General features: G+C 73.3%; 144 protein-coding genes and 2 pseudogenes. 78 read left to right on the top strand and 68 right to left on the bottom strand.

Annotated elements, in window-relative coordinates:
- Positions 1-244 precede the first annotated feature (244 nt).
- From cobT to BMW99_RS21795, 11 genes are all read left to right on the top strand, one after another.
- Positions 245-1,282, top strand: a complete 1,038-nt coding sequence (gene cobT / locus BMW99_RS21845; protein ID WP_075017380.1) for a nicotinate-nucleotide--dimethylbenzimidazole phosphoribosyltransferase — start codon at positions 245-247, stop codon at positions 1,280-1,282.
- Between the two features lie 125 nt (positions 1,283-1,407).
- Positions 1,408-3,117 carry a phosphatidylglycerol lysyltransferase domain-containing protein gene (locus BMW99_RS21840; protein ID WP_069465014.1) on the top strand — a complete coding sequence of 570 codons (1,710 nt, stop codon included), beginning with the start codon at positions 1,408-1,410 and terminating at the stop codon, positions 3,115-3,117.
- A 1-nt stretch (position 3,118) separates the two neighbouring features.
- Positions 3,119-3,790, top strand: coding sequence for a hypothetical protein (locus tag BMW99_RS21835; protein WP_075017379.1), 672 nt, complete (start codon positions 3,119-3,121; stop codon positions 3,788-3,790).
- Positions 3,787-4,569 carry an adenosylcobinamide-GDP ribazoletransferase gene (locus tag BMW99_RS21830; RefSeq protein ID WP_075017378.1) on the top strand — a complete coding sequence of 261 codons (783 nt, stop codon included), beginning with the start codon at positions 3,787-3,789 and terminating at the stop codon, positions 4,567-4,569. Before BMW99_RS21835 ends, BMW99_RS21830 begins: the two co-directional genes overlap by 4 nt.
- 392 nt (positions 4,570-4,961) lie before the next feature.
- The gene (locus BMW99_RS21825) at positions 4,962-6,476 is read left to right on the top strand and encodes a leucyl aminopeptidase (protein WP_069467276.1); all 1,515 of its coding nucleotides are present in this window, start codon (positions 4,962-4,964) and stop codon (positions 6,474-6,476) included.
- 213 nt (positions 6,477-6,689) lie between these two features.
- Positions 6,690-8,078, top strand: a complete 1,389-nt coding sequence (gene lpdA / locus BMW99_RS21820; protein WP_069467277.1) for a dihydrolipoyl dehydrogenase — start codon at positions 6,690-6,692, stop codon at positions 8,076-8,078.
- A 53-nt stretch (positions 8,079-8,131) separates the two neighbouring features.
- Positions 8,132-9,907, top strand: coding sequence for a 2-oxoglutarate dehydrogenase, E2 component, dihydrolipoamide succinyltransferase (gene sucB, locus BMW99_RS21815; RefSeq protein ID WP_075017377.1), 1,776 nt, complete (start codon positions 8,132-8,134; stop codon positions 9,905-9,907).
- A 193-nt stretch (positions 9,908-10,100) separates the two neighbouring features.
- On the top strand, positions 10,101-10,736 hold the full coding sequence (locus BMW99_RS21810) for a GntR family transcriptional regulator (protein WP_075017376.1): 636 nt from the start codon (positions 10,101-10,103) through the stop codon (positions 10,734-10,736).
- Positions 10,737-11,015: 279 nt separating this feature from the next.
- Positions 11,016-13,763, top strand: a complete 2,748-nt coding sequence (gene aceE, locus BMW99_RS21805; protein ID WP_069467260.1) for a pyruvate dehydrogenase (acetyl-transferring), homodimeric type — start codon at positions 11,016-11,018, stop codon at positions 13,761-13,763.
- 220 nt (positions 13,764-13,983) lie between these two features.
- Positions 13,984-14,979 (top strand): GNAT family N-acetyltransferase, encoded by a 996-nt coding sequence (locus BMW99_RS21800; RefSeq protein ID WP_079176135.1) that lies wholly within the window; start codon positions 13,984-13,986, stop codon positions 14,977-14,979.
- A 99-nt stretch (positions 14,980-15,078) separates the two neighbouring features.
- Complete coding sequence (locus tag BMW99_RS21795; protein ID WP_075017375.1) at positions 15,079-15,591, top strand: DUF4240 domain-containing protein; 513 nt, start codon at positions 15,079-15,081, stop codon at positions 15,589-15,591.
- 339 nt (positions 15,592-15,930) lie between these two features.
- On the opposite strand, the gene BMW99_RS21790 is transcribed toward BMW99_RS21795, so the two are convergent.
- The 3 genes from BMW99_RS21790 to BMW99_RS21780 all read right to left on the bottom strand — a co-directional run bounded on the left by BMW99_RS21790 (position 15,931) and on the right by BMW99_RS21780 (position 20,432).
- A complete protein-coding gene (locus BMW99_RS21790; RefSeq protein WP_245791576.1) occupies positions 15,931-17,223 on the bottom strand; it encodes an NAD(P)/FAD-dependent oxidoreductase in 1,293 nt (430 codons plus the stop codon).
- Between the two features lie 140 nt (positions 17,224-17,363).
- Complete coding sequence (locus BMW99_RS21785; protein WP_069466577.1) at positions 17,364-18,260, bottom strand: TIGR01777 family oxidoreductase; 897 nt, start codon at positions 18,258-18,260, stop codon at positions 17,364-17,366.
- A 543-nt stretch (positions 18,261-18,803) separates the two neighbouring features.
- The gene (locus BMW99_RS21780; RefSeq protein WP_245791575.1) at positions 18,804-20,432 is read right to left on the bottom strand and encodes a regulator; all 1,629 of its coding nucleotides are present in this window, start codon (positions 20,430-20,432) and stop codon (positions 18,804-18,806) included.
- Positions 20,433-20,704: 272 nt separating this feature from the next.
- Here BMW99_RS21780 and lipB point away from each other — a divergent pair, with 272 nt between their 5' ends.
- From lipB to BMW99_RS21760, 4 genes are all read left to right on the top strand, one after another.
- A complete protein-coding gene (gene lipB / locus BMW99_RS21775) occupies positions 20,705-21,484 on the top strand; it encodes a lipoyl(octanoyl) transferase LipB (RefSeq protein ID WP_069463884.1) in 780 nt (259 codons plus the stop codon).
- A 75-nt stretch (positions 21,485-21,559) separates the two neighbouring features.
- Positions 21,560-22,528 carry a lipoyl synthase gene (lipA, locus tag BMW99_RS21770; protein ID WP_069463885.1) on the top strand — a complete coding sequence of 323 codons (969 nt, stop codon included), beginning with the start codon at positions 21,560-21,562 and terminating at the stop codon, positions 22,526-22,528.
- 196 nt (positions 22,529-22,724) lie between these two features.
- Entirely contained in the window at positions 22,725-22,949 is a 225-nt protein-coding gene (locus BMW99_RS21765; protein WP_069463886.1) for a hypothetical protein, read from the top strand.
- A 74-nt stretch (positions 22,950-23,023) separates the two neighbouring features.
- Complete coding sequence (locus BMW99_RS21760; RefSeq protein WP_069463887.1) at positions 23,024-23,716, top strand: DUF4191 domain-containing protein; 693 nt, start codon at positions 23,024-23,026, stop codon at positions 23,714-23,716.
- 156 nt (positions 23,717-23,872) lie between these two features.
- Here BMW99_RS21760 and BMW99_RS21755 read toward each other — a convergent pair whose 3' ends face one another.
- Entirely contained in the window at positions 23,873-24,340 is a 468-nt protein-coding gene (locus tag BMW99_RS21755) for an RDD family protein (RefSeq protein ID WP_075017373.1), read from the bottom strand.
- A 220-nt stretch (positions 24,341-24,560) separates the two neighbouring features.
- On the opposite strand from BMW99_RS21755, the gene glnA reads away from it, so the two are divergent.
- Together glnA and BMW99_RS21745 are read left to right on the top strand one after the other, a co-directional pair.
- Positions 24,561-25,970: a type I glutamate--ammonia ligase gene (gene glnA / locus BMW99_RS21750; protein ID WP_069466746.1), complete on the top strand. Its 1,410-nt coding sequence runs from the start codon at positions 24,561-24,563 to the stop codon at positions 25,968-25,970.
- Between the two features lie 158 nt (positions 25,971-26,128).
- Positions 26,129-26,998, top strand: coding sequence for an Fpg/Nei family DNA glycosylase (locus BMW99_RS21745; protein ID WP_075017372.1), 870 nt, complete (start codon positions 26,129-26,131; stop codon positions 26,996-26,998).
- 10 nt (positions 26,999-27,008) lie between these two features.
- Here BMW99_RS21745 and BMW99_RS21740 read toward each other — a convergent pair whose 3' ends face one another.
- Positions 27,009-27,704: a type 1 glutamine amidotransferase domain-containing protein gene (locus tag BMW99_RS21740; RefSeq protein ID WP_069467003.1), complete on the bottom strand. Its 696-nt coding sequence runs from the start codon at positions 27,702-27,704 to the stop codon at positions 27,009-27,011.
- Between the two features lie 263 nt (positions 27,705-27,967).
- On the opposite strand from BMW99_RS21740, the gene BMW99_RS21735 reads away from it, so the two are divergent.
- Positions 27,968-29,509, top strand: coding sequence for a PstS family phosphate ABC transporter substrate-binding protein (locus BMW99_RS21735; RefSeq protein ID WP_075017371.1), 1,542 nt, complete (start codon positions 27,968-27,970; stop codon positions 29,507-29,509).
- A gap of 65 nt (positions 29,510-29,574) precedes the next feature.
- Here the strand turns inward: BMW99_RS21735 and BMW99_RS21730 are convergent, their stop codons facing one another.
- Positions 29,575-30,408, bottom strand: coding sequence for a thioesterase family protein (locus tag BMW99_RS21730; RefSeq protein WP_075017370.1), 834 nt, complete (start codon positions 30,406-30,408; stop codon positions 29,575-29,577).
- 194 nt (positions 30,409-30,602) lie between these two features.
- On the opposite strand from BMW99_RS21730, the gene BMW99_RS21725 reads away from it, so the two are divergent.
- On the top strand, positions 30,603-31,811 hold the full coding sequence (locus tag BMW99_RS21725; protein WP_075017369.1) for a serine hydrolase domain-containing protein: 1,209 nt from the start codon (positions 30,603-30,605) through the stop codon (positions 31,809-31,811).
- A 60-nt stretch (positions 31,812-31,871) separates the two neighbouring features.
- On the opposite strand, the gene BMW99_RS21720 is transcribed toward BMW99_RS21725, so the two are convergent.
- Positions 31,872-33,563, bottom strand: a complete 1,692-nt coding sequence (locus BMW99_RS21720) for a discoidin domain-containing protein (protein WP_069467369.1) — start codon at positions 33,561-33,563, stop codon at positions 31,872-31,874.
- 381 nt (positions 33,564-33,944) lie between these two features.
- Between BMW99_RS21720 and BMW99_RS21715 the strand changes: the two genes are divergently transcribed.
- On the top strand, positions 33,945-34,991 hold the full coding sequence (locus tag BMW99_RS21715; protein WP_079176134.1) for a serine hydrolase: 1,047 nt from the start codon (positions 33,945-33,947) through the stop codon (positions 34,989-34,991).
- Positions 34,992-35,087: 96 nt separating this feature from the next.
- Here the strand turns inward: BMW99_RS21715 and BMW99_RS21710 are convergent, their stop codons facing one another.
- A complete protein-coding gene (locus tag BMW99_RS21710; RefSeq protein WP_069467474.1) occupies positions 35,088-35,537 on the bottom strand; it encodes a DUF5990 family protein in 450 nt (149 codons plus the stop codon).
- A gap of 127 nt (positions 35,538-35,664) precedes the next feature.
- Between BMW99_RS21710 and BMW99_RS21705 the strand changes: the two genes are divergently transcribed.
- Complete coding sequence (locus BMW99_RS21705; RefSeq protein WP_069467473.1) at positions 35,665-35,859, top strand: helix-turn-helix domain-containing protein; 195 nt, start codon at positions 35,665-35,667, stop codon at positions 35,857-35,859.
- Between the two features lie 7 nt (positions 35,860-35,866).
- On the top strand, positions 35,867-36,337 hold the full coding sequence (locus BMW99_RS21700) for a Clp protease N-terminal domain-containing protein (RefSeq protein ID WP_075017368.1): 471 nt from the start codon (positions 35,867-35,869) through the stop codon (positions 36,335-36,337).
- A gap of 65 nt (positions 36,338-36,402) precedes the next feature.
- Here BMW99_RS21700 and BMW99_RS21695 read toward each other — a convergent pair whose 3' ends face one another.
- From BMW99_RS21695 to BMW99_RS21675, 5 genes are all read right to left on the bottom strand, one after another.
- Positions 36,403-37,161 (bottom strand): ArsR/SmtB family transcription factor, encoded by a 759-nt coding sequence (locus tag BMW99_RS21695; RefSeq protein WP_075017367.1) that lies wholly within the window; start codon positions 37,159-37,161, stop codon positions 36,403-36,405.
- A gap of 157 nt (positions 37,162-37,318) precedes the next feature.
- Positions 37,319-38,332, bottom strand: a complete 1,014-nt coding sequence (locus BMW99_RS21690; protein WP_075017366.1) for an NADPH:quinone reductase — start codon at positions 38,330-38,332, stop codon at positions 37,319-37,321.
- Positions 38,333-38,457: 125 nt separating this feature from the next.
- Positions 38,458-38,823: a hypothetical protein gene (locus BMW99_RS21685; protein ID WP_069467558.1), complete on the bottom strand. Its 366-nt coding sequence runs from the start codon at positions 38,821-38,823 to the stop codon at positions 38,458-38,460.
- A 109-nt stretch (positions 38,824-38,932) separates the two neighbouring features.
- The gene (locus BMW99_RS21680) at positions 38,933-39,811 is read right to left on the bottom strand and encodes a Gfo/Idh/MocA family protein (RefSeq protein WP_075017365.1); all 879 of its coding nucleotides are present in this window, start codon (positions 39,809-39,811) and stop codon (positions 38,933-38,935) included.
- On the bottom strand, positions 39,811-40,185 hold the full coding sequence (locus BMW99_RS21675; RefSeq protein WP_075017364.1) for a 5-carboxymethyl-2-hydroxymuconate Delta-isomerase: 375 nt from the start codon (positions 40,183-40,185) through the stop codon (positions 39,811-39,813). Before BMW99_RS21675 ends, BMW99_RS21680 begins: the two co-directional genes overlap by 1 nt.
- Before the next feature lie 268 nt (positions 40,186-40,453).
- On the opposite strand from BMW99_RS21675, the gene glnII reads away from it, so the two are divergent.
- Positions 40,454-41,473 (top strand): glutamine synthetase, encoded by a 1,020-nt coding sequence (gene glnII / locus BMW99_RS21670; protein WP_069462423.1) that lies wholly within the window; start codon positions 40,454-40,456, stop codon positions 41,471-41,473.
- Between the two features lie 145 nt (positions 41,474-41,618).
- Complete coding sequence (locus BMW99_RS21665; RefSeq protein WP_245791574.1) at positions 41,619-43,577, top strand: hypothetical protein; 1,959 nt, start codon at positions 41,619-41,621, stop codon at positions 43,575-43,577.
- Positions 43,578-43,625: 48 nt separating this feature from the next.
- Here BMW99_RS21665 and BMW99_RS21660 read toward each other — a convergent pair whose 3' ends face one another.
- Together BMW99_RS21660 and pulA are read right to left on the bottom strand one after the other, a co-directional pair.
- Positions 43,626-44,129 (bottom strand): GNAT family N-acetyltransferase, encoded by a 504-nt coding sequence (locus BMW99_RS21660; protein ID WP_245791573.1) that lies wholly within the window; start codon positions 44,127-44,129, stop codon positions 43,626-43,628.
- A gap of 136 nt (positions 44,130-44,265) precedes the next feature.
- On the bottom strand, positions 44,266-49,740 hold the full coding sequence (gene pulA, locus BMW99_RS21655) for a pullulanase-type alpha-1,6-glucosidase (protein WP_245791572.1): 5,475 nt from the start codon (positions 49,738-49,740) through the stop codon (positions 44,266-44,268).
- A gap of 421 nt (positions 49,741-50,161) precedes the next feature.
- On the opposite strand from pulA, the gene BMW99_RS21650 reads away from it, so the two are divergent.
- From BMW99_RS21650 to BMW99_RS21625, 6 genes are all read left to right on the top strand, one after another.
- Positions 50,162-51,463, top strand: coding sequence for an extracellular solute-binding protein (locus BMW99_RS21650; RefSeq protein WP_069462422.1), 1,302 nt, complete (start codon positions 50,162-50,164; stop codon positions 51,461-51,463).
- Positions 51,464-51,602: 139 nt separating this feature from the next.
- Positions 51,603-52,598, top strand: a complete 996-nt coding sequence (locus BMW99_RS21645) for a carbohydrate ABC transporter permease (RefSeq protein ID WP_069462421.1) — start codon at positions 51,603-51,605, stop codon at positions 52,596-52,598.
- 11 nt (positions 52,599-52,609) lie between these two features.
- Positions 52,610-53,518, top strand: a complete 909-nt coding sequence (locus tag BMW99_RS21640; RefSeq protein WP_069462420.1) for a sugar ABC transporter permease — start codon at positions 52,610-52,612, stop codon at positions 53,516-53,518.
- A 112-nt stretch (positions 53,519-53,630) separates the two neighbouring features.
- Positions 53,631-55,370, top strand: a complete 1,740-nt coding sequence (locus BMW99_RS21635; protein ID WP_069462419.1) for a glycoside hydrolase family 13 protein — start codon at positions 53,631-53,633, stop codon at positions 55,368-55,370.
- Positions 55,371-55,404: 34 nt separating this feature from the next.
- Positions 55,405-56,493, top strand: a complete 1,089-nt coding sequence (locus BMW99_RS21630; RefSeq protein ID WP_069462418.1) for a LacI family DNA-binding transcriptional regulator — start codon at positions 55,405-55,407, stop codon at positions 56,491-56,493.
- Positions 56,494-56,541: 48 nt separating this feature from the next.
- Entirely contained in the window at positions 56,542-57,429 is an 888-nt protein-coding gene (locus BMW99_RS21625; protein WP_069462417.1) for a phosphatase PAP2 family protein, read from the top strand.
- 77 nt (positions 57,430-57,506) lie between these two features.
- Here BMW99_RS21625 and BMW99_RS21620 read toward each other — a convergent pair whose 3' ends face one another.
- Entirely contained in the window at positions 57,507-60,512 is a 3,006-nt protein-coding gene (locus BMW99_RS21620) for a bifunctional [glutamine synthetase] adenylyltransferase/[glutamine synthetase]-adenylyl-L-tyrosine phosphorylase (protein ID WP_069462416.1), read from the bottom strand.
- Positions 60,513-60,763: 251 nt separating this feature from the next.
- Between BMW99_RS21620 and BMW99_RS40155 the strand changes: the two genes are divergently transcribed.
- The 6 genes from BMW99_RS40155 to BMW99_RS21590 all read left to right on the top strand — a co-directional run bounded on the left by BMW99_RS40155 (position 60,764) and on the right by BMW99_RS21590 (position 67,143).
- Entirely contained in the window at positions 60,764-61,510 is a 747-nt protein-coding gene (locus BMW99_RS40155) for a LysM peptidoglycan-binding domain-containing protein (RefSeq protein WP_107485392.1), read from the top strand.
- A 24-nt stretch (positions 61,511-61,534) separates the two neighbouring features.
- The gene (locus BMW99_RS21610; RefSeq protein ID WP_075017362.1) at positions 61,535-62,206 is read left to right on the top strand and encodes a response regulator transcription factor; all 672 of its coding nucleotides are present in this window, start codon (positions 61,535-61,537) and stop codon (positions 62,204-62,206) included.
- On the top strand, positions 62,203-63,642 hold the full coding sequence (locus tag BMW99_RS21605) for a sensor histidine kinase (RefSeq protein WP_069466677.1): 1,440 nt from the start codon (positions 62,203-62,205) through the stop codon (positions 63,640-63,642). The genes BMW99_RS21610 and BMW99_RS21605 overlap by 4 nt, the downstream gene beginning before the upstream one ends.
- Positions 63,643-63,779: 137 nt before the next feature.
- Entirely contained in the window at positions 63,780-64,667 is an 888-nt protein-coding gene (locus tag BMW99_RS21600) for an alkaline phosphatase family protein (protein WP_069466676.1), read from the top strand.
- 3 nt (positions 64,668-64,670) lie between these two features.
- Positions 64,671-65,981 carry an MFS transporter gene (locus BMW99_RS21595; RefSeq protein ID WP_075017361.1) on the top strand — a complete coding sequence of 437 codons (1,311 nt, stop codon included), beginning with the start codon at positions 64,671-64,673 and terminating at the stop codon, positions 65,979-65,981.
- Positions 65,982-66,120: 139 nt separating this feature from the next.
- Positions 66,121-67,143 carry a TolB family protein gene (locus BMW99_RS21590; RefSeq protein ID WP_075017386.1) on the top strand — a complete coding sequence of 341 codons (1,023 nt, stop codon included), beginning with the start codon at positions 66,121-66,123 and terminating at the stop codon, positions 67,141-67,143.
- Here BMW99_RS21590 and BMW99_RS21585 read toward each other — a convergent pair.
- A complete protein-coding gene (locus BMW99_RS21585) occupies positions 67,106-67,750 on the bottom strand; it encodes a histone deacetylase (protein ID WP_075017360.1) in 645 nt (214 codons plus the stop codon). The two genes, BMW99_RS21590 and BMW99_RS21585, sit on opposite strands and share 38 nt — an antisense overlap.
- Positions 67,747-68,505 (bottom strand): GntR family transcriptional regulator, encoded by a 759-nt coding sequence (locus BMW99_RS21580; protein WP_075017359.1) that lies wholly within the window; start codon positions 68,503-68,505, stop codon positions 67,747-67,749. The genes BMW99_RS21585 and BMW99_RS21580 overlap by 4 nt, the downstream gene beginning before the upstream one ends.
- A 191-nt stretch (positions 68,506-68,696) precedes the next feature.
- On the opposite strand from BMW99_RS21580, the gene BMW99_RS21575 reads away from it, so the two are divergent.
- Complete coding sequence (locus tag BMW99_RS21575; protein ID WP_075017358.1) at positions 68,697-69,143, top strand: ATP-binding protein; 447 nt, start codon at positions 68,697-68,699, stop codon at positions 69,141-69,143.
- 25 nt (positions 69,144-69,168) lie between these two features.
- Here BMW99_RS21575 and BMW99_RS21570 read toward each other — a convergent pair whose 3' ends face one another.
- The 3 genes from BMW99_RS21570 to BMW99_RS21560 form a co-directional block, all read right to left on the bottom strand.
- Positions 69,169-69,996, bottom strand: coding sequence for a hypothetical protein (locus tag BMW99_RS21570; RefSeq protein WP_075017357.1), 828 nt, complete (start codon positions 69,994-69,996; stop codon positions 69,169-69,171).
- 295 nt (positions 69,997-70,291) lie between these two features.
- Positions 70,292-71,194, bottom strand: a complete 903-nt coding sequence (locus BMW99_RS21565) for an NmrA family NAD(P)-binding protein (protein WP_075017356.1) — start codon at positions 71,192-71,194, stop codon at positions 70,292-70,294.
- Positions 71,195-71,390: 196 nt separating this feature from the next.
- On the bottom strand, positions 71,391-73,037 hold the full coding sequence (locus tag BMW99_RS21560; protein WP_075017355.1) for an MFS transporter: 1,647 nt from the start codon (positions 73,035-73,037) through the stop codon (positions 71,391-71,393).
- Between the two features lie 184 nt (positions 73,038-73,221).
- Here BMW99_RS21560 and BMW99_RS21555 point away from each other — a divergent pair, with 184 nt between their 5' ends.
- On the top strand, positions 73,222-73,782 hold the full coding sequence (locus tag BMW99_RS21555; protein ID WP_069465104.1) for a TetR family transcriptional regulator: 561 nt from the start codon (positions 73,222-73,224) through the stop codon (positions 73,780-73,782).
- A gap of 125 nt (positions 73,783-73,907) precedes the next feature.
- On the opposite strand, the gene BMW99_RS21550 is transcribed toward BMW99_RS21555, so the two are convergent.
- The 18 genes and pseudogenes from BMW99_RS21550 to BMW99_RS21465 all read right to left on the bottom strand — a co-directional run bounded on the left by BMW99_RS21550 (position 73,908) and on the right by BMW99_RS21465 (position 92,031).
- Positions 73,908-75,269: a glutamine synthetase family protein gene (locus tag BMW99_RS21550; protein ID WP_069465105.1), complete on the bottom strand. Its 1,362-nt coding sequence runs from the start codon at positions 75,267-75,269 to the stop codon at positions 73,908-73,910.
- 137 nt (positions 75,270-75,406) lie between these two features.
- Positions 75,407-76,201 carry a nuclear transport factor 2 family protein gene (locus tag BMW99_RS21545; protein WP_075017354.1) on the bottom strand — a complete coding sequence of 265 codons (795 nt, stop codon included), beginning with the start codon at positions 76,199-76,201 and terminating at the stop codon, positions 75,407-75,409.
- A gap of 123 nt (positions 76,202-76,324) precedes the next feature.
- Positions 76,325-76,810 (bottom strand): annotated as a pseudogene (locus tag BMW99_RS21540) (hypothetical protein); the annotation flags it as partial.
- Between the two features lie 236 nt (positions 76,811-77,046).
- Positions 77,047-77,694 carry a hypothetical protein gene (locus BMW99_RS21535; RefSeq protein ID WP_176735756.1) on the bottom strand — a complete coding sequence of 216 codons (648 nt, stop codon included), beginning with the start codon at positions 77,692-77,694 and terminating at the stop codon, positions 77,047-77,049.
- A 96-nt stretch (positions 77,695-77,790) separates the two neighbouring features.
- Complete coding sequence (locus BMW99_RS21530) at positions 77,791-78,309, bottom strand: hypothetical protein (protein ID WP_069467422.1); 519 nt, start codon at positions 78,307-78,309, stop codon at positions 77,791-77,793.
- Between the two features lie 101 nt (positions 78,310-78,410).
- Positions 78,411-79,736: an MCE family protein gene (locus BMW99_RS21525; protein ID WP_075017353.1), complete on the bottom strand. Its 1,326-nt coding sequence runs from the start codon at positions 79,734-79,736 to the stop codon at positions 78,411-78,413.
- Positions 79,736-80,863, bottom strand: a complete 1,128-nt coding sequence (locus BMW99_RS21520) for an MCE family protein (protein WP_075017352.1) — start codon at positions 80,861-80,863, stop codon at positions 79,736-79,738. The genes BMW99_RS21525 and BMW99_RS21520 overlap by 1 nt, the downstream gene beginning before the upstream one ends.
- Entirely contained in the window at positions 80,860-82,044 is a 1,185-nt protein-coding gene (locus BMW99_RS21515) for an MCE family protein (protein ID WP_079176133.1), read from the bottom strand. The genes BMW99_RS21520 and BMW99_RS21515 overlap by 4 nt, the downstream gene beginning before the upstream one ends.
- Complete coding sequence (locus tag BMW99_RS21510; protein ID WP_069464848.1) at positions 82,041-83,060, bottom strand: MCE family protein; 1,020 nt, start codon at positions 83,058-83,060, stop codon at positions 82,041-82,043. Before BMW99_RS21510 ends, BMW99_RS21515 begins: the two co-directional genes overlap by 4 nt.
- Positions 83,061-83,137: 77 nt before the next feature.
- Complete coding sequence (locus tag BMW99_RS21505) at positions 83,138-84,169, bottom strand: MCE family protein (protein WP_069464843.1); 1,032 nt, start codon at positions 84,167-84,169, stop codon at positions 83,138-83,140.
- On the bottom strand, positions 84,166-85,440 hold the full coding sequence (locus BMW99_RS21500; protein ID WP_079138630.1) for an MCE family protein: 1,275 nt from the start codon (positions 85,438-85,440) through the stop codon (positions 84,166-84,168). The genes BMW99_RS21505 and BMW99_RS21500 overlap by 4 nt, the downstream gene beginning before the upstream one ends.
- Positions 85,437-86,309: an MlaE family ABC transporter permease gene (locus BMW99_RS21495; protein ID WP_079138631.1), complete on the bottom strand. Its 873-nt coding sequence runs from the start codon at positions 86,307-86,309 to the stop codon at positions 85,437-85,439. The genes BMW99_RS21500 and BMW99_RS21495 overlap by 4 nt, the downstream gene beginning before the upstream one ends.
- Positions 86,310-86,312: 3 nt before the next feature.
- Positions 86,313-87,131, bottom strand: coding sequence for an MlaE family ABC transporter permease (locus BMW99_RS21490; protein WP_069464844.1), 819 nt, complete (start codon positions 87,129-87,131; stop codon positions 86,313-86,315).
- On the bottom strand, positions 87,128-88,108 hold the full coding sequence (locus BMW99_RS21485; RefSeq protein WP_069464845.1) for an ABC transporter ATP-binding protein: 981 nt from the start codon (positions 88,106-88,108) through the stop codon (positions 87,128-87,130). The genes BMW99_RS21490 and BMW99_RS21485 overlap by 4 nt, the downstream gene beginning before the upstream one ends.
- Before the next feature lie 37 nt (positions 88,109-88,145).
- The gene (locus BMW99_RS21480; RefSeq protein WP_322900211.1) at positions 88,146-89,855 is read right to left on the bottom strand and encodes a DUF6801 domain-containing protein; all 1,710 of its coding nucleotides are present in this window, start codon (positions 89,853-89,855) and stop codon (positions 88,146-88,148) included.
- 168 nt (positions 89,856-90,023) lie between these two features.
- The gene (locus tag BMW99_RS21475) at positions 90,024-90,662 is read right to left on the bottom strand and encodes a hypothetical protein (RefSeq protein WP_075017350.1); all 639 of its coding nucleotides are present in this window, start codon (positions 90,660-90,662) and stop codon (positions 90,024-90,026) included.
- A gap of 12 nt (positions 90,663-90,674) precedes the next feature.
- Complete coding sequence (locus BMW99_RS21470; protein WP_069465763.1) at positions 90,675-91,295, bottom strand: hypothetical protein; 621 nt, start codon at positions 91,293-91,295, stop codon at positions 90,675-90,677.
- A 103-nt stretch (positions 91,296-91,398) separates the two neighbouring features.
- Positions 91,399-92,031, bottom strand: coding sequence for a hypothetical protein (locus tag BMW99_RS21465; protein WP_069465764.1), 633 nt, complete (start codon positions 92,029-92,031; stop codon positions 91,399-91,401).
- 521 nt (positions 92,032-92,552) lie between these two features.
- Here BMW99_RS21465 and BMW99_RS21460 point away from each other — a divergent pair.
- The 7 genes from BMW99_RS21460 to BMW99_RS21430 all read left to right on the top strand — a co-directional run bounded on the left by BMW99_RS21460 (position 92,553) and on the right by BMW99_RS21430 (position 101,904).
- The gene (locus BMW99_RS21460) at positions 92,553-93,815 is read left to right on the top strand and encodes a helix-turn-helix domain-containing protein (RefSeq protein WP_075017349.1); all 1,263 of its coding nucleotides are present in this window, start codon (positions 92,553-92,555) and stop codon (positions 93,813-93,815) included.
- A 341-nt stretch (positions 93,816-94,156) separates the two neighbouring features.
- Positions 94,157-95,182 (top strand): LacI family DNA-binding transcriptional regulator, encoded by a 1,026-nt coding sequence (locus BMW99_RS21455; RefSeq protein ID WP_075017348.1) that lies wholly within the window; start codon positions 94,157-94,159, stop codon positions 95,180-95,182.
- Positions 95,183-95,515: 333 nt separating this feature from the next.
- Positions 95,516-96,925 (top strand): ABC transporter substrate-binding protein, encoded by a 1,410-nt coding sequence (locus BMW99_RS21450; RefSeq protein ID WP_069464103.1) that lies wholly within the window; start codon positions 95,516-95,518, stop codon positions 96,923-96,925.
- A gap of 90 nt (positions 96,926-97,015) precedes the next feature.
- Complete coding sequence (locus BMW99_RS40145; protein ID WP_069464104.1) at positions 97,016-97,966, top strand: carbohydrate ABC transporter permease; 951 nt, start codon at positions 97,016-97,018, stop codon at positions 97,964-97,966.
- Between the two features lie 21 nt (positions 97,967-97,987).
- Positions 97,988-98,881 carry a carbohydrate ABC transporter permease gene (locus BMW99_RS40140; protein ID WP_069464105.1) on the top strand — a complete coding sequence of 298 codons (894 nt, stop codon included), beginning with the start codon at positions 97,988-97,990 and terminating at the stop codon, positions 98,879-98,881.
- Between the two features lie 153 nt (positions 98,882-99,034).
- On the top strand, positions 99,035-100,693 hold the full coding sequence (locus BMW99_RS21435) for a glycoside hydrolase family 13 protein (protein WP_075017347.1): 1,659 nt from the start codon (positions 99,035-99,037) through the stop codon (positions 100,691-100,693).
- 146 nt (positions 100,694-100,839) lie between these two features.
- Complete coding sequence (locus BMW99_RS21430; protein WP_075017346.1) at positions 100,840-101,904, top strand: helix-turn-helix transcriptional regulator; 1,065 nt, start codon at positions 100,840-100,842, stop codon at positions 101,902-101,904.
- Here BMW99_RS21430 and BMW99_RS21425 read toward each other — a convergent pair.
- The 3 genes from BMW99_RS21425 to BMW99_RS21415 all read right to left on the bottom strand — a co-directional run bounded on the left by BMW99_RS21425 (position 101,895) and on the right by BMW99_RS21415 (position 104,224).
- Positions 101,895-102,857 carry an SDR family oxidoreductase gene (locus BMW99_RS21425; protein ID WP_075017384.1) on the bottom strand — a complete coding sequence of 321 codons (963 nt, stop codon included), beginning with the start codon at positions 102,855-102,857 and terminating at the stop codon, positions 101,895-101,897. The two genes, BMW99_RS21430 and BMW99_RS21425, sit on opposite strands and share 10 nt — an antisense overlap.
- A gap of 36 nt (positions 102,858-102,893) precedes the next feature.
- Positions 102,894-103,334: an ATP-binding protein gene (locus tag BMW99_RS21420; RefSeq protein WP_075017345.1), complete on the bottom strand. Its 441-nt coding sequence runs from the start codon at positions 103,332-103,334 to the stop codon at positions 102,894-102,896.
- Between the two features lie 161 nt (positions 103,335-103,495).
- Positions 103,496-104,224: a GntR family transcriptional regulator gene (locus tag BMW99_RS21415; RefSeq protein WP_069465663.1), complete on the bottom strand. Its 729-nt coding sequence runs from the start codon at positions 104,222-104,224 to the stop codon at positions 103,496-103,498.
- A 55-nt stretch (positions 104,225-104,279) separates the two neighbouring features.
- On the opposite strand from BMW99_RS21415, the gene BMW99_RS21410 reads away from it, so the two are divergent.
- A complete protein-coding gene (locus tag BMW99_RS21410; RefSeq protein WP_069465664.1) occupies positions 104,280-105,095 on the top strand; it encodes a class I SAM-dependent methyltransferase in 816 nt (271 codons plus the stop codon).
- A 121-nt stretch (positions 105,096-105,216) separates the two neighbouring features.
- A complete protein-coding gene (locus tag BMW99_RS21405; protein WP_176735609.1) occupies positions 105,217-106,980 on the top strand; it encodes an NAD+ synthase in 1,764 nt (587 codons plus the stop codon).
- Between the two features lie 12 nt (positions 106,981-106,992).
- Here BMW99_RS21405 and BMW99_RS21400 read toward each other — a convergent pair whose 3' ends face one another.
- The 3 genes from BMW99_RS21400 to BMW99_RS21390 form a co-directional block, all read right to left on the bottom strand.
- Entirely contained in the window at positions 106,993-107,964 is a 972-nt protein-coding gene (locus BMW99_RS21400; RefSeq protein WP_075017383.1) for an endonuclease/exonuclease/phosphatase family protein, read from the bottom strand.
- 333 nt (positions 107,965-108,297) lie between these two features.
- A complete protein-coding gene (locus BMW99_RS21395) occupies positions 108,298-108,945 on the bottom strand; it encodes a TetR/AcrR family transcriptional regulator (RefSeq protein WP_245791570.1) in 648 nt (215 codons plus the stop codon).
- A complete protein-coding gene (locus BMW99_RS21390; RefSeq protein ID WP_069465666.1) occupies positions 108,942-110,540 on the bottom strand; it encodes an MFS transporter in 1,599 nt (532 codons plus the stop codon). The genes BMW99_RS21395 and BMW99_RS21390 overlap by 4 nt, the downstream gene beginning before the upstream one ends.
- Positions 110,541-110,764: 224 nt before the next feature.
- Between BMW99_RS21390 and panB the strand changes: the two genes are divergently transcribed.
- The 5 genes and pseudogenes from panB (at position 110,765) to BMW99_RS21365 (ending at position 115,379) form a co-directional block, all read left to right on the top strand.
- Positions 110,765-111,688, top strand: a complete 924-nt coding sequence (gene panB / locus BMW99_RS21385; RefSeq protein WP_079138762.1) for a 3-methyl-2-oxobutanoate hydroxymethyltransferase — start codon at positions 110,765-110,767, stop codon at positions 111,686-111,688.
- 336 nt (positions 111,689-112,024) lie between these two features.
- Positions 112,025-112,579 (top strand): sigma-70 family RNA polymerase sigma factor, encoded by a 555-nt coding sequence (locus BMW99_RS21380; RefSeq protein WP_075017344.1) that lies wholly within the window; start codon positions 112,025-112,027, stop codon positions 112,577-112,579.
- Positions 112,576-113,262: a zf-HC2 domain-containing protein gene (locus tag BMW99_RS21375; protein ID WP_069467709.1), complete on the top strand. Its 687-nt coding sequence runs from the start codon at positions 112,576-112,578 to the stop codon at positions 113,260-113,262. Before BMW99_RS21380 ends, BMW99_RS21375 begins: the two co-directional genes overlap by 4 nt.
- A 165-nt stretch (positions 113,263-113,427) precedes the next feature.
- A pseudogene (locus BMW99_RS21370) lies at positions 113,428-114,405 on the top strand (ATP-binding cassette domain-containing protein); the annotation flags it as partial.
- 140 nt (positions 114,406-114,545) lie between these two features.
- The gene (locus tag BMW99_RS21365) at positions 114,546-115,379 is read left to right on the top strand and encodes an ABC transporter permease (protein ID WP_069462699.1); all 834 of its coding nucleotides are present in this window, start codon (positions 114,546-114,548) and stop codon (positions 115,377-115,379) included.
- Positions 115,380-115,399: 20 nt separating this feature from the next.
- Here the strand turns inward: BMW99_RS21365 and BMW99_RS21360 are convergent, their stop codons facing one another.
- On the bottom strand, positions 115,400-118,813 hold the full coding sequence (locus BMW99_RS21360; RefSeq protein ID WP_075017343.1) for an AfsR/SARP family transcriptional regulator: 3,414 nt from the start codon (positions 118,811-118,813) through the stop codon (positions 115,400-115,402).
- 563 nt (positions 118,814-119,376) lie between these two features.
- Between BMW99_RS21360 and BMW99_RS21355 the strand changes: the two genes are divergently transcribed.
- Positions 119,377-120,162: a site-2 protease family protein gene (locus tag BMW99_RS21355; protein ID WP_069466381.1), complete on the top strand. Its 786-nt coding sequence runs from the start codon at positions 119,377-119,379 to the stop codon at positions 120,160-120,162.
- A gap of 58 nt (positions 120,163-120,220) precedes the next feature.
- On the opposite strand, the gene BMW99_RS21350 is transcribed toward BMW99_RS21355, so the two are convergent.
- The gene (locus tag BMW99_RS21350) at positions 120,221-120,400 is read right to left on the bottom strand and encodes a hypothetical protein (protein ID WP_069466380.1); all 180 of its coding nucleotides are present in this window, start codon (positions 120,398-120,400) and stop codon (positions 120,221-120,223) included.
- A 143-nt stretch (positions 120,401-120,543) separates the two neighbouring features.
- Complete coding sequence (gene npdG / locus BMW99_RS21345; protein ID WP_069467313.1) at positions 120,544-121,269, bottom strand: NADPH-dependent F420 reductase; 726 nt, start codon at positions 121,267-121,269, stop codon at positions 120,544-120,546.
- Between the two features lie 81 nt (positions 121,270-121,350).
- Here npdG and BMW99_RS21340 point away from each other — a divergent pair, with 81 nt between their 5' ends.
- Together BMW99_RS21340 and BMW99_RS21335 are read left to right on the top strand one after the other, a co-directional pair.
- On the top strand, positions 121,351-121,935 hold the full coding sequence (locus BMW99_RS21340) for a hypothetical protein (RefSeq protein ID WP_075017342.1): 585 nt from the start codon (positions 121,351-121,353) through the stop codon (positions 121,933-121,935).
- A gap of 63 nt (positions 121,936-121,998) precedes the next feature.
- On the top strand, positions 121,999-123,309 hold the full coding sequence (locus BMW99_RS21335) for an MFS transporter (protein ID WP_075017341.1): 1,311 nt from the start codon (positions 121,999-122,001) through the stop codon (positions 123,307-123,309).
- A 66-nt stretch (positions 123,310-123,375) separates the two neighbouring features.
- On the opposite strand, the gene BMW99_RS21330 is transcribed toward BMW99_RS21335, so the two are convergent.
- Entirely contained in the window at positions 123,376-123,570 is a 195-nt protein-coding gene (locus tag BMW99_RS21330) for a hypothetical protein (protein WP_069467792.1), read from the bottom strand.
- A gap of 92 nt (positions 123,571-123,662) precedes the next feature.
- On the opposite strand from BMW99_RS21330, the gene map reads away from it, so the two are divergent.
- Both map and BMW99_RS21320 read left to right on the top strand, forming a co-directional pair.
- On the top strand, positions 123,663-124,520 hold the full coding sequence (gene map, locus BMW99_RS21325) for a type I methionyl aminopeptidase (RefSeq protein ID WP_075017340.1): 858 nt from the start codon (positions 123,663-123,665) through the stop codon (positions 124,518-124,520).
- Positions 124,521-124,588: 68 nt separating this feature from the next.
- Complete coding sequence (locus tag BMW99_RS21320; RefSeq protein WP_069467497.1) at positions 124,589-125,569, top strand: hypothetical protein; 981 nt, start codon at positions 124,589-124,591, stop codon at positions 125,567-125,569.
- 43 nt (positions 125,570-125,612) lie between these two features.
- Here BMW99_RS21320 and BMW99_RS21315 read toward each other — a convergent pair whose 3' ends face one another.
- The gene (locus BMW99_RS21315; RefSeq protein WP_069467496.1) at positions 125,613-126,350 is read right to left on the bottom strand and encodes a bifunctional DNA primase/polymerase; all 738 of its coding nucleotides are present in this window, start codon (positions 126,348-126,350) and stop codon (positions 125,613-125,615) included.
- 277 nt (positions 126,351-126,627) lie between these two features.
- Between BMW99_RS21315 and ddaH the strand changes: the two genes are divergently transcribed.
- The 3 genes from ddaH to corA are packed head-to-tail and all read left to right on the top strand — an operon-like array spanning position 126,628 to position 130,304.
- Positions 126,628-127,554, top strand: coding sequence for a dimethylargininase (gene ddaH, locus BMW99_RS21310; protein ID WP_407640309.1), 927 nt, complete (start codon positions 126,628-126,630; stop codon positions 127,552-127,554).
- Positions 127,555-127,563: 9 nt separating this feature from the next.
- Positions 127,564-129,147 carry a phytoene desaturase family protein gene (locus BMW99_RS21305; RefSeq protein WP_075017339.1) on the top strand — a complete coding sequence of 528 codons (1,584 nt, stop codon included), beginning with the start codon at positions 127,564-127,566 and terminating at the stop codon, positions 129,145-129,147.
- Positions 129,144-130,304, top strand: a complete 1,161-nt coding sequence (gene corA / locus BMW99_RS21300; RefSeq protein WP_069467098.1) for a magnesium/cobalt transporter CorA — start codon at positions 129,144-129,146, stop codon at positions 130,302-130,304. Before BMW99_RS21305 ends, corA begins: the two co-directional genes overlap by 4 nt.
- A gap of 48 nt (positions 130,305-130,352) precedes the next feature.
- On the opposite strand, the gene BMW99_RS21295 is transcribed toward corA, so the two are convergent.
- The gene (locus tag BMW99_RS21295; RefSeq protein ID WP_079139033.1) at positions 130,353-131,399 is read right to left on the bottom strand and encodes a small ribosomal subunit Rsm22 family protein; all 1,047 of its coding nucleotides are present in this window, start codon (positions 131,397-131,399) and stop codon (positions 130,353-130,355) included.
- Positions 131,400-131,711: 312 nt separating this feature from the next.
- Between BMW99_RS21295 and BMW99_RS21290 the strand changes: the two genes are divergently transcribed.
- A complete protein-coding gene (locus tag BMW99_RS21290; RefSeq protein WP_079139032.1) occupies positions 131,712-133,211 on the top strand; it encodes a sugar transferase in 1,500 nt (499 codons plus the stop codon).
- Between the two features lie 100 nt (positions 133,212-133,311).
- Positions 133,312-133,797, top strand: coding sequence for a VOC family protein (locus BMW99_RS21285; protein WP_069467096.1), 486 nt, complete (start codon positions 133,312-133,314; stop codon positions 133,795-133,797).
- 164 nt (positions 133,798-133,961) lie between these two features.
- Here the strand turns inward: BMW99_RS21285 and BMW99_RS21280 are convergent, their stop codons facing one another.
- A complete protein-coding gene (locus tag BMW99_RS21280; RefSeq protein WP_075017338.1) occupies positions 133,962-135,320 on the bottom strand; it encodes a glycosyltransferase family 4 protein in 1,359 nt (452 codons plus the stop codon).
- A 140-nt stretch (positions 135,321-135,460) separates the two neighbouring features.
- Here BMW99_RS21280 and BMW99_RS21275 point away from each other — a divergent pair, with 140 nt between their 5' ends.
- Together BMW99_RS21275 and BMW99_RS21270 are read left to right on the top strand one after the other, a co-directional pair.
- Positions 135,461-136,225 carry a polysaccharide deacetylase family protein gene (locus BMW99_RS21275; RefSeq protein ID WP_069466593.1) on the top strand — a complete coding sequence of 255 codons (765 nt, stop codon included), beginning with the start codon at positions 135,461-135,463 and terminating at the stop codon, positions 136,223-136,225.
- Positions 136,225-137,433, top strand: coding sequence for a YVTN family beta-propeller repeat protein (locus tag BMW99_RS21270; protein ID WP_069466592.1), 1,209 nt, complete (start codon positions 136,225-136,227; stop codon positions 137,431-137,433). The genes BMW99_RS21275 and BMW99_RS21270 overlap by 1 nt, the downstream gene beginning before the upstream one ends.
- Positions 137,434-137,625: 192 nt before the next feature.
- Here BMW99_RS21270 and BMW99_RS21265 read toward each other — a convergent pair whose 3' ends face one another.
- The 3 genes from BMW99_RS21265 to BMW99_RS21255 are packed head-to-tail and all read right to left on the bottom strand — an operon-like array spanning position 137,626 to position 140,342.
- The gene (locus BMW99_RS21265) at positions 137,626-138,804 is read right to left on the bottom strand and encodes a serine hydrolase domain-containing protein (RefSeq protein WP_079138933.1); all 1,179 of its coding nucleotides are present in this window, start codon (positions 138,802-138,804) and stop codon (positions 137,626-137,628) included.
- Positions 138,770-138,967, bottom strand: coding sequence for a hypothetical protein (locus BMW99_RS21260; RefSeq protein ID WP_069466591.1), 198 nt, complete (start codon positions 138,965-138,967; stop codon positions 138,770-138,772). The genes BMW99_RS21265 and BMW99_RS21260 overlap by 35 nt, the downstream gene beginning before the upstream one ends.
- Positions 138,968-139,010: 43 nt before the next feature.
- Entirely contained in the window at positions 139,011-140,342 is a 1,332-nt protein-coding gene (locus tag BMW99_RS21255; protein WP_075017337.1) for a multidrug effflux MFS transporter, read from the bottom strand.
- 75 nt (positions 140,343-140,417) lie between these two features.
- On the opposite strand from BMW99_RS21255, the gene BMW99_RS21250 reads away from it, so the two are divergent.
- Positions 140,418-141,428, top strand: coding sequence for a Gfo/Idh/MocA family protein (locus BMW99_RS21250; protein WP_069465768.1), 1,011 nt, complete (start codon positions 140,418-140,420; stop codon positions 141,426-141,428).
- A gap of 24 nt (positions 141,429-141,452) precedes the next feature.
- Here the strand turns inward: BMW99_RS21250 and BMW99_RS21245 are convergent, their stop codons facing one another.
- Complete coding sequence (locus BMW99_RS21245; protein ID WP_069465769.1) at positions 141,453-141,764, bottom strand: 4a-hydroxytetrahydrobiopterin dehydratase; 312 nt, start codon at positions 141,762-141,764, stop codon at positions 141,453-141,455.
- 205 nt (positions 141,765-141,969) lie between these two features.
- On the opposite strand from BMW99_RS21245, the gene BMW99_RS21240 reads away from it, so the two are divergent.
- The 7 genes from BMW99_RS21240 to BMW99_RS21210 all read left to right on the top strand — a co-directional run bounded on the left by BMW99_RS21240 (position 141,970) and on the right by BMW99_RS21210 (position 151,607).
- Positions 141,970-142,878: a PhzF family phenazine biosynthesis protein gene (locus BMW99_RS21240; RefSeq protein ID WP_079176132.1), complete on the top strand. Its 909-nt coding sequence runs from the start codon at positions 141,970-141,972 to the stop codon at positions 142,876-142,878.
- 567 nt (positions 142,879-143,445) lie between these two features.
- Positions 143,446-143,670, top strand: a complete 225-nt coding sequence (locus BMW99_RS21235; protein WP_075017336.1) for a hypothetical protein — start codon at positions 143,446-143,448, stop codon at positions 143,668-143,670.
- A gap of 179 nt (positions 143,671-143,849) precedes the next feature.
- Positions 143,850-144,647, top strand: coding sequence for a hypothetical protein (locus BMW99_RS21230; RefSeq protein ID WP_075017335.1), 798 nt, complete (start codon positions 143,850-143,852; stop codon positions 144,645-144,647).
- On the top strand, positions 144,644-146,905 hold the full coding sequence (locus tag BMW99_RS21225) for an NHLP family bacteriocin export ABC transporter peptidase/permease/ATPase subunit (protein ID WP_407640307.1): 2,262 nt from the start codon (positions 144,644-144,646) through the stop codon (positions 146,903-146,905). The genes BMW99_RS21230 and BMW99_RS21225 overlap by 4 nt, the downstream gene beginning before the upstream one ends.
- 1 nt (position 146,906) lies before the next feature.
- Complete coding sequence (locus BMW99_RS21220) at positions 146,907-149,900, top strand: NHLP bacteriocin export ABC transporter permease/ATPase subunit (RefSeq protein WP_075017333.1); 2,994 nt, start codon at positions 146,907-146,909, stop codon at positions 149,898-149,900.
- A 216-nt stretch (positions 149,901-150,116) separates the two neighbouring features.
- Positions 150,117-150,485 (top strand): hypothetical protein, encoded by a 369-nt coding sequence (locus BMW99_RS21215; protein WP_143080553.1) that lies wholly within the window; start codon positions 150,117-150,119, stop codon positions 150,483-150,485.
- A 180-nt stretch (positions 150,486-150,665) separates the two neighbouring features.
- On the top strand, positions 150,666-151,607 hold the full coding sequence (locus tag BMW99_RS21210) for a hypothetical protein (protein ID WP_075017331.1): 942 nt from the start codon (positions 150,666-150,668) through the stop codon (positions 151,605-151,607).
- Positions 151,608-151,713: 106 nt separating this feature from the next.
- Here the strand turns inward: BMW99_RS21210 and BMW99_RS21205 are convergent, their stop codons facing one another.
- The 4 genes from BMW99_RS21205 to BMW99_RS21190 form a co-directional block, all read right to left on the bottom strand.
- The gene (locus tag BMW99_RS21205) at positions 151,714-152,292 is read right to left on the bottom strand and encodes a DUF6529 family protein (RefSeq protein WP_245791569.1); all 579 of its coding nucleotides are present in this window, start codon (positions 152,290-152,292) and stop codon (positions 151,714-151,716) included.
- A gap of 34 nt (positions 152,293-152,326) precedes the next feature.
- Positions 152,327-152,872 (bottom strand): COG4315 family predicted lipoprotein, encoded by a 546-nt coding sequence (locus tag BMW99_RS21200; RefSeq protein ID WP_069461803.1) that lies wholly within the window; start codon positions 152,870-152,872, stop codon positions 152,327-152,329.
- A 218-nt stretch (positions 152,873-153,090) separates the two neighbouring features.
- On the bottom strand, positions 153,091-154,065 hold the full coding sequence (locus BMW99_RS21195) for a threo-3-hydroxy-L-aspartate ammonia-lyase (protein ID WP_075017330.1): 975 nt from the start codon (positions 154,063-154,065) through the stop codon (positions 153,091-153,093).
- A gap of 363 nt (positions 154,066-154,428) precedes the next feature.
- Positions 154,429-155,568, bottom strand: a complete 1,140-nt coding sequence (locus BMW99_RS21190) for an endo-1,4-beta-xylanase (RefSeq protein WP_069466244.1) — start codon at positions 155,566-155,568, stop codon at positions 154,429-154,431.
- 183 nt (positions 155,569-155,751) lie between these two features.
- On the opposite strand from BMW99_RS21190, the gene BMW99_RS21185 reads away from it, so the two are divergent.
- Positions 155,752-156,996 (top strand): cysteine desulfurase-like protein, encoded by a 1,245-nt coding sequence (locus BMW99_RS21185; RefSeq protein WP_069466245.1) that lies wholly within the window; start codon positions 155,752-155,754, stop codon positions 156,994-156,996.
- A 41-nt stretch (positions 156,997-157,037) separates the two neighbouring features.
- On the opposite strand, the gene BMW99_RS21180 is transcribed toward BMW99_RS21185, so the two are convergent.
- The 3 genes from BMW99_RS21180 to BMW99_RS21170 all read right to left on the bottom strand — a co-directional run bounded on the left by BMW99_RS21180 (position 157,038) and on the right by BMW99_RS21170 (position 161,778).
- Positions 157,038-157,550 carry a sigma factor-like helix-turn-helix DNA-binding protein gene (locus tag BMW99_RS21180; protein ID WP_079138874.1) on the bottom strand — a complete coding sequence of 171 codons (513 nt, stop codon included), beginning with the start codon at positions 157,548-157,550 and terminating at the stop codon, positions 157,038-157,040.
- A gap of 188 nt (positions 157,551-157,738) precedes the next feature.
- Positions 157,739-159,853 (bottom strand): glycosyl hydrolase family 18 protein, encoded by a 2,115-nt coding sequence (locus tag BMW99_RS21175; protein ID WP_069466247.1) that lies wholly within the window; start codon positions 159,851-159,853, stop codon positions 157,739-157,741.
- Between the two features lie 335 nt (positions 159,854-160,188).
- Positions 160,189-161,778 carry a glycoside hydrolase family 43 protein gene (locus BMW99_RS21170; RefSeq protein ID WP_075017329.1) on the bottom strand — a complete coding sequence of 530 codons (1,590 nt, stop codon included), beginning with the start codon at positions 161,776-161,778 and terminating at the stop codon, positions 160,189-160,191.
- A 323-nt stretch (positions 161,779-162,101) separates the two neighbouring features.
- Here BMW99_RS21170 and BMW99_RS21165 point away from each other — a divergent pair, with 323 nt between their 5' ends.
- Entirely contained in the window at positions 162,102-163,355 is a 1,254-nt protein-coding gene (locus BMW99_RS21165) for a PP2C family protein-serine/threonine phosphatase (RefSeq protein WP_075017328.1), read from the top strand.
- Between the two features lie 100 nt (positions 163,356-163,455).
- Here BMW99_RS21165 and BMW99_RS21160 read toward each other — a convergent pair whose 3' ends face one another.
- Both BMW99_RS21160 and BMW99_RS21155 read right to left on the bottom strand, forming a co-directional pair.
- Positions 163,456-164,085: a class I SAM-dependent methyltransferase gene (locus BMW99_RS21160; RefSeq protein WP_245791568.1), complete on the bottom strand. Its 630-nt coding sequence runs from the start codon at positions 164,083-164,085 to the stop codon at positions 163,456-163,458.
- A 114-nt stretch (positions 164,086-164,199) separates the two neighbouring features.
- Positions 164,200-165,234, bottom strand: a complete 1,035-nt coding sequence (locus BMW99_RS21155; RefSeq protein ID WP_075017326.1) for an alcohol dehydrogenase catalytic domain-containing protein — start codon at positions 165,232-165,234, stop codon at positions 164,200-164,202.
- Between the two features lie 217 nt (positions 165,235-165,451).
- Between BMW99_RS21155 and BMW99_RS21150 the strand changes: the two genes are divergently transcribed.
- From BMW99_RS21150 to BMW99_RS21140, 3 genes are all read left to right on the top strand, one after another.
- Complete coding sequence (locus BMW99_RS21150; RefSeq protein WP_069464708.1) at positions 165,452-166,348, top strand: helix-turn-helix transcriptional regulator; 897 nt, start codon at positions 165,452-165,454, stop codon at positions 166,346-166,348.
- Between the two features lie 53 nt (positions 166,349-166,401).
- Positions 166,402-167,421, top strand: a complete 1,020-nt coding sequence (locus BMW99_RS21145) for an aldo/keto reductase (protein WP_069464709.1) — start codon at positions 166,402-166,404, stop codon at positions 167,419-167,421.
- 237 nt (positions 167,422-167,658) lie between these two features.
- Positions 167,659-168,141 carry a hypothetical protein gene (locus BMW99_RS21140; RefSeq protein WP_141726224.1) on the top strand — a complete coding sequence of 161 codons (483 nt, stop codon included), beginning with the start codon at positions 167,659-167,661 and terminating at the stop codon, positions 168,139-168,141.
- 97 nt (positions 168,142-168,238) lie between these two features.
- Here the strand turns inward: BMW99_RS21140 and BMW99_RS21135 are convergent, their stop codons facing one another.
- Positions 168,239-168,598 (bottom strand): DUF6980 family protein, encoded by a 360-nt coding sequence (locus tag BMW99_RS21135; protein WP_069464711.1) that lies wholly within the window; start codon positions 168,596-168,598, stop codon positions 168,239-168,241.
- A 127-nt stretch (positions 168,599-168,725) separates the two neighbouring features.
- Here BMW99_RS21135 and BMW99_RS21130 point away from each other — a divergent pair, with 127 nt between their 5' ends.
- A complete protein-coding gene (locus BMW99_RS21130) occupies positions 168,726-169,259 on the top strand; it encodes a hypothetical protein (protein ID WP_069464712.1) in 534 nt (177 codons plus the stop codon).
- A gap of 115 nt (positions 169,260-169,374) precedes the next feature.
- Here the strand turns inward: BMW99_RS21130 and BMW99_RS21125 are convergent, their stop codons facing one another.
- Together BMW99_RS21125 and BMW99_RS21120 are read right to left on the bottom strand one after the other, a co-directional pair.
- Positions 169,375-169,809 (bottom strand): DUF6228 family protein, encoded by a 435-nt coding sequence (locus BMW99_RS21125; RefSeq protein WP_107451622.1) that lies wholly within the window; start codon positions 169,807-169,809, stop codon positions 169,375-169,377.
- Positions 169,810-170,034: 225 nt separating this feature from the next.
- A partial coding sequence (locus BMW99_RS21120) for an integrase core domain-containing protein (protein WP_143080552.1) occupies positions 170,035-170,348 on the bottom strand: 314 nt, incomplete at its 5' end.

Below are 170,348 nucleotides of genomic sequence, written 5' to 3'. Positions count from 1 at the left end.
GTATGCACATTTCCGAGGAGACGCTTCCGGAGCGCCCCCGACCCCACGGACAAAGGGCACGCATATCAGGGGCGCGAGGAACTGCGCGACAAGCCACGACGGCGCGGCAGGCGGCAGCGCGCAGCGCGGGGCACCCCGTAGGCCGAACCCAGCAAGCCCCGGGGGCACCCCGCCGGCACCCCCGGGCGGAGCCCGAGAAAGAGGGGGAGCGACCGCGAAGCGCCCGTCACGGTACTGTTCGGCGGTGAGCGGGATCGAACTGGACGACTTCGGCTCCCTCGTGGAGCGCCCCGACGCTGGCGTGCGTCGGGACTCGCAGGAGCGCTGGCACGAGCGGGTGCGGCCGGCCGACGGGCTGGGCAAGCCCGCCGAGCTGGCGGACTGGCTTGCCGCCGTACAAGGGCAGGCGCCGGCGAGACCACTGGCGCGGCCGCGCGTCCTGGTGTTCGCCGCCGACCACGGCGTGGCCGCACTGGACGTGTCCACCCGGCCCGCCGGCACCGCCACGGACCTCGCGCGCGCCGTGCTCGACGGCACCGCGCCGGCCGCCATCCTGGCCCGCCAGTTCGGCGCCGGCGTGCGCCTGGTGGACATGGCCCTGGACTGCGACCCGGCCGACCTGCCCGCCGACGTGACCGCGCACCGTGTGCGCCGCGGCTCGGGCCGGCTGGACGTCGAGGACGCGCTGACCCGCGAGGAGGCCGAACAGGCGTTCCGTGCGGGCATGGCGCTCGCCGACGAGGAGGCCGACTCGGGCACGGATCTGGTGCTGCTCGGTGACATCAGCGTCGGCGGCACCACGGCGGCCGGCGTGCTGATCGCCGCGCTGTGCGGCACCGACGCCTCGGTGGTGACCGGCCGCGGCTCCGGCATCGACGACCTCGCGTGGATGCGCAAGTGCGCCGCGATCAGGGACGGTCTGCGCCGGGCCCGTCCGGTCCTGGGCGACCAGATCGCGCTGCTCGCGGCCGTCGGCGGCGCCGACTTCGCGGCGATCACCGGCTTCCTGCTGCAGTCCGCGGTGCGCAAGATGCCCGTCGTGCTCGACGGCGTGGTCAGCGCGGCCTGCGCGCTGGTGGCGCAGCGCATCGCGTTCCGCGCGCCCGACTGGTGGCTGGCCGGGCACGCCAGCGGTGAGGCCGGCCAGGCCAAGGCGCTGGACCGGATCTCGCTGACCCCGCTGCTGGACCACGGCGTGCACTCCGGCGGTGGCACCGGCGCGCTGCTGGCGCTGCCGCTGCTGCAGGCCGCGGCCCTGCTCTCCGCCGAGCTGCCCGCCTAGAGCGAACCGGGATTCTCCCCCGGCGGCTGCCCGGACGCACGTCCGGGCAGCCAGCCGCAGGATTCCTCGTATCGTCCGGCGATCATACGGCGCGATCCGGACATCGCGGCATAAACTTCCCTGACATGGGAACCGCCCGGCGCGCCGCCGCCTACACGGTGTGGTACCTCCGCATCGTCACCGCAGTGAACCTGCTGGGCGCGGTCTGGGTGAGTTTCGGTGCCGACATCCGCCGGCACAACGCCCAGGACTTCTTCACCCCGTACCTGCTCACCGCGGGCTTCACGTCGACCGCCTTCGCGCTCTTCCTGTCCGTCACGATGCGCCGGCACAAGCGGGCCGCGTGGATCCTCAACTTCGTGCTGTGCGGGCTGTTCTTCGCCGCGCTGGCGGTGAGCATGGCGTGGCCGCAGATCCACCGCCACCCGCAGAACTGGGTGTCGCTCGCGCTGACCGCCTCGTTCCTGGCCGCGCTGCTGCTGAGCCGGCGCGAGTTCCGGGCGAAGGGCGACCGGGCGAACCCCTGGCACGCCGCGATCACCGCGATCGTCGGCCTGGTGGTGGCCGGGCTCGTCGGCACCGGGCTGGTCGCCGCCACCAACTCCGCGAACGGCGCGACGTTCGGCGACGTCTTCGGCTACGCCCTCGTGCGGCTGGTCTCCCTGGTGCCCAGCGACACCGCGTTCGCCCCGATCGAGACGCCCGGCTGGGTCGACGTGGTCATCAACGTGATGAGCGCGCTGCTCTTCCTGCTCGTGCTGTTCGTGGCGTTCCGCTCCCCGCGCGGCCGGGAACTGCTCTGCGCGGAGGACGAGGAGCGGCTGCGCGTGCTGCTCGACAAGTACGGCGACCGCGACTCCCTCGGGTACTTCGCGCTGCGCCGCGACAAGAGCGTGATCTGGTCGCCGACCGGCAAGTCCGCGATCGCCTACCGGGTCCTCGGCGGCGTCACGCTGGCCTCCGGCGACCCCATCGGCGACCCGGAGGCGTGGCCGGGCGCCATCGACGCGTGGCTGGCCGAGGCGAAGCAGCACGCGTGGGTGCCCGCGGTGATGGGCGCCAGCGAGGAGGCCGGCACGGTCTACGCGCGGCACGGCCTGGACGCCCTCGAACTCGGCGACGAGGCCATCGTCGAGACCGAGGAGTTCACCCTGGACGGCCGTGCGATGCGCACCGTCCGGCAGGCGTACAACCGGGCCCAGCGGTCCGGCTGCACGGTGCGCATCCGGCGGCACTCCGAGATCCCGCAGGCCGAGATGGACGCCCTGGTGGAGCGCGCCGACCACTGGCGCGACGGCGCGACCGAGCGCGGCTTCTCGATGGCGCTGGGACGGCTCGGAGACCCGGCGGACGGCGCGTGCGTCATGGTCGAGTGCCAGGACGGGGACGGCCGCCCGCGGGCTCTGCTGAGCTTCGTCCCGTGGGGACCGCACGGGCTGTCCCTCGACCTGATGCGGCGTGACCGCAGTGCCGACAACGGCCTGATCGAGTTCATGGTGATCGAGCTGATCCAGCGGGCGGACGAGGTGTCGGTGCGTCAGGTCTCGCTGAACTTCGCGATGTTCCGCTCGGTGTTCGAGCGGGGCTCGCGGCTGGGGGCGGGTCCCGTGCTGCGGTTGTGGCACTCGCTGCTGACGTTCTTCTCGCGGTGGTGGCAGATCGAGTCGCTGTACCGCGCCAACGCCAAGTTCCGCCCGATCTGGGAGCCGCGCTATGTGCTGTTCGGCAAGTCCAGCGAGCTGCCCAGAATCGGCGTCGCCGGCGCCCGGGCCGAAGGCTTCCTCGGCGTCCCCCGGCTGCCCGTGCCGCTGCGGCGGCGCCGCGAGAACCCGTGAGGTGGGGACGGGGCCGGCCGGCCGGATGCGGCGGCTGGCCCTGGCCGAGTGGGGCACGGTCTTCCCCGACGTGTGGCGGCGGCTGCGCGGCGCGGGGGTGCGGGCCGTCCCGCTGACCCTCGCCTCCTGCGCCGGCATCCTCCTGCTCCAGCTGGTGCAGCACTCGGACGGCGTCAGCGACTGGGTGGAGCGGCTCGGCGGCGTGTACGCGACGCTGCCGTGGTGGCTGGCGCTGCTGCGCACCCCGCTGTCGCTGTTCGTCCCCGACCCCTCGCTGCCGATCTGGGGCCTGGTCGTGCAGGTCGTCGTGGTGTTCGGGATCGCCGAGACGACGCTGGGCGCCCGCCGCACCCTGGGCGTGGCCCTGCTGGCCACGATCGCCGGCACCTGCTTCGCCCGCTGGTCGGTGTGGGACGGCGGCACGCTGCTGGGCCTGGCCCCGCAGGCGCTGGACGTCCGTGACACCGGGCCGTCCGCGGCCGTGGTCGCGCTCGGCGTCTACGCCGCCTGCCGCTACCGCGCGTGGTGCACGGCCGTGGCGATCGGAGTCGCCATGGTCGTCGAGGTCGTGTGGGTGACGAACCTCGCCGGATACGAGCATCTGGCGGGCGTGGCCGCGGTGCTGGCACTGGCCGGGGCGGAGGGCGCGTGGCGCGGTAGCCTCGCGCGGTGACCAGGCCCTCCCCGCTCGACGCCCTCCGTTTCGCCTTCGGCACCCTCACCGTGCTGCCGGTGCGGGTCACGCGCTGGGACCGGGCGGCGGCCCGCGGCGGCATGCTCGCCGCGCCGCTGGCCGGGCTGGTGGTGGGCGTCGCGTCGGCGGCGGCCGGCGGGGTGCTCGTCGCGCTGGGCGCGGCGCCCCTGCTCGCGGCGGTCGGCGCGGTCGCGGTGCCCGCGGCCCTCACCCGCGGCCTGCATCTCGACGGGCTCGCCGACACCGCGGACGGGCTGGGCAGCGGCAAGCCCGCGGAGGAGGCGCTGCGGATCATGAAGCAGTCCGACGTCGGGCCGTTCGGCGTCGTCGTGCTCGTCCTGGTCCTGCTCGGGCAGGCGGCCGCGCTGGCCGGGGCGTACGGGCACGGCTGGGTGTACGGGGGCACCGCCGCGGTGCTGGCGGCGGTGGCCGGGCGGACCGCGATGACGGTGGCCTGCCGGCCGGGCGTTCCGGCGGCCCGGCCGGGCGGGCTCGGGGCGGCGGTGGCCGGGGCGGTTCCCCTGGCGGGGGCGCTCGCCGTGGCCGGGGTGGTGGTCGTGCTGGCCTGTGCGGCCGGCGTCCCGTTCGGCGGTTTCACCGCGCTGCGCACGGCGGTGGCCGTCCTGCTCGGGCTGCTCGTGGCCGAGGCGGGGGTGCGGCGCTGCGTGCGGCGGTTCGGCGGGGTCACCGGCGACGTGTTCGGCGCGGCCTGCGAGGTCGCCGCGGCCTCGGCGCTCCTCCCTCTCGCCCTCCGCTAGCCCTCCGCGGGTCGCGGTTCGTCCCAGCCTTCGGCCGGGGGGTGCTCCCGACAGGGGCGACCGGCCACCGGCCGGTGGTCCGGAGCGGACCGAAGCGCCCCTTGTGGCGGGTGTCGGAGTGCGGCGCCACTGTGGCTCGTCGCGTTGGGGGGCACCTCCCGGCCGAAGGCCGGGGGACCTCGCGTCCCTGGAGGGCTGAGCCTCGGCCGCGCAGGGCGAACCGCGGTGGCAGGCGGGGAGGGTGGAGGCCCGGGCAAGGGGGCCCGGCGTACCCTCGGAGGGTTCACCGGCTCGCGCCCCGCCCCGCTGATGTGGCGGAATACGATGCGGGAGCCGGGCCGGGCCACCCACCGGCCACCACAGGACCTCAACCGAATAGGACCTCACCCACCGTGACTGCTCTGACTCTCAGTACCTCTTCCGCCGCAGCGTTGCGGGCGGACGCCGTCGTCGTGGGCCTGGCCAAGGGCGCCAAGGGCCCGCGGCTCGCCCCGGGAGCGGAAGCCGTGGACGCCGCGTTCGACGGCAAGCTCGCCGCCGTGCTGGAGACGCTGGGAGCGTCCGGCGCCGAGGGCGAGGCCACCAAGGTGCCCGCGCCGTCCGGTGTGAAGGCCGCGGTCGTCCTCGCGGTGGGCCTGGGTGACGCGCCCGAGGACGGCGACGGCTACGACCTGGAGGCCCTGCGCAAGGCCGCGGGCGTCGCGGGCCGCAGCCTGTCCGGTGCCAAGAAGGCCGCGTTCGCGCTGCCCGCGGGCGACGCCGCGGAGGTCGAGGCGGTCGCCACCGGCGCCCTGCTCGGCGCCTACGCGTTCACCGCGTACCAGACGGAGAACGGCGCCGCGGGCAAGGGCTCGCTGGGCGAGGTCGCGATCGTCGGCGCGAAGCCGCGCGACAAGGAGCACAAGGCGGCCGCCGAGCGCGCCACCGCGGTGGCCGCGGAGGTCAACCGGGCCCGCGACCTCGTCAACACGCCCTCCAACGACCTGGACCCGAAGGCGTTCGCCGCCGAGGTCACCGCGGCCGGCAAGGAGTTCGGCCTGAAGGTCGAGGTGCTGGACGAGAAGGCGCTCGCCAAGGGCGGCTACGGCGGCCTGATCGGCGTCGGCCGCGGCTCGGCGACCCCGCCGCGCCTGGTGCGCGTGGCGTACAAGCACCCGAAGGCCACCCACACCCTCGCCTTCGTCGGCAAGGGCATCACGTACGACTCGGGCGGCATCTCGCTGAAGCCGGCCGGCCACAACGAGACGATGAAGTGCGACATGAGCGGCGCCGCCGCGGTGTTCGGCGCGGTCGTCGCGGCCGCCAAGCTGGGCCTGCGGGTCAACGTCACCGGCTGGCTGGCGCTGGCCGAGAACATGCCCGGCGGCAACGCGACCCGTCCCGGCGACGTCCTGCGGATGTACAGCGGCAAGACCGTCGAGGTGCTGAACACCGACGCCGAGGGCCGGCTGGTGCTGGCCGACGCGCTGGCCCGGGCGTCGGAGGAGGCGCCGGACGCGATCGTGGACGTGGCGACGCTGACCGGCGCGATGGTGCTGGCGCTGGGCGACGGCCGCTTCGGCATCATGTCCAACGACGACGCGTTCCGCACCGCCGTGCACGCCACGGCGCTCGCGGAGGGCGAGGACTCCTGGCCGATGCCGCTGCCGCAGCAGCTGCGCAAGACCTTCGACTCCCCCACCGCGGACATCGCGAACATGGGCGTGCGCCCGGGCGGCGGCCTGATCGCCGGCCTGTTCCTGAAGGAGTTCGTGGGCGAGGGCATCACCTGGGCGCACCTCGACATCGCCGGTCCGGCGTTCAACGAGGGCTCCTCGTTCGGCTACACCCCCAAGGGCGGTACGGGCACCGCGGTGCGCACGCTGGTGGCGCTGGCCCGCAAGGCCGCGGAGGGCGACCTGCTCTGAGCGGGTGACTTCCCTCACGTACGGCCCCGGATGTTCCACTCCGGGGCCGTACTGCCGCTGACTGCGCACAGCCCGATGACTCGTCGGCCGCTGAGAAGTGCGAAGATGTTGTCTCGGCACGACAGGGCCCCCTTTGAGACAAAGCGGCCGAACCTAGCCGCCGCCCGGTCATGGTGGACCGGCTCCGGCGTACCCATGCATGGAGGACGTGACGTGGCGAACGACGCCAGCACTGTTTTCGACCTAGTGATCCTCGGCGGTGGCAGTGGCGGCTACGCTGCCGCTCTGCGTGCCGCGCAGCTGGGACTGGACGTCGCCCTGATCGAGAAGAACAAGCTCGGGGGCACCTGTCTGCACCAGGGATGCATTCCCACCAAGGCGCTGCTGCACGCCGGCGAGATCGCCGACCAGGCTCGTGAGAGCGAGCAGTTCGGTGTGAAGGCGACGTTCGAGGGCATCGACATCGCCGCCGTACTGAAGTACAAGGACGATGTCATCTCCGGCCTGTACAAGGGCCTGCAGGGCCTGGTGGCCTCGCGCAAGGTGACGTACATCGAGGGTGAGGGGCGGCTGTCCTCCCCGACCTCGGTCGACGTCAACGGCCAGCGGATCGAGGGCCGCCACGTGCTGCTCGCGACCGGCTCCGTGCCGCGCTCGCTGCCCGGCCTGACGATCGACGGCAACCGCATCATCTCCTCGGACCACGCCCTGGTGCTGGACCGCGTGCCGAAGTCCGCGATCATCCTGGGCGGCGGCGTCATCGGCGTCGAGTTCGCCTCGGCGTGGAAGTCCTTCGGCACCGACGTGACGATCGTCGAGGGCCTGCCCCACCTGGTGCCGGTCGAGGACGAGAACAGCTCGAAGCTGCTGGAGCGGGCGTTCCGCAAGCGCGGCATCAAGTTCAACCTGGGCACCTTCTTCCAGAGCGCCGAGTACACCGCCGACGGGGTCAAGGTGACCCTGGCCGACGGCAAGACCTTCGAGGGCGAGGTGCTGCTGGTCGCGATCGGCCGCGGCCCGGTCTCGCAGAACCTCGGTTACGAGGAGCAGGGCGTCGCGATGGACCGCGGCTATGTCCTGGTCGACGAGTTCATGCGCACCAACGTGCCGACCATCTCCGCCGTCGGCGACCTGGTGCCCACCCTCCAGCTGGCCCACGTCGGCTTCGCGGAGGGCATCCTCGTCGCGGAGCGCCTGGCCGGTCTGAAGACCGTGCCGATCGACTACGACGGCGTGCCGCGCGTGACGTACTGCCACCCGGAGGTCGCCTCCGTCGGTGTCACCGAGGCCAAGGCCAAGGAGCTGTACGGCGCGGACAAGGTCGTCACCCTCAAGTACAACCTGGCCGGCAACGGCCGCAGCAAGATCCTCAAGACCTCGGGCGAGGTCAAGCTCGTCCAGGTGCGCGACGGGGCCGTCGTGGGTGTCCACATGGTCGGCGACCGGATGGGTGAGCAGGTCGGCGAGGCTCAGCTGATCTACAACTGGGAGGCGCTGCCGACCGAGGTCGCGCAGCTCATCCACGCCCACCCGACGCAGAGCGAGGCCCTCGGCGAGGCCCACCTCGCGCTCGCGGGCAAGCCGCTGCACTCGCACGACTGACCCTCCGCACGCCCACCCCATCCGCACCGATCCGTTAAGGAGCAACCGCAACCATGGCGGTTTCCGTAACCCTGCCGGCGCTCGGCGAGAGCGTGACCGAGGGCACCGTCACCCGCTGGCTGAAGGCCGAAGGTGAGCACGTCGAGGCCGACGAGCCGCTGCTCGAGGTCTCGACCGACAAGGTCGACACCGAGATCCCCTCCCCCGCGTCGGGCGTGCTCGCGTCCATCAAGGTCGCGGAGGACGAGACGGTCGAGGTCGGCGCCGAGCTGGCCGTCATCGACGACGGCAGCGGCGCGCCCGCCGCCGCTCCGGCTCCGGCCGCGCAGGCCGCGCCCGCCCCGGCGGCCCCGGCTCCCGCGGCTCCGGCCCCGGTCGCCGCGCAGCCCGAGGCTCCGGCCGCGCCGGCTCCGGCCGCTCCGGCGGCCGCGCCCGCCGGTGGCGCGTCCGGCACCGACGTGGTGCTGCCGGCGCTCGGCGAGTCCGTCACCGAGGGCACCGTCACCCGCTGGCTGAAGGCCGTCGGCGAGTCGGTCGAGGCCGACGAGCCGCTGCTGGAGGTCTCGACGGACAAGGTCGACACCGAGATCCCGTCGCCGGTCGCCGGCACGCTGCTGGAGATCCTGGTCCAGGAGGACGAGACGGCGGAGGTCGGCGCCAAGCTGGCCGTCGTCGGCGTCGCCGGTGCCGCGCCCGCCGCGGCCCCCGCGCCCGCGGCCCCGGCTCCGGCCCCCGCGGCTCCGGCCGCCCCGGCTCCGGCCCCCGCCGCTCCGGCTCCCACGCCGGTCGCGGCTCCCGCGCCCGCCCCGGTGGCTCCCGCTCCGGCGGCCCCGGCTCCGGCGCCCGCCCCGGTGACCCCCGCCCCGGCCGCCCCGGCTCCGGCGGTCTCCGCCACGGCCCCGGTGGACGACGGCGCGTACGTCACGCCGCTGGTCCGCAAGCTCGCGGCGGAGAACGGCGTCAGCCTGGCGTCGGTGCAGGGCACCGGCGTCGGCGGCCGGATCCGCAAGCAGGACGTGCTGGCCGCCGCGGAGGCCGCCACGGCCGCCACGGCGACGCCCGCCGCTCCGGCCGCGGCCGCCCCGAAGGCGGCGCAGGCGGTCTCCCCGCTGCGCGGCCAGACGGTCAAGATGACCCGCATCCGCAAGGTCATCGGCGACAACATGATGCTGGCCCTGCACTCGCAGGCCCAGCTGACGACCGTCGTCGAGGTGGACGTCACCCGCATCATGCGGCTGCGCCAGCAGGCCAAGGCGGCGTTCCAGGCCCGCGAGGGCGTGAAGCTGTCGCCGATGCCGTTCTTCGTCAAGGCGGCGGCCCAGGCGCTGAAGGCCCACCCGGTCGTCAACGCCCGGATCAACGGCGACGAGGGCACCATCACCTACTTCGACACCGAGAACATCGGTATCGCGGTGGACTCCGAGAAGGGTCTGATGACCCCGGTCATCAAGGGCGCCGGCGACCTCAACATCGCCGGGATCGCCAAGAAGACCGCGGAGCTGGCGGGCAACGTCCGGGCCAACAAGATCACCCCGGACGACCTGGCCGGTGCGACCTTCACCATCAGCAACACCGGCTCGCGCGGTGCGCTGTTCGACACGGTGATCGTCCCGCCGAACCAGGCCGCGATCCTCGGCATCGGCGCGACCGTCAAGCGCCCGGTGGTCGTGGAGACCGCCGAGGGCACGGTCATCGGCGTGCGGGACATGACGTACCTGTCGCTCTCCTACGACCACCGGCTGGTGGACGGTGCCGACGCGGCCCGTTACCTGTCCGCGGTCAAGGAGATCCTGGAGGCCGGCGAGTTCGAGGTCGAGCTCGGCCTGTAGGTCCCCGGCGGGCTCCGCTCGCGGTATCCGGCGCCCCCGCCCCGACACGTCGGGACGGGGGCGCCGCCGTCCCTGGGGCGGGAAAGCGGAGGGCGACCGGGCAGGACCGACCGCAGACCGGCCGCGGGCGGCTGCACCCTTGCCGCCAGGCCGTATCGTCTATGTCACGCAAAGCGTGAAGGAGTGCCCCGTGATGGCCTCAGCCGCCCCCAACCTGATCGTGCACAGCCTGCGCGAGCAGATCCGCGAGCACATCCTCGAAGGCATCATCAGCGGCCGCTGGAAGCCGGGCGAGCGCATCGTCGAGCGCAGGATCGCGGCGGAACTCCAGGTCAGCCAGACGCCGGTGCGGGAGGCGCTGCGCGAGCTGGAGAGCCTGCGGCTGATCGAGTCGGCGCCGAACAAGGGCGTGCGGGTGCGCAGCCTGACGGCCGACGACCTCAAGGAGAGCTATCCGGTGCGCGCCGGCCTGGAGCAGGTCGCCGCGGAACTGGCCGCCGAGCGGCTGGCCGAGGACCCGTCGGCGCTGGAGCGGGAGGTCACCGCGCTGCGGGAGGCCGACGCGGCCCTGGACGGCGAGGCCCAGGTGCGGCACACCGTGGCGTTCCACCAGGAACTGGTGCGGGCGGCCGGCAACGCGGTCCTCACCCACGCCTGGCACTCGCTGGGCATCGAGGTGTGGACGACGCTGTCGATCCGCTGGCTGAGCCCGGCGCCGCGGGCGTACGCGGAGGAGCACCAGGAGATCGTCGACGCGTTCCTGCGCCGGGACCCGGAGATCACCACGATCGTCAAGGAGCACGTGCTCAGCTGCGCCCCACAGGTCTAGGGTCCGCCCCGCCCGGCGGGGCGGACCCGCCGGGCGGGGCCGTACTCCTCGTGGGCGGGGCCGCGCCGCTCTTTCCCAGGCCGCATCCGCTCTTTCCAAGGCCACACCCGGCTGACACTGCGTGCCTTCAAGGCTGGCATCCCGTGCCGACTTTTCTTTTCCAGGCCGTCGACCATTGATCGATCATCGATCGCGGAGTTATCGTCCTTTCCGGGGAGCGACCTGTCGTGCCGACATGCTCTTTCCCAACCCCTCCCTCCGTTCGGAAGGCGGCCACCCATGCCCGACGCCGTACGACTGACCCGGCCCAGCCAGCTCGACCAGATCCCCGACCGGGACTCCGAGGAGACCGCGGAGTGGCGGGCGTCCCTGGACGCCGTCGCTCAGGCCGCGGGCCCGCAGCGGGCCGCGTACCTCATGCAGCGGACCCTGGAGCACGCCCAGGAGATCATCCCGGCCGGGTCCGGCGGCGCCGCGCTGCCGAAACTGCTCGAGACCGAGTACCTCAACACGATCCCGACCTCCGCCGAGCCCGCGTACCCGGGCGACGAGGCGCTTGAGGCCCGGATCACCGCCTGGAACCGCTGGAACGCCGCGGCGATGGTGACCCGCGGCAGCCGCCAGGGCCTCGGCGGCCACATCGCCACGTTCGCGTCGGCGGCCTGGCTGTACGAGACCGGCTTCCAGCACTTCTTCCGCGGGAAGGAGGGCCCGGGCTCCGGCGACCAGCTGTACATCCAGGGCCACGCCTCCCCCGGCATCTACGCCCGCGCGTTCCTGGAGGGCCGCCTCACCGAGGCCCAGCTGGACCGCTTCCGCCAGGAGGCCGGCGGCGACGGCCTGCCCTCCTACCCGCACCCGCGGCGGCTGCCGTGGCTGTGGGAGTTCCCCACCGTCTCCATGGGCCTCGGCCCGCTGTCGGCGATCTACCAGGCGCGGTTCAACCGCTACCTGGAGCACCGCGGCATCAAGGACACCTCCGACTCGCACGTCTGGGCGTTCCTCGGCGACGGCGAGATGGACGAGCCGGAGTCGACCGCGGCCCTGGCGCTGGCCGGCCGTGAGGGTCTGGACAACCTGACCTTCGTCGTCAACTGCAACCTGCAGCGCCTCGACGGCCCGGTCCGCCCCAACTTCCGGATCGTGCAGGAGCTGGAGGCGCAGTTCCGCGCCGCCGGCTGGAACGTCGTCAAGGCCCTGTGGGGCACCGCCTGGGACGAGGTGTTCGCCCGGGACGTCGACGGCGCGCTGCTCGGCCGCCTGCGGCAGACCCCGGACGCGCAGTTCCAGACGTACGCCACGCGTGACGCGGCCTACATCCGCGACCACTTCTTCGGCGCCGACGCGTCGCTGCGCGCGATAGCCGCGGGGCTGACCGACGCGAAGCTGCTGGAGCTGTTCCAGACGTCCCGCGCGGGCCACGAACCGCGCAAGGTGTACGCGGCGTACCGCGCGGCCACGGAGCACAAGGGCGCCCCGACGGTGATCCTCGCCCAGACGGTGAAGGGCTACACCCTCGGCGCGGGTTTCGAGTCGCGCAACGCCAACCACCAGATGAAGAAGCTCACGGGCGCGCAGTTCCGCACGATGCGCGACCTGCTGGAGCTCCCCATCCCGGACAGCGCGCTGGACGCCGACGTCGTCCCGTACTGGCACCCCGGTGAGAACTCGCCCGAGGCCCGGTACCTGCGCGAGCGGCGCGCCGCGCTCGGCGGTCCGGCCCCGGCCCGCAAGGTCGTCGCCGCGCCCCTGCCGATGCCCGCGGAGAAGGCGTTCACCGCCCTCCACAAGGGCTCCGGCGGCCAGGAGATCGCCACCACGATGGCGTTCGTCCGGCTGGTGAAGGACCTGATGCGGGAGAAGGAGACCGGCCGCCGCTGGGTGCCGGTGGTGCCCGACGAGGCCCGCACCTTCGGCATGGAGTCGCTGTTCCCGACCGCCGGCCTGTACTCGCCCAAGGGGCAGACGTACGACCCGGTCGACCGTGACCAGCTCCTGTACTACAAGGAGGCGAAGGACGGCCAGATCCTCAACGAGGGGATCACCGAGGCCGGTTCGCTCGCCGACTTCACGGCCGCGGCCACGTCGTACGCCACCCACGGCGAGCCGATGATCCCGTTCTACATCTTCTACTCGATGTTCGGGTTCCAGCGCACCGCCGACCAGTTCTGGGCGCTCGCCGACCAGCTGGGCCGCGGCTTCGTGATCGGCGCGACGGCCGGCCGCACCACGATGACCGGTGAGGGCCTGCAGCACGCCGACGGCCACTCGCACCTGCTGGCGTCCACCAACCCGGCGGCGATCTCCTACGACCCGGCGTTCGCGTACGAGGTCGCGGTGATCGTCCGTGAGGGCCTGCGGCGGATGTACGGGCCGGAGCGGGGTGGCACGGCGGGCGGAGACGCCGGAGCCGCCGGAGCCGCCGAGGACAGGGACGTCTTCTACTACCTGACGGTCTACAACGAGCCGAAGGTCCAGCCGGCCATGCCCGAGGGCGTGGAGGAGGGCATCCTCAAGGGCCTGTACCGCTACCAGCGGGCGGCCGACGCGGTGCGCACCCCGGACGACGCCCCGCAGCTCCAGCTGCTGGCCTCCGGCACCGCCATCCACTGGGTGCTCGAGGCGCAGCGGCTGCTGGCCGAGGACTGGGGTGTGGCCGCCGACGTGTGGTCCGCGCCGTCCTGGACGGAGCTGCGGCGTGACGCGATGGAGTGCGACGCGGCGCGGATGCGCGGCGAGGACCGGGTGCCGTACGTGACCCGGGCCCTGGCCGGCGCGGCCGGCCCGGTCGTGGCGGTCAGCGACTGGATGCGGGCCGTGCCCGACCAGATCGCCCCGTGGGTCGAGCAGGACTGGACGTCGATCGGCACCGACGGGTTCGGCCTGTCCGACACCCGTGAGGCGGCCCGCCGCCACTTCGGCGTCGACCCGCAGTCCGTGGTCGTCCAGGCACTCGGCGCCCTGGCCCGGCGCGGCGACGTGAAGCCGGAGACGGTCAGGAAGGCCGCCGAGAAGTACGGCCTCTGAGAGGCGACCGGAGGGGTGCCGCGCCATGGACTTCGGCGCGGCACCCCCGGGCGTTTCTCCACCACCGCCCGAACCCCGGGGGGCGTCCCGGGATCAACCCGGCACCCGCCCCTTGAGACACACCCGCCCCTGGGGCAGCAGGCGTTCGGTCGGAAAGCAGCCAACCTACCGGCCGGAAAGGGATTGCCGCCCGCTCCGCGCAGCGGCTACGGTCCCCCGGATGCCTGCCAACCCGATCCCGCTGACCGCGCCCACGGCCGAGGACTTCCGTGCCTGGCACCGGGTGCAGAGCGCGGCCCTCGCCCACGACCGGCCCGACGAGCCGGTCCCGGTGGAGGACGCCGTGCGGGCGCGCCTGACCACCCCGGGCGCCGACAGCACAGTGGTGCTGTGGCTGGTCCGCGGCACCGCGGGGGAGCCCGTGGCCACCGCGGCGCTGCGGCTGTTCTCCCGGCCCGGCCACGTCCACCTCGCCGAGGTCGACATGACCGTGCACCCGGCGCACCGGCGGCTCGGCGCCGGATCGCGGCTGCTGTCCACGGTCACCGACGCGGCCCGCGGAGCCGACTGCCGCGGCATCGTCACCGAGGTCACCGCCGGCACGCCCGGCGAGGGCTTCCTGGCCGCCCGCGACTTCACGCCGGTGCTGCGGCTCACGCGGCTGCGGCTGGCCCTGGCCGAGGCCCCCGAGCAGATCGGCAGGCTCCCCGACGTCCCCCACGCCGGCTACCGGCTCACCGCCTGGGACGGCGTCGTCCCCGACGAACTCGCCGCGGCCTTCACCCGCGCCCGCGCCGGCACGGCCGGTGCGGCCGCCGGCGGCCCGGACCTCGGCGACGGCGGCTGGGACGAGGCGCGGGTCCGCGCCGCCGCCGAGGCCGTCGCCGCGCGCGGGGAGCGGCTGCTGACCGTCGCGGCGGTCAGCGAGGCCGACGGCGAGGTGGCCGGCTACACCGAACTCGTCCTGCCCGCCGGCCTGTCGGGCCGCGCCCAGCAGTACGACACCGCGGTGCTGCCCGAGCACCGCGGCCACGGCCTCGGCCTGTGGCTCAAGGCCGCCATGCTGCGCCGGGTGCGGTCCGGGCACCCGGGCATCACCGAGATCCAGGCGGACAACGCCGACGAGAACCGACACATGCTCGCCGTCAACACGGCGCTCGGCTTCCGCCCCCGGCACCGGACCGTGAAATACCGGCTCGACCTGCGCAAGCGCTGACATCTCCCCCCGGCCCGGCCCGCCCGAACGTAACGACACGGGCGCATCCCGGCCGGTCCGCGTGCAGTGCGGCGCGCCAACCGGGAAGCTGGACGCGTGATGGACGAGACGGAGTTCTGGGAGATCGTCGACAGCTCGCGCGAGGCCGCGGACGGTGATCCCGAGGAGCACGCCGACCTGCTCGTCGAGCGCCTCGCGCAGCTCGACCCGGAGGCCGTGCTCGACTTCGCGCGCCACTTCGAGACGCGCTTCGCCCGGGCGTTCCGCTGGGATCTGTGGGGCGCGGCCGACATCATGCTCGGCGGCGCGGACGAGGAGTCCTTCGACTACTTCCGCTGCTGGCTGATCGGCCAGGGCCGGCACGTCTTCGAGGGCGCGCTCGCCGCGCCGGACGACCTGGCGTTCCTGGTCCCGGAGTTCGACCCCGAGACGGACGGCGACGCGGAGGACCTGGGCTACGCGGCGGACGAGGCGTACGAACAGCTCACCGGCGTCCGCCTCCCCGACCTCGAACTCCCCCGCCAGGGTGTGCCCGAAGGGGAGGCGCTCGACTTCGACAACGAGGGCACGATGGCTCTGCGCTACCCCCACCTCTGGCCCCGCTTCGTCTGACCCGGGTTCCCCCGCGAGCGCCCTGCCCGGCGGGACGCTCGCCCGTCCCCGCGGGCGAGGGGTCAGCCGCGGGAACGCGGGGCCCCAGGCACCGGCGGACCACCGGACGGTGGGCCGGGGCGGACCCGACAGTCCCTTCGGGGCGGATGGCGGCGTGCGGCACCGCCACGGCCTGCCACGCGACACCTCCCGGCCGAAGGCCGCGAAATCCCACGCCCCCGTCCTCCCGGGCTCGCCCCGCGCGAGCGGAAGTCACCCGCGGGAACGCGAAGTCCCCCCGCCCCGGCCCACTGCTGGGCGGTGGGCCGGGGCGGACGGGGACCTCGCGCCCCGGGGGCGCTACGCCGCCTCGGGGGCGGCGGGGCGGGACGCGCGCATGTCGTGGAGGGCGGCCGCGGCCGCCCGGCGGCCGGAGTGGAGTGCGCCCTGGACGGAACTGGTGTCGCGGTGGTCGCCGCACACGTAGAGGCCCGCGAGGAGCCGGACCGGCCGGTGCAGGTCGTGCGGCGTGGGCATCGCCGGCACCGCGTCGGGATCCGTGTGCATCGCGAGCAGCTCCCACCGCTCGGTCGGCGTCTCGTACAGCTCCGCCAGATGCGCCCGGATCGACTTGTCGTCCTCGCCGTCCGGTGGCGGCCCGAGCACCACGGAACTGACCAGCGCCCGTCCGGCGGGCGCCCGGCTCGGATCGACCACGCTCGCCGGGAAGGTGTGCGAGACCGGGCCCAGCCGGTCCGCGTCCAGCACCAGCGCCGGCTCGCGCACCGCGGCCACGGGCGCCGCGTGGTGCACCACCGTCACCTGGTGGAACCCGGGCAGCCTCAGCCCCGGCAGCAGCGCGCACGCCGACCGCGCGTCGGTCGCCACGACCACGCCGCGGCACGGCAGTTCGGCTCCGTCCTCGGTGAGCACCGCGTTGACCGCGACCCGCGTCGCGCGCGTCCCCAGCCGCACGGTGCCCGGCGGCAGCGCCTCGGCCAGCCGCGCCGGAACGCTCGCCGCGCCGCCCGCCGGCAGACACGTACGGCCCCGTGCGAACGCCCGCAGCTCCAGGTCCGCGACCCTGCTGGACGTGCCCAGTTCGGGGTCGCACAGCAGCGCCGCCAGCAGCGGCCGCAGGAACCCGTCGACGGTGCGCGGCGCGAACCCGCGCGCGCTCAGCGCCTGCGCGGCCGTCGTCTCCGGGCGCGCGCCCAGCCGCGCGGCGGGCGTGCCGGCCAGTCGGTTCAGCGTCGCGCCGAGCCTGGCCTTGTCCAGCGCGGAGCCGATCGGCGCCCGCGGCGAGCTGAACGGGACGCGAAGGCCCCGCGGATCGCCCACCCGGTAGCCGCGGCCCGCGCCGCGCAGCACCGCGCCCGGCGCGACCGGCGCCAGCGGCAGTGCGCGCAGTTCCGCGCTGCGGTGCAGTTCGGGATAGGAGGTGTTGAGCAGTTGAGGGCCGCGGTCGAGCCGGAAGCCGTCCACCGTGTCGGTGGCCATCCGGCCGCCCACCCGTTCCGCGGCCTCCAGGACGGTGACCGACAGGCCGCCGTCCACCAGGTGCCGGGCGGCGGCCAGCCCCGCCAGTCCCGCACCGATCACGATCACGTCAGCGGCGGCCACCGCCCCTTGTCCGCGTGCTGGTGAGAGCACGATGCCCCTCCCGGAGATCGGGTCCGTTCCCCGCTCGCGCCGGGGTGGCGCCCTGGAGCACCGCCGACGCTGGTAGGGGTCATGCCCCCAACAAAGGCAAACGATGCGGGACCGACCCGACGTTTCCGGACTTCCCGCCGTCAGGAAGCCGACAGCGCGGCCCTGAGGGCCTGGTCGATCTCCGGGTACCGGTACGTGAAGCCGGCGTCGAGCAGCTTCCGCGGCCGGACCCGCTGGCTGCCGAGCACGTCGCCGGCGAACTCGCCGAGGACGGTGCGCAGGACGGGCCCGGGCACGCTCGCCAGCGTCGGACGCCGCAACACGCGGCCCATCGCCCTGGTGACCTCACGGTTCGTCAGCGGTTCCGGCGCGGTGAGGTTGACCGGGCCGGACACGCCGGGGGTGTCGATCAGGAAGCGCAGCGCGGCGATCTCGTCGGCCAGCGCGATGAAGCTCCAGTACTGCCGGCCGCTGCCCAGCCGGCCGCCGAGGCCGGCCCGGAAGAGGGGGAAGAGCGGCGCCCAGGCACCGCCGTTCTTCGCGACGACGAGGCCCGTGCGGGCGTGGACGGTGCGGATGCCGGCGTCGCGGGCCGGGTCCGCGGCGGCCTCCCAGTCGACCACCAGGTCGGCGAGGAAGCCCTCGCCGGCCGGGCTGCTCTCGTCGACCCAGCCGTCGCCGGTCTCGCCGTAGTAGCCGATGGCGCTGCCGCACACCAGGACGGAAGGGGGCGTGGGGAGCGCGGCCGCGGCACGGGCGAGGGTGCGGGTGCCGTTGACGCGGCTGTCGCGCAGGACCTTCTTGCGGTCGTCGGTCCAGCGGCGGTCGCCGATGCCGGCGCCGGCGAGGTGGACGACGGCCTGGCAGCCGGCCAGGGCGTCGGTGTCGACGGTTCCGGCGTCCGGGTCCCAGCGGGCCTCGCCCGGGCCTTTAGGGGCGTGCCGCACGAGACGGAGGACGTCGTGCCCGTCGGCCGCGAGGGCTGTCGCGAGGGCGCCGCCGATCAGTCCGCTGGTTCCGCTCACCGCGATCTTCATTCCGCCATCCTTCCAGGCACCGCGGCCCTGCGCCGGGCCGCCCGTCCGCCACTCGCGTGGTGCGTCCCTTCTTCCCTGCGGCCCGCTTCCTCCCTGTGGCCGGCGGCGGTAACCCGCGCCCCTGGGCGGTGACGCCGCGCCCGCTCAGGGCGCACCCGGGAGGAGGGGGCGCGACCCGGCGGCACGGGCAACCGCGCGACCGCCCCGCGGGCCCGCACGCCGCCACCGCCCCGAAGGGGCTGTGCGGTCCGCTCCGGACCACCGGCCGGTGGCCGTTCGCCCGCGCCGGGGCGCGCCTCCCGGCCGAAGGCCGGTGGTCGTCGGGTCCCCTCAGGCTCTCCCCCAGCGCGCGCGGCGAACCCCCCTCGGACGGGCGGCCCCGCCCGGTGCCCGCCCCGGGCGGACCGGTCCGTCCGGGGCTGCCCGCCGGTCGCCGGCCGAACGCACGGGAGCACGGGAGCACCGGAGCACCGGCCGCACAGGGCGAGCGCCCGCCCGGGAGGGCACCCGGACGGACCGGCGGGCCCGTCCCGGGCGTGGGAGTCACGTGCGGGGTGCCGTGAGGCGGTCGCGGAAGGCGCGGGCGGGGGCGGTGTCGCGGTAGGGGTCGAGGCGGCGGCCGAAGTCGCGGACGTACTCCGTGGCGCGGGCGGACCGCAGGTCACCCGCCGCCCGGACGGCCTCGTACGCGTGGGCGCACGCCGCGTCGACCTCGCCGAGGCCCAGCCGCGCGGAGGCCAGGACCGTGCGGCAGAAGACGCGGCTGCGCGCGTACCCGGGGCCGCGCAGCTGCAGGGAGCGCTCGGCGTGCTGGACGGCCGGCCGCCACTGCTGCAGGTCGCGGTGGCAGTGCCCGAACTCGTCGGCGAGCTGGGCCTCGTCGAAGAAGCGGGCCCACGGCGGCACCTCGTCGCCCGCCCGCGCGGCGCCGAGCGCGCGCTCGGCCCGGGCCAGCGCGGCCGTGCAGGCGCGGCTCTCGCCGAGCAGGCCGTGGCCGCGCGCCTCGGCCGCGTGCAGCAGCGCCTGCACGGTGAGCGGCGCACCGGTGCCGACCCCCTGCTGGGCGACCCTGGCCAGTTGCACGGCCTCCCGCCCGTGGCCGAGGTGGACCGCCTGGCGGCTCATCGTCACCAGCACGTACCCGCCGTAGGCCCGGTCCCCCGCCGCCTGCGCCAGCCGCAGCGCCTGGACGAAGTACCGCTGGGCGAGGCCGTGCGCGCCGATGTCGTAGGAGGTCCAGCCGGCGAGCCGGGTGAGGTCGGCGACCGCGGCGAACAGGCGGCGGCCCAGCACCTCGCTGTAGGTGCCGCGCAGCATCGGCTCGGCCTCGTGCTCCAGGTAGCGCACGAGGGCCTGCCGGGCGTGGCCGCCGCCGTACGCGTGGTCGAGGGAGCGGAAGAGCTCCCCGACGGCGCCGACCGCGGCGACGTCGCCGCCGCCGACCCGCGTACCGGCGGCCCTGGGCGGCTCCGCGGCCGCCCCGCCCGCGGCCCCCGCGGGTTGGCCGCCGGTGCGGTGACCCCGCGACTGGGCCGGTACGCGCAGGTCGCCCGGCGCGGGCGGCACGACGGTGTCGTCGGCCCGCCCGATCAGCCAGTCGCGGCTGGGGACGACCAGTCCGGCCGGGGTGAACGCGATCTTCCGCAGCTCCGCCTGGCTGCCGGTGTCCTTGCGCCACAGGCCGCTGACGATGTCCACGGCCTCCAGCGGCGTGGCCGCGTACTCGAGTCCGGCGTAGACCGGCGCGCAGGCGTCGAGGCCGAGGTCCTGGGCGGACAGCCGCCGCCCGAGGCGCTGCGTGAACACCTCGGCGATCAGCGCGGGCGTGGTGCCGCGCGGCTGCTGGCCGCGCAGCCACCGGGTGACGGAGGTCTTGTCGTAGCGCAGGTCCAGGCCGTGCTCGATGCCGAGCTGGTCGACCCGGCGGGCGAGCCCCGCGTGGGAGAAGCCGGCCTCCGTGATGAGCGCGGCGAGCCTGCGGTTGGGGCGGATCTGCCGGGTCGGGCCGGGCGGGCCGGCGGCGCGGCCGGCCGCCTGACCGGCCGCCTGACCGGTCACTTGCCCGGCCAAGGGCCCGGCCTCGTCGTCGTCCGGGCGCTGGTCGTCGCGGCCCCTGGTGTCCGGGCCTGCCGTCGGGCGGTGGGAGGTTCGCTGCGGGGCACGTTCCGTCATCGGCGGTGCGGTCCACTTCCGTGGGAGGTCTCGGATCGGCGCGAATGTAACGGTCAGTACCCACCCCTTGACCGTCACAGCCGAACGTTCCCCCGAACGAGCGACAACAAGGGGTATTACCGGGTAAACCTCCCCCTACCGGTCACGCCGCCGTGGTAGGACCCCGGGCGCGTCGGACGGCCGGGCCGCCGCCGTACAGTGAGGGAGGCAGCGAGACGGTGCGGCGTGGGACCCACGGCCGGCCGGCCGCTGAGGACTGCGGAGGAGTCACCGTGAGGGAGTTGGACTTCGTCCACCTGGGGTTCGGCGAGCAGGCCGTGGAGTACACCGAGGCGTGGCAGGAGCAGCGCCGGGTGCACGCCGCCCGCTTCGCCGACGAGGTGCCGGACACCTGCCTGCTGCTGGAGCACCCCCCGGTGTACACCGCCGGCCGCCGCACGGCCGACGACGAACGGCCGCTGGACGGCACCCCGGTGGTGGACGTGGACCGCGGCGGCAAGATCACCTGGCACGGCCCCGGCCAGCTCGTCGGCTACCCGATCCTGAAGCTGCCGCGCCCGGTGGACGTGGTCGCGCACGTGCGCCGGCTGGAGGACGCGCTGATCCGGGTGGCCGCGGAGTTCGGCGTGGAGACGACCCGGGTCGAGGGCCGGTCCGGCGTGTGGGTGCTGGGCGACGCGGTTCCCGAGCGCCCCGCCGGCGGCCTTACCCTGGACTTCGACCCGCGGCTGGCGGACGAGGAGTTCGACCCGCGGCTGAGCGGCCCGGAGTACGCGCCGTCGAACGCGGGTCAGCGCGGTGAGGACCGCAAGCTCGCGGCGATCGGCATCCGGGTCGCCAAGGGCGTGACGATGCACGGCTTCGCCTTCAACTGCAACCCCGACAACACCTGGTTCGACCGGATCGTGCCGTGCGGCATCAGGGACGCCGGGGTGACCTCGCTCTCCCAGGAGCTGGGCCGCGAGGTCGGCGTCGCCGAGGTGCTGCCGGTGGTCGAGAAGCACCTTTCCGACGTACTGGGCTCCGCGGCGCCACTGCCGCGTGCCGTCTAGGAATTCCAGGGCGTACCCTGGCGTTTACCGAAGAATCAAAGCCGCAGGCTAAATCTCAGCTGTAGGGAGCCGGTCGTGTCCGCAGTCGCACCCGACGGACGCAAGATGCTGCGCCTGGAGGTCCGCAACAGCCAGACCCCCATCGAGCGCAAGCCCGAGTGGATCAAGACCCGGGCGAAGATGGGCCCCGAGTACACGCAGATGCAGAAACTCGTGAAGAGCGAGGGGCTGCACACCGTGTGCCAGGAGGCCGGCTGTCCCAACATCTACGAGTGCTGGGAGGACCGCGAGGCCACCTTCCTCATCGGCGGTGACCAGTGCACCCGGCGCTGCGACTTCTGCCAGATCGACACCGGCAAGCCGCAGGCGCTGGACCGCGACGAGCCGCGCCGCGTCGGCGAGTCCGTCGTCACGATGGACCTGAACTACGCCACCATCACCGGCGTCGCCCGCGACGACCTGGAGGACGGCGGCGCCTGGCTGTACGCCGAGACCGTCCGGCAGATCCACGCGATGACCGCCGAGCGGGCCGCCGGCCGCACCAAGGTCGAGCTGCTCATCCCGGACTTCAACGCCGAGCCGGCCCAGCTCGCCGAGGTCTTCGGCTCCCGCCCCGAGGTGCTCGCGCACAACGTGGAGACGGTGCCGCGCATCTTCAAGCGCATCCGCCCGGGCTTCCGCTACGAGCGCTCCCTCGAGGTCATCACCCGCGCCCGCGAGGCCGGCCTGGTGACGAAGTCCAACCTGATCCTGGGCATGGGCGAGGAGCGCGAGGAGATCAGCCAGGCGCTGCAGGACCTGTACGACGCGGGCTGCGAGCTGATCACCATCACCCAGTACCTGCGGCCCTCGGTGCGGCACCACCCGGTGGAGCGCTGGGTGAAGCCGGCGGAGTTCGTGGAGCTGAAGGAGGAGGCGGAGGAGATCGGCTACGCGGGTGTCATGTCCGGCCCGCTCGTCCGTTCGTCCTACCGCGCGGGTCGCCTGTTCCAGCAGGCGGTCGACCGCCGCGAGCAGGGCGGTTCGCTCCCCGCCGCGGTCTGAACCGGCACCCGGTGCCGTCCGGCGTCCCCCGGACGGCACCGGTGAGGCTTTCATACGAGATTGACCGGATGGTCACCGGCTGGTAACACATTGTGCCGAGGCTTGGTTTGCGGACACCACCCGAGCCCCGGCTCTCCTGTGTCGCGATGTCCCGCCCTGTCCCACAGCTCCTTCGCAGCCGTCCGAGGGGGACGCCATGCCGTCCGAACCGATCTACTCCCCGCACGTGCGCACTCCGGTTGGCCGGGGACTGCGCGCCGTCGAATCCTTTCTGCTGTCCGGTGGCCAGCAGACGGCCCGGAGGAACGCCTGGGCGGCGGTCGTCGCGGACCGCCAGCGGGCCAGGGACCGCAGGGACGCGGAGCACGAGATGACCGCGCTCACGACCGGCCAGCGGGCCTCGGGCATCCTTCCCGACTGATTCCTGCCGATTCGCGCGGCCCCGTCGTCCGGCCGCGGTGACGCCGTCGCGAGCGGCCACGTATCCTTTGCCGCATGGCGAGGAAGGAAACATCCGAGAACCCTGGGCGTCTTGCACAGATCGCTCAGACCTACAAGATGACCAGGCAGGCCGATTCGAAGATCGGGCTTGTCATTGCGGCTGTGGGAATCGTCACCTTCGGTGTCATCCTCGCCATCGGCTTCTTGATCGGTCACCCGATCTTCGCGGCGATCCTGGGCGCCCTGCTGGGCCTGCTGGCGATGGCCGTCGTGTTCGGCCGCCGTGCCGAGCGGGCGGCCTTCGGGCAGCTGGAGGGCAAGCCGGGCGCCGCCGCCGCGGTGCTGCAGAACGTCGGCCGCGGCTGGACGGTCACCCCCGCGGTGAACATGAACAAGAGCCAGGACGTGGTGCACCGGGCGGTCGGCCGCGCGGGCGTGGTCCTCGTCGGCGAGGGCAACCCGAACCGGGTGAAGGCGCTGCTGGCCACGGAGAAGCGCAAGGTCGCCCGCATCGTGTACGACGTGCCGGTGCACGACTACATCGCCGGTGACGGCGAGGGCCAGCTGCCGCTGAAGAAGATCCGCGCCACGCTGCTGCGCCTGCCGCGCACCCTGAGCGGCCCGAAGGCCACCGAGGTGAACGACCGGCTGCGCGCCATGGGCGACATGATGAGCAACATGCCGATCCCGAAGGGCCCGATGCCCCGCGGCATGCGGATGCCGAAGGGCATGCAGCGCGGCCGCTGAGGCCGGACCGGGCCGGACACGAACGACACGACGACGCCGAAGGGGCGCGGGTTCTCACCCGCGCCCCTTCGGCGTCGTCGTCGGTGCTTCGGCGTGGCTGTCGGACTGTCGGCGTCGGACCGTTCGCCGGAACCGTCAGGCCGGTCGCCGGTGCCGTCAGATCCGGATCTGGACGGCCTTGGCGGCCTTGTCGTGCAGGCCGCGGGTGTCGCGGTCCCAGACCACGGCGGGGATGACCAGGACCAGCAGCACGGTGCGCAGCAGCGCGGCGCCCGGGCCCAGCCGGCCTCCGTCGGCCCGGACCACACGCAGCCGCAGCAGCAGCTTGCCCGGGGTGGCGCCGACCAGGGCGATGCCGATGTAGGCGACGACGCCGAACACGGCGAGTGCCCAGTTCTCGGCCGCCTGGACGTGACGGTGCGCGATGAAGGCGTATGCGATCAGCACGCAGAGGAGCCAGTCGATGAAGAGGGCCGCGATGCGGCGGCCGACCGGTGCGATGGATCCGGGTCCCTCTTCCGGGAGCCCGAGGCGCTCGCCGCGGTAGCCGAATTCGACGCCCATCTGCTCGGCGGCGGCGCGCGGTCCGGAGAGCCACGATCCCATTGCTTCCCTGTTGTCCACGCGTCCACGGTAACCCCCCGCCCGGAGCATCCGTACCGCGCGGGTGCCTGCACCCGGACGGCTGACGCCGAACTCCCCGGCGTCGCGGTTAACGCCGACGAAACAAATGGGTCATGCTGGAGTAATCGCTGATCCCTATGGTCGGGGCGAGTGCGCCACCGCACTGGCCGCACCCCGATCGCCACCCCGACCCCCGGAGGCCGGGCCTAGGAGGAGTTGGATGTTCCAGAACGCCGACGACGTCAACAAGTTCATCTCGGACGAGGACGTCAAGTTCATCGACGTCCGGTTCTGCGACCTGCCCGGCATCATGCAGCACTTCACGGTGCCGGTCTCGTCCTTCGACCCGACCGAGGAGCTGGCCTTCGACGGCTCGTCCATCCGCGGCTTCCAGGCGATCCACGAGTCCGACATGGCGCTGCGCGCGGACCTGTCCACGACCCGCGTGGACCCGTTCCGCAAGGACAAGACCCTCAACATCAACTTCTTCATCCACGACCCGATCACCGGCGAGCAGTACAGCCGTGACCCGCGGAACGTGGCGAAGAAGGCCGAGGCGTACCTCGCGTCGACCGGTATCGCGGACACCGCGTACTTCGGCCCGGAGGCGGAGTTCTACGTCTTCGACAGCGTGCGCTTCGACACCCGCTCGAACGAGGCGTTCTACCACATCGACTCCGAGGCGGGCGCCTGGAACACCGGCGCACTCGAGGACAACCGCGGCTACAAGGTCCGCTACAAGGGCGGCTACTTCCCCGCCCCGCCGGTGGACCACTTCGCCGACCTGCGCGCGGAGATCTCCCTGGAGCTGGAGGCGGCCGGCCTGCAGGTCGAGCGCCAGCACCACGAGGTCGGCACCGCCGGCCAGGCGGAGATCAACTACAAGTTCAACACGCTGCTCGCCGCGGCCGACGACCTGATGCTCTTCAAGTACATCGTGAAGAACGTCGCGTGGCGCAACGGCAAGACCGCGACCTTCATGCCCAAGCCGATCTTCGGTGACAACGGCTCCGGCATGCACGTGCACCAGTCGCTGTGGCAGGGCGGTTCGCCGCTGTTCTACGACGAGGCCGGTTACGCGGGCCTGTCCGACACGGCCCGCTACTACATCGGCGGCATCCTGCGGCACGCCCCGTCGCTGCTGGCCTTCACCAACCCGACGGTGAACTCGTACCACCGCCTGGTCCCGGGCTTCGAGGCCCCGGTCAACCTGGTGTACTCGCAGCGCAACCGGTCCGCCGCGATGCGCATCCCGATCACCGGTGCCAACCCGAAGGCCAAGCGCGTCGAGTTCCGGGCCCCGGACCCGTCCTCGAACCCGTACCTGGCGTTCTCGGCGCTGCTGCTGGCCGGTCTGGACGGCGTGAAGAACAAGATCGAGCCGGCCGAGCCGATCGACAAGGACCTCTACGAGCTGGCTCCCGAGGAGCACGCGAACGTCCCGCAGGTCCCGACGTCGCTGCCCGCCGTCCTCGACGCGCTGGAGCAGGACAACGAGTACCTCCAGGCCGGCGGCGTCTTCACCGCGGACCTGATCGAGACGTGGATCGACTTCAAGCGCACGAAGGAGATCGCCCCGATCCAGCTCCGCCCGCACCCGCACGAGTTCGAGCTCTACTTCGACGTGTGATCCACCCCCGGGCCGGAGCGGGTTCCCGCTCCCCCCGGACCGTCCTCGGGCCGCCGGCGGTGCTCCTTCCTCACGGGAGGGCCACCGCCGGCGGCCTTTCGGCGTCGCGCCGGCGGCTGACGGCGGGGTTCGGGGAGGGGGTGAGGCAGACTGGGGGCATGCCCGAGATGCCGGAGGTCGAGTCGCTGAGCCGGTTCCTGGACGAGCACCTGGCCGGCCGGAGTGTCGGGCGGGCGCAGCTGACGGCCGTGCACGCGCTGAAGACGTACGATCCGCCGCTGAGCGCGCTGGAGGGGCGGGTCTTCGAGGGGGCGGGCCGGTTCGGGAAGTTCCTGGACCTGGTCGCGGGGGACGTGCACCTGGTGGTCCACCTGGCGCGGGCGGGGTGGGTGCGCTGGCAGGACACGCTGCCGGACGCGCCGCCGAAGCCGGGCCGCGGGCCGCTCGCCCTGCGGGTACGGCTCGGCGATCCGGACGACGGCGCGGGCTTCGACGTGACCGAGGCCGGGACGCAGAAGCGGCTGGCCCTCTACGTGGTGCGCGATCCGCAGGAGGTGCCCGGGATCGCCCGGCTCGGGCCCGACCCGCTCGCCGCGGACTTCACGCCGGACGCGTTCGCCGCCCTGCTGCGCGGCGAGCGCCGCCAGGTCAAGGGGGTGCTGCGGGACCAGAGCGTGATCGCGGGCATCGGCAACGCGTACTCGGACGAGATCCTGCACGCCGCCAGGATGTCCCCGTTCAAGCTGGCGGCCAACCTCGGCGACGACGAGGTGGCCGGCCTGTACGCGGCGATGGGCAGCACCCTGACCGAGGCCGTGGAGCGCTCGCGCGGCCTGGCGCTGCGCGACCTGAAGGCCGAGAAGAAGTCGGGCCTGCGGGTGCACGGGCGGACCGGGGAGCCGTGCCCGGTGTGCGGGGACACCATCCGCGAGGTGTCGTTCAGCGACTCCTCGCTGCAGTACTGCCCGACGTGCCAGACCGGCGGCAAGCCGCTGGCGGACCGGCGGATGTCGCGCCTGCTGAAGTAGCCGGGCCGGCTCAGCGGAGCCGCTCGATCAGTTCGGCCGCCACCGGCGCGGACGAGCCCGGGTTCTGGCCGGTGACCAGCGTGCGGTCGGTCACCACGAACGGTGCCCAGGGTTCGCCCTCCTGGAAGTCGGCGCCCATGGCGACCAGCCGGTCCTGCAGCAGCCACGCCGCCTTCGCGGCGAACCCGGCCTGCGTCTCCTCGGCGTTCGTGAAGCCGGTCAGCCGGTAGCCGGCGAACGGCGAGCCGCCGTCGTCGGCGCGGGCGGCGAGCAGTGCCGCGGAGCCGTGGCAGACGACGCCGAGCGGCGTGCCGGAGGCGAGCGCGCGGGTGAGCAGCCGTCCCGAGGCCGCGTCGGCGGACAGGTCCTCCATGGGGCCGTGGCCGCCGGGGTAGTACACGGCGTCGTAGTCCGCGAGGTCGACGTCCTCCAGCCGCACCGGATGCCGCAGTTCGTCCATCGCGGCCAGCGCCCCGGTGACCCGGCGGGCGCCGTCCGGGCCGCCGTTGAAGTCCGGTGCCAGGCTGGCCTGGTCGGCCTTCGGCACGACCCCGCCGGGGGTGGCGACGACGACCTCGTGCCCGGCCTCGGTGAAGGCCTGGTGCGGGACGACGGCCTCCTCGGCCCAGAAGCCGGTGGGGTGCCGGGTGCCGTCGGCGAGGGTCCAGTGGTCGGCGCCGGTCATCACGAACAGGATCTTTGCCATGCCCCGACCGTAGAGGGCGCGGGAGGCGGGCTCCGGGACCGACCCGCGAACTCGCCGCTCCACGACGCCGGGCGCACGGCTCCCGGTGCACGGCTCTCGTGCACGGTGCAGGGCGCCCGGGGCCGTTCCGTGTGCGTCCGCCAACGCGGGGTGAACACCTGCGGAACGCTTCCGCGGACCGGGGGTGACGTCCCGTCAGGGCTCGTAGCGTGACGGTCCACCCGTCCTCGGTGGGCCGTCGTCGGCGAGAGGTTCGGTCAGTCGTGAACGTCCCCTGGGAGATCACACTCGCGGTCCTGGGTCTGGTCGTCCCCGTCGTGGCGGCGTTGTACGAGTTCGCGTTCAACGGGCGCAAGCGGCTCGGCTACCGGGTGCAGATGGACACCACGGTCACCGACCTCGTGCACTCCGAGTACGCGGGCGCGCTGCAGCAGTTGCGCATGCAGGACGGCCGGGCGCTGGTCGACCCGTCGTTCGTGCTGCTGCGTGTGGAGAACAACGGCGTGACGAACATCGACACCGGCGACTACGCGCGGCTGGACCACGACCGCGTCGGCATCACCGTCGAGTTCCCCGGGCGGAAGGTCGCCGGGATGGTCGTCACCGAGGTCAGCGCCGACTTCCTGCGGGACTCCTTCGGCCCGGAGTCGGGGCTGCGGTTCGACGCCGGCACGATCTACCTGCCGCGGGTGCCGATGAACCGCGGCGCGCACTACAAGGTGCTGGCCGCGCTGGAGAGCACGTCGGAGCCGACCGGCGGCCGGCGGACGGAGTTCGACGACCCGCGGGTCAGCGGCGGCATCAAGGGCGGTGTCGGCAGCGGCCAGATCCGCGAGACGCAGAGCCGCACCGGCACCTCGCGCGCGGCCGTCGCGATGGTGCTGTTCCTGGCCGCGGTGATCACCGCCCAGCTCGTGGTGTCGCTCACCAAGGACACCACCGCCGCGCCGCTGGACTGCGCGTCCGGGACGCTGACCCTGTCCGGGTCGACCGCGTTCGCTCCGGTGCTGCGCGAGGCCTCCGCCGCCTACCACCGCACCTGCCCGAAGGCGGCGATCACCGTGACGCCGGACACCAGCGGCGTGGGCGTGGACGACCTGGACGCCGCCGGCCGGAAGGAGGGGGCGGGCACGCCGCCGATCATCGCGTTCTCCGACGGCCCGAAGGACTCCGGGCATCCGCAGGTCCTGCAACGCCCCATGGGATTCCTGCTGTTCACACTGGTGGTCAACAAGGATGCCGGCGTGCAGGACCTGGGCGTCGACGACATCCGCCGGCTGTACGCGGGGAAGATCACCAACTGGCGGCAGCTGCGGGGCGACGACGTGCCGGTGCGGCTGGTGAGCCGTGACTCCGGGTCCGGGACGCGGCGGGCGTTCGAGACCCGGCTGCTCGGCGGCGCCCTGGAGCCCGGCGAGAACTCCAGCGACTGCGAAACCCCGTCCGGGACCGGGGGCACGGGGGTGATCCGCTGCCGCCGCAGTACGACCGACGCCCTGCTGGACACGGTCGCCGCGACCCCGGGCGCCCTCGGCTACAGCGAGCTGGGCTCGGCCTCGGCCCGCCACGACCTGCTGACGGTGCGGATCGGCGGCCAGCCGGCCTCACTGGCCGCGGCCGACAGCCACGCGTACCCGTTCTGGGCGACGGAGTACGCCTACACCTACGGCGAGCCGCCCGCGCAGTCCCTGACCGCCAGCTTCCTGCGCTACCTCACCGACCAGGTCGGCCAGGACATCATCCGCGCCCACGGCGACCGGCCGTGCGCGGACCTGGCCAACCCCGTGGTGTGCCGGCCCAGTTGACGCCCGGGCGATTCCCGTCCCCGGAATCCCCGACCCCGGAATCCCTGCCCCCGCCGGCGCGGCCGTCAGCGTTCGGCGACCAGCAGGGTCTGCAGGACTCGCCCGCAGTCGCCGAGGGCGTCGTCGAGGCGCCCGGCCGCCAGGGCCGAGCCGGCCGGGCTCGCGGCCGTCGCCGAGGTGAGGCACAGCCACTCGCCGACGGGGTCGCGGTGCAGCGCCAGCGTGACGTCGGTGTTGATGACGAGCTTGCGCACGAAGTCCAGTGCGGAGGCGATCGCCCAGTTGCTGTCCGCCAGGGTGAGCGCCCGGGTCAGCGGGGTGTCGGCCGCTCCCGCCACCAGCGGGACGCGCTGCCGCGCCCAGGCGGCGCCGGGTCCCGGGGTGTCGAACCCGCTGCCGCTCGCGAACCGCCACTCCATCGCGGCGATGTAGCCGTCGAGATGGACGCCGGACATCGCGTGCGGGGGTTGCGGGTCCGGCAGCGGCAGGCCGGGCGCCTCGTGCAGGACGGGCGTGTCGGCGGGGGCGGCCACCGTACGCCAGGCCCGGGCCAGCAGCACCTGCTGCCCGCCGGAGGTGATCTCGCCCTCCAGCAGTTCGGCACGCGAGCCCGCCCGCACCGTCCGCACCCGCACCTGGAGTTCGGCGACCGGCACCGGCCGCGGCAGTTCCAGGGTCACCCGCGAGATCCTCGACCCCGCGCGCGGCTCGTGCCGTTCGAAGGCCCGGCCGATCAACGCCGAGGGGGGACCGGCGTGCTGGGTCCTGGGCCCCCACGGCCCGGCGGTCGCCGGGGTGCTCTCGAACACGCCGTCGCCGAGGTCCCGGTAGAACGCCGCGGGCAGCGGGGCGGCGGGCACGGCCGGTTCGGGGATGTGCGCTGCGGATGCGGGGGCCATGGCACTCCAAGGACGGATCGTTCCCACGGGTGGGCGAATCGGCCAGCAGCGTACTGCGCCGCCCCGCGGGCCTTCCGTGCCGCGTACGGGGGCTGGCACCACCTTCCGGCTGGGTGGCAGCCGGATCGCCCCGGGCCGCGGGGGTGGATTGACTTGCGGTGACGGTGCGTCGAGCGGGAACGGGGTGGTCGGTGATGGGTGCGGCAGCGGGCAGGCGCGGACTCGTGGTGGCGTGGGCGGTGGCCCTCGCCACCACCGCGCTGGCGGCGGTGCCGGCGACGGCGGGTACGGGAACGGGGCCGGGCGACCGGCCGCGGGCGGACGGCGGCTACTCCGCGGCCGATCTGCGCGGGGACCTCGCTGCGGTGAAGGCCGCGGGCGGCGGTGACGTGAACGTCGTGGCCGCGTACGACCGGGCCGGGCGCGCGCCGGTGACGGCCCGCACCAGCGCGGCGCTCCCCCGCGACCCGGAGTTCCGGATCGCCAGCACCAGCAAGACCTTCACCGCGGTGGTGCTGCTCCAGCTCGCCGCGGAGAAGCGGCTGTCGCTGGACGACACGGTCGACCACTGGCTGCCGGGCGTCGTCGCGGGCCACGGCAACGACGGCACCCGGATCACGCTGCGGGACCTGCTGCGCCACACCAGCGGCCTGTACGACTACGTGGCGGACCCGGGGATCCAGGACAAGCTGGTCCGGCACTTCGAGGAGAACCGCTACGACGACACGTCCGCGCGCGACCTGGTGGCGGTGGCGATGCGGCACGCGCCGCTCTTCACGCCGGGTGTGGGGCCGCGCCGCTGGGCGTACTCCAACACCGACTACCTGGTGGCCGCGATGGCGGCGGAGAAGGCGGCCGGGCAGAGCTGGCAGGAGATGGTCGAGCACCGGGTGATCGCGCCGCTGGGCCTGCGGCACACGTACATCCCCGGGGCCAACCCGTTCCTCGTCGGACCGCACGTGCCGGTGACGATCGACGGCCCGGACGGCAGGCCCGTCGACCTGACGGAGGAGAGCTTCCAGCACACCGCCGACTCGGGGGTGGTCAGCACGCCGTCGGACCTCAACGCCTTCTTCCGCGCGCTGGCCGGCGGCCGCCTGCTGCCGGCCGCGCAGTGGCGGGAGATGCGGGAGACCGTGCCGTACGACGATCTGCCGGTGCCGCCCGCGGGCCGCCAGGGCGGGTACGGGCTGGGGCTGCGCGTGGTGCCGCTGACCTGCGGCGGCGTGTACTACATGCATGAGGGCGACGGCTGGGGCGTCTACGGGCGGCCCGCGGTGTCCGCGGACGGGCGGCGGGCGGTGACGGTGTCGATCACGACCACCACCGCCCTGGTCGACCAGGACAAGGTCGACCGGGCGGTGGAGTCGCTCACCGACCGCGCGCTGTGCGACCGCGCGTAGCCCCGGGGGAGCACCGCGCGGACCCGGCGGCGCGCGGACCCGCCGTGCGCGGCGCCGGCGTCAGGAGGAGTACACCTGCAGTGCGGCGACCTGCCCGGCGGGCCAGCCCGTGTTCGCGGTGAACGTCAGCCGCAGGTAGCGCGCGGTGGAGCCGGCCGGCAGCGTGATCGTCGCGGTGTTCCCGCCCGCCGGGTCGAAGGTGTAACCGGCGGCGGCCTTGAGCTGGGTGAACGTGCCGCCGTCGGGGCTGCCCTGCACGGACACGGTCTGGGTGCGGGCGCCCCACGCCGGGTTCGGCGGCAGCGCCAGCACGATCCGCCCGGTGGCGGCCGAGCTGCCGAGGTCGACCTGGAGCCACTGCGGGAACGCGTTGTTGGCGGACTCCCAGTAGGTGTTCGCGTCGCCGTCGACGGCGTTGCCCGAGCCGTAGACCTGGGTGTGGCTGCTCTCCGATGTCGCCTTGTGCAGCGCGAGGTCGGAGGGCGGCGGTGGTGTGGAGCCGCCGGTCGCCGGCGACGTGGGGCGGGTCGCGGTGAGGGCGATCTGTCCTTTGAGCATCTTTCCGCCGTCGCCGGTGAGGCGCAGGTAGTAGTCGGACGAGCAGGCGGTGCCGTCCTCGTCGAGGGCGAGGAAGCCCGAGTCGGTGGGCACCCACGCCTGGGTCTCGGCGGTCTTGGCGATCTGGTTGCCCTCGTTGTACTCGTCGAACATCGAGATGTAGATGCCCTGCACGCCCGCGCGGCACATGTTGTAGAACTGCCGCCACATGAAGTCGCCGTGCGCGCGCTGCCGCCCGGAGACGTCGCCGGGCAGCACGCACGGCTGGTAGTCGACGCCGTGGGCGACGCAGTCCGCCTCGTCGCCGACGGTGTAGGTGGTGTAGGCGTTGTCGGAGTCCCCGGCGTTGCCGATCGCGCCGACCATCCACGGGGAGATCATGTTGAACGCGTGGTAGACGTCGGTGTAGCCGGTGCGGGTGCCGGCGCCGCCGGTGCGCCACTCGCGCGGGACGCCGCCGATGACGTAGCAGCCCTGGGACTTGAACCAGTTGACGACGTCCAGGCACGCGGCGGTGCTGAACGGGTGGTTGTCGTCGTTGAAGCCGAAGCCCCAGATGCACACCACCGGCTTGCCGTTCTGCCGGGCGTAGGCCGAACTCGCGGTGTGCGCGGACATTTTGTTCGTCCAGTCCGTCTTGATCTCGGACTGCATGGACGTCCAGCCGGTGACGTCGTACATCACGTAGAACTTCACGTCGTGCGCCTCGGCGGCGCTGCGCACCTTGGTCGCCATGGCGTCGCGCGTCGGGCCCTCGCCACCGGTGGGGTTGAACCGCTGGAGCGCGGCGGTGTCGATGCCGTACTGCTGCATCCAGGAGAAGTGCGTGTCGACGGTCTGCTGGTCGTAGGACGAGAAGAGCGTGGCGGGCTGGCCGTTGCCGAGGTTCGCGTACGCGGTCTGGTAGCCGTGCGTGAAGTCGCGCATGTCGGGCCAGCACTTGATGCCGGTGTTGCTGGGGGACGGCGGCTGGCCCCAGTTCTGGGTCCAGTGCCACCAGCCGTTGATCGGCGCTCCGTCGCCGATGCACGCGAACCAGCCCTGGTACCCGACGGTGACCTTGCCGACCACGTCTCCCGGCGGGCTGCCCGCCGCGGCGGCGGTGCCGGCGAGTGCGGTCGTGGTCGCCCCTGCGGCTCCCGCAGCGGTGGCCGCGACGGCGGCGCGCAGGAAGACCCGGCGTGTGACACCCATCTGGAACTCCTCCGATCGGCTGTCAACTCCCGCCGCCGCACGGGGATGGGGGGATCGGCAGCGGGCCGGGAGTCTGGTGCCGGGGATCGTAACGACGCGATGACACGGTCGCAATACTTCGCGCATAAGGTGAAATAATTTACAGAACTCCTGCAAGAACGGGCCATTGTGGCCAGGAACAAGGGTGGCGGCCGTGGACGGGAGCGGGATACCAGGCGGGCACGGGGGCGCCGGCAGGGGAGGTTCGGGCCGGGCACGCGAACCCTGGCGCGCGGTTCGTGACGCGGGCACCGACCGGGCCCGGCGGGATTCATCCGGATCTCACGGACAAGGGCCCGCGTTCTCAGCAGAACCCCAGAATCCGCTCCTACGGTCTGCGCCATGACCGAGGAAAGGCCGCCGTCCCCGGACGGCGGAGGCAGAGCCGCCCCGTGGGCCAGGCCGCTGCTGGTGTCCGTGACGGCACTGGCCGCGATCGCGGTGCTGACCCTCGCCACGATCGCCCAGTCGCCGTCCGCGCCGGCCGCCGACGACGCCAAGTCCACCGGTGCGGCGAGCGGTTCGGGCGCGCCCCCGAGCAGCGCGGCGGCGCCCGCCACCACCGCGCCGCCGGCGGCGGCGACCCGATCGCCGGCCACGACCGCCCCCGCGTCGCCGTCCCCCTCCCCGACGGCGACCCGCGCGAAGCGGTCGGCGTCCGCGGTGGTCGCGCGGGCGGTCGCCGCGCTGTCACCGGGCGGCGACGTCGCCGTGGCCGTGACGGACCTGGACGACGACGAGGACACCAGCGCGGCGTACGACAGCAGCGACGAGGGCGGCAACACCTACGACACGGCCAGCATCGTCAAGGTGGACATCCTCGCCGCGCTGCTGCTGCGCGCCCAGCAGGCCGGCACCCACCTCACCGCGAACCAGCGCGCGCTGGCCACGGTGATGATCGAGCGGAGCGACAACGACGCTGCCGACGCGCTCTGGGACGCGATCGGCGGCGGCTCGGGACTGGACGCGGCCAACGACAGGCTGGGCCTGGACCACACCACGCCGGGCAGCGGCGAGCTGTGGGGCCTCACCCAGACCACCCCCGCCGACCAACTCACCCTGCTGCGTGCGGTGTTCACGGCCGATGGCTCACCCCTGTCCAGCGCCTCGCGCGCCTACATCGCCGGGCTGATGGGCTCGGTGACCGGCGCCCAGACGTGGGGCGTGTCGGCCGCCGACTCCGACGAGGCCGGCTTCGCGCTCAAGAACGGCTGGCTGCAGCGCAGCCGGACCGGGCTGTGGGACATCAACAGCATCGGCCAGGTCGTGCACGACGGCCACCGGATGCTGATCGCGGTGCTCTCCTCCGGGCAGGGCTCGGAGCGCACCGGGATCGACCTGGTGGAGCGGGCGGCCGCCGCCGCGGCCGACGCGTTCCGCGCGCGCTAGGTGTGCTGATCCGCGAGGCCGCTGACTCGGCCGACGGGTGGCCGGGCGCCGCGACGCCGCGGAGATCCACCCGGCAGACCGCGGCCCGACGGCCCGTCAGCCGGCGCTCCAGCGCACCGCGGGAGGCACCACGCGCGCGCACGTGGGGTGCCCCTTGGCGTCGGTGAGGCCGAGCCTGCCGGTCAGCCGGCCGCCGCGGACGGCCTCGGTGAGCACGCCGGGCGCGATCGCGCCCAGCATCAGCTTCGCGCGGCGGAACAGCGTGAACCCGCCGTCGTCGCCGACCGTGCCCCACGACAGGTAGACGAACCGCCCGCCGGGGCCGCCCTGCACGTAGGGCCCGGTCAGCTCGGTCCCGCCGTCCCGCGCCGCCTTCGCCACGCACTCCAGCGTCCACGCCGCCCGGGGCGCGTCCCCCGGCGTCAGCCCCAGCAACTCCCCCGGCCTTCCCCGCCGCTGCACGGCGACATGGATGTTCCGGTACCCCGGGAACCCCGGGCCGCCGCCACAGGAGAGCCCGGGCAGATCCTCACCGACCAACGTCATCGTCACAGCGGCCACGGGCCCATTGTGCGCCCGCGCAGGGCACCGTGCCGCACCGCACCGGCCCACCCGGCCGGCCCGTGTCAGTTTGTATTGACAGACCGCTGCTTGTCAGGCCAGACTGACACGCATGGACCTGACCACCGTGATGACCACGGACGATCCCGCCGTCGGCCTGCGTGCCGTCGGCGCGCTCCACCGGCTCGCCGAGCAGGTCGAGGCCGCGCACGTCGCACTGGCCCGGAAGCAGGGCTGGTCGTGGGAGCAGATCGGGGACGCCCTCAGGGTGTCCCGCCAGTCGGTGCACGCCAAGTACGGGAAGTGAGGATGCGATGTCCGCGAACACGACCGCGCAGGCGCGGTTCAAGCACGTGATCGAGTACGCGCGGGAGGAGGCGGTGCTGCGGGGCGATCGCAGGATCGGCACGGACCACCTGCTGCTGGCGCTGCTGCACGACGGCGACGCGCCGCCGGCCCGGGCCCTTCGGGTGTCCCTGGCGGACGGGCGCGCCGCGCTGGAGGAGCTGGACCGCGCCGCGCTCGCCGCGATCGGCGTGCAGCTCGACATGCCGCTGACGCCGCCACAGGTGCGGGCCAAGCGCCTGGTCAACGTCAACTCCGCGGCGCGGGCGGCGATCACCGGGGCCAAGGCGCAGGCGCAGGCGGACGGCAGCCGCCGCATCGAGCCGCGCCACCTCCTGCTGTCCCTGCTCACCGCCCGCCACCCGGACCCCGCGGCCGACCTGCTGGCCGCACTGTCCGTCCCCGCCGAGGACGTCAGGGCCCGGCTCGCCGCGGCCTGACCCGGCTCAAGCGATGCGCCGGCGGTGCGCGACCGGTGCGCGAGCGGTGTTCCGGCGGGCGCCGGTCACGCGGACGGCGAGCGGCGCGTCTCCTCGGCGGCGGTCAGTTCGGCCGCAGGGATGCCGAGCCTGGAGGCGAGTTCGCGTGCGCCGAGCGGCGTGACCTTCACCGCGCGGCCGGTGCCGATCCGGGCGGCCCAGCCGCGGTCCAGGACCAGGCGGCACAGCTCGGCGCCCGCGGTGCCGGCCAGATGGGGGCGGCGCTCGGTCCAGTCCAGGCAGGACCGGGCGAGGGGCCGGCGCGACGACGCGGAGCGCGCCAGGTCGGCGCCCAGATCGGTCAGCCACGCGACACCGTCGTCGGTCAGCGCGAACCCCGTGTCCTGGCGCAGCATCCCGCGGACGGTCATCGCGTCGGTGACCGCCACGCCGAGCCGTCCGGCCAGGTGGTCGTAACAGGTGCGGCCGCGGGCCAGGGCGCGGCCCGCGCTGTGGGCGTGCAGCCCGCCGGGCGCCGGGCGGGCGGGGGCCGCGACCCGGGCGGCCAGGTCCTCGACGAGCCGGGCCGCGTCGGGGCCGGCGAGGCGGACGTAGGCGTGGCGGCCCTGGCGTTCGCGCGTCAGCAGGCCGCCGTCGACCAGCCGCGCCAGGTGCTCGCTCATCGTCGACGGCGCGACCCCGCAGGCGCGGGCCAGTTCCGCGCCGGTCCAGGCCCGCCGGTCGAGCAGCGCCAGGCACACCGCGGCTCGCGTCTCGTCGGCCAGCAGGCCGGCCAGTGCCGCGAGGCCGGGGGCCGCGGGGTCCGCCGCGTGATGCGTGTCCATGCCCCCATCCTGCGCCCGCCACCGTTCGCCCGCGGCCGAAGGGTCGTCCGGCCGGACGGTGGCGTGCGCGGGCCCGGCCGGACGGCGTCCGCCCGCCGCCCGGCGCGGCGAGGGGCCACGGGGCGTCGGCCGTGCCGGACGCGCCGGGACACGCACCCTAGGAGGGGACGGTGATCAGCACCCGGCCGACGGTGCCGCCGGACTCCACGGCAGCGTGCGCCGCGGCGGTCTCCGCGAGCGGGAAGTGGTGCACGGGCAGGCCGGCGGCCTCCCCGGCGTGCAGGGCGTCGTCGGCGAGGGCGGCGGTGACCGCGCCCACCGCGTGGTCCTTCGCGGCGGCCGGGACGCCGTAGACCATGACGGCCTGCCACCGCAGGTTCTTGACCATCGACGGTCGGGTCGGGATCGTCACCGTGCCGCCGTCGTCGGCGTAGAAGGCGACCACCGCGTCCCGCGCGGCGACCTGCTGGTCCAGCTCCGTGTTGGCGGCGGGCGCGACCTCCACCACGACGTGCACGCCGTCCGGCGCGATGCGGAGGATCTCGGTCGCCGCGTCCCGCTCGCGGTAGTCCACGACGTGCTGCGCGCCGGCCGCGCTCGCCAGCGCGCCCTTCCGCGGTCCGCTGACCGTGGCGACGACGGTGGCGCCGGCCCAACGGGCCAGCTGGATCGCGGCGTTGCCGACCAGCCCGGCGCCGCCGGCCACCAGCACGGTGCGGCCGTCGAGCGCGCCGGGCGCGAGCCGTTCCGGCCCGCCGTCGGCGACGGTCAGGGCGCGGTGCGCGGTCAGGAACGGGATGCCGAGGCACGCGCCGAGGTCGAAGGAGGCGTGCTCGGGCAGGACGGTCGCCTGCCGGTCCGGCACCACGGTGTACTCCTGCGCGGTGCCGTCGGGCCGCTGGTACGCCGCCTCCCATAGCCAGACGCGCTGCCCGACGCGTTCGGCGGGCACGCCCGGGCCGACCGCGTCGACGACACCGGAACCGTCCTGGTTCGGCACCTGCTCGGGGAACGCGGATCCGCCCCTGCGGGCCTTCCAGTCCGTCGGGTTGACGCCGGAGACCCGCATCATGACGCGGACCTCGCCCGGTCCCGGCTCGGGCACCGGCCGGTCGTCGGTGAGCGTGAGGACGTCGGGGCCGCCGCTGGTGGTGTAAATGATCGCTCTCATGGCCAGCCCACGGTACGGGCGGCAGCCTGCTCCGCCCGGCAGCCACCAGCGCGACGGGTGCGCGGACCGCCCGACCGGACCACAGCCGGGGCAGCAGACGGGCACGGACGGGCACGGACGGCGGGTCAGATCGGCTCGGGCAGCGCCACCCTGTCGGCGATCGGCGGCACCCCGGGGGTGCACGGCACGTAGCTGCCGGACGTCCCGCCGTGGCCGCGGTGCACCAGCAGCCCGGCGACCGGGTCCGGCACCGCGTCCAGCGCCGCCTGCGTGCCCGGCAGCGACGTCCAGTCCAGCCACAGGCGTTCGTCGGCGAACGCCACCTCGAGTACGACCCCCCAGCTGTACTCGAACCACTTCCAGGACGACGCACCGTTGGTGATCAGCGATTCGGCCAGCACTTGCGCGTACGCGTCCTGCCACGCCGTCGCCGAGGTCACCGCGTGCTCGGAGTCCAGGATCTCGATCGACCACCAGTCCGCAGACCTCATACCACGACGATAGACACCGGTGGCGGCCGCCGGAAGGCCTGCGGCAGGCCCGGAGCGTGATCCTTTGTCCGGAGTTGCGCTCCCGGATCCCGGGAGCGCGTCCGGGTGTTCAGTCCAGCGCCGCCTCGGCCTGCGCGAGGATCTCGGTGACGCGCAGCCCGAACCGGGCGTCGCAGGGGTGCGGGACGCCGGCGAGCAGCGCGTCGACGGCGCGCTCCATCGCGTCGGTCGCGGAGCCGGTCAGCCCCTCGGGGTAGGCGGCGACGCCGGGCGTGCCGCGGAACTCCACGGCGACACCGGCCGCGGGGGGCGGCGCGGTCAGCGTCAGCAGCGACGTGCTGGAGGCACCGCTGTCATGACGGAGCGTCAGCTGCACGGCGTCGCCCGGGCCGCGCGCGGCGCGCACCTCGGTGGCGTCGCCGAGCACCGGCAGCAGCACGGACAGCGCGTGCGGGCCGACGTCCCACAGGCCGCCCTTCTCGCGCCGCCAGGGCGAGTCGGCGTAGGGGCTGGCCTCGGCGCTGAACACCGCGCCGTACCAGTCGGCGCGGCCGGTGAACCAGCCGCCGGTCCGGCGCCCGGCCTCGGCCTGCTCCTCGATCCAGCGGGCGCTGCCGTCGGCGAACCGCAGCGTGAAGAAGACCAGGGAGGTGACCCCGGCCGCGTCCACCGCGTCGGCCACCGCGCGGGCGTCCTCGACGGTCGCGGCGAGCGGCTTGTCGAGCAGCAGGTGGCGGCCGGCCCGCGCGGCGCGGGCGGCCAGCGGCGCCTGGAACGCGGGCGGCAGGGCCACCGCGACCGCGTCGACGTCGGCGATGAGCGCGTCGGCGTCGTCGTAGGCGCGGGTGCCGAACAGCGCGGCGACCGACGCGGCGGCCTCCGGCCGGCGGCCCCAGACGCCGGTGAACTCCACGCCGGGGTGGGCGGCGAGGGCCGGTCCGTGCGTGGACCGGGCCCACGGCCCGGTGCCCAGCAGCCCGACGCGCATCACTGCTCGGTCCGCGGCTCGTCGTGCCGCGCGTAGGCGTCGCCGTCGAGGTCGCGGATGTCGACCGAGCACTGGACCTCGAACCGCGGCATGGGCGCGACGTGGCGGCGCAGGAGGTCGATCGCCGCGGCGGACAGCGCGCGCTTGGTCTCGGCGGTGCGTCCCGACAGCAGCGCGATCTCGAGGTGGACCATCGCGTAGTGCGGCGAGCCGTCCGCGATGTACACCTCGTCCTGGCGGACGAATCGCGTCTTGCAGCCGCCGGCGCGCCCGCCGGCGATCGTGACGACGGCCTGGTGGAGGTCCTCGGCGAGGGATCGGGGGTCGAACGAGCCCGCGGTGTTCGCGGAGTACTCGACGGTGAGGTGCGGCATGCCCAGAGCCTAACCGTCCGTCTCCCGCCCGGGGCGGTCCACCGGCCCGGCCGCGCGGGGCACGTGGAGCGCGCGGGGCGGGCGGAACGCACGGGGCGAGGGAGGCGGGGGTCGGAGGTCATCGCTGGTCACGGGGGGTAGTTCACACCGGGTTAACAGCGGGGCAACGGTCGGGAAAAGGCTTCTTGGGACGCTCCGTGACGGCCCGATCAGCGCAGTTCGGCCGCACCCGCGCACCGCACCACGTTCGTAGAAGGATGGCGTCACCGTGACCTACAAGGCCGAGTACATCTGGATAGACGGCACCCAGCCGACCGCGAAGCTGCGTTCCAAGACGAAGATCCTGGCGGACGGCGCGGAGCTTCCGGTGTGGGGCTTCGACGGTTCCAGCACCAGCCAGGCCGAGGGCCACGCCTCGGACCGCGTACTCAAGCCGGTGGCGTCCTACCCCGACCCGATCCGCGGCGGCGCGCACGTCCTCGTGCTGTGCGAGGTCTTCGACATCGACGGCACCCCGCACGAGTCCAACACCCGTGCCGCGCTGCGTGAGACGTCCGAGCGGTACGCGGACCAGGAGTCACTGTTCGGCATCGAGCAGGAGTACACGTTCTTCCAGGGCGCGCGCCCCCTCGGCTTCCCCGAGGGCGGTTTCCCCGCGCCGCAGGGCGGCTACTACTGCGGCGTCGGCGCCGACGAGATCTTCGGCCGCGCCGTGGTCGAGAAGCACCTCGACAACTGCCTGGCCGCGGGCCTGACCCTGTCCGGCATCAACGCCGAGGTCATGCCCGGCCAGTGGGAGTTCCAGGTCGGCCCGCTGAGCCCGCTGGAGGTCGCCGACCAGCTGTGGGTGGCGCGCTGGCTGCTCTACCGCACCGCCGAGGACTTCGGCATCTCCGCGACCCTGGACCCGAAGCCGGTCAAGGGCGACTGGAACGGCGCGGGCGCGCACACCAACTTCTCCACCAAGGCCATGCGCGAGGGCTACGAGGCGGTCGTCGAGGCGGCCGAGGCGCTGGGCCGCGACGGCAAGCCGCTGGAGCACATCAAGCACTACGGCGCCGGTGTCGAGTCCCGCCTGACCGGCGCGCACGAGACCGCGCCGTGGAACGAGTACAGCTACGGGGTGTCCGACCGCGGCGCCTCGGTCCGCATCCCGTGGCAGGTCGAGGTCGACAAGAAGGGCTACATCGAGGACCGGCGTCCCAACGCCAACGTCGACCCGTACGTCGTCACCCGCCTCATCGTCGACACCTGCGCCGCGGCCCTGGAGAAGGCCGGCCTGGTCTGAGCGACGGGCCCGTGCGCGGGCCGGATCGTGCCCTGGGGGCGCTCGTCGACGCGACGGGCGCCCCTTCGCGCGCCCGCCCGCGGGGGCGCGCCCCGCGCACCGGCGCGCGGAGTGACCATCGCATCAACGGCTCGTTTGACGATGCGTGAACACGCAAGCGCAGTCGGTGACTTCGCCCGGCGACCCGACGGCTCCCGTGGCCGTGGAAGAGGCCGAGGCGGCGCTCGTCGAGCACTATCCGCGGCTGGTCCGGCTGGCCTACCTGACGCTGCCCGCCGCCCTGGGCAAGCACCGCAGAGTGCTCGTCGCCCACCGGCTGGCGCAGCGGGCGCTGCCGCACCGGGCCAGGTCGGCGCGCGGCGGGGCCTACGGGATGCTGCGCGGCGAGGTGCTGCGGACCGCGCTGGCGTACGGCGGGCGGGGCCGCGGGCACCAGCCGGCGCGGGTGGCGGCGGTGCTCGACGCGCTGCGGCTGCCGGCCGTGGCCGGCCTGCGGGTGCACCCCCGGGCCGGTGGCAGCGACGAACTCGCCCTGGACCGCGCCCTGTCCGCGCTGCCCGCGCCCGCCAGGGCCGCGTTCGCGCTGCAGGCCCTGGAAGGGATGGGCGAGCGCGGCGTGCGGGCGGTGCTGGAACGGGCGGGCGTCGCCGACGTGCGGGGCGCCGTGCGGGCGGCGGCCGCCGTGGAGGGCCGGCATCTGCTGGGCGCGGGCGAGTTCGACCCGTGCACGGTGCAGTCCCGGCCGACGGATCTGCTGCGCCGCCGTCAGCGCACCCGCGTCGGCCTGGTGGCCGCGGCCGTGGTGGGTGTCGGCGCGCTGCTGGCCCTCGCGGCGACGGACGGCGCCCCGGCCGGCCCGCGGATCCCGGCCGGCTCCGCCGCGTCCGGCGCGGTGGACGCCCTCGACCCCGCGTCGCTGGTGCGGGTTCCCGCGGACACCTGGCGGGCCACCGCGCGGATGGACTTCACGGCCTGGCCGGCGCGCGGTGGGCGGGCCGCGGACGGCGCCCTGCTCGGCCGCGCGCTGGACGCGTGGGCGCGCCCGGGCTCCGGCCTGGACGTCACGGCGACCCCCGGCACTGCGCGCAACGCGCCAGCCGGGCCACCGCAACTGCTCTTCGCGGGCGACGTGGACGGCGCGGCGGTGGTGCTCCTGCACGACGGGACGCGGGTCGTGCGGTACGCCGAGCCGCGGAGCGGCGGCGGGCGGGCCGCGCTGGACTTCGCGCGGGTCGACGACGCGGACATCACCACCGCGGCGGCCGTCGTCCTGGACCGCGTGGACGGCAACACCCGCTTCCTGACCGCCCCCTGGGTCGCGGACGCGCAGACCCGCGACCTGCTGGCGCCGGACCGGATCGGGGTGCCGCTGCACCGCGGGAGCGACGGCGTCACCGATCCGGTGCCGATGCCCGGCGGGCCGGCGGCCGCCGGCGCGGGTGCGGCGGCCGGCTCGTGCGGGACGACCTGGCCGGTCCTGCAGCTGCGCTCGTCCCCGCACGTCGCCGAGCACCACTCGTTCCTGCTCACCGACCTCGGCGACCTCACGCCGGTCCATCTGACGTACACCCCGCCGCCGGACGGCGCGACTCCGGCGCGGGCCCCCCGTGAGGCCACCGGGGCTGGGGCGCTGACCAGTTGGGCGCACAGCGCGTGCCGGCTCGGTGCCCTGCGCGGGCAGGGGGTGCGGTCGGTGAACGACTGGGAGTTCGCCCGCACGCCGCTGCCCGAGTCGGCGGGCACCGCCTCGTGGACGTGCGACCGGGCGGACACCTGGCGCGGGCCGGGCGCGGCCACGGTGCAGTTCCTCGCGCCCGGAACCGCCGCAGCGTCGCCCGCCGCTCAGGTGGGCACGCAGCAGGACGGCAGCGCGTGCAGCCGCTTCTGGCCGCACGTGATGGCCGGGGTGATGTGGCGGTCACCGGCCGGCCACTGGTACCTGCTGGCCGCGGCGAGCCGCGACGCCACGGGCCTGACCGCGACCCGCGGTGTGACGGCCTCGGCCCCCGGCCCCTATCTGGCCGTTCGCGCGCCCCGCGCGGCCCGTCCCGACCTCAGCGCCCACCTCCCGGGCGGCGAGACCCTCACCCCGCTCGGCCAGTAGCCGCCCTTCCCCGGCCGGGCGGCGGCAGCCTGGAGGTGGGACGGGCTACTACTCACCCGCCGGGTGCTCCGGGCCGGGAACGCGGAGGGTCATCACCACGTGGTCGTCCTCCCGGCTGGTCTCCTCCCAGCCCTGGGTGGCGTAGAAGGCGCGGGCGCGGGCGTTGGGGGCGAACACCTCCAGCTGGACCGCGGCGAGTTTGGCCTCCTGCCAGACCTCGACGCAGGCGCGGTGCAGGGCGGTGCCCACGCCGGTGCGCCACACGCGGGGGTCGATGTGGAAGTGGAACAGCTTGTCCCCGTCGAACCGGGCGCCGACGACCGCGAACCCCACGATGTGGCCGTCGCGCGTCGCGCACAGTACCGAGCGCTCGCGTGACGCGATGGCCCACGACGTGCCGGTGCGCTGCCGTTCGAGCTCCTCCGGTCCGCTGTAGGCCTCGGCGGGCAGGTGCCCGGCGTAGTACGTCGCGCGGGCCCGCGCGTGGACACCGCTGATCGCGTCCAGGTCCTCGATCACGGCAGGCCGGATCACTACGTGCTGGTTGGTCACGGGTACATGGACGCACCGAGCCGCCCGAAGGTTGCGGATCGACCGCCACCCCGTCCGGACCGGCTGCGGGGGAACGCCGCGGCGGACCGCTCCGGAGGTCAGGCTCCGGGGCGGCCCGCCGCGGGGTGGGCCGGGGTCAGCCGGCCGTCGTGAAGACCGCCACGGTGCGGGCCGGCACGGTGAACGTGCCGGTCGCGGGGGCGTAGGACGCGGTCTTCACGACCGGGTCCGCGCCGGCGGCCTGAACGGGGTGCAGAGCGTAGTGCGTTCCCGCCGCCGAGGCGAGGTGCTGGCTCTGCTGCTGCGGGGTGGCGTTGAAGACGACGACGAGGTCACCGGCCTTCATGGTGATCACGCCGGGGGTCTGGCCGGCGGTCCCGGACAGCGGGAAGGACACCTGCTGCTGGACCTGGTCCGCGGTGCCGAGGTGGAACGCGGGTTCCGCCGTGCGGATCCGCAGCAGGTCCTGGTAGGCGGCCGACGTGCCCTGCATCTGCGCGCAGTCCGGGGTGAGTTGGGGTGCGGTGAGCAGCGGTTTGGCGTACTCCCACTTGCTCTGGTTGTCGGCGGCCTGCGGCAGCCCGCGTCCCATCCCGTTGCCCTGCGCGCAACTCCAGTGGATGGCGTTGAACCAGTCGCCGGAGTCGAAGGAGTTGCGGTCCAGCGACTTGGACCGCAGCAGGTCGGAGCCGGCCTGGTAGAGAGCCGGGCCCTGGGAGAGGGCCGCGGTGGCCTCGGCGAGCACCTGCATGCGGGCCCGGTCGGCGGCCGGGGTGGCGGCCGGGAGCTTGTAGGCGAGGGCGTCGTACAGGGACTCGTTGTCGTGCGCGTCGACGTACGCGAGGGCGTCGCCGGGCGCGTCGGCGTATCCGGCGGGGGCGCCGTTGTAGTCGATCTCGGAGCCGGTGACCTGCTTGCCGTCGGCATCGGTGAAGCCGAACTGCCGCAGGTTGCCGGTGAGTCCGACCTCGATGAGGTCCTGGTAGTGCAGCAGCCGGGCCTTCTGCTCGGCCGCGGTCCCGTTGGCGGTGGAGGAGTTGGGGTCGGTGAACAGGCCGGAGGCGAAGCCCTGGACGCCGGGGTCGGCGTCGAAGGGGCTGCCGCCGCGGACCGCGTCGCGCGCCCGGTCGGAGAACGTGGCGATGCCGGTGCCGGCCATGTTCGCCTGGGTGGCCTGCACGAAGCGGGCGTTGTCGGCGACCTCGCCGAAGTTCCAGCCCTCGCCGTACAGGATGATCTTCCTGCCGTCGACGCCGTCCTTGGCGGGCGTGAGCGCGTCGAGCGCCTTGCGCACGGCGAGGATGTTCGCCTTGGGGTGGTGGCCCATCAGGTCGAAGCGGAAGCCGTCGACCTTGTACTCCTTGGCCCAGGTGACGACGGAGTCGACGACGAGCTTGCCCATCATGGCGTTCTCGGGTGCGGTGTCGGCGCAGCACGTCGAGTCGGCCACCGAGCCGTCGGGCATCAGCCGCTGGTAGTAGCCGGGCACGATCTTGTCGAGCACCGAGGTGTCGGCCTGCCCGGCCGCGGAGGTGTGGTTGTAGACGACGTCCATCACCACGCGCAGGCCCGCGTCGTTGAGGCCCTGCACCATCTGCCGGAACTGGACGGTGCGCGCCGTCCCGTCGGGGTCGGTCGCGTACGAGCCCTCGGGCACCGTGAAGTGGAACGGGTCGTAGCCCCAGTTGTAGGCGTCCTTGGCGGCGGTCCTCGCGACACACGCCTGCTGCTGGTCGCTGTCGGGCGCGTACGACGCCAGGTCGCAGTCCGGGCTCGCCTGGTCGGCGGCCTTCTCCGGCACGGACGAGAAGTCGAACGCGGGCAGCAGGTGGACGTGGGTGATGCCGGCCTTCGCCAGGTCCTTCAGGTGGGTCATGCCCGCCGAGGTGCTGTCGGTGAACGCGGTGTACTTGCCGCGGTCGGCGGCCGGCACGGTGGTGTCGGCGACGGAGAAGTCACGGATGTGCAGCTCCTGGATCTGCGCGCGGCTCATCGGCACGGCCGGCGGCTTGGCCTGCGTGGCCCAGCCCTTCGGCGCGAGCCTCGGGTCGGCGAGGTTCACCAGGAGGCTCTGCCGGGAGTCGGCGGTGAGCGCCACCGAGTAGGGGTCGGTGACCTTGTTGACCACCAGCCGCTGGACGCTGGGCGCCCACACCGTCACGTCGTACAGGTACGGCTTCCCGGTCCAGGCCGGGGTGCCGGTCACCGACCAGGTGCCGCTCGAGGCGTCGCGCACCATCGGGACGGTGCGGCCGCCGATCTCCACGGACACGGTGTGCGCGGTGGGCGCCCACACCGACAGCCGCGGCGTGCCGTGCCCGTCGAACACCGGCCCGAGGGAGGCCTGCTGGGCCCGGCCGGCGTAGACGTCGTCGAGCACGCCCTGCGTCTGGACGCCGGTGGCGGCCAGCAGCGCGCCGGTGGCCGCCCGCTGGGTGGCGACGAGCTGGCCGCGCAGGGCGTCGGTGACGCGGCCGCGGTCGCGCGGGTCGACGGTGAACGCGGTGTAGCCCTTCAGCTGCGGGAAGCGGGCGAGCTGGGCGCCGGTGAGGGCGCCGGCCTTCGTCAGCCGCAGCCAGTGCTGCCCGGCGCCGGTGAGCGCGCCGTCCTTGACGGTGAGCCCGCCGTCGGGGGCGTACACGAGTTGCTGGGAGACGGACGGGGCGCTGGTCTGCCAGGCCACGGTGTCCCGGTCGATCCACTGGGCCTCGGCCTTGCCGAGGTCGAGGTCGGCGCCCGAGCCCTGGGGCTGCGGCAGCAGGTACTTCTCGGTGCCGTCGAGCAGCCACACCTCGTGGCCGGAGGCGGTCAGGTCCAGGGACTGGTCGTCGGGGAGGTCCTTGGTGTCGCCCTTGTGGATGATGTAGCTGAGCGACGTCGCGCCCGCGGCGAGCGGCACCTCGAACACCGCGCCGTAGGAGTCGATCCGGGCCGGCTGCAGCGGCGACGTCCAGTCGGTCGGGTTCGCCGCGCCGGTCCAGTCGTGCAGACCCCAGCCGGAGTAGTCGCCGTCGGCCCGGTGGTAGTGGATGACCGCCCTGGTCGTGTCCTGCGGCGGGTAGGCACCGGCCGGTGCGGTGGTGGCGACGTCGGGACTGCCCTGCTTCACCCACACCTCCCCGGTCGTCGTCAGGTCGATGCTGCGGTCGCCGTCGGTGTCCTTGACGCCGTTCCTGTCGACGACGAGGAACCCGACGCTGGACGCGCCCGGCTTCAGCTTCACGTACGCGAAGGCGCCGTAGGCGTCCCGGCCGGTGAAGGGGTGGCCGGCGGGCCAGGTCGTGCCCTCGCCGTCGGCGATGTCGCCCCAGGCGTACAGGCCCCAGTCCGCGTAGTCCCCGTCGGTCCGCTGGTAGTGCACGATCGCGTAGTCGCGGCTGACCGCGGTCGGCGGCGCCTGCACGGGCACGGCGCCGGTGACGGTGCCGGCGGTCGCGGCCGCGGTGCGGCCGGTGTCGTCGACGGCGACGGCCTTGTAGCGCACGGGGGTCCCGGGCGGCACGGTGGCGGCGAGGGTCTGCGTGACGCGGTACGGCGCGTGGTCGGCGGAACCCAGCACCTGCCAGGGCCCGTTGCCGGTCTGCGCGGCGAACACCACGCGGTTCAGGCCGCCGCCGGTGACGTCGGCGTTCAGCTCGACGGTGCCGGTGGCGCCGGTGGCGGGCGCGGTGAGGGTGATCCGGGGCGCGGTGGCCGCGGCGGGCAGCGGGGTGGCCGCCCGGTAGACCACGGAGCTGAGCGCGGGGACGGTGAGCGTCACGGTCGCGGCGTCCCCGGCCGCGGTGACCGTCCCGGTGGCGCCGTAGAGCGCGCGGTAGGCGGCACCCGCGGTGTTGCCGGTGGGCACGGTCACGGTCCTGGCGGTGGTCGCGTTGTTGACGGCCACCAGGTAGTCGTCACGGGTGCGGGTGTCGGTCCGGGAGGAGGCGTACACGCCGGGGCCGCTGCCGGTGTCGGCGTACCGCTCGGTCTGCACGCCGTCGCGCAGCGCGGGGTGCGCCTTGGTGAGGGCGGAGAGCGCGGCGATGGCGCGGTAGAGCGGGTGCCGCGGGTCGTACGCGTCGGAGGCCGCGGTGCGGGTGGTGCCGATCTCGGGGTCGTCGAGGTAGTCGGCGACCTGCGAGGCGAACATCGTCTGCCGGGCGTCCTTGTCGCCGCCGGAGCCGGTGAAGCCCTGCTCGTCGCCGTAGTAGACGACGGGGTTGCCGCGGCCGAGGAACATCACCTCGTTCGCCAGCTCGTCGCGCTTCAGCAGCTCGGCGTCGCTCGCCTGCGGGTTGTCCTGCCGCAGGAAGGACCCGATACGGCCCATGTCGTGGTTGCCGAGGAAGGTGACCTCCTCGTACGCGTTGGCCTGGTCGGTGGTGTACCGGTAGTCCTGCGCGTAGAGGTTCGCCAGCTTGGCCGGGGAGGCGCCCTGCGAGGCGTAGGCGCGGGCCGCGTCCTGGAACGGGAAGTCGAGCGTCGCGTCGAGGCGGCCCTGCGTGACGTAGGGCGAGGTGACGGCGGGGTCGGCGGAGTAGGTCTCGCCGAACAGGAAGAAGTCCTTGCGGCCCTGCTGGGCGGCGTACCGGTCGAGTGCGGTCGCCCACTGGGTCCAGAACGGCATGTCGACGTTCTTCACGGTGTCGATCCGGAAGCCGTCGATCGCGAAGTCCCGCACCCAGCGCTCGTAGATCTGCTCCATGCCGTGCACGACCTCGGGCCGCTCGGTCCACAGGTCGTCGAGCCCGGAGAAGTCGCCCTGGTCGGCGCTCTCGCCGGCGAAGGTGGAGTCGCCGCGGTTGTGGTACATCGTCGGGTCGTTGAGCCAGGCCGGGACCTTCACGTCCTTCTCGTCCGCGGGCACCGTCGGGGTGCGCGGGAAGGACGCCGTGGTCACCTTCGGGAAGCCCTGGCCGCCCGCGGCGTAGTCGCTGTCGTCGAACGGCGTGCCGTCCGCCGACAGATAGGGGAACGCGCCCTTCGACAGGTAGTCGTAGGTGTTCTGGGTGTTCCCGATGACGTCCGCGGTGTGGTTCGTGATGACGTCGAAGAAGACCTTCATGCCCTTGGTGTGGGCGGCGGAGATCAGCTTCCTCAGGTCGTCGTTCGTCCCGAAGTGCGGGTCGACCTGCGTGAAGTCGGTGATCCAGTAGCCGTGGTAGCCGGCCGAGGCGTCCTTGCCCGTGCCCTGCACCGGCTTGTTCTTGAAGATCGGCGCCATCCAGATGGCGGTGGTGCCCAGGCCCTTGATGTAGTCGAGCTTCCGGGTCAGGCCCTTGAGGTCGCCGCCCTGGTAGAACCCCTTGTCGGTGGGGTCGTACCCGGTGGCCAGGCGGCTGCCGGTGAGGCCTCCGCGGTCGTTGGACGGGTCCCCGTTCGCGAATCGGTCCGGCATGACGAAGTAGAACTGCTCGCGGGTGTCGCCGTGCCGGGCGGGCTGCGCGGCCAGCGCCTTGTCGGACGGCGGCGGGGGTGGCGACTGCTGCGCCTGCGCGGACGCGGTGGGCACGGCCAGGGCCGCGAGCGCGGCGAAGGCGGTGCCCGCGGCGGTCCGCCGGCTGAGCCGGGTTCGCCGGGCACGCCGGTCGTGCCGGAAGGCGTGCAGCCTGAACCAGTCCAGGGCCACGGGCAGTTCTCCTTGCGATCACCCGCCCCCGGGGGGACGGGAAGGGACAGCCTCGCGCCCGGGTCCACGCGCTGAAACCGGGTGCCGCCCCGGCGTCGGTGCCGGAGCTGTCCGGGACCGTATCCCCCGTTCGGGTGTTGCAGCAAGACACCGCAAGGAATTCCAGCGCTCGTCCGCGAAAGGGCGCGACAGCAGCGAACCTGTGTCGCGTTTGCCCCGATCGTGGGGCAACCGACATGCTCGGGTAACGGAGTTGTCACATCGCGACGATCATGGAGAAACGGACTTGCAAGCTCTTTCGCAAGACGTTGCACCGCTGCTACGGTCCCTCCAGCCCGAGCGGGTGGAGCCGGCCGAGGACACGGTCGGCCCCTTGGCCGGATCAGGGCGATCGGGCACTTCCCTCATCAAGGAGTCAGGTATGCGACGCGGCATATCCGCCGTGGCGATGGCCGCGGCCATCGTCCTCGGAGCCACCGCCTGTGGCGGCAACGGCGGCGGCGACGGCAAGAGCGACAGCGGCAAGGCGCAGGACCCCGCCTCGATCTCGGGCACCCTCACCTACTGGGACACCTCGGACGCCAAGAACGAGGCCCCGACGTACCAGGCACTGGTGAAGGCCTTCGAGGCGAAGTACCCGAAGATCAAGGTCAACTACCAGAACGTCGACTTCGGCACCGTGGAGCAGAAGTTCAAGGCCGCCGCGCAGAGCGGCAAGGGCGCGCCCGACGTGGTCCGCACCGACGTCGGCCTGATCCCCGAGTACGCCTCGCTGCACTACATCGCCCCGCTCGACGGCACCACCGCGCTGCAGGACACCGGCGACTTCATGGCCGGCCCGATGAACACCACCAAGTACGACGGCAAGACCTACGGTGTGCCGTCGGTCACCGACACCCTGGGCCTGCTGTACAACAAGGACATCTTCGCCAAGGCCGGCATCACCAAGGCGCCGGCCACCTGGGACGAGCTGATCGCGGACTCCGCCACGATCAAGCAGAAGGTGCCGGGCGTCGCGGGCACGTACGTCAACCCCGACTCCTACTTCCTGTTCCCGGTGCTGTTCGGCGAGGGCGCCGACCTGGCCGACCCGGCCGCGAAGAAGATCACGATCAACTCGCCCGAGGCCGTCAAGGCGGTCACCGAGGCCAAGAAGATCTACGACACCTCGTCGCTGAAGGTCGACTTCGCCAGCGCCTACGACAACATGCAGACCTCCTTCAAGACCGGCAAGGTCGCCATGCTGATCCAGGGCCCCTGGTCGGTCGGCGACGACCTGACCGGCTCGGCCTTCCAGGGCAAGGAGGCCAACCTCGGGTACGCCCCGGTGCCGGCCGGCTCGTCCGGCAAGGCGCTCGCCCCGACCGGCGGCCACGACCTGGCCGTCTACCAGGGCTCGAAGAACCTCGACGCGGCCTACCTGTTCACGCAGTTCATGACCTCGTCGGCCTCGCAGCAGCAGATCGCGCTGAAGAACGGCACCCTGCCGACCCGCACCTCGGCGTACACCGACGCGGTGCTGAAGAACGGGACCATCGCCGGCTTCAAGCCGATCATGGACACCGCCCGCCCGCGGGTCGCCCTCCCGCAGGTCGGCAGCCTCTTCACGCCGCTGCAGCAGCAGTACATCAAGATCCTGCAGGGTCAGACCTCCGTGCAGGCCGGCCTGGACGCCGCGGCCAAGGACTTCGGCAAGCTCCTGCCGGGCTACGCCGTCCAGTAACGGCGGCCACCAGTTCCGGACCGGCCGGCCGGGGCCCCGCCTCCCTCAGGGGAGCGGGGCCCACGCGCCCGGCCGGCCGGTCCGGTCCGTCCCCCCGTAGAGCCCTGCCTGTAGAGACCTGACGAGAAGCCGAGGAGCGATGACCACCGCCACCATGGACGAAGGCGCCCGGGACGTGAAGGCGCCCGCGCCGCGCGCCCCCCACGGCGCATGGACGTCGATCAAGCGGTCGTGGGACAAGCACTGGTACGCGTGGGCGATGGTCGCCCCGGTGGTCATCGTGATCGGCGTCCTGGTGCTGTACCCGCTGTGCTACGGCCTGTACCTGTCGTTCACCAACGCCAACGAGCGCAACGTCGCGCAGAACATCGGCCCCATCCACATCGGCGCCACCTACGACTTCGTCGGGCTGCACAACTACTGGCAGGTGATCTCCGGCGCGGACGGCGACTTCTACCCGCGCCTGGAGTGGACGGTCGTCTGGACCGTCTCCTGCGTGGCGATCACCTACGCCATCGGCCTGGCCATGGCGCTGCTGCTCAACCGGCCGATGCGGTTCCGCCTGTTCTACCGGCTGGCACTGATCCTCCCCTGGGCGGTGCCGGCCTTCATCGGCGTGTTCGCGTGGCGGCTGATGTTCAACTCCCAGTACGGCGTGTTCAACGACATCATCACCAAGGTCGGGCTGCCCGCGCAGGACTGGCTGGGCACGCCGTTCGCGCAGAAGATCGCGGTCATCCTGGTCAACATCTGGTGCGGTGTGCCGTTCATGATGGTCGCGCTCCTGGGCGGCCTGCAGGCCATCCCGGGCGAACTGTACGAGGCCGCCGAGATGGACGGCGCCACACCGGTGCAGCGCTTCTTCAACGTCACCGTGCCGGGACTGCGCCCGGTCACCAACACGGTGATCCTGCTGTCCACCGTGTGGACCTTCAACATGTTCCCGATCATCTACCTGCTGCTCGGCAACAACACCACCGGCGACACCGACATCCTCGTGACGCACGCCTACGAGATGGCCTTCTCCGGCGGCGCGGCCGACTACGCGGGGTCCGCCACCTACGGCATCGTCATCCTGATGATCCTCGTGGCGTTCTCCACCTTCTACCGCCGCCAGCTGAAGACGCAGGACTAGGAGCCGCCGCCATGAGCGCCACCACACAACGCGGCTCCGCCGCCGTCCCCGCCCGTCCCCGCGCCGCCGACACGGCCCGGCGGCGCACCCGCGGCCGCAACGAGCGCAGCCTCGGGGCGTCCTTCGCCCTGCACGCCACGCTGATGGCGGCCAGCGTCATCGCGGTCTTCCCGGTGCTGTGGATCCTGTTCATCTCGCTGGGCCCCAGCACGGCGTGGCAGCAGCCGAACGAGGTGCTCCACCATCTCGGCCTGGACAACTACCGGTTCGTCCTGCTGCACAGCCACTTCCCGCGCTGGTTCCTCAACTCGGTGATCGTCGCCGCGGCCACCACGGTGCTCGGCGTGCTGGTCTCGGCGAGCGCCGGCTACGCCGTCTCGCGGATGCGCTTCCCGGGCCACCGGCCGCTGATGTGGACCTTCCTGATCACCCAGATGTTCCCGATGGCCGTGCTGATCGTGCCGCTGTACAACCTGCTGGTGCAGCTGAACCTGCTGGACACCTACCTCGGCCTCGTCCTGGTCTACTGCACCATCTCGGTGCCGTTCTGCGCGTGGATGCTGAAGGGCTACTTCGACACCATCCCGCGCGAGATCGACGAGGCCGGGCGGGTCGACGGGCTGACCCCGTTCGGCACGTTCTGGCGGCTGATCATGCCGCTGGCCAAGCCGGGCCTGGCCGTCACGGCCTTCTTCAGCTTCCTGACCGCCTGGGGCGAGGTCGCGTACTCCAACCAGTTCATGCGCGACCCGCACACCACCCTGGCGGTCGGCATCCGCACCTTCGCCGCCGACCAGCGCGCCGACTGGGGCAGCATGACCGCCGCCTCGGTGATCATCGCGATACCGGCGGCCATCGTCTTCATGCTCGTCCAGAAGCACCTGGTGACCGGCCTGACAGCCGGCGGCACCAAAGGCTGAGGGCTGACGCCCGAGGGCCTCAGCACCCCGCCGCACCACCGACGCAGCACCCATGCCGCCCCCGCCGCCAGGCACGGGGCGAGCCCACCACCACACCCCACCAAGGGAATCCATGAGCCAGCACCTCACCGACGCGCCCAGCTCCGCCGCCGCCGCTGACGACGCCGAGCGCAGAGACTGGTGGCGCGACGCGGTCATCTACCAGGTGTACCCGCGCAGTTTCGCCGACGGGAACGGCGACGGCATGGGCGACCTGCCGGGTGTCACCGCCCGGCTGCCGTACCTGCGGGACCTGGGCGTGGACGCCGTCTGGCTGTCGCCGTTCTACGCCTCCCCGCAGGCCGACGCCGGCTACGACGTGGCCGACTACCGTGCGGTGGACCCGATGTTCGGCACCCTCACCGACGCCGACGACCTGGTGCGCGGCGCGCACGGCCTGGGCCTGCGGGTGATCGTGGACGTGGTGCCGAACCACTGCTCGGACCAGCACGAGTGGTTCAAGCAGGCGCTGCGCGAGGGTGCCGGCTCACCGCTGCGGGACCGTTTCCACTTCCGCCCGGGCAAGGGCGCGCACGGCGAACTGCCGCCCAACGACTGGGAGTCCATCTTCGGGGGCCCGGCCTGGACGCGCACCACGGACGCCGACGGCACGCCCGGCGAGTGGTACCTGCACCTGTTCGCGCCCGAGCAGCCCGACTTCAACTGGGACCACCCGGCGGTGCACGACGAGTTCCGCTCGGTGCTGCGCTTCTGGCTGGACCTGGGCGTCGACGGCTTCCGGGTGGACGTGGCGCACGGCCTGGTGAAGGCCGCCGGCCTGCCGGACATCGGCCACGCCGAGCAGCTGGCGCTGCTGGGCACCGCCGCCATGCCGTACTTCGACCAGGACGGCGTGCACGAGATCTACCGCGGCTGGCGCCGGATCCTCGACGAGTACTCCGGGGATCGGATCGCGGTGGCCGAGGCCTGGACGCCGACCATCGAGCGCGCCGCCCTGTACCTGCGGCCCGACGAGCTGCACCAGGCGTTCAACTTCGAGTACCTGACGACGCCGTGGGACGCGGCCGCGCTGCGCGCCGTGATCGACACGTCGCTGTCCGCGATGGGTTCGGTGGGTGCGCCGGCCACCTGGGTGCTGTCCAACCACGACGTGACGCGGCACGCCACCCGGTTCGCCAACCCGCCCGGCCTGGGCACCCAGTTGCGGACCGCGGGCGACCGCGCACTGGGCCTGCGCCGGGCCCGCGCGGCGACGCTGCTGATGCTGGCGCTGCCCGGCTCGGCCTACCTGTACCAGGGCGAGGAGCTGGGCCTGCCGGACGTCACCGACCTGCCGGACGAGGTGCGGCAGGACCCGTCGTTCTTCCGCGCCGCCGGCCAGGACGGCTTCCGCGACGGCTGCCGGGTGCCGATCCCGTGGTCCGGTGACGAGGCGCCGTACGGTTTCGGCCCGGTCGCCGGCGGCCCGAGCTGGCTGCCGCAGCCGGCCGAGTGGGCCGGGCTGAGCGTCGCGGCGCAGACCGGCGCCGCGGACTCCACCCTGGAGATGTACCGCACGGCGCTGCGGCTGCGCCGGCAGCACCCGGCGCTGGGCGCCGGCGGCGACGTGACGTGGCTGGAGGCGCCCGAGGGCGTGCTCGCCTTCCGCCGCGACGGCGGCGCGGGCGAGCCCGGCTTCGTGTGTGCGGTGAACCTCAACGGGCACCCGGTGACCCTGCCGGCGCCGGGCTCGGTCATGCTGACCAGTGGTCCGGACGGGCAGTCGGACGGGCAGTCCGGGGCGGCGATTGGTGGCGATTCTTCCGCGACCTCCGCGATCGCCGCGGACACGGCAGTTTGGTGGTCGATCTGACGTGGTGGCGTTCCGTCCCCTAGCATCCGGTGCTGTGACCGCACGGCTCGCTGACATCGCAGCCCAGGCGGGCGTCAGCGAGGCGACGGTCAGCCGGGTGCTCAACGGCAGGCCCGGAGTCTCGGCGGGCACCCGCGAATCCGTGCTGGCCGCCCTCGATCTGCTGGGCTACGAGCGGCCGGTGCGGCTGCGGCAGCGCAGCGCGGGCCTGGTCGGGCTGATCACGCCCGAGCTGCTCAACCCGATCTTCCCTGCCTTCGCGCAGATCATCGGCCAGGCGCTGACCCGGCAGGGCTACACACCGGTGCTGGCCACCCAGACGCCCGGCGGCTCCACCGAGGACGAGCTGGTGGAGATGCTCGTCGAGCGCGGCGTGGCCGGCATCATCTTCGCCTCGGGCCTGCACGCCGACTCCACGGCCGACATGGAGCGCTACGCCCGGCTGCACGGCCAGGGTGTGCCGTTCGTGCTGATCAACGGCTTCTCGGAGAAGGTCGACGCGCCGTTCGTGTCGCCCGACGACCGGGGCGCGGTGCGGCTCGCGGTCACCCACCTCGCGGCGCTGGGCCACCGCAGGATCGGGCTGGCCGTGGGTCAGCAGCGCTACGTGCCGGTGCAGCGCAAGATCGAGGGCTTCGTGGCGTCGATGGGGGACGTGCTGGGCCTGTCGGAACAGGACGCGCGGACGCTCGTCCAGCACTCGCTGTACACGCTGGAGGGCGGGCAGGCCGCGGCCACCGCGCTGATCGCGTCGGGGTGCACCGCGATCGTGTGCGCGTCGGACATGATGGCGCTCGGCGCGATCCGGGCCGCCCGCCAGCAGGGCCTGTCGGTGCCGGAGGACGTGTCGGTGGTCGGCTACGACGACTCGCCGCTGATCGCGTTCACCGACCCGCCGCTGACGACCATCCGGCAGCCGGTGACGGCGATGAGCCAGGCCGCGGTGAACGCGCTGCTGGAGGAGATCGGCGGCACGCCGGCCCCGCACAGCGAGTTCGTGTTCATGCCCGAGCTGGTGGTGCGGGGTTCGACCGCGGCGGTGCCGGCCGCGGCCGCGGATCGCACCCCGCCGGTTCCGCCGCAGCAGTCGCCACGCGGAGTGTCCGGTTCGACACGGACGTGATGCGGGGAACAGCCGCTCGGCGTGAGGGATCTGGCAGACTGGTTTCCTATGGGGGAACTCACCGCGAAGACCGCCGAAACGCCGAAAGGCCGCACGGCCGCCCCGGGCCCTGCGAGTTCCACGGGTTCCACGAGGTATGACGGGGCCGCCGGCGCCACCAGCCCTGCGGAGAAGCGGAGCACGGCGCTGCTGCACCGGCTGCGGACCCCGCGCCGGCCGCGCCTGTGGTTCGAGATCCTGCTGATCGGCTTCAGTTACTGGCTGTACTCGATGATCAGGAACGCGGTCCCGGAGAAGAGGTCGCTGGCGCTGCACCACGCCGACTGGGTGTGGTCCTTCGAGCACAACCTGGGACTGGCCGTCGAGCACGGCGTCAACCACGCGGTCAACTCCGTGACCTGGCTGATCGTCGGGATGAACTACTACTACGCCACGCTGCACTTCGTCATCACGATCGGTGTGCTCGTGTGGCTGTACGTACGCCACCCCGAACGGTACGGGCCGTCCCGGCTGGTCCTCTTCGTGACGACGTGGCTGGCGCTGGTCGGCTTCTGGGCCTTCCCGCTGGCACCGCCGCGCCTGATGAACGGCAAGGGCTTCCTCGACACCGTGGAGCTGCACCACACCTGGGGCTCGCTGTCCCAGGGCAGCCTGTCGCACGTGTCCAACCAGTACGCGGCCATGCCGTCGATGCACATCGGCTGGTCGCTGTGGTGCGGGATCACGCTGGTGACGCTGGCCAAGCCGCTGTGGGCGCGGGTCCTGGGGGCGCTGTACCCGCTGTTCACGCTGACGGTGATCGTCGCGACCGGCAACCACTTCTGGCTGGACGCGGTCGGCGGCGCGCTGTGCCTGGCGGTCGGCTACGCGCTGGTGTCGTGGCTGTACGGCCGGTGGGTGTACCGGCTGCCGGTGCTGCCCCGCCCCGCGGTCTGACGACTGCTCCGTCCTCCGCCCTCACCCGCGGACCCCATCCGGCATATGCCGGAGGCCCGTTCACCGGCCGCGGTCGCTCATCCGTCGTAGAACAGCCGTTCCACGACCGCGCGGGCCCGGCGGGTGCGGCGCCGGTAGTCCTCCAGCATGTCGCCGACGTGGCCGGGCGGATAGCCCAGGTAGCGGCCGACCGCGGCCAGTTCCTTGCCGTCGCCGGGGAAGGTGTCGCCGGGCCGGCCGCGGACCAGCATGACGGCGTTGCGCACCCGGGTGGCCAGCACCCAGGCGTCGTCCAGCACCCGCATGTCCTCCGTGGCGATCAGGCCCTCGGCGTGCGCGGCGGCCAGCGCCCGCCGCGTGCCGGTGCTGCGCAGCGACGGCAGCCGGGCGCCGTGCTGCATCTGCAGCAGCTGCACCGTCCACTCGATGTCGGACAGGCCGCCGCGGCCCAGCTTGGCGTGCAGCGTGCGGTCGGCGCCGCGCGGCACCCGCTCGGACTCCATCCGGGCCTTCAGCCGCCGGATCTCCCGCACCGCCTCCTCGGACAGGCCGCCCTCGGGGTAGCGCAGCGGGTCGATCATCGCGATGAACCGCTCCCCCAGCCCGGGGTCGCCGGCCACCTGCGTGGCCCGCAGCAGCGCCTGGCTCTCCCACACCAGCGACCAGCGGTCGTAGTACGCCCGGTACGAGGCCAGCGTGCGCACCAGCGGCCCGCTCTTGCCCTCGGGCCGCAGATCGGAGTCGATGAGCAGCGGCGGGTCCGCGGTGGGGATCTGCAGCAGCCGGCGCAGCTCGTCGGCCACGGCCAACGCGGCGCGCGCGGCCTCACCGCCGTCCGCCGGATCGTACGGCTCGTGCACGAACAGCACGTCCGCGTCCGAGCCGTAGCCCAGCTCGCGGCCGCCGAGGCGGCCCATGCCGATGATCGCGAACCGGGTGGGCAGCGGCTGCGCGTCGTTGCCGGTCACCGCGTTGACCGCGGCCCGCAGCGCGCCGGCCAGCGTCGCCGAGGTCAGCCCGTAGACGGCCGAGCCGACCCGGTCGACGATCGCCGCGGCGTCCACGGCCTCTTGGTGCTCCTCGGTGTCGTCCCCGTACGTGTCGACGAGGTCGGCGGCCGCCGTGCGGAACAGCTCGCGCCTGCGGACCCCGCGGACCGCCGCGATGGCCTGCTCCGCGTCGGCGGCGCGGCCCACGGCGGCCAGCACCTCCTGTTCCAGCGCGGACGGCTCGCGCGGCACCAGCGCGTCGTTGGAGCCGAGCATGGCGACCGCCTCGGGCGCGCGCATCAGCAGGTCGGGGGCGAGCCGGCCCGAGGACAGCACCCGCGCCAGCCGCTGCGCGGCGGCCCCCTCGTCGCGCAGCAGCCGCAGGTACCAGGGCGTCTTGCCGAGCGCGTCGGACACCTTGCGGAAGCCCAGCAGGCCCGCGTCGGGGTCGGCGGAGTCCGCGAACCAGCCGAGCAGCACCGGCAGCAGGGTCCGCTGGATCGCCGCCTTGCGGGTGACGCCGTTGGCCAGCGCCTCCAGGTGGCGCATCGCGGCGGCCGGGTCGGCGTACCCCAGCGCCTGGAGGCGTTCGCGGGCCGCGTCGGTGCTCAGCCGGCTCTCCTCCGCGCCGAGCTGCGCGACGGCGTCCAGCAGCGGCCGGTAGAAGAGCTTCTCGTGCAGCCGCCGCACCTCCATTGCGTGCCGCTTCCACTCCCGGTTGAGCGTCGCCACCGGCTCCGAGCGGTAGCCCAGGCCGCGGCCCAGCCGGCGCAGCGACGCCTCGTCCTCGGGCACCAGATGGGTGCGGCGCATCTTCTGCAGCTGGATGCGGTGCTCCATCAGCCGCAGGAAGCGGTACGCGTCGTCCAGCGAGGAGGCGTCGGCCCGGCCCACGTAGCCGCCGGCGGCGAGCTGGCCGAGCGCGGTCAGGGTGGTGGGGCTGCGCAGCGACAGGTCGGAGCGGCCGTGCACGAGCTGGAGCAGCTGCACCGCGAACTCCACGTCCCGCAGTCCGCCGGGCCCCAGCTTGAGCTCCCGGTCGACCTGGGCGGCCGGGATGTTGTCGACGACGCGGCGGCGCATCTGCTGCACGTCGGTGACGAAGTGGTCGCGCTCGGCGGCCTGCCAGACCATGGGGTGGATCGCCGCCATGTACTCCTGGCCGAGCGCCGCGTCGCCGGCCATCGGGCGGGCCTTGAGCAGCGCCTGGAACTCCCAGGTCTTGGCCCAGCGCTTGTAGTAGGCCAGATGGCTGGACAGGGTCCGCACGAGGGGGCCGTTCTTGCCCTCCGGGCGCAGGTTGGCGTCCACCGGCCAGATCGTGCCCTCGGCGGTGGTGTCGGAGCAGACCCGCATCATCCGGGCGGCCAGGCGGGTGGCGGCCTGCAGGGCCGGGTTCTCCTCCGCGCCGGCCGCGCTCTCGACCGGCTCGGCCACGAAGATGACGTCGACGTCGGAGACGTAGTTCAGCTCGTGGCCGCCGCACTTGCCCATCCCGATCACCGCGAGGCGGCAGGCCGCCGCGTCACCGGGCTGCTCGGCCGAGGCGATGGCCAGGGCCACCCGCAGCGTGGCGGTGGCCAGGTCGGCCAGCTCGGCGGCGGTGCGCACCAGGTCGCTGGTGCCGCACACGTCGCGGGCGGCTATCCCCAGCAGGCAGCGGCGGTAGGCGGCGCGCAGCGCGTCGGGGTCCTCGGCGCCGGCCAGGCCGCGCTCGAACTCGGCGATGCCGGGGTGCAGGTCGGCGGCCTCGTAGGTGACGAGGGCGTGCCAGTCGGCGGGGTGCCGCGCCAGGTGGTCGCCGAGCGCCTCGGAGGCGCCGAGGACGCCGAGGAGGCGGTCGCGCAGCGGCTTGGCGGTCGTGACGGTGTCGAGCAGGACGCGGCGCTCCGGCTCGTCCAGGGCCTCGGTGAGGCGGACGAGGCCCAGCAGCGCCTGGTCCGGGTCGGCGGTGGCGCCGAGCGCCTCCAGCAGGACGGGGTCCGTGCGGACCGTGCTGAGCACGTCGTCGTCGAGCAGGCGCTCGGCCGTGGCGGGGTCGGTGAAGCCGTGGCGCAGCAGACGGGAGAACGTACTGCTGCGTCGGCCCTGCATGTGCCCTCCCGGCGGGTCGGCCCGCTACGTGGTCGCGCGGTCCCTTCAACTTACCCACCCCCGGTGCGGCTCCCCACCCCACGGCCCCCGGCCGCCGCCGTCACGGCACGCCCGCCCGCCCCGGGCCGCACGTCCCCGCGCCCTCTACGGCGTTCCTAAGGTGCGGGCACGGGTGGCGTGAAGCCGGGGGTGGTGTCCTGCGGGGGTCGGCGGGCCGGCACGGGCCGGCCCCGATGACGGAAGGAGGCGCGATGCGCCGCAGGACAGGACTGGTCGCCGCGGGGACGGCGCTGGTGATGACGCTCGGGGCGACCGGGGCCGCGGTCGCCGCGGGAGCGGGCTCGGCGTCGGACGCCGGGGGCACGGAGCACAACGCGAAGGCCACCGCTCCGGCCGACCCGGGGAAGGGCACGGCCGGGAAGGACGCGGGCAGGGGCAAGGGCGGCAGCGGCGACACGCTGGCGTCGCTGGCCAAGCGCTACGGCGTGACGGTGGCGCGGCTCGACACCGCGCTCCGTCACGTCAAGGAGCGGCTCGGCGCGAACGGCGGCGACGTCAGGGACCCGGCGCTCGTGCGGGGGCTGGTCCGCGACCTCGGGCTGAGCCGGCAGCAGGCGACCCGCCTGCTCGGTGAGGTCTTCGGCCCGGCCGGCGCCCCGGGCAGGGGCAAGCCGGGGAAGCCCGGCGCCCCGGGCAAGGGCAAGCCGGGCGACCCGGGCAAGCCCGGTAAGCCCGGCGGCGCGCTGTCGACGTTCTCCGCGGCCGAGCTGGCGAAACTCCTGGGTGTCCCGCGAGCCGAGGCGAAGACGGCGCTGGACGCCGTCGCGAAGCTCGCCTCCGGTCCCAAGGGCAGCGTGGACACGGCGGGCCCGCAGTTCGCCGCGATCGCCCGGCGGGCGGGCGTCACACCCGAGCGCCTCGCGGACGCGCTGTTCACGCTGAAGATGGCGGCGGCCAAGCCGGCGGGCACCGTCCGCTCGGTTCCGCCCTCGGCCTGACACCGGGTGCGGGACCCTGTGGCCATGCGACTGCTGGTGGTTGACGACGACGACGCGGTACGGCGCTCCCTGGCGCGCGCCCTCGTCCGGGACGGGTACGAGGTGGCGGTGGCGGCGGACGGCCTGGCCGCGCTGGAGTCGCTGGCCACGCACCGGCAGGACGCGGTGGTGCTGGACATCCTGATGCCCGAGCCCAACGGGCTGGAGGTGTGCCGCACCCTGCGGGCCCGCGGGGACCGCACCCCGATCCTCATGCTCACCGCCCGCGACCTGGTCGCCGACCGGGTCGCGGGCCTGGACGCCGGCGCGGACGACTACCTGGTGAAGCCGTTCGCACTGGAGGAGTTGCGGGCCAGGGTCCGGGCGCTGCTGCGGCGCAGCGGCGCGGACAGCGAGGTGCTGCGGTTCGCCGACCTGGAGCTGGACACGGCCGCGTGCCGGGCCCGGCGCGGCGACCGGGTGCTGGAGCTGACGCGGACCGAGTACGCACTGCTGGAACTGTTCCTGCGCAACCCGCGCCGGGTCCTCAGCCGCACGCTGATCTTCGACTCGGTGTGGGGCTACGACTTCGGCCCGTCGTCCAACGCGCTGTGGGTGTACGTCAGTTACCTGCGGGCGAAGCTGGAGGCGGACGGTGAACCGCGGCTGCTGCAGACGGTGCGGGGCCTGGGCTACGTGCTGCGGGAGCAGGAGTGAGCCTGCGCAACCGCGTCGCGCTCGCCGGCGGCGCGGTGGTCCTGGCGGCCCTGGTCGTGGCGGCGCTGGTGCTCTACCCGTCGCTGAGCAGCAGCCTGACGGCGCAGCACGACAGTTCGCTGGTGGCTGCGGCGCAACAGGCGCCGGACCTGGTCGCGGCGTTCAAGCAGAAAGCCGCCGGCACCTCCGAGGCGCGGAAGCCGGACGCCGCGAAGGACGGCCGGGCGACGGGCGATCCGAAGGCGAACGGCCCCACGTCCGCCCCGGACGCGCTGAGCCCCGGCTCCGTCATCCCGCAGCGCCCCGTCGACGTCGGCTCGACGCTGCTGCAGTTCGTGGCGGCCCCGGTCATGGAGGGCCCCTCCGCGGGCTTCGCCGACCTCACGGCCACCGACGTCCAGGTCGCGGACGGCACCCGCGCGCCGTACTTCCGGTACACCGACTACGGCGGGGTCCGCTACCGCGTCTACACCGCGCCGCTGGTGGGCAACGACGGGACGCTGGTGCGCGCCGCGGTGCCGACGTCGGTGGTGGGCGCGACACTGCACCGGCTCGAACTGCTGCTTCTGGCCATCATCGCGGGCGGCTGCGTGCTGGCCGCGCTCGCGGCCCGGCTGGCGGCCGGGAGGGTGCTGCGGCCGGTGCGCCGGCTCACCGACACCGTCGAGCACGTCACGGCCACCCAGGACCTGTCGGCGCGGCTGGCGGCCGACGGCAAGGACGAGATCGCCCGGCTGACCCGCTCGTTCGCCGCGATGATGTCCGCGCTCGACGATTCGGTGGGCGCCCAGCGGCGCCTGGTGGCCGACGCCTCGCACGAGCTGCGCACGCCGCTGACCAGCCTCACCACGAACCTCGAACTCCTGGGCGAGGGAACGGGCGTGGCCGATCCGCAGGCGCCGCTGCTGGTGCGCGAGGCCCGGGCGCAGGCCGCCGAGCTGACCACCCTCGTCAACGACCTGGTGGACCTGGGCCGTTACGGCAGCTCGCCGAACGGCACGCACACCGAGGACGTGCGGCTGGACCTGCTGGCCCGCCGGGTCGTGGACCGCGCGGCGACCCGCGCGCCGCACGTGGAGTTCACCGCCGCGCTGGAGCCGTGCATGGTGCACGGCGACCCCGACGCCCTGGAGCGGGCCATCGGGAACCTGGTGGACAACGCGATAAAATGGAGCCCTGACGGCGGGCCGGTCACGGTGGCGACGACCCCGGCCGGAGAGGTGTCGGTCACCGACCGGGGGCCGGGCATCCCCGCCGCGGACTTGCCGTATGTCTTCGACCGCTTCTACCGGTCACCGGCCGCGCGTTCGCTGCCCGGGTCGGGACTCGGCCTGTCCATCGTGCGGCAGATCGCCGAGACGCACGGAGGCGGTGTGGCGGCCCAGCCCCTTGGCCAGGGCGTGCGGCTGGTGCTCACCCTCCCTCCGGCTCCGTGACCGACGACGGGTGGGCGCTCAGCGTTCGCCGACATTTCACCGAATCTCGTCTGTCCCACGGCCCCCCTCCGCCCCTAGCTTTTGGCATGCACACTGCCGTTCGGTCGTCTTTCCCCCCTCTTCCTCGGAGGTAACCCGTGCCCGGGTGGATCTCGCCCCGCCGCAGCCGCACCGCCCTCGCCACCGCCGTCGGCCTCGCCGCCGCGTCCACCGGACTGTGGGTGGGCCTGGGCGGCAACGCCCACGCCGCCGGCGCCGTGCCGAGCCCCGACCACGTCGTCGTGGTCGTCATGGAGAACCACGCCTACAGCCAGGTGATCGGCAGCTCCAGCGCCCCCTACATCAACAACACCCTCAAGGCGGGCGGCGCGAACCTGACGCAGAGCCACGCGATCACGCACCCGAGCCAGCCCAACTACTACGCCCTGTTCTCGGGTTCGACGCAGGGCGTCACCGACGACAGCTGCGTGACCCCCGGCTTCAGCTCCGCCGCCAACCTCGGCTCCGAGGTCATCGCGGCCGGCCAGAGCTGGGGCAGCTACAACGAGACCCTGCCCAGCCAGGGCTCGACGACCTGCAAGAGCGGCAACTACGCCCAGAAGCACAACCCCTGGTTCGGCTTCAGCAACGTGCCGACCAACACGGCGAAGACCTTCGCGCAGTTCCCCACCGACTACTCCACGCTGCCGAAGATGTCCTTCGTCACGCCCAACCTGTGCAGCGACATGCACGACTGCTCGGTGTCCACCGGCGACACGTGGATCAAGAACAACCTGGGCGCCTACGCGACCTGGGCCAAGACCCACAACAGCGTGCTCGTCGTCACCTTCGACGAGGACAACTCGCTGAGCGGCAACCGCATCCCGACCGTGTTCTACGGCCAGCCGGTCACCGCGGGCAGCTCCAACGGCACCACCTACAACCACTACAACCTGCTGCGCACGCTGGAGGACCTGGCGGGGACGTCGACGCACGCCGGCCAGGCCGCGTCCGCGTCGGACATCACCGGCATCTGGACCAGCTGACCGATGTACGTCAGCGAGAGCCGCGGCAGCACGCCCGCGGTGACCGCACCGGCCGCCCGGGGCCTGTTCCCCGGGCGGTCGGCTGTGAGCGCCACGGTGCTCGCGCTCGGTGCGGTCAGCCTGATCACCGACATCTCGTCGGAGATGGTCACGGCCGTGCTGCCGCTGTACCTGGTCACCGGGCTGGGCCTGTCCCCGCTCGGCTTCGGTCTGCTCGACGGGGTCTACAACGGGTTCAGCGCGCTCGTCCGGCTGGTCGGCGGCCACCTCGCCGACCGCGGCGGGCGGCACAAACCGGTCGCGGCCCTGGGGTACGGCCTGTCCGCGCTGTGCAAGCCGCTGCTGCTGGCCGTGCACACGCTGCCGCTGATCGGCGCGGTGCTGGCCCTCGACCGCACCGGCAAGGGCCTGCGCACAGCCCCGCGGGACGCCCTGATCTCGCTGTCCTCGCCGCCGGAGACGCGCGGCAGGGCGTTCGGCGTGCACCGGGCCATGGACACGACCGGCGCGCTCCTCGGGCCGCTGGCCGCGTTCCTGATCCTGCGGCAGGCCGCCGAGGGCTACGACGCCGTGTTCACCGTCAGCTTCTGCGTGGCGGCCCTGGGCGTGGTGGTGCTGCTGCTGTTCGTGCCGTCCCGCTCCCCCGAGCTGACCGGCCCGGCCCCGGCGACGGCCGCCGAACGCCCGTCCCTGCGGGCCGCGGTGGGGCTGCTGGGCCGGCGTGAACTGCGCGGCCTGTCGCTGTGCGCGGTGGTTCTGGGCCTGGCCACGGTCAGCGACTCGTTCGTCTATCTGATGCTGCAGCGGCGGCTCGGAGTGTCCGACCGCTGGTTCGCGCTGCTGCCGCTGGGCACGGCCGCGGCGTTCCTGCTGCTGGCGGTGCCGCTGGGCCGGTGGGCGGACCGGGTGGGCCGCTGGCGCGTGTTCGTCGGCGGGCACTTCGCGCTGCTCGCCGCGTACGGCCTGCTGCTGTCGCACGTGCACAACGGGGCCCTGCCGTACGCGGTGCTGGCCCTGCACGGCTCGTTCTACGCGGCCACGGACGGCGTGCTGATGGCCGCCGCGGCCGGTTCGGTGCCGGCGGCGCTGCGTTCCAGCGGCCTCGCGCTGGTGCAGACCGGGCAGGCCGCCGCCCGGTTCGTCTGCTCGATCGCGTTCGGCGCGGCCTGGACGGCGTGGGGCGACCGCTCGGCGCTGAGCGGCGCGGCCGTGGCGCTGGCGCTGAGCGTGGTGCTGTCGCTGAGGTTGCGGCGGGACGCGCGGGACGCGGGAAGCCCTCGGGATGCGGGAAGCGGAGAGGACGCGGATGGCTGAGGCCGGCGAAGTGCGGGAGAGCGGCGTGCGGGAGAGCGGGCGGGCCGCGGAGGAGGTGGCGCCACGACCGGAGGTGGGTGCGGAGCCGGGCGGTGCGCAGGGCGGGGAGCCGGGCCTGGGGCGGGGCCGGGAGCCGGGCCTGGGCACCCGGGGGCGGCTGCTGGTCCTGCTGGCGTGCGTGCTGGTGCTGGCCTGCGTGGCGGGCGTCGCGGTGTGGCGCGCCGGCGCCCGCGCGCACGAGAAGGACCAGGCACAGGCGGGCGGGCCCGCGGTGCGCGCCGGGACCGTCTCGCTCGCCGCGGACGGCGGGCGCCGCATCGTCTTCCGCTCCATGGCGTGGGGCCCGCACCGCGACGAGCTGACCACCGTGCCGGCGGGCGCCCCGGACGGGCCGCGCACCGCGTCCGGCGTCAAGTGCCTGCGCTTCTACGCGGCCGGCGGCACGGGCATCTGCCTCCAGGCGGTGCGCGGGCCGGTCAACGACACCTACCGCGCGGTCGTCCTCGACTCGGGGCTGCGCGTCACCCGCACGATCGGCCTGGCCGGCATCCCGACCCGGGCCCGGGTCTCGCCGAGCGGGCGCATGGTGGCATGGACGGTGTTCGTCGGCGGCGACAGTTACGCCGGCACCAACTTCTCCACCCGCACGTCGATCCTCGACACCCGCACGGGGACGCTCGTACCCACCCTGGAGGACTACACCGTCACGCGCGACGGCTCCCGCGTGCGCGCCGCGGACGTCAACTTCTGGGGCGTGACGTTCGCCGACGACCAGCACTTCTACGCGACGCTGGCCACCGGTGGCCACACCTACCTGATCCACGGCGACACCGCGACGAGGACCGCGGTGACCGTCCACACCAACGTCGAGTGCCCGTCGCTGTCGCCCGACGGCACCCGCGTCGCGTACAAGAAGCGCGTCCCGGGCGCGTCGTCCGACGCGCCGTGGCGGCTGTACGTGCTGGATCTCGCGACCGGTCGCGAGCACGCCACGGCCGAGCACCGCGACATCGACGACCAGGCGGTCTGGTCCGACGACCACACCCTGGTCTACGCGATGCCCGGTGACTACGGCTCCGACCTCTACACCGTCCCCGCCGACGGCACCGGCGCCCCGCGTCTCCTCACGCGCTCGGCCCTGGCCCCGGCGTGGCTGGGCTGAGCAGCCCGCCCTCGGCCGTCCAGTGGCCGGCCGCGCCGGGGCGGCCGGCCAGGTAGCGGGCGATCACCGCGTCGTCCCAGGCGCCGGCCTCCCGCAGGCCGGCGCTCAGATGCTCCAGGTAGGCCGCGGCGGGCGCGGTCCACGGCACCTCGGCCACCGACCACGGCGCGGTGAGGGTCAGCATCGGGATCCCGTCCCGCGTCCCGGCCCGCACCAGCGTCTCGTACCGGCCCGGGCCGAGCGTGCTGCGGCCGGTCGCCAGCACCTCCGCGAGGTCCAGGTCGCGGCCCGGCTCCCCGTACATCTCCTGGGCGGCGACGTCCGAGAACTGCTCGGCGGTGACGAGGTGCGCCCGCGCCAGCGCCCGCCCCTCCGCGTCCGGGTCGTAGAACGCCCGTCCCCCGCCCCACACCGGCGAGTGCGTCGCGAAGTACACCACCCCGCGCAGCTCCACCCCGACCGAGCGCACCGGCGGCGCCGCGTCCCGCGCCCCCGGGTACTCCCGCCCCGCCCCCACCGGCCGCCCACCCGCCAGATAGCACGCCAGCCGCGCCCCGTGCATGTTCGACCCGTACGCGACGTACCACACGTACACGCCTGCCCTCATCCCTCGAAGTCGTACTCCAACACGTACGACGCGGCGTCCAGCATCATCTCGTTGACCTCGACGGCGGTGCCCTCGGCGCTGAAGGCGGTGCGCCAGATGAGCATGACGGGCGTGCCCGCGGCGAGCTTGAGACGCAGCGCCTCGTCAGCCGTCGGCATCCGGGAGCGGATCTCCTCGCGGAAGTGCTCCGGGGCGTGACCCCGCTCGGCCAGCCGCGCGTAGGCGCCGCCGGGCCCGGTGTCGGTTTCGGTGATGGGGGTGCCGGCGACCAGCGCGGCCGGGAAGTAGGACACCGAGAGCATCACGGGCTTGCCGTCGAGGACGAACCGGCGCCGGCGCAGCCATACCTCCGCCGTGCCGAGGATGTTGACGACGGCGCTCGGGACCTCGTCCCCGGAGACTTCCGAGACCGCGATCACCTCGACCGCCAGGTCCCGTTCGGCGATGTCCGCGTCCCACACCGAGCGCCCCGACCCCCACTGCTCGGGCGAGAGCCGCTGGATGCCGCGCCGCCGGATCGGCTCGAACTCGCGGACGAACACACCGGCGCCCTTGCGTGCCTCGGCCAGCCCCTCGGCCTGCAGAACGGCGAGCGCCTGCCGCGCCGTCATCCGCGCGACCGCGTGCTCGGCCATCAGATCGTTCTCCCCCGGCAGCCGCTCCCCGGGCGCGTACCGCCCTTCGGCGATATCGCGCCGCAGCGCACCAGCGATGCGCTGGTACTTCGGCTCGCGCGCGCTCCCCGCGGTCGTCATCGCACGTCCTTCCTGATCATCTCTAGACATCCTAGGCGGGCCTCGGGGCGACGACACCGGGCGCGTCCCACCAACATGGAAGGTGAGATCTCTAGAGATCTCATGGACGTGGCATCGGTGAAGCTGCTGTAATGAGCGAGCACATCTCTAGAGATGTTTCCCCCGCCCATCCTCACCTGTGAGGTCATGCCATGCACGTGCCCGAGTGCGCAGATGCTTCCGCAGTGGACTTACTCTTCCCCCGCCGCCCCAGGCGAGTCGCCGCGGCCCGGAACGCCACACGGAAAGCACTCGCGGAGTGGGGCGTTCCGCCGGAAGCCGCGGAGGCAGCGGTGCTCGTGGTCAGCGAACTGGTCACCAACGCCGTCAGGCACGCCGAAGTCCCTTCGGGGCGCGAGGTCGGACTGCGCGTCACTCGTCCTGGCCCCGACCGCATCCGGGTGGAGGTCGACGATGCCGACACGACGGTCCCCCGGCTCCGCGTCCCCAGCGACGACGACGAGTCGTCCCGCGGACTCCCCCTGATCGTCGCCCTCTCCATCCGCCACGGCGTGTGCCCCCGCCTTCACGGCATCGGCAAGACCGTCTGGGCCGAGATCACCACCGGGCTACCGGAATGCTCGGGGCAGGACACCTGATGTGCCCGGCGCCGGACGGCGCTGCTCAGGCGTCGCGGGAGTACACGGCGCAGATCTCCTCCGCTTTCAGCAGGCGCAGCCGACCGCCGGCGTCCCGGGAGAGCCGCCCGCAGGGGCACTCCTGCGCGGGGGCGTCCACCTCGACCAGGGTCTCGTCGTAGAGGCAGCGCGCGTGCGTACCGCCCGCGGAGGTCACGTCGATGCGCTCGCCCGGTCCCGGGATCAGCCAGCGGACGAGCCGCAGCGGGCCGGCGGCGGCGGGGACGGTGTCCTGCGCGGTCGGCGGGGTGCCGTCGGCGCCGGCGGTGTGGACGGAGAGGAACGTCCGCGTCTCAAGGGGAATCAGGCGGCCGTCGTCGTCACGGCTGAGCTGCCCGCAGGGGCACTCCTGCCGGGAGTCGTCCAGCTCGACCAGGGTCTCGTCGAGCGGGCAGCGCACGTGCGTGCCGCCGACCGCCGCCGTGTCGATGCCGTCGCCCGGACGCGCGTCCAGCCACCGGACGAAACGGAGCGCGCGGCCGTCCTCGGCGTACGCCGGCTCCGCGACACGCATCGACGGCGGGAGGGAACTCCGGAGATCGGAGATGTGGCCCTTCCCACCCTCGATGAAGAGCGTGAAGTCCCAGAAGCCCACCGGCACCGTGTCGCTCGGGCGGCCCCTGTAGCGCAGGGCGAACTCGAAGCTCCACGCGTCGTCGTCCAGTGCCATGAAGTACCTGTAGACGTGGTCGCCTTCGTCGTCCCCGGACGGCTGCGGCCCCCACGGCGCCCACCACACCCGCGACCCGCCCGCCTCCGCGAACGCCGCCGCGTCGAGCACGTACGCGTTCGCCGCCTCTTCCACCGGGATCACGGCTTCCCCCTCCACCCGAGGCCCACCGGCCCCGGCCCCCCCGGTGACCGCACTCGTCGCCGCAATCATGGACGGCCGCGGACGGTGGCGTCGAGTGCCGACGCCCCGATCGTGGACAATCGCTGCCCAACTGCCGCTCCGGATCGAGGAGAGCACCGGCCCGCACCCGGACGGCACCGCGGGGCGACGGCCGCGCGGGGCTTCCCGCGCGACGTGGGATGGGTGGCCGTGCCTGCGACCGTGAGCGGGCACGGCCGCCCGGTGGTCCGGCCGGAGGGCGGCTGGGCGGAGCGGTTCAGCCGAGGTAGAAATCCCTGCGGGCGGCCACGAACGCCTCGATCGACTGGGGAGGGACGCCCGTCAGGCGCTCCACGCCGTCGCTCGTGCGGTCGTAGCGGTTGTCGCGGTGCAGCCTGGCCATGGTGATGATGTGCTGCACGACGTGCGGCGGCAGCCCCAGCTTGGGGAGTTGCTCCTCCCACGCCTGCGGGGGCAGGTCCACGTAGGAGACGTCCCGGCCCAGGGCCCGGGAGAACTCCGCGGCCAGTTCGGTCATGTCGACCGAGCGCGGCCCGGTGAGCTCGTAGACCCGCCCGATGTGCGGCGCCGGGTCGCGGAGGACGGTGGCGAGGACCCGGGCGACGTCGTCCATGGCGACGGGTGAGGTGCGCCCGGTGCCGAACGGGAGGGCGATCGTGCCGTTCTCCTTGATCGACCGCGCCGCCAGATCGGTGAACAGCGGAGTGTCCAGGAACACCGTCGGCCGGACGTGCACCACGGGCAGGCCGGACCAGTTCAGCACCTGCTCCGCAAGCCAGTGCAGCCGCTGCTGGTGGGACTCCTCCGTGCTGGTGGCGGTCATCTGCGACACCGTCATCTGCGACAGGTCGACCAGGGCTTCCAACCGTCCGTACTCGCGTGCCACGGAGGCCACCACGGTGGCCGCCAGCAGGTGGTGGGGCGACACGGCCATCCCGAAGTACATGCGAGTCACGCCCTGCAGGGCGGCCGCGACCGTCTCGGGCCGGGTCAGGTCGCCGATGACCACCTCCGCGCCGAGCGACCGCAGTTCGGCCGCGCGCTCGTCCTCGCGGCGCACCATGAAACGCACCGGCACGTCCTGCGCGCGCAGGTGCTCGAAGACCGCACGGCCCACGCCGCCGGCACCGGGGATGAGGACGAGGTTGCTGGTGACCATCAGTGGATCTCCTTCGGAGGGGACGGGTGTCGGAGTCGAGGTGCGAGCGGGCCTGTCGGCGACGCGGCATGGGCGCCGCCTGCCTCGTCCCCGCGCGCGCGTGCGTCGGGGGCTGCTCCGACCATCGCCTCGGGGGGTCGGGCGGGACGGCATTGGCCGGGCGGTCGCCTGCGGTGTGTCGCCGGCCGGCGGGGGGTCACCGCCGGGCTCCCAGGGCCTCGCGCGGGGCGCTGCCTGCGCCGGCGGCCGGGGCGGCGGCCTTGCGCGGCAGGAAGGCCAGCACCACGGCGGCGCCGAGCAGGGCGACGGCCGCGGAGCCCACGGCGGCGATGTGCATCGCGTGGATGAAGGCGTCGTCCGCGGGCCGCACCAGCGCCCGGCCGGCCGGTCCCAGTTTCCCGGCGACCGCCAGGGTCGCCTGGACGGACTCTCCCGCGGCCGGCCGGTCGGAGGGCGGCAGCATGCCCAGGTGGCCGTTGATGCCGTTGCGGTAGCTGGTGGACAGCAGCGATCCCAGCACCGCGACGCCCATGGCCCCGCCGACCTGGCGGAAGGTGTTGTTGATCGCGGATCCGGAACCGGCCTTCTCCCGCGGCAGCGACGACATGATCATGACCGTGGCGGGCGGCATCACATGGGCCATCCCGGTGCCCATCAGGAAGAACAGCACCTCCAGCACCCAGATCGGCGTGCTCCGGCCGAGGAGCAGGAAGCCGGCGAAGGCACCGGCGGTCACGACCAGGCCGCTCGCGCACACGGCCCGGGCCCCGAAGCGCTCCACGGCCAGCCGTGCGCGCGGGGCGAAGAACATCTGCGAGACGGCCAGCGGCAGCACGAGCAGGCCGGACTGCAGGACGCTGTAGCCGCGGACGCTCTGGTTGTAGAAGACGCTGAAGAACGTGACACCCATGAGGGCGAAGAAGACCAGGCCGATGGCGGCGACGGACGCCGAGAACCGCCGGTTGCGGAAGTACGCGACATCGAGGGCCGGGTGGTCGCTGCGGGCCTCGTGGGCCACGAAGCAGGCGAGGACCGCCAGGCCGCCGACGATCGTCGCCCAGGCCTCTGGCCGGGTGAAGTCGCCGTACTGCCCGCCCTTGATGATGCCGTAGACCAGCAGCGCCAGACCGATGATCGACAGCAGCACGCCCAGCGGGTCGAGCCGTCCGGGCCGGGGGTCCCTGGAGTCGGGGACGATCGCGGCCATGGCGACCATCGCCGCGACGACGATGGGCACGTTGACCAGGAAGACCGAGCCCCACCAGAAGTGCTCCAGCAGGATGCCGCCGGTGATGGGGCCGAGCGCGATGGCGAAACCGACCACGCCCGTCCAGATGCCGATGGCCTTGGGCTGCTCCTCGCGCTCGAAGACGTTCATGATGATCGCGAGGGTGGCGGGCAGGATGAAGGCGCCGCCGAAGCCCATCACGGCCCGGAACGCGATGAGTTGCCCGGAGGACTCCGACATCGCGGAGAGCACGGAGCCCACGCCGAACACCAGCATGCCGAAGAGCAGCACCTTCTTGCGGCCGAGCCGGTCACCGAGCAGGCCCGCGGTGAACAGCAGTCCGGCGAAGACGAGCGTGTAGGAGTTCACCGCCCACTCCAGCTGGCTCTGGGTGGAACCGAGCCCCGTGGGAGCGGGCTGGGCGATGGTCTTCATCGCCACGTTGAGGATCGAGTTGTCCAGCATCACCACCAGGAGGCTGGACAGCAGCACCGTCAATATCGCCCAGCGCCGTCGGTGGACGGCCTCGGGAACCCTTCGCCCCGGGACCGGCGGCACGGGTGGGGTGGGCGCGGCGGGCGTCGGGGACCCGGTGGGGCCGGGGGATGAGGACACGGGTGGTCTCCAGTGCTGTCAGTGACGAGGAATGTGCGGAGCGGAGCACGCGGGCCTCGGGCAGGGGAGGCGTCGCCGGGCCCTGATCGGCCCGGCGGGTGGTCCGGTCATTTAGAAGTCGCATGTAATCTAAACAAGGGATAGGATAGATGTCAACCGACATCCATCTGAGGAGAGTGATCCCATGGGGCGCGTGTCCCAGGCGCAGGCACAGGAGAACCGGCAGCGCGTCATCGCCACCGCCTCCCGGATGTTCCGCGAGAAGGGCACCGCGGTGAGCGTCGCCGACCTCATGAAGGCCGCGGGGCTCACGCACGGCGGGTTCTACAAGCAGTTCGCCTCGAAGGAGGACCTCGTCGACGAGGCCATCGCCCACGCCTTCGCGAACCCCGCCCCGTACTCGGCGGCCGAGGCGCTCACGCCCGAGGAGGGCGAGGACCGCGAGACCGCCCGCCGGACGATGATCGACGACTACCTCTCGGTCTGGCACCGCGACCACGCGGCGGACGGCTGCCCGGTCTCGGGATTCGCCGCGGACCTCGGGCGGGAGCCCGGCCAGGCCGCCCGGGTCCGCCGGACCTACGCCGAGGGGGTCCGCAACCGTGCCGCCCGGCTGGCCACCGGCGACGACGACGGCCTGGCCCAGTTCTGCACCCTGGTCGGCGCCCTCGCCCTCGCCCGCGCCACCCGGGGCGACGCGCTCTCCGAAGAACTGCTGCAGGCCGCGCGGACGGCCCTGGGCTGACGCCGGCACCGCGCCTCGCCGGCGGACACGAGGCCGCACGACCGCCCGGACACGACTACGGGGCGACGGCAGTCAGCCGTCGCCCCGCAGCGGGCGGAACCGGGGAGCCGGTCCCCGGCCCGGAGTTACAGCACCGGCAGGTTCTTGATCAGCTCGAAAGGCGTGACCTGGGAGCGGTACTCCTCCCACTCCTGCTTCTTGTTGCGGAGGAAGAAGTCGAAGACGTGCTCGCCGAGCGTTTCGGCGACGAGCTCGCTGCGCTCCATGAGGGTGATGGCCTCGCCGAGGTTCTGCGGGAGGGGCTCGATGCCCAGGGCGCGGCGTTCCGCGTCGGTGAGGGCCCACACGTCGTCGTCGGCGCCGGCGGGCAGTTCGTAGCCCTCCTGGATGCCCTTCATGCCCGCGGCGAGCAGGACCGCGTAGGCGAGGTAGGGGTTGGCGCCCGCGTCCAGGGAGCGGACCTCGACACGGGTGGACCCGGTCTTGCCGGGCTTGTACATGGGCACCCGGATGAGGGCCGAGCGGTTGTTGTGGCCCCAGCAGATGTAGGAGGGGGCCTCGCCGCCCGCGCCGGCGGTCCGCTGCGAGCCGCCCCAGATGCGCTTGTACGAGTTGACCCACTGGTTGGTGACCGCGGAGATCTCCCCGGCGTGACGCAGCAGGCCGGCGATGAAGGAGCGGCCGACCTTGGAGAGCTGGAACTCCGCGCCGGACTCGTAGAAGGCGTTGCGGTCGCCCTCGAAGAGGGACAGGTGGGTGTGCATGCCGGAACCGGGGTGCTCGGAGAACGGCTTGGGCATGAACGTGGCGTGCACGCCCTGCTCCAGCGCGACCTGCTTCATCACCAGCCGGAACGTCATGATGTTGTCGGCGGTGGACAGCGCGTCGGCGTACCGCAGGTCGATCTCCTGCTGGCCGGGCGCGCCCTCGTGGTGGGAGAACTCCACCGAGATGCCCATCGACTCCAGCATGGTGATGGCCGTGCGGCGGAAGTCCATGCCGACGTTCTGCGGGGTGTGGTCGAAGTACCCGGAGTTGTCCGCGGGGGTGGGCCGGCCGCCGTCCAGCGGCTTGTCCTTGAGCAGGTAGAACTCGATCTCGGGGTGCGTGTAGAAGGTGAAGCCCAGGTCGGACACCTTGGCGAGCGCGCGCTTGAGGACGTAGCGCGGGTCGGCGTACGAGGGGGAGCCGTCGGGCATCAGGATGTCGCAGAACATGCGGGCGGTGCCGGGGGCCTCGGCGCGCCACGGCAGCACCTGGAACGTCCCCGGGTCGGGCTTGGCGATCATGTCGGACTCGTACACGCGGGCGAAGCCCTCGATGGCCGAGCCGTCGAAGCCGATGCCCTCGTCGAAGGCCTGCTCCAGCTCGGCCGGGGCCACGGCCACCGACTTGAGATAGCCGAGCACGTCGGTGAACCACAGCCGAACGAACCGGATGTCGCGCTCCTCAAGGGTGCGGAGCACGAACTCCTGCTGCTTGTCCATGTCGGTTATCCATCCATCCTTGCCGGTCAGGCCACCTCCCCCCGCCGGGGACCGCATCGGGGGATCAGGAGCATTGCACCACACGATTTCGCGGACATTGCGTGCCTGCTCCCTCCCATAGTGCCTGCCGGGGGACGTCAGCCGAAGGTGTCGATGGACGCGATCTTCCACGTGCCGTCCTGACGCACCGCGTCGACCGCGAACATGGCCGCCGCGTACGTCGTCCCGCCGCTTCCGGCAGCCGTGCTGGTGTTGCGCTGGTCGGCGTAGACCAGCACCCGCGCACGGTCGCCGCTGATGTTCTCCACGCCCGTGCTGGTGACGGTCGTGGTGAGCACGAGCTTCTGCTTCGGGGCCTGGGCCCGCACCTGCGCGATCATCCCGGCGTACTGCGGGACGGCCTTCCCGGTCAGCAGGCGCTTGGCGGCGTCGTCGGTCTTGGCGGTGTCGGTGTAGTCGTAGGAGAAGACGGCGTTGACGTCCTGGGCGACGGCGCCCTTGACCTCACTCGTGCGGGCGGTGTCGGTCAGGGCGGTGTTGCCGGTGGCCGCCGAGTCGTGAAGTGACGACGCCTTCGCGGACGCGAGGGCGGCGAAGCCGCCGAGCAGGACGGTGAGCACGGCGAGCAGCGCGGTCAGCACGGCGGACCGCGGGAGACGGCGCGACCGCGCGGCGCGGGTGGTGGCCGGGGCGCCGCCCGTGGTCCTCTCCTCGTCGGGGGTCCCGGCGGCCTGGTCGGCGTCCGGGGTCCCGGCGGTCGCGGGCTCCGTCGGGACCGCGCCCGGCGTCGCGTCCCCGGTCGCGTCGTGCGTCCCGGGTGCGGCGGCCGGCACGGGCTGGGCGGCCGCGGCGCGGGCCGTACGGGGCGGGGTCGTCGCCGCGACGGCGGCGAGCCTGCGGCGGCGGTTGATCAGGTGGCGGGTCGTCGACATGGCTGGGCCGGTCCTCTCAGGTGGCGCTCATCGGCCGCTGGTCGGCTGCGTGGTGGCGGGGGCGGTGGGCGTGGCGGCACCCGAGGGCGCCGCGCCGGCGGTGGAGCCGTCGCCGGTGCTGCCGTCGCCCATGGGCGCCTGGCCGAGCGCGCTGAGCTTCCACCCGGACGCCGTCCGGGTCAGCTCGCCCACCAGGCGGCTCTCCTTCACCGACGGCTTGGCCTTGGGCGCCGTCACGGTGATCTGCAGGGCGACCATGACGGACGCCTTGCCGGCCCGGGTGTCGAGCTCGGTGACCGCGCCGGACAGCACCTTGGCCGTGCTGTCGGTCTGCGCGAGCTGCACCTGCTTCTCGAAGTCTGCCCGGCCCTGGACGAGTTGGGTGTGAAGGTCGCCGGTGGTGCTGGCCTCCCACGCGTCCAGGCCGTGCCCCAGGTCGTTGTGGTCGAGGGTGTTCATGTTCTGCACGGCCTGCTCGCCGGCCGCCAGGACGCTGTCCCGCGCCTTGGCGAAGGACGCGCTGCCGTCGTGCGCGGCGCCGTACCAGGACCACCCGGTCAGGGCCGCGGCGACCGCGGCGGCCAGCGCGAGGACCGCGGCCACCAGCAGCACGGGCCGCCGTGCCGACGCGGGACTCCGCTCCGGGGCGCGGGACTTGACGGCACGTGCGGGCTTCACCGGATCGGACGCGGCGACCGGGTCCGCGTCGGCGGCCACGCCCAAGTCCCCCTCCGCGACCGGGTCCGCCTCCGTGACCGCCTCCGCCTTCGCGTCCGTCTCGGGCGCCCTCTCGGCGGTCGCCGCCGTGCTGCCGCCGTTGCTGCTTCGTGCCATCTGCCTCTCCCCTACCGGGCCTTGAGATCGGTGATGCGCCAGCGGCCGCCGGAGTACGCGGCGGTGACCGACAGTTGGGCGGCGGCGCTGGTGGCGGTGCCGCCGGCGCGCTGCGCGGTCTGGTCCAGGAAGACCAGCAGGCTCGCGCGCCGGCCGGTCAGCGAGACGACGCCGGCCCGCACCACGCGGGTGGTCAGCGTGAGCTTCTCGTCCGCGACCTGCTGCCGGATGCGGGCGAACAGCTGCTGGTACTGGGTGGCCGCCGCGCCGGCCAGCAGGTCGCGGGCCGCCTGGGCGGTGGACTGGGTGTCGTCGGGCGTGTAGGCGAAGATCCGGCTGAGCGCGTTGCTGACGTCACCGGTGACCTGGTCGGTCGCGGCGGTGTCGGTCAGCGCGTGGTTGCCGGTCGCCGCCGGGTCCTTGAGCTGCTGGGCCGCGTACAGCAGGACACCGGCGAGCACGACGACGAGCGCGAGCAGGGCCGTGGCGGCGATCCTGCGCCGCGGCCACCGCCCCGAGCGGGCCGGCCCCTCGGCGCCTTCGGTGGCCGCCGCGGCCGAGGCGGCATCGGCCCGCACGCCCGCGGGGTCCGCGGCGCCCCCCGGGCCGCCCGCACCCGTGTCCGCGTCCGCCGCGGCCCCCTCCTCGGTGGTGCTCACCGGCACCGCCTCCTTCGCTCAGCCCTGTCAGCCCTGTCAGCCCTGTCGGCCCTCGCGGTCCCCGCGGCCCCGTACTCCGGCGTCCTCATGCCGGCCTCAACTCGACCCGACCGGAACGGCGGTGAGGGCCGTCAGCTTCCAGGTGCCGCCGGTGCGCGCGAGGCCGGCCTCGAATCGCTTGCGGTCGGTGGTGGCGGTGCCGTCGCGCGGGCTGACCCGCACCTGGACGGTCGCGATCACCTTGGCCGTTCCCGCGCGGGTGTCGAGCTCGGTGACGGCCGCGTCGGTGACGGTGCCGCGGGTGGACGTGCCCGCCGCCTTCAACTGGCCGGCGTCCGCGCTGTGGGTGCGGGTGAGCTGGTCGTGGAGCGGACCCGTCGTCGCGTCCAGCCAGAGGCCGAGGTCGCGGTCCAGATGGGCCGCGTCGACGGTGTTGAGCCGGGCGATGTCGTCCCGGCCGGCGGTCAGCGCGGCGTCGCGGGCCTTGCCGAAGCGCAGCCCGTCGTCGCCGCGGGTGGCCAGGTACGACCAGGCCGACAGGCCGAGCAGCAGCGCGGCCACCGTCCAGCCCGCCGACCAGACCAGCGTGGTCCCGCGGATCACCCTGGTCCGCACGGGAGTTGCGGACGTGCCGCCGGGGTCCTTCCCGGGGTTCTTCCCGGGATTCCTTCCGCCGTTCGTCCCGGACCGCTTCCCGGACCGTTTCACGAGGTTCCTCACGGGGTGTCCTCCACGCCGAGCAGTCCGGCCAGGGTGGTGGGGCCGCCGTCCGGCAGGCCGGGCAGGCCCAGCGCCCCGGGCAGCGGCGGCGCGCTGCGGGCGGGGACGGTCGGGCCGGAGCCGGACGGGCTGGCCGCGGCCGTGCCCGTCAGGTCGGCGGACGTGGCGGTCGGCAGCACCGAGCCGGGCTGCGCCGCCGCCGGGACTCCCCCGCTGCCGGGCGCGTGCGCGGAACCGCGCACGTCGATGCCGGAGGAGGCCGGAGCGGTGCATCGGGCCGCGGTGTTGAAGGCGGTGGCGGGCGCGCTGGTGTCCAGGCCGTTGCGGTAGGCGGTGCCGCCGTATCCGGAGGTGCAGGGCAGCGGCGAGAAGAAGGTGACCGCCATCCCGAAGTGCACGCCCTGCGAGGTGATCGCGGTCGATCCGGCCGCGGCCACGGCGGGCACCTTGACCAGGAACTCCTGGATGCCGTGCTGCCGGGTCACGGCCACGTCGGAGGTGGTCAGCAGGTTCGCCAGGACGACGCTGAGGTCGGGTCCGACGTCCCGGAGCAGCGCGCTGACCTGGCCCGCGGCCTCGGGTGCGGCGGCGATCAGCCGGCGCAGGTCGGTGTCGGAGGTGTTGAGCTGCGCGGCCAGCTGGTTGGCGCTGGAGGCGAAGGAGGTGAAAGCGTCGCCCTCGTCGGCCTGGGTGCGCAGCACGGTCCGCCCGTCGATCATCAGCTGGGTGTTGCCCGGCAGGTTGGTGTCGGCGGCGGAGATGAAGTGGCCGCTGGTGTCCAGCAGCGACTGCAGGTTGTCGGCCTGGCCGTTGAACGCCTTGCCGAACTCGTCGACGACGGTGCGCAGCGAGGTCAGGGGCACCGACCCGGCGAGGTCGTTGACGCTGGTGAGCAGGTTGGTGACGGGCGCGGGGACCTGCGCGTCGGCTTCGGCGATGTGCGAGCCGTCGTGCAGGAACGGGCCCTGGCCGGTGGACGGTTGCAGGTCGATGTACTCCTCGCCGACCGCGGACAGGTCGGCGACGACGGCCTTGAGGTGCGCGGGGATGTCGGGCGCGGAGTCGTTGATCCGCAGGGAGGCCTCGACACCGTCGTCGGTGAGCGTGACCGGGCCGACGCGGCCGACGGACACGCCGCGGTAGGTGACGTCGGCGTTGGTGAACAGGCCCCCGGTCTCGGGGAGTTCGACCTTGACGGTGTAGTAGCCGCGCAGGCCGACGTACCGTCCCAGGTCGGCGTAGCGGACGCCGATGTAGGCGAGCACGAGGACGGCGACGACCAGGAACGCGATGTTCTTGGCGATGGTGGTCCTGGTGAGCATCAGCGGCCGCCCCTCGTCGTCGTGACCGACGGCAGCGGCAGCGGCAGCTTGAGCTGCTGGTTCATCGCCTCGGGTGTGGCGGGCGGGCCGACGCCGGGGAAGACGCTGTCGTCGGGCAGCAGCGTGGGCACGATCTGTGTGCCGGGGGCCGCGGTGAGGTCGAGGTAGACGTTGAGGTAGTCGCCCTTGACGCCGTGCAGCACCTCGTCGGTGAAGGGGTAGGTGAGCAGCACCTGCAGCGAGTCCGGCAGGTCCTTGCCCGCGTCGGCGAGGCGCTGCAGGGTCGGCGCGAGCGCCCTGAGGTCGGCGACCATGTCGTCCTTGCTCCTGTCGACGGTGTCCACGGCGACCCCGGAGAGGGTGCCGAGCGACTGGAGCATCGTGACCAGCGATCCGCGCTGCTCGTCGAGCACCTTCAGGCCGGGGCTGAGCCCGGTGAGCACCGTGCCGATCTGCTGGTCGCGGGTGGCGAGGGTGTCGGACAGCTGGTTGACGCCGTCGAGCGCGTCGGTGATGTCCTGCTTGTGGGTGTCGAGGTCGGAGACCAGCGTGTCGACCTGGGTGAGCATGTCCCTGATCTGCGGCTCGTTGCCGGTGAGTGCCTTGTTCAGCTCGGTGGAGATGGTCCTCAGCTGCTGGATGCCGCCGCCGTTGAGGAGCATCGACAGGGCGCCGAAGACCTCCTCGACCTCGGGGTTGCGGTTGGTGTGCGACAGCGGGATGGTCGCGCCGCCGGCCAGGTGCCCGTCCGGGGCCTCGCCGGAGGGCGGCGGAGACAGCTGCACGTACTTCTCGCCGAGCAGGCTGGACTGCTCCAGGTGCGCGTAGGCGTTGGCGGGCAGCCGCACCTTGCCGTTGACCTTCATGGTGACCACCGCGGACCAGCCGTCGGATCCCAGCGCGATGCCGATGACGCGGCCGACGGCGACGTCGTTGACCCGCACCGAGGCCTGCGGCACCAGGTCCAGGACGTCGGCGAACCGGGCCTTCACGGTGTAGGGGTGGGCGCCGAGGTTCGCGCCGCCGGGCAGCGGGATGTCCTGGACGCCGCCGAAGCCGCAGCCGGTGAGGCCGGCCGACAGCGCGACGAGAGCCGCCGCCGCGACGGTCAGGGTTCGCCGGGTCATCGGGCCGCTCCCTTCGAGCCGTAGACGGGTCCGACCGCGGGCAGCGGGAGGGGGAGGGCGGGTGCGCCGGTGTCCGATGTCCTCGACGTCGCGGCCGACGTGGCGGGCGGCTGGGCGGCCGCGGTCAGGCTCGGGCCCATGCTCAGCTCGTTGATGTCGGCGCGGCCGTCGAGGGTGCGGTGGGCCGGGTCGTAGGCGTTCAGCACGTTGTCGGCCGCCAGGGGTGCGGTGTCCAGCAGTTCGGCGAGGGAGGCCCGCTGGTCCACGAGGGTCTGGGTGATGGGGGCGAGCTTGGCGATGCTGGTCCTGAGCCGGGCGCGGTTGTCCTGGATGAACGTCTTCACCTGGCCCAGGGCGGTGGACAGTTGCTGCAGCGCGCCACCGAGGTCCGCCTTGTCGTCGGCGAGGAACCCGGTGACCGTGGACAGCTGGTCGGTCGCGGCCCTCACCTTGCCGTCGTTGGCCTTGAGCATCGCCGTGAACGACTGGAGGGAGGACAGCGTCGCGAACAGGTCGCCACTGTGCGAGTCGAGCGTCTTGGAGGCGGCGCCGAGCTGGGCGATGCTGTCGCCGATCGCCTTGCCGTTGCCGTCGAGGTTCTGCGCGCCGACGTCGAGGAGCCGGGACAGCGCGCCGGTGGTGTTGGCGCCGTCGGGCCCGAGCGCGTCGCTGAGCTGGGTGATGCTGGCGTAGAGCTGGTCGACCTCGACCGGGGTGGCGGTGCGGTCGGCGGTGATCCGGTCGTGGTCCTTCAGCTGCAGGCCGCCGGTGTAGGCGGGGGTGAGCTGGACGTAGCGTTCGGCGACGACGCTGGGGGCCACGACGACCGCTCCGGCGGTCGCCGGCACCTTCACGCCGTGGTCGAGCGCCAGCACCACCTCGACCTGCCGGCCCTGCGGCCGCACCGAGGCGACGGTGCCCACCTTGACACCGAGCACCCGGACGTCCGAGCCCTTGTACACGCCGACGGTGCGGTCGAAGTACGCGGTGACGTGCGGCCCGTCGGGGCCGCCGAACGCCCACACCCCGGCGGCCGCGGCGGCGCCCGCGACCAGGGCGAGGACGGTGACGGTGACGGTGGCGCGCAGCGCCGTCCGCCGCCGGTCCCGGCGGCCGCCTTCCGGTGGCGCGGACCGCCACGGGCGCAGCGCGCGCAGGGCACGCGCCCGGTCCGACGTCATGACGTGCCTCCTGTCGCCTTGGGCGGCATGCACCCGGTGGCCGGCGGGGTGCCCTTGGGCAGGTAGTTCTTCGGCACCAGGCCGCACAGGTAGCTGTCGAACCAGCGGCCGTTGCCGAGGGTGTTGCCGACCACCCGGTAGTAGGGGCCGGCCAGCGCGAGGACCTTGTCCAGGCTCGACTGGTTGGCGTCCAGCACCGAGGTGACCCGGTCCAGGGCGTCGAGGGTCGGCGCGAGCTGCCGGTTGTTGTCGGCGACGAGCCCGTTGAGCTGGGTGCCGAGTGCCTGGGTGCCGGTCAGCAGGGTGTGGATGGCGTCGCGCCGCGACTGGACCTCGCCGAGCAGCAGGTTGCCGTCGGTGAGCAGTTGCTGGAAACGGCCGTTCTGGTCCGACAGCGTCTTGGTGAGCTGCTTGCTGCCGGCCAGCAGGTCGGCGAGTTGCGCGTCCCGGCTGGAGATGGTGCGCGACAGGTCGGACAGTCCGGTGGCGGCGCTGCGCACCGACGCGGGGGTGTCCTTGAACGTGTCGGAGATCGCCTGGAAGCTGCCGGCCAGTTTCTGCGTGTCGATCGAACCGAGCGTCTGCCCGAGGCCGTTGAGCGCCTGGGTGACGTCGTACGGGGAGGTGGTGCGGCTCCTGGGGATGCGCGCGGCCGGGTCCTGCGGCCGGTTGCCGAGCGGGTCGACGGCCACGTACTTCTGGCCGAGGAGCGTCTTGATGCCGATCGCGACGGTGCTGGAGTCGCCGATCCAGGTGTGCTTGACGGTGAAGGTCACCTTCACCTGGTCGCCGTCGAGCGACACCCCGTCGACCGTGCCGACCTTGACGCCGGCGACCCGCACCTCGTTGCCGGGCTTGAGCCCGGCGGCCTCGCTGAAGCTCGCCGTGTACGTGGTGCCGCCGCCGATGCCGGGGAGCGCGTCGGCGTTGTACGCGGCGAGGCTGACCAGGGCCAGCAGCACGAGGCCGACGGCGCCGACGAGGACGGGGTTGCGTTCCCTCAGGGGGCGGAACATCGGGCGGCCGCGGTCGGCGGGGTCGCGGAGCAGGCGGCGCAGCCCGGGGACGTTCCGCGGGCCGAGGCGTGCGGGCCTCATGAGCGGCACCTCGCTTCGGTGATCGCGATGCCGGTGGGGGCCTTGCTGCCGTCGAAGGTGCTGACGCCGGAGACGGTCGCCTGGCAGAGGTAGAGGTTGAGCCAGGAGCCGTAGCTGGCGGTGCGCCCGATGGCCTGGAACTTCTGCGGTGTGGTCTTCAGGAAGTCCTCCAGCTGCGGGCTGTTGTCGGCGAGGTTCGTGGACAGCCGGCCGAGCTGGGCGATGGAGTCCTTCAGCGGCCGGCGTCCGGCGTCGAGCAGCCCGGCGGTGCTGGTGGTCAGCCGGGAGATCGCGGTGATCGACTGGCCGATGGGCTCGCGGTCCTGGGCGAAACCGGAGACGAGCTGCTGGAGGGTGGCGACCAGGTCGTTGAACCCGGTCTCACGGGTGTTGACGGTGGTCAGCACCGAGTTGAGGTTGTCGATGACCTTCCCGATCACCTGGTCCTTGGCGGCGAGCGTGGTGGTCAGCGAGCCGACGCTGCTGACCAGCCCGTCGACGGTGCCGCCCTCGCCCTGCAGCACCTGGACGATCTCCCCGGCGAGCTGGTTGACGTCCTTGGGCGACAGGCCCTGGAAGAGCGGCTGGAAGCCGTTGAACAGCTGGGTGAGGTCGAGTGCGGGGGCGGTGCGCTGCAGCGGGATGGTGGCGCCGGGGTGCAGCACCCCGCCGACGGGTCCGGTGCCCTGCGTGAGGTCGATGTACCGCTGGCCGACCATGTTGAGGTACTTGATCGTCGCGTTGGTCGAGGCGGGCAGCGCACGGCTCCTCTGCACGGAGAAGTGCACCTGCGCGTAACGGCGGTCGACGACCTTGATGGAGTCGACCTGGCCGACCCTGACGCCGGCGATGCGGATGCTGTCGCCGGACGTGAGGCCGGTGGTGTCGGTGAACCGGGCGTTGTAGCCGACGGTGTCGCCGACGCTCGCGCCGGCGATGCTGATCGCCAGCACGGCGGTGGCGAGCCCGGTGACCAGGACGAAGATCAGCGACTTGACGATCGGCCCGGTGAGGGAGCGGCGCTTCACTGGACGGTCACCTCCGTCCCGCGGAAGACCGGCCCGGTCAGCAGGCTGCTCCAGTCCGGCAGGTCCTGCGGGGAGCTGTCCATGCCCGGCGCGAGGAGTTCGTTGACCAGTTCGTTCTCCTGCGGGGAGTTGGCCAGCGGGGTGGAGCCCTGGCCGGTGTACGGGACGGAGTAGCACTGCGGGCCGCCGCCGGCGTCGTACACCGGGGTGTCCTTGCCGGCGACGTACTTGCCGCGGGAGGGCACCGAGGTGAGGTCGACGTGCAGGCCGGGCTGCGAGGTGCCCTTGCCGAGGGCCTTGTCCATGACGGGCACGAAGTCGGCCAGGGTGCGCAGGGTGCACGGGAAGGAGGGCGCGTACCGGGCGAGCAGGGACAGGGTGCCGCGGCTGTCGGCGGACAGCCGGATCAGGTTGTCCTTGTTCTGCCGCAGGTAGGTGGTGAGGTCCTGCGCGGTCGCGGTGGCCGAGCCGTAGACGGTGCTCAGGTTGGCCCGTTCCTCGGCGATGGTGCCGCTGGTCCTGGTGAACTCGGTGAGCGCCTGCACCAGGTCGGGCGCCGCCGCGTCGTACACGTGGCTGACGGTCACCAGTTGCCTGATGTCGTCGTTGAGCGCGGGCAGTTGGGGGTTGAGCTTGGTCAGGTAGCGGTCGAGCTGGACGAGCGTGGTGCCGAGTTGGGTGCCGCGGCCGTCGAGCGCGGTGGCGACCGCGTCCAGGGTGGCGGCGAGCTTCTGCGGCTGCACGGCGGTCAGCAGCGGCATCACGTTGTCGAGCACCTGCTGGAGTTCGACGGCGTTGCTGGACCGGTCCTGGCCGATGGTGTCGCCGGCGGCGAGCGTGCGGCCGCCGGGGACGGAGCCGGCCGGCGGGACGAGCGCGACGAAGCGTTCGCCGAACAGGGTGGTGGGCAGCATCTGCGCGGTGACGCCGGCGGGGATGCGGTGCAGCGCCCCGGGCTTGAGGGCCAGCGTCAGCCGGGCGCCCTCGCCGTCGGCGTGGATCGACGACACGCGGCCGACGACGACACCCCGCATCTTCACGTCCGCGCCCTGGTGCATCTCGTTGCCCGTGCTGCCGGTGTCCACGGTGACGGTGGCCTCGTCGGTGAACGACTTGTCGTAGACGGCGACCGCGAGCCAGGCCAGCAGCGCGGGCACCAGCAGGAAGACGATGCCGGCGGTGCGCCGTCCGGCGGTGGTGGCGCGGCGGGGGCCGCGCGGCGGCGGCGGGGCCGCCGGCCGTGGTGGCGTGCTGGTCGTGGTGTCGGTCATCCCGCCACCCGCACCGTCGTCGTCGCGCCCCAGATCGCGAGGCTGAGGAAGAAGTCGGTGAGCGAGATGATCACGATGGCGTTGCGCACCGAGCGGCCCACCGCGATGCCCACCCCGGCCGGGCCGCCCTTGGCGGTGTAGCCGTAGTAGCAGTGCGCGAGGATCACCACGACGCTGAAGATCAGCACCTTCAGGGTGGACAGCAGCACGTCGGCCGGCGACAGGAACAGGTTGAAGTAGTGGTCGTAGGTGCCGGACGACTGGCCCTCGAACCACACCGTCACCAGCCGGGACGCGGCATAGCTGCTGAGCAGCCCGATCCCGTACAGCGGGACGATCGCGACCACGCCGGCGATGATCCGGGTGGAGACCAGGTAGGGCATGCTGCGCACGCCCATGCCCTCCAGCGCGTCGACCTCCTCGTTGATCCGCATCGCGCCGAGCTGGGCGGTGAAGCCCGCGCCGACGGTGGCGGACAGGGCGAGGCCGGCGACGAGCGGCGCGATCTCGCGGGTGTTGAAGTACGCGGAGATGAAGCCGGTGAACGCGGAGGTGCCCAGCTCGTTCATCGCCGCGTACCCCTGGAGGCCGACGACGGTACCGGTGGCGAGCGTCATGCCGATCATCACGCCGACGGTGCCGCCGATGACGCCGAGGCCGCCGCTGCCGAACGCGACCTCGGCGAGCAGCCGTTGGACTTCCTTCAGGTAGCGGCGCAGGGTGCGCGGGATCCACAGCACGGCGGTGATGTGGAAGATGAAGTGGTCGCCGGTCTCGTCGAGCCAGCGCAGCCAGCGGGTGCCGCCGGATCTCCCGGGCGGCGGCGGTGGCGGTTCGGACCGCGGCGGCTCCTTGTCCAGCAGGGCCATCGCTCAGGCTCCCTTCTGCGGGACGAGCTGCAGGTAGATCGCGGTCAGCACGACGTTCACGAAGAACAGCAGCAGGAACGTGATGACGACGGACTGGTTGACGGCGTCGCCGACGCCCTTGGGGCCGCCCTTGGGGTGCAGCCCGCGGTAGGCGGCGACGATGCCGGCGATGAAGCCGAAGATCAGCGCCTTGATCTCGCTGATGTACAGGTCGGGCAGCTGGGCGAGCGCGGAGAAGCTCGACAGGTACGCGCCGGGCGTGCCGTGCTGCATCACCACGTTGAAGAAGTAGCCGCCACCGGTGCCGACGACGGACACCAGGCCGTTGAGGAACACCGCGACGAGCATGGTGGCCAGCACCCGCGGCACGATCAGCCGCTGCACCGGCGAGACGCCCATCACCTCCATCGCGTCGAGTTCCTCGCGGATCTTCCGCGACCCGAGGTCGGCGCAGATGGCGCTGCCGCCGGCGCCCGCGATGAGCAGCGCCACGATCAGCGGGCTCGCCTGCTGGATGACGGCCAGCACGCTGGCGCCGCCGGTGAACGACTGGGCGCCGAGCTGCTGCGTCAGCGAGCCGACCTGCAGGGCGATGACGGCGCCGAACGGGATCGACACCAGGGCCGCGGGCAGGATCGTCACGCTCGCCACGAACCAGAACTGCTCGATGAGTTCGCGCACCTGGAAGGGCCGCCGGAAGGTGTCGCGGACGGTGGTGGCGGCGAGCGTCAGCAGCTGTCCGGTCTCGCGCAGCGCCCCGCTGCCGGGGAAGGCCCGGCGCGGCGCGCGGACCGCGGGCGCCGGGCGGACGGGTGCGGTCATGCGGGTTCCCCCTGCGGGGCGAACCCGGTCTTGATCGCCTCGCGGGCGGACTTCGGCAGCGAGTCCCACATCGACAGCACCCGCGCCTTGCGCCGCTGCACGGCCTGCCGCGGCGGCAGCCCGGGGCTGGGCTCCAGCTGCGGGACGATCCGGGGAGGCTGGCCGGAGCCGATGCCGTCGCCGTTCAGCTGCTCCAGCGCGATGGTCGCCTCGTCCTTCTCCTCCGACATGCCGATGGGCCCGGCCCGGCGGCCGCTGAGGAACTGCCGGACGACCGGCTCGTCACTGGTCAGCAACAGCTCCCGGGGCCCGAACGCCACGAGTTCGCGGCGGAAGAGCATGCCCATGTTGTCGGGCACGGTGGAAGCGATGTCGAGGTTGTGGGTGACGATCAGCATCGTCGCGTCGATCTGCGCGTTGAGGTCGATCAGCAGCTGCGAGATGTAGGAGGTGCGGACCGGGTCGAGACCGGAGTCGGGCTCGTCGCAGAGGATGATCTGCGGGTCGAGCACCAGGGCCCGGGCCAGGCCGGCGCGCTTGCGCATGCCGCCGGATATCTCGCCGGGGAGCTTCCCCTCGGCGCCGAGCAGGCCGACCATGTCGATCCGCTCCATGACGATCCGGCGGATCTCCGCCTCCTTCTTGCGGGTGTGCTCGCGCAAGGGGAAGGCGATGTTGTCGAACAGGTTCATCGAGCCGAACAGCGCGCCGTCCTGGAACATCAGGCCGAACATCTTGCGGGCCTCGTAGACGTCCCGCTCGGGGCTGTTGACCATGTCGACGCCGCCGACGAGCACGCGGCCGCGCTCGGGCTTGAGCAGCCCGATGATCGACTTCAGGAACACCGTCTTGCCCGTTCCCGAGGGCCCCAGCATCACGCTGACCTCGCCGGGCGGCAGAGTGAGCGTCACATCCTGCCAGACGGTCTGCTTGCCAAAGGACTTCGTCAGACCTTCGACGATCACTTCGATTCCCATTGCACCTCCCGGAGGGTGACGGTGGATGGCGGACGGGTCAGCTCTTCTTGCGCTGCGGAAGCGGCGGGAGCTGGATCTCGGGCTGGCACGAGCCCTCGGGGTTGCTGACGGGGTCGCAGAGCATGCCCTGCGACAGGTTGAGGGAGTTGCCGGGTCCGGAGAGCGCGGACGTGAAGAGGGCGTCGAGGTTCTCGCCGTGGGCGGTGCAGCCGGTGAACGGCGGGATGACGAGGTTGTCGTCCCGCAGCGGGCCGCCGTTGAAGAGGTAGTAGTCGGGCTTGCCGTCGCCGCCGGGGATGTAGTCGTCGTTGCGGCCGTTGAGGACCACGTCGAGGGGGGTGGCGGTGTGGCAGTTCGGCCCGACGTCCAGCGGGGTCCCGTTGATCCGCACGTTGTGGATGCGGATGTCCTGGTAGCCGCCGATGGTCGTGACGACCGGCTCGTCGAAGAACGCGTCGCCGGTCTGCACGATGGTGAAGACCCCGCGGGGGATGAACTCCACGTCGGCCGTGGTGGGCATGAAGCCGTAGGTGAGGAAGGTCGAGTGGGAGGGCGGCAGCGTCAGGTCCATCACCGAGTCGACCTCGATGTACTGCTTGGCGTAGTCCAGGACCAGGCGCCGCCGGCCGTTCGCCTCCGCCATGACGGGCTTGGCGCGCGGATCGTTGATGATCATCGCGCCGTTGAGCTTGTTGACGTTGGAGAAGCCGACCGCGAAGCCGCACAGCGGCCCGTCCGGCAGCTCCGGCTGGCCGGGCATCGGGAGGATGACGGCGGTGTCGGACGTGTAGGGGGGCAGCCGCTTGGGGTCGAGCTTGCCCGTGGGGAGCTTGCCGCAGGTGCTGACCCCGGAGTGCGGTGGCGCGTCCAGCGGGACGATGGTGCCGGACTTCCGGCCCGGGGTGGCGGAGGCGCCGGGTGTTCCGGCGGCCGGGCCGGCCGCGGACGGGCCCCGGCCGGCGGGCCGGCCCCCGCGACCGGCGGCACCGGTGCCGGTGCCCGAGCTGCCGGGACCGCTCGGCAGGCCGGGTGTGCCCGGCACGTGGACGGTCGCCAGCGTGGCGTCCTGGCCCGGCTTGGGGGTGCAGGTGCCGGTCACGTCGGTCGTTCCGGCGGCGGCCGTACCGGCTGCTGTGGGGTCCGGCGCCGTGCCGTCCGCGGTGGTGGCGTCCGCCGCGGTGGCGTCCGCCGACGAGGGTCCCGGGTCCGGCGTGGACGGCGTGGTGGCGGCCGCCTGCCGCGGGTGCAGGGTGAGCGCCAGCTCCCCCACGGAGAAGGCGACATCGCCCGCGGCGCTGACGGTGACGCCGGGCACCTTGCCGGTGAGGGCCACGATCAGGTCGTCGGTGCCGGCCACCGGGGTGTCGGGCGCCTTGAGCCCGGACCAGTCCGAGTCGGCCGCCGACGTCCCCTGGGTGACGTGCGTCTTGAGGTCGCCGTCCGCGGTGACCGAGGAGGTGCCGGCCGGCAGCATCGCGGTGGCGCCGGCCCGCGGAATGGCGACGCTCATCGTCAGGTCACCGGGCACGATCGGCTTTCCCACGGTCGCGGCCGGCGGGAATTGCTGGGTGAATGCCACGGTCACGTCCTGCGCGCCTGAGGCGAATTGGCACGCGTAGGAGAGCGAGAGCTCCCCCTGCCCCCCGCTCGCCGCCGAGTGGGACCCCGGCAGTACCCCCGCCACCAGCGCGGCCGTCCCCACGGCCGCGAGCCGCACCGATCGACGCGATCTCACGCCACCCCTCATCATCGAACTCCTCAAGGCAGGCTCGGCGCCAGGACATTACGTGCGGGTAATAAGCTCAGACAAGTGATCGAACACGGCGAGATTCACCGGGTTCGCGGAGGCGGGAATTCTTGTCACCGGATGACAAGGGGAAAGCGGAATTTTGTCGTCCAGTGAGCAGGGGGGGCCTCACGGCGACGTGACGGTTGTCCTCGGGTTGAGCGTGAAGGACCCGCCGAACGTCCAGGGGTCCCCGTCGTTGACGAGCCCGAGGAACTCCCCGGCGGCGTTGTGGACATGGAGGTTGCCGCCGGTGACGGTGAACACGCCGGAGCCGTTGACGTAGCTGACCGTCAGCACACCCGTGCCCGAGCCCGCACCGCCGGGCCCGTCGAAATCGGCCGTGCCCCCGGCCGCTCCCACCCAGTGCATCGAGGCGCCCGTGAGGGTGCCGGTGGCCGTGCCCGTCACCGGGTCGTAGCCGCCGGTGTCCAGCCGCCAGGGCAGCCGCAGGGCGGTGAGCGTCACGGGGATACCGAGCGGCCCGGTGCAGGTGCGCGCGGTCCACGAACTGAACGTCGCGATCCCGGTACCCGTCTGCCCGGCCCCCGGTGCGAAGGCCCCTCCGGCGGACCCGCTGCCGCAGCGCCACTGCGCGCCCGTCGCGGTGTCCCCCACGATCGCGCTCGCCGACGGTCCGGTGAACACGCCGCCGGGGGCGACGGTCCACGTGCTCGCGGCCGTCGCCGGGGAGCCGGCGGAGAGGGTCGCGGCGACGGCCGCGGTGGCGGCGGCGAGCACGGCGGCGGCCTTGCCGAAGTAGGTCATGGTGGGCCTCCGTCAGGCCGGGACGATCGACTGCGGCGGCTCGACGTCGAACGTGCCGCCGAAGGCGATGGCGTCGCCGCTGGCGATCAGGCCCAGGCACGAGGCGTTCCAGACGTGCGTGGCCCCGGTGCCGCCGATCGTGAGGCTGTGGGTGGTGTTGCGGTACGAGAACGGAACGGTCGCGAGCCCGCCCGGCGTGGAGCCGCCGATGTCGAAGGTGCAGGCCGACCCGGCCACGTGCGCGCCCACGCTGCCGAGCGTGCCGACGACCGTGCTGGTACTGGAGATCCAGGTCGTCGGGGTCATCGACCAGGAGAACCCGGTGAAGGCGACCGTGACCGGCAGGGGGCCCACCTTGCACGCGACCGCGCCGAAACCGTTGACGTTCCCGATGACCGGGCCGGGGACCTGCCCCTGGCCCAGCTGACCGGTCAGCTTGAGCGACGTGCACACCAACTGGGTTCCGGTGGAGCCGTCGGTCGCCGCCCAGGGGGCGGACGTCGCGCTGAAGTTCCCGCCGGGGGTGATGTACCAGCCGGCAGCCGCCGCCGGCCCGGCGCCGGCGATCGCGGCGGAGGTCGCCGCGACGCAGGCCGTCGCCACCGCCGCCACACGGCGGATCGTTCCGTGCATGTCCTGATCCCTTCCTTCCTGGCGCAGGGACCCCGGCTCCGGGTCACGGAGCCGGGGTCCCTGCCGATGCGGGGAGCCGCGTGGAGCCTCGCTCAGCGCGGGGTCACGGCGAGGTGATGTTCAGGGTGGCGGGCGAGAGGCTGTAGTCGCCCTTGTACCCGGTCGCGTCACCGGAGTTGATCAGGCCGAGGCACAGGCCGGACACGCTCCAGGCGTGCAGGTTGCCGGTGCCCAGGAGGCTGAGCACGTGGGTGGTGTTGTTGTACTTGACGTCCAGCGTCGCGGTGCTGCCGCTCGTGGCGCCGCCGAAGTCGGCGGTGCAGCCCGTGCCGCTGATGTGCGCCTTGACGCCGGTGAGCGTGCCGGTGGTGACCGGAGCCGCGTAGCTGACGGCGTTCAGCGCCCACGGCAGGCCCTGCGCGGTGACGGTGAACGTGATGTTCAGCGGGCCCGTGCAGTTGGTCCAGGTGACACTGGTGATGGAACCGATGCCGGCGCCCGGCAGGTTGGTGCCGTTGGTCGCGGAGCCCTTGGCCGTGGAGCTGGTGCACTTCAGCTGGGTGCCGGTGTTGCTGTCGGTCAGGACCGAGTTGGTGGAGGTACCGGTGAAGGTGCCGCCACCGGACACGGTCCACGTGGGGGCCGCGTTCGCCGGCGCCGCGGCGAGGACGAGCGCGGCCGCGATCGCGGAGCCGGTGACGAGTCCGCTCTTGCTGAGGGTGGAGAGCTTGCGCACGGGCTGATCCTTCCTGGGAGTTGACGTGCTCGATAAACCCAATCCCCGCTGTTCAGACGGGAATTCGGTTGCGACTCACTACCTGGAACGCGGGTACCGATTCCGGTCGGTTGCCCTTGCGGAGCTGGACGTTACGCACCGGTAACCCAGGGGCGCAATAATCCGCACGAAGATTCTGTGACGGACCTTACTGCCGGGTAATTCTTTGTCACCGCGGCAACAGTCACCGGGGCTTTTTTGTAAGAAGGTGAGCAACATCCGGCGCCTGGGCGGTCCGCGCCACCCGCCGGGGGCCCGCACGGTACGGTCTCCGGCACTCCAGGGCCACCGATCGTGGCCCCCGGTGGCGGTCACGGCGCCGCCGGGCGCCGGTCGGGCCACGTCCCGCGCCCCACCGCTCCGTGGCCGATCAGATGCCTCCGACAACGTTTCCGTGTCCGGGGTGCTGCGCTCCGTGCTCGCGTGGTCTATGTTGCAGCAAGGTCACCGGCTATATGCCGCGTCCGGGAAGGGGGGAGGGGATGACCGTAATGCGGCAGACCCCGGAACAAGCGGAACCAATGGGTCCGATTCCTCGGGAGTTCGCCGCTGTCATGCGACCCGAACTGCCCAGTCTATTAAAAGAGATGGCTGCTGAAATCGTGGCGGCGATCCCCGAATACGGGCATCTGCTCGGCGGCCCGAACGGGCGCGTGATCAAATTCGGGATCGAGCAGAGCATCGCCACATTCGTCGACCGGGTGGCCGCTCCGACCGCCACCACCGCGCTGCGCGACGACCTGTGCCGCCAGTTCGGGCGCTTCGAGGCGTACGAGGGCAGGAGCCTGGACTCGCTCCAGGCCGCGTACCGGATCGGCTGCCAGGTGGCGCTGCGCCGGGTGCGCACCGTCGGCCGGCGCTACAACCTCTCCGCGTCGTTCATGCTCACCTTCGCCGACGCGCTCTTCGCGTACATGGGCGACCTGGCCGAACTCTCCCGCGAGGGCTACGAACAGGCACTCGCCGAACTCGGCGAGGAGCCGGACAACCGGCGGCGGCGATTACTCCGCAGGATCCTGGGCGGCGCCGCGGTGGCCCGCAGCGCGCTCGCCGAACTCGCCGAGCACTCCGCCTGGCCGCTGCCGGAGGAGGTGACGCTCGTGGCACTGGCGCCCGACGCCCACCCCTCGCGGGTGCTGCTCGAGCGGGACGTGCTCGCGGATCTCGCCGACCCCGAGCCGCACCTGCTCGTCCCCGGGCCGTTCACCGAGGACCGGCGGGCCGCGCTCGCCACCGCGCTCACCGGGTGCCGGGCCGCGGTCGGCCTGACCGTGCCGCTCGGCGAGGCCGCCGACTCGCTGCGCTGGGCGCGGCACACCCTCGCGCTCGCCGAGTCCGGCGTGATCGAGGACCGCGGGGTCGCGATGAGCGAGGACCACCTGCTGCCGCTGTGGCTGCTGGGCGATCCGGCGCTGGTGGACCAGATCACCCGCAAGTACCTCGGTCCGCTCGTCGGGTTGACCCCCACCCAGCGGGCCCGGCTGATCGACACCCTGCGGATCTGGCTGACCACCCGCGGCACCGCGGCGCAGGTCGCCGACCTGCTCGGGGTGCACCCGCAGACGGTCCGCTACCGGCTGCGCATCCTGGACCGCGCGTTCGGTGAGCGGCTCAACGACCCCGACGACCGGTTCGCCACCGAGATCGCGTTGCGCGCACTGCACCTGCGCGAGCACGGCGAGGACGCCGGCCCCGAGCGCCCGACGGCGGGCACCCCCGGCCGCCGCGGCGCCGGCCGGATGTGACGGGCGCGCTCCCGGACCGCCCCTCCCCCGCACCGCCGCCTCTTCCCGTTCCGGCCGCCTGACGCCTGGCCGCGACGACGTCCCGCGCCCCTGCCGTGCCGTGCGGTGCCGTGCGCTGCCGTGCCGCGACGCCCTTCCGCGCCGTCGCGCGGCGCCTTCACCGTTTGCGCCGCACCCCCGCCCGCCGCCCCGCACCCCCCATCCCGGCACGCAAGCCGGGCCTCTCACGCACCACACGAACCGGCAATTAGCCGATGGCATCCCGCAAATTCACGATGGTTTGCAGAGATCCCGCAAATTGGGCGCAAGAATCTTGCGGTAGCTGTACTAGAATCGACGCCATGACACGACGACTTGCCGAGGTGGCAAAGAAGGTCGGGGTGAGCGAGGCCACCGTCAGCCGGGTGCTGAACGGGAAGCCGGGCGTCTCCGACGCCACCCGCGCCGCGGTCCTCACCGCCCTTGACGTGCTCGGCTACGAACGGCCCACCCAGCTGCGCGGCGAGCGCGCCCGGCTGGTCGGCATGGTGATGCCCGAGCTGCAGAACCCGATCTTCCCGGCCTTCGCGGAGGTCGTCGGCGGCGCACTGGCCCAGCAGGGCTTCACGCCGGTGCTCTGCACCCAGACCGCCGGCGGCGTCTCCGAGGCCGACTACGTCGAACTGCTGCTGCAGCAGCACGTGTCGGGCGTGGTCTTCTTCGGCGGCCTGTACGCGCAGGCCGAGTCGCCCCACGACCACTACGCGCGGCTGGCGGAGCGCAACCTGCCGACCGTGCTGATGAACGCGGCGATCGACCACCTGGACTTCCCGCGGGTGTCGTGCGACGACGCGGTGGCGGTCGAGCAGGCGATGAACCACCTGATGTCGCTGGGCCATCAGCGGATCGCGCTGGTCCTGGGCCCGCCGGACCACGTGCCCTCGCGCCGCAAGCTGGCCGCGGCCCGCCGGGTGGACCCCTCGGTGACCGTCGAGCACGCGCTGTTCACCCTGGAGGGCGGTCAGGCGGCGGCGAGCCGGCTGCTGTCCAAGGGCATCACGGCCTTCATCTGCGCCTCCGACCTGCTCGCCCTGGGCACCATCAGGGCCGCGCGGCGCCGCCGGCTGTCGGTGCCGGAGGACGTGTCGGTGATCGGATACGACGACTCGTCGCTGATGAACTGCACCGAACCACCGCTCACCACCGTCCGCCAGCCCATCGAGGCGATGGGCCGGGCCGCCGTGGACCTGCTGGCCGGCGAGATCAGCGGCGCCAAGGTGGACCACGACGAGCTGTTCTTCGAGCCCGAGTTGGTGGTCCGCGGCTCCACCGGGCCGGCACCGCACGCGGCCCGGATCCCGCACCCGGAGGCCCGCACGAACGTCTAGCCGCACACCTCGGCAGCCGTCGTACGGCAGCGGCGCCGGGTCCGGGACACGTTCCCGGGCCCGGCGCCGTCGCGTTCCCCGTCACCGCCGTGCAGGTTGCGTGCAGGTCCGCACGGTAGGCGGCCTGCACGGCAGTCCCCGTTCCACGTCGTAACCGAGTCGTGTCTTTGCGAAATTCGCGCGACATCTTGCGGACATCTATCGCGTTCAGTACGTTGAGCCAACCCGGGAACGGCGGCGCACACCGACGCCGGACATCATGTGCATCACATGCCGCGGGGGTCCCAGATCGCAGTCCAACGACGCGCAGTGGTTCAGGGGAAGGGTTGAGACATGAGCAGAATCGGCTACCGCAGACTTGTGGCAGTCGCCCTGGTCGCGGGGATCGGTTTGACCGGTGCCGCGTGCTCCGACAACAAGAAGGACGACACGGGGAACAAGGCGGCCACCTCGGCCGGCTCTGACGCCGGAACCCCCTTGGACCCGAAGACCAAGGTCACCATCTCCGTCGACTGCGAGCCGCCGACCACGAAGGCGGCCGAGCGCAAGCAGTGGCTGGACGACGTCGCCGAGTTCAACAAGCAGTACCCGAACGTCACGGTCAAGAGCAAGGACGCGTTCCCTTGCGAGGACCCGGCCAAGTTCACCGCCATGCTCCAGGCCGGCAGTGAGACGGACTCGTTCTACACGTACATGACGGACCTGCAGCAGGTGCTCGACGCCGGCCAGGCGGCGGACATCAGCGCGTACGTCAACGACAAGACCGTGCCGAACCTCAACGACATCGACCCCGGCGTCCTCAACGTCCTCAAGGACGGCGGCAAGCTGTACGGGCTGCCCACCTCGAACTACCAGATGGGCCTGATCTACAACCGGAAGATCTTCCAGGAGGCGGGCCTCGACCCCAACACCCCGCCGACCACCTGGGACCAGGTCCGCCAGGATGCCAAGACGATCCAGGACAAGCTGGGCAGCAAGGGCATCAACGGCTACATGGACAACAGCGCCGGAAACCAGGGCGGCTGGCACCTGGTGTCGGAGATGTACGGCGTGGGCAGCAAGGCGGTCGACGACAGCGGCCAGAAGGCCGCGTTCAACAACGACCAGACCAAGGGCGTGCTGCAGACGCTGCACGACATGCGCTGGACCGACAAGTCCATGCCCGCCACGCCGGGTCTGCAGTGGGGCGACGTCCAGAAGGCCATGGGCACCGGCAAGATCGGCATGTACGTCGGCGCGCCCGACGACGTTCCGCTGGTCGTCCAGCAGTACAAGGCCAAGTTCGAGGACATCGGCATGGCGCCGATCCCCGGCGGCAAGACCGCGCTGTTCGGCGGCGCCGACTACATGTTCAAGAAGTCGGCCACGCCCGACCAGATCAAGGCCGGCATCGCCTGGATCAACTTCAAGTTCCTGACCCTGGAGAAGGGCCAGTTCAACTACCCGCGCAACAAGGCGGACGGCCTGCCCGTCGGTCTGCCGCAGCCGTTCTTCTTCACCGGTGCCTCCAAGGCCAAGGACACCGAGACGAAGACCGCCAGTGCCACCGTGCCGGTCGACAACTTCAAGACCTACGTCGACGCGCAGGTGCCGGTGCTCCCCGAGCCGCCGAACGCGCAGAAGATCTACACCGTGCTCGACACCGTGATGTCCGGTGTGCTGACCAACCAGAACGCCGACGTCTCCAAGCTGCTCTCCACCGCTGAGACGCAGGTCAACTCGCTGCTGGCGGCCAGCCAGTAACAGCACAGCCCCGCGGGGGCCGGTCACCCGACCGGCCCCCGCGGGGTCGGCACCTGACCTCCGCACCACCTCCCCGATCGAGGAGCACCCATGGCGGCGACGACCGTCCCCGAGAACACGACCAGCCACGCCGGGCGGCCGCCGCGCGCCGCCGGCGGTGCGGTCCGCACCGGACGCGGCCGCAAGGTGCGGCACAACCTCCAGGCGCACGGTTTCCTCATCGGAGCGGTGCTCTGCTTCCTGACGTTCTCGTGGTACCCGATGGTCCGCGAGTTCATCATGAGCTTCCAGGAGAAAAGGCGCGGCGTCACCTCATGGGTGGGCTTCAGGAACATCGACCGCGTCTACCACGACCCGTATTTCTGGACGGCGTGGAAGAACACCGCGGAGTTCACCCTCTACGCCCTGGTGATCGGTTTCGTCGTGCCGTTCGCGGTGGCCATCATCCTCAACGAACTGCGCCACGCACAGGCGTACCTGAGGATTCTCGTCTACCTGCCGGTGATGCTCCCGCCGGTGGCCGGCGTGCTGCTCTTCAAGTACTTCTACAACCCGGACTACGGGCTCTTCAACCACGTGCTGAAGACCCTGCACCTGCCGACCTCGCAATGGCTCGACTCGTCCCACACGGCGATGATCTCGGTGGTCGTCGCGGCCACCTGGATGAGCATGGGCAGCGCCACGCTGATCTATCTGGCGGCACTGCAGAACATCCCCGGTGAGCTGTACGAGGCCGCCGACCTGGACGGCGCCGGCCTGTGGAGCAAGATCTGGCACGTCACGATCCCGCAGACCCGGCTGGTGCTGTCGATGATGCTGCTGCTGCAGATCGTGGCGACCATGCAGGAATTCACCAACGTCTATCTGCTCACCGGCGGAAACGGCCCGGAGAACTCCACCATGACCGTGGTCTACATGGTCTACCAGTACGCGTTCAGCTACAACAACTTCGGAAGCGCCGCGGCGCTGGGCCTCTTCCTGCTGCTGGTCCTGGGCGCGTTCTCCGGCGTGTACGCGCGCCTGAGCCGGAACGCCGACTGAGAAAGGCAGGGGAAACAGATCATGGCAGCGTCCTTCACTCCGCAGAACCGGACCCTGATATCCCCGGCCTCGCTCAACCGGCCCAAGGGAAGACTGATCTACCGGATCGTGCTGACCGCGGTGATCGTGGTGTTCACCGTGGTCTTCCTCGGCCCGCTCTACTGGATGGTCACCGGCGGATTCAAGTCCGCGTCCGAAGTGGTGGCGAATCCGCCCACGTACTTCCCGCACCACCCCAAGCCGGGCAACTACCACACGGCGTGGAGCGAGTTGAAGATCGCCCGGCTGCTGTTCAACACGCTGTACTACGCGTTCGGCGCGCTCGCCTTCCAGCTCGTCTTCGACGTGGCCGCCGCCTACGCGATCTCCAAGCTGCGCCCGGTGCTGGGCAAGCTGATCCTCGGCGCGATGCTGGCCACCCTGATGATCCCGGCGACCGTGCTGATCGTCCCGCAGTACATGACGGTGCTGGACCTGCCGGTGCTGCACGTCAACCTGATCGGCACCCCGTGGGCGATCTGGCTGCCCACCGTCGCCAACGGCTTCAACATCTTCCTGCTCAAGCGGTTCTTCGACTCGATCCCCGAGGACCTGATGCACGCGGCCGCGATCGACGGGGCCAGCCCGCTGCGCACCCTGTGGTCGATCGTGCTGCCGATGTCGCGGCCGATCCTCGGCGTGGTGTCGATCTTCGCCGTGGTGAACGTCTGGAAGGACTTCCTCTGGCCGATGCTGGTCGAGCCCGACCCGCAGAAGCAGCCCATCAACATCGGCATCCGCTCCCTGTCGCAGGGCGTACCGGAGAACGTGCTCATCGCCGCGCTCGCCATCTCCGCGGTGCCGACCCTGCTGATCTTCCTGCTCTTCCAGCGCAACATCATGTCCGGCCTGACCGCGGGCAGCCTCAAGGGCTGATCCCCGCCGGCGTCCCGGCCGGACCGGCACGCCTCCCGTCACGCACCACCCCACAGCACTCCGCCGCCGGCTCCTCACAGCCGTATCCATTCGGCATCCCCCATCCACTTCGGAGCCGGCGGCGGGGTCCCACCTGCCCGAAAGGACGTTGACGTGGCAGACACCCCTCAGCCCGAGGCCGACGAGAACTGGTGGCGCGGCGCGGTCATCTACCAGGTCTACCCGCGGAGCTTCGCCGACAGCAACGGCGACGGGACCGGTGACCTCGCCGGGGTGCGGTCCCGCCTGCCGTACCTGTCCGCACTGGGCGTGGGCGCTCTGTGGTTCAGCCCCTGGTACCCGTCGCCGATGGCCGACGGCGGCTACGACGTCGCCGACTACCGGGACATCGACCCGGCGTTCGGCACCCTCGCCGAGGCCGAGAAGCTGATCTCCGAGGCGCTGGCCCTGGGCATCAGGACCATCATCGACATCGTGCCCAACCACGTCTCCGCGGTGCACCCGTGGTTCCGCGAGGCGTTGGCGGCCGGTCCCGGCAGCGCGGCCCGCGAGCGGTTCTGGTTCCGGCCCGGGCGCGGCGAGCACGGCGAACTGCCGCCCAACAACTGGCCGTCGCAGTTCGGCGGCCCGGCCTGGACCCGCACCACCAACCCGGACGGCACGCCGGGCGACTGGTTCCTCAACCTGTTCGACTCCGAGCAGCCGGACCTCAACTGGAACCACCCCGAGGTGCGCGCCGAGCACGAGGACATCCTGCGGTTCTGGTTCGACCGCGGCGCCGGCGGCGTGCGCATCGACTCCGCGGCGATGGTCGCCAAGGACCCGGCGCTGCCGGACCTGCCGGACCCGTCCGCGGGCGCCGACGCAGTCCTGGCCGACCACCCCTACGTCGACCGGGACGACCTGCACGGCATCTACCGGAACTGGCGGCGGATCGCCGACTCCTACGACGGCGCGCGCATCCTGGTCGGCGAGGTGTGGCTGCCCGACGCCGAGCGGTTCGCCCGCTACCTGCGGCCGGACGAGATGCACACCGCGTTCAACTTCGACTTCCTGGCATGCCCCTGGGAACCGGCCCGGCTGCGCACCTCGATCGACACCACGCTGGCCGCGCACGCGCCGGTGAGCGCGCCCGCCACCTGGGTGCTGTGCAACCACGACGTGACCCGCACGGTGACGCGCTACGGCCGCGCCGACACCGGGTTCGACTTCGCCACCAAGGCGTTCGGGGTCCCCACCGACCTGGCGCTCGGCACCCGCAGGGCGCGGGCCGCCGCGCTCCTCACGCTGGCCCTGCCCGGGTCCCTCTACCTGTACCAGGGCGAGGAACTGGGTCTGCCCGAGGTCGAGGACATCCCGCGGGACCAGCTCCAGGACCCGATGTACCTGCGCTCGGGCGGCACCGACCCGGGCCGCGACGGCTGCCGCGTGCCGCTGCCCTGGGCGGGCACCGCCACCCCGTTCGGGTTCAGCCCCGAGGGTTCGGCCGCGCCGTGGCTCCCGCAGCCGGCGGACTGGTCCGCGCGCACCGCCGAACTGCAGGCCGCCGACCCGGACTCCATGCTGTCGCTCTACCGCGCGGCGCTGGGCGCCCGCGCGGCCGAACCCGCCCTCGGCGACGGGCCGATGGACTGGCTCGACAGCTCCCCCGAGGTGCTGGCGTTCCGCCGCGGCGGCGACTTCCTGTGCGTGGTGAACCTGGCCGGCAGCCCGGCGGACCTGCCGGCGCACAGCGCCGTCCTGCTCGCCTCCGGGGACCTCACCGACGACGGCCGCCTGCCGTCGGACACGGCGGTCTGGCTCAGGGCCTGAGCGGTTCTCCCGGTCCGGTCCAGCGGCTCGCAGCGGGTTCCGGCAACGTTGCCGGAACCACGCGCGGCGGGGGCCGAAGCCCGTCGGACGGCGCCCGCCCGGTCCTGCCGAGGGGCCGGGCGAGGCGGGTTCGGGATGCTGGGGGTATGCGTGCCGCCCGCCTCATCCGTATGGCCCTTCTCGTCCAGTCGAGCCCCGGTCTGACCGCGGCCGCCCTCGCGCGGGAGCTGGAGGTGTCCGAGCGGACGGTGATCCGGGACGCGCAGGCGCTGCAGGAGGCCGGCGTGCCCATCCGGGCCGAGCGCGGCCGGGCGGGCGGCTACCGCCTGGCACCGGGCTACCGGACCCGGCTCACCACGCTCCACCCCACCGAGGCGGAGACGCTCTACCTGTCCGGGCTGCCCGCGGCGCTGCGGGACCTCGGGCTGTCGGACGCGGCGGACACGGCACGGCTGAAGCTGTCGGCCACGCTGCTGCCGTCGCTGCGTGCGGCGGCAGAGTCGTCGGCCCGGCGCTTCCATCTGGACGCCCCGGCCTGGTTCCGCGAGCCGTCCGCGCCCGCGCTGCTGCCCGAGCTGGCCCGCGCGGTCTGGTCCGACCGCACCGTCGAACTCGCCTACGCGCGGCCGGAACGGGACGGGGCGCGGGCGCGCACGGTCGCGCGCCTGCTGGAGCCGTACGGGCTCGTCCTCAAGGCCGGCGTCTGGTACGTCGTGGGCCGCGTCCCGGACGGGCGGCCCGGCGCGGACGGAACCGGCGCGGACGGAACCGGCGCGGACCGCTGGCGTACGTACCGGGTGGACCGCGTCACGGCCCTCTCGCCCGCCCCCTTCGACGACGCCGTCTTCGACCGCGACCCGTCGTTCGACCTGCCCGCGTACTGGCAGGCGCACGCCGCCGCCTTCGCCCGGACGCTGCTGCGCACGACGGTGACGGTCCGGCTGACCGGCGAGGGGCTGCGCCTGCTGCCCGTCGTCGCGGACCCGGCCGGGGTCGCCGAGGCGCTGGCCTCCGCGCGGCCGGCGGACGCCTCCGGTCGGGTCACCGTCGGCCTGCCCGTGGAGTCGGAGGAGGTCGCCTTCGCGCAGCTCGTGGGGCTCGGCGCGGACGCGGAGGTGCTGGCGCCCGAGTCCCTGCGCGCGCGGTTCCGCGCGCACGCGCGGGGAGTCGCCGGCCTCTACAGCGCCCAGGACCCGACGGATCAGCGGTAGTCGTCCGCCGTGCGCTTCTTCCCGGCGTGCCGGACGTCCTCGATGTACCCCCAGGCGTCGGGCCTGCTGCCGTCGACGTCCCGCACGCCGTAGGCCCGGGCGAGGTCCGTGCTGGACGCGGACCCGCCGTTCCAGCGCGCCGCCCGGGCCGGGTCGGCGGCGAGGGCGGCCACGCCGCGGGCGAGGTAGACCGGCGACTCGGCGATGGCGAAGTCCGGTTCGCGGGCGATCGCGTCGCGCCAGTTCTCCTCCGTCACGCCGAAGCCGTCGAGCATCTGCTCCGAGCGCAGGAACCCGGGCGTCACCGCGACCGCGGTGCCTCCGTACTCCGCGAGCTCCTCGCCCAGCCCGAGGGCCATCCGGATCGGGGCGTTCTTCGCCAGGTCGTAGTAGAGGTTGCCGCGGTAGCGGCGGTTGGAGACGGCGGTGCCGTCGGTGACCTCCACCAGCAGCGGCGCGTCCGCGCGGATCAGGAGCGGCAGCAGCAGGGCGGCGGTGATCACGTGCGAGCGCACCCCCAGCTCCAGGATGCGCAGGCCGTCGGCGAGCGGCGTCTCCCAGCTCCGCTTGCCGAAGACGGAGCCGGTGAGCAGGTGCTCGCCGCCCCACAGGTCGTTGACCAGGATGTCGAGCCGTCCCTGCTCGCGGTCGACCCGCGCGGCGAGCGCCCGCACCTGGTCCTCGTCCAGGTGGTCGGTCGGCACCGCGATCCCCGTCCCGCCGGCCGCGGTCACCAGCTCCGCGGTCCCCTCGATCGTCTCCCCCGGCCGCCCCACCTCGCTGACCCGCTCCCGCGTGGTCCGCCCCGTCACGTACACGAGCGCCCCCGCCCGCCCCAGCTCCACCGCGAGCGCCCGCCCGGCCCCCCGCGTGGCCCCCGCCACCAGCGCGACCCGCCCGGCGAGCCCGGCACCGGCGGCAGCGCCGCCCTGAATCTCCGTGTCGTTGTCCATACCGTCGACGATCCCGCCCAAAGGTGACACCTCCTGTCACCTTTCTTCGCCACCCGAAAAGTGCGCCCACACCACCTTCCCGAGGTCCCGCCGCCCCTCGACCCCCCAGGCGTCCGCCAGCGCCGCCACGATGAGCAGCCCCCGTCCGCGCGGCTCGGTCTCCCGCGGGCTGCGCGCCCTGAGCTCCGCCCCCTCCTCACGACCGCGGCTGTCGTGCACTTCGAGCCTCAGGCGGACTCCGTCGTAGTCGAGGCGGACCAGGAAGCGATGGTCGTGGATCGTGCCGTGGATCAGCGCGTTCGAGGCCAGTTCGGACGCGCAGAGCCGCACGTCCTCGACTCGGCGCCGCAGCCCCCAGCCGTCCATCACTCCCACAGCGAACTCCCGCGCATGGCGGATCGATTGCCGCCGGGCGCCGAAGAGTCGCTGGGCGGCGACCGGTAAGCCCGCAGCCGGGGCCTGAGCGTCGAATGTCACCGAAAGCGCCTTTCTCGTGACGGAGAGCGGCCGCCCGAGGGCGCGCCGAAGCGACCGCGGATGAGCCCGCGGCAAGCGCACCGGCTCAACGCCGGTCAGGGGTACGGCTGTTGCCGCACCACTAGAGACTGGACCGGTTGACCGGTCCAGTCAAGCGACCGTCAGTTCCCGGCCCTCATCGGGTAGTCGTCCACCAACTCCCAGAGGTCGGCGGGAGTCAGGCCCTCCTCGACGACCAGCGGGGCGTCCGCGGCGTCGTAAGCGGTGTGCAGCACGACGACGACCATCAGCGGGTCCGGACGATCGAGGTGGGCGGCCTCGGCCGGACTCGCGGTACGTACCGTCGTCACGTCACGGCCGCGTGCGGGGCTGCGCCCGGTCTGACGCGCGACGTAGTGAGTCGTCCCCTCGGCGATCGGCCCGCGCTGGGCGAGGCCGGGTGCGCGCTCAGCCACGTCCGGCGGAAACCAGGCACTGACCAGCGAAAACGGCGTTCCCTCAGGGGCCAGCACGAGCCGGTCACGTCGTAGTGCGGGTACACCCGGCGCCAGACCGAGGGCCGAGCTCACGCGCTCGGGCGGGGTCTCCCGCAACGGGTCGCCGAGCCGTCGGAAGGGGCGTCCGCCGTGCGTGCGCGCGGATCCGGCCAGTCGCCGGCCCGCCGGCCGGGCCAGCGGTGTCTCGGCCACGCGGAATCCCTGGCCCTGGCGTGCCGTGACCAGCCCGTCGCCGCGCAGCACCTCCATCGCCTTGATCACGGTGGCGCGCGACACGTCCCACTGCTCGCAGAGATCCCGCCCGGACGGCAGGAGTGCTCCGGCGCCGAACTCGCCTTCGGCGATCCGGGTCCGCAGCGACTCGGCGATCTGCTCGTACTTCAGCTTCGGCATGAGCGCACCTTCGCTCGGTGGACAGGTTGACCGGTCAGGGTAGAGCATCGCTCGCATGAGCCTCACGCCCCAAGTCGCGCCGGAGATCATCGAGTTCTACAGCGAGACGTTCGACGAGTCGGCCCGGCTGACCACGACGGCGGACGGCGCGCTGGAGTTGGTGCGGACGCAGGAGATCCTGCGGCGCGTGCTGCCGGCGACTCCCGCGGACATCCTCGACGTGGGCGGCGGCCCGGGAGTCCACGCCGGCTGGCTGGTCGCCGACGGACACCGGGTGCACCTGGTGGATCCGGTGGCCCGCCACCTCGAGCAGGCCGCCGCAACGGGGTGCGGCACGGAGTTGGGCGACGCCCGGCACCTGCGGGCCGAGACGGACTCGTACGACGTCGTCCTGCTGCTGGGCCCGCTCTACCACCTGCTGGAACGAGCCGACCGGGACCGGGCGCTGGCCGAGGCGCGCAGGGTGGCACGGCCCGGCGGCCTGGTGGTCGCGGCGGCCATCAGCCGGTACGCCTCCCTGTTCGAGCACACCGCCACCACGTTCCTGACCCGCGGCCCGGTGCGGGACGCGGTCGCCGACATCCTGGCGACCGGCCGCCACGAGCCGGGACGCAAGGGCTTCACCGCCGCCTACTTCCACACCGCCGAGGGTCTCGCCGAGGAGATGGCGGCCGCCGGCCTGGGGAACGTGCGGATCCACGGCGTCGAAGGTCCGACCTGGTCCCTGCTCAAGGCGGCCGAACAGCACACCGGCGCCTCGCTCCGCGACTCCCCCATGTTCCAGGCAGCCCTGACCGCCGCCCGCCTGGCGGACCCGTATCCCGACCTCCTCGCAGCGAGCTCCCACATGCTCGCCACGGCCACGGCGTGACCCTGGCGGGTTCCTCCGGCGGATCCGGAGCGGAGCTGATCCCGCGGCGGCGGGGCGCCACGACCCCGTGTGATCGGAGCGACAGCGACATCGCGTCGGAGTGACGATTACACTGGACGGCGTGCCTCAACTACGGATCGCCCTGAATCAGATCGACTCGACCGTCGGCGACATCGACGGGAACGCGGAGGCCGTGCTGCGTTGGTCCCGGCACGCCGCCGAGCAGGGAGCGCACCTCGTGGCGTTCCCGGAGATGATGCTCACCGGGTACCCGGTGGAGGACCTGGCGCTGCGGTCGTCCTTCGTGGAGGCCAGCCGGGCCGCGCTCGTGGCGCTGGCGCGGCGGCTGGACGAGGAGGGGCTCGGCGAGCTCCCGGTCGTCGTCGGGTACCTGGGACGCAGCCAGGACGCGCAGCCGAAGTACGGGCAGCCGGCCGGCGCGCCGCAGAACTGCGCGGCGGTGCTGCACGGCGGGCGGGTCGCGCTGCGCTTCGCCAAGCACCACCTGCCCAACTACGGCGTGTTCGACGAGTTCCGGTACTTCGTCCCCGGCGACACCATGCCGGTGGTGCGGGTGCGCGGGGTGGACGTGGCGCTGGCCATCTGCGAGGACCTGTGGCAGGACGGCGGACGCGTGCCGGCCGCGCGCTCGGCCGGGGCCGGACTGCTGCTGTCGATCAACGCGTCGCCGTACGAGCGGGACAAGGACGACACCCGCCTGGAGCTGTGCCGCAAGCGCGCGCAGGAGGCCGGTTGCACGCTGGCGTACGTGGCGATGGTCGGCGGCCAGGACGAGCTGGTCTTCGACGGCGACACCATCGTCGTCTCCGAGCGCGGCGAGGTCATCGCGCGTGCCCCCCAGTTCACCGAGCAGTGCGTGGTCCTCGACCTCGACCTGCCCGCCGCGCAGGCGGGTGTGCCGTCGGGGAGGGTCGACGACGGCCTGGACATCCGGCACGTGACGCTGTCGGAGGAGCCCGTCGAGCCCTTCGAGCCGCGCTTCACCGGCACCGAGACCGAGCACCTCGGCGACGACGCCGAGGTGTACGCCGCACTGATGACCGGCCTGCGCGCGTACGTGGCGAAGAACGGGTTCCGCTCGGTGCTGATCGGCCTGTCCGGCGGCATCGACTCGGCGCTGGTCGCGGCCATCGCCTGCGACGCGCTGGGCGCGGAGCACGTGTTCGGCGTGTCGATGCCGTCCGCGTACTCCTCCGACCACTCCAGGGGCGACGCGGCCGAACTCGCCCGCCGCACCGGCCTGCACCTGCGGACGGTGTCCATCGCGCCGATGTTCGACGCCTACATGGGGGCGCTCGGGCTGTCGGGACTCGCCGAGGAGAACCTGCAGTCGCGGTTGCGCGGCGTGACGCTGATGGGCATCTCCAACCAGGAGGGCCACATCGTGCTCGCACCGGGCAACAAGAGCGAGCTGGCGGTGGGGTACTCGACGCTGTACGGCGACTCGGTCGGCGCGTACGGCCCGATCAAGGACGTCTACAAGACGACGGTGTTCCGGCTGGCACGCTGGCGCAACGCCGAGGCCGAGGCCCGCGGGGAGACCCCGCCGATCCCGGAGAACTCGATCTCCAAGCCGCCGAGCGCGGAGCTGCGGCCCGGCCAGGTGGACAGCGACTCGCTGCCCGACTACGACGTGCTGGACCGCGTGCTGGAGCTGTATGTCGACCGGGACCAGGGCCGCGAGCAGATCATCGCGGCCGGCCACCCGGCGGAGCTGGTGACCCGGATCCTCAAGCTCACCGACGCCGCCGAGTACAAGCGCCGCCAGTACCCGCCGGGCACGAAGATCTCGGCGAAGGGCTTCGGCAAGGACCGCCGGCTGCCCATCACCAACCGCTGGCGCGAGGGCGAGCACACCGCGTAACGCGCGCGGGGCCTACGGCAGTTGGAGGCGGGCGGCGACTGGCAGATGGTCGCTGCCCGTCTTCGGCAGGGTCCACGACGACCGCGGGTCGATGCCCCGGACGAGGATCTGGTCGATCCTGGCCATCGGGAACTTCGCCGGCCAGCTGAAGCCGAACCCGTTGCCCGCGGCGCCCTGCGTGGAGCGCATCTGCGAGGTGACGGACGCCAACGCCCGGTCGTTCATCGTGCCGTTGAGGTCGCCCAGCAGGACGACGCTCCGCAGCGGCTCGGTCGCTATGGCCTGCCCGAGCGCGTTGGCGGCGCGGTCGCGCTGCCCGGCGGTGAACCCGGCGTCGAACTTCACGCGCACCGACGGCAGATGGGCCACGTAGACGGCGACCTGCCCGTGCGGGGTGCTCACCGCGGCCCGCATCGCCCGCGTCCAGCCCATCTTGATGTCCACCGGATGCACCCCGTGCAGCGGGTACTTGCTCCACAACCCGACCGTGCCCTGCACCGAGTGGTACGGGTACGCGGCCGCCATGTCCCGTGCGTAGCGCGTCTGCTGGCTCTCCGGCAGCTCCTCGAGCGCCACCACGTCCGCGCCGGCCGCGACCAGGTCGCGCGCGGTGCCGTCCGGGTCGGGGTTGCCCGCGTTGACGTTGTGGGTGAGCACCATCAGGTCGCCGCCCGGCCGGGACTTGCCGCCGACCAGGCCGCCGAACAGGTTCAGCCACACCACCGCCGGCAGCAGCACGGCGATCAGCGCGGTCGCCGACCGGCGGACCACCGCGACGGCCAGCAGCACGGGCACGAGCAGGCCGAGCCAGGGCAGGAACGTCTCCAGCAGGCTGCCGAGGTTCCCTATCCGGTTGGGCACGTCGGCGTGCAGGAACATCACGATCGCCAGGACGAGCGCGACGGCCCCGGTGACGATGCCGCGCCGCCACATGCCCTTCGGCCGCCACCAGCGCAGGAAGCCGGCGGTGTACCGGGCGCGCATCCCGGACGCGGATCCGGGGTGCGGCGTGGTGCCGTCGTCCTCGGTTGCGTCCGTCCTGCTCTGCGCCTGGGTCATAGGGGAACCTCGCTGCCGTGCCGGGTGCTGCCGCCGACCCTACGGGGTCGTCATGAACACCGACGGACGGCCGGGTGCGGTGGGTTCCGCGGTGTGGTGCTTTCGGGTGGACTGTGACAGGACGGCCACATTGCGCGCGTCGTCCCGCTCCCGGCCCCGCGGATGTGCACACCCGCGCACGACGTTTCGGCGGCCCGGCGGGACGGCCCCCGCGGGGGCCGTCCCCGGTCGCAGGGCCCGCCCGTGGGCGCGCGGCCGTCAGTCCCGGGGCCGCATCCCCTCCAGCAGCGTGTCGACGACCCGTTCGGCGAGGTCGTCGGGCAGCGGCGCCTCGGGCCTCAGCGTGGCCCTGGCCAGTACCGGGCCGGACACCAGGTCGGCCAGCAGGTCCAGGTCGTCGCCCAGTTCCTTGCGGATGTGCCCCGACGCGATGCCGCGCTCCAGCAGGTCGACCATCATCTGCCGCCGCGCGGCGATGACGGTGTCGTGGTACCGCCGCCACAGCACGCTGTTGCTCTGCATCTGCGCCATCATCGACCGCATCAGCGCCGACTCGCGCTTGGCCAGGCCACGCCGCCGGATGTACTCGACGGCGGCGACCAGGTCCGCGCGGAAGTCGCCGGTGCCGCGGTCGGGCAGCGGCCCGTCGAGCCGGGCGATGACGTCGAGGAACACCGCGTCCTTGTTCGCCCAGCGGCGGTAGAGCGTGGCCTTGCCCACGCCCGCGGCCCGGGCGATGCCCTCCATGGTCAACTCGGCCAGGTTGGCGCCCTCGGCCACCAGCCGCAGCACGGCATCGGTGACGGCGCCGTCGACCGCGGCGTCGCGCGGCCGCCCGCGCCGCGCACCGGGCGCGGCGCAGGGGGTCATGGCGTCCGCCGCGGCGTCCGGTCCCGTCGCGGTCACTGCTCGGCACCCACCATCTCGAGCTCCTCGGAACCGCCCGGAGCGGCGGCCGGGGGCTGCTTGGCCGGCAGGAACACCAGCGTGACGAGCGCGCCGAACAGTGCGACAGCCGCGGACGCGGCCGCCGTGATGTGCATCGCGTGCAGGAACGCGTCGTTGGCGGGCTGGACCAGGGCCTGGCCCCGGGCACCGAGTTTCCCCGCCACGCCCAGGGTGGCCTCGATCGACTCGCCGGCCGCGTGCCGGGCCGGCGCCGGGACCGCGCCCAGGTGGTCCTTGATGCCGTCGCGGTAGAGCGTCGACATCAGCGAACCGAGCACGGCCACGCCCAGCGCACCGCCGACCTGCCGGAACGTGTTGTTGACCGCGGAGCCGGAGCCGGCCTTCTCGCGCGGCAGCGCCGACATGATCATCACGGTGGCGGGCGGCATGACGTGTGCCATGGCGGTGCCCATCAGGAAGAACAGCACCTCCAGCACCCAGATGGGCGTGGACTGCCCGAGCAGCAGGAAGCCGAGGAAGGACACGCCGGTCAGGGCCATGCCGCCGGAGCACACGGCGCGGGCGCCGAACCGGTCGACGAGCAGCCGGGCGCGCGGCGCGAACACCATCTGGGCGGCGGCCAGCGGGAGCAGCAGCAGGCCGGACTGCAGGGCGCTGTAGCCGCGGACGGACTGGGTGTAGAAGACGATGAAGAACGTCACGCCCATGAGCGCGAAGAAGACCAGGCCGATCGCCGCGACCGACGCGGAGAACTGCCGCTTCTTGAAGTAGGTCACGTCCAGCGCGGGGTGGTCGATGCGCGACTCGTACCAGACGAAGCCGGCGAGCACGAGGACGCCGGCGAGCACGGTCGCCCACACCTCGGGGCGCGTGAAGTCCCCGTACTGGCCGCCCTTGATGATGCCGTAGATCAGCAGGACGAGGCCGGCGATGGAGGTGAGCACGCCGACTGGGTCGAGCCGGCCGGGCCGCGGGTCCTTGGAGTCGGGCACGATCAGGAACATCGCGATCAGGCCCGCGATCACGATGGGCACGTTGACCAGGAAGACCGAGCCCCACCAGAAGTGCTGGAGCAGCAGGCCGCCGGTGATCGGGCCGATCGCGATGGCCAGGCCGACGACGCCGGCCCAGATGCCGATGGCGCGGGGCTGCTCCTCGCGCTCGAAGACGTTCATGATGATGGCGAGCGTGGCCGGCATGATGAACGCGCCGCCCAGGCCCATCACCCCGCGGAAGGCGATGAGTTCGCCCGCGGAGCCGGCGAACGCCGACAGCGCCGAGCCGCCGCCGAACACGAACATGCCGAACAGCAGGACCTTCTTGCGGCCGAGCCGGTCGCCGAGCAGGCCCGCGGTGAACAGCAGGCCCGCGAAGACCAGGGTGTAGGAGTTGATCGCCCATTCCAGCTGGCTCTGGGTGGCCCCCAGGCCCTTCGGGGACGGCTGGGCGATCGTCTTCATGGCCACGTTGAGGATCGAGTTGTCCAGCACCACCACGAGGAGGCTGAACAGCAGTACGGCGAGGATCGCCCACCTTCGGCGGTGGACCGCCGCGGGCACGGTCGGTATCGGGGTCGCGGATGTCGCTGCCATACCGACAGCGTAGGCTGATTTACGATACGGGCCCGTCTCGTATCGTAAAGCTCGGGTAAAGCTCCCGTCGCCGCAGGCCGGGCCGGGTGCGCCGGCGCGCCACGCCGCCTGTGCCCCCCGTTTCGCTCCCCTGGTCTTTCCGGACCCGCCCACCCGTGCCAGCATGGAAGGGATCCGGGGACGCCGTCAGGGCGCCTCGAGATGACGTGAAGGAGCTCGTCACCATGACGCAACTTCAGGCTGCCCGCGAACCGTCGGACGAGGGCCGGGGCGGCACCCCCGCGGCTCAGGACGCCACGGCCGGAGCCACCCGGGCCGACCAGCCGAAGGCCCTGTACGGCGGGTCCCGCAACCGCCGGGTCACCGTCTTCGACCTGGCCGCCGCCAAGGAGCGCGGCGAGAAGTGGCCCATGCTCACCGCCTACGACGCGATGACCGCCTCGGTCTTCGACGAGGCCGGGATCCCGGTGCTGCTGGTCGGGGACTCCATGGGCAACTGCCACCTGGGTTTCGACACCACCGTCCCGGTCACCATGGACCACATGACGATGCTGTCGGCCGCCGTGGTCCGCGGCACCAGCCGCGCGCTGATCGTCGGCGACCTCACCTTCGGCTCGTACCAGGAGGGCCCGGTCCAGGCGCTGCGCAGCGCCACCCGGCTGGTGAAGGAGGCCGGAGTCGGTGCGGTCAAGCTGGAGGGCGGCGAGCGCTCGCTCGCCCAGACCGAGGCGATCGTGCAGGCCGGCATCCCCGTCATGTCGCACCTGGGCCTGACCCCGCAGTCCGTGAACACCCTGGGCTACCGGGTGCAGGGCCGCGGCGACGAGGCGGCCCACCGCCTGGTCCGCGACGCCAAGGCCGCCCAGGACGCGGGCGCGTTCGCGGTGGTCCTGGAACTGGTGCCGGCCGAGGTGGCCGCCGAGGTCACCCGCTCGCTGCACATTCCGACCGTCGGCATCGGCGCCGGCCCCGACACCGACGCGCAGGTCCTGGTCTGGACCGACATGGCCGGCATGACCGGCGGCAAGGTGCCGCGGTTCACCAAGCAGTACGCGAACCTGCGGCAGACGCTCGGGGACGCCGCCAAGGCGTTCGCCGGCGAGGTCGTCGGCGGGGCCTTCCCCGCCGAGGAGCACACCTTCCACTGAGCCACCTGCACCGGGCCGCGCGGGGCCGGTCGCCGGGACGTCCGTCCGGCGGCCGGCCCCGCCGCTTCCGGGCCGGCGTGCCGGCCGACGCCCGGGGCCATCGCCGCCCGCACCCGTCCCCGCACCCGCGCCCCGCCCGCGTCCGCTTTCCGGATGCCGTGCCGCGGAAGCCGGGACGCCCGGAATGAGACGAGCGGCCCCCGCATCCGTACAGGGGGGTGGCCGGTGCCCCGCGGCGCCGGCCAGCCCTGGTGAGCCCCGAGTACGGAGTCTGCGGTGTCTCGATCGGCGATACGCGAACTCGACCCGGCGCGGCGCGTACGGCAGGATGCCCGCGTGGACGGACCTCCCCCTTCCGGAACCCCGGGACCGACCGGACCGGTGCCGGAAGAGGAGCTGATGCGGGCGCTGTACCGCGAGCACGCGGGCGCGCTCTACGCCTACGTGCTCAAACTGGTCGCCGGGGACCGCTACCTCGCCGAGGACGTGGTCCAGGAGACGCTGCTGCGCGCCTGGAAGAGCGCGTCCCGCCTGGACCCCGCGGCCCGCTCGCTGCGCCCGTGGCTGGTGACCGTCGCCCGCCGGATCGTCATCGACACCCACCGCAGCCGCCAGGCCCGCCCGCCGGAGACCTCCCCCGCCGCGCTGGAGCAGCTGCCGGCCCGCGACGAGCTGGACCGGTCGCTGCGGCTGATGACGATCTCCGACGCGCTGCAGGACCTGTCGGCCGCCCACCGGGAGGCCCTGGTGGAGACGTACTTCCGCGGCCGTACCGTCAACGAGGCGGCCGAGGAGCTGGGGCTGCCGCCGGGCACCGTCAGGTCCCGGGTGTTCTACGCGCTGCGCGCTCTGCGGAACGCGCTGGAGGAGAGAGGGGTGACCACCCCATGACACCGCATGTGGACGTGGGCGCCTATCTACTCGGGGCGCTCGACGACGCGGAGATGGCCGCGTTCGAGGACCACCTGGCCGGCTGCGAGGAGTGCGCCGCGGCGCTGGACGAGCTGATCGGGGTCGTCCCGGTCCTGGAGGAGGTCCGGGAGGACGGCGTCGCGTTCGCCGAGCCGCCCGGCGGGGACGCCATGCTGGACCGGCTGCTCGCGCAGGTCACGGCCGAGCGCCGGGCGCGCAGGCGCCGCAGGCTCGCCGCGGTCGCGGCGGCCGCGGTCCTGGTCGTCGGCGGTCCCACCGTCGCGGTCCTGGCGACGGAGGGCAGCGCGGGCGCGCCGGTCGCGTCGCCGACCTTCGCCGCGGACCGGGTCTCGGCCAGCAACCCGGCCACCGGCGCGTCGGCCGTCGTCGGGGTGGCCGACAAACCCTGGGGCACCGCCGTCGATCTGCGGCTGACCGGTGTCCGCGGGCCGCTGACCTGCAGCCTGGTCGCCGTCGACGGCCAGGGGCATCGGCAGAGCATCGCCACCTGGTCGGTGCCGGACGCCGGCTACGGCACCGACGCCCAGCCCCGCCCGCTGACCGTGCACGGCGCCACCGACCTGCACAAGGGCCAGATCAGGACATGGGAGATCCGCACCGACCAGGGGCGCGTCCTGGTGGCGGTGCCCGCGTCGGCGTAGCCGGGAATCCCGGCACGGACCGTGCCGGTGCGAGCCCCCGGGGGAACCCCCGCGGGCCGCCGACACGGCGCCGACACCGCACCGACACCGCTGGTCGCACGCCGGTGGCGGGCCTGTCGGTGACATGTCGGTGCGCTGTCGGCGGGGTCCGCCATGGTGGTGGCCATGACGACGCGACGACTCAATGACCACGGCGGGACCGCCGCCGTCGAGGTGCGCGGCCTGGTCAAGCACTACGGCGAGACCAAGGCCCTCGACGGGGTGGACCTCCAGGTGCGCCAGGGCACCGTGCTCGGTGTCCTCGGCCCGAACGGCGCCGGCAAGACCACGCTCGTGCGGGTCCTGTCCACGCTCATCAAGCCCGACGCGGGCAGTGCCCGCGTGGCCGGCTACGACGTGCTCACCCAGCCCCGGCAGCTGCGCCGGGTGATCGGCCTCACCGGCCAGTACGCCTCGGTGGACGAGAAGCTGTCCGGCCGGGAGAACCTCTACATGATCGGCCGGCTGCTCGACCTGTCCCGCACGGACGCCAGGGCCCGCGCCGACGAGCTGCTGGAGCGATTCTCGCTGACCGAGGCCGCCAAGCGCCCGGCGATGCAGTACTCCGGCGGCATGCGCCGCCGCCTCGACCTGGCGGCCAGCATGATCGGCCGCCCCTCGGTCCTGTACCTGGACGAGCCGACGACCGGCCTGGACCCGCGCACCCGCAACGAGGTGTGGGACGAGGTGCAGGGGATGGTCGCCGACGGCGCGACGGTGCTGCTGACCACCCAGTACATGGAGGAGGCCGAGCAACTCGCGAACGAGCTGACGGTCATCGACCGCGGCCGGGTCATCGCCGAGGGCAGGGTCGCCGAGCTGAAGGCGAAGGTGGGCGGGCGCACCCTGCAGATCCGCCCGACCGACCCGGCGCAGGCCGCCGCGATGGCCGCGCTGATCGGCGGGGCGGGCCTGGACGGCGTCGCCGGCGCCAACGCCGACCCGGCCGAGGGCATGGTGAGCGTGCCGATCCTCAGCGACGAGCAGCTGACCGCGGTGGTCGCGCTGGTGAGCGCGCGCGGCTTCGGCATCGCCCACATCGACACGCACCTGCCGAGCCTGGACGAGGTGTTCCTGGCCATCACCGGCCGGCCGGCCGAGTCCGCGGAGACCGGCGACGCGACCGGCACGGAGACCGGCGACGGGACCGGCGAGGCGGAGGCCGCCGGTACCGCGCGGGACGGCGGCGCGCGCACCGCGAAGAACGACCTGACGCACGACGACGAGAACGTGGAGGTGACGGTATGAGCGCGGCGACGGCGACGGCTCCCCTCGCGGCGAAGCCGGCCGTGGACGGCGAGGGCCGGATCGGCCTGCGGGCCAACCTGCGGCACATCGGCGCGCTGGCGCGCCGCAACATGCTCCAGATCAAGCAGGACCCGGAGTCGATGTTCGACGCCCTGCTGATGCCGGTGATCTTCACCCTGCTGTTCGTGTACGTCTTCGGCGGCGCGGTCTCCGGCAAGGGGCACCAGCAGGCGTACGTGAACTACGTGGTCCCCGGCCTGATGGCCATGATGGGCATGAACATCTCCATGGCCGTGGGGACAGGGATCAACGACGACTTCAAGAAGGGGGTCATGGACCGGTTCCGCACGATGCCGATCGCGCGGTCCTCGGTCCTGATCGCGAAGATCGTCGTCGAGGTCGGGCGGATGCTGATCGCCATCGCGATCCTGCTGGGCATGGGCTTCGCCCTGGGCCTGACCATCCACACCGACGTCATGCACCTGGTCGCGGCGGTCGGCCTGTCGGCGGTCTTCGGTGCCTCGCTCATGTGGATCTTCATCCTGCTCGGGCTGACCATGCGGACGGCCCAGGCGGTCCAGGGGGTCGCGATGCTCGTCCTGATGCCGCTCCAGTTCGGCAGCTCCATCTTCGCCAAGCCCACCACGATGCCCGGCTGGCTGGAGAGCTTCACCAAGGTGAACCCGCTGTCCAACCTGGCCGACGCGGCCCGCGCGCTGGTCAACGGCGGCGCCGTGGCGCACTCGGTGTGGATGGTGCTGGCCTGGTCGGTCGGCATCACGCTGGTGACCGCACCGCTGGCGGTGGCGCGGTTCCGCAGGAAGACCTGACCGGCCCGGTCCCGGTCCCGTCAGTCCACGTCGCGCATGAGGGCGACGGTCTCGTCCACGGACAGGCCGTCGCCCTCGGCGTACGCCGCCGCGAACGCCGCGTCGCCGAGCAGGGCCCGCAGCCGCTCCAGCACCTCGCCGAGCAGCTTCGCCTCGGCCGGCGGGATCACCTGCGGGCGCAGCCGCTCGTGGGCGCAGGCCAGCATGACGGCGCGGCGGGCCCGGCGCCCGGCGAGGTCGTCCAGCCGGCCGGCGTCGCGCGCCCCGGCCTCGGAGAGCAGCGCCAGCAGCTCGATCGCGCCGGGCGCCAGCAGCACGCCCAGACGCGGGGTGATGACGTTGGCCAGTGCGTGGCCGGCCAGGACGGCGATGCCGTCGCCGAGCATCCGCAGGCCCTCCTCGGGACGGCCGAGCCGCCCGATCAGATAGCCCTTGACGCCGGCCAGGATCCCCGCGATGAAGTTCGGCTGGCCGCGCAGGACGTCGCCCCGCATCGTCTCCTCGACCAGCGCCAGGGCCTCCTCGTGCTGGCCGTCACGGCTGAGGGCCATGGTCAGCAGCATCTTGCCGTAGAAGGCGGCGCCGTCGTTCATCGCGCCGAACCGCTCGGCCTCGGCCACCCCCTCGTAGAGCAGCCGCATGCCCTCGTCCCGCTCCCCGGCGTTGACCAGGGCCTCGCCGAGGCGGACGGTGAGTACCGGCACGTGCTGGTGGGAGCCGATCTTGGCGGCCAGCACGATGCCGCGGCGGCAGCACTCGGCGGCCCGCGCGTAGTCGCCGCTGTTGCCCGCGCCCTCGGCCTCCGCGGACAGCGTCTCGGCCACGCCCCACTCGTCGCCGAGGCGCTCGAACAGCCGCCGGCTCTCACTGACGTCGTCGACCGCGGTGTGCGCCCGCTCGAGCACGTCGTTGTTGACCTTGGCCCGCAGCTGGAGGGAGAACGCCAGCTCCCAGTCCCGGCCGTGCCGCCGGCACGCCTGGACGGCCTCGTCGACGAGCTGCGGCAGCCGGGCGAAGTCGCCGCAGAAGAAGGCGCCGTAGGGCCGCAGGATGCCGGGGAACCGGGCCGCCTGCGGCAGATGCGGCGGATAGGCGGCGATCATGCCGGCCCCGACCTTGGCCAGCTGCGGGTCGTTCCACCAGTCGTTCTGGCCGTCGTTGGCGGTCAGCTCGACGACGCGCACCCAGCGGCGGGCCTCGGCCAGCCGCTCGCCCTCCAGCGGCAGCGGGCCCTCCAGCGGCCCCAGCGGGACCGGGTCCTGCCCCGGCGGTTCCAGGAACGGGTCGGGTCCGAGCGCGGACACCGCGGCCGGCCACTGCCGCCGCTCGGACTGGTAGTGGCGCACCTCCCAGAACCAGGCGCAGCCCAGCACCAGGACGAGCGCCTGCTGCTCGTCGCCCGCCGCCACGGCCCGTCGCAGGGCGGCCCGCAGGTTCTCGTGCTCCCGCTCCAGCCGCTCGAACCAGACGAGTTGGTCCCGCCCGCGCAGCTGCCGGTCCGCACACCGGGCGAGTTCGCGGAAGAACGCGATGTGGCGGGCCTCGACCGCGGCCCGCTCCCCCGAGGCGTCCAGCCGCTCGCCGGAGTACTCGGAGATGGTCTCCAGCATCCGGTAGCGGGCGCCGTCCCCGTTGACGTCGGCCAGGACGAGCGACTTGTCGACAAGGGAACCCAGCAGGGCCGCGACGTCCAGCCCGTCGATGCGGTCGCCGTCGCCGCTCTCCGGGCGCGGGTCCGCGCACACCGACTCGGCGGCCTCCAGCGTCCAGCCGCCGCGGAACACCGCGAGGCGCCGCAGCATCACGCGCTCCACCGGCTCCATCAGGTCCCACGACCAGTCGACGACGGCGCGCAGCGTCTGCTGGCGCGGCAGCAGGGTGCGGCTGCCGCCGGTGAGCAGCCGGAACCGGTCGTCGAGCCGGTCGGCGAGCTGGCGGGGCGACAGGCTGCGCAGCCGGGCCGCGGCCAGTTCGATGGCCAGCGGGAGCCCGTCCAGCCGGTGGCACAGCTCGGCGCACGCCTCCGGGTCGTCCTCCACCGAGAAGCCGGGGCGGGCCGCCGCGCCGCGGTCGGCCAGCAGTCGCAGCGCGGGCGGGTCGGGCAGCGGGTCCAGCGGGCGCACCGACTCCCCGGGCACGCCCAGCGGTTCGCGGCTCGTCGCCAGCACGCTCAGCCCCGGGCACTCGGCGAGCAGCCGCTCGGCGAGGGCGGCCGCGGCGTCGATGACGTGCTCGCAGTTGTCGAGCACCAGCAGCAGCGTGCGGCCGGCGCAGTAGTCCGCGAGCTGCCGCACCGCGTCCTTGCGCTTGGCGTCCGCCGCCATGGCGGCCTCGGTGGCACCGCCGCGCAGGTGCGTCTCGCGCAGCCCGAGGGCGCTGATCACCGCCTCCGGCAGGGTGCCCGGATCGCTGACCGGCGCCAGTTCCGCGTACCAGACGCCGTCCGGCCAGCGGTCCGCGAGCCGGTCGCCGGCCTCCTGCGACAGGCGGGTCTTCCCGGTGCCGCCGGGGCCGGTGAGCGTCACCAGCCGGGCCCGCGCCAGGTCCTCCCCGACCGCCGCGAGGTCGGCCTCGCGGCCGACGAAACTCGTCAGCCGCGCACGGGAGTTGCCGGCCGCGCGCGACGGGCCGGGCCGCTCGGCCGCGGCGGTGGCGGCGGCCGGCGCGGGAGCGGGCGCGGGGACGGGGGCAGGTCCGGCGGGCGCGGGCAGCGCGTCGGGGGTGAGGAGCTCGGCGTGCAGCCGGCGCAGCTCCACGCTCGGGTCGGTGCCGAGCTGGTCGGCCAGGTCACGGCGCACCGCCTCGTACGCGGTCAGGGCGTCGGCGGTGCGGCCGGCAGCGCGCAGCGCGCGGATGTGCAGGGCGCGCAGCGGTTCGTCCAGCGGGTGCGCGGCGGCCAGTTGGGCCAGTTCCGGCAGGATCCGGTCGGCCCGTCCCAGAGCCAGTTCGGCGGTCAGCCGCTGCCGCAGCGCGTCCACCCGCAGCGCCTCGACGCGCACCGCGGCCGTCGCCCGGTCCGGCAGGTCGGCGAGCGCCGGGCCGCGCCACAGCGCGAGCGCGTCGCCGAGCAGCCCGGCCGCCTTCACCGCGTCGCCGTCAGCCAGCGCCCGCGCGCCCTCCTCCGCGAGCCGCTCGAAGCGGTACAGGTCCACGTCGTCGCGCGCCGCGTCCAGCAGGTAGCCGCCGTCGACCGAGCGCACCGCGTCGTGCCCGAGCGTCCGGCGCAGCCGCCCGACCAGCGCCTGCAGCGCTCCGCTCGCCCCCGCCGGGGGATCGCCGTCCCACACCTCGTCGATGAGCGTGTCCGCGCCGACCACCCGGCCGGGCCGCAGCGCCAGCGCCGTGAGCAGCGCGCGCAGCCGCCCGCCGGCCGGCGCCGAGGCCGTCCCGTCGGCGCGCAGGGCCTGGGTGGTGCCGAGGATCGCGTATCGCACCCGCCCATTGTTGCGGAGCACACCCCCACCCCGCCGACCCCTCCCACACGCCCATCCGATTCGCCCCCTCGTCCCGCGTGTGCGCGCCGGGCCGCCCGGCCCGCCACACCCCCGGTCCGGGTGAACCCGGAACCAGCCCGAGGCGGGCGACGGCGGGCACCCCAGCGCCGGACGGCCCCGCGCTGGGCGACCGGGCGGCCGCGGGCCGGACACCCCGCGCCGACAGCCGCGAACTCCGGCCGCGCGGCCAGAGACGCACCCGGTCCGGGCGAGGCCGGAACCAGCCCGAGGGAGGCGACTGCGGGCGGCGCCGCCCCGCACGCCCCGCCCGGCGGACGCGCGACAGGCTGTGCCCGGCGGACGCGACAGGTGCGTGGGGGCGCGGTGCGCGGCGCACCGGCTCCGACGGTGTGGGCCAGGTGGGGGTGGGGGTGGAACCCCCGGAGGTCGCCGGGCGTTCTTCCGGGACCGCCTGTGCCTCCGCGGCAGCGGATGGCATGATCGGGCAGCCAGGCCCCCGGCCTGGCGACGACCGTACGCGCCCGCCAGGAGTATCCGTCCCCATGAGCGTCACCCCGATCGGCCGCGCACGGCGCGGCAGCGACAGCAGGGTCAGTCCGGTGTTCCTCGGCATCGCCGCGGTGATGGCCGTCTCGGGCTGGGCGGTGTGGACGCACTACGCCGCCGACCACGGCTTCGCGGTGTTCCTGTTCGTCGTGTCCGGCTGGGTCGTCTCCCTGTGCCTGCACGAGTACGCGCACGCGCGGACCGCCCTGCACAGCGGCGACCTGTCGATCGGCGCCAAGGGCTACCTCACGCTGAACCCGCTGAAGTACGCGAACGCGGTCCTGTCCGTCCTGCTGCCGGTGCTGTTCGTGATCGCCGGCGGCATCGGGCTGCCCGGCGGCGCGGTGTACATCGAGCGCGACCGGATCCGCGGCCGGGTGCGGCACAGCCTGATCTCCGCCGCGGGACCGCTCACCAACGTGCTGTTCGCGTTCCTGCTGATGCTGCCGTTCCTGCTGGGCACGGCCGACTCCTGGCCGCAGGACTTCCGGTCGTCGCTGGCGTTCCTGGCGCTGCTCCAGGTCTCCGCCGCGTTCCTGAACCTGCTGCCGGTGCCCGGTCTGGACGGCTACGGGATCGTCGAGCCGTGGCTGTCGGACGGCTTCAAGCGGCAGGTCGCGCCCTACGCGCCGTTCGGCCTGCTCGCGGTGTTCGGCGTGCTGTACATCCAGTCGGTCAACAACAAGTTCTTCGACGCGGTCTACCACGTGCTGAACTGGTGCCACGTCGACCCGTGGTACGCGGCGAACGGCTACCAGCTGTTCCAGTTCTGGAAGAGCTGAGCCGCGGGCCGCACGGCCCGATCCCCAGGGACGCGGACCGGACCCGGTCCCGGAACCGCTACGCGTGGCGTTGCTCGTCCAGCTTCGCCTTGCGGCGGTAGTACCACCACATGTTGCTGGTGACACCGGCGAGCAGCACCCACACGATGCCCAGCCAGCTGCCGTACGCGAAGGACACCACCGCGGCGGCGAGGGCCAGCAGGCACACCACGAGGGCGTAAAGGGCGAGGCGGGGCATGGCGGACGGCTCCTGCGGTCGTACGGGCGGGTCGGGCGTACGGCCATTGTCCCCCATGCCCCCGGGCCCGCGGCCCGGCCCCGGCCTGGGGCCGGGCCGCGGGCCCGGCGGCGGACGTCCGGCGGACCTCCGTCAGAGGCCCGTCACACGTCCGTCACGCGCAGCCCGGCGTGCGCCTTGTAGCGGCGGTTCACCGAGATCAGGTTGGCCACCAGCGCCTCGACCTGGTGCGCGTTGCGGAGCCGGCCGCCGAACACGCCGCGCATGCCGGGGATGCGGGAGGCGAGCGCCTGCACCACGTCGGTGTCGGCGCGGGACTCGCCGAGCACCAGCACGTCGGTGTCGATCTCCGCGACGTCCGGGTCCTGCAGCAGGACCGCGGACAGGTGGTGGAACGCGGCCGTGACCCGCGAGTCCGGCAGCAGGGCCGCGGCCTGCTGCGCCGCGCTGCCCTCCTCCACGGCGAGGGCGTAGGCGCCCTGCTTGTCGAAGCCGAGCGGGTTCACGCAGTCCACCACGAGCTTGCCCGCGAGGTCGGCGCGCAGCGCCTCGAGGGTCCTGGCGTGGCCCTCCCACGGCACGGCGACGATCACGATGTCGCTGCGCCGGGCGCACTCCGCGTTGTCCGCGCCCTCCACGCCGTGGCCCAGCTCGTCCGCGGCGGCCTGCGCGCGTTCGGCGCTGCGGGACCCGATGACCACCTTCTGGCCCGCCTTCGCCAGCCGGTACGCCAGGCCGCGGCCCTGGTCGCCGGTGCCGCCGAGCACGCCCACCACGAGGCCGGACACGTCCGGCAGTTCCCAGGGGTCCCTCGCGGGGGCCTTCGCGGGGGCCGGGCTGCCGGAACTGGGGTTCTCAGGGTTCGTCATGCCGTGGATCCTTTCAGGTCCGCGATGTTCGGGTGCTGTTCGGTGGCGCGGATCACGCGGGGCGGAGGAGGATGCCCGGCCATGGACGCTCTGCGGGTCGCGCTGCTGCGCGAGGCCCTGGCCGGCACCGAATGGCCGCGCGCGACGCGGGCGTTCGGCGGCGCGCTGCGGCGGGCCGTACGGCGGCGCGGCGGCGGGCTCCTGCTGGTCGGCACGGACGCGTACGAGCCGTGGCACCTGGCGGCGCACCTCGACGAGGAGGCCGCGTGGAGCGGCGTGCCGGAGCTGGCGCCCACCCTCGTACGGCACCGGGTCCCGCCCGGCGCGCGCCCTCACCTGTCCGTGGGGCTGGGCCGGCTCGCCGCCGCCGGCCGCAAGGACACGCTGCTGGTGGTCGCGCCCGGGCCGCTCGGCGACACGTTCCTGGAACGCCTGGCCGACGTGCGCCGCGACGGGGCGACGCTGCTGGCCGTCGACGCCAGCGGCACGCCCGACCTGCACGGCCTCGCGCACGACGCGCTGCCCGTGCCCGAGGATCCGCTGGTGCCGCTCGACACCGTCCAGCACCTGGTGGCGGCCGGTGCCGCCGCGGCGCGCAGACCGGGTCCGCGCGCCCGGCGGGCGCGCCTCGCCGACCGGCTGATGGCGCCGCCGCGCCGCTGGTAGGACGGGCCGGCGGAGCGGAAAACCCGTTGCCCGGCCGCCGGGGCGCCGCGACGATGCGGGACCATGCCCCCGCATCCCGACGCCACCGCGCCGCGCCGCCGCCGGTGGTCCGCCCTGCTGCCCGACCTCACGCCGTGGCGGACCTCGCGCGACTTCCGGCTGATGTGGCTGGCCGGCGTCATCACCAACTTCGGCAGCTTCCTGACGTTCGTGGCGCTGCCGGTGCAGCTCAAGGACCTGACCGGCTCGGCGGTGGCGGTCGGTGCGATCGGCGCGGTCGAACTGGTGCCGCTTATCGTGTTCGGGCTGTACGGGGGCGCGCTCGCCGACGCGTTCGACCGGCGGGTGCTCATCGTCGCGGCGGAGGCCGCGCAGGGCGTGCTGGTCGGGGCGCTGCTGCTCAACACGCTGCTGCCGCATCCGCAGGTGTGGCCGCTGTACCTGGCGGCCGCGGTGTCCAGCGCGCTGACCGGCCTGCAGCGGCCGGCGCTGGACACGATCGTGCCGCGGATCGTCCCCCGCGAGCAGCTCGCCGCGGCGGCCGCGCTCAACGCCCTGCGCTGGCAGGTCGGCGCGATCGCCGGGCCCGCGGTGGCCGGGCTGGTCATCGCGTACGCCGGCCTCGGCTGGGCGTACGGCGCGGACGCGGCGACGTTCGCCGTCAGCGCGGTGCTCGGCCTGGGCCTGCGCCCCTCCCCGGCCGGGCACGACGCCGAGCCGCCGTCGCTGCGCGGCATCGCGGAGGGGGCGCGGTACGCCTGGCACCGCAAGGAACTGCTCGGCACCTACGCGATCGACCTGGCCGCGATGTTCTTCGCCTACCCGGCGGCGATCCTGCCGTTCCTCGCGGACGACCTGCACGCGCGCTGGTCGCTGGGCCTGATGTACGCGGCCGGGTCGGTCGGCTCACTGCTGGTGAGCGTCACCAGCGGGTGGACGTCGCGGATCCGGCGGCACGGCCGGATGGTGGTGCTCGCCGCGGCGGGCTGGGGTCTGGCCACGGCGTGCGCGGGGTGGACGCGGGACGTCTGGGTGGTGCTGGTGTTCCTGGCGGTGGCCGGGGGGTTCGACATGATCAGCGGCGTCGGCCGCTCCACGATGTGGAACGAGACGATCCCCGACGCGTTGCGCGGGCGGCTGGCGGGGATCGAGCTGCTCTCGTACTCCGTCGGCCCGACGCTGGGCCAGGTCCGCTCGGGCGGTGTCGCCGCGATCAGCTCCGCGCGGACGTCCCTCTGGTCCGGCGGTCTCGCCTGCGTCGGCGCGGTCGCGCTCCTGGCGACGGCGCTGCCGCGGCTCCTCGCCTACGAGTCACCCGCCGGCGACAAGGTCGTCCCTCCCGCACCCGAAGTCCCCGCCGCCGCCCTGGACTGAACGGGCCCCCGCGGCGCCGCGGGCGGCCGGCGGCCGCGGGGGCTGGAGGCGGACGGCGAGGAGCAGCTAGTCCTGGGAGTCCCACGCGTCGTTGCGCTCCGCGACCTTCTCCATCGCGTGCTCCGCCTCCGCCCGCGTGGGGTACGGGCCGAAGCGGTCCTTGGCCGGGCACTCCGGCCCCTCCTCGACCTTCTTGTGCTTGAGGCAGTAGAACCACTCGCCCGGCTTGCCCGCCGGCTTGTTCGCCTTGAACACCGCCATGTCCGTCCCTCCGATCTCGGCCCCCGCTAGGCCGTGGCTAGGGCGTGGCCTAGCGCCATCGTTCCCGATCTCCCGCGGATACACTCTTCGGCATGTCTGGTCCCTCGCTTCTCGTCCCCGGCAAGCTCTCCCCCACCCGCCCGGTACCCGCGTCGATCCCGCGCCCGGAGTACGTCGGCCGGCCGGGCCCCGCGCCGTACACCGGGCCCGAGGTGCAGGACGAGGAGACCGTCGGGCGGATGCGCGTCGCGTCCCGCATCGCCGCGCAGGCGATGGCGGCGGCGGCCGCGGCCATCGCCCCGGGGGTGACCACCGACGAGCTGGACCGCATCGCCCACGCGTTCATGGTCGCGCACGACGCCTACCCGTCGGACCTCGGCTACCGCGGCTTCCCGAAGTCCATCTGCACCTCGCTGAACGAGGTCATCTGCCACGGCATCCCGGACTCCACGGTGCTGCGCGACGGCGACATCGTGAACCTGGACGTGACCGCGTACATCCACGGCGTGCACGGTGACTGCAACGCCACGTACCTGGTCGGCGACGTCGACGAGCAGTCCAGGCTGCTCGTCGAGCGCACCCGTGAGTCGCTGGACCGGGCGATCAAGGCGGTGCGGCCCGGCCGGCAGATCAACGTCATCGGCCGCGTCATCGAGTCGTACGCCAAGCGCTTCGGCTACGGCGTGGTCCGCGACTTCACCGGCCACGGGATCAACACCTCGTTCCACTCCGGGCTGATCATCCCGCACTACGACGACCCGCGGGCGACGACGGTGATGCGCCCGGGCATGACGTTCACCATCGAGCCGATGCTGACCCTCGGCACGCACGAGTACGACATCTGGGACGACGGCTGGACCGTGGTCACCAAGGACCGCAGGCGCACGGCCCAGTTCGAGCACACGCTGGTCGTCACGGCCGACGGCGCCGAGGTCCTCACCCTCCCGTGACGCGTCGCTACCGGTAGGGTGGCGCCGATTCATCGGTCCGCCCCGGGGTACGAAGGAGCCGACGCGCCATGATCCGCCGCAGGTTGGGCCTGGGGGCCGCAGCCATCGCGCTCGTCCTGCCGCTGGGCGGATGCATGACCGTGCACGGCGAACGCGCCCTCATCCCCTCGGTGGCACCGGACGAGGCGGCGAAGGTGCTGGCCGGCTTCGCGACGGTGGACAACGAGGCGACGAAGGCCTGGGACCCGCAGCTGCTCGCGCGGATAGAGACCGGGCCGCTGGGCGCGATAGACGGTGCCGGCGTGCGGGCGAAGCACGTCAACAACCCGGGCGGGAACCCGAAGTTCTCGCCGCTGACGTTCTCCGACACGAAGTACTGGATCCCCCGGCAGGTCGGCTGGCCGAAGTTCTTCGTCGCCGACACCGCCACCAACCACGCGGCGGCGGGCAGCCGCTGGCTGATGGTCTTCCGCCGCGACGCGGCGAGCGAGCCCTGGCGCGCCGCATACCTGGCCGTGGCCGCGGAGGGCACGCTGCCGCGGCTGGCCACGGACGGGGACGGCCACGTCGTGCCGGTGCCGGCCGACGGCGGCGGGCTGCTGCTGGCCCCCGGCACGCTGGGCACGGCCTACACCGGCTACCTCCAACACGGCACCGGCGCCGACCGGTTCGCCAAGGGCGCGGCCACCTCGACGTTGCGGGCCAACCGCGGCGACCAGGCCAGGACCCCCAACTCCGTGACGCAGTACGCCGACCAGCCCGCCGACGACGGCGACTTCGCCCCCGTCGCGCTGCGCACCCAGGACGGCGGGGCGCTGGTCTTCTTCGGCACCCGCCACCAGGCGAAGTCCACGTACCGGGCCGGCTACAACCTGTCGATCGACCCGGACACCCGGGCCCTGATGACCGGCACTCCGCGGACCTCGGTGACGCTGTCCCACGTCGGGCAGCAGATGGTCACGGTGCCGAAGGCCGGCGCGACGGGCCCCGGCGGCCAGGTGGTGTTCATCAGCCGCCTCGTCGGGCTGGTCGGCGCGGCCGGCGAATAGTCCCGGCCTGCGGGCAGCCCCGGCCGGCGAACCGTCCCGGACCTCAGCGTCCCCAGGTCATCGGCTCGGGCTCCGGCTCGTAGCCGAACTGGGCGCACGCGTCGGTGAGCACGTCGAGCACCGGCAGCGGGTCCGGCAGCGGCAGGTCCGGGCCGTGGCCGGGCAGCCACTCCACGCCGCGTCCCGACGCGAGCCGGGCCGGCGGCAGCAGCACGTAGCTGCCGCGGCAGTGCCAGCGGATGCCGGGGCGCTCGTCCGCCGTCTCCGGGAGCGAGTCGAGCGCGCACGGCCACCACTCGTCCTCGTCGACGGGGGTACCGCGGGTGGCGGTGAAGAACAGCAGCCGGTCCTCGCCGAACGCGGCGACCGGGCCGAAGGTGGCGCTGTCCGCGGTGAGCCGCTCCAGCGCGAGCCGGCCGGCCTCGGCCGGCACGTCCAGCACGTCGTGGTCGCGGCCGGTGGCGGTGACGAAGTTCGCCAGCGGCTCCTTGGCCAGCCACTGCGCGACGCGCTCCGGGTCGGTGCTCGCCTGGCTGTGCCAGGCCATCGACACCGGGTGCTGCCCGGGCACCGGACAGCCGATGCGGTCGCACGAACAGCCGAAGCCCTCCGGGTGGGCCGCGGGGGCGACGGGGAAGCCTGCGGTGACGGCCGCGGTGATCAGCGCGTCACGCTGCGGGTCGGGCACGTCCGTCCGGGAGTCCCTGGCCTGGCGGGCAGAACCTGGTGCACTGTCCGTTCGGCGTCGCAGCCAGCCGGACATCCTGTTCTTGCCTGCCATCGAGCTCCTTCCCTCGCCGGCCCGCTCCCGTTCCACGGTACGCGGGCCTTGCCGCCCATCCTCCCCCTTACCGGTGAGCAACACCCACTCGGGGTCTCCTCTTCCCCCGCCCGCCGCCCCGCTCCGGCCGGGCCGGGGCGGGGCGCGGGGTCCCCGCAGGTCGTCCGGGACGCCCGTGGTGCGGGCCCGGGCCACCCGCCGCCGGCCGGCCCACGGCGGACGGACCCCGGGGGACCCGGGGGCGGAACCCGCTCCGAGCCGTGCGCAACCCGCGGGGATTGCCGCACAATCGCGGTACGCGTTCGTACGACTCCCGCCGGACCACCGACCCGCCGGGACGCACCCCGCATCCGCGCCTCAACCACCCTCCGAGGAGCCTGCCTTGCGTATCGCGACACCCCGCCGGTACCTGATGTGCCCTCCGGCACACTTCCGCGTCACGTACTCGATCAACCCGTGGATGGACCCCACCAAGCCGGTGGACCCGGCCCTCGCCATGTTCCAGTGGGAGGACCTGCGCGACCGCTACCGCGGGCTCGGCCACACCGTGGAGATCCTCGACCCGCGGGCGGGCCTGCCGGACATGGTCTTCGCGGCGAACGGGGCGACCGTGGTGGACGGCCGGGTGCTGGGCGCCCGCTTCGCCAACCCCGAGCGCACCGCCGAGGCCCCCGCGCACCTGGAGTGGTTCCGCGCACACGGCTTCACCGACGTCCGGGAGCCGGAGCACGTCAACGAGGCGGAGGGTGACTTCGCCGTCACGTCCGCGTGGATCCTCGCGGGGCAGGGCTTCCGCAGCAGCCCGCTGGCCCACGACGAGGCGCAGGAGTACTTCGGGCGGCCGGTGATCAGCCTGGAGCTGACCGACCCGCGGTACTACCACCTGGACACGGCGCTGGCGGTGCTGGACGACGCGCGCGACGAGATCATGTACTTCCCCGGCGCCTTCACCCCCGCGAGCCGGGAGGTGCTGGAGCGGCTGTTCCCCGACGCACTGCTGGCGACCGCCGAGGACGCGGCCGTGCTCGGCCTGAACGCGGTGAGCGACGGCCGCAACGTACTGCTGCCGCGGGCGGCCACCGGGCTGCACGCGCCGCTGCGGGAGCGCGGTTTCGAGCCGGTGCCGGTGGACCTGTCCGAACTGCACAAGGCGGGCGGCAGCGTGAAGTGCTGCACGATGGAGCTGCGTCCCGCCACCCCGTAGGGTGCGCGCATGCATGGTTCCTACGATGCCGTGATCGTCGGCGGCGGCCACAACGGTCTGGTCGCCGCCGCCTACCTGGCGCGCGCGGGCCGGCGCGTCCTGGTGCTGGAGCAGTTGCCCGCGACCGGCGGCGCCGCCGTGTCGACCCGCGCGTTCACCGGGGTGGACGCGCGGCTGTCGCGCTACTCGTACCTGGTCAGCCTGCTGCCGCGGAAGGTCGTGGACGACCTGGGCCTGCGGTTCGCGGTGCGCCGCCGGCGGATCTCCTCGTACACCCCGAGCGGGGACGGCGGCCTGCTGGTGGACGCCGAGGACGCCGGCCGCACCCGGGAGCAGTTCGTCCGGCTGACCGGGTCGGACCGGGACTTCACGGCCTGGCAGGCGTTCTACGGGATGACGCAGCACGTCGCCGAGCGGGTCTTCCCGACGCTCACCGAGCCGCTGCCGACGCGGGCGGAACTGGAGCGCAGGATCGACGACGGCGCGGCCTGGGAGGCGCTGTTCGAGCGGCCGGTCGGCGAGGCGGTGGAGGCCGCGTTCGACGACGACACGGTCCGCGGGGTGGTGCTCACCGACGCGCTGATCGGCACGTTCAGCCACGCCCACGACCCGTCGCTGCGGCAGAACCGCTGCTTCCTCTACCACGTGATCGGCGGCGGCACCGGCGACTGGGACGTGCCGATCGGCGGGATGGGCGCGTTCACCGACGCGCTCGCCGGGGCGGCCCGCGCGGCCGGCGCGGAGATCGTCACCGGTGCCGAGGTGACCGGCATCGCCACCGACGGGACGCGGGCCGAGGTGACGCTGGCCGACGGCACCACGGTCGGCGCGACGGACGTGCTGGTGAACGCCTCGCCGTACGCGCTGGCCGGCCTGCTCGGGCGGCCGCTGCCGGAGAAGCCGGAGGGCGCCCAGCTGAAGGTCAACATGCTGCTGCGCCGGCTGCCGCGGCTGCGGGACGGCGCGGTGGACCCGCGCGAGGCGTTCGCCGGCACGTTCCACATCGCCGAGACGTACGGGCAGCTGCAGACCGCGTACGAGCAGGCCGCGGCGGGGCGGGTGCCGGACGCGCCGCCGTCGGAGATCTACTGCCACAGCCTCACCGACCCTTCGATCCTCGGGCCGGGGCTGGCCGAGCGCGGTGTGCACACCCTGACGCTGTTCGGGCTGCACGCGCCCGCCCGGCTGTTCGCGGACGATCCGGCGGGCACGAAGGAGGCGCTGCTGCGGGCCACGCTCGCGCAGCTGGACGCCGTGCTGGCCGAGCCGCTGGCGGACTGCCTGCTGGAGGACGCGGACGGGCGGCCGTGCCTGGAGGCGAAGTCGCCGCTCGACCTGGAGCACGAGGTGGGCCTGCCGGGCGGCCACATCTTCCACCGCGACCTGTCGTGGCCCTACGCCGAGGTGGAAAACGGCGGCCGCGGGGCAGACGGTGACGTGACGGACGCCACGGGGCGCTGGGGTGTCGGCACCGCCGATCGCAACGTCTTCCTGTGCGGCGCGGGCGCGGTCCGCGGCGGAGGGGTCAGCGGAGTCCCCGGACACAACGCGGCGATGGCCGTTCTGGAGAAGGCACGGGAGAACGCACGATGACGCACTGGCCCACCAGGTCCGCCGACGCCCGGCCGGGCACGGCGCGGGGCGCGGCGGACGGACAGCGGCGGCCGACCGGCCGCCAGTGGCGGCGCGCGGGCAAGTGGCACAGCCTGGACGACACCGGGTCCGGCGGCGCGCTCCCGGGTCAGCGGCGCTGCACCGCCGACGTGGTGGTGGACTGCGCGGTGTACGACGAGGGCTGCCGGACGGCCTCGCTGCCGCCGCGGGAGGCGCTGGAGGAGGCCAGGAGGAAGGGCGGCTTCGTCTGGATAGGCCTGCACGAGCCGGAGGCCGAGCATCTGGCCGAGATCGCGGAGGCGTTCGGGCTGCACCCGCTGGCCGTGGAGGACGCGGTGAAGGCGCACCAGCGGCCGAAGCTGGAGCGGTACGGCGACACGCTGTTCCTGGTGCTGAAGACGATCGTGTTCGTGGAGCACGAGAGGCTCACCGCGACCAGCGAGGTGGTCGACACCGGCGAGGTCATGATCTTCGTGGGCCGGGACTTCGTGGTGGTGGTGCGGCACGGCAGCGCGCCGGGCCTGGCGCGGGTGCGACGGGCCCTGGAGGCCCGGCCGGAGATGCTGCGGCACGGTCCCGCGGCGGTGCTGCACGCGATCACCGACCAGGTGGTCGACGACTACCTGGACGTCGCGGACGCCGTCGAACTGGACGTGGACACGCTGGAGTCCGAGGTGTTCGCGGCCGCGCAGGGCGACGACGCCGAGCGGATCTACCAGCTCAAGCGCGAGCTGATCGAGTTCAAGCACGCGGTGGTGCCGATGGCGCGCCCGCTGCAGCGGCTCAGCGAGGATCCGGACCCGCTCGTCAGCGCGGAGATCGCCCGCTACTTCCGCGACGTGGCCGACCACCTGTCGCACGTGAAGGAGCGCCTGGTCGCGTACAGCGAGCTGGTCGACGGCCTGCTGGCGGCGAATCTCAGCCAATTGACGGTGCAGCAGAACGTCGACATGCGGCGGATCAGCGCGGCCGCGGCGATCATGGCCATCCCCACCATGATCGCCGGGTTCTACGGCATGAACTTCCGCCACATGCCGGAACTGGGCTGGTCCTTCGGCTATCCGCTGATGGTCGGCGTCACCTCGGTGCTGTCGGCGCTCTGCTACCGGGCCTTCCGCCGCAACGGCTGGCTGTAGCGGGCGCGGGCACCGGCGTCCGGCGCCCCACGGGCGTGCGGGCCCGCGTCATTCCTCTTCCGGCGCGCTGTCGGCGGCGGCATCGGCATCGGCGTCGGGCGCGGGCGGCCAGGTGTCGCCCCACTCGGTGTCGCGGGCGGCCCGGTAGGCGGGGCCGTGGCGCTTGGTGACGGTGTTCCTGGTCAGGCCGTCGTCCCGGGTGCACAGGTCGAGCAGCACCTGGCCCTTGCGGATCTGCGGGTGCCGGACCACGCGCGCGGCGGCGGGGGCGCCGGGGACCGCGTCCGGACGGGCGGCGGCGACGTAGCCGAACTTCTCGTCCTCGTACGGCAGGGTGCCGCCCTTGACCTGCCGGTGCAGCGAGGTGCGGGGCACCCGGGCGGCGAAGTGGCACCAGTCGGTCCCGGTGATCGGGCAGGTGCCGTCGTGCGGGCAGGGCGCCAGCACGGTGAGCCCGGCCGCGACGAGCCGGTCGCGGGCCTCGATGATCCGCCGGTAGCCGTCGGGGGTGCCCGGCTCGGCGACGACGAGCGCGCCGCGGGTGGCGGCCGCGGCGGCGTCCAGCAGCGCGGCCCGGCCGGCCGGCGTCAGCTCGCCGATCACGTACGAGACGGTGACCAGGTCGGCCGCGGGCAGTGCGGGTGCGCCGCCCAGCGGCGCCCTGGTCCACTCGGCGGCCCGCACCGCGGGTTCCCCGGCGCCGCGGGCGAGTTCGCGGCCGAGGGTGAGCGCGGGCTGCGACCAGTCCAGGACGGTGCTGCGGTGCGTCCCGCCGGGCCAGGCGTCGGCCACCGCCCAGGTCGCCGCGCCGGTGCCGCCGCCGAGGTCGAGGTGGGTGCCGGGCGCCCAGTCGCCGGCCTGCGCGCGGAACGCGCCGAGCGCCGAGCGCACGGCGGCGTAGGTGGCCGGCATCCGGTACGCGGCGTAGGCGGCGGCGTCCGCGGCGTCCCGCAGGATCGGCGCGGCCGTCGGGGTCGTTCCCCGGTAGTTCTCGATCAGCCGCTCGACCTGTGCCGAGGCCCGGCTGGGCGCGGTGGCGTGGAGCCGCTCGGAGAGGGCGTCCTGGAGGTCGGCGGGAAGCTGGACGGTCGACACAAGCCCCAACTGTAAGGGTCCGGCACACCTGTAACGGACCCCTTACACTGCGTACCGTCGCGGGCGCCATAGGGGGGTCAACTCGGTCAAAATAACGGCGCGAATATGTGCAATCCGCAGCGCGCACCGGCTCACTTGGCCTAGCGTTCCCCCGTACCTGGGCGACGCCAGCACTTGGGGAAGTGCTGGGGGCGTCCACTCGGTCGCGATGTGCCAGGGGGGTCCATGCGGCGTATCGGAACGAACCCCGACATCCGGGTGATGTCGGTCGAGAGCGAGCCAAGACCGGCGCGGAGGAACACTCCGCGAACCATGAGGACCAGGGCATCGGCACGCACCGGTGCCTTTGGTGTGCCCGGAGCGCTGCGCCCCCGCCTCAGCGTGCACCCGGCACACAGCAGGTACGGGGACAAGCCGCCGTGGTACCTGCCCCTCGCCCTGGCGGTGGACGCGCTCGGCGTCGGGCTGCCGGTGCTGCTGGTGCTCGGGCACAGCGGCCAGCCGCACCCGCTCGCCTGCGCGCTGGTCGCGGCCGGCGCGTGGACGGCGGTGCGCTCGGTGCGCGGGCGCTACGCGAGCCACGTGCTGGGCGAGGGCGGCGGTGTGCTGGGGGTGCTCGGCGACTGGCTGGTGCTGCTCGGGGTGCTGGCCGTGCTGCGCACCGCGTTCGGCGAGATCGCCCGGCCCGTGCTGGCGCTGCTGGCACTCACCGCGGCGCCGCTGCTCACCCTCGCCGGGCGCAAGGGCACCCACCACCATCTGATCGCGGCCCGCAAGGCCGCGCGGTCGGTCAGCCGGGTGCTGGTCATCGGCGAACCGGGCACCGCCGACCACGTCGTGGAGCATCTGGCCGCCCGCACCGAGCACGCCTACGTGGTGGTCGGGGTGGTGCCGGTCGGCAACGCGCGGCTCCAGTGCGGCACTCCGGTCCCGGCGCGGCTGGCCCCGGTCGCGCCCGCCGGGCTGGTGGAGGACGCGGCCGCCGTGATGGGGGCGGCCCGCGAGCTGAAGGCGGAACTGGTGCTGGTGGCCCCCGGGCCGCGGCTGGGTGCCGAGCGGCTCCGCCGGCTGTCCTGGGCGCTGCACGACGCGGGGGTGCCGCTGGCGGTGCTGACCGGCCTGGTGGACGTGGCCGTGCGCCGGGTCCAGCTCGACGCGCCGGCCGGCCTGACCATGCTGCACATCGCGCCGCCGATGCGGCGCGGCCTGCAGGTCGGGCTCAAGTCGGCGCTGGACCGGGCCTGCGCGGGGCTCGGACTGCTGCTGCTGGCACCGCTGTTCGGGATCGTGGCGGTCGCCATCAAGTCGACGACGCCGGGCCCGGTGTTCCACCGGCAGACCCGCTTCGGGCAGGGCTGCACGCCGTTCACCATGTGGAAGTTCCGCACGATGGTCGTCGACGCGGAGGCACGCAGGGCCGAGATGGAGGTCAACGGCGCCAACGAGAACGACGGCCTGATGTTCAAGATGCGGCGCGACCCGCGGGTCACCCCCGTGGGCCGGCTGCTGCGCCGCTGCTCCCTGGACGAGCTGCCGCAGCTGTTCAACGTCCTGCGCGGCGAGATGTCCCTGGTCGGCCCGCGGCCGCCGCTGCCCGACGAGGTCGCCCGCTACGACGAGGTGGAGCTGCGGCGCCTGGCCGTCAAGCCCGGCATCACCGGGCTGTGGCAGGTCAGCGGACGCAGCGACCTGTCGTGGGACGAGACGGTGGCGCTTGACCTGCGGTACGTCGACAACTGGTCGCTGACCGGGGACGTCGACGTGATGGCCCGCACCGTGCGGGCCGTGGTCGACGGACGGGGGGCCTACTAGGCGTGGCGTCCGCGCCGGGCGGCGATGAGTTTCCGCCCGGCGGCCGGTCTTCATGGGCGGGGCCAGGTCCCCGACGCACCGAGACGAGCGGAGGCGCACCATGACGACCGGCGGACTCACCACGTGCCTGTGGTTCGACGGGCAGGCCGAGGAGGCGGCGGACTTCTACCTGTCCGTGTTCAAGGACGGCACCCGCGGCCGGGTCAGCCGCTACACCGAGGCCGGTCCGGGCGAGCCCGGGTCGGTCCTCGGCGTCGAGTTCACCGTCAACGGGCAGAAGTTCGTGGCGATCAACGGCGGGCCCGAGTTCACGTTCAACGAGGCGGTCTCGTTCCAGATCCCCTGCGCGGACCAGGCCGAGGTCGACTACTACTGGAGCCGGCTCGCCGGGAACGGCGGCGAGGAGGTCCAGTGCGGCTGGCTCAAGGACCGCTTCGGCGTCTCCTGGCAGGTGGTCCCCGACGCGCTCCTCGACTTCCTCGGCGACCCGGACGGGGCGAAGGCGGCGGCGACGGCGCGGGCGATGTTCACCATGAAGAAGCTGGACATCGCGTCGCTCACCTCGGCCCACGCCGCCTCTTCCTGAGAGGCCCCCGGCCCCTCGCCCGCACCGGGCGAACCCGGGCAGAACCTCAGCCCCGTCAGGGGCGCGGGGAACCGCGCGACCAGCCACAACGGCGCCGCACACCGCCGACCGCCCCAGAGGGGCTCTTCCGTCCGCGCCGGACCATCGGCGCACCGGGCGACCGGTCAGTGGACGGCGTCCTCGTCCGCGTCGGACGGCTCGACGGTCTTCGTCTCCGCGGGCGGCTCCGCGGGCATCGGCGGCAGCCGAACCTCACCCGTGGCCGGAGACTCCGCCGGCATCGGCGGGACGACGGGCTCTGCGGGGACGGGCGGAGCCGCCGGCATCGGCGGGAGCGGGGAGGGGGCCGGCGGGGGCGCGAGTGCCAGGGAGAGGAGTTCGTCGATGCGGGCGAGGCCCGCCTCGCGGGTGAGGTGCGCGGCGGCGTACACGGGGCCCGAGGCCCCCCGCTCGGGCTCCGCGGCGAGCGCGCGCGTCGCGGCGAGGAGCGGCCCGGGAGTGCCGGGCGGGACGACGAGTCCCGCCCCGGCCTGGGCGACCTCGCGACCCGTGCCGCTTCCCTCCGGTACCACGGCCACGATCGGCCGCCCCGCGGCGAAGCACGACGTGAGCTCGGCCGGCACGCCCGGATCGGTGACCGCGAGGACGTCCGCCGCCGCCAGCATCTCCGGCAGCTCGCTGTCGTCGGGCAGCGGCGCCACGTCGAGGTTCGGCGGCAGGCCGCCGGCCCGCGCCCGCAGCCGCTCGCGCCCGGCCGCGTCGCCCAGGACGACCACGCGCAGGGTGGGATCGGTGCGTGCCGCGTCCACGAGGAGTTCGAGGCCGTGCCCGTCCCCGGGGTCGCCGCAGTGCATCAGCACCGTCTGACCGGGCCGCCAGCCCAGCATCGCGCGCATCTGCTCGCGCGGGCGCGACGCCCGCGGGGTCAGGGACCAGTTCGGCACCAGCCGTATCCGGTCCTGCGGCACGCCGAGCGCGGCGAGTTCGCCCACGAGCGTCTCGTGCGCGGCGCCCACGACCGCGGCCTGCCGCAGCACCCGCCGTTCGACCAGCCGTGCGACGGCCGCCCGGGTGCCCAGCAGGTTCCGCACCACGGGCACGAACGGCACGCCGTGGCGGGCGGCCAGGCGCGCGCCGACCACGCCCGCCGCCAGGCTCGGCATCTGCGCGGCCACCGCGTCTAAGCGTTCGAGCCCCTCGATCCGGGGCGCCGCGGCGAGCGCGCCGCGCAGCAGCGACGCCTCGAACCGGGCGCGGCTCAGGGCCGTCTGACGGGACGGCACGGTGTGACCGTGCCGGTGCACCCGCACGCCGCCGCGCTCCTCCTCGGCCTCGCGCTTCCCGGCGTACGCCGGGTCCAGCCGCCACGCCGGGTAGTGCGGCATGCCGGTGAGCACGTGGACCTCGGCCCCGCCTGCGGCCCAGTGCTCGGCGATCTGCGTCGCGTAGCGGCTCGTACCCGCCGGTTCCGGCGCGTAGTTGGTGGTGACCAGCAGCAGTCGGCGCACGCCGGTTCGGGTCACTGAGTCCCCTCTCCCCTGTCTCCCCTGAGTCCCCGGTCCGAACAGGCGACCACCCTAGCGTTCAGCCGTGCGGGCCATCCTCGGGACGCCGGGTCGAGTCAATCCGGTAGATAGGACAAAACGCCTTAAAGTGATGCGCGATGCCCAAGCCGATCTCGCGCCGCGACCTCCTCCAGGTGACCGCCTCGGGGGCGCTGCTCGCCGGATGCTCCTCCGGCGGCCGCCCGTCCGCGGACGCGCACACCGCCACCCCGGCCCGCACCGCCGGCGGTCCGCCGCACGCCGCCGCGCGCGGCGGCACGGCCCTGCCCGACCAGGTGGAGCACGGCCCCCGCGACCGCCCGATGGTCGCCCTCACCTTCCACGGCCAGGGCGAACCGGCCCTGGCCACCTCGCTGCTGACGGAGGCGGAGAAGGCCGGCGCACGGCTGACCGTGCTGGCCGTGGGCAGCTGGCTCGACACGTATCCGCAGCTGGCGCACCGCATCCTCGACGGCGGCCACGAGCTGGGCAACCACACCCAGACCCACGGCGACATCGGCGCCATGAGCACCGCGCAGGCCACCGCGGAGATCACCGGGTGCGCCGAGCGGCTGCGCCGGCTGACCGGCTCCCAGGGCCGCTGGTTCCGGCCCTCGCAGGCCCGGCTGACCACGCCGCTGGTGGTGCGGCTGGCCCAGCGGGCGGGCTATCCGCACCTGCTGTCGTACGACGTCGACCCGCTCGACTACACCGATCCGGGCGCGGACACGGTCCGGGCGGCGGTGGCCGCGCAGGCGCGCAACGGCTCGGTGGTCTCCCTGCACTTCGGGCACGCCGGCACGGTGACCGCGCTGCCCGGGATCCTCGACGACCTGCACCGCCGCGGTCTGCGCGCGGTCACGACCACGGAGCTGCTGACCTGATGCGCACGCCCACGTCCCGCCGTTCCCGGCGGTCCCTGTCCTCGGCCGTGCTCGCCGCCGCGCTCGCCGTGCTGGCGGCGGCCTGCGGCAGTTCGAGCCCGCAGTCCCACGCGCAGGCCGCCAAGAAGGCCGCGATCAGCGGGCAGAACGCGGTCCACCCGCTGGAGGCGGGTGTCACCGGCCTGCCGGGGATGCCGCCGCTGCTCGACCCCGACGACGTGTACGCCGCCGACCGGCCGAACGCCCTGTCCCCGGTGGTGCGGAACTTCCCGCAGCTGGTGTACGTGCCGAACACCGAGTCCAACACGGTGACGGTCATCGACCCCAAGACGTACAAGGTGGTCCGCACCATCCCCGTCGGCCTGCAGCCGCAGCACGTGGTGCCCTCGTGGGACCTGAAGACGCTGTGGGTCAACAACGACGTCGGCAACAGCCTCACCCCGATCGACCCGGCCACCGGGAAGGTCGGCTCCCCCGTTTCGGTGCACGACCCGTACAACCTGTACTTCACGCCGAACGGCAGGTACGCGATCGTGATGGCGTCGCTCGACCGCCAGCTGGTGTTCCGCGACGCGCACACGATGGCGGTCAAGAAGACGGTCCCGGTGAGCTGTTACGGCGTGAACCACGCCGACTTCTCCCCCGACGGCCGCTACTTCATCGTCTCCTGCGAGTTCTCCGGCGAGCTGCTGAAGGTCGACACCGAGAAGATGGAGGTGATCGGCCAGCAGCGGCTGGCGTTCGACGGGGCGATGCCGCAGGACGTCAAGATCTCGCCGAACGGCCGGACCTGGTACATCGCCGACATGGTCGCCAACGGCGTGTGGGTGATGGACGGCGACACGTTCTCCAAGCCGAAGCTGCTGCGGACCGGCGCGGGCGCGCACGGCCTGTACGTCTCCCGGGACTCGCGCACGATGTACATCTCCAACCGCGGCGAGGGCTCGATCTCGCTCCTGGACTTCCGCACGGGCAAGCTCACCGGCAAGTGGCACATCGACGGCGGCGGCAGCCCGGACATGGGCGGGGTGTCCGCGGACGGCAAGGTGCTGTGGCTGTCCGGCCGCTACAACGGCGAGGTGTACGCGCTGGACACCACCAGCGGGAAGACGCTGGCGAAGATCCCGGTGGGCGCGGGCCCGCACGGCTTGTGCGTGTACCCGCAGCCGGGCCGCTACTCGCTCGGCCACACCGGGATCTTCCGCTAGGGCGTGTCCGCAACGTCGCGTCGTCCGCCCGAAGGGCGGGGCCGGCGGCGTCTGGTGCGTGCGATCGCAAGGCGGAGCGTCGTCCGGGTCGTCCTCGTAGCGGGCCTCCTCGGACGAGCCCGACAACGCAGCGAGCGTGCGTGCCAGGCGTCGCCGGCCAGACGGGACTGCGCGGACACGCCCTGGGTCCCGCTAGCCGACCGGTTCCGGCGGCGGGACCGCGCCCCGCGCGGGCTCTGGCGACGCGGCGGGTTCCGCCGAGGTGACGCGTTCCGCGGGCGCGGTAGCGTCGAAGGAGCGGACCGCCCGGGCCAGCCGGGTCGCGGCGGCGGCGCGCGGCGCGCTGCCCTCGCGCCAGGTCCGCGTCGGGTGGACGGAGTTGGTGAGCAGCACCAGGAACGCGTCGCTCGCGGGGTCGACGACCAGGCTGGTGCCGGTGAACCCGGTGTGGCCCGCCGCGCCGCCGCCCGCCAGCTCTCCCATGAACCACGGCTGGTCGACCTCGAAGCCGGGCCAGGGCCCGCCCGCGTCCAGCAGCGCGCGGCAGAACAGCGCCAGGTCCCACGCGGTGGAGAACAGTCCGGCGTGACCGCTGACGCCGCCCATCGCGAAGGCGTTCTCGTCGTGCACGGTGCCGTGCACCATGCCCCGGTCGAGCTTGCCCCACGGCCGGCGCTGGTCCTCGGTCGCGGCGATCCGCGGCAGCAGCGCGGCCGGCGGGTTGTAGCAGGTGTCGGTCATGCCGAGCGGGCCGGTGACGTGCTCGCGGACCAGCGCGTCCAGCGGGCGGCCGGTGGCCGCCTCCAGGCACTGCTGGACGGCGATGAGGTTGAGGTCCGAGTAGACCCGCACGGTGCCCGGGGCGTGCAGCGGCGCCTCCCGCCACAGCATCAGGGCCCGCTCGCCGGGCGTCGGCGCGTCGTAGAAGGGCAGCTCGGGGCGGAGTCCGGAGGTGTGGTCGAGGAGCTGCCGCACGGTGACGTCCGCCTTGCCGGCCGCCGCGAAGCCCGGGACGTAGGAGGCCACGGCGGCCTCCGGGTCCAGCAGGCGGGCGGCGAGCACGGAGGTGAACAGCTTCGTGAGGGACGCCAGGTCGACGAGGGTGTCGGGGCGCATCGGCACCCGCCGCTCCTCGGGAAGTTCGGTTCCCCGGTCGGCGTGCTCGTCGTAGGCGGTGTACCGGACGGCGGAGCCGATCGCCTCGTGGAGGGCGACGGTGCGGCCCCGTCCGGCCAGCACGACGGCGCCCGCACACCACGGGTGGTCGGGCGCCGGGCGCAGCCAGCCGGCCAGCTCGGGGACGATCCGGTTCAGCTCGTCGGAGTCGAGGCCCGCGTCAGGGCAGGTACCTCTCGACAGCGGCGGGGCCATGTTCCTCCAAAGCCTTGCGTGCTTTTTCGATGAGTTCCGGGGTGCAGTCACGGCCGGAGGCCATCACCAGGTCCTCCGGGTCCACAGCGTGCTCGGCACCGGTGTGCAGCGAGCTGTCGGCGGTCTTGAACGCCCAGGTGCGTTCGTCCGGAACGTCGGACATCGCTTCCTCCTCGGGACAGGGCCCGGGTTCGGCGGCCTGGGCCCTACGGTCCCTCCACCGTACGCCGCCCCCGCACGCACAGCCCGACGAAGGCCACGGAGGCGATGACGACGCAGGTCAGCTGCGTGATCGCCATCGGGACCGCGGTCCCGTCGCCGGCCACCGCGGCCAGCGGCGAGATCGCCGCGCCGACCAGGAACGAGGACGTGCCGATCAGTGCCGACGCCGAGCCCGCGGAGCGCTTGGTCCGCAGCAGCGCCTGGGTGTTGGTGGTCGGCAGCACCAGGCCCATGGCGGCCATCAGCACGAACAGCGCGGCGGCGATCTCCGGCAGGGTGGCGTGGCCGAAGACGCCGGTGGTCAGCAGGACCAGCGCGACGGAGGCGGCGCCGACCAGCACCAGGCCGGCGCCCAGCACCTTGTCCATGTCGACCCGGCCGACCAGCACCTTGCCGTTGAGCTGGCCGACCGCGACGATGCCGACGGAGTTGAGGCCGAACAGCAGGCTGAAGGTCTGCACCGAGGCGCCGTAGACGTCCTGGACGACGAACGACGACGCGGAGACGTAGGTGAACAGGGCCGCGAAGCCGAAACTGCCGACCAGCACGTAGCCGGTGAACACCCGGTCGGCCAGCAGCCGCCGCATCGCGCCGAACGTCTCGCCCATCCCGCCGGAGTGCCGTTCCTCGGGCGGCAGCGTCTCGGCCAGCCGGCGCCAGACCAGCACGCTGAGCAGCAGGCCGATGACGGTGCAGACCACGAACACGCCGCGCCAGTCGGTGAACCGCAGGATCTGGCCGCCGATGAGGGGGGCGACGATCGGCGCGACCCCGGAGATCAGCTGGAGGGTCGCGAAGAAGCGGGCCATGTCGACGCCGTCGTACAGGTCGCGGACCACGGCGCGGGCGATGACGATGCCCGCGGCCCCGGCCAGGCCCTGCACGATCCGCACCGCGATGAGCAGGCCCGCGGAGGGCGCGACCGCGCACAGCGCGGTGGCCAGCACGTACACGGCCATGCCCGCCAGCAGCGGCCGGCGGCGTCCCCAGCGGTCGCTGAGCGGCCCCGCCACCAGCTGGCCGAGGGCCAGGCCGGCCAGGCAGCCGGTCAGGGTGAGCTGGACGGTCGCGGCCGGGGCGTGCAGGGCGTCGGTGACCTGCGGCAGTGCCGGCAGGTACATGTCCATGGACAGCGGCGGCAGCGCGGTCAGCCCGCCGAGGACGAGGGTGACGAGCCAGCCGGTGCGGCGCCGGGCGGCGAGATCCGCGACGGCCGCGGCCGCGGTGGCCGCGGCGGAGGGAACGGCAGGGGCGGGAACGGGGGTCGGGTGCGCGGGGTGTCTGGGCCCGGCGTCCTGCACGGCGGCACTCTCCATCCGAGGTAGTTGAAGCGTTGCCTATTCTTTCAGTCCGCGGGACCACCGAGGACCCGGATGGGGAGGACAGGCGCCATGAGCGAGGACACACCGAGGATCCGCTGGGGCATCCTGGCGACCGGCGGCATCGCCGCCACCTTCACCGAGGCACTGCGCTCGCTGCCCGACGCCGAGGTCGTGGCCGTCGGCTCGCGCGGCAAGGAGGCCGCCGAGGCGTTCGCCGGGCAGCACGGAATCCCGCGGGCGTACGGCAGTTGGGCCGAGCTGGCCGCGGACGACGAGGTCGACGTCGTCTACGTCGCCACCCCGCACTCCGCGCACCGGGCCGCGGCCGGGCTGTGCCTGGAGGCCGGGCGCGCGGTGCTGTGCGAGAAGGCGTTCACCATCAACGAGCGCGAGGCCCGCGAACTGGTCGAGCTGGCGCGCGGCCGCGGGCTGTTCCTGATGGAGGCCATGTGGACGTACTGCAACCCGCTGGTACGGCACATGGCGGCGCTGATCGCGGACGGGGTGATCGGCGAGGTGCGGCACGTCTCGGCGCACTTCGGCTTCGCGGCGGACTTCGCGCCCACCCACCGGATGCGCGACCCCGCGCAGGGCGGCGGCGCGCTGCTGGACCTCGGCGTCTATCCGGTGTCCTTCGCGCAGCTGCTGCTCGGCGAGCCGGACGCGGTCGAGGCGTGGGCCCAGCTGACGCCGGAGGGCGTGGACGCGAGCACCGGCCTCGTGCTCGGCTGGAACCACGGCGCCGTGGCCACCCTGTCCTGCACCTTCACCGCCGACACCGGCGCCCCGGCCACGGTCTCCGGATCCGCCGGCCGGATCGAGATCGCCGACGGTTTCTTCCACGCCGAGGCCTTCACCGTCCACCGGCCGGGCGAGGAACCGCGGACGGTCCGTCTCGCGGACGTCAGCGACGACCACGACCACGGCACCATGCGGCACGAGGCCGCGGAGGTCATGCGCGCGCTGCGCGCCGGGGAGACGGAGTCTCCGCTGGTCCCGCTCGACGGCTCGCTCGCCGTCATGCGCACCCTGGACCGGGCCCGGCAGCGCCTCGGCATCGCCTACCCGGCCGACCGCTGACGGGTCGCGGCGCTCCCGGCCGGGTCAGCGCGCCTGGTGGGCCTCGGCGGCGGCCGCGATGCGCGCCGCCAGGTCGAAGTCCTTCCCGGTCAGCCGCGACCCGGCCGCGTGCGTGGTGAGCGACACCGCCAGGGTGTCGTAGCCGAGCGTCAGGTCCGAGTGGTGGTTCAGCTCGTCCTGGATGCCGGCGATGTGCAGGGCGAGGATCGCCGCGGGAAGGTGCGCCAAGTGGTACGTGCGGCGCAGCTCCGTGCCGCCCTCGGACAGCTCCCAGCCCGGCAGCTCGGCGAGGCGGTCCTCGATCTCCTTGGGGGACAGCGGGTCGGCGTACGGCATCGGGCGCCTCCGTGCGGCAGCGTTCGGCGGGTCGGGCAGGTCGGACGGCTCGGGCGGGGCCGCTCGGGGACGTCGGGGTGGCGGTCCGCCCCGGTGGGTGAGCAGTGCCCTTCTCCCATGCTCGCACCGCCTCCCGTGCCGTGCCACGGACCGCGCGGCGTCCGACACCTACGGTCCCGCGGCCGTCACGCATAGGCTCCGAGGCATGACGACCACACCTGGTACACCCGCGTCGCCCGGTTCCTCCGACTCGGCGGGTCCGGCCACCGCCCCCGCGACCGCTGTCCTGCGGTACACGGCGTTCTCCCGCGACCCCGCGGGCGGCAACCCCGCCGGGGTCGTCCTCGACGCGTCGGGACTGGACGACGCACAGATGCTGGCGATCGCCGCGGAAGTGGGGTACTCGGAGACCGCGTTCGTGACGTCCAGGGAGGAACGCATTCTGGACGTGAAGTACTTCAGCGCCAAGGCCGAGGTGTCGTTCTGCGGTCACGCCACCGTCGCGACCGCGGTGGCGCTGTCCGAACTGCTCGGTCCCGGCGACCTGTTGTTCCGCACGGTGGCCGGGGACGTGCCGGTGAGCGTCACGGCCGGCGACGACGGCTCGGGAGCGCTGCGGGCCACGCTGACGAGCGTGGAGCCGCACATGGAGGACGCGTCCGACGCGACGGTCGACGAGGCGCTGGCCGCCCTCGGGTGGACGCGGGCCGAGCTGGACCCCGGACTGCCGCCGCGGATCGCCTACGCCGGCGCCCGCCACCTCGTGCTGGCGGCCGCCACCCGCGAGCGCCTGGCCGCGCTCGACTACGACTTCGAGCGGCTGGCGGCCCTGATGCGGTCGCTGGACCTCACGACGCTCCAACTGGTGTGGCGCGAGAGCCCGGAGGTCTACCACGTGCGGGATCCGTTCCCGGTGGGCGGTGTCGTGGAGGACCCGGCGACCGGCGCGGCCGCGCTGGCCTTCGGCGCCTACCTGCGCGCCCTCGGGCCGGTGCCGGAACGGCTGACGCTGCACCAGGGCGACGACATGGGCCGCCCCGGCGTCCTCACCGTCGAACTGCGGCCGGGCGACCCGCGGGTGCGGGTCTCCGGCGAGGCCGTGCCCATCGCCTGATCACCACCGGCCGGCCCTGACCGGCCCGCGCACCACGGCGGCGGCCGCCCTCACGGGCGGCCGCCGCCGGCGCGTCCAGCGGGTGCGGCGACGCCCCGCGACAGTGTCCGACATGATCCGACATGCGGCGATCATGCGCACTGTCTGCCGAACTGGCGCCACCCATGCCGGTATTCGCCCGATCGCACATCACGCTGACAGAAGCTGCACAGGTTCTGGCCGCTTCTGACGACAACCCCACGGCCTCGTGACCGCGAACGCAGGAGTGTTCGAGGGAAATAGGCGGTACGGCGTCGCGCACGGTACGAATCGGTGGGCCGTGTGAAGAACTCGTTCCCGTCCAGTGATCGCCACCCGCCCCAGTGAACCGTTTCCGCAGCCCCGGGCAGGGGTACCGCTGGCCGGGCGGCGGATGTCGTGCTTACATCAACCGCCAGCGGGAGTTGTCGATACGCATTCCGGATCCCGGGGCGTCGCACGACCGTGGAATTCGGCCTGTCCCGGCCTGATACGGGGCAGCCGAAATCTTTTTGAGAATTTCCAGTGCAACGAAGGGAAAACGCAGTCATGCGCAACGCGCCCCAGGTCGAGACCCGCGAGATTTCCGACAGCGAGCTCGACAACGTGTCGGGTGGCATCAGCGTCTCCGGCGGCGTTCAGCTGGACGGTGTCAACGACCTGCTCTACACGGCCACCTCCGCGCTGCCGTCGCTGCCCGTCGGCGACGTCGTGGGCCTGGTGACCGGTGCCGCCGGCTCCCTGTCCGGTGTGACCGGTCTGGCCGGCATCTGAGAGTTCTCTCGGATCTCAGCTCACGCATGGACCCCGGGGCCGACACGGTCCGGGGTCCATGCGGTGTTGTCCGTGCCTCTCGTGCGCCCCACGCCCCCGCTCCCCCCGTCCGCTCCGTTCGCCCCCTAGCCAAGTGCCCCCCGTTCCCGCGCAGTTCCCGTACGTGAAGGAAGTCGTCGGTGGAGTTCCGCCAGAAGGCGCTCGCCCGGCTGCAGTCGCCGGAAGAGCTCGATCTGCCGGTGCGGTTCGCCCGGCCGCAGGGCTGGCTCGCGCTGGCCGTCGCGGTCGTCGTGCTGGCCGCGGCCGGCGTGTGGGCGGTGACCGGCACCGTCACCAGCAAGCTGGCCGCGGCCGGCGTGCTGACCCGCACCGAGGGCAGTTACGTGTTGCAGAGTCCCGTCGCGGGCCAGGTGGTGCAGGTGCGCGCCAAACCCGGCGACACGCTGCCGGCCGACGCGCCGCTGCTGGACGTGCGCACCCCGTCGGGCGTGCAGTCCGTGCGTGCCGTCGCCGCGGGGCAACTCGTCACCTTGACCGCCGCGATCGGGTCCGTGATCTCCACCGGCGCGAGCGTGGCCACCGTGCAGCGTGAGGGCAGGACCGGCGAGCCGCTGGTGGCCATGCTCTACGTGCAGGGCGGCACCGCCTCGGTGGCGGTCGGCGCCCAGGTGGACCTGACCGTGCCGTCGGTCCCCGGCCGCTACGGGACGCTGCGCGGCACCGTGGCGGGCATCGGCCAGCCGCAGAGCCGGCAGCAGATCGCCGCCTTCCTCGGCGACGGTTCGCTCGCCGAGCGGCTCACCGCCAAGGGGGCACCGGTGCCGGTGCTCGTGAAGCTGGCCGCGTCCGGCACCAGCGCCTCGGGCTACCGCTGGTCGAAGGCCGGCGGCCCGCCGTACCGGCTGCCGTCGATGACGCCCGTCGGCGCGTCCGTGCGCCTGTCCGCCCAGCACCCGCTCGACTGGCTGCTGCCGTGAGCCCCCGGCACAGCCCCGCCCCCGCCCCCTCGCGCAGCGGCCGCCACCGCCCCGAGGCGGCGGGGGCACCGCGCGGCCGGCGCCCGCGGCGCGTGCGCACCCCGTCGGTGCTGCAGATGGAGGCCGTGGAGTGCGGCGCCGCGTCGCTGGCGATGGTGCTCGGCCACTTCGGCAGGTTCGTGCCGCTGGAGCAGCTGCGGATCGCCTGCGGCGTCTCCCGCGACGGCTCGCGCGCCAGCAACCTGCTCAAGGCCGCCCGCAGCCACGGCCTGCGGGCCAAGGGCATGCAGATGGAGCCGGCCGCCCTGGCGCAGGTGCAGGCCCCGGCCATCCTGTTCTGGGAGTTCAACCACTACGTGGTGTACGAGGGCATGTCCGGTCGCTTCGGGCGGCAGGGCGTGCACATCAACGACCCGGCGCGCGGCCGCCGTTTCGTGCGCACCGAGGACTTCGACACCAGCTTCACGGGCGTGGCGCTGACGTTCGAGCCCGACGACGGGTTCCGCGCCGGCGGCCGCAAGCCCGGCATCCTGCGGGCGCTGCCGGCCCGGCTGCGCGGCACCACCGGCACCCTGCTGGCCGCGATGATCGCCAGCTTCCTGCTGGTGGTCACCGGTGCCGCGGTGCCGGCGCTCAGCCGCACGTACATCGACCACTTCCTGATCGGCGGCCAGGACTCGCTGCTGCCGACGCTGTTCACGGCGATGGGCGTGCTGGTCGCGCTGACGGCACTGCTGACCGGGGTGCAGCAGGCGAACCTGCTGCGCGGCCGGACCATCTCCTCGACGCTGACCAGCGCCCGCTTCATGCGCCATCTGCTGCGGCTGCCGGTGCAGTTCTTCGCCCAGCGCAACCCCGCGGACCTGGTGCAGCGCCTGCAGTCCAACGACAGCGTCGCCGAGACGCTGGCCCGCGACCTCGCGGCCGCCGGCGTGGACGCGGTGGTGGTGCTGCTGTACGCGGTGCTGCTGTGGACGTACGACCCGCAACTGACCCTGCTGGGCGTGCTGGTGGCCCTGCTCAACGTGGTGGCGATGCGGATCGTGGTCCGCATCCGCGCCACGGGCACGCACAAACTCCGGGCCGACACGGCGAAGTTGACCAACACCTCGTACAGCGGCCTGCAGTTGATCGAGACGATGAAGGCCACGGGCGGCGAGGGTGGATACTTCCGCCGCTGGGCGGGGCAGCACGCGGCCACCCTGGACGGGCAGCAGCGCCTCGGCGTGCCCAGCGCCGCGCTGGCCGTGGTCGCGCCGAGCCTGGCGGCCCTCAACAGCGCGCTGATCCTGCTGATCGGCGGGCAGCGGGCGGCCGAGGGGCGGATCTCGGTCGGTCTGCTGGTGGCCTTCCAGGCCCTGGTCACCAGCTTCACCGCGCCGGTCACCCGGCTCAACGGGGTGGCCGGCCGGGTCCAGGACTTCGCGGCCGACGTGACGCGTCTCAAGGACGTCGAGAGCTTCCCGGTCGACGCGCGGTACGCCCGCGGGCGCCGCGGCCAGGCGACCGGCGCCGGCGACCCGGCCGCCAGCCGCCGGCTGACCGGCCATGTGGAGCTGGAGAGCGTCACGTTCGGCTACAGCCCGCTGGACCAGCCGCTGCTGAACGGGTTCTCGCTGCGGGTGGGTCCGGGCCGGCAGGTCGCGCTGGTCGGCGGCTCCGGCAGCGGCAAGTCCACCGTGTCCCGGCTGATCTCCGGGCTGTACCGGCCGTGGGAGGGCGTGATCAGGATCGACGGGCAGCGGCTGGAGGACATTCCGCAGAGCGCGCTGGCCGCGTCGGTGTCCTTCGTCGACCAGGACGTGTTCCTGTTCGAGGGCACGGTGCGCGACAACGTGGCGCTGTGGGACCCGTCGATCAGCGACGAGGCGGTGCTGGCCGCGCTGCGGGACGCGGCGGTCGACGACGTGATCGCGCGCCGCCCGGGTGGGATCCACTGCCGGGTGGAGCAGGACGGCCGCAACTTCTCCGGCGGGCAGCGGCAGCGCCTGGAGATCGCGCGGGCCCTGGTCCGCCGGCCGAGCGTGCTGGTGCTGGACGAGGTGACCAGCGCGCTGGACGCCGAGACGGAGCGCCTGATCATCGACAACCTGCGCCGCCGCGGCTGCGCCTGCGTCGTCATCGCGCACCGGCTGAGCACGGTCCGCGACAGCGACGAGATCGTGGTGCTGGAGCGCGGCACGATCGTCGAGCGGGGCCGCCACGAGGAGCTGAGCGCGGCCGGCGGGCCGTACGCCGAGCTGGTCAGGGAGCGTTGAGGTGACGTCGGTGCACGACGCGCTCGCCCAGGCCCCCGGGCCGGGCGACCTGGTGATCGGTGCGATGGGCGGCCTCGGGCACGCCGTGGACTGCACGGGGGTCCGCAGCCTGCCGCTGGAGGGGCCGCACGTGGTGTGGCTGGTGGTCGAGGGCGCCATGGACCTGTTCGCGGTGGACGCCGCCGGGCAGGGCCAGTGGCACTTCCTGGGTCGCCTGGAGGCCGGCACGCTGCTGATGGGCCCGGTGCAGGGCCCGCAGTACACGCTGGTGAGCCGTCCGCTGCAGGGCTGCGCGGTGCGCCGCATCGCCCTGCGCGAACTGGTGGCGCCCGCGGCCCCGTACGGCATGGACGACACCTACGGCGGCCAGGCCGGGTACGGGCAGGGCTGGTACCAGGACGGCTACGGGCAGGGCTACGGCGCCGGGGACGGGAACGGCGGCTACGGCGATGCGTGGGGCTACGGCGGCGGGGTGCCGCAGCTCAGCGCGCTGGAGTCGGCGTTCGCGCAGGGCGTCGGGCGGGGCCTGCGGGTGCTGTTCGAGGCCCGCGTGGACGGCCGCCCCGCCTCCGGCGGCGGCACGCCGGACGACGACATCCAGTGGATGCCGGTGGATCCGGGCACGGTCCGCTACGGCGCCGAGTTCGGCGCGGACGCCGACGGCCAGCTGCTGATCGACGGCGGCATGTGGCAGCGGATGGTCAACCAGCAGACGCGGCTGCTCAACGCGCTGGGCCGCTGGATCGAGCGGCTGGAGCAGGCGCACGAGGAGCGGGCCGAGGCCGGTGTCAAGGCCGGTGAGGCGGCCGGCAGCCGGGCGGCGCAGACCCTCCTGGCGTCCATCGGCGGTCCGGGCGGACAGGGCGGCGCGGGCGGCGCGGACGGCGTCGACGGGACGGCCGGCGGCCGGGACTCCGTACTGGCCGCCTGCCGGCTGGTGGCGCGCGCGGCCGGCATCACGGTGCGCGAGCCCGCGCCCGGCGCGGGCGGCGCCGCGGCGGAGGGCACGGCGGGCACGGCCGACAGGACACAGCCGGTGGAGCGGATCGCCCTGGCCTCGGGGTTCCGCACCCGCGAGGTCTCGCTCGGCGAGCGCTGGTGGCGCCGGGACGCGGGGCCGCTGCTCGGCGCCCGGGCGGGCGGCGGCGTCCCGGTGGCGCTGCTGTGGCGGCGCGGCGGCTACCAGGCCGTGGAGCCCGGCAGCGGCCGCCGCACCCGGATCGACGAGGCGAACGCCGGCACCTACGCCGACGCGGCCCTGATGTTCTATCGCGCGCTGCCCGAGGAGCGGGTGTCCGCACGGCAGTTGATGCGCTTCGGGATGCGCGGCAGCGGCCCCGACGTGGGCCGGCTGCTGGCCGGCAGCCTCATCGCGGTGGGCCTGGGCGCGCTCGTGCCGATCGCGACCGGCAAGATCCTCGGCTCCTACGTACCGGCGGCGGAGAAGGGCCTGATCGTCCAGACGGCGCTGGCGATCGTCGCGACGACGGTGGTGTCCGCGGCGTTCATGCTGCTGCAGAACACCGCGATCCTGCGCCTGGAGGGCCGGATCGAGGCGGGCCTGCAACCGGCCGTCTGGGACCGGCTGCTGCGGCTGCCGACCCGCTTCTTCGCGACGCGCTCCACCGGTGAACTGGCCAGCGCCGCCATGGGAGTCGCGGCGATCCGCCGCACCCTGTCGGGCACCACGGCGGTGGCCGTGCAGTCCGGCACCGTCGCGATCGTCAACCTGGTGCTGCTGGTCCGGTACAGCGTGCCGCTGGCGCTGGCGGCGCTCGGCATGCTGGCCGTGGTCGCCTCGGTGTTCCTGGCCACCGGACTGTGGCAACTGCGCTGGCAGCGGCGCCTGGTGGAGCTGAACAACAAGCTCGCCAACCGGTCGTTCCAGACCCTGCGCGGCCTGCCGAAGCTGCGGGTGGCGGCCGCGGAGAACTTCGCCTACGCGGCGTGGGCCGGGGACTTCGCGCGCAGCCGCGAACTGCAGCAGCGCGTGGGCCGGATCAGGAACGTCACCACCGTCTTCAACGCGGTCTACCTGCCGTTCTGCACGCTGCTGATGTTCATGCTGCTGGCCGGTCCGGCCCGCGGCACGCTCTCCCCGAGCGGCTTCCTCACCTTCTCCTCGGCGGCCACGATGATGCTGACCTCGGCCACCCAGCTGACCGGTGCGCTGGTGTCGGCGGTGGCCGTGCTGCCGATGGTCGAGCAGCTGCGGCCGGTGCTGGACGCGACGCCCGAGGTGCCGGCGGCCAGCACCCAGCCGGGCGTGCTGTCGGGCGCGATCGAGGCGCGGGGCCTGTCGTTCCGCTACTCCGACGACGGCCCGCTGGTGCTGGACGACGTCTCGTTCCAGGTCGGTCCCGGGGAGTTCGTGGCCGTGGTCGGCGCGAGCGGCTGCGGCAAGTCGACGCTGCTGCGGATGCTGATCGGCTTCGACCGGCCGGTGTCGGGCAGCGTGCTCTACGACGGGCAGGACCTGTCGGCGCTCGACCAGGCGGCGGTGCGCCGGCAGTGCGGGGTCGTGCTGCAGAACGCGCAGCCGTTCACCGGCTCGATCCTGGAGTGCATCTGCGGCGCGGAGACGTACACGCTGGAGGAGGCGTGGGCGGCGGCCGCGATGGCCGGACTGGCCGAGGACATCAAGGCGATGCCGATGGGCATGCACACCGTGCTGTCCGACGGCGGCGGCGCGGTCTCCGGCGGGCAGCGTCAGCGCCTGATGATCGCCCAGGCCCTGATCCGCCGCCCGCGCATCCTGTTCCTCGACGAGGCGACGAGCGCGCTGGACAACGGCACGCAGCGCACCGTGATCGACAGCACCAAGGCCATGCACACCACGCGGGTGGTGATCGCGCATCGGCTGTCCACGATCATGGACGCGGACCGGGTGCTGGTGATGGCCGACGGCCGCATCGTCCAGCAGGGCCCGCCCGCCGAGCTGCTGGCGCAGCGGAGCGGCCTCTTCCACGAACTGGTGCGCCGCCAGCTCCGCTAGGTCCTGTCCGACAAGCAGCAGTGGCCGCAGCCACCTCGCCAGGACCGGCCTAGGACGAACCTAGGACGGCCGACGGACTCGACTCCGTAGCGTCACCTGCAGGTATTCGGCTCGCTTCCCGCGCACCGGAAGCCGGCTCCCGATCAGGGACAGGGAATCGGCGATCCCCAGGTCATCAGTGACCGGTGACGCCGAACGGCAGTGATGGAGAACACGATGATGGGAATCCGCAAGAAGCTCGCAACGGCCGCCGTGGCCGGCGGCATCCTCGCCGGCAGTGTCGCGGTGGCCGCACCGGCCAGCGCCACCGTCGTCAACGTCAGTTGCCCGACGGGCGGGGTGACCGTGTACAGCAACAACGGGAATGGGGAGGCCGACTACTGCTACGTGCAGCAGAACGGGAACACCGGCCCCGGCTGGGCCGACATTCCCGGCTCGTGGGCGGTCGGCAGCGGCGCCAACGCCGGCTATGTCGAGGATCCTTACGGATGGGTCCCGGTCCGCTTCACGCCTGGCACCATGATGCTGCCCGACTGCCCGAGCGGTTGTTCGTGGACGACACGGTGGGTCTACATCACCAAGTAGCGTCAACCGCCTTTGCGCTGCACGGGGTGGACACGGTCCGCCCGTCCGGGCGTGCCTCTCGCGGATCCGCATCGTGAAGCTCGCCGCACTCAGCTCGCCTTCCCGGTTGTGGCGGCCACCGGTCACCGTGGTGGCCGCCCGCACCGAACAGGGGGAACCGGGACCAACCGAGGTCGCATTTTGAGCATCAAGACCGCTTCGACCATCAACGCAGCACGATGCGCGGCAGTCCTGGCAACGCTGGTCTCCGTCGCCTCCTGTGCCCAGGGAAGGGCGGAGCAGCACGGTGCGCCGCCGCTCGGCCCCATCCCCGTCATCACATCCGTCGACCAGATCACCCTGCCCATCGACTCGTACGAAGTGACCGTCGAGCAGACCAGGACGTTGTTCCGGGCCTCCACCGCGGTGGCCCAGCGGTGCGTGCGCAGTTACGGCCTGTCCTATCCGGCTCCGCGGTGGGGCGCCGCGTTCGGCGACACTCCCCGGGAGCTCAGGAAGCGATCCGCGGTCTACGGCTTCTTCGACCCGGCCGCGCCGAAGAGCAAGGGGTACGACGCGATCGGCAGCAGCAGCGCCCCGCCGGCCGTCTCCGACGGGGTGCTCGCGGTGCTCGACGGTGTGGACAGAGCGAACAAGCCCGTCACCGTGTACGAGGGGAAGGCCGTGCCCGACCGCGGGTGCCTGGGCCGGGGAAGGGCGGAAGTGGGAGACCCACCGATGCCCGCGGACTCCGGCCAGTTGCCCGACGGCGGGCCGAAGGTTCCGGCGACGGATCCCCGGATGGTCGAGGCCAATGCCAAGTGGAGCCGGTGCATGAAGTCCAAGGGCCTCCGCTACGCGTCACCGTGGGCAGCCTATTTCGACCCGAAGTGGCGGTCGGTCTCGGCGCCGGGGACCGTGTCCCGCACGCACACGCCCGAGGAGATCGCCACGGCGACCGCCGATCTGGACTGCAAACTGTCGACGAACCTGATGGGCGTCGCGGTGGCCGTCGAGGCCGCGTACGACAAGCAGTACATCGACTCGCACAAGGCGGCTCTCTCGGCATTCACACGCAGCCTCGACGACCGGCTCGCAAGGGCGCGGCGCCTCATCGCCTCGGGCGGGGCGGACGCCGGATGACCTGGCCGCCGCCGGACGTCCTTGAGGGCCGGGCCCGCGGCGCCGGGCGCTCCCCTCCCCGGATCCGGGGAGGGGAGCGCCCGGCCGGACGGGGCGACGACCGCCCCTAGGGGAGAGCGTCGCCGTTCAGGACCCAGAGCGCCGCCGTGTACCACATCAGGGCGATCGCGCAGATCAGGACGCTGCCGGCGAGGGGCAGGGCCCAGCCCGGCAGGCGTCTGCTGCGGACGACCACCACCTTGGCGACGAACGCGCCGTAGAGCACGCACCCGCAGATGGCGTGCACCATGACACGGGTGTCGGTCTGCTCGAAGCCGTACGCGGTGATGCAGTGGTAGGCGATGGGCAGCGACAGCAGAAAGGCGGCCACGCCGATGATCCGGTGCGTGGTGCGCACCGGCTGGGGGGCCGGGCCGGTGCGGGGGATCCGGCCGTACATCCACAGGGCGAGGCCGAGCTGGACCAGCGCCAGGCCCAGCAGGGCGGTGCCCAGCCGGGCCTTGAGCTCGTAGGTGTCGAGGCCGTGGACGCCGAACAGGCCGGTGTTGTAGTCCGGCGTCACATGGCTGGCCCACTCGTACACGCCGACGGCCGCGGCGAACGGGAGCAGGATGCCGAGGACGACCAGGGCGGGCCGTGCCGGGCGCCGGGCCGCTCGGTCCTCCCCGGGGCCGGGGCTCTTCACGGAAGGGCCCCGCCCCGGGACGGCGCCGGGTCCGTCACGTCTCGACCTTGTTGCCGGCGGCGTTCACGACGTACCACAGGGCACCGAACTGGTTGAGGTCCTGGCCGTTGGTCTGACCGGGCTTGGTGTCGCCCGAGAAGAAGTACAGCGGGTGCTTGTTGTAGGTCACCTGGGTGGTGCCGTCCGACCGCTTGCTGGTGCCGAGCAGGTTGCTCTTGACGCCGCTGCCCGCCATGGGCTGGCCCTTGCTGAGCAGGGGCGGCCAGGCGGCCGCGCAGGCGCCGTTGCAGGTCGACATGTCGGTCTTGTCGGCCTCGAAGAGGTAGAGGGTGCGGCCCTTGGCATCGACCAGGATGGTGCCGAGCTTTCCGCCCGCGTTGTGCGTGGCCACCGTGGCCTGCGCGGTGGGGGACGCGTTGGCGACGACCCCCTGGGTGGTCACGGCGGACGGGCTGGCGGTCGAGGAGGGCGCGGTGGTGTCCGCGGCGCCGCTGTGCGACGCGGAACTGCTTCCGCACCCGCTCAGCACGGTCACCAGCAGGGCAGCGGCACAGGCGGACACCGGGATGGTGCGTTTCATCGGGACTCCGGGGGCTGAGCGACACGAAAGGGACGCCTCAGCTTCGCCGCAGGCGGCCCGCGCGGCTCGCCCGGACACCCGGGTGGGGCCCCCGTGTCAGCCGGGCGGCGCAAGGTCCGCCCGCCAGACCGGTCAATCGCGGCGGCGCACTCCCCCGTCCTCACGGGGCACCGCGCGGGACGGGGTCCCGTCCGCCGCGGAGATCCACACGACCGGCCCTAGGCGCGGTCCGCGCCGGCGAGCAGGGAGGCGAAGCGGGCCGGGTCGACGTTGCCGCCGCTGACGATCACGCCGACGCGCTGCCCGCGCAGTTCCTCGCGCAGGCGGCGGACCGCGGCGAGTCCGAGGCACCCGGTGGGCTCCACCACGATCTTGAGGTACGTGGCGAACACCGCCATGGCGTCGACGATCTCCGCGTCGCTCACGGTCTCCACGTCCGGCCGCGCCCGCCGCAGGACGGCGAAGGTCAGCTCGCCCAGGTGCTGGGTCTGCGCGCCGTCGGCGATGGTGCGCGGGGTGTCGATGTGGACGATCCGGTCCTCGCGCAGCGACCTGCGGGCGTCGTCACCGGCCTCCGGCTCCACGCCCACCAGCCGGCAGTCCGGGGCGAGGGCCGCGGCGGCCAGGGCCGTGCCTGACAGCAGCCCGCCGCCGCCCAGCGGCACGAACAGGGCGTCGAGCGGCCCCTCGTCCTCGAACAGCTCCCTGGCCGCCGTGCCCTGCCCGGCGATGATGTCGGCGTGGTCGTACGGAGGGATCAGGGTGAGCCCGCGCTCGGCGGCCAGGGCGCGTCCGAGGGCCTCGCGGTCCTCGGTGTAGCGGTCGTACGTGACGACGTCGCCGCCGTAGGCCTTGGTCGCGGCGACCTTGGCGGCGGGTGCGTCGAGCGGCATGACGATGGTGGCGGGGATGTCCAGCAGCCGTGCGGCCAGGGCGACGGCCTGGGCGTGGTTGCCGGAGGAGTACGCGACGACACCCGCGCGGCGCTGCTCGGCGGTGAACCGCGCCAGGGCGTTGTACGCGCCGCGGAACTTGAACGCGCCCATCCGCTGGAGGTTCTCGCACTTGAACAGGACCCGGGCGCCGGTCTGTTCGTCGACCAGCCGGGACCGCAGCACCGGGGTGCGGTGGGCGCGCCCCTCGATGCGGGCGGCCGCGGCCAGCACGTCGTCGTAGCTGGGAAGCTCGGGCATGGGCGGCTCTCCCGGTGGGCGGGCTGGGGCGGCGGTCACTCCAGTGTCGCAGCCGGGGGGGCGCGGCAGGCGGAAGGGCCGGCACCGCCCGTCACCCCCGGGTGGCACCGGCCCGCACGCTCGTCCGCTCATCTCCGGCCCGCGGCGGGGGCCGGGCGTGGCGGCTGGGGGTCGGTGGTGCAGCCGCCTTTGCGGCAGTTCTCGTTCGGACAGGACATGGGTCTGCTCCCTTCGCCTACTCAATAGGCGCACGGGGACGCGGCTCAGTTCCCTCCGGTTCTGAGAAGCCCATGAGTTCTGGGGTGAGTTGTGGGACGGAACCGGGGCGGGTTCCGGGGTGGGTCCGGGGTGGGTCCGGGGTGATCAGCGCCCGCCGGCCAGCCGGAGGTCCTGGCCGAGCGCGGTGTAGGCCGACTTGGGCCGGTAGTTCTCGTCGAAGATGTTGGCCTGGCCCTCGCCGGTGAACACCCCCGGCACCCACGAGTACTTGTCGGTGAAGCCCCACACGGTGAAGTCGGTGCAGTGCCGGGTGAGCAGGCAGCCCTGCAGCAGCGTCTGGTAGGCCTCGTCCTGCGCCTCGACGTCGGTGGCGTCGGCCGGCAGCGTCATGCGCACGTCGGCCTCGGTGATCGCGGTCTGCACACCGAGCGCGTCGAAGCGCGCCATGTTGTCGGCGATGTCGTGCGGCGCGGGGTACTTGACGTCGAGGTGTCCCTGGATGCCGACGCCCTGGACCGGTACGCCCTCCGCGCGCAGCCCCTTGACCAGGTCGTACAGCGCGGTGCTCTTCGCGTTGACGCCCTCGATGTTGTAGTCGTTGATGAACAGCACGGCCTTGGGGTCGGCCGCGTGGGCCCAGCGGAAGGCGTCGGCGACGTACCCGGGGCCGAGCTTGTCCAGCCACAGGTCGTCGCGCAGGGTGCCGTCGTCGTTGAACGCCTCGTTGACCACGTCCCACTGCCAGATCTCGCCCTTGAAGTGCGCGACCTCGGCGGTGATGTGCTGGTGCAGGATGTCGCGCAGTTCGGCGGCGCTGAAGTCGCCGGAGGTCAGCCACGACGGAAGCTGGTTGTGCCACAGCAGGTTGTGGCCGCGCACCAGCTGGCCGTGCGCCTTCGCGAACGCGACGAGCTGGTCGGCCTGCGTGAAGTCGTAGGTGCCGCGGGCGGGTTCGACGGTGTCCCACTTCATCACGTTCTCCGGCGTGACCGAGCTGAACTCGTCGGCGACCTTCTGCGCGTAGGGCGCCTCGCCGGCCAGGGCGTCGGAGTTCACCGCGGTGCCGACGCGGATCCCGGCCTTCCGGGCGAGCGCCCGCAGGGTCGTGCCGCTCGGCGCGGCCCTGCCGTACGAGGCGGCGCCCGGCGCGACGGCCGCGCTGTCGCCGTGCGCCGGCGTCCCGGCACTGGCGTCGGACGAGACGAAGACGACGGAGGCCGTGGTGAGCAGGAGGCCGGCTGCCGCCGTGGCCAGACCCGCGGTGGTGCGCGTCCACTTGTCCATGGCTGGTCCTTTCAGGCACGCGGGGACGGTCCCGCGGATGCGTGAGGAAAGTACGAAAGTTTCGAGATGAGTCCCGCAACTTGCGGACGCAACCTAGGGCCTGTGCCGGACGGGGTCAACACTTCGCGCACGACCGGGAGTCGGGGGGCAGACCCGGCGGCGCCGGGTGGGCATGATGGGGCCATGGCCTTCGACGTCGTCCGCGTACGCCGCGACTTCCCCGCCCTCGCCCTGAAGACCGCGCACTTCGACGGACCCGGCGGCTCGCAGGTCCCCCACCAGGTCGCGCAGGCCATGGCGGACACCCTGTGCAGCGGCATCTCCAACCGCGGCGGCGTCACCGCGGCCGAGCGCCGCGCCGACTCCGTCGTCACCGGCGCCCGGGCGGCCGTCGGCGACCTGCTGGACTGCCCGCCCGGGTGCGTGGTGTTCGCCCGCTCCATGACCCAGGCGACCTACGACATGGCCAGGGCGATGGCCAAGCAGTGGCGCGAGGGCGACGAGGTGGTGGTCACCCGGCTCGACCACGACGCCAACATCCGCCCCTGGACCGCGGCGGCCGAGGCCGCGGGCGCGACCGTCCGCTGGGCCGACTTCGACCCCGCGACCGGCACCCTGAAGGTCGACCACGTGGCCGAGGTGCTGTCGCCGCGCACCCGCCTGGTGGCCGTGACGGCCGCCTCCAACCTGATCGGCACCCGGCCCGACATCCCGGCCCTCGCCGAGGCCGCGCACGCCGTCGGCGCGCTGCTCTACGTCGACGGCGTCCACCTGACCCCGCACGCCGCCGTCTCGCTGCCCGGCCTGGGCGCGGACTTCTACGCGTGCTCGCCGTACAAGTTCTTCGGCCCCCACCACGGGCTGCTGGCCGCCGCCCGCCCCGAACTGCTGGAGCAGGTGCATCCCGACAAACTGCTGCCGTCCGCCGACACGATCCCCGAGCGCTTCGAACTCGGCACGCTGCCGTACGAGTTGCTGGCCGGGACCACCGCGGCGGTGGACTTCATCGCGGACCTGGGCGGGAAGGGTGACGGCGGTGACGGCGGTGCGGGCGGCGGCGGTACCGGCGGGGCGTCCCGGCGGGCGCGTGTCGCCGCGTCGATGCGGGAGGTCGAGGCGCACGAGGAGGCCCTGTTCGACCGGCTGCTGGACGGGCTGGCCGCGATCGGCGGCGTGACCGTGCACCCGGCGCCCCGGCCGCGGACCCCCACCGTGCTGTTCTCCGTCGCCGGCCACAGCCCGCAGGCCGTGTACGAGCACCTGGCGGCGCTCGGCGTGAACGCCCCGGCCGGCAGTTTCTACGCGATCGAGGCGGCCACCCGGCTCGGCCTCGGCGCACCCGGCGCCGTACGCGCCGGGATCTCCCCCTACAACGACGCCGGCGACGTGGACCGGCTGCTGTCCGGCGTCCGCGAGCTGGCCCGCTGACAGCGGGCGCCGCGGTCAGGGCGTCCGATGGGGTCGCGGGCTCAGGGGTGCAGGACGACCCGCTGGATCCAGTCGTTGAGGCGCCCGGTCATCTGCTCGTGCGCGCGCCGCAGCCGGGTCTCCACGATGCCGGGCGGGACCTCGGTGATGCGGGCTATCTCGGCCTTGGACAGGCCCTCGGCGTCGGCGAGGTAGACCGTGATCCGCACGATGGGGGCCAGCGCCTCCATCGCGCCGCCGACGACCTCGTCGGCGGAGTGCGGTACCGCGGCGGCGGAACGGCGCGGGGCGTGGCCGCGCACGTCCTGCTCGAACCAGGCGGCGACCAGGTGCCCGTAGAGCCAGGCGCGCACGCTCCCCGACGGCCGCGCCCAGTGGAAGTCCAGGTAGGCGCGGTCGAAGGTGCGCTGCACCAGGGCCTCGGCCTCGGCCCGGTCGGGGGCGAGGCGCAGGGCGCCGGCGTAGACGCGGTCGAGGTGGACGAGCACTTCCTGTTCGAAGCGCTCGTCACCGGGTCCCGTCACTCCGCGGGACGGCTGAACCAACGTGCTCATCTCGATCTCCCCACCATCGGCCGCTCGATCGATGATCGATCGCCATTGTCCCGCTCGCGGCGATGTGATGTCCAACACTCATCACGCATCAATGCCATAGGCGCTGCCTATGACGAACCGGCGGTCACCCCAGGGGTGGCCGCCGGCTCGCGGTGACACGGTGACACGGTGGCGCTGTGCGTCCGGGCTCAGGCGAGGGTGATGTCGTCCGCGTGGTACGTGCCCTGGCCGTACCAGCCGTGGACCCACACGGTCACCGAGGTGGTGCCGGACCCGGTGGTGAAGCTGGTCTTCAGCTGCGCGTACGCGCCCCCGGTGCCCGGCGTCCAGTTGCTGGTGTCGCTGGTGCCGCTGCCGGTGACGCCGAGGTAGACGTACGAGCCGTTGACGTAGGCGGACAGGGTGTAGGTGTGCCCGGGCTGCACGGAGACGGTCTGCGAGCACTGGGCGTCGTCGCTGTTGGAGGCGGCGCCCGCCAGCGCGTGGCTGCCGCCGTGCACCGGCGAGGAGACGACCGAGCCGGTGCCTCCGGTGCAGGTCCACGGGGACAGGCTGCCGGTCTCGAAGTCGCCGTTGACCACGGGACCGCCGCCGCCGGTACCGCCGGTGGTGCTGCCGGTCGTCGTGCCGCTGGTCGTGCCGGACGTGGTGCCCGAGGTGGTGCCGCTGGTCGTCCCCGACGTGGTGCCCGACGTGGTGCCGCTGGACGTGCCGCCGGTCGTCGTGCCGGTGGTGGTGCCGGACGTGGTCCCCGACGTGGTGCCGCTGGACGTGCCGCCTGTGGTGCCCCCGCCGCCGGAGCAGCTGCCCGCGCTGCCGTTGACGTCGTTGACCACGGCGTTGAACAGCGTGGTCTGCGGGTCCAGGTCGTACAGCGAGAACATCATCGCGCCGCCGAGGGCGTTGCAGTGGATGTAGTCGGCCCTGGCCTGGATGGACTGGGCGGACTCACCGCCGTAGAAGTTGGTGCCGTCGTAGAACCACGCGGACTGGGTCGTGGGGTCCCAGAAGGTGTCCGAGGGGTTGTCGACGACGCCGGTCAGCTCCTTGTACATCGCCACGCCCGGCACGTTGCCGCTCAGCGTGTGCCCGGCCGACGGACCCGTGGCGCTCTGGTAGAGGCCGTGGTTGCCGCCCGCCGGCACCCCGGTCCAGCCGCGGTAGTAGAACGGGATGCCCAGGTTGACCTTGCCGGACGGGAAGCCGCCTGGGATGCCGTAGGCGCTGTCCCCCTGGGTGTACGCCTTGATGACCGAGTCGATGACGTACTTCTCGCTGCCCGGCGGGATGGCGCCCGACGGGTCGCTCGCCGACGGGTACAGCGGGTCCTGGAAGTTGGTCGGGCCCGTGGTGTCCCAGGCGCCGTGCATGTCGTAGGTCATCATGTCGCCGAAGTCCAGGTACTGGCCGATCTTGTCGGTCTGCACCTTGGCGATCTTGTCCTGGCCGCCGGGCAGCGCGGCGGTGAGCGCGTAGTGCTTGCCGTCGGCGGTGCCCTGGGTGTTCAGCTCGCTGCGGAACTCCCCCAGCAGCGACGTGAAGTTGGCCGTGTCGGCGGCGCTGTAGTGGTTGCCGAGGTGACCGCCGGACGAGCCCGGGTACTCCCAGTCGATGTCGAAGCCGTCGAAGATGCCCTTCGCGGTGCCCGCGCCGCCGTAGCCGCCGGAGGCGGGGATGTTGCCCTTGATGAACATGTCGATGCACGACGACACGAACTTCTGCCGCGAGGCGGCACTGGCCGCCACGTCGGAGAAGTACTTGGAGTAGGTCCAACCGCCCAGCGAGAGAAGGATCTTGAGGTTGGGGTGCTTGGCCTTCAGCTCCTGGAGCTGGTGGAAGTTGCCCGCGATCGGCTGGTTGTAGACGTCGCTGGTGCCGTCCACGCTGATGCTGCCGTCGAAGCTCTTCTGGTAGTCGGCGAACTGGTCCCCGGCGCCGTCACCGGCGTTGGGGTCGTTCTCGCCGGCCGGGTCGGGGTCGGTGGCCTTCGTCGTCTCGAAGCAGGTCAGGTTGGCCGGGTCGATGTTCTCGAAGTCGTAGATCAGGTAGTCGAGCTTGCCCGCCAGGCCCTCGGTGTCCAGGGCCTTGGGGTAGAAGGCGTTCTGGTAGATGCTCCACTGGTCGTAGTACGCGACCTTGAGCCCGCCGCTGGTGGCCGCGGGCTGCGCCGCCGCGGCCTTGGCGGCGCTCGCCGTGGCGTGCGCGCTGCCGTTCCCGAACACCGCCAGGGCTCCCAGGAGGAGGCCGACGACGGCGACGAGACTGGTCAGTGACGGTCTGATCGAGGGGACTGATAAGCGCATGGCATCCTCCTGTGACGGGACGGGGCGTCGATCGGCGCCCGGTCCGCTGGTGGGGGCAGAGGTGCGGTGGTGCTGGGGCGTGGGCATGCCGCGGGGCATGCCGGGGCCGGGCGCCCGGGGTGACCGCCGGTGGGGCGGGGCGACGACCGGCCGCGAATGGCATAGACACGACATCTGATCCAAGGACAGATGTACTGGGGGGTTCTGACCCGGTCAAGGCTTTGGACTAGACCAACTCAAGGTCGGACTGGACCACTTCCGCACGGCACGTGCGGGCGTCACCGCCCGGCCGGACCCCTGGGCCGGGCGGTGACGTGCGGCTCCGAGCGGGCGGCCTACCGCGCGCCGGCCGCCCCGGCGGCCGGGCGGTACGCGAACCAGTCGAAGGCGGCGCTGCCCTCGGTGGCGTACATGCCGATCACCCTGCCGGTGAAGCCGGTGGCGACCTGGGTCGACAGGTAGCGGCCGTCGAGCCGGGCGATCTCGGTGCGCGCGGCGCCGCCGGCCCCGGCCGCAGCGCCGTCCCCGACGGCGTCCGCGCCGCCCTCCCCGGTGCCGACCGAGAAGGCGATCGTGTCGGGCCCGTGGGCGCCGACGCCCGCCGGGCCGTCCGCCGGGTGCGCGGCGTCGGTGACCGACGGGGGCAGCAGGCCGGTGGTGCGGATGTCGACGGCGAGGGTGAGCGGGCCGGGCGGGACGGCGAGGTGCGCCACCCGCTGGCACAGCGGACCGATCCGCGCGAACACCTCGACCGTGCCGGCGGCGACCTCCAGGTCGTAGTGGTGGGCCTCGTCCATGCGCACCGACAGCCCGGCGCGCCCGGCGCCGGGGTCGACGCGCACCGCCACCGCGCACTCGGGGTGCTGCTGCCGGCGGCCGAGGAACGTGTGGCCCGGCCGGTCGAGCGACGGGCCGGTGGCGTGCAGCGTCAGCCAGCCCGGCCGCTCGGCCAGCGACCAGGAACCCTCGGGACGGCTGCGCGGGGAGATCCAGACCGGCGACAGTTCCGAGGCGTCGAAGTCGTCGCGCGCGGGCTCGGGCGGGAACGGCCGCCAGACCGCGGGCGCGGGGTGCCGCTCGCGCACCGGCCCGGCCTGCGGCCAGCCGTCCACCCACGTCACGGGCGTCAGGAACGTCTCCCGGCCCAGGACGTGGAAGGAGGGGAAATAGCCGCGCGGGCGGGTGCCGAGCAGCACCATCCACCAGGTGCCGTCGGGCGCCTGGACCAGGTCGGCGTGGCCGGTGCTCTGGATCGGCAGGTCGGTGCTGCGGTGCGTCAGGAACGGGTTGCCGGGGCCGGGTTCGAACGGGCCGCGCGGCGAGCGGGCGCGGGCGATGGACACGCCGTGCCCGTCGGCGGTGCCGCCCTCGGCGATCATCAGGTACCACCACTCGCCGATGCGGTAGAGGTGCGGCGCCTCCGGGTACTGCAGCCCGGTGCCCGACCACACCGGCCAGGGCCCCTCCAGGACCCGGCCGGCCAGCGGGTCGACGCGCGCCACCTGGACGCCGGAGACCGCGCACCAGCAGGTGCCGTCCTCGTCCCAGGCCAGGTCGGGGTCGATACCGGGCAGGTCGAGCCGCACCGGGTCCGACCACGGCCCCTCGGCGCGCTCACTGGTGACGACGAACGTGCCCTTGCCGAGCACGTCGGTGGTGATCAGGTAGAACAGGCCGTCGTGGTGGCGGAGCGTCGGCGCGTAGACGCCGGCGGAGGCGGGCACGCCCGCCGGCAGGTCCAACTGGGCCGGGCGCTCCAGCGCGTTGCCGATCTGCCGCCAGTGCACCAGGTCCCGGCTGTGGAAGATCGGCACCCCGGGGACGTACTCGAAACTGGAGCACGCGAGGTAGTAGTCCTCGCCCACCCGGCACACGCTGGGGTCCGGATGGAAGCCCCCGATGACCGGATTGTCGTAAGTCCGCACGCCCCGCGCCTCCGAAATTTTCGACCATCCGACCGAATGTTAGCGCCCGCACTCTAGGTACGGGTCCGCGCCGGGTCAAGGCCGCGGGCCGTCCAGGCCGGGGGGGGCGGGCCGTCCGGGCCGGGGGCGCGGGCCGGAGCGCGGGGTGTCCGGGCTGGGGCGCGGGGGCGGCGCGGGCCGGAGCGGGGGGCGGCGCGGGGCACGGTCGCCGCGCGCGCCTGCGGTACGGCCGCGGCACTCCCACTGCACCGCCCGTGTGACACCGCCGGGCGCCCGACGGGCGGTACGCGGCCCCGGGGGCCCGCCGTTCGTATGGTGCGCAGATGACTGCACCACACACACCACAGATCGACTACCGGGCGGCGTTCCAGGCCCTGCCGACCATGGTGGCGCTCCTCACGCCGGAGCTGGTGTACGCGGACGTGAACGAGGAGTTCCTCCGCCAGTCCGGCCGCTCGCGCGAGCAGGTGGTCGGCCGCCGTCTGTTCGAGGTGTTCCCGGACAACCCGAACGACCCCGCCGCCACCGGCAGGCGGAACCTGGAGGCGTCGCTGCGCAGGGTCGCGGCCACCGGGGAGCGCGACACCATGGCGATGCAGCGCTACGACGTGGAGTCGCTGGAGCGGCCCGGGCACTGGGAGCAGCGGTACTGGAGCCCGATCAACGCCCCGGTGCTCGGCCCGGACGGACGGGTGGTGCTGCTGCTGCACCGGGTGGAGGAGGTCACCGAGCTGATCCGGGCGCGGGGCCGGTCCGACGGGGCGTCCCGCGACGCCGGGGGGCGGTCCGCCGTCCTGGAGGCGGAGCTGTACAGCAGGGCCCGCGAGCTGCAGGAGGTCAACGAGCGGCTGCGGCACGCGCACGCCCGCGAACGCGAGGTGGCGCTGGCGCTGCAGGACGCGATGCTGCCGGCACCGCGCCCGATGGGCCATCACCGTTCCGCGGTGCGCTACCGCCCGGCGACCGGGGCGCTGAACGTCTGCGGCGACTGGTACGACCTGGTGGAACTGCCCGGCGAGCGGACGGTGGTGGCCGTCGGGGACGTCGTCGGCCACGGGCTGTCGGCGGCCGGCGTGATGGGGCAGCTGCGCAGCGCGCTGAGCGCCGCCTCCCGGGTGTCGGCCGGTCCCGCCCAGGCGCTGGAGGTCGTGGACCTGTACGCGCGGTCGGTGGACGGCGCGGAGTCCACCACCGTCATGACGGCGTGCATCGACTGGGGCTCCCGCTCCATGACGTACAGCAGCGCCGGCCATCCGCCGCCCGCGCTGCTGCGCCGCGACGGCGCGGTGGAGTTCCTCGACCGGGCCACCGATCCCCCGCTCGGCGCCCGGCCCGAGCACGCCGCACGCCCGGAGGCCACCGTGGCGTTCGCCGCGGGCGACACCCTGGTCCTGTACACCGACGGGCTGGTCGAGCGCCGCGGCGAGGACATCGACACGGGCCTGGGCCGGCTCGCCACCACGCTGGCCGCCCACCGGGCCACGGATCCCGAGGAACTCGCCGACGTCCTGCTCTTCGAACTGCTGCCGTCCGGCGGCGCCACCGACGACACCGCCCTGGTGGTCATCCGGCTGTGACCCCGCCCGCGCGGGGCGGAACGGGTGGGCCGGAGCGCATGGGCCGGAGCGCGCGGGCCGGAGCCCATGGGCCGGCAACGGACGGCGGGGACGCGGGCGTTCAGTCCCGGCGGGCCCAGAAGAGCGCGTGCCCGCTGTCGCCCTCCGGGACGAACTCCTCGTGGACGACGGTGAGTCCGGCCTCGGTGATCCAGCGGCGGTTGGTGGCCGCGTCGGCGTGGCTCCACCACATGGGCGCGCCGCCGCCGAGCCAGTCCTCCTCCACGCCGGTCCACGCGCGCTGCCCCGTGGTGGCGAGGAACCATCCGCCGGGCCGCAGCCAGCCGGCGATCCTCCGCAGCAGCGGCGGCTGTTGGGCCAGCGGCAGGTGGATCAGCGCGAACAGGCAGACCACCGCGTCGAACGTGCCGGGCGGTCCCGGGGCGAACGCCGGGTCCGTGATGTCGGCGTGCACGAACTCCGCGCCGGGCACGCGCTCTCGGGCCCTGCGGATCTGCACCTCGCTGAAGTCCGCCCCGGTCACCCGGAATCCGGCGGCGGCCAGCGACCGCGCCGGCACCCCGCTCCCGCACCCCAGGTCCAGCACGGCCCCGCCGCTCGGCACCCGCCGCGCCAACTCCCGCAACCAGTCCCCGTACTTGTCCGCCTCCTCGTACGCCTGGTCGTACCGCACGGACACGGCGTCGTAGCCGCGCCGCACCATCGCCCCGGGATCCTCGGCACTGTCCACGACGCCGGACCCTAGCGGGGCGGCGCGGGCCGCCGCGACGGCATTACGGGGCCGCGGGCCCCGCCGCCGGGCCGGGGACGTGGGGTCAGCGGGCCACCGGGCGCCGGGGGCCGCTCAGGGCCGCACGAGCACCTTCAGCGCCTCGCGGGCGTCCATCGCCCGGTAGCCCTCGGGAGTGCCGTCGAGGTCGACGGTGCGGTCGAAGACCCGGCCGGGCTCGATGCGCCCCTCCAGGATGTCGGGGAGCAGTTCCGCGATGTAGGCGCGGACCGGGGCGGGGCCACCGGTGAGGGTGACGTTCGCGCCGAAGAGCGTCCCGAAGCCGATCGGCGCCTCCTCGTACTGGGGCACGCCCACGCGGCTGATGGTGCCGCCCGCGCGGACCACGCCGTACGCCTGCTCGTACGCGGGCCGGAGCCCGACCGCCTCGATGACGACCGGGCTGCCGCCGCCCGTGAGGTCGCGCACCTTCTCCACACCCTCGGCACCGCGCTCGGCGACCACGTCGGTCGCCCCGAACGCGCGCCCGAGATCGGTCCTGGCGGTGTGCCGTCCCATGAGGACGATCCGCTCGGCGCCCAGGCGCCTGCTGGCGAGCACCGCGAGCAGGCCGACGGCGCCGTCCCCGATCACGGTGACGGTGCTCCCCTGGCGCACCCCGCCGCGGACCGCCGCGTGGTGGCCGGTGCCGAGCACGTCGGAAAGGGTGAGCAGGGAGGGGATGAGCGCGTCGTCGGGCGCGACCGGCAGCCGGACCAGGGTGCCGTCGGCCAGCGGCACCCGGACCGCCTCTCCCTGGCCGCCGTCCGCGCCGCCCACGGCCCAGAAACCGCCGTGGACGCACGAGGTCTGCAGCCCTGCCCGGCAGTGTTCGCAGGTGCCGTCCGAATAGGCGAACGGGGCGACGACCAGGTCGCCCCTGGCGACGGTGCGGACCTCGCTCCCGGCCTCCTCGACCACGCCGATGAACTCGTGGCCCATGCGGACCGGGCCGCCGGCCGCGGACATCGCGCGGTAGGGATGCAGGTCACTGCCGCAGACGCAGGCCGTGGTGACGCGGACCAGCGCGTCGGTGGGTTCCTTGAGCGCCGGGTCGGCGACCTGTCCGACCCGGACGTCTCCTGCTCCGTACATGAGTGCTGCGCGCACGGTGTTCCTTCGGTTGGAGTGCGGTTTCTCGGCTTCGAGTCCCTGACCCCCTCCAGGAGACGCCCCGGCCCGCGCAGGTGGGAGTCACCCCTTTTACAGGTAACGGCAGTACCTCCCAGGGGGCGCGCGGGCCGTTTTACGGTGGGAGGGTCGAAGGGACGGCACGCGACGATCGGCAGGAGGAGTCCCCCATGGCACCGGATCGCGGGGTCCGCACATGACCGGCACCGGCAGGGAGACCCGGGCCGCCGAGGTCAAGGAGTTCCTGAGCACGCGCCGGGCGCGGATCACCCCTGAGCAGGCCGGGCTGCCGGTGTACGGCGGGAATCGCCGCGTGGCCGGGCTGCGGCGCGAGGAGGTCGCCCTTCTCGCCGGAATGAGCGTGGACTACTACGTCCGCCTGGAACGCGGAAATCTCAGCGGCGCCTCGGATGCGGTGCTGGAATCCCTCGCCCACGCCCTGCAGCTCAACGAGGCCGAGCGCGCCCACCTGTACGACCTGGCCCGCGCGGCCACGCCGTCGGGCCACCGGCCGGCCGTGACCGCCTCACGCGTGCGGCCCACGATCCTGCGGACGCTCGACGCGATGGCCGGCGTCCCCGCCTACGTGCGCAACGGGCGGTTCGACGTCCTGGCCGCCAACGCGCTGGGACGGGCCCTGTACGCGCCGGTCTTCGACTCCCCGCTGTTCGCCCAGCGCGGCCCGGTCAACAGCGCGCGCTTCCTGTTCCTGGATCCCGCGGGCCGGGACTTCTGGCCCGACTGGGACCGCGCCGCCGGCGACTCGGTGGCCTTCCTGCGCACCGAGACCGGACGCGCGCCGCACGACAAGGCGCTGACCGACCTGATCGGCGAACTCACCACCAAGAGCGACGAGTTCGCCCGCCGGTGGGCCCGCCACGACGTGAAGTTCCACCGTTCCGGGGTGAAGCATCTGCGTCATCCGCTGGTCGGCGAACTCGCGCTGCCCTACGAGGCGTTGGAGCTGCCGGCCGATCCCGGCCTGCGCCTCTACGTCTACACGCCGGAACCCGACTCGCGCGAGCACGAGGCCCTCGGCCTCCTCGCGAGCTGGGCGGGCACCGGCACGACCGTCTCCGCACGCGACGACTGACGGCGGCGCCACGCCTGTCGCGACATCGCCACCCCACCAAGGAGTACGCCTTCATGCACTACCGACCGCTCGGCCGCACCGGTGTCCAGGTCAGCCCGCTCTGCCTGGGCGCGATGATGTTCGGCCCCTGGGGCAACCAGGACGAGGCCGACTCGGTCCGGATCATCCACCGGGCCCTGGACGCGGGCGTCAACTTCGTCGACACCGCGGACGTCTACTCCGGCGGCGTCTCCGAGGAGATCGTCGGCAAGGCGCTCAAGGACCGCCGCGACGACGTGTTCCTGGCCACCAAGTTCTTCATGCCGATGGACCAGGACGACCCCAACCAGCGCGGCGGCTCGCGACGCTGGATCATCCGCGAGGTCGAGAACTCCCTGCGGCGGCTCGGCACCGACCACATCGACCTCTACCAGGTCCACCGCCCCAGCCCGGACACCGACGTCGCCGAGACCCTCGGCGCGCTGTCCGACCTCGTGCACCAGGGCAAGGTGCGCTACCTCGGCTCCTCCTCGTACTCCGGCTCCCAGATCGTCGAGGCCCAGTGGGTGTCCCGGGAACGGCACCTGGAACGGTTCGTGACGGAGCAGCCGCCGTACTCGGTGCTCGTGCGCGGCATCGAGGAGGACGTGCTCCCCACCGCGCGGCGCCACGGCATGGGCACGCTGACGTACAGCCCGCTCGCCGGCGGGTGGCTCTCCGGCCGCTACCGCAGGGACGCCCACTCCGGCCCGGCCTCAGCGGCCCGGCCCGGGGCCCGCTTCGACATGAGCACCCCCGCCAACCAGCGCAAGCTCGACGCCGTCGAGCAGCTCGCGCTTCTCGCCGACACGAGCGGGCTGAGTCTGATCGAGCTGGCCGTCGCCTTCGTGCTCCACCACCCCGGCGTCACCTCGGCCATCATCGGCCCGCGCACCATGGAGCAGCTCGAGGCGTTCCTGCCCGCCGCCGACGTCACCCTCCCGACCGACGTCCTGGACCGCATCGACGAGATCGTGGCCCCCGGCGTGACGGTCAACCCCGTCGACAACAGCTACGGCGACACCACCCTCCGGCCGGACCAGCGCCGCCGCTGACCCGCGCGGGCCGACCTGATCATGATGGGTGACCTCACCGGCCATCACTCACTTGAGGAGTGGTCCTGCCCTGCACGAAGGTCACTCCGATCAGACTTCACCCCCACCAGCCAGAGGGTTGAACGCGTTCAATAGAGTTCGCCCGACAATCTTTCCCGGGCCATCACCCGGAGGTCCGAGGGAGTACACGTGGGACGACGGCTAGGGCGGGCCGCTGTTCTCGGCGGGGCGGCGACGGTGCTGACAGTCTCCTGCGGTCTGGCCTCAGCGCTCTACGCGGCGGATATTTCGACGCCCCAGTTGGAAGGGCGGTGGACCAGCAAGGCAGGAACGTCCCTGACCTTCTACGCCGATCACACTTTCACCAGCAAGCGCGCCGCCATCATGCCCGACGCTGCGGCCTGCGATGATCCTGCGGATCTGCGATCAGGCCGCTGGGCGTTCTTCGCGCAAACCGGAAGCAGCGGAGTTGAGGCCCCCGACGAGTCCGCCACCCATGGCACCGCAATGGAACTCTCCTTCAGCGCCACCACCGACTGCACCGTGTCCGTCTACCTGTTCGGCGACGATGAGCACCCTGCTATGTGTCCGACAGAGGACGCCGATGCCGGTTGCCCATCAAGCTCCTACCTCAACCGGGCCATCAGCTCCGGCGAACGGACCGGGGCTGCGGGATCCGCAGAGCGAGCGCAGCGACCCGCCGAGGAACGGGTGACCTGATGTCGCACGTGCTCGCCGCGGAATGCGATCGATTCGAGGGCATGCATGGCCTGGCACCTCGACCGGCAGATCGAACTCATCGGCGGCAAGGCCGTGTTCACCCCTCCGAAGTAGGCCAAGGGATTTGAGGAGCTGCTGGTTCGTCAGCCCTGGGAGGGTGGGCGAGCCAGCGGTCGTCCTGGAACTCGGCCGGGACTTCGTCATTCCACGGATCGATCCCGCGGCGCTCCAGCTCGTCAAACCACCGGTCCCGCTGTGACTCGGGGAGGCGTCGTCCGCACCAGGGGCAGAAGTCGATGATGATGCTCGATGTGCCGCCGTCGTGGATGATCAGCCCGTACTCCTGGAACTTGGCACTGAATGCGACCAGCGCGTCCGGGCAGTCGAAGGGGTCGTCGTGCTGGTCGCAGCGCACGTTCACGCAGCGGCCCATCTCCTCGCAGCAGGGGTTGCTCATGACCTCGGATTCTCGTCGATCGCCACCACGTCCAGTCGGGGACGGTGAGCTGTTGCAGCCGTCACCCGCTGCTTCCAGGCAGTGCCCTGGACGCGGAGCGTCCGGCCGTGACGGCTTCAATACCGTCATGGACTCTCCGATCTGGGCGGAAGTGCCTGCCGCTGACCGCTCCGCCGTTGACAGCCTGATCCACGAAGACCATCGGCTCGCGGCGGTCAAGCGCCTGCGCGAGGCGTTCCCGGTCGACTCCAGGCCGGGCCTGTACGACGCGCTCGACGTGGTGGCGGAGCGCTACCGGGAGCTCGGCCGACGCTTCGAGCGCTACCCGACCCCGCCGCTGAACCTGCCGGCGCTGACGGAGAAGGTGAATGCTCTGCCCGGCCGTGCCGTGGCCATCGAGGCGCTGTGGGACGGTGACACGGACGGCTGGTGCGTGGACCTGACGGCGCTGACGGACGATCCGGCTGCCGAGCACCGGCTTGCGATCATTCGGCACGGCAGCGACATGCGGCTGTTCAACGGTTCGGTTCCTCCCTGGCCCGAAGCACAGGAGGCGTCGACGGTTGGTCGTGCCCTGGCCGAGCATCTCGGCGTGCCGTTCCACTTCGCCAGCCCCGACGAGCCCGACCTCGACGCTCCCCGCTGGAGGACCACCTCGTGAACACCCCCGCGGCCGGGCTCGACGGCTTCGCTGCAGCTTCAGCTCGATAATCCGAGGAGCTTCCGATCTGAGTCCTGGCGCCGCACCGCCCCGGGTATGCCGACGGATCAGCCGCCTACTCGCCCATGCTTGTGAGGAACGAGTGGATCTCGGCCGCGAGGTTGCGCATCTCCTCGCCGGCCGCGTGCACGGTGGTGGTCTCGAAGCGCCATTCGTCGGATGGAGGACGGCCGTGAATGGCCCACGTCAGGTGGACGTAGCCGCCGGCGCGGTGTTCCGCCGAGATGGTCAGGTCATGTTCCAGGGAACGCCAGGCGCGCGCTCCCTCCCAGCCACGGAAGTCCTCGGCCAGCGCCGAGAGAAATGTGTCCAGCCCGTCGCCGCCCCACGTCCGCACCAGAGTCTCGACGCTCACCCATCGCCCGCGAGCTTTCACCAGGAAGTCGAGGGTCGGATCGTCCCCGAACGGTCTTGCCGGCTCGGACATGAGCAGGTGGACAGGGCCCGGTCCTTGGTCTCCGACGCGTACCACTGGGCCGTCTTCGATCATTCGAGCAGGTTAGAAGTCGTGAGACTGGATGACCAACTGCTTTCTACGCCCTGCGAATGCCCTCGGCGGTATGATCGCCCACCATGGCTGTGGATCTCGCGCGGGACCTCCTTCCGGATGGGCTGTGAAAGCTTGCTCGCCCCCTACCGCGCATCACCGACGGGTCTGGTGCAGGGTTGGGTGACAGGTTGACCTGCCCCATGGTTCGGGTTCCAGCTGGGGTGGCTAACTGGCGGCGTGGATGGGGTCTTGTGCGGAGAGTAGTTCGTACTCGATGGGGGTGCGGTAGCCCAGTGCTGAATGTCGTCTCTGGCGGTTGTAGAAGATCTCGATGAACTCGAAGATCGCGTTGGCCAGTTCGACCCGGGTCTTCCAGCGCTTGCGGTTGAGCAGCTCGATCTGCATCGAGGACCAGAACGATTCCATCATCGCGTTGTCCAGGCCGTCCCCGACGGTGCCGAACGACGGCAGGAGGCCGGCGGAGCGGATCCGTTCGCCGAAGACCCAGGAGGTGAACTGGGTGCCGTGATCGGCGTGAA

The organism is Actinacidiphila rubida, assembly GCF_900110255.1.
Lineage (GTDB): Bacteria > Actinomycetota > Actinomycetes > Streptomycetales > Streptomycetaceae > Actinacidiphila > Actinacidiphila rubida.
This window is presented reverse-complemented; position numbering and strand designations above follow the sequence as displayed.

Bases quoted from the DNA above. Each gene is read 5' to 3' on its own strand.
- BMW99_RS21485 (WP_069464845.1), bottom strand. From the start codon at position 88,108: ATGGGAATCGAAGTGATCGTCGAAGGTCTGACGAAGTCCTTTGGCAAG.
- BMW99_RS21430 (WP_075017346.1), top strand. From the start codon at position 100,840: ATGCGTGCCGCCCGCCTCATCCGTATGGCCCTTCTCGTCCAGTCGAGC.
- BMW99_RS21245 (WP_069465769.1), bottom strand. From the start codon at position 141,764: ATGCCGTACGCCGACCCGCTGTCCCCCAAGGAGATCGAGGACCGCCTC.
- BMW99_RS21180 (WP_079138874.1), bottom strand. From the start codon at position 157,550: ATGAGCACGTTGGTTCAGCCGTCCCGCGGAGTGACGGGACCCGGTGAC.
- BMW99_RS21510 (WP_069464848.1), bottom strand. From the start codon at position 83,060: ATGTTCCGCCCCCTGAGGGAACGCAACCCCGTCCTCGTCGGCGCCGTC.
- BMW99_RS21500 (WP_079138630.1), bottom strand. From the start codon at position 85,440: ATGACCGACACCACGACCAGCACGCCACCACGGCCGGCGGCCCCGCCG.
- BMW99_RS21680 (WP_075017365.1), bottom strand. From the start codon at position 39,811: ATGCGCGTCGGGCTGCTGGGCACCGGGCCGTGGGCCCGGTCCACGCAC.
- panB (WP_079138762.1), top strand. From the start codon at position 110,765: ATGACGCAACTTCAGGCTGCCCGCGAACCGTCGGACGAGGGCCGGGGC.
- BMW99_RS21495 (WP_079138631.1), bottom strand. From the start codon at position 86,309: ATGGCCCTGCTGGACAAGGAGCCGCCGCGGTCCGAACCGCCACCGCCG.
- BMW99_RS21565 (WP_075017356.1), bottom strand. From the start codon at position 71,194: ATGGTCACCAGCAACCTCGTCCTCATCCCCGGTGCCGGCGGCGTGGGC.
- BMW99_RS21150 (WP_069464708.1), top strand. From the start codon at position 165,452: ATGACCGGCACCGGCAGGGAGACCCGGGCCGCCGAGGTCAAGGAGTTC.
- BMW99_RS21130 (WP_069464712.1), top strand. From the start codon at position 168,726: ATGGACTCTCCGATCTGGGCGGAAGTGCCTGCCGCTGACCGCTCCGCC.
- BMW99_RS21460 (WP_075017349.1), top strand. From the start codon at position 92,553: ATGACCGTAATGCGGCAGACCCCGGAACAAGCGGAACCAATGGGTCCG.
- BMW99_RS21355 (WP_069466381.1), top strand. From the start codon at position 119,377: ATGAGCGTCACCCCGATCGGCCGCGCACGGCGCGGCAGCGACAGCAGG.
- BMW99_RS21425 (WP_075017384.1), bottom strand. From the start codon at position 102,857: ATGGACAACGACACGGAGATTCAGGGCGGCGCTGCCGCCGGTGCCGGG.
- BMW99_RS21555 (WP_069465104.1), top strand. From the start codon at position 73,222: ATGGGGCGCGTGTCCCAGGCGCAGGCACAGGAGAACCGGCAGCGCGTC.
- BMW99_RS21730 (WP_075017370.1), bottom strand. From the start codon at position 30,408: ATGGCCCCCGCATCCGCAGCGCACATCCCCGAACCGGCCGTGCCCGCC.
- BMW99_RS21740 (WP_069467003.1), bottom strand. From the start codon at position 27,704: ATGGCAAAGATCCTGTTCGTGATGACCGGCGCCGACCACTGGACCCTC.
- BMW99_RS21255 (WP_075017337.1), bottom strand. From the start codon at position 140,342: ATGGAGAGTGCCGCCGTGCAGGACGCCGGGCCCAGACACCCCGCGCAC.
- BMW99_RS21760 (WP_069463887.1), top strand. From the start codon at position 23,024: ATGGCGAGGAAGGAAACATCCGAGAACCCTGGGCGTCTTGCACAGATC.
- aceE (WP_069467260.1), top strand. From the start codon at position 11,016: ATGCCCGACGCCGTACGACTGACCCGGCCCAGCCAGCTCGACCAGATC.
- BMW99_RS21195 (WP_075017330.1), bottom strand. From the start codon at position 154,065: ATGCCCGAGCTTCCCAGCTACGACGACGTGCTGGCCGCGGCCGCCCGC.
- BMW99_RS21260 (WP_069466591.1), bottom strand. From the start codon at position 138,967: ATGTCCGACGTTCCGGACGAACGCACCTGGGCGTTCAAGACCGCCGAC.
- BMW99_RS21450 (WP_069464103.1), top strand. From the start codon at position 95,516: ATGAGCAGAATCGGCTACCGCAGACTTGTGGCAGTCGCCCTGGTCGCG.
- BMW99_RS21350 (WP_069466380.1), bottom strand. From the start codon at position 120,400: ATGCCCCGCCTCGCCCTTTACGCCCTCGTGGTGTGCCTGCTGGCCCTC.
- BMW99_RS21520 (WP_075017352.1), bottom strand. From the start codon at position 80,863: ATGACCCGGCGAACCCTGACCGTCGCGGCGGCGGCTCTCGTCGCGCTG.
- BMW99_RS21285 (WP_069467096.1), top strand. From the start codon at position 133,312: ATGACGACCGGCGGACTCACCACGTGCCTGTGGTTCGACGGGCAGGCC.
- BMW99_RS21585 (WP_075017360.1), bottom strand. From the start codon at position 67,750: ATGAGGGCAGGCGTGTACGTGTGGTACGTCGCGTACGGGTCGAACATG.
- BMW99_RS21335 (WP_075017341.1), top strand. From the start codon at position 121,999: ATGCCCCCGCATCCCGACGCCACCGCGCCGCGCCGCCGCCGGTGGTCC.
- BMW99_RS21305 (WP_075017339.1), top strand. From the start codon at position 127,564: ATGCATGGTTCCTACGATGCCGTGATCGTCGGCGGCGGCCACAACGGT.
- BMW99_RS21710 (WP_069467474.1), bottom strand. From the start codon at position 35,537: ATGACGTTGGTCGGTGAGGATCTGCCCGGGCTCTCCTGTGGCGGCGGC.
- BMW99_RS40155 (WP_107485392.1), top strand. From the start codon at position 60,764: ATGCGCCGCAGGACAGGACTGGTCGCCGCGGGGACGGCGCTGGTGATG.
- npdG (WP_069467313.1), bottom strand. From the start codon at position 121,269: ATGACGAACCCTGAGAACCCCAGTTCCGGCAGCCCGGCCCCCGCGAAG.
- glnA (WP_069466746.1), top strand. From the start codon at position 24,561: ATGTTCCAGAACGCCGACGACGTCAACAAGTTCATCTCGGACGAGGAC.
- BMW99_RS21315 (WP_069467496.1), bottom strand. From the start codon at position 126,350: ATGGCAGGCAAGAACAGGATGTCCGGCTGGCTGCGACGCCGAACGGAC.
- BMW99_RS21470 (WP_069465763.1), bottom strand. From the start codon at position 91,295: ATGCACGGAACGATCCGCCGTGTGGCGGCGGTGGCGACGGCCTGCGTC.
- BMW99_RS21575 (WP_075017358.1), top strand. From the start codon at position 68,697: ATGCACGTGCCCGAGTGCGCAGATGCTTCCGCAGTGGACTTACTCTTC.
- BMW99_RS21330 (WP_069467792.1), bottom strand. From the start codon at position 123,570: ATGGCGGTGTTCAAGGCGAACAAGCCGGCGGGCAAGCCGGGCGAGTGG.
- BMW99_RS40145 (WP_069464104.1), top strand. From the start codon at position 97,016: ATGGCGGCGACGACCGTCCCCGAGAACACGACCAGCCACGCCGGGCGG.
- BMW99_RS21340 (WP_075017342.1), top strand. From the start codon at position 121,351: ATGGACGCTCTGCGGGTCGCGCTGCTGCGCGAGGCCCTGGCCGGCACC.
- BMW99_RS21690 (WP_075017366.1), bottom strand. From the start codon at position 38,332: ATGAGAGCGATCATTTACACCACCAGCGGCGGCCCCGACGTCCTCACG.
- BMW99_RS21240 (WP_079176132.1), top strand. From the start codon at position 141,970: ATGACGACCACACCTGGTACACCCGCGTCGCCCGGTTCCTCCGACTCG.
- BMW99_RS21125 (WP_107451622.1), bottom strand. From the start codon at position 169,809: ATGATCGAAGACGGCCCAGTGGTACGCGTCGGAGACCAAGGACCGGGC.
- BMW99_RS21320 (WP_069467497.1), top strand. From the start codon at position 124,589: ATGATCCGCCGCAGGTTGGGCCTGGGGGCCGCAGCCATCGCGCTCGTC.
- BMW99_RS21475 (WP_075017350.1), bottom strand. From the start codon at position 90,662: ATGACCTACTTCGGCAAGGCCGCCGCCGTGCTCGCCGCCGCCACCGCG.
- BMW99_RS21635 (WP_069462419.1), top strand. From the start codon at position 53,631: ATGAGCCAGCACCTCACCGACGCGCCCAGCTCCGCCGCCGCCGCTGAC.
- BMW99_RS21515 (WP_079176133.1), bottom strand. From the start codon at position 82,044: ATGACGTCGGACCGGGCGCGTGCCCTGCGCGCGCTGCGCCCGTGGCGG.
- map (WP_075017340.1), top strand. From the start codon at position 123,663: ATGTCTGGTCCCTCGCTTCTCGTCCCCGGCAAGCTCTCCCCCACCCGC.
- BMW99_RS21705 (WP_069467473.1), top strand. From the start codon at position 35,665: ATGGACCTGACCACCGTGATGACCACGGACGATCCCGCCGTCGGCCTG.
- BMW99_RS21525 (WP_075017353.1), bottom strand. From the start codon at position 79,736: ATGCTCACCAGGACCACCATCGCCAAGAACATCGCGTTCCTGGTCGTC.
- BMW99_RS21800 (WP_079176135.1), top strand. From the start codon at position 13,984: ATGCCTGCCAACCCGATCCCGCTGACCGCGCCCACGGCCGAGGACTTC.
- BMW99_RS21625 (WP_069462417.1), top strand. From the start codon at position 56,542: ATGGGGGAACTCACCGCGAAGACCGCCGAAACGCCGAAAGGCCGCACG.
- BMW99_RS21175 (WP_069466247.1), bottom strand. From the start codon at position 159,853: ATGCGCTTATCAGTCCCCTCGATCAGACCGTCACTGACCAGTCTCGTC.
- BMW99_RS21595 (WP_075017361.1), top strand. From the start codon at position 64,671: ATGTACGTCAGCGAGAGCCGCGGCAGCACGCCCGCGGTGACCGCACCG.
- BMW99_RS21550 (WP_069465105.1), bottom strand. From the start codon at position 75,269: ATGGACAAGCAGCAGGAGTTCGTGCTCCGCACCCTTGAGGAGCGCGAC.
- BMW99_RS21200 (WP_069461803.1), bottom strand. From the start codon at position 152,872: ATGAAACGCACCATCCCGGTGTCCGCCTGTGCCGCTGCCCTGCTGGTG.
- BMW99_RS21715 (WP_079176134.1), top strand. From the start codon at position 33,945: ATGACCGAGGAAAGGCCGCCGTCCCCGGACGGCGGAGGCAGAGCCGCC.
- BMW99_RS40140 (WP_069464105.1), top strand. From the start codon at position 97,988: ATGGCAGCGTCCTTCACTCCGCAGAACCGGACCCTGATATCCCCGGCC.
- BMW99_RS21720 (WP_069467369.1), bottom strand. From the start codon at position 33,563: ATGGGTGTCACACGCCGGGTCTTCCTGCGCGCCGCCGTCGCGGCCACC.
- BMW99_RS21365 (WP_069462699.1), top strand. From the start codon at position 114,546: ATGAGCGCGGCGACGGCGACGGCTCCCCTCGCGGCGAAGCCGGCCGTG.
- BMW99_RS21675 (WP_075017364.1), bottom strand. From the start codon at position 40,185: ATGCCGCACCTCACCGTCGAGTACTCCGCGAACACCGCGGGCTCGTTC.
- BMW99_RS21610 (WP_075017362.1), top strand. From the start codon at position 61,535: ATGCGACTGCTGGTGGTTGACGACGACGACGCGGTACGGCGCTCCCTG.
- BMW99_RS21145 (WP_069464709.1), top strand. From the start codon at position 166,402: ATGCACTACCGACCGCTCGGCCGCACCGGTGTCCAGGTCAGCCCGCTC.
- BMW99_RS21810 (WP_075017376.1), top strand. From the start codon at position 10,101: ATGGCCTCAGCCGCCCCCAACCTGATCGTGCACAGCCTGCGCGAGCAG.
- BMW99_RS21290 (WP_079139032.1), top strand. From the start codon at position 131,712: ATGAGGACCAGGGCATCGGCACGCACCGGTGCCTTTGGTGTGCCCGGA.
- BMW99_RS21765 (WP_069463886.1), top strand. From the start codon at position 22,725: ATGCCGTCCGAACCGATCTACTCCCCGCACGTGCGCACTCCGGTTGGC.
- BMW99_RS21695 (WP_075017367.1), bottom strand. From the start codon at position 37,161: ATGGACACGCATCACGCGGCGGACCCCGCGGCCCCCGGCCTCGCGGCA.
- corA (WP_069467098.1), top strand. From the start codon at position 129,144: ATGACGCACTGGCCCACCAGGTCCGCCGACGCCCGGCCGGGCACGGCG.
- BMW99_RS21650 (WP_069462422.1), top strand. From the start codon at position 50,162: ATGCGACGCGGCATATCCGCCGTGGCGATGGCCGCGGCCATCGTCCTC.
- BMW99_RS21700 (WP_075017368.1), top strand. From the start codon at position 35,867: ATGTCCGCGAACACGACCGCGCAGGCGCGGTTCAAGCACGTGATCGAG.
- BMW99_RS21455 (WP_075017348.1), top strand. From the start codon at position 94,157: ATGACACGACGACTTGCCGAGGTGGCAAAGAAGGTCGGGGTGAGCGAG.
- BMW99_RS21580 (WP_075017359.1), bottom strand. From the start codon at position 68,505: ATGACGACCGCGGGGAGCGCGCGCGAGCCGAAGTACCAGCGCATCGCT.
- BMW99_RS21375 (WP_069467709.1), top strand. From the start codon at position 112,576: ATGACACCGCATGTGGACGTGGGCGCCTATCTACTCGGGGCGCTCGAC.
- BMW99_RS21745 (WP_075017372.1), top strand. From the start codon at position 26,129: ATGCCCGAGATGCCGGAGGTCGAGTCGCTGAGCCGGTTCCTGGACGAG.
- sucB (WP_075017377.1), top strand. From the start codon at position 8,132: ATGGCGGTTTCCGTAACCCTGCCGGCGCTCGGCGAGAGCGTGACCGAG.
- BMW99_RS21410 (WP_069465664.1), top strand. From the start codon at position 104,280: ATGAGCCTCACGCCCCAAGTCGCGCCGGAGATCATCGAGTTCTACAGC.
- BMW99_RS21490 (WP_069464844.1), bottom strand. From the start codon at position 87,131: ATGACCGCACCCGTCCGCCCGGCGCCCGCGGTCCGCGCGCCGCGCCGG.
- BMW99_RS21250 (WP_069465768.1), top strand. From the start codon at position 140,418: ATGAGCGAGGACACACCGAGGATCCGCTGGGGCATCCTGGCGACCGGC.
- BMW99_RS21235 (WP_075017336.1), top strand. From the start codon at position 143,446: ATGCGCAACGCGCCCCAGGTCGAGACCCGCGAGATTTCCGACAGCGAG.
- BMW99_RS21400 (WP_075017383.1), bottom strand. From the start codon at position 107,964: ATGCGCGCCCGGTACACCGCCGGCTTCCTGCGCTGGTGGCGGCCGAAG.
- BMW99_RS21135 (WP_069464711.1), bottom strand. From the start codon at position 168,598: ATGAGCAACCCCTGCTGCGAGGAGATGGGCCGCTGCGTGAACGTGCGC.
- BMW99_RS21795 (WP_075017375.1), top strand. From the start codon at position 15,079: ATGGACGAGACGGAGTTCTGGGAGATCGTCGACAGCTCGCGCGAGGCC.
- BMW99_RS21270 (WP_069466592.1), top strand. From the start codon at position 136,225: ATGCGCACGCCCACGTCCCGCCGTTCCCGGCGGTCCCTGTCCTCGGCC.
- BMW99_RS21780 (WP_245791575.1), bottom strand. From the start codon at position 20,432: ATGACGGAACGTGCCCCGCAGCGAACCTCCCACCGCCCGACGGCAGGC.
- BMW99_RS21545 (WP_075017354.1), bottom strand. From the start codon at position 76,201: ATGTCGACGACCCGCCACCTGATCAACCGCCGCCGCAGGCTCGCCGCC.
- BMW99_RS21640 (WP_069462420.1), top strand. From the start codon at position 52,610: ATGAGCGCCACCACACAACGCGGCTCCGCCGCCGTCCCCGCCCGTCCC.
- BMW99_RS21190 (WP_069466244.1), bottom strand. From the start codon at position 155,568: ATGGACAAGTGGACGCGCACCACCGCGGGTCTGGCCACGGCGGCAGCC.
- BMW99_RS21185 (WP_069466245.1), top strand. From the start codon at position 155,752: ATGGCCTTCGACGTCGTCCGCGTACGCCGCGACTTCCCCGCCCTCGCC.
- BMW99_RS21390 (WP_069465666.1), bottom strand. From the start codon at position 110,540: ATGGCAGCGACATCCGCGACCCCGATACCGACCGTGCCCGCGGCGGTC.
- BMW99_RS21645 (WP_069462421.1), top strand. From the start codon at position 51,603: ATGACCACCGCCACCATGGACGAAGGCGCCCGGGACGTGAAGGCGCCC.
- BMW99_RS21785 (WP_069466577.1), bottom strand. From the start codon at position 18,260: ATGAAGATCGCGGTGAGCGGAACCAGCGGACTGATCGGCGGCGCCCTC.
- BMW99_RS21165 (WP_075017328.1), top strand. From the start codon at position 162,102: ATGACTGCACCACACACACCACAGATCGACTACCGGGCGGCGTTCCAG.
- BMW99_RS21215 (WP_143080553.1), top strand. From the start codon at position 150,117: ATGATGGGAATCCGCAAGAAGCTCGCAACGGCCGCCGTGGCCGGCGGC.
- BMW99_RS21275 (WP_069466593.1), top strand. From the start codon at position 135,461: ATGCCCAAGCCGATCTCGCGCCGCGACCTCCTCCAGGTGACCGCCTCG.
- BMW99_RS21620 (WP_069462416.1), bottom strand. From the start codon at position 60,512: ATGCAGGGCCGACGCAGCAGTACGTTCTCCCGTCTGCTGCGCCACGGC.
- BMW99_RS21415 (WP_069465663.1), bottom strand. From the start codon at position 104,224: ATGCCGAAGCTGAAGTACGAGCAGATCGCCGAGTCGCTGCGGACCCGG.
- BMW99_RS21685 (WP_069467558.1), bottom strand. From the start codon at position 38,823: ATGAGGTCTGCGGACTGGTGGTCGATCGAGATCCTGGACTCCGAGCAC.
- BMW99_RS21265 (WP_079138933.1), bottom strand. From the start codon at position 138,804: ATGGCCCCGCCGCTGTCGAGAGGTACCTGCCCTGACGCGGGCCTCGAC.
- BMW99_RS21480 (WP_322900211.1), bottom strand. From the start codon at position 89,855: ATGAGGGGTGGCGTGAGATCGCGTCGATCGGTGCGGCTCGCGGCCGTG.
- BMW99_RS21725 (WP_075017369.1), top strand. From the start codon at position 30,603: ATGGGTGCGGCAGCGGGCAGGCGCGGACTCGTGGTGGCGTGGGCGGTG.
- BMW99_RS21840 (WP_069465014.1), top strand. From the start codon at position 1,408: ATGGGAACCGCCCGGCGCGCCGCCGCCTACACGGTGTGGTACCTCCGC.